Raw genomic sequence first — 182672 nt, 5'->3', positions numbered from 1 at the left:
GCCCCCCCCACCCCCCGCCCCTGGGTCGGCCCCCCCCCGGGTCCCAGTTGCTGTCGCTCAAATCCGATCTGAGCGACAGAAAGTGCGACGGGAGCAGGGGGAGGCCTGATCACGCCATCCGACCCCGGTGTCGTAGGCAGCAAGTAGCGTTGATCCATGGTCAACTATCGCTATCTCGGCAACAGTGGTCTCAAGGTTTCGGAGATCACCTACGGCAACTGGGTCACTCACGCTTCGCAGGTCGAAGACGACGCTGCGGTGAAGACCGTGCACGCCGCTTTGGATGCCGGAATCACCACTTTCGACACCGCAGACACCTACGCCAACACGGCGGCAGAGGTCGTGCTGGGAAAGGCGCTTGAGGGGCAGCGTCGCGAAGGGCTGGAGATTTTCACGAAGGTCTATTTCCCGACCGGGCCGAAGGGTCCGAACGACACTGGCCTCAGCCGCAAGCACATCTTCGAGTCGATCAACGGTTCGCTGCAGCGCCTTGGCACCGACTACGTCGACCTTTACCAAGCGCACCGCTTCGACTACGAGACCCCACTGGAAGAGACTTTCCAGGCCTTTGCTGACGTCGTCCGTCAGGGCAAGGCGCTCTACATCGGCGTCTCGGAGTGGACGGCAGAACAACTGCGTGAGGGGCACGCGTTGGCGAAGCAGTTGGGCATTCAGCTCATCTCCAACCAGCCGCAGTACTCGATGCTGTGGCGCGTCATTGAGGGCAAGGTCGTGCCCGCCTCTGAAGAACTCGGAATCTCGCAGATCGTCTGGTCGCCGATGGCGCAGGGCGTGCTCAGTGGCAAGTACCTGCCGGGTCAGCCGGTGCCAGACGGATCACGCGCAACCGATCAGCAGAGTGGCGCCGACTTCATCAAGAGCTTCTTGCAAGACGACATCCTCACCGCCGTGCAGCGGTTGAAGCCGATCGCCGAGGAGGCCGGACTGTCGATGCCTCAGCTGGCCATCGCTTGGGTGTTGCAAAACCCGAACGTGGCCGCCGCGCTGGTGGGCGCATCGCGTCCGGAGCAGCTGGCCGAAACGGTGAAGGCCTCTGGCGTGAAGCTCGATGCCGACACGATGGCCGCCATCGACACCGCACTCGGTGACACGGTCAACCGCGACGCGGAGCACACCTACTCCACCTCGCCGAAGACCCGCCTGGTCTGAGGCACGAAAAAGAAGAGGGCCCCTGCGTGTGCAGAGGCCCTCTTCTTTTGTCGAGAAACTGCTTCGGGTTACTCCTTCACGGCGCCGGCGGTCAGGCCCTGCACGATCCAGCGGCTCGCGAGTGCGAACATCACCATGGTGGGCAGGATCGTCAGCACCGCGGCGGCCGACATCGAACCCCAGTCGATGTTGAACGTGGAGATAAAGCCGTTCAACGCCGATGGCACTGTGCGGTTCGCGTCAGTGTTGATGAGCACGACAGACAAGAACAGCTCGTTCCAGCAGTTCACGAAGTTGAAGATGAACGCGGCGATGATGCCGGGTGTCATCACCGGAACGAGCACGCGGAACAGTGCGCCGAGACGCGAGCATCCGTCGATCATGGCTGCCTCTTCCAGCGCGTCTGGCACGTTCTCGAAGAATCCCCGCAACATCACGGTGGAGAACGGGATGCAGATCGCGATATACACGAGGATCAGACCTGGTCTGGTGTCGACGAGACCGAGGTCGCTCATCATCGAATACAGCGGTCCGAGAGCGATGAACGCCGGAATCATCTGCGTCAACAGGAACGCGATCAGGATCGCGCCCTTGCCACGGAACTGGAATCGGGCCAGGACGTAGGCGCTCAGTAGTGCGATGAGCGTTGCGACGGCCCCACCGATAACGGCGACCAGCGCCGAGTTGGCGAGAAAGACGCCGAACGAGCTCTTCTCGAAGAGACTGACGTAGTTCTCGAACGACGGCTCGCTCGGCCAGTACTCCAGCGGGAAGCTGTTGATGGTTCCGGGTGACTTGATCGACGTGAGCGCGATCCAGTACAGCGGAAACAGCGTGATGATGAGCCAAAGGCCCAGGCCCACCACACGCACTACTGCGCCGATGGTGAAGCGCGGCTTAGGGTGGGGTGCGGATGCGGGATCCGGCACGGTGATGCGCCGCGTCGCGGTCAACGTCGCGCCGGTCCTGGTTGGATCTGTCATAGTCATCGCTGCACTCTCCGCATCGCCATCAGGTAGAACGCGCAGAACACGAACAGCAGAGCCATCACGATGAGGCCAATCGCGCTCGCGAAACCGTAGTTTCCCTGTTGGGTGTAGTTGATCATCCAGGTGGTGATGATGTGCGTCTGGTTCGCTGGTCCACCGTTGGTCATCGCGTAGATGATGTCGGGGAAGTTGAAGATCCAGATCACGCGCAGCAGGATCGTCAGCAGCAGCGTCATCGAGATGTACGGAATGATGATCGAGAACAGCTGTCGGAACTTTCCTGCGCCGTCGAGGCTCGCCGCCTCCAGCATCTCGTCGGGGACCGACTGCAATGCGGCGAGGATCATGATGGCGAAGAAGGTGACGCCGTACCAGACGTTCGCCACGATCACCGCGAACATGGCCAGCTTCGGATCGGCGAGCCAGGGCAGTGGCGCATCGATCAGGCCGACCTTCATCAGCAGGTCGTTGACCACGCCGAACTCGGCGTTAAACATCCAGCGGAACAGCATTCCGATCAGGAAGCCGGAGACTGCCCACGGGAAGAAGATCAGTGCCTGGTAGACGCCGCGGAAGCGGAATCGCTTGCGCAGGGCAAGGGCAATCAGGAAACCGATGACCAGCTGCGGCACGAGCGAGCCAACGACCCAGAGCACCGAGTTCCATGCCACCACGGGGAAGGAGGGGTCTTGGAACACGGCGACGAAGTTGTCGAAGCCCACGAAGGGCGTCGAGGTGAGGTCCCACAGGTTCCAGTCGTGGAAGGCCATGCGTGCACCCTGCAGCATCGGCCAGTAGGTGAACCAGCAGACGAAAATGATCGCTGGGGTGAGAAACGCCAGCAGCGTCAGCGCTTGCCGGCTCTGGAAGGGGCGGCGGCGTGAGGATGCCGGGGAGGCCCCGACGGCGGTGCCGTCGGGGCCTCCTTTGCGAGCAGGGGCGGTCACGATCAGCCCTGCTCTGCGTACTTCTCGACCCAGAACTCATCCCACGAGGCGAGCAGGTCGCTCGTTGACATGTTTCCGAGGAGGACGTTCTGCACGTCTTCGTCGGACTTCTGGATCCACTCGGTCCACCAGCTGACCCCGCGCGGCTGCTGCACGTTGATGTAGGTTTCTGGGTTGTCGGTCATGGTGAGGTAGCTCGTCCACGGGCCAGAGGAGTAGAACTCGTCGTCAGCCGCGTCTGTGATGATCGGCACCAGGCTGTTCGCCTGAGCGAACTCGGTGGCAGGCTCCGCAGAAGAGAGGAACTCGACCAGCTGAACGGCCGCTTCCTTGCTCTCGCTGTTCTCCGCAACACCCCAACCGGCGACGGCCAGCGGCTGCGCTGCCTTGCCAGAGGGGCCGACGAGCAGCGGGGCGGTGTCCCACTGGTCCTCGGTCAGGGAAGATTCCTGCACAGTTGCGATGACCTCAGGGTCTTGCAACAGGAAGGCGGTGGTGCCGTTTGTGAAGCCGGCAACCATCTCGGGGTAGCCCCACGAGACAGCAGAGGGCGGGGATGCCTCGGTGAACAGTGCGAAGTAGTCATCAACGGCGGCCTGCGCTTCCGGGGCGGCGAAGATGGTCGAGCCGTCTTCCATCAAGAAGGCGTCGTCGGGGTCGAGTCCGTCGATCGTGTAGGCCTCGATAGCGGCGACGACGTTGCTGTTCGCGTTCGCTCCGCCGCGGAAGGCGTATCCGTAGAGGTTGTTGGAGGGATCCTGAATCGCACTGGCCTGCTCCAGGAGGTCTTCCCAGCTATTTGGGGGACCGTCGAAGCCAGCTTCTGCGACCAGATCGGTGCGGTAGAAGAGCGAAAGGCCGTAGAAACCGTAGGGCACGAAGTAGCTCTTGCCGTCGGCGGCGAACGACGCGGACTGCGCGTTCTCGGTCAACGAATCCCAGCCGTCCCACTCTTCCAGCTCGGGGGCGAGGTCGTACAGCCAGCCGTTGTTCGCGAACGGGCCGACGGTGATGTCGCGCACCTCGAGTACGTCGACCCCCTTGCCGGACTGCAGCATCTGCTGGATCTTCGCATCAGCCTGCTCGGTGGGAGGGGAAACCAGGTTGACGCTGATCTTCGGGTTTTCCTTCTCGAACTCGTCGAGGAGTCCGCGGAGTAGCTCGGTACGAGCGGGGTTGGTCAGACTTTCGACCATCTGGAGGGTGACAGTGCCGTCGGCCGACGGGCCAGAACTTGCGGAACAGCCGGTGAGAGCGAGGACGGCGACGGTGCCGAATCCCGCTACGGTCGTCAAGACTTTCTTCTTCACGATGTGCCTCTCGGTTGGGGGTGGGGGGATGCTGCGTCGGGTAGGTCAGGAAAGAGTGAGTGTGTGGGGCGCGCGCATGCCGGCGCGTTCAAGGACAGCGGGGATGCAGCGATCAACGAACGCGGCGATATCGCTCTCCTCGGTGTAGAGGTGCACGGAGAGTCGGAAGTAACCGATGCCGCGGAAACTCGTGAACGCGGTTTCGACTCCGGTTTCGTCAAGCAGCTGCATCCGCAACTCGTCGGCGTCTTCGCGGGTGGCGCCCAGACCTTGCGGCAGGCGAATGAGGCGCATCGAAGCAACCGGGTTCGGCAGCGGTGTCAGAGGTTCTTCGTCGCTGAATGGGCGCAGCGCTTCGGCGATGGCCTCGGCTCCGGCATCCGCCATCTGCGTCAAGGCGACGCGCGCCTCGCTCCATCCGAACTCCTGCTCGACGAAGTCGATGGCCGCGGGGGTGCTGAGGTAGGTCGTCGCATCGATCGTTCCCTGCGTGTCAAAACGCACGGGGAAAGGCTCGTTCGCGGCCCAAGAATCGATCAGCGGCCACAGGTCGTGGCGGTCGCTGGCCTCGGTCACCAGAAGTGCGGAGCCACGGGGTGCGCACGGCCACTTATGCATGTTTCCGAACCACCAGTCCCCACCGGCAGCGCTCGCCGCATCCGGGATGAGACCGGGAGCATGGGCACCATCGACAAGGGTACGAATGCCGCGCTGAGCTGCGACCTCGGCGATGCGCTTGGTGGGCAACAGGCGCGCGGTGGGGGAGGTGATCTGATCGACCACGATCAGCCGTGTACGCGGAGTGAGTGCGTCGGTGAAGCGCTGCACGATCTCGTCATCTGCCGCGAGTAGGGGCAGTTCGACAGTGCGCACCGAGGCGCCGAAGCGGCGGGCAAGGCGCGCCGCTCCCATCGTCACGGCGCCATATCCGTGATCGGTGACGAGAATTTCATCGCCAGCGGCGAGCTGCAACGCGTTGTACACGACGGTCGCGGCGGCGGAGGCATTGGGAACGAAGACGCTGTCGTCGGCCTTGGCGCCCACGAACGGGGCGACCCGTTCCCGCGCGGCGGCGACGTAGTCGGCGATGCGAGGGAACCATCCGACCGGGCTGAGGTCGGCCTCGCGGCGCAAGGCATCCTGATGCGCGACGACGGGTGCGGGGACGGCGCCGAAAGAGCCGTGGTTGAGGTGAATGATCGCGGGGTCCAGCGGCCAGGCGTCGCGAGCACGGTCAAATGACCTCAGTCGGAGCGGTGCGGGAAAACCAGTGGCCTGCATGGGTCCTCTTCAGCAGTTCGGGGGAGTTGTTGCACAACATTGCCACAGCAACACGAATAGTGCGAGAGAAATCTCAATATCTGGCAAAGTTGTTATACGAATTGGATGCGGGGCCCGCATCCGCCAGACTCACAGAGAAGTCGGCTGTATCAAGGAGGATCACGATGGGCGCACTAGACACGGCGCTGCATGGCCTGCGGGCGTTGATCGCCGACGGTACCTTGAGCCCTGGCGACCGCCTGCCTAGTGAAGGAGAGCTCTGCGAGACCCTCGGCGTCTCCCGCGGGTCGCTGCGAGAAGCGATCCGAATGCTCGCCGCCCTGGGAGTGCTCGACACCCGTCATGGGTCGGGCAGCTATGTGAGCGAACTACGCGCGGCTGACCTCATCGGTAGCCTGTCGTTGACCGTCGGGTTGCTACCGATGGCGGGTGTTCTCGAACTCACCGAGCTGCGGCGAGTGCTGGAACCCCACGCTGCGGCGCTCGCCGCTGCGCGCATTGAGGAAGACGTGGTGCAGTCGCTTGATCGCATGTTGGAAGAGATCGAGGCGACGACAGACTTTGAGGTGCAGTCACGACTCGATCACGAGTTCCATATGGCGATCTCGCAAGTCGCCGGGAATGATGCCCTGACCAGCCTGATTAACGTGCTTCGGTCACGGTCCCGTGCTTACCGGATTTCTGAGCCGAGCGACGCTGCCGAACTCAAAATTCACTCAGATGCCGGGCACCGTGCGATCTTGCGAGGTCTGGCGGAAGCTGACCCTGTGGCCGCGAGCGCAGCAGCATCCGCCCACGTGGCGTACACCGAGTATTGGGTGCGCCGTTACACCGACCCAGACGCCTGAAACCCCAGATCATGTGCGTCGCGCGTGGCGTGCCGCGCCGCGCCGCGCCGCACACGCACCAGATGGTCTCTGTTTTGGAGGCGGGCTAGACGAAGGTGATGTCGACCTGGATCTCGGCCGCGAGGTGCTCTAGATCTGTGCGCAGGGCGTCGAGATCCACGGATGCAGGCACCTTCGCCGTGACGGACGCTTCGAACAGGCGACCGCCGGCCATTGCTGCCTCGCGGGTTTCGGTGGCAAGTTCTTCGATGCTCAGCGCATGGGTGTTCAGCACGGCAGACACCTCGCGCACGATGCCTGGGCGGTCATTGCCGAGCACCTGGATCTCTAGCAGCTGAGTTTCTTCGGGCGGTGTCGCCCCAGCCGCACCGGTGAGCACGGCGACGGTAAGGAGCCCTTGGCCCTGGAGTCCGCGGAGCGCGGCAGCCAGCTCAGCCGCGTTGTCGTCAGACACAGCCACCTCGATGACGCCAGCGAACGTTCCGGCCAGTTCGGCGAGCGAGCTGTTCTCCCAATTTCCGCCGTGCGCATCGACAACATCGGCGACAGCGGCCACCAGGCCAGGACGGTCAGCACCCGCGACAGTGAGGATCAGAGTAGTCATGCCGCCAGCGTAACTCCTGACGTTCAGTCGGCCCAGATGCCTGTTTCGAGCATGTGCTCCAGGCGGGCGCGGTGGGGCGCGAGGTCCCAGCCCTGTGCGGTCACCCACTCGTCGGAGTAGTAGGTACCGGCGTAGCGGAGCCCGCTGTCGCAGATGAGCGTCACGACGCTCCCGGTTTCGCCGGCAGCTCGCATCCGAGCGATGAGTTGGAATGCGCCGTAGAGGTTGGTGCCGGTCGATCCGCCGGCCCAGTGCAGGGTGCGCTCCCGGAGCATACGAATCGCGGCGATCGAGCCCGCATCTGGCACACGGATCATCTCGTCGATCACCGTGGGCACGAACGATGCTTCTACCTGGGGTCGTCCGATGCCTTCGATGCGGCTCGGGTGGCCGGCAGGAGGATCCACGGTCCCCGCCCATGCGTCGTAAAAAGCGGAGCCTTCTGGATCGACGACGGCAATCTGTGTCATGTGCCTGCGGTACTTCACGTATCGGCCGAACGTGGCACTCGTGCCACCGGTGCCTGCACCCGTCACGATCCAGCGAGGAATCGGATGCCGCTCCTGGGAGAGTTGGCTGAATACGCTTTCGGCGATGTTGTTGTTGCCTCGCCAGTCTGTCGCGCGCTCTGCAAAGGTGAACTGGTCGAGGTAGTGCCCTCCGCAGTCTGCGGCCAGTCGTTGTGCCTCGGGGCACATGTCTTCGGCGCGATCGACGAAGTGACACATTCCGCCGTAGAACTCGATAAGGGCGATCTTCTCCTGCACCGTCGAACGGGGGACGACCGTGATGAAAGGCAGCCCCAGCATCCGCGCGAAGTATGCCTCCGAGACGGCTGTTGATCCACTGGAAGACTCCACCAGAGTGGTGCCCTGGTGGATGCGTCCGTTGACCAGACCGTAGAGGATGAGCGAACGCGCCAGGCGATGTTTCAAAGACCCGGTCGGGTGCACCGACTCGTCTTTCAGATACAGGTCGATGCCCCACTCAGGCGGCAACGGGAAAAGGTGCAGGTGCGTGTCGGCACTGCGGTTCGCATCGGCTTCCAGCAGAGCGATGGCGGTGCTGGTCCAGGAGTCCATCATCTGAGCGTAACGCGTGCGCTTACTCCTCTGAATACCCGCCCTCGCCGGTGTCGCCGTTGTAGCGGAACACTCTGTCTTCTGAGAAGACGATTTCAATGTCGCTGCCGAGTGGTTCTTCGGCGAGCAGGCGCTCTTCGAGCATCGCCATCTCCTCCGCGTACTCCTGGGCAGTGTCGGCGTCGACGCCGAAGTTGGTGGCGAGTTTCATGTCGGTCAAGAAATACAAAAAGGCGACAACAGCCACGCGGTTGAACTCGGTGTCGGGGATGGTCTGCCACAGCTCACCGGAGTCACGGAGACCTTTGTACTCCTCAATCTTCGCCTCGAGTTGCGCAGTGATGTCGGAAGTGTCGGCGGGCGCCTGGTCCGCGGGCGCATCGGAGGGGGAATCCTCAGAGCTGTCTGCGGGTGCGGTTGGCAGAGGAGCGATGGGGCTGGCGCTGTCGTTGCGGACGCCAGCCAGCACGCCGACGATCACTGCGATCGCAACCACGGCCAGAACGACAAGGCCGCCGATGATGGCCAGCACGATTCCGAGCCCGTTCGATGAAGTTGATGCGGGCGGGGGTGGCGGGAGCGGGGAGCCCTGAGGGAAAGCGTGCCCGCCGTACCCTGGCGCCGGCGGCACTGGCTGCATCACCGGTGGGGCGAGGGGAGGGGGAGCGGCCGGCGCAGATGGCGTTGGCTGAATCGGCGGAGGCGGAAGAACCGCTTCCGGTTCGGGATGGGTACCGTTTTCGTCGACCATCGTGTTTCCCCCGCCGCTTATCTGTGCACGTACTTTCTTGCTACCTCACCGTACCGGCGCGGGAGGCTCCACCCCGGTCATCCACATGAAGAAGTGAGGCCTGCGACTGTTCCTGCTGCAGTTGGAATTCGAAGCGGGAACGATCCCCGCGATGGTGCGCAATGAAGTACTCGATCGGTGTGCCTTCGGCATTGCGGCTGGTGCTGCGCAGTCGCAACAGGGCGGACCCTGCGCTGACGCCCAGGTGCTGCGCCTGCTCGTGGGTGGCCACTGTCGCTTCGGCAGAACGCACACCGTTTGTCGCGACGATGCCGTTGTCTGCGAGCAGGCGATACAGCGAGCCTTCGGCCAGATCTGCGCCGAGAGTGACCGCGCCCACCGCCTCCGGCATCCAGGTGGTGGAGAGGGACCACGGCTCATCGTCGACGTGTCGCAAACGCTCAAGTGCCACGACCGGGGTGCCGACCGGCACTTCGAGCGCGTCGGCGACCTCTTCGTCTGCGGCGCTCATCTCATGACGCAACACGTCGCTGTGCACGTGCCCGCCTCGACGCTCGACGTCGTCATAGAGGCCGACGAGCGTGTGCACGAGGCTTTCGCTCGTGCGAGGGCGAGAGACGAACGTCCCTTTGCCTTTAACGCGTTCGACGAGTCCTTCGTGTTCGAGCTGGGCGAGAGCCTGGCGCACCACCGTGCGAGAGATGCCATACCGGTCGCACAGTCGGTGCTCCCCGGGAAGCGGGTCGCCGGGCTGTAACCCATCGCGGGTGATGCCATCAATGATCAGCTGGCGAAGCTGGTCATACATCGGTGCGGCTGAGTGCCGATCGATCGTGTCTCCGGTGGCCTCGGCCATGTCAGTACGCCACGCCTGCGTGCAGAATCACGTTGGCGTATGGGGTGAACTCGCCAGAGCGCACAAAGGCACGCGCGCCCTGGGAGAGTTTCTTGAACTCCACGTGCGGGATGAGCTCGATCTCGAACCCCATCCCTGCAAACCGTTCGCGTAGCGCCGCTAGCACTTCTGGACTCTTCTCGGCGACCTCGGCAGAGACCGTTGCGCCCTCGACCACCATTTCGGCGAGCACAGTGTCGAGCACATCAAAGAACGCGGGAGCGCCGGGGCGATACGCAAGATCGATGCGCTCCGACGTCGGAGGAATGGGGAGGCCCGCATCGGTGACGATAACCAGGTCGGTGTGCCCTGTCTCGCTGATCACGCGGGACAGCGCGGGGTTGATGGTGGTGCTTGTTTTACGCATGAAGTGTCCTCTGCTTTCGACGGATCAGCCTGCGGTTGGTGCCGTTGTGCGCTCGGAAAGGAACGTCTCGACGTCGGCGCGATGCGGCAGGCTCGGCGAGGCTCCCTGCTTCGTGACTGTCAGTGCACCAGCGGCTGTTGCCAAGCGCACGGCATCGGCCAGCGAACTGCCGTTGGCGAGCGCGGCGCCGAGATAGCCGGCGTAGGCATCTCCGGCAGCTGTCGTGTCGACGGCCTCGACCAAGAAGGGCGGAACGACGGAGGCGCCATCAGCGGTGACGACGCACGAACCCTGACCAGCGAGTGTGATCACGGCGGCCCCGACACCCTGATCGAGGAACCAGCGCCCTGCACGCTCAGCAGACTCGGGATCCGTAACCTCGATGCCGCTGATCAACGATGCTTCTGTCTCGTTGGGGGTGACGATGTCGATGCTCTGCCAGATTTCCTGGGCGAGCTCGGCAGCGGGTGCCGGATCGAGAATCACGGTCATACCGTGCTCTCGCCCGCGTGCGGTGATGTGTGCGGTGAGCGCGGAGGGCGTTTCCAGTTGCGTGAGAAGTACAGAGGTCGTCGGCGCGAGGGCGGCGAGCGCCTCATCAATCTGCGCGGCGCTGAGGGCGGCGTTGGCTAGCGGCACCATCACGATGTCGTTTTGGGCGGAGGCGTCGACGCGGATGTGCGCGATGCCGGTGGGCCCTGGAACGGTGCGCAGGTGGGCGAGGTCGACACCGGCTTCGGTCAGTCCGCTGACCACCAGGTCGTGAAAGAGGTCGTCTCCCACGCATCCGACAAAGCTGGTGCGTGCGCCGGAGCGGCCAGCGGCAACGGCCTGGTTGGCGCCCTTGCCGCCGAGCATCAGAGTGAACTCGTCGCCCAGGATGGTCTCGCCCCTGGCGGGGAGGCGCTGCGAGAAGGTTGTGACGTCGGCGGTCACGCTGCCGACGATGACGACACCGGAACGGTCTGCGGGGTGTGCGGTGGTCATCTCGCTCCTGATCTTCGTCAAAGGCCCGTGCTGTCTGTGTCTTTGACAGACCAGGGTGGCTGTCATTACATTAGCCGAAACCCCACCTGTAACGACAGGTTGTTCGCGAGGAGACCCCGATGACCCTGATCGCGCCCCGACTTTACGTCGACAGCGCCGACGTCGACCGCGTCTCCCGGCTGCTGAGTGCCGGCGTCGTGCACGGCGTCACCACGAACCCGACCATTCTCGAACGCGGCGGACGCACGGCTGCCGAGATCCCCGACCTCTACGCCCGATGGGAGGCGGAGGGAGCCAACGAGATCTTCTTCCAGACCTGGGGCGGCGACACCTCATCGTTCCTTCGCAACGCAGACAGCATCTGTGCGCTGGGCGACCGCGTGGTCGTGAAGGTGCCTGCCACCGCTGCGGGATTTGCGGCGGCATCCGCCCTGGTGCGCGGCGGTGCAACCGTGCTCGTTACCGCCGTGTATTCGGTGGCGCAGGCGCTGGCGTGCGCCTCGATCGGTGTGCGATACATTGCCCCGTACCTCGGGCGGATGCGTGACGCCGGGATCGACGGCGACGCCGTCATCGCGCGGATGCAAGAGGTGTGCGTCGGGAGCGGTTCGAACGTTCTCGCCGCGTCGCTGCGTTCTGCAGATGACATCACAGGCCTTCGTCTGGCTGGCGTCCCTTACTTCACCGCCGCGCCAGACGTGCTCGACCAGGTGCTGTTCAACGAAGTAAGCGACAGCTCTGCGGTGGAGTTCGACGCGGCTATGGTGCGTCTCGGCGCCTGACCCTCGGGCGCACCGCGTAGCCTAAGAGCACGCGATGGAGGGATGTTCACGAATGAGCTCGACACCACCGACGGGGCCTGAGCCGCAGACGGATGAATCGCAGACTGATGCGACGACTTCGCGCGCGCCGATGCGCACCGCTACGAAGGTCTGGCTCTCGGTGGGGATCACCGCTTTGGTCATTGCGCTTGTCGTGGGTGCCGTGCTCTTTCAGCCGTGGCGCATTTGGTCGACCACTGAGGTGAACGAGACTCTGCCGACTTCTTCGACAGTTGAGCCATCGGTCACCGCCGAAGCCACAGCAGCGCCAGACGAGGCGGCGACTCCCGAGCCAGAGCCGCAACCGGTCGACCTGGCCACGGGCGAATTCATTAGCCACGAACACGAAACAACGGGCTCGGTGCGCATCGTCGAACAGCCAGACGGAACCCGAGTGCTCGCCATCGAGAATCTCGCAACGAGCGATGGTCCGGATCTTAAGGTCTGGCTCAGCGACCAACCGGTGATCGAAGGATCTGACGGGTGGGGCGTCTTCGACGACGGCGCTTACCTCGATTTGGGCTCGCTTAAGGGGAACGTCGGAAATCAGCTCTACGAGATTCCCGCGGATGCTGATCTGTCGCAGTACTCCAGTGTGTCGATCTGGTGCGCGCGTTTCGCTGTCTCGTTTGGGGCTGCAGAATTGATTCCCGCGCCGTAGCTCTCACCCGGCGCGGCTAAGCGGAAGCAGCCTGCCGCAGCCAACGCTCGACGCCAGCGATGTGCGCAGTGGCGAGTGAAGTGGCCAGTGCAGAGTCGTGCTGCACGACCGCGTCTGCGATGGCGCGGTGCTCCGAAAGTGTGCGCTCCACGGCCCCACCTTCGGTGAGTCCTCGCCACACCCGAGCACGCACAGTCTGGCTGCTCAAGTGCTCGATCAGACTCGCGAGATAGGCATTGCCGGTCATGCGTGCAATCTCGCGGTGAAAGCGAATGTCGTGCTCCACGAGTTCTTCGACACTCACCGAGCCGTCAATGCTATTCACTTCTGCCACAAGGGCCGCGACTTCGTCGTCGGTAGCGAGGTTCGCGGCGAGGCCGGTGGCCTGCGACTCGAGCATCCGACGCACGACGAAGATCTCCAGCATCGAATCGTCGTCGTGCATGTCGACAACGAAAGAGATGGCCTCCAAGAGGAGATGGGGTTCCAGGCTGGTGACGTAGGTGCCATCGCCGCGTCGCACATCGAGCACTCGGATCACTTCGAGCGCCTTGACGGCTTCGCGCATGGAGTTGCGGGACAGTCCGAGCCGTTCGGCCAGCTCTTTCTCCGGGGGGAGGCGGTCGCCCGGGGCGAGCTCGCCCGCCACGATCATCGCCTTGATCTTTTCGATCGCCTCATCGGTCACTGCCATGGCGTCATCCTAGCCATTGATCGGATGTCTGAGGCAGGATAGGGCCATGCGTGTTCTCGATTCACATCTGCACCTGTGGGATCCGGAAGTCTTGACCTATACCTGGCTCGAGGGGCCACTGGCCTTTCTGTTCGCCGAAGGGGAGATCAGCCACGCTCGCGTTGCCTTGGCAACGACAGAGAAATCGGTGTTCGTGCAGGCAGAGACCGTCGCAGACGACTACCTCGATGAAGTGCGGTGGGTGGCAAACCTCGCCTCCCAGGCGGGGGTTGTCGGGATTGTTGGTGGCATTCGCCTCGACCGCGGCGCTGGCACGGTGGCAGATCTGGAGGCGCTCATAGAGGAGCCCCTCGTCGTCGGGGTCAGGCACAACTTGCAGGGTGAAACCGACGGACTTGCCGTGTCTGCGGCGTTTGTTACGGGTGCACGCGAGGTCGCTACACGCGGGCTGACTTTCGACGCCTGTGTGCGGGCGAACCAGCTCCCCGATATTGCCCGTCTTGCGGCGGCCGTGCCGGAGCTCAGGCTCGTGCTCGATCATCTGGGAAAACCGGCAGTGGGAACTGCCGCAGCTCCGCTCGCCCCCACCGTCGAGTGGGCGCGGGACCTCGCGGAACTCGCTCGGCATCCGAACGCATTCTGCAAGCTTTCTGGCCTGCCGGGTGAAGCCGGTGGTGACTGGAGCGCGAAGCAGCTGGAGCCCTTCCTTGACGTGGCGGCAGATGCGTTCGGCGTCGAACGACTGATGTGGGGGAGCGACTGGCCTGTCTCCGTCATCGGACCAGCAGAGCAGGGCGATCCCTACGCCCCTGAAGATGGCTCAGACACCTATCAACCGACCGCCCGTTCCCGATGGGCCGACGTTGTGGCGGAGTGGGCGCAGTCGCGCGGCCACGATCTCGACCAGATCTTCTGGCGCACAGCCGAGCAGTTCTATCGCACAGACCTGCGCGCGCAACGCCTGCCGGCACCAGCCCCGCGCTCTGGCGTCTGGGGATGGCTCCGCGGCAACCGCGGGTGATGCACTCCGGGTCGAACCTCGAAGCCTGCACCGACTCAAACATGCCTACGCAGTAGGGCGTGACCGCTGCGCCAGATCATACGGGTTTCGAGCACAAGAAGACGAGCTGGCGGTCGCGCGAGAGGCTTCGAGAACAGACAAAACGGCCTCGCCCTCGCGGCTAAGAGCGAAGCTGCGTCCTGCTGTCAGAGCGTCGCGTGTCCTCGTGTGGAGCACCCCGACGCTGGCTAAGCAAGATGGTGCTTATGAGTGTTCCGACACTACCGATCACAACTAAAGTCGTTGCGATCGTCGGTAGTGACTGCGCGTCCTCGCCCCGACCAGCGATGAGGGAACTCGCGATTGCGAGGGCGGCACCGAGAAGCGCGACCGCGGCGAAGAGCAGTGCGCCGATCGTCTGCAAGCGGGTGCTTCTGATTGATGTTGGTTCTGCTTTCAGAAAAATCTCGACCTCGCCTTTTGGGGTGATCGCGCCTGCCCGCGTCGCTTCGATGAATGGCCTACTTCGACCGTACCCAGATGGGTCATGCTTGTCTGTCGACCAAAAGGGGGACAATCGTTAGCTCGCGTGGCTGCGGTGCCTCAGAGTGCGATCATGCCTGAAGCTAATCGTGAGGTAGATCTTGGATCTTGGATCTTCGCACCGTCGTACATCGTGAAATCTTCCTCTTTGGAGAAGTCCGCCTCGACGAGGTTGATGTTCACGCTGATGAGGGTGTTGGTATTGCGTAGGCGGAGATTCAGTGGTGACCCGGTCAGAACTCCTCTTTCTTGGCTTGCTGGGTGGTGAGATGTGCGCCGATGCTGACTCCGAGGATGCCGAGACCGACCAGTCCCAGCAAGAATCCGAATTCGTTCAGGAAAGGCTCGGTTGTCCAGCGCGTCACGATGAACACGAGTATGCACAGAGAGCCAATGAACAGCCCCAATGTCTCTCCCCGGTAGCCCTCCAGGTTGCCGAGCCGCACGCTCTCCCTACAGAGACACTTCGTGCCTCCACGGCAAAACAACGAGAGGGAAGAAGGGAGAAACATGAACGACCACGCACACCCCACGACCACGGACACAGCGCTCGCACAATTCGGTGCAGCCGTCTACGCATGTCTCATCTTTTCCGAGTCTTGGGACAGCAAACTCACCGCGCTCATTGGGGACGTCGCCCACCGACACATGGGCGTGAACGGTCCCGGCCCGAGCGTCGAAGACGCAAACGATGCGCGAGAGATTGCGCAGCGCTTCGGGATCAATACCGACGATCTGGGCGATGACCGCCCCTCGCTCACATTTACCGGACGACTAGACCCCGAATGCATCCCCAGCATCGAAGCCGCCAGGGTAGCCCTGCACGACATCACTCGTGCCGAGGCGTACGACCGTGCGGAAGTCAGTGACCTCCTCGACACGATGCGCAACTACATCGAACGCGTCGAAGCCTGCGCAGGCATCCGCACCAAATGAAGATCGGAGGGGCGGGACACATCCGCCCGCCCCTCCCCATCGATGAGAGGCACAGTCTGGAGCAGTCGTGTCTGGGCACTGTCCGTCTCCTTGGTTGTCGTGGGTTGGTGCTGCGCGACGATAGCTACGTTGGTTGCACTGCGTATCGGGCTTTCGCGGCATATCCTCCCTCGGTCGCTGCGCTCCCTCAGTCCGGTATTCCACGACCCGATACTTCGTGCCCCCAACTGCGCTCTCTTTGCTATCGCACCACCCACCACAACCAAGGAGACTCAGAACATGCTCACCTTCATCCTCGCCACCGCGTTCATCACCGCTATCACCGTCAGTGTTGCGGTCGCCAACCGCATCGTGCGCCGCCACGCTGCAGAGACTCGTCAGCAGACGGGGATGGCCGAGTACTCGGTGAAGATGTTCTGAACGAACATCAGTAGGCGGGGCTCTCGAGCCTGGTTGATACCCCGGGAGCACCGCCAACCCCACGTGCACACGTAGTTGTCTTCAGTGCTAAATTGAGCGGCCCAACGACAACGAGGTAATGGTACGAGGGTCACCCGCCGCAGCTAAACCTATAGTCCGCGGATCTTAGCTGGACCTTCGCCGCTACGACATCTCTGGCTCCTGAAGCTTTGAAATATGAAACAACGCGGAACGTGTTAGACCTGGTCCCGTTGCATTTGTACAAAACGCTTTTCTGTACCATGTTCCAGCTTCCATAACTTTCAAACGCTTTTGTTTTTCGCACCCAAAGCCAACCGTTATGCATATACACGTAGGACCGAATGAAAGTTTTTGTGACAGCACCCCAGCAACGGCTGATAGCTGGCTTCGCTCCTATCCCGCCAGATGGCAAGGAACTAGCAGATGAACGCTTCCATACATTTCCCACTGAAAAATTGCAGTTTCCTACAACGCTACTAGCCCGTGTCATTGTTTCGTTGTCTAGCTTCAGGGTGGACGTGGTTGAGGTGGTGCCGATCGCTGCCATCTCTTCATCCGTCAGCGTCTCGGTGCCTGGCGGGAGCGGCGTTCCATCAGGGGAGATGAGGTACTCATCTGGCACATCTTCTGACCTCGTCGCGGTCAATGGTGGGAGATTAAGGCCATCGCTGTCAGCGCCGTCGGCGTACGCTGGGCCCCGACTCCCGTCGAAGTCAGGAGTACAACCGCGGCCAACAGAAAACTTGCCTGTAGTCTTTTCTGTTTCATTTTTAGTGATTTCATTCTTGTTGCATTGCACATGCTTAAGTGCCTGGATATGTAGCCCTACATAGCGGGACAGTGACACCAAAATCGCGGTATGGAAGATTTGCGGGAGTTAGCAGTACGGAGCGACCGCTCTGAGCTGCATAAGCCTCCTGGAACTCATAGGCGTCTTCTTCGACATCGAATGCTCCAATAAAACCAGGCTCATCTTCGAGAGATACAATCCACACCATTGTCATAGCGAGAAGCTACCATGCCTATCGCGATATCGAAAGGACTGGTTTGTGTGACGTCGAGGTGGAGATCGCTATTGCGTCCGGTGGTCAACTTTGGGCTCGCGCAAGGACCTAGCGTGTGCGGAAACATACGCCGCTGGAGCGAGCGCGGCCATGTCCGTTTGGGGATCGTTCCATGAGACGTGCGTAGCGTGCAGTCAAGCCCTGCCATACGTAGCCGCAAAGGTCTCACAGAGGGTGTTCACATTGCGCCTCGCGAGAGGTGCCCTTTTTGAGACGACCTCGTGCTGAAGCTTGCCCCGCTTTCGCCTGGCGCGGAGGAGGGGCCAGCTATCGTGCGCGAACAACCGAGTGTGTCGATCCGCTATGCACGAAGGCACGCAGATCAGCGCAGGTAGGCTCTGACCTCGACGACGAAGGTGGCCCGATGATTACCAGGAGATGGTTTTTCTCCGTCAGCGTGACCGTGGCGGCGATCGTTGGATGTGCCGGATGTGCGACGGTTCCCGACGCTCCGGCTACGGTCGGAGAGAACTACCCCGGCACCTGCATGCCGCCTGAGTCATCGTGGCCGACGGACTTCCTGGAATCGCTGCCGAGCGAGTCGGACGCTGTCGGCGGGAGCGTCGTCGGTTTGCGACTCGAGTACGTTGATTCGCGATGGGTCTGGCGACTTCGCGGCGCTGACACGAGATACGACGTGCTCGGCGAGCAGAAAAACGACTCGAGCTACGGTCGTGAGTCGATCGTTGACGTCCGCACCCTCGAGACGCTCGCCTCGCGCGAGGTGGAACTCACTGAGGCCGAGCAGCAGCGTTCCGAGAGTGGCATTCTCGATGCCGCTCAACGTTCAGGCGAAAAGTGGCCGAGTCCGCTAATCATCGAGATGGCACGCGTGATGGAAGGCAGCGAAGCCGAGTGGCGCATCACTACCTGCGACACGGAAACGAACGAGTATTCGGTTCAGGTTTTGCCCTGACGTCATCCTTGGCCCGGTGCACCGTACTGCCCACCGTCCGGCAACTCGGGGCATGACGCCGCGGATGTTTGTGCTGCGACCTCGGCGCGCACCGCGACGCCTGCTGTCGTCTTCTCGACGGTGTAGACAATCCCTTCCTGCGCCCCCTCGGTCGGAATGTACCCCACGGTCGCCGATTGGATGCTGGGATCGTTGGGGACCGCCCCCACTGAAGTCGAGATGAGATCTGCCGTCGGATTCTCTCGAATCCAGTTCGTTATGGCGCTCACGGTTGCGTCAGGAATCGACCAGAACCCCTCCACCTGCACGACGGGGCCACAGGGCCAGCCTGTATACGAACTGAACGTTGCGACACGCGCGTCGGCGGGAGTCGCGCCAGGCGGGAGCGCTGCGGCGTCCAACCATGCGCGCGCTTGCGCCTGCGCCTCCGGGTCTGCGCTTTCTGGCGTGGCGATCGCCGACGGCGAGTGCGATGACGACCGCTGTCGCTGTTCACGACTCAGCGCCCCTCGTCGCCAAGCTGAACTGGCCTCAGCCTCTGGACTGCTCCGGCCCGTTGAGTAGCCCGGCGATACGATTAATCATGCCCACACAGTTCGCGACCGTCGCCGAGTTTCTTGATGCGCAGACGCCTGAAAGGCGGGCAGAAGTCGAGTGGCTCCGGGCGCTCGTGGTCGAGGCTGAACCCGGCGTCGGCGAGATCATCAAATGGAACTCGCCCAGCTACACAATGAACGGCATTGATCGTCTAACGATCAATGCCGCCGGCAAAGGTCCGGTGCGGCTCATCCTGCACTTCGGCACCGACCGCGCAGAAAAAAACGCGGCCCCCACCTTCTCAGACGATCCTCAACGGCTGCTCACCTGGCACTCCGACATCCGAGCGAGCCTGCTCGTCCCGCAGTCGACCGCGCTCGCAAAAGATCGTGATGCGCTGATCGCGGTCATACGCGCCTGGCTCGTTGCGCCGTAGACGGATCTGACCGCAAATTTGAGAGTTCACGTGTTTGTATCGGGGACCGAAGTGTGGAAGGTGCTGAGGTAGGTGCACCAGGCCACGGCGAAGGCGATCAGTCCGGACCACAGCATCCACGGGGGTGCGATCCCGATGCAGGAGACGCCTGCAATCAAGGAGAGTCCAATCACTACAAGCAGTGAGGCTCGTAGCGCGGGAACAGAGAGTGAGATCTCGAAGGGTGTGCGCCACACCCGCCAGATCGCGGTCGCGGCTATGAAGGCAAACGGCACCGAGTACCACCACTTGCCAGTGCTGACGAAGGACGATCCTGACGCTGCAATGACGCCGAGGAGCAGCGACGCAGACAGCACGAGCTTCGCTCGCCGGTCGACGTGAGACATCGTCGTTGTCTTACTGCGGTGTCCTCGAGTGGACGATGACGCGCTCAAGCGCTCTGGCGTACCGCGCTTCGACGAGGTAAAAACCGGTCGCAGCGAGGGCAGCGACTGTCAGAACCGCACCGCTGAGCACGGCCGGGTCGCTCCGCAGTAACGCGGTCACTCCAAGCAGAATGACAACGAAAGCGATGCGAACGGCGAGGAGCGAGCGCTTCTTGTCAGCGAGCGGCGTCCTTGTGTGAGAGCGGTCCATGCGCCGTCCTTTCGTTCGCCCCAGCCGTTCAGGCCAATCCTTGGATTAATAGAGACGAAAGTTGCTTCTATCGATGAATCTGGCGGGATAGCCTTCCTTTGCGAAGTCTGTGGCTCCACCCCCTTTTTGGTCTCACTGCACGTCGTCCAAAAGACAATTTCGACCCAAACGAGGATGTAGTTGAGAACTTCAAAGAGCAAGACAATCGTTGGCGCCACGGTGACGCTGGTTGCGCTGGGAGCATCGCTTCTGGCACCCGCCGCGGCGAACGCTGCTGAGATCAGCATTGCCGACCCCGCTCTGCAAGCGTGCGTGAACGCTGCACTCAATCAGGACGCGACCGAGCCGATCACCGACACGCAAGCAGCAACACTGACGGCGTTGTCCTGCAACTCCGGGGACATCCTCCGTATCGAAGGCATCGACGCACTGACGAGCGTGACGCGGTTGGAGCTCGGCGGCAATCAAATCGAAGACTTCACGCCGCTCAGTTCGTTGACACAGCTCACCGAACTCAATGTTACCCGGACCGGGATTGTCGACCTGTCTCCGCTCCGCACACTGACGCAGCTGACCGCTCTTTACGCTGGCCTCAACGGCCTCGCCGATGTGGCGCCGCTCGCAGATCTGACGGCTCTTACCGTTCTGGACCTCACGCGCAACAGCATTGTTGATGTTGCGCCGTTGGCGAGCCTCGTAAACCTCACCAGCTTGCACCTGAGCGCCAACCGGATCAAAGATGTTTCGCCGCTCTCGGCGCTCGCCGAGCGTCTTGCGCTTGACCCAGACGGAGACCTTGACGCGTATTTGCAGAACGTCTCGATGCCAGCCACGACGGTTGGTGAGATGCAGGAGAGCCCGGCTATCGGCTTTCTGGGCAGCACCAATCGGGTAGAGGTGGTGAACAGTGATCCGGCCGTGAGCATTGCGAGCATCGCCGCTGGTGGGCTGTCATGGACCTTCTCAGCCCCAGGAACCAGCAACTTCGACTGGGAGCAGATTCTGCCGGGGCCGGGAAGTGTTGAGTTCGGCGGCTACTTCACGCAGACAGCGACAGTCGCCCTCGTCGCGACCACGCTGAACGACGACGTTGCTTCGGCGACGACCAACACCACCATCACCATCGACGTTCTCGCGAACGACGGTGCTGCCGCACAGCCCGCGCTCGACGCCTCGACGCTGACGCTTCTCGACAGTGCGGGCGAACCCACGACGACGGTTGCCGTCAGTGGTGGCACATTCACGGTGAATGCCGGTCGGATTCAGTTCGTCCCAGACAGCACCTTTGTGGGGAGCGTTCCTGCCGTTCAGTACCAGGTCAGCAACGTTGCCTCCTTCGTCAGCGTCGCCACACTCACGGTGACCGTGAATGCGGCCGTCGTGCCACCGACGACGACGTCCCCCGACGGTGCCGCCGCCGGCACAACGGGCAGCGTCGCCGCAAGCACCACCGGCAACGCAAACACGAACACCCCACGTCTCGCCGCAACAGGTGGCGACGACATGACCGGCTGGGGAGTGCTTGCTCTTGCGCTTCTGACCGCTGGAGCAGGACTGCTGCTGTTCCGCGCTCGTCGCGCCAGCTAGTCGAGGATGGCCCTACTCCGCACGCAAGCGGAGTTGGGCCATCCCTCCATCTACCTCGATGAACGTGCCCGTCGTCGACCCGGCTGCAGGGCTCACCAGATAGGCGACTGCGGCGGCAACCTCTGCGGGGCTCACCAGTCGGCCGTGCGGCTGGCGTGCTTCGAGCGCGGCGCGCTCGGCCGCCGGATCGGCTGCAGAACCAAGCAGGCGGCCCACCCACGGGGTGTCGGCTGTGCCAGGGTTGACCGCATTTACACGGATGCCTTCGCGCAGATGGTCGGCGGCCATGGCGCGAGTGAGGGCCGAGACCGCACCCTTTGATGCGCTGTAGAGCGCGCGTTGCGGAAGCCCAGTGCTCGAGGCAATCGATGCGGTGTTGCACACCGCTGCCGCGGGAGATTCACGCAACCACGGCAGTGCGGCGGAGGTGACGCGGGCGATGCCGGTGACGTTGACCGAGAGCACGCGTGCCCATTCGTCGTCGTCGTTTGCGCTGATGTCGCCCTGCGCGCCGATCCCGGCGTTGTTGACGACAATGTCGATGCGACCGAACTTCTCGGCGACTGCCGCTACGGCTGCATTGACGCTTTCGCGGTCCGAGACGTCGGCAGTGAACGCGGCGAACGCGGGGTCAGCTGCGGCAATGTCACGGTCGAGAACGGCGATCATTGCTCCGTCGGCGTGCAGTCGCTGCGCGATGGAGGCGCCGATACCGGACGCGCCGCCGGTGACAATCGCCACCAGCCCGTCCAGCTCGCCCCCGTTGGGTCCCTGAGCCTGTCGAAGGGTCACTTTCCTGCCTCCCACGCCACGAACTCCTGTCGCTGACGACCGAGCCCATCGATCTCGATCTCGACCACGTCGCCGGCGGCGAGGTAGGGGTACTTGCCTGAAAGCGCGACACCCTGCGGCGTACCGGTGAGGATCAAGTCACCCGGCTCCAGCGTCACGTACTGCGAAAGGTGATGCACGATGTGCTCCACGGTGAAGATCATGTCGCTCGTGTTCGAATCTTGGCGAGGCTCACCATTGACGAAGCTGCGAAGGCCGAGCGCCTGATGATCCACCTCATCGGGGGTGACCAGCCACGGCCCCGTCGGGTTGAACCCCGGGGCGATCTTGCCCTTGGACCACTGTCCACCAGAAACTTCAATCTGGAACGAGCGCTCTGAAACGTCGTTCGCGGTAACGAAGCCGGCGACGTGTGCGAGCGATTCTTCTGGAGAGTCGAGGTAGGCGGCGCGGGCACCGATCACGATTCCGAGCTCGACCTCCCAGTCGGTTTTCTCGCTGCCGCGGGGGATCGTCACGTTGTCGTTGGGGCCGACGACGGTGTTCGGCGTCTTGAGGAAGAGGATCGGGATGGTGGGAGGGGCCGATCCGGATTCCGCCGCGTGGGCTGCGTAGTTCATGCCGATGCAGATGACAGCGCTGGGGCGAGCGATCGGTGCGCCGATGCGCATAGCCGCGGCATCTGCGAGCTCTGGCAGCTCATCCGCATCGCGGGCGGCGGTGACGCGGGCGATGAAGTCGCTTTCGAGAAAATCACCGTTCACATCGGATGTTACAGAGCGAAGGTCGAGATAGCGGTCGCCCTCCACAAGGGCGGGGATTTCGTTTCCTGGGGTGCCGAGCCGCGCGAACTTCATGTCTCTCCTGATCCATCGGGTGGCCGCGTCAGCGCGGCCGGTCTCGTTGACAGTATAGACATCCGATGTTTACACTCCAAGAGATCCGCACGGAGAAATCACCCGTGCATGGAGAGGAACCACTGTGAGCCGCATCGTCGCACTCGACACCACCGATATCCGCTTTCCCACGTCGCTGAGCCTCGACGGGTCTGACGCGATGAACCCCGACCCTGATTACTCCGCCGCATACGTCATTGTGCGCACAGACGCCGACGACAACATCGAAGGTCACGCATTCGTCTTCACGATTGGGCGGGGCAACGACGTGCAGGTCGCGGCGATCGAGGCGCTCGCAGGGCACCTCGTCGGTCGCGAGATTGAGCCGTTGCTTGACGATATGGGTGGCACGTTCCGCGAGATCATTGGTGACTCCCAGTTGCGCTGGCTCGGCCCGGAAAAGGGCGTCATGCACATGGCGATCGGAGCGGTCATCAACGCGCTGTGGGACATCAAGGCCAAGCGCGCCGGCCTCCCGTTGTGGCAGCTGCTCGCCAGGATGACGCCAGAAGAGCTTGTCGATCTCGTCGACTTCCGCTACCTCACCAACGCACTGACGCGAGACGATGCGCTCGAGATTCTGCGCGCTGCCGAACCGGGCCGCGCCGAACGAGAGCAGCAACTGCTCGCCACCGGCTACCCCGGCTACACGACCAGCCCAGGCTGGCTCGGCTACTCAGACGAGAAGCTCGAGCGCCTTGCCCGCGAAGCGATGGCCGACGGCTTCACCCAGATCAAGCTCAAGGTCGGCGCCGACCTCGACGACGACATCCGCCGCTTCCGCAAAGCACGGGAAGTGTGCGGACCAGACTTCCCCATCGCGATCGATGCCAACCAGCGCTGGGAAGTCTCGGAAGCCATCGAATGGGTGAATGCGCTCGCCGAGTTCCACCCCGCGTGGATCGAAGAACCGACAAGTCCTGACGACGTTCTCGGCCACGCGGAGATCGCCCGCGGAGTGGCGCCGATTCGCGTCGCGACCGGGGAACACGCCCAGAACCGGATGATCTTCAAGCAGCTACTGCAGGCTGAGGCCATCTCCGTCATGCAGATCGACGCGGTGCGGGTGGCTGGCGTGAACGAGAACATCGCCAACCTGCTGCTCGCCGCCAAGTTTGGAGTGCCGGTGTGCCCGCACGCCGGCGGTGTGGGACTGTGTGAAGCGGTGCAGCACCTGTCGATGTTCGACTTCGTGGCGGTGACCGGAACGCGGGAAGGACGCATGATCGAGTTCGTTGATCACCTGCATGAGCACTTCGTCATCCCGACCGACATTCAGGGCGGCTCCTACATGGCGCCGACCGCAGCGGGCAATGGCATGGAAATGAAGGCCGACAGCATTGCGACCTACACCTGGACGGGCGCGCATGTCAGCGCCTGATCGCCTGGCAGTGCCCACGCTCGGCTATGGTGCCGCGAACGTCGGCAACCTGTTTCGTCCACTGACCGACGACGAGGCATGGGCGGTGCTGGATGCGGCGTGGGAGAGCGGCATCCGCTTCTACGACACCGCACCTCACTACGGACTTGGTCTGTCTGAGCGCCGACTCGGGGCCTTTTTGCAGACAAAACCGCGCGACGAATACGTGCTGTCTACCAAGGCGGGGCGGCTTCTGCGTCCCAACCCCGATCACACTGGCGGGCTCGATACCGCGAACGATTTTCACGTCCCGGATGACCTCCAGCGTGTGTGGGACTTCTCGGCAGAAGGGATCCGTTCCAGCGTCGAAGAGTCTCGTGAGCGGCTGGGCATCGAGCGCATCGATCTGCTCTATTTGCATGATCCAGAACGGCACGACCTCGACCTGGCGCTCGCCGAAGCCCTCCCCGCGATGGAACAGCTGCGCGCGGAAGGTGAGGTGACAGCAGTCGGCATCGGCTCGATGGTGTCGGAGGCGCTCGCCGCGGCTGTGCGTTCAGCCGATCTCGACCTTGTTATGGTCGCCGGTCGCTACACGTTGCTGGAGCAGCCGGCAGCAGCCGATGTTCTTCCCGCCTGCAAAGAGACGAACACCGGCATCGTGGCGGCGTCGATCTTCAACTCCGGCCTCCTCGCCTCGAACGAACCGCGGCGAGACGGACGCTACGAATACGGCCAGCTTCCGGACGAGCTGTGGGATCGGCTCGTGCGCATCGCCGAGATCTGTGCAGATCACGACGTGCCCCTTCCGGCAGCCGCGATCCAGTTCCCGCTGCAGGCTCCCGAGGTGCGCTCAGTTGTGGTGGGTGGGAGTCGTCCGGCTCAACTCATCCAGAACGCCGAGTATGCCGCGTTGGAGATCCCGGCTGCGCTCTGGCAGAACCTGGCTGCCGAAAGCCTCATCGCTGTCTGATTTATCGACATTCGCCATTGAAGGGAGCAGTCATGCTCGAAGGAATCCATCCGCTGCTGACCGGTGAGTTGCTGCTGCATCTTGACCGGATGGGGCACTCAGACGCCATCGTGGTGGCAGACGCGCACTACCCCGCCTGGGCTTTTGGGACGCGAGTTGTTGACCTTCCCGGCATCTCAACTCCCGAGATTGTGGAGGCAATCCGCACTGTTCTGCCCCTCGACGATGCGCCGGGTATCGACCTGATGACTTCGGCCGACGGTGAGGTGCTCGAAGTGCAGCAAGAGCTGATGAGAGCCGCTGGCACCGCGCTGGAAACGACTCGCTTTGTCGACCGGTTCGACTACTACGACCTTTCCAAGGGCGCCTACGTCATGGTGCGCACTGGCGAGACCCGAAAGTACGGCAACGCAACGCTGCGCAAGGGCGTCGTCGGACACGCGTCTAGCTAGCGCCCCGTTCACAACTCAGGAAAACCGGGGCCGAAGGCCGACACCGGGCTGGATTCAGCCCGGTGTCGGCCGGATTCCTGAATTGTGAACGGGGGGAGTGTCGTGCACCGCGCGTTCAGCGCCCGATTGTCGACTCCCGCACGATGAGTTCAGCGGGGAACGGGGTGGTTGCCGGAGGCGGAGACGACGGATCCGCGAGTTGCTGAAGGAGGGCGGTGCCAGCGGCGCGCCCGATTTCGTACCCTGGCTGCCGCACGCTGGTGAGCGGAACGACCCCCTGGTGTGCCTGCGCGACGTCGTCGAACCCGATCAGAGCGACATCTTCTGGCACCCGAATGCCGTGGCGCAGCAACTGGGTGAGCACACCGAGCGCGACCAGATCGTTGGCGGCAAACACCGCATCAGGGCGCTCGTCTACAGGCATCGCAATGATTCGCTCTCCTGCGCGCAGCCCGTCTTCGGTGGCGAGATGGGCCACATCGATGACGGAGATCGTGGCGTCGGTCCCCGACGCGGCCTCGTGGAGCCCGGCCAAGCGGTCGTTGGATTGGCTCACCGCTTCGCTTCCGAGAAAGAGGATTCGGCGCCGACCGAGGCTGAGTAGGTGTTCTCCGGCGAGGCGGCCGCCTCCGCGGTCATCGAAAAGCACCGATGCGACCTGCCGAGAGGCTTCGATCGGTCCGACGACCACGGAGCGAATTCCGCGATCTGCCAGCTCTTCTAACCGCGGCAAAACGTCGCCGAGGGGGTAGATAACGATGCCCTGCACTCGGTGGGCTTCGAACATGTCGATGTTGCGCCGCTCCAGTGTTTCGTCACGGTTGCTGTTGCTGAAGAAGAGAGACCAGCCACCCTCGCGCGCCACATCTTCGACCCCACGGGAGAGCTCGTGAAAGTAGGGCAACCAAGCGTCCAGCAGGATGAGCGCGAGGGTTTTGCTCGACCCGGCACGCAGCTGTCGCGCGGATTCGTTCGGCACGAACCCGAGTTCTTCGATTGCCGCTCTGACTCGCTCCCGGCTTGCAGCGCCCAGCACATGGGGATGATTCAAGTAGTTGGAGACAGTGGAGGAAGAGACCCCAGCCAGAGCAGCAACGTCTTTTACGCTCGCGGGCATGCGGCTCCTTCAGCGGTGAGGGGCAAGTGGTTGCTTCAGCATACGCAACGAATTGCAACGTGCCAAGAAAGTCTTGACAGGCAGTTCTTCGCCCGCGTAGCGTGGCTCGAACCCGCGGTTGCAACGTGCCAACCGCGTGACGGCGATGGTGCCGCACACCCGCTGTGAGAGGTCTCATGAACATCGGTTGCCACGGACTCGTGTGGACGGGAAGCTTCGATGCCGACGGCATTCGGCTCGCTGTTCGAAAGACAAAAGAGGCCGGATTCGATCTCATCGAGTTTCCGCTGATGGACCCGTTTTCCTTCGATGTTGAGGCCGCGCAGGCTGCGCTGAAAGAACACGATCTTGCGGTGAGTGCCTCACTCGGGCTTTCGGAGGCCACGGATGTCACCAGTGCCGACCCTCAGGTGGTCGCCGCCGGAGAAGCACTCTTGATCAAGGCTGTTGATGTGCTCGCCGAGCTCGGGGGTAAGCACTTCTGTGGCGTGATCTACAGCGCCATGAAGAAGTACATGGAGCCGGTGTCGGACGAGGGGATGGCGAGCAGTCGTCGTGCAATTGCGCGGGTTGCGGACCACGCGGCCAAACGGGGCGTTTCTGTTTCGCTCGAAGTCGTCAACCGGTACGAGACCAATGTGTTGAACACCGCCAGGCAAGCGCTCGACTACGTCGAAGAGGTCAACCGCCCCAACCTCGGCATCCACCTCGATACGTACCACATGAACATCGAGGAATCGGATATGTTCGCGCCGGTTCTCGATGCAGCCCCCGCCCTGCGCTACGTGCATATCGGGGAGAGTCACCGCGGCTACCTCGGCACAGGAACCGTCGATTTCGACAACTTCTTCAAGGCTCTGGGGCGCGTTGGTTACAACGGTCCGATTGTCTTCGAGTCGTTCTCGTCGGCCGTCGTCGCCCCGGACTTGAGCCGGATGCTGGGCATCTGGCGCAATCTGTGGAGTGACAACGTGGAGCTGGGGTCCCACGCCAACGCGTACATCCGGGACAAGCTCGTGGCCGTGGATTCGATCCGTTTTCACTGAGCCACGTAACGAAAAATAAAGATGTCATTACAAGTCTTCCCAAGTGCCTCATCCCTAGATACATTTAGATACAACTTGCGTTGGCGTAACGTAGGACGCAGAATTGACCCGATGTTTGCGACGGAACGATCCGCCGACAACAAAGCAGGACCTTCAAGGAAGCAGGTGAGCGCATGAGTGGACCCATCCTCAGGGTCGAGGGGATCAGCAAGGGATTCCCCGGCGTGCAGGCGCTGAAAGACGTGCATCTCGAGGTGCACGCGGGTGAGGTGCTCGTGCTCGTGGGCGAGAACGGTGCGGGAAAGTCCACCCTGATGAAGATTCTTTCGGGGATCTATACCAAGGACGAGGGAACGATCACGTTCGAGGGTCGCGAGGTCGAGCTGACCGGGCCGCTCCAGGCGCAGGAACTCGGGGTCACCATCATTCATCAGGAACTCAACCTGATGCCCGATCTCACCGTCGCCCAGAACATTTACGTGGGCCGGGAGCCCACCACTGGTCCGTTTCTGTCGGAGCGCAAGCTGAACGCACAGACGGCAGAGCTGCTGCAGCGGCTGAACATCAACCTGAACCCGCGTCAGCTCGTCGGCGAGCTGACGGTGGCCGAGCAGCAAATGGTCGAGATTGCCAAAGCGTTGTCGTTCAACGCGAAGGTTCTCATCATGGATGAGCCGACTTCTGCTCTCACCGACACCGAGGTGGAGACGTTGTTCGTGCTGATCGAGCAGCTCAAGGCTCGCGGCACCGGCATCGTCTACATCTCACACCGAATGGACGAGCTGCGTCGCTTGGCTGACCGGGTGACAGTCTTGCGTGACGGCACATACATCGGATCACTCGACCGTGCCGAGATCACAATTCCGACGATCATCGAAATGATGGTCGGCCGTGTGATCGACGAAGGTACACGTCCGGAGGCCCGCGAGCACGCCAACGACCCGGTGGTACTCGACGTGCAGGGGCTGTCGACGAAGAACCTGCTCAAAGACGTCTCCTTCCAGCTGCATAAGGGAGAGATCCTCGGTTTCGCTGGCCTCATGGGTGCTGGACGCACAGAGACGGCGCGTGCCGTGATCGGTGCAGACCACCGAGACGGCGGCGCGATCAGCATCGGCGGGCGCCCCGCGCGCATCGCCCAGCCGGCAGACGCCGTGAAGTACGGACTCGGCTACCTTTCCGAGGACCGCAAGCTTCTCGGGTTGATGCTGGAGCAAGATGTCACCTTCAACACCGTGCTCGCGTCGCTGGGGTCATACGCCAACGCGATCGGGTGGATGGGCGATGCCAAAGCGAAGAACCGCACCAAGGAGTACGTGCAGCAACTGCGCGTGAAGACGCCATCGGTCAACCAGGTCGTCAAGCTCCTCTCCGGAGGAAACCAGCAAAAAGTCGTTATCGCCAGGTGGCTGATGCGCGACTGCGACATTCTCATCTTCGACGAACCGACCAGAGGTATCGACGTCGGCGCGAAAGAAGAGATCTACCGCCTCATGCAGCAGCTCGCTGATGCGGGCAAATCCATCATCGTCATCTCATCCGAGCTCCCGGAGATCCTCCGCGTGGCGAACCGCATCGCGGTCTTCGCCAACGGACGCATCACCGGGACGCTCCGCAACGAGGAAGCAAGCCAGGAGAAGATCATGCAACTCGCAGCCCACGGGGAGGAAGACTGATGAGCACCCCACAGCAGCCCGGTTCGTCTACGACGACGATCATCCAGACCGCGGTGAGTGAAAACACCGACAAACGTAACGTGGGAGCATTCCTGCGGCGTCAGTTCCAGCAATCGTTGGCGTTCGGCACACTTCTCGTGTTGGTCATCATTTTCTCGATCGCCAGCCCGAACTTCTTCACCTTCAGCAACATCGCCACCGTGCTGTTGTCGACGGCAGTCATCGGCATCCTTGCCCTCGGCACGACCTTCGTCATCATCACCGGAGGCATCGACCTCTCGATCGGTACCGGCATGGCGCTCTGCGCGGTGATGACCGGTGTGATCGTGACGAATATGGGCCTTCCCGTATGGCTCGGTGTGCTCGGCGGTATCGCGACGGGTGTGCTGATGGGCCTCGTCAACGGCGTCAACATCGCTTTCCTGCGCTTGCCTCCCTTCATCGCCACGCTCGCCATGATGATGATCGCTGGTGGCCTCGCCCTGGTGATCTCCGGTGTCGCACCGATCTACTTCTCGTCGTCGGCCCCCGACTTCAAGAAGATCGCGCTCGGCGTGATCATTCCAGGAATCCCGAACGCGGTTCTCGTTACTGCCGGTCTCGCCGTCATCGCCTACCTGGTGCTGTCGAAGACGCTGCTCGGGCGGTACACCTTCGCCATCGGCTCCAACGAAGAGGCCACCCGCCTCTCGGGCGTCAACACCCGCCGCTGGACGATCCTGATTTACATGTTCGCCGGAGCATTCACCGGTGTCGCAGGTATCGTGATCGCCTCCCGTCTGGACTCGGCTCAGCCGCAGATCGGAACAGGCTATGAGCTGCAGGCGATCGCCGCCGTCATCATCGGTGGCACCTCGCTGCTGGGTGGTCGCGGATCGATCCTCGGAACCGTCATCGGTGCGCTGATTATGAGCGTGCTCGTGAACGGTCTGCGCATTCTGTCGATCCAGTCCGAATGGCAGAACATCGTTGTCGGTGTGGTCGTGCTGCTTGCCGTCTTCCTCGACTCGCTTCGCGACCGGCAGCGAACGTAAGACTCGGGCGGCGGCGAAAACCCGTGCCCGCCGACGCCCTCCGGCTCCGGCCGACCCCGCGGAGCAATCCGCACAGGCACCAAAAATGTCACATCGCCGGCTCGTTCGGCAATCACAGAACAAACCGAGTCACACGCAAACAATGGAGTATTCATGAAATTCGGTAAGAAGACCGCATTCGTAGGCCTCGTGGCCGCATCCGCGCTGGTGTTCGCCGGCTGTGCTGGCGGAGACGTCGTTGAAGAAGGCTCAGACGGCGGCAGCAGCGATGGCGAAATGTACATCGCGATGGTTTCGAAGGGCTTCCAGCACCAGTTCTGGCAGGCCGTGAAGACCGGTGCAGAAGAGCGCGCAGATGAGCTCGGCGTCAAGATCACGTTCGAAGGCCCCGCAGCCGAGACTGAGATTGCTTCGCAGCTCGAGATGCTCACCGCAGCGATCGACAAGAACCCAGACGCCATCGCCTACGCAGCGCTTGACCCCGAGGCATGTGTTGCCCCGCTCGAGCAGGCCAAGTCGAAAGACATCCCCGTCGTCTACTTCGACGCCCCCTGCAACGGTGAGGTCGGACTCAGCCTGTCCGCCACCGACAGCAACGTGGCCGGTGCGCTTGCGGCTGACCACATGGCAGAGCTGATCGGCGGCGAAGGCCAGGTCGCCATCGTCGGCCACTCGCAGATCAACTCCACCGGTGTGGACCGTCGTGACGGCTTCGTCGACCAGATGGAAGCGGAATACCCCGACATCGAGATCGTCGACATCCAGTACGGCGATGGAGACCACCTCAAGTCGGCTGACATCGCGAAGACGATGATTGCTGCATACCCCGACCTCAAGGGCATCTACGGCACCAACGAGGGCTCCGCCATCGGTGTTGTCAACGCGGTCAACGAGCTGAACCTCGAAAAGGGCAAGATCACGATCGTCGGCTTCGACTCCGGCGCAGCGCAGATCAACGCCATCAAGGACGGCACCATGGCCGGCGCCATCACGCAGGACCCGATCGGCATCGGCGCACAGGTCGTTCAGGCCGCGTACGACGCAGCCAACGGCGAGAGCGTTGACGAGTTCTACGACACCGGTTCGTACTGGTACGACGCGTCGAACATCGACGACGAGAAGATCGCCGCAGTCCTCTACGAGTGACCCGGTAACCATCTAAAGAAGTCCCCCACCCTCGGGTGGGGGACTTCTTTGCGTCTGCCCCTTCTCCCATCCAAGGCTCACCTGCATGACCAAACCCCGGATGCATGACTGGATACCGGCCGTCGGCCCGCCATCCGGTAAAGGCTCATGCAGGTGAGTCGGATGGAACGGGCGGGACGGGCGGGACGGGCGGGTCAGGCGGGTCAGGCGGGGAGAGTGAGGGGGAGGAGCTGCGCGGGGGTGGCGGTCAGCATGCGGCCGACGGCCTCGTCGCCGATGGCGGCGCGCAGGCGGGGGAGGTAGCGCTCGCCGAGGTAGCCGAGCCCTGGCATGCCGCCGTAGGCGAGGTACCGGCTGCGGCGGGCGACGTCGCCACCCAGGACGATTCGATGCCCCGCGCCGCGTTCCACGACGGCGACGGTGAGGTCGACCAGTTCGGCATCTGAGCGGGTACGAGGGCGCGCGAATCCGTCGTATCCGAGGTGCGCGCCGCGTTCGGCGAGAGACACATGCAGTGCGGGATCCGGATCCCGGTCGGCGTGCGCGAGCACAACGCGGTCGGCAGGCACACCTTCGGCAGACAGCAAGTCGAGTACCTCGTGCGCTGCTGTGCAGAACTCGAGGTGCACCATGACAGCCGCGCCAGTCGCCCGATGCGCTTCTGCCACCGCGAGGAGCGTGGTGCGCTCGAACGCACTGATCCGCCAGTAGTCAATGCCAGCCTTCAGAAGGCCAGCTCGCACGGGTCCGCCACTCGGCGCAGCGGCGGCGAGCACGTCTGGCATCTCAAACACCGCTTCGTCGTCGGCCGCCATACCGCGAGTGATGTCGGCGATGAAGAGATCGGCGAGCTGATCCGCTGTCCACACCTGCATCGGATGCTCGTCGCCGTAGTGCGCTTCGCGATGCCGGCCGGTAGTTGCCACGATGTGCAGTCCGGTATGCGTGCTGATGCGGGCCAACGCTTCGGGGTCACGGCCGAGTCCGAACGGCGTGGCATCTACCATCGACTCGAAACCGCTGTCGCGGAGAGCGCCTGCTTCGGCGCCGGACGCTTCTTCATCGTCGAGTTCGTCGCTAGGCAAGAGCGGCGACACCTGAAAAAGGTGCTCGTGGTAGTTCACGCGCCCGAGCTGGGCGGGGTCGATGTCGCCGAGCACGGTGCGGACGACGGCAGACATCAGCGCACCGACTCCGCTGCATCGGCGAGCTTTTCGACGATCTCAGGGGTGAGGTCGAGCTCGAAGACGTCGGCGACGACCTGTGACCAGCCGTGGATGAAGTAGCGCCAGCCATCGACGACGTGCAGCTCACGCTCGCCAGCCTGGGCTTCGGCCTGATGCAAGAACTCCAGCGACCCGCGGTAGTTGAATTCCCACACGTATGCCTGTGCGGGGAACACCACGTCATCGGTCAGAGGGGAGCCTGGTCGGTCTTTGCCGAGGCCCGTCGCGTTGGCGATCACCGAACCGGCAGGCGCCGCAGCCACCACCGCATCAGCGTCTGCAGGGGAGTCGGTCACGACGTACTCGATCAGGCCTTCGCGGGTACCGTGCTGGCGGTGTACCTCCTGCAAATGGTCGAGCTTGTCTTGCGTGCGGGCGGTCACCGTGATCTTCGCCGGGGCATCTGCTCGCTCGGCCAGAGCCCAACTCAGCGCCGTACCGGAGCCACCGGCGCCGAGGATCACAACCTCCGCCCCTGTGCGAGCGAAATGGTCTGCTGGAAGAAAATCGCGCAGCGCGAGATCAACCGTGATCGGGTCTTTGGCGCGCCCAGAAAGAAGGGCACCGCGCTTAGAGATACTCGAGATTTCTGAGCACGAGACGGCGAACGGATCGAGCTCGTCGAACAGATCGGATGCCGCCGCGTACACATTCATCTTGTGCGTTGTCACGAGCGCTCCGCGGTGCTGCGGATCATCGCGAATCTGCTCGACCATCGCGCGGTACTGCGCAGGCTCCGCATCCATCGGCAGGTCGTGGCCGACCAGGGTGCGTGTGGGTAGATCGAGGATGTCGGCCCACAGCGGGAACACCTTCATGATCGATGACGACGCGGTGGTCACACCGACAAAGCCCATGTAGTCAGCGGCGGTGGTCATCGGGTCTCCTCGGGGTGGTATGCCGGAACGGGTACGGGATGGGCAGGGTCAGCGCCCGAGAGTACAGCGATCACGTCGTCGAGCGAAAGGGAGCCCATGTTGTCGACGGCCTGAGTGGTCTGCGCGCCGAGATGTGGGGTGATCGTGACTCGGTCGGCCAGATCGGCAGCCAAAAGCGGACTGTGTTGTGCCGCCGTGTCGCCATCAAGAGTGTCTGCCGCGTAGCCGGCAAGAATGCCATCGCGCAGGGCGTGCGCCACGGCGAACTCGTCGACAAGTTCTCCTCTGGCGGTGTTGACAAGCACCGATCCCCGACGCATACCCGCCAGGCGCTCGGCGGTGACAAGGCGTTGCCCGCCGGGGGTGTGTAACGTCACGATGTCGGCGTCTTGGAACAGAGCATCGAGCGAGGTCGGCTCTGCGCCACGCGCGCGCACGACATCGTCTGGCATGAACGGATCGGTGGCGAGGATGCGTGGACCAAAACCGCTCAGGCGCGTTGCGACGCCCTGGCCGATGCGGCCGAAGCCGACGATCCCCACCGTGGCTGCTCCGAGCTCTCGCCCTCGGCGCACACCCCAATCACCGACGCGCACGCGGCGATCGCCGTCTGGTACGAACCGGAGCGCGGCGAGCATGAGGCCCACCGCGTGGTCGGCGACGGCGTCGGCATTTGCCCCGGGTGTATTAGTCACAGGGATGCCGCGGCGGTGCGCCGCTACGAGGTCTACGGCTTCGATGCCTACCCCGTAGCGAGCGATGATTTTGAGCTGAGGGGCAGCGGCGAGGTGTTCGTCGCTGACTTCGCCGGTTCCGGCGATCCACGCATCGGCGCCGCGCAGGTCTGCACGCAGCGCTTCGAGGTGGTGATGAGCAGGCCCGCGCACGATGCGGTGTCCCGCTTGCGCTGCGCGTTCGACCAGGTCGACGTCGCCGTCGGAGAACGAGCGGCTGGTCACGAGAATGACGCCCATCAGCTGGGCCTCGCCGCAAACCAGGGAGCGAGCGCGGTGTACGCGTCGGCGAACCGGGCATGGCGTTTTGCGTAGACGGCATGGCGGCCCGCATCCGGGGTGAACTCTGCCGTGACCTCGCTCAGTGCTCGTGCGGCGGAGAACTCGGTGAGTCCGAGCCCGACAGCAGCGGTGACGGCCGCTCCCAGGCTGTTCGCCTCTTCGACGATGGTGCGCCGGCGCACAGGCACACCCCACACATCAGCGAGGACGGACAGGTAGGCGTCGCTCTGCGCGCCGCCGCCGACGGCATCAATCCGGTCGATCACGGCGCCGGATTCCCGGAACGCCTGTATGCAGCTGAGCAGATTGAAGGCGGTGCCCTCCAACACCGCGCGCACGAGGTGCGCCCTGGTGTGGTGTCTGGCGAGGCCCACAAATGCTCCGCGGGCATCCGGGTCCCACATGGGGGAGCGCTCGCCAAGCAGGTAGGGAAGGAAGTAGAGGTCGTCGGTGTCGACGCCGGCTGAGGCCTCGGAGGTGAGGCGAGAGGTCTCTGGTCGTGCGGGGTCGGCCGAGAGTGCCTCGGCAATCCATTGCACCGAGGCCCCGCCTGCCTGCATGGTCGCGGTGGGGACGAACGAGCCTGGAACGACGTTGTCGAACGTGAAGGTGCGCATCTTTGGGTCTCGCAACGGCGCATCCGCCGCAAACGAGATCCAGGAGGAAGTGCCGAGGCACACGTAGGCACCATCTTCTGGAGCAACGACCCCAGAACCGACAGCGGCCATAGGGCCGTCTCCGCCGCCCATCACCACACGCACGCCAGCGTGCAGCCCCAGGGCCTCGGCGGCGGTGCTTGTCAATGCACCGGCAATCGACGTGGACTCCAGAATCTCTGGAAAAAGCGAGGGGTCCAGGCGCGCAGCCTGCAGCACCTCGGTCGACCAGGTTCCGGCGGCCTGGTCGTAGGCGTTGGTGCCTGAGGCATCGGAACGGTCGGTGGCGAGGCGTCCGGTCAGACGCAACACGATGAAGTCTTTCGCGACGCACACTCGGCGCACGCGCGCCCAGGTGCCTGGCTCGTTGTCGCGCACCCACATGATCTTCTCGATCGAGTAGGTCGGGTTGAGGCGGTGCCCGAGGATCCCGTACGCCCGCTCTGCACCGAGCGCCGCTTCCAGCTCGCGCTGTTGCGCACCAGATCGCGTGTCGGCCCAGATGATCGCCGGACGTGCTGGTTCCCCTTCGCCGTCGAGCAGAACAGCGCCCATCATCTGCCCGCTCACCACGAGCCCCGCAACCTCGGTCGGCGTCGTTTCGGTGCGGGCGATCAGGTCGCGCGTCGCGGCAACAACCGCGTCCCACCAGTCGTTGGGGTTCTGTTCTGCGACGCCACCTGCCGCGAAGTGTGCCGGATACGGCACCGTGACAGAAGCGACGAGCTTTCCGTCATCGTGGTGCAGTGAAGCCTTGTTGCCCGTGGTTCCTAGATCGTGCGCAATGATCATCCCCGGAGCCTAACTTTCGTATGGACGGAGGTCGACGCCCTCGGCTGCGCGGTAGGCGCGCGAGCCCATACCGTGCTCAAGAACCCAGCCGTAGTCGTGACCGGCGCCGCCGGGGTACACGGCGAGGAAGGCATAGGGCTCATCGCCAGTGTTGATGGATCGGTGCGCCCAACCCGGCGGGATGTAGCCGATGGTGCCAGGCAGCATGTCGAGCCACTCGGTGCGCTGGCCGTCGAACATTAAAAGTCCGCCGCGTCCCTTCAGTGCCAGGTAGATCTCACCCTGGTGGTTGGGGTGCTGGTGTCCCTTGGTCATCCACAGTTCGCCGGAGGTGTCGCCGGGCATGATCGTCGTGATCGACTGCGGAAGTTCACGATCAACCTCGGGCACAGGGGAGCTGACGACCGTGTATACGACCGGGTTCTCACCCTCGGCGGCGGCCTTCCAAGCGTCGTGATCGAGAAAAAGACCTTCAAGATCCGACATCCGCCGAGTGAGCGTAGGGCCCTCGGGAGTGAGTGTCAGCTTCTCAGCGTCGAACGCGATGGCCATCGGAGAGATCGGCGGGGTGTGAAACTCGGGCATCTGTGCTCCCTCGAAACGGATGCTGCGGCGCTGCGCAACCTGTAATGACAGGTTCACTCTACCTGTTATGACAGGTTCCGTCCAGAGAGTGTGAGCTAGCCAGCGCGACGAGCGCGGTAGGCGGCCACAGCATTGCGGTTCGCGCAGGTTGTTGAGCAGTATCGCTTCGAGCGATTGCGGGAGAGGTCAAGCGCAATGGACTCGCAGGTGTCGTCGGCGCAGATGGTCAGACGTGAGCCTTCGCTGGCGCGAATCACGTCGATCAGCGCCATCGCCGTTTCGATAAGCACGCGCTCGGCGAGGGGGCGGTCGTCGGCTACGGCATGCAGGTGCCAGTCGGTCTCGTCATGGCGGAGAAGGCGGGGGCTGAGGCGCGCCTCGGTGAGTGCCCGATTGACGTGTTCTGCCATCTCGTCGCGGGGGGCGAGCAGCATGGTCCGCAGGCGCGGGCGAATCTCGCGCAATGAGGCGAGTTCGGCCTCATTGAGAAGAAACTTCCCGGTGTAGGCGAAGTCTTCGAGGAAGGCTTCCTCGTCGGCGATGTCACTGAGTGTGTCGGGTGACTCTGCGGAGTTCACGAGCCAGACGGCGGCGCGCAGTGCTTCTTCCGTGTCATCGGTGAAGTTCATGTTGACACCTTACATTGAGCGCCAGTAGTGTCATCGATCATGAGCAAGGTGAGCAGTGACACCTCAATGGTGTCGGCAAGTGGAGTGCGCCTCGGACTGCCGCTGGCTATCGCCGCTGCGTTCGCCTTCGGAATGTCTGGAGCGTGGGCGCGGGGTCTTATCGATGCCGGATGGACGCCCGGCGCTGCCGTGACGGCGCGCATCTGGGTCGCCGCCCTCGTGCTGCTCGTTCCGACACTGTGGTCGCTGCGCGGGCGGTGGGCGGCGCTCAGGCAGAACGCTGGCATGGTGCTCGCCTACGGTCTGCTGGCCGTCACGGCGACGCAGCTGTTCTATTTTCAAGCCGTCGCGGTGATGGACGTCGGCCTGGCGTTGCTCATTGAATACACCGCACCGGTCGCCGTGTTGCTGTGGTTGTGGTTGCGTCGTGGGGAGCGTCCCAGTCGCCGGAGCATCGTCGGCGCGGCGATTGCGTTCGTCGGGTTGGTGCTGATGCTCGACATCGTCACGGGGGCCGCGGTGAATGTGTCTGGCATTCTGTGGGCGCTGGGGGCGATGATCGGCGCGGCGACCTACTTCGTGCTGTCTGCGAAGGTTGACACCGGGTTACCGCCGATCGCGCTTGCGGGCACTGGTTTGCTGCTCGGCGCGGTGGGACTCACGGTCGCCGGTGTGGTCGGGGTGCTGCCGTTCGCGTGGACGACCGACGACATCGCCTACCGATTCGGCAGCGTTCCGTGGTTCGTGCCTGTGCTCGCGATGGGGGTGGTGGCGACGGCGCTTGCTTACACATTGGGCATCATCTCCACGCGGATGCTCGGGTCGAGGCTTGCTTCCTTCGTCGCGCTGGCCGAGGTCGTCGCCGCGCTGCTATTCGGGTGGCTGCTGCTCGGACAGCTTCCCGACCTCTTGCAAGCTCTCGGTGGGCTGCTCGTGCTGATCGGCGTCGTCGTGGTGAAGCTCGGCGAGCCCACAGCGGGCGCAGCCTTCGACGAGGAGCAGCAGTTCGCTGAAGACTCAGTGCTTCGGGCTCGCAAATGATCTTGTGCTTCGGCGCCCAAGCTGGGTGATGGTTGGCGTGTGCGATTCCGACATGACCAGCAACCACATCTATAGACGCAAGTAGATCGCGTCTCCTGGGGAGCGGCTCAGGACTTCAGTTTGGACGTCGGTGTCGGCGTGGGCGTAGTGAGGCGGAACTCGATGCTTTGGAGTTCGTCTGGGTCGGTGAACAGCATGGTCCCCGAAGTGAAATCGACACGGCGTCCGGTCGGTGCGACGGCGAAATCCCCGTTGGCGGCTTCGCTGAAACGCAGGATGAGTTCGGGGTCGTTGGGGAAAGTGTGCCAGGTTCCGGTGCCGTTGAAGTTGTTGTCGGTGTCTCTGTATTGAATCGGGTTGAAGGAGGCGTTGGTGATGGTGAACGTGCCGTCGGCGTTGATGGTGAGGGTGCCGTTGTCGTCTTCGGTTGCCTCCCATACGCCCACGGGTGTGGTCAGGGGCGCGGGTGGTGTGCAGCTGGTGAGTGTGAGGAGCGTGGTCAGGAGGAGTGCAACGATCGCGGAGGTGCGTTTCATGGCGTCGGCGGCGGCGTCGGCGTGGGTGTGGTGAGGCGGAACTCGATGCTTTGGAGTTCGTCTGGGTCGGTGAACAGCATGGTCCCAGAGGTGAAATCGGCGGAGCGTCCGGTCGGTGCGACGGCGAAATCCCCGTTGGCGGCTTCGCTGAAACGCAGGATGAGTTCGGGGTCGTTGGGGAAAGTGTGCCAGGTGCCCTTGCCGTTGAAGTTGTTGTCGGTGTCGGTGTACATGATCGGGTCGAAGGAGGCGTTGGTGATGGTGAAGGTGCCGTCGGTATCAATGGTGAGGGTGCCGTTGTCGTCTTCGGTTGCTTCCCACACGCCCACGGGTGTGGTCAGGGGCGGGGGTGGTGTGCAGCTGGTGAGTGTGAGGAGCGCTGTCAGGAGGAGCGCAACGATCGCGGGAATGTGCCGTGCAGGGCGTGCGGCGGTGGTCATGGGTATACCGTTTCGGTCCAGACGATCGTTTGGCGCTGAGGTGCGAAGTTACCGTTCTCGGCGTTCGCTTCAGTCATCTTGCCGTAGATGAGGGGAACATGCCCCCCACCGGTGCCGGGGATTCGGGTGGCGGAATCGATGGTGGTGTCGTTGAGGATGACATAGGTGACGGGCACGCCGCCGTCGGCTTGTGGCTCCCCGGCAGATACTTCGAGGTTGTAAGAGCCGAGGAACGATTCAGGAAGATTCTGGTCACTGAAAACGGCATCGGAGAAGGTGCCGGTGAACGGACTTGTCAAAATATTGAAGCCATCGTTGACGAGCACCGACGGGTTGTCGCTGATCACACGGTTGTTGTTGAGGGGCTCCCCACCGTCAACGAGTTTCCCAGAGCGGAGGTCCTCGAGTACGCGTTCGCGGGTGGAGTCGATGTGTTCGCTGCCCATGAGAGTGCGGACGAAGGGGTCATCGATTCCGAGGACAATCCCCCGCTCGCCGTTTCCGGTGATGAAGTCGTCGAGCAAGTCTCGTACCTGATCATTGGCGAGGTCACGGGAGATTCCGACTTCTGGTGCTGCGGCGCAGTCGAGCCCACCCCAGGTTTCAGAGGCGGTGCGAGCGAGGATCGTCGCAAGTGTCTGGTCCGTTTTCATGCGATCTTGGGCGAGGGCTACGAGCGCGTCCGCGGCCGCGGCGGCGTCTTCGGTGGCCTTCCGTTCGGCTTCCTGTCGGTTTGTGATTCCTTCGGGGTCGGTGCCGAATAATTGGTCGCTGAAGAAGCCATTGAGGATCAGTTCAGCTGATTCGAGGCTGCGATTGAGGGGTTCCGCCTTCCGCGCGATCTCGGCGACCTGATCCCCGTACCCCACAATTGCTTTGCCCGCGGTCTGCATCGCTTCGGCGGAGTCTTTCAAACGTTTCTGGAACTCCTCAGTTCTGACGCGAAACGCGTCAGCGCTTTCCCCGGTCCATGTGTCGTCGAGGTCCCGCAACATCGTCGACACCTCTTGTTCCGCGTCGAGGAGGTCAGCTGCTTGTGTGTCCATCCACTGCTTCGCAGCATTGCACGATGCTGTGTCGCCGGCGCCAGGATCGAACCGTGTCCAGTTCGACATCACTCTGTGTCTAACGTGTCGATGAGGGCGGTGATGGCGTCGATTTGATCTTTCTCTGCCGCGGCGAAATCACGTGCGGTGTCGTCAACGCCCGCCGTGAGGCCACTGCTCAAAAGCGTGAGAAACGAATGAGCATCGGACCATCCCGACAAGAAGGCCTCTGTTGCAGAGCTGACTAGATCGCTTCGCATTGCCGACAGATCCAGATCGCTTGTGCTGTCTTTTTTCTCCGTCACGGCTTGTAGCGCCGCTGAAACCCCACTCATGCCGGCAGCGTCCACACGAATACTTCTGTCCACGGATCCCCCCCCACGCGGAATGGATCACAAGGATAGCCCAGGATTCTTGCGGGAACGCGACAACTTGCCTTTCAGTTTATGTATACGAAGCTAGCTAGTTCTCTGCGAGACTCTTGCACAAGTGCGCCCTGTGTATACACTAGCCACATGTCTGTCATCGTCGAACGCACGTCCGCGAGCGATCGCGCGTACGCTGCTCTGCTCGATGGCATCCAGTCCGGCGCGCTTCCTGCGGGCACTGTACTCGGCGAGGTCGAGCAGGCTGAGCGACTGGGGGTGAGTCGCACTCCGATGCGTGAAGCGCTGCGTCGTCTCATTGCAGACGGCCTCGTCGTGCAGCAGTCCCCACGCGTCACCGTTGTCGCTGATCTCGACGCAGACGACATCCGCTCCCTCTTCGAGATTCGTCGTGCACTAGAGGAGAGTTCGGCTCGCCTCGCTGCGACCAGGGGAGATGCGGCACTCTTCGCCGCTCTTGCTCGCGAATTCGCGATCGTCGATCTTTCGGACCCCGCGGGTCGGGACGCCTACTTCGCCCTGATCGCCCGCTTTGACGCCGCGCTCGATGCGGCCGTCGCGAACGACTACATCGCCTCGGCTCTGCGCACCGTGCGCACTCACCTGGTGCGGGTACGCCGGATGGCGCGGGACAAACCGGCCAGACTCGCCGCCTCTGCTGCGGAACATCGCACCATCGCCGAGGCGCTCGCCGCCCGCGACGGCGATCTCGCCGCCCACGCCACGCACGTACACCTGCATAATGCCCTCGCTGGCATTCTCGATTCCCTCCCCGACCCCGCGACCGAAGGACACTCATGACCGTCACCCATCACGTCCGCGTTCACCGCAGCGACGAGAACCTTGAACGCTCAGAACAGCTCGCGTGGAAGATCGCCGAAGTTGCCGCTGACCAGGTCGAGGTCGACCAAGACGTGGTCGATATGATCATCAACCGCATTATCGACAATGCTTCCGTTGCCGCGGCCTCCCTCACGCGCGCGCCGATCAACGCTGCCCGCGCGCAGGCATTCAGCCACCCCGTCTCCACGGGTGGCGCAGGCGCTAACCTCTTCGGTGCGGCACTCGACCAGCGCACCAGCCCCGAGTGGGCAGCGTGGGCGAACGGTGTGGCGGTGCGTGAACTCGACTATCACGACACCTTCCTTGCTGCCGAGTACTCGCACCCTGGCGACAACATTCCACCGATCCTCGCGGTCGCCCAGCACGTCGGCAGTGACGGTCGTGCGCTGGTGCGCGGCATCGCGACGGGTTACGAGATTCAAATGGATCTGGTGCGCGCCATCTGCCTGCACAAGCACAAGATCGACCACGTGGCTCACCTCGGACCGTCGGCTGCTGCCGGTATCGGTACCCTGCTCGGACTCGATGTCGAGACCATCTACCAGGCCGTAGCTCAGGGGTTGCACACCACCACAGCTACGCGCCAGAGCCGCAAGGGTGAGATCTCGACATGGAAGGCACACGCCCCCGCTTTCGCGGGCAAAATGGCCGTCGAAGCAGTGGACAGGGCGATGCGCGGCCAGACAAGCCCCTCTCCAATCTACGAAGGTGAAGACGGCGTGATCGCCTGGATGCTCGACGGCAAAGACGCCGCGTATGAGGTGCCACTTCCCGCCGCCGGTGAGGCGAAGCGCGCCATCCTCGACTCGTACACGAAGGAGCATTCCGCCGAATACCAAGCGCAGGCACTCATCGACCTCGCCCGCAAGATGGGGGCAGCGAATGCCGCACTGCGTGATCCAGCGAACATCGACCAGATCATCATCCACACCAGCCACCACACGCACAACGTGATCGGCTCTGGAGCGAACGACCCGCAGAAGTACGATCCGACGGCTTCGCGCGAAACCCTCGACCACTCCGTGCCGTACATCTTCGCCGTCGCGCTGCAGGATGGCGGATGGCACCACGTCGACTCCTACACTCCGGAGCGTGCTGGTCGCGCTGACACGGTTGCGCTGTGGCACAAGATCACGACCGCAGAAGATGCAGAGTGGACGCGTCGGTACCACTCCGAAGATCCGGCAGAGAAAGCGTTCGGCGCTCGTGTCGAAATCCGCCTGACCGATGGTTCGACGGTGGTAGACGAGATCGCCGTGGCCGATGCACACCCGCTCGGGGCTCGGCCGTTCGTGCGCGAAAACTACATCGCGAAGTTTCGCCTGCTTGCTGAGCCGGTGCTGGAGTCGGCAGAGATCGAGCGGTTCCTGGAACTTGTGCAGCGCCTGCCAGAGCTGACGGCCGCCGAGGTCGCGGAGCTGTCGATCGTCGCGAAGCCTGGCCTGCTCGACGCGGCTCCGAAGCCCGCCGGACTGTTCTGATGCTGTGTGACCCTTCGACAAGCTCAGGGACCCACCCCCACCCCGGGTTGCTGAGCCGCCACCCCCGGTTGCTGAGCCTGTCGAAGCACCGCCACGCTGGGTTGCTGTGTGACCCTTCGACAAGCTCAGGGACCCACGCCCGGTTGCTGAGCCGCCACGCTGGGTTGCTGAGCCTGTCGAAGCATAAAAAGGAGGATCACTGATGCTGTACTCCACTGTCTCGCCAGCTGAAAAGCGGCGACTGTTCCGGGAGCGCCTCTCGAGCGGGGAGCTGTTGCGCTTCCCCGGCGCGTTCAACCCGCTGAGCGCACGGTTGATCGAGCAGAAAGGTTTCGAGGGTGTCTACATCTCCGGAGCCGTGCTTTCGGCCGACCTTGGATTGCCGGATATCGGCCTCACCACCCTCACCGAGGTCGCCGGTCGCGCCAAGCAGATCGCACGCATGACCGACCTCCCCGCGATTGTGGATGCGGACACCGGATTCGGTGAGCCGATGAACGTCGCCCGCACGATCCAGGAACTTGAGGATGCGGGCCTTGCCGGGACGCACATCGAAGACCAGGTCAATCCGAAGCGTTGCGGTCACCTCGACGGCAAGGCCGTGGTTGATGAGAACACTGCGATCAAGCGGATTAGGGCCGCAGCTGATGCCCGCCGCGACGAGAACTTTTTGATCATGGCGCGCACCGATATCCGGGCCGTTGACGGGTTGGATGCGGCGATCGACCGTGCGAAAGCACTCGTCGACGCGGGGGCAGATGCGATCTTCCCCGAGGCGATGCGCGATCTCGCGGAGTTCGAGGCGATGGCAGCGGCGTTGGATGTGCCGATCCTCGCGAACATGACCGAGTTCGGCAAGAGTGAGCTGTTCTCTGTCGAGCAATTGCGCAGTGCAGGAGTGAACCTGGTCATCTGGCCTGTTTCGCTGTTGCGCATCTCGATGGGCGCTGCTGGGCGTGCACTGGATACGCTGAACGACGAGGGGCATCTGACCTCGAAGCTCGGCGAGATGCAACACCGCGCCGATCTCTATGACCTGATCGACTACGAGTCGTACAACCACTTCGACTCCGGCGTCTTCAACTTCACCATCACGAAGGAGTGACCATGACCGAGCCGGACATCAAAAAAGGCCTCGCGGGCGTTGTCGTCGACACGACCGCGATCTCGAAGGTCAATCCAGAAACAAACAGCCTGCTGTATCGCGGATACCCCGTGCAGGAACTGGCTGCGACGCAGCCGTTCGAAGCTGTTGCCTACCTGCTGTGGAATGGTGAACTCCCCACGCCGGAGGAACTCGCCGCCTTCCGGCTGGAAGAGCGCAAGCACCGTGCACTGGCCGATAACGTCAAGGCCGCAATCGATCTGGTGCCGCTGAACGCGCACCCGATGGACGAGGTTCGTACGGCCGTGAGCCTGATGGGGGCATCCGACCCCGGCGCTGGTGGATCGGTGCTTGATGCGGGCGGAAGTCCAGAGCAGAATCTGGAGCGCAGCATCCGCCTGTTCGCCGCACTACCTGCGATCGTCGCCTACGGGCAGCGTCGCCGGCGTGGACAGGAGATCATCGCCCCGCGCGACGACCTCGACTACTCCGCCAACTTCCTCTGGATGACGTTTGGGGAAGAGGCAGACGACGTCGTCGTCGACGCATTCAACCAGTCGATGATTCTGTACGCCGAGCACTCCTTCAATGCCTCCACATTTACGGCGCGGGTGATCACGTCGACATTGAGCGACCTGTATTCGGCGGTCGTCGGCGCTGTCGGCGCCCTCAAAGGCCCGCTGCACGGGGGAGCGAACGAAGCCGTATTGCACATCTTCGACGACATCGGTTCTGCCGAAAACGTGGGGCCATGGCTCGACAAGGCGCTCGCTGAGAAGCGCAAGATAATGGGCTTCGGTCACCGCGTCTACAAGAGTGGAGACTCGCGGGTGCCGACCATGAAAGCCGCACTTGACACCCTCGTTGAGCACTACGACCGGCAGGATGTCGGCGATCTGTACAGCGCTCTTGAGTCGGAGTTTGTCGAGCGCAAGGGCATCTACCCGAACCTCGACTATCCGTCTGGGCCCGCGTATAACCTGATCGGCTTTGACACGCTGACGTTCACGCCGCTGTTCGTGGCGGCGCGCATCACAGGATGGACGGCGCATGTGATCGAGCAGGCGGGCGCAAACGCGTTGATCCGCCCGCTGTCGCACTACAACGGTCCAGACGAGCGGCACGTCTCGGCCTGACCCTTCGACAAGCTCAGGGACCGCCCTTCGACAAGCTCAGGGACCGCCCTTCGACAAGCTCAGGGACCGCCCGTCGACAAGCTCAGGGACCGCCCTTCGACAGGCTCAGGGACCGCCCTTCGACAGGCTCAGGGACCGCCCTTCGACGGTGGGTCGCTGAGCCTGTCGAAGCGTCACATACGGACCGGGTCGCTGAGCCTGTCGAAGCGTCACATCACTCGACCGCGGGCGGCGCCGAATCAGCGTCAGCGGATGGCGCCTTCTTGAGCACCATCCTGATCGCAATCACGGCCACAACAATCACGGCGGTCACCGCGAGTACGAGCAGATCGGGGACGGCGCTCGTCGCGGTCATCACCCAGCCTTCGAGCTGAACCTGATCGGTCGCCCCCAGAGCGGAGCCGAGCGATGCGGTGCCGTTGGTGACGATCAGCAGCACTCCTACGCCGACCATAAGCGCGCCGCTCACGATGCTCGTCCAGGTGTTGCGCCACCGACCGATCTTCACCTCGCGTGGGCGGATCAGGTTGCGAACGAACGGAAGCTTGCCCCACACGAGTGCCAGCACAAACAGCGGCACGACCATTCCTGCGGCGAAGACGAGCAGGACCAGGCCCCCGTAGAGAGCATTTCCGCCCAGCGCAGCGAGCGTAAGAACCGCACCAAGCAGGGGTCCTGCGCACACCCCGGCGAGCCCGTAGACCGTGCCGAGCGCAAACACAGAGACGGATCCGGCTCCGTTCGTGCGGCTCTGCCGGAGGAACGGAAGCGGAATGTTCGCAATCATCAGCAGGCCCAACAGGATCACCACACCGGCGGCGATCTGAATGAAAAGTATGCGGTTGACCGAGACGAATGCGCCAACGGTGCCGGCGAGCACACCGAGTGGCACGAGTGTCGTGATCAGCCCCAGATAGAAGATGCCGGTCTTGGCGAGCAGCTCACGAGGGTTGGTAAAGGCGTAGGAGAAGAAGGCCGGAAGCAGCATCACCGAGCAAGGGCTCAGCAGCGTCAAAATTCCGCCCAGGAATGCTCCGAGCAGGCCCATCTCAATCACTGCTATTGGACCTCGGCGAGTGCCGTGTCTAAGAACTCCCGAAACACATCAAGCGGCTGTGCTCCAGAAAGTGCCTGATTACCTACGACGAAGAACGGCACGCTATTCACGCCCAGCTGCTGAGCGGTGGTCGTGCTCTCTTTTACGAGCGCCAGGAGTTCAGGGTCATCAAGGTCTGTGACGAACTTGTCGATATCTGGCACGCCGATCTGCTCAGCAACTGCAATGAGCTGTTCCCGCGCAAGTTCGGGGTGCCCTGATTCCGGGGCTGCTTCATACACAGCACTGAGGTACTCGGCAAACATGCCCTGATTTCCGGCGGCGCGGGCAGCAACGGCGGGGGCTTCATCGCCGAAGAAGGCCACATCGCGCACTTCGATGCGCACATCGCCAGTGTCGACATACTCTTCGACGAGAACGGGCAGAGTGTCGCGGCTGAACACTGCGCAGTACGGACACCGCATGTCTGTCCACTGCACCATCACAATGGGGGCATCGACGTCGCCCAGCGCCATCGGATCGTCCGGATCGCGGAGGGCAATCTGCGTTTGCTCGTCCTGTGGCTGCGAGGCGCTCTCGCTTGGCGCCGGTTGAGCTGGAGTGCTCTGGGCGCTCGGCTGCGTCGCCATCTGCGCTGCGACCACCACCAGCAAAAACAGCACGACGGCAACCAAAATCACAATGATCAGCTTCGCGCGTTTGTACTTTGATTCCATTGCGGTGGGGTTTGCGTTGCTCATCACACGTTCCAGCCTACGTGGGTACCGCCCTTCGACAAGCTCAGGGACCCTTCGACAGGCTCAGGGACCCGGGGTCGCTGAGCTTGTCGAAGCGTCACGTATGCCCCGGGGTCGCTGAGCTTGTCGAAGCGTCACGTATGCCCCGGGGTCGCTGAGCTTGTCGAAGCGTCGCATACGCTGGCGGCATGAGCGCTGAACGCAACTGGGCGGGAAACCTGCAGTACCGAGCATCGACGCTCGCGCATCCGACTTCCCTCGACGAGCTCCGCGCTCTTGTTGCCCGGGGCGGGCCGATGCGCGTGCTCGGATCCCGGCACTGCTTCAACGACATCGCCGACACTGACGGCACGCTTATTGTCTTGGATCGACTGCCTTTCCTTTTCGAAGTGAACGAGCAACGCGACGCCGTACGCGTCTCTGGTGGCCTCCGCTACGGAGACATCTCATCTCACCTCGATGCGGCAGGGCTTGCGATTGCGAACCTCGCATCGCTCCCGCACATCTCTATCGCTGGCGCCACGGCCACTGGCACCCACGGTTCCGGTGATGCGCTGGGTTCACTGGCGAGCGCGGTGCGTGCGCTCACCATCGTCACGCCGTCTGGCGACGTGCGTGAGCTGCGTCGAGGTGACGCAGATTTCAACGGCGCGGTCGTGGCTCTCGGAGCCCTCGGAGTGGTGGTCGACATCACGCTCGACGTGGAGCCGACGTACGACGTTGCCCAGCATGTATTCGAGCGCCCGAACTGGGACGACGTTTTGGCGGACTTCGATGCGGTGACATCCATCGGTACGAGCGTGAGTCTGTTCTCCCGGTGGGGACAGACCGAAGTGGTCGACCAGATCTGGGTCAAGCAACGCCAACCAGACACGCAGCGGGAAGCGCGTGATGCGCTGTTCGCTCGGCTGGGCGCACAGCCGGCGGTGACGAAAAGGCATCCGATCTTGGGGGTTGATCCGGTGGCATGCACCGATCAGTTGGGAGTCCCTGGGCCATGGTTCGAGCGACTCGCGCATTTCAAGCTCGAACACACGCCGTCTGCTGGTGCCGAGATTCAGAGTGAGTATTTGGTGCCGCGGGCCGATGCGGTGGTGGCGATTCGGGCGGTGCGTGAACTCGCCACACAGATCGCGCCTTTGCTGCTTGTGAATGAGATTCGCACCGTGCGCGCAGACGACCTGTGGCTGAGCTCGTCTTATGGCACAGACGCGGTCGGGATCCACTTCACCTGGAAGCCGGAAGAAGAGGCTGTCAGAGCCCTGCTCCCCACTATCGAGGCGGCGCTGCCCGCGACCGCTCGACCGCACTGGGGCAAGGTGTTTACGCTCGACCCCGTCGAGGTGCGGTCGCGCTATCCGCGCTGGGATGAGTTCGCAGCCCTCGCCGCCGATTTCGACCCCGAGCGCCGCTTCGTGAACCCCTACTTACAACGGCTAGGCCTTTAGCTTCCCGGCTTACTCGGCTTGGGTCGCTGAGCTTGTCGGAGCGTCCTTCGGCAGATGCGTGCTCGGACGAATCCCCTGGACGCTTCAGGCCGTGGGGTGTTTTCTCCCAAGAGTGCGGTGAGTGCAGAGCCTGGATGGCGGCTCTCCAGGCGGCAAAAGCGTGAAGTATCCAGTACACAGGCAGAAGTAGCACGAACCAGGGGAGCACCCCGCCGTATCGCCGAGCGCTCGTGAAGGCAGAAATTCCGAGGGTGACCAAGATTGTGAGTATCGAGCACGCATAGCTGAGCACCAGCAAATAGATGGGTGCGTTCAGGTCGATAACGCCGACGGCGAGCAGCACGGGGCTCAGCAGCAGCACCGGGTACATCATGAAGGCGATCGGTGTGCCGAGCACAAGCAGGATCATGCTGGCCATCCCCGACCAGCCTGTTTCTTGATGAAACCGGCGAATGTTCCGCGTGTACACGCCTGCGGTAACGATGTATCCCTTGATCCAACGCGTGCGTTGCCGAATCCACGGACGCACCTGGCTGCATGCTTCTTCCCATGTGGTCGAGTCGAGGACTGTGGTCCGAAGTCGCGCAGCGGCGATCCGCATCCCTAGATCGGCGTCTTCCGTGACGTTGTAGGGGTCCCAGCCTCCTAGGTGGCGCAGCACGCTGGTGCGGAAGTGGTTCGACGTTCCACCCAGTGGAATCGCCATCTTCGCCTTTTGCATGCCGGGAAGCATCCCATCGAACCACGCGGCGTATTCGATCGCGAAGAGCCGGGTAAGCACCCGCGACGATGCGTTGAAGTAGTGGAGGCGTGCTTGCACGCACGCGAGCGTTCCTGAAGTGTCAGAGAGAAACGCGGCGGCAGCTTTTTGGAGCTGGTCCTCTTCTGGACGATCTTCCGCGTCGTAGATCACGACGAGATCTCCCGTCACGAAATTCAGGGCGTAGTTGCACGCCCGTGGCTTCGTCTGAGGGCTTCCTCCTGGAACAACGATCACCTCGAAATGCGGGGGAAGTTCCAGCGCGCCGGCAGCGGCGATCATGCTCCGATCGCGCTCTTCGAGGATCAAAAATATCTGTAGCCGATCGACCGGATAGTCGAGCCGCGCGAGTGAATCTACGAGCTCGGGGAGCACATTCGCCTCATCAAACATCGGCACGAGTATGGAGTAACTCGGCAGCTCGCCTGCCCTCCGCGGGGGCAGATCTGGTTCCCGAGACGCCTTCAGCGCAAGGAGCGCCATCGCCGTTTTGAAGAACAGGTTGACAGTGAAACCGATGAACGCGGCAATCCACAACACCAGGACCGCTTGGTCTTTGTCGAAGATGAACCAACCGACGATCGCAATCACGAACATGACCGGCACCACCATTTGCCAGCGCGTTAGTCCCTGCTTCGCTGAACGGGTAGGAAACTCCCTATTGAACGACTCTGCGGCGTCGTAGGCAAGATCTTCTCGGGAGCGTGGCAGGGCGAAGCCACGTTGCCGGAGCGCGGCGTTTTGGGAGCGCCACTCTCGTATCTCACGACGAGTCGTGAGCGACGGCATCATCGTGGGAGGGGTGGTCGTTCGAGTGTCTGCCTCTTGCAGATCAAGTCGATATGACATGTACGGAACCTCGGAACCTCGAAATCGGGACACCTAGGAGACGCACTTCGTACGATTTGATTACGCGCTTCAGAGAGGTTCACCCTCCGCCTCGCCCCGCCGACACCCTCACCCCACCTCCAGCTCGCCGCCCCTCGAACGGGCTCGCCGCCCTCGAATCGGGTCGCTGAGCCCGAACGGGCTCGCTGACCCCTCCGAACTGGCTCGCTGACCCCCCGAACGGGGTCCCTGCCCCCGAATCGGGTCGCTGAGCTTGTCGAAGCGTCACACCACCTCTGGATCGACCGCCTGCACCTCAAGCAGCACGGTGGTGTCGGGAAAGACCGCCGGATGCACGATCCCGACGCGTTCCAGCACGCTCCCGCTGAGTACTGCACCAGTACTCTCCGACACTCGCTCGGCGGTGACGGCAGAGTGCGCGGCCATGTCTCCCGCCCCGGTCTTCCACCACGGAGGCGGAAGGAGCCCGGCCAGTTCCCCGGTCGGCAGCACTGGGTGCACGCGGTAGCGACGTTGCGGGTCGAGCCCACGGAGCCGCACGCGACCGTACATGCTCGTCATCGGACGTTCGACGCAAGCGATGGCAAACAGTGCGCGTGAGCGATCTTCTGCGACGACGCCGTGTCCGAAGAGGGTGTCGTCGCCGGTGTCGAGGCGCACTACTGAACCCGTGTGCAGCAAGTCGCGGTGTTGCTTATGGAATGCGACCCACGCGCCCAGCTGGGCGAGCTCGTCGGCTGGCGCGCTGCGCAGATCCCACTCGATGCCCAGGTGGCCGAACAGGGCAGTCGACGCGCGGTACTCCAGCGAGTGACCACGCCCTGTGGTGTGCGAGACGCCAGAGGCGATGTGGGCGCCCATGAGTTCCGGCGGCAGCAGCTGCTGGGTCCATCGGTGGATGAGTTGTCGCTCGTGCGGGTCGATGCAGTCGGAGGCCCATACGCGGTCGGTGCGTTCGAGCACCTCGAGGTCCACTCTTCCTCCACCGGAAGCACAGGATTCGATTTCTAGGCCGGGGAACGTCGCTTTCAGTTCGTCGATGAGTTGGTAAAAAGCGAGAGTCTGGGCGTGCACCACAGGTCGTCCGCTCGTGCGGTCGGAACCTTCCACGAGGTCACGGTTGTGGTCCCATTTGATGTACGAGATGTCGTAGTCGCGTAAGACCGCCACCATCGCATCTCGCACATAGTCGTAGCACGCAGGAATCGCGAGATTCAGAACCTGCTGGTTGCGGCTAGGCACCGGCAGTCGCTCTGGATCGGCGCTCATGATCCACTCCGGGTGTGCGCGCGCAACGTCGGAGTCGAGGTTCACCATTTCCGGCTCGAACCACAGTCCGAACTGCATCCCGAGACCGGTGACGTGGTCGATCAGCGGACCGAGGCCATCGGGCCACACTTCGGTCGAAACCTGCCAGTCGCCGAGGCCGGAGGTGTCGTCTCGGCGTGATCCGAACCAGCCATCATCCAGCACGTAACGCTCGACCCCGATTTCAGCTGCCCGATCAGCAAGTGCAACCAAGCCAGGAAGGGAGTGGTCGAAGTACACCGCCTCCCATACATTCAGCGTCACAGGACGCGGGGTAGCTGGGTGCTGCTCGCGCGCTCGCAAATGACGGTGGAAGCGTCCGGCAAGTTCGTCGAGGCCGTCCCCGTAGGAGCCGTACAGCCACGGCGACGCGTACGAGTCGCCGGTGTCGAGCACGATCTCGCCCGGCAGAAGCAGTTCACCGCCGCCCAACACTTGCTCTCCGCTGAACACCCGTTCGGCGTAGTGCACGTGGTTTCCGCTCCACGCGGTGTGCACTGCCCAGACCTCTCCGCTCGCGAAGTTGAAGCCAGGAACACCAGCGTGCAGTAGGTAGGCGGAGTCGGCGCCAGTGCGTCCACGACGGTTCTCTCGCAGATGGATTCCGACGCCGAGACCGGTACGTTGCGGGGTGCGCTCGCGCGCCCAGCGCCCGGCGAAGTCGAGCACCTCGTGCGCCAGAGTCGGGGTGGGAAGGGTCAGCGTGAGGCCATCAAGTGCATATGCTTCGCCGGCCATATTGGTCAGCGTGGCGCGGGTGCGCACGAGCCCTGCGGGTAGCAGCTCCACATGTAGGGCGAGCGCGAGACCGGCGCGGGGGTCTTCTGCACGAACGACAAGCTCGCCTGCGCCGGTGGTGGTGAACTCGGCGGTCACAGGGGAGCCGTTGAGGGAGCGCTCCGTCACGTGAAAGCGGGGAGACCACCCTGACCCTGCGCGTGAACCAGAGAGTCCAGCGCGGCCGGGCCAACCACTCCACCCTTCGGCGAGGATGCCGACGCGCACGGGGGCATCTACTTGGTTGAGTCCGACAGGGTTCACTCCCGCTTCAGCGAGCGCGGCTGCCTCGGCGTCGTTCATGGGTCCGAGGTCAGCGCCCCAGTGCACGACCGAGGGGAGGAGGTCGTCGGAGACGTCGAGAATCAGCGCGACACCGGCGGCGCGCATGGCGACCGTGCGTCGAGTGGAGGAAGAAAGGGGCGTGCTCACAGAGGGCCTTTCGGGAATCAACGGTCAGCCGCCACCGACGCGACGGGCGGGGCGAGGGGGCAGCCGCACGATTCACGCACGACAAGATCGACAGGGAAGCTGTGGTGCTGTGCCGTGGATCCGACATCCGCGATGAGATCGAGGGCGAGGTCAGCCATCGCACGCACCGGTTGCCGCGCCGAGGTCAGAGCAGGCCAGGTGTAGCTGCCTGCGCGGGTGCCGTCGAAGCTCACGATCGGGCATTCGCGCGGAATGTCGACCCCCGCCTCGTGAAGCGCTCGCACGGCTCCGACTGCCTGCGCATCTGAGCTGACGAAGAGTGCATCTGGCAGGGTTCCTGTTTCCCACAGCCGACGTGCTGCGCGGTATCCGCCGGCATTGCTCCACTCGTCGATCGCGATCGGGCCTTCTTCGAGACCGCGTGCCGCGATCTCCTCTCGCCATCCGACGATGCGGGGGTCGGGAGTTGCGAGGCCGTCTGGACCGATGATGAGGCCGATCCGACGGCGACCGTGTTTTTCCGCAAGGTGGGCGACCGCAGCGCCGGCGCCAGCTCTCGCATCCGGACCGATGGTGTGGCGTCCTGCCACAGGGCCAGCGCAGTCGAGCATGACCGTGCGAGGGTCGCTCGGATCTGGTGGTGTCGGGTCGCGCCAGCGGTCGCCGGAGCTCATCAGCAGGAGTCCGTCGATCTGGCGCGCGGTGAGTTCGGCGACCAACTGCTTCTCGACCTCAGGATCTCCGTGAGATTCCGCGACGAAGAGTTGGTATCCGCGAGCAGAAGCTGTGCGCTCGATCGCCTGCGCGAGCTCAGCAAAGAACGGATTGAGGGTGTCCATCAACACGAGACCGATGGTGTGCGTGGTGCCGAGGTTGAGGGCACGCGCGGTTTGGTTGGGGCGGTAGCCCAACTCCTCCACCACGGAGCGCACACGCGCGGCAGTTTCGGGAGCAACAGGTCGCGGCCCGCCATTCATGACGTAGCTGACGACCGCGGTGCTCACCCCGGCTGCGCGCGCGACGTCGGCGCGGGTGGCTCGGCGGGTACGAGACTCCATAGCAACCCTTCTGAACGCCTCCTTCGGCGCTTCTCAAGTACTCTACCCGCGTAGATATCCCCGATGTCAATGTTCAAAAGTCACTTGCGCCGACGCTATCTACCCGCGTAGATTACCTCGCGTCGTCCCACTGACGGGGCTGTCTTCATCCAAAGGGGGGTGTGCCATGAATGAAACTTTCTGGCTCGTAACGCTGTTCGTGCTTTTTCTGGTGATCGTTGCGGTCATCACGACGGTGCGAGTGCGAGGGACACGCTTCGATTCGATGGACGGCTACTTTCTCGCCGGACGATCTCTGTCTGGCTGGGTGATCGCCGGTTCTCTGCTGCTCACAAACCTGCAAGCGTCGAACTTCGTCGGAATGTCGGCCAACGCTTACGACGTAAACATGGCCGTGATGGGCTACGAAGTGTTCTCCGGCGTCACCCTGATCGTCGTCGCACTATTTCTCGTGCCGCGTTATCTGAAGCAGGGCATCACCACGATTCCCGACTTCATCGAAAACCGGTTCGGCCCAGGAACGCGCAACTTTGTCACTGCGCTGTTCCTCGTGCTGTACGTGGTGAACCTCGTTCCGGTCACTCTCTACGCCGGCGGTGTGGCACTGTCTGGCATGTTCAATGTGCCAGAGCTGTTCGGTATCTCCCAGTTCGCCGCGGTTTCGATTTTCGTTTGGCTGATCGGCCTTGTCGGTGGCGCGTATGCGATCTTCGGCGGATTGAAGGCTGTCGCCGTCAGTGACTCCATCAATGGCATCGCTCTCATCGCGGGCGGTCTGCTCGTGCCGATTCTGGGCTTCTGGTACCTCGGATCGCTTGACGGCGGAGGGTTTGGAGCCGGCATGGACCGGTTCTTGACCACGGAGCCGGAGAAGTTCAACGCCTTCGGAGGAGCGGACGACCCTAATCTGCCGTTCACGGCGGCGATCACCGGCCTTATTCTCGTGAATCTTTACTACTGGGGCACGGATCAGTCCGTCATCCAGCGCGCACTCGGCGCCAAGAATCTCGCACAGGCAGAGAAGGGTGTGCTGATTGCGGGGCTGCTGAAAGTGCTCACCCCGTTCATGCTCATCATTCCTGGGGTGATGGCAGCCCAGTCGCTCATGAAGGTGCCAGAGGGTGCGACCTCAGACTCGATCTATCCGCTGTTCGTGGCTGAAGTTCTCCCTGTGCCACTGCTGGCGTTCGTGGCTGCTGCGCTCATGGGGGCGATCCTGTCGACCTTCAACTCGGTGCTGAACTCCGCCTCGACGCTGTTCGCCAAGAATGTGTATAAGCCACTCAAGAAAGATCGCGCCTCGGACCAGCAGGTCGTAAAGGCGGGCAAATGGTTCGGACTCGCGATTGCCGCGATCGGCATTTTCGGGTCGCCCTTCCTCATGTACACCGGGACGGGGCTGTTTACGTGGCTGCAGATGGTGAACGGCTTCTTCAACGTCCCGATCTTCACCATCATCCTGCTTGGGTACTTGACCAAACGAGTGTCATCGCGGGCGGCCAATATCGGGCTCGTCTTCTTCGTCACTCTGTATGCGCTGAGCCAGACGGTGTTCTCTCAGCAGGTCGCCGCGCTCGGGCTCCACTTCATGCACGTGTCTGCGATTCTCTTTGTTGTGACATCGCTGTTGATCCTCGTGCTCGGTCGGGTGTGGCCTCGGGCAACGCCATACGTGCTGCCAGAAAGCAACGTCGTCGAGATGCAGCCTTGGCGGTTCCGCTACCGCATGGCAGGCTTCACGCTCGGCGCGATGATCTCGATGTACGTCATGTTCTCGCCGTTCGGCCTCGCCTCCGGTGAGGGACTCTCTGCGGCTGCCATCGCCAGCATCGCCGCTTTGCTCGTCGGCGGAAGCACTGCCGGCATCCTGGCCGACCGCCGCTGGCCCGCCGACCCCCTCGCCCCGTCCTCCTCCTCCTCCTAAACACTGCTCCCGTCGCACTATTTGTCGCTCCCACAGCGTGAGAGCGACAAATAGTGCGACGGGAGCAGATGGGGGTTGGGGGAGTTAGGGGAGGAGGGTGGCGGATTGGCGGGCGGCGCCGATGGCGACGTACTCGCCGGCGGCGGGAACCTCCACGGGGATTCCGAACACCTCGGGGGCGATCGCCCGCACGGCCTCGGATTGGGCCCCGCCCCCGATAAGCAGCGCTCGCCGGAGCGGCACGCCCGCCTCGCGCAGCGCGTCGAGACCAGCCCCGAGCCCGGAGAGCATGCCTTCCACTGCGGCACGCGCCAGGTTCTCACGCGTCGTCGAGGCGAGAGTCATGCCATGAAGCGTCGCCGTCGCGTCCGGAAGATTCGGAGTGCGTTCTCCTTCGAAATACGGAGTCAGCGCGAGTCCGCCTGCCCCGGTCAGTGCGGCGAGGGCGAGGCGGCTCAGCTCATCGTGACTCACACCGAGCAGCGCCGCAGTGACGTCGAGCACCCGCGCCGCATTGAGCGTACAGACGAGGGGAAGAAAGTGTCCGTCGGCCGAAGCAAAACCGGCGATCGTGCCTGATGGATCGGTGGATGGCTCAGCGCTCACCGCGAAGACAGTGCCGCTGGTGCCGATGGAGACCACCACGTCGCCCGGTCCAGCTCCCAATCCCAGGGCGGCAGCGGCGTTGTCTCCCGCGCCGGGGGCGACGCGGCGCCCTGCCGCATCCTGCACAGAATCGGCGGCGCCAAGCACTCTCGGCAAGACGGCGTCGTGCCCGAGCGCGGCGATCAGCAACTCGCGGTCATACTCGCCCGTAGCTGCGCTCCAATACCCCGTTCCTGATGCATCAGACCGGTCAGTCACGAGTTCGTCGAGCACAGGACCGTGCGGCGCGGAGTCTGCCCCCTCCTGCCCGTAACCCCGCAACCGCCAGGTCAACCAGTCGTGCGGCAGCGCCACCGCCGCCACACGAGCCGCGTGTTCTGGTTCGTGATCCCGCAGCCAGCGCAGTTTCGCGATGGTGAAAGATGCCACGGGGACGACCCCGGTGCGATCCGCTAGTTCCTGCGCACCAAACTCTTCGACGAGGTCGGATGCAGCGTCTGCCGATCGGGTGTCATTCCACAGCAGGGCATCGCGAATGACAACGCCGGAATGGTCTAGGGCGACCATCCCGTGTTGCTGTCCGCCGATTGCCCACGCCTCGATGTCATCGAGGCCACCAGCTTCATCGATGGCCGTGGTGAGCGCTGCCCACCACGCATCGGGGTTCACCGAAGTGCCGTCAGGATGAGCGGCCCGGCCGGTGCGGACGACCGCACCCGTCTCGGAGTCGACGACGACGACCTTGCAAGATTGGGTCGAAGAGTCGACCCCGAGAACGAGTGCCATGGCCAGACTTAGCGCGCGCCGAGAAGGTGCTCGGTGGCCAGCTGCTGTAGACGCACGAACCCGAAGCCCTTGCCGCCGAGGTATGCATCGGCGTCGAAGTCTTCGTACGCGGCGCGGTCAGCGAGCAAGTCGTCGTACGACTCGCCGGCGTTGAGTGTCGGGGTGGAGAGTTCGGCCACCTTCGCGGCGGCAAGAGCCTCTTGCACTTCTGGATCGGCGCGGAAAGCCGCGGCGCGCTCCTTCAACAACAGATACGTGCGCATGTTCGCGGCCGCGGAGTCCCATACGCCGGTCTCGTCTTCTGTGCGCGAGGGCTTGAAGTCGAAGTGCCGGGGTCCGTCGTAAGCGGGAATTGTGTCGCCTGTGCTTGTCGCAGGGCCGCCGTTTTCGAGCAGATCGACGAGGGAGAAAGCGTTGTGCAGGTCGCCGTGACCGAACACCAGGTCCTGGTCGTACTTGATGCCGCGCTGACCGTTCAGGTCGATGTGGAACAGCTTGCCGTGGAAGAGTGCCTGCGCGATGCCAGCGGTGAAGTTGAGCCCTGCCATCTGTTCGTGCCCGACCTCGGGGTTCACCCCAACCAGCTCTGGTCGCTCGAGCGAGTCAATGAACGCAATGGCGTGGCCGAGGGTGGGCAGCAGAATGTCGCCTCGAGGTTCGTTCGGCTTCGGTTCAATCGCGAAGCGGATGTCGTAGCCCTTGTCGGTCACGTAGTCGCCGAGCAGGTTGACCGCTTCGCGGTAGCGCTCAAGCGCAGCCCGCACGTCTTTCGCGGAGTCGTACTCAGCGCCTTCGCGTCCGCCCCACATGACGAACGTCTTGGCGCCAAGTTCCGCAGCGAGATCGAGGTTGCGCAGCACTTTGCGCAACGCAAAGCGACGAACCTGGCGGTCGTTCGAGGTAAAGCCGCCGTCTTTGAAGACCGGAGCGCTGAAGAGGTTGGTGGTCACCATCGGCACCACAACGCCGGTGTCGGAGAGTGCGCCCTTGAGGCGGTCGATCTGCTTTTGGCGTTCGGCGTCGGAAGAACCGAAGGCGAACAGGTCGTCGTCGTGGAAGGTGAGGCCGTAGGCGCCGAGCTCAGAGAGCTTCTCGACAGCATGGACGACGTCTAGTGCCGGACGCGTGGGGCCGCCAAAAGGATCGGTGCCGTTGTACCCGACGGTCCAGAGTCCGAACGAGAACTTGTCGTCGCGTGTCGGTGTGAGGCTCATGATGCTCCTTCGCATAGCGCGTTGGTGGGTGCGCCGGTAATTGTTGTGAGCAACAACATATAGGCTCAGGGTGAACATGTCCAGTCTTTAGACTGAGATTCCGAGCGAGAGAAAAGGCAGGTGGCGATGGTTGCTTCGACCGAACCAAGCGGCACTGTCGTTGCGCGCGAAGCTGGGGACGGTGTGCGCGCTCGCAATCTCGCGCGGCTCCTGCGACGGGTGCACCTCGAAGGCCCACAGTCGCGCGCGCAGCTCACCGCGTCGACGGGGCTCAACCGCTCGACCGTTGCCGATCTCGTCGCCGAACTGGTCACTGATGGCTGGGCGATCGAACGCGATCCCGACCCTGTCGGTCGTGTCGGCCGCCCGTCTCCTGTTGTGGAAGCATCGCCGCAGACTGTCGTGATCGCGGTGAACCCCGAGGTGGACGCTGTGGAGATCGCGGCCGTCGACCTCGCCCGCCGGATAGCCGTGCGTGAGCGCATTGATGCCAAGCTGCCGAGCGCCGATGAAGTAACCGCGCTGGTCGCTGACGTCGTCTCGCGCTGGTCGAAAGGAGCGCTGAGCGGATCCCGGATCGTCGGCATTGGCGTGGCTGTGCCAGGTTTGGTGCGCCAGGCCGCTGGTCTGGTGCGCAACGCCCCGCACCTCGGTTGGGTCGATGAGCCGCTTGCGGCGTCGATAGCCGCAGCCACCGGCCTCCCCGTGTCAGTGGGCAACGATGCCAGCTTGGGCGCGCTCGCCGAGCACTTGTTTGGTGCCGCGCGTGGAGCAGGCGACGTTGTCTATCTCAACGGAGGCCCTTCGGGTATTGGTGGCGGCATCATCGTGCAAGGTTCTGCCGTCGGCGGGGTAGGTGGCTACGCGGGCGAGTTCGGACAGAATCGCGTGCGCGGCACGGAAAGCGTCTTGGAAGATGAGGTGAGTCGTGCGCGACTCCTCGACGCGCTGGGGCTTGTGAGTGCCGACGATGCCGCGCTCGCCGAGGCCATCGCGCGCTCTGCGAGTGAAGCGGTGCGCGCAGAATGTCAACGCCAGCGAGGAATTCTCGCGCAAGCGCTCGCCGACGCCGTGAACATCCTCAACCCCGCGGTTGTCGTCCTTGGTGGTTTCCTGGCGGTATTGGCAGCTCTTGACCCTGAAGCGTTCTCTGCAGAGGTAGCGTCACTGGCCATGGCTGAAAACGGAGAAGGGCTTCGTATTCTGCCCGCGTCACTTGCCGCTGACCGCCTACTCCTCGGGGCAGCCGAGGTCACATTCTCCGCGGTTGGTGTGATCTGAGGGGTGATGTCAGCGGGAGAGCCAGTTCCGCAAAGAGCGCGCCACCCAGGGGAGTACCCAGTAGGTCATGATGGGCGTGAGCACGACGGTTGTGGCCAACACACGCAGCCAAATTGGCAGTGAATCCCACCCAGGAACAGGGCTCATCGCGTAGGTGAACGCCAGGTTCACGGGAAAGAACCCCAACCAGATCGTGACGGCTTGCTTCCACCGCGGCGGTGCATTTCCGACCGAGACTGAGTCGGCACCTTCGCCAGTGGGGACGGTGATCGTGCCGGTGGCCGGGTCATCGAACCAGCCTTCGATACCGCTTCGCCGCCGAGAGCGTTCGCTGAGTACCAGGCCCTGACCTGTCTCCAGCCACGACGCCCGCTCTTCCGAGTCTTCCCAAGCAACCAGTGTCGTCTCGTCCGCGAAGCGATACAGCATGTGCCAGACGTGAGAGTCCGCTCCGGCGCGCACCCATCCAGACCCGAGAAATCCCGGGTATTGGTTCGCTTTGTTGATGCCGCGTTGCACCCAGGCTGTTGCCTCGCTGATGCGGTCTGGATCAACTTCGCGGCGGATAGAAACGGTAATGGATTCGCTGGACATGCGGGTCCTCGGATAGCGGGCATCCGGGTTGCGAATGCACCAAGCGGTGGTGACGTCAGGGTAGCGACGCCATTCCAATTCTATTTCGCGTTCGTGCACCCGCGGCCGCAAAGGGAGACCCCCGCCGACCCGATTCGGCGGGGGTCTCGCGGCGTTCGAGCCGCGACGGGAGCGAGAGAGCTCTCCGTGTGCGCGGTAGACGTAACACCCGATCCGGTCTAAGTCTCTGTCCGCGCACTTGTAGTTGTACTTGCGCCACATGGCCGAGCGGTAAACGCCGAAAGAACAACCTTCGATGCCCCGCGTTTTGTGGGCGGAGCGCTCCCTCTCCCCGTGCGATCACTCTCTGGAACGAAGCGGAGCAACAGGCTGCTGCGGCGCTGACCGCTCACCGTGCCTACCTGCGGGAGTTGCGCGTGGGGCAAGGGTTGCGGCGTCCCGAGGTCGACGTTCCCTTCGTCGATCCGTCCGGTCCCGCGCACGATGAGGCGCGTGAGGTGCTGTTCACCGCGCGGGCGACTCTCGAGGTTTATGCGCGCGACTGCGCGATTCGGTTGGACGAGGCCGCGGATGCGGCTCGCATGCCGCTGACTGATGCCGAAGCCGCGACGCGGGCGCAGCATGCGATGACCGAGGCATTCTTCAATCTCGCTGTCGTTCAGCCTTTCCAGGCGACGATGGACGTGCTCGCGATCTCCGCCCAGACGCTGTGGGAACACCCCGACATCATCCTCGAACTCCTTGGCGGTGCGGCCACGTTCCTTGGCGGTGCTGCGGTGGCAGCAGGAGGTGGTGCTGTTACCGTGACCGGTGTCGGGGCTTTGGCAGGTTCGCCCGCGCTCGTTGTTGCCGGAGTCGGGGTCGCGGGAGCCGGCGCGACGCTGATGGGAGATGCCGCAGGGCGCTGGCTCAACGAATCCCACGCGGTCGGTGACCGCGTACGCGGTCTCGACCGCGGCGATCGGCGAGACTACGAGGGGAAGTTCGCGAGCGGAGAGAACTCCCCACCGTGGGTCGACAAGGAGAAGATCGGACTCGAGGAGTATGCGAAACGTGAACAGACCGACGTGATCCGTTCGAAAGTCAAGGTTGACTACGAAGGTTCACCCCAAAAGGGGCGGTCCTATGACGGCCTGGTGAAGAATGATGATGGCCCCAATACGTATACCGGCATCGAGGTGAAGTCAGGGAAGGCCATTGATGACTACAACAGGCCGGGAAGTGCGCAGCGACAGTTCGATGAAGCCGTCGACGGAGGGACCCCCGCGCGCGGGAAGCTGGACGGGGAAGAAATCTTCGTCACTCGAGTGGAAACGGAGATAGTGCCGTGACTAATCAAAGAACTCATGCCCAGCAGTTCACCAGCGGGCAGATGGGGTGGATCACGGAGAACCGGCGTCCCGCACCCGAGCATCTACGTCTTATGCTCCGGCGCCTGGACAGTGAGAACGAGTACACATACGCCATCTGGCGGGGGGCTGACCCGAGCAGCGTCATCGGCTTCCGCGAACCGGCGAACGAATCGTTCATGCAGGCAGCAGGATCGGCTGATGCGATGACCGTGGAAGTGCGACTCCCTGGCGCCGATGGTGAAGGCCGCCTGTACACGGTGGGTAGGCCCGAACCAGCGAACGGCGCGACCACTCTCATCCCGATCAGCGATAAGCGTGCGGTGCGAGTGTTTTCGAATGAAATCTTCACCGCCGATGAGGCCGCGGTGATCTTCTACACGTACTACCTCACCGATGCCGTCTCGCAGCCTCATGTTCTGCGAGAGCTCGACCTCACACAGGAACTTTCGGAGGAACGATGAGGGTCTCTGTTCGTCACGACGCGGTGGCGGACACGGCCGCACGCCTCGCTCTCACCGCGAACTCTATCTCGATGGCCACGGCCAATGCGGCGGCCCGCGTCTGGTCGTGAGAACCGCACACGAAGCTCGGAGATTCAGTCCTACCGGCGCTGACCTCTAGATCTCTGTCCGCGCACTTGTAGTTGTACTGGCGCCAGATCACCGAGCGGAGAACGCCGAAAGAACAACCTTCGGTGAGGGCTCTTGTGAGGCGTCCGACATATACAAGGATGTCCTAGTAAATCTCCGGGTGCCGGAGTAAAGTCGTCAATGTGCCAACGAAGGCACGAAGGGATGTCACACAATGACTCGTACTATCCCGCACTTTGTGGGCGGATCGCTTCTTACTCCCGACGCCGGACGCTTTGCAGATGTGTTCGATCCGAGCACCGGCGCTGTGCAAGCTCGCGTGCCGCTGGCCTCTGCCGACGAGGTGCGTCGCGTGATCGCAAACGCTGAGGAAGCGCAGACCGCGTGGGCGGCCACAAACCCCCAGAAGCGCGCCAGGGTTTTGCTCCGCTTCCTCGATCTCGTGCAACGTGAAATGACCTCGCTGGCAGAGCTGCTCTCTCGCGAACACGGCAAGACCGTCGATGATGCCAAGGGAGATATCCAACGGGGGCTCGAGGTCATCGAATTCTCCGCTGGCGCTCCGCACCTGCTTAAAGGTGAGTACTCCACCGGCGCAGGCACTGGCATCGATGTGTACTCCATGCGGCAGCCTCTCGGAGTGGTTGCGGCAATCACTCCATTCAACTTCCCGGCAATGATCCCGCTGTGGAAGGTTGGGCCAGCGCTCGCCGCAGGAAATGCGGTTGTGCTTAAGCCGAGTGAGCGCGATCCATCAGTGCCACTGCGCATTGCAGAGCTCTTTCTCGAAGCGGGGCTCCCCGCTGGCGTGCTCAACGTTGTGCACGGTGACAAAGAGGCCGTCGACGCTCTGCTCACGGACGACCGTATCCGGGCCGTCGGCTTCGTCGGGTCGACACCCATCGCCGAGTACATCTATGCGACGGCGACGGCGCACGGCAAGCGCGCACAGTGCTTTGGCGGTGCCAAGAATCACATGATCGTGATGCCAGATGCCGACCTCGACCAGGCAGTCGATGCGTTGATCGGAGCGGGCTACGGTTCTGCGGGTGAGCGCTGCATGGCGATCTCGGTCGCGGTGCCGGTAGGCCAAGAAACGGCAGACGCGCTCGCGGCCAAACTGGAGGAGCGCGTTGCGCAACTGCGTGTTGGCCCGTCGCTTGCCGCAGACATCGACTACGGTCCGCTTGTCACTCGTGCGGCAGTCGAGCGTGTCGAAGGGTACATCCAGCAGGGGATCGATGAGGGGGCAACCCTGCTCGCTGACGGACGTGGCCTTGTCGTTCCCGGTCACGAAGAGGGGTTCTACCTCGGACCCACGCTGTTCGACCACGTGACGACAGACATGGCGATCTACCGCGAAGAGATCTTCGGTCCGGTGCTTGTGATTGCTCGCGCCGCTGATTATGAGGACGCACTTCGGATGGCTTCTGAGCACGAGTACGGCAACGGAGTTGCCATCTTCACCCGCGATGGTGACGCGGCCCGCGACTTCGCCGCGCGAGTGGAGGTCGGGATGGTCGGGGTGAACGTGCCCATCCCCGTCCCCATCGCCTATTACACGTTCGGCGGCTGGAAGCGCAGCGGTTTCGGTGACCTCAATCAGCACGGTACCGATGCTTTCCGCTTCTATACGAAAACGAAAACGGTGACGAGCCGGTGGCCCAGTGGTGTGCGTGAAGGTGCCAGCTTCGTCATCCCGACGATGCACTAACCCTTCGACAGGCTCAGGGACCGCCCTTCGACAGGCTCAGGGACCGCCCTTCGACAGGCTCAGGGACCGCCCTTCGACAGGCTCAGGGACCACCCTTCGACAGGCTCAGGGAACGAAACACGAGGAATCGCCATGACTATGACCACCATCACCACGGAAGAACGCGAAGCGATCATCGGCGCGGTGCGCGAATTCGCCGAGACGGAGCTTGCGCCATACGCCGCTGAGCGCGATGAGAAGCACCTGTTTCCGCGCGAGTCTTTGAATAAGGCAGGCGAGCTGGGTCTCGGCGGTATCTACGTTGAAGAAGAGTTCGGCGGCAGCGGGCTCAGCCGCCTCGACACCGTGGCCATCTTTGAAGAGCTTGCGAAGGGTGACCCCGCCGTCGCCGCGTACATCTCGATTCACAACATGGTCGTCTGGATGATCGACACCTATGGTGACCAGGCGCAGCGCAGCATGTGGCTGCCTTTGCTTGCCACGATGTCGGAGTTCGGCGGCTACTGCCTTACCGAACCGGGCGCGGGATCAGATGCGGCGAACATCGCCACCAGCGCGGTGCGCGACGGAGACGAGTACGTACTCACCGGCATGAAGCAGTTCATTTCCGGAGCAGGTGAAGCCGCCGTCTATGTTGTGATGGCCCGCACTGGCGAGCCTGGTGCTCGAGGAATCAGCGCATTCCTCGTCCCAGGAGATGCGGAGGCGCTGAGCTTCGGTCCACCGGAAAAGAAGATGGGATGGCACGCGCAACCGACAAGGCCGGTGATCCTCGATGGTGTGCGGGTGCCGGCGTCCGCGATGCTCGGTGAAGAAGGACGAGGGTTCGCCATTGCGATGTCGGCTCTCAACGGCGGCAGGCTGAACATTGCCGCCTGCTCGCTTGGTGGTGCCCAGTGGGCACTCGACAAGGCTGTGCAGTATGTGCACGAACGGGTGGCGTTCGGTGAGCCACTGGCCGAGAAACAGTCGATCCTCTTCGCTATCGCCGACATGCGTACCGATCTGCAGGCCGCGCGCCTCATGGTGCGCGATGGAGCGCAGGCCGTCGACGAGCATGCCCCCGATGCGACGATGCGCTGCGCGATGGCCAAACGTTTCGCGACCGACGCAGGGTTCGACGTCGCCAACAGAGCACTGCAGCTGCACGGCGGCTACGGCTACCTGCAGGACTACGGGATCGAGAAGGTGGTTCGCGATCTGCGGGTCCATCAGATCCTCGAGGGCACCAACGAGATCATGCGCTTGATCGTCGGACGCGAGATGCTTCGGCCCGCAGGGTCGTCTTCGATGCGGAGCGCATCATGACCGAAACCCCTTCTGCCACCACCGTCGCCTTTCTCGGGCTGGGTCACATGGGGCTGCCGATGGCGAAGAATCTCGTCGCTGCCGGCTACCCGGTGCATGGCTTCGATCTTGTGCCTGCCGCTGTCGAAGCAGCCAGAGCGTCCGGCATCATGGTCGCGCAGAACGGGGCTGAGGCGGTTGCCTCAGCGAGCGTCGTTATTACGATGTTCCCCGCCGGAAAGCACGTGATCGAGGCCTACCGTGCCGAGCTTCTGGCGGCAGCGCGACCGGGAACACTCTTCATCGAATCGTCGACGATCGCGGTGGATGAGGCCAGGGCGGCGCACGCGCTGGCGCTCGCCGCCGGTCACCGCAACATCGACGCCCCGGTTTCTGGCGGTGTGGTTGGAGCAGAAAACGGCACGCTCGCGTTCATGGTCGGCGGCGCAGATGACGATTACGCCGCAGCGCTGCCGTTGCTGGAAGTCATGGGCAAGCGCATCGTGCACTGTGGCGGGCCTGGCCTGGGGCAGGCGGCGAAGGTCTGCAACAACATGATCCTCGCGGTTTCACAGATCGCCGTCGCAGAGGCGTTTGTTTTAGGCGAACGGCTGGGGCTCGAACACCAGGCACTCTTCGATGTCGTTTCGCAGGCCTCTGGCCAGTGCTGGTCGATCACCACCAACTGCCCCGTGCCGGGTCCGGTTCCGACGAGCCCGGCCAACCGCGACTACCAGCCGGGATTTGCGGGTGCCCTGATGGCGAAAGATCTGGGGCTCGCACTGCATGCCATCGAGCAGACCTCGACAGATGCGCAGATGGGTAGGCTCGCACAACAGATGTATGCGGCGTTCGCCGCCGGAGACGGAGCATCGCGTGACTTCTCGGGCATCATCACTGATATCCGAGACGACACCGATATTCGTGACGACAGAGCGTGACTAGCGGAACGACGACAGAGAGGGCGACATGACGCAGTACGAGACGATCCTGGTCGAACAACGAGGGCGAGTCGGGTGGATCACTCTGAACCGTCCTGAGGCGTTGAACGCGCTGAACAGCCGCGTTGCTGACGAGGTTTCTGCCGCCGCTGTTGCCTTCGACGAAGATGAGGGTGTCGGCGCCATTGTGGTGACCGGTTCAGAGATAGCTTTCGCCGCTGGTGCCGACATCAAAGAGATGGAGGGAATGTCTGCCGCAGAGATGCGGGAGACAGACCACTTCGGGGTCTGGCGTGAGTTTGCGGCAGTGCGTACGCCGGTGATTGCCGCTGTTTCCGGGTTCGCGCTGGGTGGCGGATGCGAGCTGGCGATGATGTGCGACATCATCTTGGCGTCAGATACTGCGAAGTTCGGCCAGCCGGAGATCAACCTCGGTGTGATCCCTGGCATGGGAGGAACCCAGCGCCTGATTCGCGCTGTCGGTTACTACAAAGCTGCCGAGCTCGTGCTCTCCGGACGCTTTATGGGGGCCGAAGAGGCAGAGCGCGCCGGTCTGGTGTCACGAGTGGTGCCGGGAGCAGACCTGCTTGCTGAGGCGACGAAACTCGCCGACACGATTGCGGCGAAGTCCTTGCCATCGGTTTATGCCGCCAAGGCTGCGCTCGATGCCGCGATGGAAACGACGCTGGCGGAAGGTCTTGCGCACGAGAAGGAAGCCTTCGCTGCGCTCTTCGACACCGCAGATCAGGCGGAAGGGATGTCTGCCTTCCGGGAGAAGCGGGCGCCCAACTTCCAGCACAGATGAGCGCGGCTACGCGGTTGAGGCGCGACCTGGTTCCTCAACTTCGGCGACGAGAGTTTCGTTGCGCTCGAGAATTAGTCGCCGCATGTACCGGCACATGAACAGTGCATCGACGAGTCTGCCCAGCGGGCCAAACGGGGAGCGAAACGTGACCACGTCATGCATCAGCGTTCCCGCCGGGTGCTCTTCGAACCGGTGCTCATGCAAGAAGGCGCCGAACGGACCAGAAACCTGCCGATCAGAGAAACCGTAAGGCTGTTCGATGTCGAACACGATGGACCGCAGACGAAAAGGAATGCCGAAGTGGCGGGCGCGCCAGGTGACCGTCGACCCTTCGGTAAAGACGCCACCCTGGGGAGCTTCGACCATCGTCTCGCCATACTTCGCCATCGTGCGTACATGCAGGGCAGGGTCAAGCGATGCCGCGAAGACGGCAGACGGCGACGCTTTCACGACAGTTTCGAGCGTGAAGCTGGCCACGTTAGAGGGCTTCGGGTTGCGGACGCGGGTCGGCGAAGTCGCCGGCATCTTTGCGGAGTCTCGCGACGATCGCGACGAGCTCTGCCGCATCGTCGCGGCTCATTCCAGGGTTGGCAAACACTTCGGTATTGAGGGACTCAGTGGCGCGTTCGACCAGCTCACGCCCGGCATCCGTCAGCACCAAAAGCGCGGCGCGTCCGTCGTACGGGTGCGGCTCGCGCAAAATCAAGCCATCGCGCACGAGACGCTCGGCGGTGCTCGTGACCGTCGTCGCGTGCACCTGAAGGCGCGCGACCACGCTCGAGAGTGGGAGGCTGCCTGCGCGACTAAAGGCCAGCAGTCGCAACATTTCGTAGCGAGCAAAACTCAGCGAGAAAGGTTTGAGCGACGAGTCGACACGGGCCAGCAGCAATTGCTGTGCGCGCATGACCGATGTGACAACCGCCATTCCGTCTGCCGCATCCGTCCAGCCGTGGGCCAGCCACTGCCGCTTCGCCTCAGCAAGCGGATCTATGGGAAGAGGGCGGGGTCTGGTCACCTCTCTACGGTAGCGTCGCGAGGCGTTTGCTCCGCGACGCCGCGCGATGCACGCCTTCCCCGCCCAATGAGTCTCAGTTGCAGATGGTCTGAAACTCGGTATCAACGTCTAGAATTGCAACAGTCGTGAGGAGCATTCGATGAAGATCTTCGTCCTGGTCAAAGAGGTGCCAGACACCTATGGCGATCGCAAGCTGAATCTCGAGACGGGACTCGCCGATCGTGCGGCGGGTGACCTAGTGCTCGACGAGATCACGGAGCGTGCGCTCGAAGTCGCGCTCAGCTTCGCTGACAAGAACGAGGGCACCGAGGTGGTGGCCGTTTCGATGGCTCCCAGCGGTTCGACGGCATCTGTGCGCCGCGCGCTCGCCATCGGCGCTGGATCGGCCGTGCACATCGCAGATGAACAGCTTGTTGGTGCCGATCTCGGGCTCACCGCCGAGGTGCTCGCCGCCGCTATTCGCCGTGGCGCACCCGACCTCGTGATTACCGGCAACCTCTCTACCGACGGCTCGGGCGGAGTAATTCCGGCGATGCTCGCTGAGCACCTGGGGTTCGCCCAAGCGACGGCGTTGACGTCGGTAGAAATCACCGCAGAATCCGTCTCCGGAACCCGTGGAGCCGACGCGGGAGGACAGCCGATCTCGGCGCCGCTTCCCGCCGTTATCTCGGTCACCGAGGCGATGCCAGAAGCGCGGTTCCCCAACTTCAAGGGCATCATGGCTGCGAAGAAGAAGCCGCTAGAGGTGCTCTCTCTCGCTGATCTCGACGTGTCAGCAGATCCGGGAGTTGCCCCACGGACCATCATGACCGCCGTGGCGGAGAAGCCTCCCCGTGCGGCAGGCGTAAAGATCACCGATGAGGGTGACGCGGCCGAGAAACTGGTCGAGTACCTCGTGCAGAACAGGCTGGTGTGAGATGACGTATCCCGATAACTCGATCCTCGTGCTCGTTGACCTCGACCCATCCGGCAACGCGGCGAGCAGTACGGCAGCACTCCTCGGAGCAGCGTCGATCATTGGTACGCCGATTGCGTTGATCGTCGGCGGTAGCCAGGCCGCGGTCGATCAGGTGACAGCTGCGGGCGCAGCAGCAGTGCTGACGGCCGACAACGATGCCGCCGCCCTCACCGTCCCGATTGTTGACGCGCTGCAAGCCGCTGCCGCGCAAGTGAAGCCGGATGCGGTGCTCATCTCCAACTCGATCTCAGGTCGTGATGTGGCTGGACGCTTTGCAGTGCGCTCGCGGAGCGCACTGTCGGTGGATGCTGTCGGCGTATCCCGCGACGACGAAGGTGTCATCGCTCATCACTCGGTATACGGCGGGGCGTACCTCGTCGACTCCGCTCCCACCTTCGGCACTCCGGTCATCACGCTGCGTCAGGGGGCGGTAGATGCACGCGCTGAGGCCGTGGCCTCTCCGCAGGTCGAGGCGCTGAGCGTGACGGCATCCGGCGCTGTCGCGGCGACTGCTGGTGCGATCGAGGCCATCGAAGTCGCCTCCTCGCGTCCCGAGCTGCGCGGAGCGACCAGGGTCGTCTCTGGCGGCCGTGGGCTCGCTTCGAAAGAGAAGTTCGTGCTCGTCGAAGAGCTTGCCGATGCACTCGGCGCAGCCGTTGGTGCGTCACGCGCTGCCGTCGACGCTGGCTACGTTCCGCAGTCGTACCAGGTGGGGCAGACGGGCGTCTCGGTGTCGCCGCAACTGTATGTGGCCCTGGGTATCTCGGGTGCAATTCAGCACCGGGCCGGAATGCAGACCTCGAAGAACATCGTCGCGATCAACAAAGACGCAGAGGCGCCGATCTTCGATGTCGCCGACTTCGGCATCGTCGGTGACGTCTTCGCCGTCGTGCCGCAGGTGATCGCGGCGCTCGCGGCGCGGAAGAAGTAGCAATGGCGACGCGGAAGCTGCGGCGCGGTCTGCCGCGTGTAGTGGGCGGAGACCCCTGGCCTCCTGCCGATGCTGCGGCGCTGAGTGCATCTGACACCGCAGACACGTCGGTTGCGGCATCGCCCACGGAGGAGCCAGCGGTATCCACGGCGGCCGCGTCTGAGCCTGTCTCTGCGCCGTCGGCGGCGGCCGCTGTTCTGCCGACAGCTTCTCGTGAGACGTTGAACGTTCGCCGCGGCTTGCCCCGCGTGCCTGGCGGAGACCCGTGGCCTCCCGCCGATGCTGCTGCTCCCGCCGCGGCCACGGCGCCAGCGGCCTCAGAACCTGTAGTGGTTGACGAGGCGTCAGCGCCCGCGGTTGAGGCACCCGCCGCGCAGGTGCAGCAACAGGCGGCGACACCGACACCTGTCGCCGCGGGCAGTGCCGTTCGTCGCGGCCTACCGCGCAGTGCCGGGGGAGACCCATGGCCGCCCGCAGGAACCACCCCCGCAGTGCCTGCCGACGTGGCTTCGACTGACAGTGCGACCCCAGCCGAGACAGCGGCCCCCGTCGCCACTCCTGTCCCCGTCGCAGCCTCCGCTGTGGCGGTGCCAGCCATCGCCGATGTCGCCACCCCACTGCCTTCGCCAGGGACTGTCTGGAACGGTACTGCTCCGCGGAACCTGGTTGTGGCCCCGAAGACTGGTCGCCCTCGGCCGACCTGGACGCAAGCCATCGCCGTCTTGTTCGGGGCAGCGGCAGTGGGAGTGCTCGCCGGTGCGGCAATCGCTTTCGTGCGCACGCTCCTGAGCTTCCCGTTCATGCAGGACTTCTTGATCGCCTTTCCTGGCGAATACGAGCCCGCCATCGCCGTAGAGCCAGGGTTCTCGCCGTGGGTCAACTGGGCACACTTTTTCAACATGTTCTTGATCGTGTTGATCATTCGCTCTGGACTGCAGGTGCGCACCGAAAAGCGTCCGACAGTGTTCTGGACGCCACGCGGAAACGCGAAGGGCAAGATCAGCCTGGCGCTGTGGTTCCACCAAGCGCTCGACATTCTGTGGTTGCTGAACGGTGTGATCTTCGTTGTGCTGTTGTTCGCCACCGGGCACTGGGTGCGGATTGTGCCAACGAGCTGGGAAGTCTTCCCGAACGCGCTGTCGGCTGCGCTGCAATACCTGTCGTTTGACTGGCCACATGAAAACGGCTGGAACAACTACAACAGCTTGCAGCAGCTCGCCTACTTCGTCACCGTGTTCATCGCCGCGCCACTGGCGGCCATCACGGGTTTCCGTATGTCGGGGCTGTGGCCGAAGAAAGCCGAGAAGCTCTCGAAGGCGTATCCGGTCGAGTGGGCGCGTGCGCTGCACTTCCCGATCATGCTCTATTTCGTGGTCTTCATCATCGCCCACGTTGCTCTCGTGATGCTGACCGGTTTCTTGCGCAACTTGAACCACATGTTCGCCGCGCAAGATGCCGCCACCTGGACTGGATTCTGGGTATTCATCCTCTCTCTCGTGGCGATCGGCATCGGGTGGGTTGCCGCGCGTCCACTGGTACTCGCGCCGATCGCGAAGTTGTTCGGAAAGGTCTCCGGCCGCTGACGTCAGCCGCGAGAGCCGTGCAGGGCTCACGAGCCCGAGTCGGGAAGAAGGCACATCATGACCGAGGCATACATCATCGATGCCGTGCGTTCGCCGGTGGGCAGGCGCGGCGGTGCACTCTCGGAAATGCATCCGGCTGACCTTGGCGCGCACAGCCTGCGAGCGCTCGTTGACCGTGTCGGCGTTGATCCGGCGGCTATTGACGATGTGATCATGGGGGCGATCGACGCGATTGGCGCGCAAGCGGGCAATGTTGCGCGCACCGCGGCTCTCGTGGCCGGTTTCCCCGAACATGTGCCTGGTGTCACCATCGACCGGCAATGCGGTTCGAGCCAACAAGCAGTGCACTTCGCCGCGCAAGCGGTGATGAGCGGCACCAACGATCTTGTCATCGCCGGTGGGCTGCAGAACATGAGCCGCTTGCCGCTTTCTTCTGCCGTGACCGCGGGCGAGGCATACGGGTTCTCAACGCCTTTCGCAGAATCGCCCGGTTGGCAAAAGCGCTACTCCGACCAGGAGGTCTCGCAGTTTGCGGGAGCAGAACTGATCGCCGAGAACTGGAACATCTCCCGCGATGAGATGGAGCAGTTCGCGCTCGAGAGTCACCGTCGCGCAGCGCTCGCGCAGGATGATGGACGGTTCGCCAACGAGATCGCCGAACTGGGTGGTCTGAGCGCTGATGAAGGGGTGCGGCGCGACACCACGCTGGAGCGGATGGCCTCTCTTGCGCCGCTGCGCGAAGGTGGTCGTCTGACTGCGGCGGTGTCTTCGCAGATCAGTGATGCCTCCAGCGCTGTTCTTGTGGCCAGTGAACGTGCGGTGCGGGAGCACGGCCTGACGCCCCGTGCGCGGGTGCACCAAATGACTGTGCGTGGCGCCAGTCCCATCTTCATGCTCACCGCGCCGATCCCCGCCACACAGCACGCGCTAAAGCGGGCAGGCATGAGCATCGACGATGTCGATCTGTTCGAGGTGAACGAAGCTTTCGCCTCGGTGGTGCTTGCCTGGATGCGCGAACTCGACGTGCCGCACGAGAAGGTGAATGTAAACGGCGGCGGGATCGCGCTCGGTCACCCCATCGGTGCGACGGGCACCCGCATCATGGCGACGATGCTCAACGAGCTGGAGCGCACCGGTGGCCGGTTCGCGCTGCAGGCAATGTGCGAAGGTGGCGGTGTCGCGAACGTGACGATCCTCGAACGCCTCTGATCCACAGAGAAGGGCCGCTTCCCTCGGGAAGCGGCCCTTCTCTGTGGGTGTTGACAAGTGGTTAGGGGCGAACGAAGCGGACTTCGGTCAGCGTCTCGCCCAGGAACGGCTCCGTGTGCGTATCGCCATCGAGGCGGAATCCGTTGCGCGTGTAGAAGCGGTGCGCGCGGGGGTTGTCTTCGGCGACCCAGAGATACAGCGGCTCATCTTTTTCGATGGTGGCGTCGAACAGCTTCTGGCCGATGCCGGTGGAGTGCCACGCATCCAGCAGATAGATGAAGTAGAGCTCGCGGAAGGCCGGAGAGTCTTTGTCACGAGCGGGGCCGGAACCGGCGAAGCCGACGATCTCACCGTCGACAAGCGCGGCGTTCATCTTGAAGTCGGGGCCCTGTGAAGCCCAGTGCGTCCACAGCTCTGCCATGCGGCGAGGGGACACTTTTTCTAGTGCTGCCTTGCTGATCAGATGATCGTAGGTCTCGTGCCACGACTGCGCGTGCACACGACCGAGGGCTTCCGCATCCACATCACGGACCGGACGGACGATGACTTCAGACTGGGCTTCGGCGCTCATATCTGGACTCTACGCGGGGCTTCCGCGAAGCGGAAATCGAGTGGACGCTCGACGAGGCAGGCCGCAAAGGGATGGAGGTTTCACACAACGATGTTCGCGAATCGTGCATTGATGGATACGATCAGTCCTCGTGAATGTGATCTGGCGGACCTTCCTGGTGATCCTTGGCGCTCGCCGCCGCGTGCGGCGAGGAAAGACCCTTGATCCGACAGCGGTCGGCAGCATTCGGCTCCGGACCCTGCCGACCGATATCGACATCCTTCGTCACATGAACAATGGGCGCTACCTTTCGCTGTTTGACCTCGGGCGGTGGGATCAGCTCATCCGTACGGGGCTCTTCGATGCAATGAAGGCGCAGGGCTGGTACGCGGTCGTGTCGAGCGAGACAGTCACTTTCCGCAAGTCTCTGCACCTGTGGCAGCGCTTCGAGGTGCAGTCGCGGTTCATCGGGCATGACGAAAAGGCGCTCTTTCTGGAGCACAGGGCCGTCGTCAAAGGCGAGATCTACGCCAGGGTGATCGTCAGGGCAAGGATGCTGCGCCGCACCGGCGGCACCGTCAGTAACGAAGAGCTGTTCGCCGCTGTCGGAAAGCCAGAGGGTGTGCCGGAGATCGACGCCTGGGTGCATGACTGGGCTGCCGCATCCGCCCTTCCGTCTACGCGGGCGGACGCCCCCAGTACCTGGGCCTGATCTAGTCAGGCCGCGAGCCTTATTGCTCGCGACTTTTGGGGTGCGGGATCCCGGTTTCCGCGGGCATCCAGACTTATGGTGGACACCATGGTAGAGTCGTCGTCATCCCCCGCGGATGCCGTGGCATCCGCGCCCCTCGCAGATCGCGCAGTCGAGCTCGCTCACCGGTGGGCCGTCGAGGCTTCGGTGATCGAACCCGACCCCGCTGCCGCGCGCCTCGCCGGTGTGCTGCAAGACGCGAACGGGTTGCCATTCACCCTCGGATTCGTTGACGGCGTCATGCGGCCGGAAAGCCTGAGCGCTGCTGCCTCGCGACTGCACAAAATCGCTCCGATCGTGCCAGATTTTCTGCCATGGTACCTGCGCTCTGTCGTGCGCCTCGGTGGGGGAGTCGCGCCAATATTGCCCGCACCCGTTGTGCCGATCGCGCGCAAAGTGCTGCGCGACATGGTCGGACACCTCGTCGTCGATGCGCGCCCCGCCAAGCTCACCACCGCAATCGAACGCATCAAAGCGACCGGCGCGCGTCTCAACCTCAACCTGCTCGGCGAGGCCGTTCTCGGCGAAGCGGAGGCGCGGCGACGGCTCGACAGCATCCACGAACTCATCAAGCGTCCAGATGTTGACTATGTGTCGGTCAAAGTCTCGGCGATCATCAGCCACCTCTCGATGTGGGCGTTTGACGAGGTTGTCGACGAAGTGGTGGAGCGGTTGCTGCCGCTGTATCTGACGGCTGGTGGCCCTTCGACAAGCTCAGGGACCGAGGGGGGAAGCTCAGGGACCCAGGGGGCGACGTTCATCAACCTCGATATGGAGGAGTATCGCGACCTCGACCTCACCATCGCGGTGTTCACCCGCATCATGGAAGACCCACGGCTGGCGGGACTCGAAGCGGGAATCGTCTTGCAGGCCTACCTGCCAGACGCTCTGCCTGCCTTGCAAGAGCTCACCGCATGGGCCCGAGAGCGGGTCGCGCACGGCGGCGCACGCATCAAAGTACGTCTGGTCAAAGGGGCAAACCTTGCGATGGAGCAGGTCGAGGCGCGCATGCATGGCTGGACGCCCGCGACGTTTGACACCAAGCTCGACACCGACGCGAACTACCTGCGTTGTGTGGACTGGGCGCTCCGGCCCGAGAACACAGCTGCGGTGAAGATCGGGGTAGCCGGGCACAATCTCTTCGGAATTGCATACGCCTGGCTGCTCGCCGAAGAACGCAAAGTGACCGACTTCGTCGAGGTCGAGATGCTGCTCGGGATGGCGCAGGGGCAAGTGCAGGCGGTCTCGCGTGTGGTCGGACCCGTGCTCCTGTACGTGCCGGTCGTGAAGCCGACCGAGTTCGATGTCGCGATCAGCTATCTGGTGCGTCGGTTGGAAGAGAACGCGTCGGCAGAGAACTTCCTCTCCGCCGCATTCCAGATCGCCGATGACGACTCTCTGTTCGAGCGCGAGCAAGACCGCTTCCTTCGGGCGCTGGACCGTGCAAACGACGGCACGTTCCGTAGCGGCCCGCGGCGCACGCAAGACAGGCTCGCCCCCGTCCACGAATCTGTGCGACCAGAATCCGCGGCGCTCTTGCCAGAGACCGACCTCACTAAGCAAGTGCTTGGCATCTCCCGGGGCTCCGACGAGGGAGGGCGGGAAGCCTTTCTCGAAACCGCCGTCTACTCTGCGCGTGAGATGGAACACGACGCGGGCGGCGCCCCCGGCTTCGTCAACACGGCAGACAGCGATCCGGCGTTGCGAGTAAACCGGGACTGGGCGCGCGAGATACGCGAACGCATCCCCACATCTGGCCTCGGTAAGGCGACGATCGCGGCGGCGCGAGTCACCAATGCCGAACACCTCGATCAGGTCGTGCAGGGCGTACGCAACGCGGCTCCGGCATGGGGGGCGCGTCCAGCAGTCGAACGCGCCGAAGTGCTTCTGCGTGCGGCCGCGGCGCTCGAATCGCGCAGGGCTGACCTCATCGAGGTAGCGGCATCCGAGACAGGCAAGGTCTTCGCAGAGGCCGATGTGGAGGTGAGCGAAGCCATCGACTTCGCACGCTACTACGCCGCCAAAGCACGCGAACTCGACTCCATCGCTGGAGCGGTGTTCGTGCCCGCATCCGTCACCGTTATTGCACCGCCGTGGAACTTTCCGCTCGCTATCCCCGCGGGTGGCGTGCTTGCCGCGCTCGCCGCAGGGTCCGGAGTGGTCTTCAAGCCGGCGCCGCAAGCGCGTCGTTCTGCCGCGGTCATCGCCGAGACACTCTGGCAGGCCGGAGTGCCGCGCGCCCTGCTCGCGCTCGTCGACGTCGCGGAAGATGAGCTCGGTCGCGCTCTGATCGCACACGATGCGGTCGATCGCGTCATCCTGACCGGGTCGTGGGATACCGCAGCGTTGTTCCGCTCGTGGCGGCCCGATCTGCCACTGCTCGCGGAGACGAGCGGCAAGAACGCGATGATCATCGCCCCATCAGCCGACCTCGACCTTGCCGTTGCTGATGTGGTGAAGAGTGCATTCGGGCACGCAGGGCAGAAGTGCTCTGCCGCATCTCTCGTGATCCTCGTAGGTCCGGTGGGGCGCTCGCCGCGATTCGCGCGGCAGCTGGCAGACGCGGTGCGTTCGTTGCACGTGGGATACCCGCATGATCCGCTCGCCGAAGTGGGTCCGGTGATCGAAAAACCCGAGGGGAAACTCGCCTGGGCGCTGAACGAGCTCGAGGGTGATGAGCAATGGCTGATCAAGCCTGTGCTGGCCGATGCGGATGACGGCAGCGAACGGCTGTGGCGCCCAGGCGTCAGAGTCGGCGTGCAGCCAGAGTCACGGTTTCATCGAGAAGAGTTTTTCGGTCCGGTGCTCGGCGTGATGCACGCGCCGACTCTTGCCCGCGCGATTGAGATGCAAAACGCGGTCGCCTACGGGTTGACTGCCGGGCTACACACCCAAGATCCGGAGGAACTCGGCTTCTGGCTCAACCGAGTGCAGGCAGGCAACCTCTACGTCAATCGCAGCATTACCGGTGCGATCGTGCAGCGGCAACCGTTCGGAGGGTGGAAGCGCTCTGCGGTCGGCGCTGGCGCAAAAGCAGGAGGCCCGAACTATCTGATCGGGCTTGGTTCGTGGCGCTCCAGACCAGGAGGCCCCGCATCCAGCACTCTGCATTTGAGGGGGCTCGACTCCCGCATCACGGCGCTGATCGAGTCGGCGCAGGCATCGCTGGGGTATGAAGCATTCGAGTGGTTGCGACGTTCTGCGCTGTCGGACGCATTGGCCTGGGATCGCGAATTCGGTCAGGTGCGCGATGTGTCTCGACTCGGGATCGAGCGAAACCTCTTTCGCTACCGGCCTGTGCCGGTGGAGATACGCGCGACGGAAGATGCCGCGCTGCAAGATCTTCTGCGGGTTGTGATTGCTGGCGTGCGTTCCGGCGCGGAGTTCGTCCTCTCGACGCCGGTGGGGCTGCCAGGCGACGTGCGTCGCGCACTCGGCGACCTCGATGCCCCGGTGTTCCTCGAAACTCAAGACGAGTGGATGCAGCGCATGCTCCGACAGGAGACCGATGAGCTGGATACCGTTCTTCCGCGCAGAGAACGCGTGCGCCTCGTCGGCGGTCGCGCCGCCGTCGCCGCGCTGCACACGGCATTCGCGACGGCCTCTGCGGGAGATCCGGACATCGCGGTGTACGACGGTGAGGTGACCGCCGCCGCTCGCATCGAACTCCTCCCGTTCGTGCACGAGCAGTCGATCTCGATCACCGCCCACCGCTACGGCAACCCCGACCCCTGGAGCACCCCCATCATCTGACCCTCTCCCCTCCTCCCCCCCCTCCCTCCCCTCCCTTTTGACTGCTCCCGTCGCACTTTCTGTCGCTTGAAACTGATTTTGGCGACAGAAAGTGCGACGGGAGCAAGGGTGGGGCTGGGGAAGGGGGGAAGGGGGGAAGGGGGCTGGGGGAGGGGAGAGGCGGGGAAGGGAAGGGGATCTGGCGGGAGAGGAAAGGGGGTGGCAGAATGATGGGTGGCGTGCCCGAGTCGCATCTTCCCCGACGCCGGCTCTGAACGAGCGGCGGGTCGAAGGACCGCCGGGCCCCTGGACAGCGTCCGCCGCGCCCGTTCATTCGAGGAGCACTATGTCGACGCCTGAAGCCGCGGTTGCCACCGCACCCGAGCGCACCGCTCACCGCCGCCACTACCTGATGTGCAAACCAGAGCACTTCACGGTCAACTACTCCATCAACCCGTGGATGGAGCCATCACGGCCCACCGATACAGCCAACGCCGTTGCGCAGTGGCAGAAGCTGCACGACCTGTACATCGAACTCGGCCACACCGTCGAACTCATCGAGCCGCTCGCCGGCTACCCCGACATGGTCTACACGGCCAACGGCGGCTTCCTGATCGATGGACGCGCCTACGTGCCGGAGTTCCGCTTCGTTCAGCGCCAGGGCGAATCACCCGCCTTCGCTGACTGGTTCCGCGCCGCGGGCTATGACACCGTCATGCCGGAAGAAGTCAACGAGGGCGAAGGAGACTTCCTGCTCGTGGGTGACGTGATCTTGGCCGGTACCGGATTCCGTTCCACCGGCGACAGCCACCGCGAGGTCGGCGAGGTCTTCGGACGCGACGTGGTTTCTCTCAATCTGGTTGACCCGCGTTTCTACCACCTCGACACGGCAATCGCCGTGCTCGATCCGGTGCAGGGAACAGAGAATGGCGGCCCAGAGCGCGCCAACATTGCGTACCTCCCCGGTGCTTTTGATGACGCCAGCCGTGCGATTCTCGAAGAGCGCTTCCCCGACGCGATCCTCGTTTCGGACGAAGACGGATCCGTGTTTGGTTTGAACTCCGCGAGCGACGGATGCAACGTGATCATCTCGCCGCGCGCCAAGGGCTTCGAAAAGCAGCTGCGTGAGCGCGGCTACAACCCGATCACCGTCGATCTGTCTGAACTGTTGCTCGGCGGCGGCGGGATCAAGTGCTGCACGCTTGAACTGCGAGGTGCGAAATGACCCTTCGACAAGCTCAGGGACCGGGGGACGCTTCGACAGGCTCAGCGACCGAGGTGGGCTCAGCGACCGAGGTGGGCTCAGCGACCGAGGTGGGCTCAGCGACCGAGGTGGGCTCAGCGACCGAGGTGGGCTCAGCGACCGAGGCGGGCTCAGCGACCGAGGTGGGCTCAGCGGAGCCGCACGTGGCGCACAACTACCACCCGCTGCCCGTCAACATCGCTCGCGCGGAGGGGGCATGGGTGACGGATGTCGAAGGCAAGCGCTACCTCGATCTGCTCGCCGCTTACTCGGCCGTGAACTTCGGTCACCTGCATCCGGCGCTCGTTGCCTCGGTGACCGAGCAGCTCGGTCGAGTCACTCTCGTCAGCCGCGCGTTCCAGAGCGACCGGCTGGAGCCGTTCGCTGCCGCGCTCGCCGAGATGGCGGGCAAAGACCTCGTCTTGCCGATGAACACTGGCGCCGAAGCCGTAGAGACCGGCATCAAGGTCGCCCGCGCTTGGGGATACCGGGTCAAGGGGATCCAAGAGGGCAAGGCGCGCATCATCGTCGCCGCCGGGAACTTCCACGGCCGGACGACCACGATCGTCAGCTTCAGCGACGACGAGTCGGCGCGCGATGATTTCGGCCCGTACACCCCGGGGTTCGACGTGGTTCCGTTTGGCGATGCGGAAGCGATCGCTGCGGCGATCACTGACGACACCGCTGCCGTCCTCGTCGAGCCGATCCAGGGCGAAGCCGGCGTCGTCATCCCGCCGGAGGGCTACCTCCGACGCATCCGCGAGATCTGCGACGAGAAGAACGTGCTCTTCATCGCCGATGAGATTCAGGCGGGACTGGGGCGCGTCGGCGAGACGTTCGCGTGTGACCGTGAGGGCGTCGTGCCCGACCTGTACCTGCTGGGTAAGGCCCTTGGTGGCGGGATTCTCGCGCTGTCGGCTGTTGTGGGAAACACCGATGTGCTGGGAGTCATTCGCCCGGGCGAGCACGGCTCGACCTTCGGCGGCAATCCGCTCGCCGCGGCTGTCGGGCTTCGTGTCGTCGAGATGCTGCAAACGGGCGAGTTCCAAGAACGCGCCCGTGCACTCGGAGAGCACTTGGAAAAGGCCCTGGAACCGCTTATCGGTAACGGCGTCACCGCGGTGCGGCGAGCCGGCCTGTGGGCCGGAGTCGACATCGACCCCGCCAGGGGAACCGGACGCGAGATCGCGGAGAAGCTCCTCGCTCGCGGAGTGCTGGTGAAAGATACCCACGGCCAGACCGTGCGCATCGCACCACCGCTCGTCATCCGCGCGACAGAGCTTGACTGGGCGGTAGAACAGCTCAAACTCGCGCTGAGCTAAAGCGTCGAGCGCGAGGACACAACACAGGGCAACACCACCGCAAGGGGAGTGCCGTGGTCTGGGGGAGGACTACGGCTGGCGGTGGTGTTGCCCTGCGCTCACGCTCAGGCCGGTGGGGAGTCCGGGTCGAGCGTTTTCAGCGTGTCTTCCTCGGTGGAGGTGTCTGCATCGAGCTGATCCTCGGTGTGTTCGTGGCCTCCCAGCGAGGACCGGTGGCCCTGACCAGCGTCGCCCTGAATGGCGCCACCGGTGGACTCACCGCGGGAGCTGTCGCCCTGGATCGCGCCGCCGGTGCCGTCGCCCTGACCGGCGTCTTCGTCTGGCACGCCGACTCCTGGCGCGCCTTCAGCGGGGTCCTGCGGGTGAGGGGTGCGTTCCGTGTTGTCGTCCATGACCACGAAGGTACGGGTGTGATGCCGTGACGTGCAGGGCATTGACAAAGCGCCCGGAAGGGTTCACCCTTCGTCGTCGCGCTTCTTCGCTGTGCGGATCGGGGTTGTCACCGAAGCTTCGTCGCTGAACTCGATCGGATCCACCTCAACAACGTCGAGCGGTCGTGTCTCATCGAGGGTCAGCAAGAATCGCCGGTTGTCGTCGCGATGAAGGCGTCCGGATGTCGTCACCCAGATGATGCCGATCGCACACGCCACCAGGCCAGCGGTGCCACCGAGCATGATCGCCGTACGCGGCCCGAACGTATCGGCCACCCACCCGGCGATAGGGGCGCCGATGGGGGTGGAGCCCATGATCACCGCCATGTAGAGAGCGAGCACGCGGCCGCGAACTGCCGGATCTGTGGTGATCTGCACGTAGCCGTTGGCGGTGGTGAGGAGGGTCACAATCATGAAACCGGTGAAGGTCAGCGTGACGGCATAGGTTCCGTAGCTCGGCATTGCCGCCGACAGGAACGCGGCGATTCCGAACCCGCCAGCGGCGAGAATAACCACCCGCACGCGCGCCCTATCCCGGCGCGCTGCCAGCAAAGCTCCGATGAGGGAACCGATGGCGAGCACGGAGCTGAGCACTCCATAGCCGTCAGCTCCCTGGCCGAATTCGAGGGCCATCGTCGAGGCGAAGATCGGGAAGTTCATCCCAAACGCCCCGATCAGGAACACGATGACGAACACGACACGGAGGTCTCCACGTCCCCACACGTAGCGGAATCCCGCGGCCAGCCCGCCACGGCTGCGGTTCTTCACCCGCGGTGCCAACAAGCTTCGCCGCATCATCAGTAGTGCCAAAAGCATCGCGAGGAAGGTGGCGGCATTGACGATAAACACCCAACCTGACCCGATCGCGACGATCAGAAGTCCGCCCACCGCTGGCCCCACCATACGCGCGAGGTTGAACGAGGCGGAGTTGAGAGCGACGGCGTTGGAGGTGTCGCCTGTCGAAACCATATCGGAGACGAATGCCTGCCGCGCTGGCGCATCGAAAGCGTTGACGATGCCGAACGCCAGGGCAAAACCGAACATCATCGGCAACGTCATCAGGCCGTTGAGTAGCAGGACACCCACCGCGATAGCGAGAGCGAGCAGGGCCGATTGGGTGGCGAACAGGATGTGACGTCGGTCGAAGCGGTCGGCCACCCAACCGGTGAGGCTGACGAGCACCAGAGGCGGTCCGAACTGCAGAGCCATGGTGACGCCCATCGCGGTCGCGTCGTTGTCGGTCAGCTCTGTCAGCACCACCCAGTCTTGGGCGGTCGCCTGCATCCACCCGCCAATGTTGGAGACGAGGGCACCGGCGAACCAGATGCGGTAGTTGATGTTCGCGAACGAACGGAACATCGCGCTCATCGCTCCACCGCCCTGCGCATAAGCGCACTGGCTTCGCGTAGCGTCGCAAGCTCGGTCTCGGTGTAATCGACCTCGCGCAACATGTCGGCCAGCAGCTGGTCTCGTCGCAGAATCGTCTCCACGACGATGGCGATGCCCTCATCGGTGATATCGACCTGTACGCGGCGGCGATCGTCTTCGTCTGGCGTGCGCAGGACGAATCCCTGCTCTTCCAGGCCGTTGATCGTGCTGGTCATCGAAGGCGCGGCGACTCGTTCGCGCTCGGCGAGCATAGAGACGGTGCGGCGGCCGTTCATGCGCAGCTCGGCAAGCACCGCCAGCTGCGCATCGCTCATGGTGTCGGCGGCGCGTGCGCATCGAAGACGGCGAGCCAGCCGGAAAGTGGCCATGCGAAGGTCTGTGGCGGTGAGGTGAAGGGATTCATCAGACGCAGACATTACTTAGATAGCCTATCTAATTTTTCAGGCACTGGGCAGAATAGAGAGGTGACCCGATCGATCGCTCTGGAAATTGCCGTGCAGGACCCCGCTGGAGTGCGGATCGCCGCAGAAGTGGGTGCCGCACGCGTCGAGTTAGCGTCGGCGCTAGCCCTCGGCGGGCTCACACCTTCGCCAGCGACGCTCGAGCTCGCCATCGAGGCGGCGGGAGCCCAGGGACCAGAGGTGCACGTGTTGATCCGGCCGCGCGCTGGGGGGTTCCACTACAGCGACGATGAACTCCTGGTCGCGGAGCGCGATGTTCGTCATGCCGTAGCGGCTGGCGCTTCAGGCGTTGTTATCGGAGCGCTCGATGCCAGGGGACACCTCGACCTGTTCGCGATGGCCCGCCTGCGCGATGCCGCAAGCGGGGCGTGCGTGACATTGCATCGCGCGATTGATGTGACCGAAGATCCGGTGGCAACACTGCGAAGCGCCCGCGAGCTGGGGCTTCGCCGCATTCTCACCTCTGGTGGCGCGTCTACCGCCATCGATGGTGTCGATACCCTGCGCGCTCTGGTGGCAGAGGCACAGGGGGAGATCGAAATTATGGCGGGCAGCGGGGTCGACGCGGCGAGCGCGCCGGTGCTCGCTGAGACGGGCGTTGATGCCATCCATTTCTCGGCTAAGCGGACGCTGACTGATAGCGGAAGTGTGCGCATGGGGTCGGCATCCGACGGCGTCGGAGGGTACGAAGTCACTGACCGCGAGATTGCCGTCGCCATCCGAGACGCTGTGGCCAGGTAGCCGCCCGCGGGGTGTGCTCGATAGGCTCGCTCCGTGATGGATACTCGCGAGTTCACCGATGCCGATGGCATCGACATCGTTTATGACGTCCATCGCGCCGGGGGCACGCCCCGCGGCGTGGTGCAACTGTTGCACGGCGTGGGTGAGCATGCCGGCAGGTACGGCGCGCTGATTTCTGTGCTCACTGCCGCTGGCTTCACTGTCTACGCCGACGACCATCGCGGCCACGGTCGCACCGGCATCCGTCAGCATGGGGGGCCAGAGCGGCTTGGCCGGCTCGGCAAGGGTGGGCTTCGCGCCGCCACCGCTGCAGTGTGGCAGTTGACCGGCATCATCCGGGAAGAGAATCCTGGTCTGCCGCTTGTGCTTCTCGGGCACTCCTGGGGGTCGTTCCTGGCGCAGATCTTGGTGAACGATCACCCGGACGCATGGGACGCCGTGATTCTGTCGGGCTCTGCGCTGCGGATGCCAGGTTCCCTGAACGCGGCGCCGTTGAATGCGCGGTGGGCTGGTCCAGATGCGAGCGGGCTTGAATGGCTGAGCCGCAATCCCGAGGTGTGGGCCGAGTTCGAGGCAGATCCGCTCACCACCGACGTTCCGCTGGTCAAGCTCTTCGGTCCTGTCGAAACGCTGAAGCTTCTCGGGCGCCCGGCAAAAGACCTCGGACACGACATCCCCCTGCTGCTGCTCGTCGGGCGGGATGACTCGGTGGGCGGGCCACGCAGCGTGCACAAGCTTGCCGATGAATACCGCAGCCGTTCCGGGCTTACCGACGTCACGACGCTGGTGTATCCGGATGCACGTCACGAGATTTTCAACGAGTTGCAGAAAGACGAAGTCTTCGCCGATGTGCTGGCGTGGCTCGATCGGCGTATCGCCGCACGCTGAGGTTTCTCCCTGATCGGAACCCGCGCGCCTTAAGCTGGAAGCGTGCACGGTGAATACAAGGTTCCAGGCGGAAAGCTCGTCGTTGTTGACCTCGAAATCGAAGACGACCGAATCTCGCGCTTCCGGCTCGCTGGTGACTTTTTTCTTGAGCCTGACTCGGCACTCGACGACATCAACGCGGCGGTCAACGGTCTTCCCGTTGAGTCTGATGCTTCCGCCATCGCTGCGGCAGTGCGTGGCGCGTTGCCGCAGGATGCGCAGCTTCTCGGTTTCACCCCAGAGGCAGTCGGCACCGTGGTGCGCCGTGCCCTCGTGACCGCGCCAGGTTGGGGTGACTTCGACTGGGAGATTCTGCACGAGAAAGCCGTCTCTCCGCGCATGAATTTGGCGCTCGATGAGGTCCTCACAGCGCGTGTGGGGGAGGGGCGCCGCGGCCCCACCCTGCGTATTTGGGAGTGGGATGAGTCGGCCGTCGTGATCGGGTCGTTCCAGTCCTACCGCAACGAGGTCGACCCTGAAGGAGCGGCTAAGCACGGCTTCGATGTTGTTCGCCGTATCTCCGGCGGTGGCGCGATGCTCATGGCCGCGGGGCAGATCATCACCTACTCGCTCTATGTGCCCGCATCGCTGGTTGCCGGCATGACATTTGCAGATTCTTACGCGTTCCTCGACGACTGGGTGCTGCAGGCATTGCGATCGCTGGGCATCGATGCGGTCTACCAGCCACTCAACGACATCGCGAGCCCCACAGGCAAGATCGGCGGTGCGGCGCAGAAGCGTCTCGCCAACGGGGGAGTGTTGCATCACGCCACCCTGTCGTATGACATCGACGGACAGATGATGACCGAGGTGCTGCGTATCGGGCGCGAAAAGCTGAGTGACAAGGGCACGACATCTGCGGCAAAGCGCGTCGACCCGTTGCGCAGTCAGACCGGACTCGAGCGCGCGGAGATCATCGAGCGGTTCAAGGGCACTTTCCACGCCTTGACGGGGGCCGAGGTCGGATCGATCTCGGCAGAAGAGTACGCAGCTGCCGAAGCTCTGGTGGAGTCGAAGTTCGCCACCGAGGCGTGGCTGCATCGGGTACCGTGACCGCCCCCGTTGCGCAGGGTGCCGTCACGATCATCGAGGGAGAAAACCTCGCCGTCGCAGCGACTCTGCCGTCGGCGTCGTTCACCCTGGTGTACCTCGATCCGCCGTTCAACACGGGCCGTGCGCAGGAGCGGCAGGTGGTTACCGCTCGGCGCACGTTCACAACTCAGGAAGAACCGGTGGTTACGGGGCCGGAGGCCCCCGAAACCACCGGTTCCACCCCGGTTTTCCTGAATTGTGAACCGGGGGTGGCCGAGACCGACCCCGCCGATACTGAGGTGCGGCACGGGTTTCACGGGCATGCGTACGAGCGGGTCCGCGGAATGCTGCGTACCTACGACGACCGTTTCGACGACTACGGGGCGTTTTTGATGCCGCGGCTGGAAGAAGCCTGGCGACTTCTGGCCGACAACGGCACTCTGTACCTGCATTTGGACTACCGCGAGGCGCACTATGCGAAGGTCATGCTTGATGCTGTCTTCGGGCGGGACTGTTTTCTCAACGAGCTGATCTGGGCCTACGACTACGGCGCCAAATCGCGAAGCAGATGGCCCACGAAGCACGACACGATTCTGGTTTATGTGAAGAATCCGCGGGCGTACGTCTTCAACTCCGACGACGTGGATCGAGAGCCGTACATGGCACCTGGACTTGTCACCGCCGAGAAAGCTGCCAGGGGAAAGCTGCCCACCGACGTTTGGTGGCACACGATTGTTCCCACGGCAGGGCGGGAAAAGACGGGGTACCCCACGCAGAAGCCCGAGGGGATTCTGCGTCGTATCGTCACGGCATCAAGTCGTCCAGGCGACAGGGTGCTCGATCTCTTCGCTGGCAGTGGCACCACCGGTGCCGTGGCTTCTGCGCTCGGCCGCGATGCTGTTCTGGTCGACAATAACCCCGAGGCCGTCAGAGTAATGAAGCAGCGCATACCCCACGCGGTGAAAGTGCCGGCGGAAGACTGAATGCGCCTACGAGTCGAAACCCAACCCCACGGCGTCCAGGGTCTTTAAGAACAGGTTGCGCTTTCCTTCGTGATGATCGGCCCTGTCCATCGCGGCGCGCACGAGGTTGACGCCGATGGATGCAGCAGGCTCCGGAGGAAACGGAAGCGGTCGTTCGCGCACCATCCGCAAAGACGTGCGCTCTGTTTCTGCTCCGGAGAGCTTGTCGAGCATCACGTCGGCGGCGAAGCGTGCGGCGCCGACGCCCAGCCCTGTGAATCCGGTCGCATAGGCCACTCGTCCCTTTCTGGCCGTTCCGAAGAACGCACAGAAGCGGCTGGAAGAGTCGATCGCCCCTGCCCAGCGGTGGGTGAAGCGCAGTCCCGCTAGCTGCGGAAACGTCGTGAAGAAGTGGGAGGCGAGCGTGCGGTGGCTCTCGATGCGGTCTTCGTACTTCGGGCGCACTTTGCCCCCGAAGTGGTAGATCGCGTCGTATCCACCGAACAGGATGCGGTTGTCGCTGGTGAGGCGGTAGTAGTGAAACTGGTTGGCGCTGTCCGCAAGGCCCTGCCGGTGTGACCAGCCAATTGAGGCGAGCTGATCGGCGGAGAGTGGCTCGGTCATCAGAACGTAGTCGTAGACGGGCACGGTCATGAGGCGATTCCGTCTGAGGAGCGAGGGGAAAACGTTGGTGGCCAGCGCTGCGGCGTCTGCGACCACCTGCCCCCGCGCGGTCCGCACCGAGACCAGGGGAGCATCAGCGTCCTCGATTGCGCGCACCAGGCTGTGCTCATAGATCTCGACCCCGAGGTCTGTGGCTACGCGGGCCAGCTCGAAGCAGAGCTTCGCCGGATGCACCATGGCGCATCCGTCACGATCCCACTCGCCCGCCAGAAACGTGGAGGAGTGGACTTCTGCCTGCACGGCTTCGCGATCGAGGTAGTGCGGCGAGTCGCGGTACCACTCGGCCTGGTGTGGTTCGACGGCGACGGCAAGCTGGCCTGTGCGTTCGAAGTCCGCATCCATGCCGTACCGATTGATTGTTTCCGCAATGCCGTCGAGGTTTGCGCGGCCCATCTCTTCCAGCCGATCAACTTCTTCTGGCCATCTGTTCAGCCCGTTCTCGTAGCCGTGGGTGAGGCTTGATTCGCAAAATCCACCGTTGCGGCCAGAAGCGGCCCACGCGATTCGAGAGGCTTCAAGCACAACGACGTGGCGGTCGGGATCGCGTTCTTTGGCGCGTACCGCTGTCCACAGGCCGGCGTATCCGCCGCCGACGATGACGAGGTCGGCTCTTATCGTCCGCGTGAGCTGCGGATATGCGGGTCTGTCGATCTCGTCCAACCAAAAAACACCCAACGCTGTGCCGCGAAGCGAGTCTTCGACGACTCTTTCGGCCGGGCGCTGACGCTCAAAAACTGTAGTGCCCATGTTCACTCCGATGTGCGCATCTCGATCTGCCGATATTGTCACTCAAAATCGGATCTAGCAACCAATTCGGTTGCAGAGTCTTGTTCACGCTTCGAATTTCATGCCCACAGGCGTGTCGGCACTGCGGGGGTGAGGTAGCGCCGAGGCGTGTGGTGAGCGAGGCACAGCCCCGGCATCACAGGATGTGGCATGCTGGGCGGGCATTAGCGCACGAGATCGGATTCAAGGGAGAAGATGTCCAGACCACTCGCCGGACCGCAGGGCCTGCTTCGCTCCCTTAACGGCCGCGCAATTCTGGAGGCTCTTGCCCGCGACGGAGCGCAGACTCGAGCGGAGCTGATGGTGAGCACAGGCCTCTCCCGCACCGCCGTCACGCAGGTGCTGCGGATGCTGGAGCACGCAGGAGCGGTTGCCGCCGATGGCGTTGACCATGACACCCGGGGGCCAGCGGCCGCGCGGGTGGGGTTGCACCCCCGTCTGGGGTTCGCCGCCGCGGTGCACATCGACCATCGCGCAGCACATGTAGTTCTCGTCGATGCCAGCGGAACGGTGCGTGCAGAGCAGCACGCAGAGTTTGCGGCGGAAGACGACCGGGTCGATCACATCGTCGAGCTGGTGGATCAGTGCCGCAACCTCGCGCAGGTCGCTGAGGGTGCCGTGCAATTTGTTGTCGTCGCTGCGCCAGGAATCGTCACGGCAGACGGCGGAGTTCGTGACGATTTCGGCCCGGACGGTGGCAGGTTCAGGGCGGCGTTGGCCGCGGCGTTGGACTGCCCTGTGCGGATCGAGAATGACGTCAATCTTGCCGCTCTCGCCGAGCTCACCAGCGGTGTCGGCCGTGATCTCTCTAGCTTCGCCTTGCTGATGCTCGACGAAGGACTCGGTGCGGGCATCGTGATCGACGGCAAGCTGCACCGCGGCTTCTCCGGAGTCGCTGGCGAGGTGATGTACCTGCCGCAGACGCCGATTCCCATCGGGGCGCCGCTCGTGGGTGACACCGTTGTCGGTGACCTGGCGCTGGGCGTCGGCCGCGATTCGCATGCGTCCCTCGGGGAGCATTTGGAGGCGGCGAGCAACGGAGAAGAATCAGCGCAAGAAATTGTCGCCGAGATCGGTCGACGCATCGTTCTCGTGGCTGGCACGATGGGCCTGATCCTTGATCCAGAAGCATTCATCCTCAGCGGCAAAGCTGCTCATCCTGCTCTGATGGATGCGATCGAGACCGTCGCCGCCGGTTACGCAGAACAGCTTCCGTTGCGCTTCTACGCCTCTGTCTTTGGCCCAGAGGCTCCGCTCGTCGGCGCAACGGGTGAGGCCGTAGCAGGTCTCCGAGACGCGTTGTTTACACGCCTCCTCACCCCGGCCACCAAGTCTGGGCGCTGAAGAATCGCCTGTTTATTCGCTGTTTGCACCAGACAGGACCCCCGCGATGACCGCACTCTCTGACCTGAACGAGCGGCTCGGCTTCGCCCCCGAGACCAGGGCAATCATCCTCAACGCCGATGACTTCGGCATGTGCCATGCGGCTAATTCGGCTATTACCGACCTGTTGGCGGCCGGTCGTATCGACTCCACGACGGTCATGGTCCCGTGCGCCTGGTCACCCGAGGCTCTTGCCTTTGCGGCAGGCAACGCTGGCCTCGACGTCGGTGTGCACCTGGTGCTTACGAGCGAGTGGAGCCGCTACCGCTGGCGTCCGCTCACAGGCGGGGCCACCAGCTTGGTCGACGGTGCAGGGTTTTTTCCTTCCGACGTTCTTGTCGTAGAGCAGCGGGCGACGCTCGACGATGTGGCGGCGGAACTTGCCGCCCAACTGCGGGCCGCTCTCGACGCTGGAGTCGATGTGACTCACCTCGATAACCACATGGGCTCGGTATACGGACTCGCGACCGGTCGGGACTTTCTGCGCCCTGTGCTGGAGCTCGCGGCTCGGCATGGTCTTCCGTTTCGGCTCCCGCGCACCGTCAACGGGGCAGCGGAAGGGGCAGCCATGCAGGAGAAGCTCGACGAAGCCGTGATCGCGGCAGATGCGCTCGGGGTCGAGATCATTGACCGGCTGTGGTCGCATCCCTTCGAGCTGCAGGCGGAGGGCACGCAAGACGAAGAGACGTATGAGCAGGTGCGCGATGGTTTCATCGCCCTCCTCCGCCAGGTTCCCGCCGGGGTGACGGAGATATACCTGCATCCGATGGTCGACGACGATGAGCTCAGAGCCGCCGTCGATTTCGGAGCGAAGAAACGTGGATACGAGTTGCGTCTGCTCGCAGACCCCGCCGTGTTGCAGGCGATCGATGACGAATCATTGGTCCGCATCGGATGGCGAAGCCTCCGCGATCTGCAGCGGTCGCCTCGAACATGACCTCCCTGCGAGATCGTCTGCGGGATCGGCGTATGAACGCCGCTCCCACCCGCCAGCAGACGATCGCTTTCGGGGCATCTGGATTCCCCGCTCAGCTGCTGACACAGACGTTCTCTGCGTTTGTCGTTTACTTCTACGTCGCCCAGCTTGCGGTGCCCGCCGCATGGGTGGCCGGAGCGATGATCGCGCACGGCATTCTCAACGCGGTGTTGAACCCGATCGTCGGCACGCTGTCTGACCGGATTCGTACCCCGTGGGGTCGACGGGTGCCGTGGATCGGTGTCGGCATTGTTCCGCTCGTGGTGGCGTTCGCGCTGGTGTGGATGCCGCCGGAGCTGCCGGCGGCTGGGCTCATCGTGTGGTTCCTTCTCGTCGTGGCGGTGTACGACGTGGCCTTCGTGGTTGTGGTACTCAACATCTCTGCCCTGTTCCCCGAGATCTTCCGCACCACAGACGAACGAGCAAGAGGCAATACTCCGCGCCAGATTTTCGCCATTCTGGGCATGGTCCTTGGCACCGCAGGCGCTCCGGTTCTCTACAGCACCATCGGGTGGGCGGCGATGGCCGTCGTGCTGTCCGCCGTGTGCCTGGTGCTGTTCGTCTGGTCGCTCTTGGGCGGAATGATCGAGCGCCCGGCTCCCGCAGAGGAGCCAAAAGCGATGCCTTGGCGCGACCAGCTGCGGTACACGTTCCGTAACAGGGCTTTCGTGCCCTACGTGATCGGATCGCTCTTCGTGCAGACGGCGATCGCGGTGATTCTGGCGGCGATTCCGTTTTACGTGCGGTACTCCCTGAACTCCGCAGAAGGAAACAGCAGCCTGCTGCTCGGCGCGATTTTCGTCACCGCTATCCCTTCGATTGTGTTGTGGAGTACCGTCGTTCGCCACACCTCGCCGCGCACAGCAGTGCTGTGGAGCGTTGCCGTGTTCGGGGTTGCCGTGCTCGGCTACCTCGCACCAAGCACTGTGCTCGGTGCAGTGCTTGTCGGCGTGGGGGTCGGTGTGGGCGTCGGCGGACTGCTGCAGCTCCTCGAAGTGATGCTCGGGCAGATCATCGACGACGACGCGATGCGCACAGGTCACCGACGCGAAGGGGCCTACTTCGGAGTCAACGGCTTTGTGGTTCGTGGCTCTGTGGTCTTGCAGGCGCTCGTCGCTGCCGCTGTGCTGACGTCATCCGGTTTTGATGCCACGCTCGCAGACGCGCAACCGGAAGGCGTCGACAGTGGTATCCGCATCATGCTGGCCGTCATCCCGCTAGCGTTCTCGGCACTCGCCTGGATCTGTTTTTGGCTCTACCCCATCCGCTCGCGCGACGTCTGACCGCTTAGAGCGACGCTTTTCGCGCTTCCCAGCCGGTGCGCACCATGTCGTCGACCGTGTAACGCATCGCCCAATCGAGGTCACGCGCTGCCAACTCGCCTGTTGCGACGATGCGGTCGGGGTCGCCTGCTCGGCGCGGCCCGATCTCGGGGGTGAAGTCGATGCCGGTCACGCGAGCAACGGCATCCATGATCTGCTTGACGCTGAGACCGTCGCCAGAGCCGAGGTTGTAGGCGGGCTCGATGGAGCGGCCATCGGCGAGACGCTGAGCGGCGGCGACGTGCGCGGCCGCGATGTCGCCCACGTGCACGTAATCTCGCACATTGGTGCCATCTTCGGTGTTGTAGTCGTCGCCGAAGATCTTCGGGGTTTTGCCAGCGAGCAGAGCCTCGAACACGATCGGGAATAGGTTGTGCGGGCTGACGTCGTACACAGTGCGATCAGCGGATCCCACCACGTTGAAGTACCGCAGCGAGGTGTGCCGCAGCGGTCGCTCCGAGTCTGCGGTGGCGACAGCTTGATCGCGCAGCAGCCACTCGCCGATGAGCTTCGACTCGCCATACGGGCTGGCGGGCTTTTTGGCGGTGTCTTCGACGACGAGAGCGACATCGGGAGTGCCAAACACTGCAGCAGACGAAGAGAAGACGATGTTGGATACGCCTGCGGCCTCCATCGCTTCGAGGATGACTCTGGTGCCTTCGACGTTCTGCGCGTAGGTGTGTAGGGGGCGCGAGACCGAAACGCCAGCGTACTTGTAGCCGGCGACGTGGATTACACCTTCGGCGTTGTGTTCGCGGAGCGTCTGTTCCACAAGTTCACGGTCGAGGATGCTGCCGCGCACGAACGGCACGCCGGCGGGCGCGAACGACGAAACACCGCTGGACAGGTCATCGAGGATGACCGGGGTGAGGCCCGCATCCGCGAGAGCGCGCACCACATGGGCACCGATATAGCCGGCGCCGCCGGTCACGATCCAAGACATTGATTTCCTCTCCTGCCGCGGAGTCGTCACGGCTCGATCGATCATTTTCTCAGGCGTCGCGCTGTGGACCTGCGGATGGGATGACAGTGAAGAGCATTGGTGCGTCGAATCCGGCGGCGGCGAAGGCCGTATTGATGGCGTCAGAAACGGTGTCGACGTCATCGTGCTCGACGAGGGCGATCGCCGCGCCGCCGAAGCCACCGCCGGTCATCCGCGCACCGAGAGCACCGGTGGCTAGGGCGGTTTCTACCGCAGTATCAAGCTCGGGAGTCGAGATCTCAAAGTCATCGCGCATCGAGGTGTGTGAGGCGACGAGAAGGTCGCCGACGGCACGCACACCCTTGTCGCGCAGCACCTGCACGGTGTCGAGTACGCGCTGATTCTCGGTAACGATGTGGCGCATGCGACGGAAGGTCACCTCGTCCATCAGCTCCTGCGCGCGCGGCAGATCGGCGACAGTAACGTCGCGCAGCATCGGGACGCCCATCAGCGAAGCGGCGAGTTCGCACGACGCTCGGCGTTCGCGGTAGCCGCCAGTGGAGTGCGCGTGTTTAACGCGTGTGTCGATCACCAGAATCTCAAGCCCCGCTTCAGCAACCCCCAGCGGCACAGCCTGTGTCTCTAGCGTGCGGCAGTCGAGAAAGATGGCGGTGTCTGGCTCTCCGAGCATCGAGGCCATTTGGTCCATGATTCCGGTGGGCGCGCCCACAGCTTCGTTCTCCGCACGGCGCCCGACGCGGGCGAGCGCAGTGCCATCGAGTGCGGTGTTCCACAGCTCATTCAGGGCAGAGGCAGTGGCGCCTTCGATCGCGGCGGACGAGGAGAGACCTGCTCCCACCGGCACGTCAGAGGCGATGGCGATGTCGACGCCCGTGTGCGGCAGCGAGCCGGGGGCCGCTTCCCTCAACGCCCACGCAACGCCCAGCGGATATGCAGCCCACTCCGGCACACCCTCCTGCCCCGCCCGTCCGCTAGGTCCCTGAGCTCCCTGAGGTCCCTGAGCCTGTCGAGGTCCCTGAGCTTGTCGAAGGGCCGGCCCGCCACGAGGTCCCTGAGCCTGTCGAGGTCCCTGAGCCTGTCGAGGTCCCTGAGCCTGTCGAAGGGCCGGAAACAACTCCCCCAACTCCTCAAGTCCGACCTCAACCACGCCCTCCGCAAAGGTCGAGGCGACGCGGATCCGCCCGTCGTCACGGCGACCGACGGCGGCGAATGTGCGCTGGGGGATGGCGAAGGGCAGCACGAAACCATCGTTGTAGTCGGTGTGCTCGCCGATGAGGTTCACTCGTCCAGGTGCCGACCACACGCCTTCAGGGTCGTTCCCTACGAGTTCGACGAACAGCGTGCGGGCGGCATCGTGTGCGGTGGTCATGCGGGTGCTCCATCGTCGTTCGGGTGCTGTGATGTGCGCGCGATAGCTTCGCGGAGGCGTTGGGCGCCGAGCTCCGGCGGTACCTCGGCGGCCCAGGCCCACATGGCAGCTTCAGACCCAGCCAAGAACTTCAGTTTGTCGGCCGCACGGCGGGGGCTTGTCAGCTGCAGATGTAGGCGCACGGTGTCGCGCCCCACGTGCACTGGTGCTTGATGCCAGGCCGCGATGTACGGGGTGGGAGTGTCGTAGAGAGCGTCGACGCCGCGGAGGAGTCGCAGGTAGAGCGGTGCAAGCTCGTCGCGTTCTTCCTTCGTCGTCTCGGCGAGGTCGGGCACGTGGCGGTGTGGCATGAGGTGTACTTCCAGAGGCCAACGTGCGGCGAAGGGCACGAAAGCCGTCCAGTGCTCGCCGCGAAAGACGACGCGTTCCGACTCCTGCTCCGACTCGAGGATGCGCTGGAACAGGTCGGGTGCCGTGCGGTCGATCGACTCCAACACCCGAGTGGTTCGTGGAGTGACGTACGGGTACGCGTAGATCTGGCCGTGGGGGTGGGGCAGAGTGACCCCAATCGCTTCGCCGCGGTTCTCAAACGGGAAGATCTGCTCGATGCCAGGCAGGCGCGAGATGGCTGCGGTGCGGTCTGCCCACGCTTCGATCACCGTGCGCGCGCGGGATACGGACTGTGTGCCAAATGACCCTGAGTGCTCAGGGCTGAAGCAGACGACTTCGCATCGACCGACAGAGGTACGGGTGCGTCCGAGTCCAAGGGCGGCAAGATCATCGAGCCCGCGCGGTGCGTTCGGTGCCTGCGGGGCAGCGCCTGTGGCTTCCGCGAGCGCGGGACCGAAGGCGGGGGAGCGGTTCTCGAACACCGCAACGTCGTAGAGCGACGGCACCTCAGACGGGTTTCCTGGTGTCTGCGGGGCGAGGGGATCGGCGTCGGCGCCTGGCATCATCACGCGATTCTGCCGGTTGGCGGCGACCGTGATCCAGTCGCCGGAGAGTACATCCAGCCGCATAGTTGCCGTGTCTGGGCGTGCGTCGAGCGTGCGGGTATCTGCCGCGCGTTCTGCACCGAGGGTGCTATCCGCGTCGTCGTAGTAGATCAGGTCGCGGCCGTCGGCGAGGGTGGTGGCGCGTCGGACGATTCCGGCTCCGAGCGTCTCTGTTCGCAACTCAGGAAGACTGTGCATGTTCACGTCAACATGCTAGGTGTAGGCGCGTGGTAACGTCAACATTCCTGAGATAAATTCGGGGTGCGAAGTAGGGGAGACGGGTAGGTATGACTGAAGCTGACCGTTCTGCTGCCGATATGCGCGGTCGCACGCACTCTGGACGGGTGTCGATGGCGATGGTTGCGGCCAGCGCCGGAGTCTCTGGACAGACTGTGTCGCGCGTGGTCAACGAGAGTCCGCGCGTCGATCCCGCGACCCGCGCTCGCGTCGAGGCGGCGATGGCAGAGCTCGGTTATAGACCACACCGTGCCGCCAGGGCGCTGCGCACCGGACGGTCGCAGACCATCGGTCTGGTCTTCACGACGCTCGCCACCGTCGGCAACTCGCGAATGTTGCAGGCCACGGCCGAAGCCGCAGCGGAACGCGGGTACGCTCTCACCCTTGTGACGGCGAGCGATGGGGTCGCCGAGTCGTTCGAGAAGCTGTCGTTGCAAGAAGTCGATGGGGCCATCGTCTTGAATGAAGCGTCTGCGCTGATGGCTGACGCGCAACCGCCGAGCGGCCTGCGCCTTGTGGTGGTCGACGCGCCGACGGGGGTGGGGTTCGCCTCGGTGCATAGCGATCATGCGGGTGGCGCGGCCAGCGCTACCCGATATCTTCTTTCACTCGGTCACAAGACGGTGCACCATCTTGCCGGTCCGGCGTCTTCGTTCGCTGCGGCTGAGCGCGAGCGCGGGTGGCGAGAGGCGCTGAACGCGGCGGGTGTGGATGTGCCAGCGCCCGCTCGCGGCGACTGGGGTGCTGCCTCGGGATTCAGCGCCGGGCGTGCATTGAGTTCCGCATCTGCGGTGTTCTGTGCGAACGACCAGATGGCGCTGGGGTTGGTCAGGGCGCTGGCTGAGCGGGGGCGCCGCGTGCCGGAAGATGTCAGCGTCGTTGGTTTTGATGATGTGCCTGACGCGGCCAACTATCGCCCGCCGCTGACCACGATTCATCAGGACTTTGCCGCACTCGCTCACCGGGCGGTGAGCGTTTTGGTCGATGCGATCGAGGGTGCTGCGTCCACAGAGCGGCCAGAGGTTGTTCCGACGGCGCTTGTCATACGCGCGAGCGCTACTGCCGTCTTGCGCTGAAGTGGCGTGAATTCTTCGCCGCCGGCAATCGATCGGGATTGATCGGTTGCGGTCGGCGGGTGTCCCATGGCATGATCTGGGAAAGCGCTTTCCTGCTCACGTATGGAAACAGCGCAAATGGCTTCCCCACGACAGAACGGAACTCCATGGCACAGGCGAACACCCGCGAAATCGGGATCATCATGAACGGCGTCTCTGGGCGCATGGGCTACCGCCAGCACCTGGTGCGCTCTATCCTCGCGATCCGCGACGAGGGCGGCATCGAGCTCCCAGACGGATCGCGCATCACAGTGAAGCCGATGCTGGTCGGGCGTAGCGAAGCGAAGCTCGCTGAGCTCGCCGCAAAGCACGGAATCGAAGACTGGACCACAGATCTCGATGCCGCGCTGGCCGACCCGCAGTGGGAGATCTACGCCGACTTCCTCGTCACGAAGGCGCGCGCGTCTGCGATTCGCAAGGCCATCGCCGCTGGCAAAGCGATCTACACCGAGAAGCCGACAGCGGAGTCGCTCGAAGAAGCGCTGGAGCTTGCCCGTCTCGCACAGCAGGCTGGCGTCAAGACGGGCGTGGTGCACGACAAGCTTTACTTGCCTGGCCTGCAGAAGCTCAAGCGCCTTATCGACTCCGGCTTCTTCGGTCGCATTCTCTCGGTGCGAGGAGAGTTCGGGTACTGGGTCTTTGAGGGTGACTGGCAGCCTGCACAGCGTCCGAGCTGGAACTACCGCACCGAAGACGGCGGCGGCATCATCACCGACATGTTCCCGCACTGGAACTATGTGCTCGAAAACCTCTTCGGCGAGGTCAAAAGCGTGTACGCCCAGGCGGCAGTGCACATCCCCGACCGTTGGGACGAAAACGGCGAGCACTACACGGCCACTGCCGAAGATGCCGCATACGGCATCTTCGAGATCGAGGGTGGCGTGATCGCAGAGATCAACTCTTCATGGACCGTGCGCGTGAACCGCGATGAACTCGTCGAATTCCAGGTTGATGGCACCCACGGGTCTGCGGTCGTGGGGCTGTTCGGAGCCAAGATTCAGCCGCGAAACGCGACTCCGAAGCCGGTGTGGAATCCGGATCTCGAAGACACCCGCGACTACGACGCCGATTGGCAGAACGTGCCGACCAACGAGATCTTCCTCAATGGTTTCCGTCAGCAGTGGGAGGAATACCTCGTCTCGTATGTTGATGGCACCGAGTATCCGTTCGACCTGCTCGCCGGCGCTCGTGGTGTGCAGTTCGCGGAGGCCGGGCTGACCTCTAGTGCCGAGGGGCGCAAGGTCGCGCTGTCGCAGCTGGCTCTGGACTGATCCGGGTATGAGCACTCTCAGACTGCTGGATGCGACCGGAAAAACTACCGTTGTCGCCCTGAACGACTCGGGGGCATATACGCGGCCGCTCGCGCCGCTGCGAAGCCGCGTTGCATACGCGGCGGCGCATGTTGTGCCGAAGACGTATGCCGACAACACGCCGGGCCAACCGGCCGACATCGACTGGGATGCCACGTTGGCGTTTCGACGCAACGTCTACTCGTGGGGACTCGGTGTTGCTGACGCGATGGACACAGCGCAGCGCAACATGGGGCTCGACGCTGCGGCCACTCGCGAGCTCATCACCCGCACCGCCGAGGTAGCGCGTGACGCTGGCGGCTCTGTGGTGGTCGGTGTCAACACCGATCACGTCGAGGAGGCACACATCTCGCTCGAGCAGGTGATCTCCGCGTATCTGGAGCAACTGCACTTTACGGAAGAGCAGGGCGCAGGCCCCGTCTTGATGGCGTCGCGCCATCTCGCCCGCGTCGCAACAAGTGCAGAGGACTACCGGCGCGTGTACCGCGAGGTGCTATCGCGCGCGACGGTGCCGGTGGTTTTGCACTGGCTCGGCACAGCGTTTGACCCGGAGCTTGCAGGCTACTTCGGTGCCGAAGACTGGCAGACCGCATCCGAAGTTCTGCTGCAGATCATCGCGGAGAACCCGGACAAGGTGGCCGGCGTCAAAATGAGCCTGCTGAACGCCGAATCGGAGATCTCCGTGCGCGAGCGTCTCCCTCAAGGTGTGCGGATGTTCACCGGCGACGACTTCAACTACGTGGAGCTGATTGGTGGGGCCCTTCGACAAGCTCAGGGGGCTCGGGCGCGAGGGTACTCGGATGCGCTGTTGGGGGCATTCGCGGCGATCACGCCGGTGGCTTCCGCCGCTATTCAGGCTCTCGACGCGGGTGACGCGGAGCGGTACCAGCGCATCCTTGGACCGACCGAAGAGTTGAGCCGTCAGGTGTTCGCCGCGCCGACTTTTTACTACAAGACGGGCGTTGCCTTCCTGGCTTGGCTGAACGGGCATCAGCCCGCGTTCCAGATGGTGGGGGGTCTTCATTCAGCGCGGAGCCTGCCGCACCTCAGCAGGATTGTGGAGCTGGCGAATACCTCGCTCGCCCTTGAGCAACCCGACCTCGCCCGCGAGCGCTGGCACGGGATGCTTCGCGTGAACGGAGTGGACGTATGAGCATCATCACGCCAGATCCGCGACTGTCGATAAACCAAGCGACGATCAAACACGCCGACCTCGCCACCGCCCTTCGCGTGACAGCAGAAGCCGGTGTACAGGCGATTGGCCTCTGGCGCGAACCGGTGAATGAGGTCGGACTCGACGTCGCTGCACAGATGCTGACTGATTCGGGGCTCCGCTTCACGACGCACTGCCGCGGAGGGTTTTTCACACTCCCGGCTGGGGCGGCACGAGATGCGGCGCTCGACGACAACCGTCGGGCGATCGAAGAGACCGCGACACTGGCGGCTGCCGGGGCCCAGGGCTCAACTGCCGTGCTGGTGCTCGTCGCTGGCGGCCTGCCAGAAGGGTCACGCGACCTCATCGGTGCGCGCGAGCGAGTGCGAGACGCGATCGGTGTCTTGGCGCCGGAGGCGAAGGCGGCTGGGGTGACGCTCGCGATTGAGCCGCTGCATCCGATGTTCGCGTCTGATCGAGCAGTGGTTTCCACACTCGGCCAAGCCCTCGACATTGCGGCCGACTTTGAGCCTGCCGTGGTTGGCGCTGCAGTGGATACGTTCCACATTTGGTGGGATCCGCAGGTGTTGGAGCAGATCGCGCGCGCCGGCAGAGAGGGGCGCATCTCCACCTATCAGGTGTGCGATTGGAAGACGCCACTTCCGACCGACGTGCTGCTGTCGCGGCACTACACCGGCGAGGGGATCGTCGATTTCGAATCGCTCACGCGTGCCGTCATCGCCACCGGGTACGACCGCGATATCGAGGTCGAGATATTCAACGCCGACGTCTGGGCAGATGCCCCAGAGCACGTCGTGCGGCGCACGGCCGAGACTTTCGCTGCCGCTGTTTCGCCTCACCTCGGCGCATAGCGAACCGCGCTCGCGCGCCACCTGTCGGGAGAATATACGGATGTCGGGCCAAATGCCCGGCATAGGCCCGAACCCGGGCGTTCTCCCGACAGGTGCACCGACACAAAGGTTGAAAGGATGACGGCATGACTCATATTCGCCCTGGACTGTGTTCGGTGACTTTTCGCACACTCGCGCCTGAACAGGTGATTGAGCTCGCGGTGGGTGCGGGCCTTGAGGCGATCGAGTGGGGCGGAGACGTACACGTGCCTGCGGGCGACGCCGCCAAGGCATCAGCCGTTGCCCGTGCCACGGCTGATGCCGGATTGGCGGTTGCCTCCTACGGGTCGTACTTTCGGGCGGGTTCCGACGAGTCCCTAACGCCGGTGCTCGACAGCGCAGAGGCCCTCGGTGCCGATCGGGTGCGCATCTGGGCCGGGAATGTTGGATCGGAAGCGGCACACGAAGAGGAGCGAAGCGCCGTGGTCGCCAGGCTCCGGTCTGCGGCGGAAGAAGCCGAGCGTCGCGGCATCAAGCTCGCGCTCGAGTTTCACTCCGGAACCCTCGCAGACACCGCTCCGAGTACCCTCAAACTTCTCGCTGAGGTCGGCAGCCCCGCACTTTCGACCTACTGGCAGCCGACCGTCGCCGCCTCCGTTGACGTGGTGCTTGAGGAATACCGGGCGCTGGCTGCGCACACCACCGCTGCCCACATCTTCTCGTGGTGGCCGACGCAAGAAAGACTCCCGCTGCGCTCGCGGCATTCGCTGTGGACGAGATTCTTCGCCGAGGTGCGGTCCGCCGCGACCGCGCCGCGCGATGCGTTGCTGGAATTCGTGCCGGGTGATGATCCTACGATTCTCGCGAGCGAGGCACGCGCCCTGCGTGAGTACATTGCGGGCTCCGCGTGACATTCACTCGGGAAGTAGGCTCAGAAGCATGACAAACTCCGCTTTGCCCGCGGATCAACAAGCGTCGGCGCGCGCACCGCGCCACGCACGAGGACCCGCTCCCACTCTCCACGATGTGGCGCGCGAGGCCGGCGTCTCGCTGGCGACCGCGTCTCGTGCTCTCAATGGCTCTGAGCGTAAGGTCGCTGAGTCATTCCGCGAGCGCGTAGAAGCGGCAGCCGAGAAGCTCGGGTACACCGCCAACGTGTCGGCGCAGGCCACAGCCCGGGGCACTTCCCCGGTGATCGCCCTCCTTGTCGCCGACATTGCCGACCCCTACTTCGGGCAGATCGCGTCGGGGGTCGCGCGCGGTGCAGACGAAGACGGTCTGGTGGTGACTATCGCCATCACCGAGCGCGATCAGGCCCGTGAGGCACGGATCGTGCGTGCGCTGCGAGGACAACGGCCGCGCGGCCTGATTCTGGCAGCCTCCCGCACCCAAGGCACCATCGAAACTGACACCGCTCACGAGCTTGCCGAATTCTCTCGTCTCGGCGGCACTGTCGTGGCCTTCGGTCCGGATGCAGATATCGAACGTCGCGTGGAAATCGATAACCATGCAGGGGCAGAAGCGCTCGGTAAGCGCATGGCCGACCTGGGGTACCGCTCGGCCATTGTGCTCGGCGCCTCCCAGGGAGTGCGCACCTCCGACGACCGCGTGGCCGGTTTCCACTCCGGCTTCGAGGGCGCAGAAGGAAACATCGTGAGCGTGCGTCGCGGAGACTTCAGGCGCGAATCCGGCGCGGCCGAGATGACGGCTGCGCTCGCCGAAGGGGTGCCTCCTGGCACGCTGATCTTCGCCATCAGCGATGTTGTCGCCATCGGCGCCATGGCGGCGATCCGCGAATCCGGCCGTGAAGTCGGCGCTGATATCGCGGTCTGCGGTTTTGACGATGTGCCCGCCGCCATCGATGTCACTCCGGCGTTGACGACCGTGCGCGTGCCCCTCAGTGAGGCGGGGTACCAAGCATTCCGGGCGACCGTCGACACCGCCTGGGTGCAACCCCCGCTGCCGCTCGAAGTAGTGGTGCGCGCAAGCACCCCGGTGCTCGCCCCATGACCAGAGTGGTGCTGGCCCCCGACAGTTTCAAAGGCACCATTAGTGCTGCAGATGCTGCCAAGGCGCTCGCCGAAGGCTGGGCCACGGTCGACCAGACAGTCGAATTCGTGCACCGGCCCATGGCAGATGGCGGAGAGGGCACTGTCGCCGCTTTTGCGGCCGCCGTACCGGGTGCACGGCGAATGCCGGTGACGGTAGAGGGTCCTGCCGGGGAGGCCGTCGACACTTCCTGGTTGCTGCTGCCGCCGACACCGGATGCCCCTGCGGGAACCGCCGTCATCGATCTCGCTTCCACGTCTGGCATTGAGATGCTGAAGGAGTTGCGCCCCTGGGATGCCGACACCACCGGCCTCGGGCAGGCGATGGTGGCCGCGCTCGACCATGGCGTCTCGCGACTTGTTGTCGGTATCGGCTCCAGCGCGTCGACCGATGGAGGCACCGGGATGCTCACAGCCCTCGGTGCACGCTTCTTCGATGCCGCAGGGCTGCCGGTTGCTCGGGGTGCTCGAGGTCTGGAAGACATCGTCGCCGTCGACCTCACAGAGTTGCGCCGAGCTCCCGATGTGCGGGTGCTCACAGACGTCACCAACCCGCTTATTGGCGTGCGGGGAGCTACCGCCGTGTTCGGTCCGCAAAAAGGGCTCGACTCTGCAGCCGAGATAGCGCGCATCGATGACGCTCTGCGCAATCTTGCGGAGCTTCTCGATATCGATCCAGCCACGCCTGGCACCGGAGCCGCAGGGGGAACGGGTGCCGCGCTCGTGGTGTGGGGCGGGGTGCTCTCGCCAGGAGCCGCGGAGGTGGCGACGCTCATCGGCGCGTCAGAGGCGATCGCCGGCGCCGACGTTGTTGTGACCGGAGAAGGATCCTACGACGGACAATCTGGCGACGGAAAGGTGCCGTCTTTTCTGGCCTCGATCGCGTCGCGTCACCGGGTGCCCGCTGTGCTGGCTGCCGGACGCATCACCGCAGATGCCGATACGGCGCTATTCGCGCACTCCGTCTCGCTCACCGATCTCGCAGGGTCGTCAGAGGCAGCGCTTGCAGAGCCAGGGCGGTGGTTGCGGGATGCCGGTGCCGCGCTCGCCCGCGCCACCGCATCCTGAAGCCAAAGCCTGCCGACTGCCGACTGCCGCCGACGAAGAATCAGCCTTCGAGCGCTGCGGAGACCACCGCACGGGCCTCCGCCTGCACCTCGGCGAGGTGCTCCGGGCCCTGCAGGCTTTCGGCGTAGAGCTTGTAGACGTCTTCGGTGCCGGAGGGGCGGGCCGCGAACCAGGCGTGCTCCGTCTGCACCTTGAGGCCGCCGATAGCTGCGCCGTTGCCTGGGGCGTGCGAAAGCTTGGCGGAGATTGCTTCACCTGCCAGCGTTGTGGCCGTTACGGCTTCCGGTGCGAGTTTGGCGAGCGTCGACTTCTGTTCCGGAGTCGCTGGGGCATCGATCCGCTGGTACGCGGAGGATCCAAACGCCTCTTCCAGCTCGGCGTACCGCTCAGATGGAGTCTTACCAGTGACGGCGATGATCTCTGCTGCCAGCAGACACAGCAAGATGCCATCTTTATCGGTGGACCACACCGAACCGTCGCGGCGCAAGAAGGAGGCACCGGCCGACTCTTCGCCGCCGAAGGCGACGGACCCGTCAAGCAGTCCAGGAACAAACCATTTGAACCCGACCGGGACTTCGAGCAGACGTCGCCCAAGCGACTCGGCGACGCGGTCGATGATCATCGACGACACCAGGGTCTTGCCGATCGCGGCGTCACGCGGCCAGTCTTGCCGATGCGAGAAGAGGTAGTCGATCGCCACAGCGAGGTAGTGGTTGGGGTTCATCAGCCCCGCGTCTGGGGTGACGATGCCGTGGCGGTCAGCGTCAGCGTCGTTGCCAGTGAGGACGTCGTATGAGCCCTTCTTCGCGACCAACGAAGCCATAGCGGAAGGGGAAGACGGATCCATCCGGATCTTCTCATCCCAGTCCAGCGTCATGAAGCGCCAGGTCGGGTCGACCTCGGGGTTTACGACGGTGAGGTCGAGGTCGTACATCTCGGCGATCAGCGCCCAGTACTCCACAGATGCGCCGCCCAGCGGGTCGGCCCCGATGCTGACACCGGCGCTGCGGATTGCGTCGATGTCGATGATCGACGGCAGATCACGCACGTAGGCATCACGGAAGTCGTAGCTGGCGATGGCATCCCAGTCGATGTCGGCGAAGCGCTCGAGCTTGACGCCTTCCAGCCCTGCCGTGATCAGGTCGTTCGCGCGGTTGGCGATCCAGCTGGTGGCATCTGTGTCTGCGGGGCCGCCGTGCGGAGGGTTGTACTTAAACCCGCCGTCACGCGGAGGGTTGTGCGAGGGAGTGACGACGATTCCGTCCGCGCGCCCAGGCGCGTCAGCGGCCATTGCGCGGTTGTGCGTCAGGATCGCGTGGCTCAGTGCGGGGGTCGGCACCCAAGAATCGCGGGAGTCGACGCGCACATCTACGCCGTTTGCGAGCAACACCTCGATAGCGCTCCGCTCTGCGGGGAGCGACAAAGCATGCGTGTCCCGCCCAAGAAAGAGGGGGCCGGTGATGCCTTGGGCTGCGCGATAGTCGACGATCGCCTGAGTGGTTGCGAGGATGTGGTTCTCGTTGAAGCTGTTCGACAGCGACGATCCGCGATGGCCGCTGGTACCAAACGCAACGCGCTCGGAGGGGACCTCCGGGTTCGGCGTACGGTCGTAGTAGGCGGCGATCAGCTCGTCGACATCAATCAGGTCAATTTCCTCCGCGGGGAGGCCAGCACGGCTGCTCATATCTTCAGTCTGCCCCCTGAAAGCCAGGATCGCATCTACGAAGTCGCTGAGAGCTTGATCGGGCCGCCGAGGGCTAAGGTGAAACCCGTGACTGAACGCCGTACCTATAGCTACTTGGGCCCTGCTGGAACCTTCACCGAGGCGGCGCTAGACCAGGTTGCAGAGGCCAGGGGGCAAGAGTGGCGCTCTGTGCACAATGTGGGCGAGGCGCTGGCTGATGTTCTTGAGGGGCGCAGCGACGCCGCGATGATCGCGATCGAGAACTCGATCGAAGGTGGCGTCTCCACCACGCAGGATGCGCTGGCGACGCTGCCCGGTCTGCGCATCATCGGCGAATATCTGGTGCGCGTGAATTTTGTGCTCGTCGCGCCCCGTGGCACCACGCTCGACCAGGTCGAGGTGATTACTGCGCACCCTGTTGCCTACGCCCAGTGCCATGGCTGGCTCGGCGCGAACCTCCCTTCCCACTCCCACGTGCCGGCGTCGAGCAATGTGGCATCCGCCATCGGGGTGCTCGACGGCACGCTTCCCGCGCAGGCGGCCATTGCCGCACCCGGCATCGTCAACCACTACGACGTCGAGGTGCTCGCCGAGGGAATCGGCGACAACGCGCAGGCTGTGACCCGCTTCGTGCTCGTCACCCGTACGACGAATCCGCCGGAGCCCACAGGGGCAGACAAGACTTCGCTGATCGTCGAACTCCCGCACGATCACCCCGGTTCGTTGCTCGAGATGCTCGAGCAGTTCTCGACGCGCGGCATCAACCTTTCGCTCATCGAGTCGCGGCCGATCGGTGACGAACTCGGCCGCTACCGTTTCGTCATCGACGCTGAGGGGCACATCGCTCACGAGCGCATGGCCGATGCGTTGCTCGGCATCCGCCGCTTCAGCCCTCGCGTCGTGTTCTTGGGCTCATACCCGCGCGCTGATCACCAGGTCGTGCAATACCCAGAGCGCTACTCCGACGACGTATTCGTCGAAGCCCGCGACTGGCTGCGTGGCATCCTCTCCGGCGAGCCAGAAGTCTGACGCTGCACCCGCTGGCTCGGGTATCTTTTGCGACTTTTTGCTAGAGATCGGCCGTCCACTGGTGCAGCCAAGTGAGGCGCGATAACGTCGACCCACTGTCGGTCGGAAGATGCGGAGACGCCGGAGACGCCGGCGACGAAGGACCGTACGTCAGCTGATCGATGTCGCATCGCCACGATTCCTGTCGGCGCAGTTGCGCTGGTCTACCTAGGGCGGTGGTGACATCAAAGAGACGCACCGTCGTCTAGCGCTTGTACGCGCAGTTCCTGTGCTGGCGACTGTCGCGCTCGTCGTCTCGGGTTTGGTCGGGCTCGTAGTCAGCGGCTCCAACCTGCTCGGAGCGCCCGCCGAGACATTCGAGATACTGCGAGTCCTTCGGAGTATCTGCGCTATTGGAATGATCGTTATCGCGATGCTTGTCGTGCCGTTCCTGTGGAGGCCTCAACTGTTGCCAGCGATCGCAGTTTCACTGTTCGCGGCGGGCATGGTGGTGGCGGCGATGCTCGCAATCTTCCTTCGTGATGAGCCTTTGCTTTGGATGCCGGCGGTCACAGCGGGGCTGTGTGCAATTTCGGCGATCGTGCAACTGAACGTCTCTTACACGGCTCGTGAGAACCGTGCGCGCACACGGAACGCACCGTGACGGCGGCAGTCGAGGTTCTTCCGGTCGTTCCCGAACGTCGCAAGGTGCAATGGCGTGCGCTCCGTGTCGTCATCGGGTACGAAACGACAATGTGGGCTCGCGAGAATGGGCTATTGGAGAATGCACGCTCCACATTCGGGCTCCTGATTACGGTCGTGAGCGCGGGCGCGGCCGCGCTCCTGTTTTTTGGATTCTGCACGGCAATTCTGGCTGTGATCATGCCCGACACTGTTGCGGCCGTTGCCGGGCCCACCGTTCTTTTATGTCAACTCGTTGTCTTGGCGACGGCGCTCGGAGCCACATCGGCGAGCTCGCGCGCGCACGCACAAGTTTCCCCATATCGTCGGCTCTACGGTGACGCTTTGCGAGTGCCGCAACCCTACGTCGTCTTTGTGCGCGGTCAGCTTCTTCCGCTCGTGCGCATTGCCGCGGTGACGGTCACCGCGCTCATTCTGTGTGTCCTGACCGATCCGTTGCCGACGCTTCTCCCCGCTACCCTGCTGTTGAGCGCTACAGCGATGGTTGTTGTAGTGAAAATCGTCCCTGTAACTCCTGGATCGATGAGGCTCGGTGCAGGCGTCGTCGTCATGGCAGTGCTCGGCGGCATCTTGCTCGGGGTGACGCTAAATGCACTGGCGCGTATCTGGCAGGATCCGGCTCTCGATCTGGATTGGTTCATCTCGATGTCGCAGACGCTGCGACAGACTGCCGAATTCGCACCGTTGGGCGGAATAGCTCTCCTCATCGGTGTGGGCGCAGTCGCGATCCTCGCCTCTCGTCGCACGGAAGCAGCCCGATCTCAAAGTCGAATCGCAAGTACCTGGCTGAGCGCCTTTCTCTTGATGACGACACGAGGGATCGGACGCGGTTCTGTCATGCTGTTGCGCACCGCCAAGCCGCTCGCCGCAACTGTCGGCGCCTTTGCTATCGCCGCGGCCATTGCGCCGGAAGTTCTTGTCGAAGAGCCCTCCATGGCGATCGCTATTCGTGCCTTGCCCCTCGTCGTCGCAACGATCGTCGTGGCTTCCTTGTCGTCGTTCTTCGCCCCGCTTCATGTGCAACCAATGCTCAATCTTGTTGCGAGGAGCAGCGCGGGATCGGTGAACGCGGCCATCAGGGCGTACGTGCTCGTCGTTGCATTGTGGGTCGTGCCCGCACCACTGACCGTTGCAATTGCTTCGGCTGCGCTGACGGGTGACGTGAGCATTGGTCTCGTCGGGCTCGTCACATCGCTGGGCGCGATCGCTGGGTTGCTCCTGGGATCGCTGGCGGACCGTTTCGCGCTACGCCTTCCCGACGGGACCGTCGAGCTTAGCCTGTGGGGCCACACGCTAACCGGACTCGTTCCGGCACTAGTGACCGTTCCTGCCATAGCGTGGGGAAGCTGGGGAATCCTGTCGGCGTTTGGAGCTGTCGTGCTTGCTCTAACCGCAAGCGCATTCCTCTTGACTCGTAGAGTGCGCCCACTATGAGCGTGCCGATGATGTCCCTCGACGCGGTGACGGCCGGATACGGTCGCGCAGCTGATGCCCTCCATGGAGTCAGCGTCGAGTTCTTTCAGGGGGTGACCTTGATCACAGGCCCAAACGGCAGTGGAAAGTCGACACTGCTCGAAGTTCTCGCCTCAAACGTGCTTCCGCGTGCCGGTGTCGCGAAGATCGGCTCCAGCTCGGTATTGACAGCGCAGACGAGGATGCTGAGAAACTACGTGCCTCACGAAGTCGGTCTCATTCCGGCATTGACCTTGCGTGAGCATTTGCTTCTTGCAGCGCCAGCGGACGACGCTGATGCGGTTGCCACTGAGGTCAAGCAGTGGGGTCTTGACGAGTGGGTCGACGCGCCAACTGAGAACCTCTCTACCGGGAATCGACGCAAGGCCTGGCTGTTGGTGTGCCTTCTCGATCGCACCGACTGCATTTTGCTCGATGAGCCATTCAATGGGCTGGACGCAGATTCTGTCGAGCATTTAACGATGTGCATTCGCGAATGGATCGCGTGCGGTTCTGCGGTTGTGCTGGCGTCCCACACCATGCCATCGCTGATCGAGACATTAAAGCCGCGGGTTCTGCATATGCGGGAGGGGAGAGTCGATGAATAACGAGATACACGGACTCCTTCGCGCGATCCCTAGTGCTCTTGGAATCGGGGCCAGTCACTGCCCGCTGGCAACCGAGAATGCAACGCGCCCTTGGCTGCGGCCAGGCTGGGGAAGGGCCCGGTTGAGTGGTCGGCACCTGCCATGGTGACCGTATATCCGGCCTTGTCATGGCGAATACTCCCGACCACTCCATTGCGCCCATACGCCACCCAGAGGGCGAGAGTCTTGGTGGTGCTCATCGTTGAACTCCTTCCACTGCACGTCACTAATCGTGACGCTACCCCTGCGACGACAAGAAATCCAGAAGCGACGCGGTTCAGAGAGCGGCAGCGATGAGTTCTAGAGTCTGGGCACGGCCGCTGGGCACAGCTTTCGGCTCGGATTCGTAGGCACCGGCGACGGGGGACAGCATGACCTCTTCGACGCCATAGCGGTCGGCGAAAGCTCGCACTTCGGCGGCAACGCTCTCGCCTGTGCCCGCGAACCAGCGGGATCGCGCAGCCTGCACGACCTCGTCCGTTGCCGGGTCTGTGGGGGCGGCCGCTGCCTGCTCCACCGTCTCAAGAACGGAGAGCGGCTGGTTGAGTCGCAAGCGCGCCATCATCCGCAGCTGAGGCAGAGCGCGCGCTTCGGCTTCTTCTTGCGTGGGCGCCGCCACCGCGTTCACCGTGAGGAACGTGCGCGGCTCCGGGTGCTCTTCGCTCGGGCGGTAGCCGGTGCGGTAGAGATCGAGAGCGCGCTCCAGCCCGTGACCCGAGAAGTGATTCGCGAACACATACGGCAGGCCGTTCGATGCCGCGAGCTGGGCTGAGTAATCGCTGGAGCCGAGGAGCCACACATCGGGCGTGCTGTGCGCTGCCGGCGTCGCGCGCACGGTGTACTCGCCCCCGGAGGTGAAACGCAGGTTGGCACCCTCGCCAGAAAGCAGCGCGGCGATGTCTTGCACGTGCCGAGGGAACTGCTCAACGTCGCTTGTCGTGCCAGAACCGCGCAAAAGCTGAGTGATGACGGGGTCGCTTCCCGGTGCTCGGCCGAGACCCAAATCGATGCGGCCAGGGGCGATGGCTTCGAGGGCAGCGAACTGCTCCGCGACGATCAACGGTGCGTGATTGGGCAGCATCACGCCACCGGATCCAAGGCGCAGGCGTGTGGTTCTGGTCGCCGCAGCGGCGATCAGCACAGGAGGAGTCGTCGACGCGACCGACGGCATGTTGTGATGCTCGGCGAACCAGTAGCGGCGATAGCCGAGACGGTCCGCCGTCTCCGCAAGAGCAAGCGAGGCTGCGATCGCCTCTGCACTGGTCTGGCCGGTTCGTACCGGAACGAGATCGAGGACGGAGAGCGCTGTATCTGACATCCCCTGCCACAACGCGATATGAGGTCGCAACATTCCCCCGCTAGCGTTGGGGGAATGGAAGCAGGCATTTTCTACGTTCTTGTCGGGTCGGTCGCTGTGGCCGCGTTCGCCCGCTCTCGAGGATGGCCTGCGCCCCTGCTCGTGACGGTCGTGGCGCTCGCCGCGTCGTTCCTGCCGCTTGTGCCAGACGTTGACGTCGATGGGCACCTGCTTCTCAGTCTTGTATTGCCACCCCTGTTGTACTCGGCGGCACTTGAGGTCTCATTTGTGGGCTTCAAGCGCAGCCTCCCGCAGATTCGCAACCTCGGAATCTGGTTGGTGTTGCTCACCGCGCTTGCGGTCGGCTTCGTCGCCTGGTGGATGCTGCCATCGCTGACCCTGCCCGGCGCCCTCTTGCTGGGGGCGATCGTGGCCCCGCCTGACGCGGTATCTGCGGCGGCGATCGGACGCCGACTCGGGCTTCCTCGGCGCATCATGACTGTGCTCTCGGGAGAGAGCCTCATCAACGACGCCACTTCCCTCACGCTCTACCGCGTTTTCGCCGCGATTCTGGCTGGCGCGACCGTCTCCGTCTGGGGTGGTGTGGGGCAGTTCCTGCTGGCGGTCGCAGTGGGGGTGGGGGTCGGGCTCATTTTCGGTCTCGTGCTGCATCAGATGCGCATGCGCATCAACGATGCTGTTGTGATCGGTACCTTCGGTCTCTTGGCTCCGTTTGGCGCGTATGCGATTGCCGAGCACCTGTACGGATCGGGCGTTCTGGCCGTCGTCGCAATGGGGCTCTATGTCGGTTACAACTCGCCACGCACCGACTACACGACGCGTCAGCAGGAGAAGCCGCTGTGGCTCTCGGCGGACCTACTGCTGGAGAGCTTCGTGTTCGCCTACATCGGGTTGCAGTTCCCGCGCGTCCTCAGCGATCTGACCAGCGAATCCGTCCCACGCATCCTGGCGCTGTCTGGTGTGGTGCTCTTGGTGGTACTGGTCGTCCGTCCGCTGTTCATCTACCCCGTCAGCGCGTGGTCGAGGTTCCGGCGCACGCACCTCTCGAGAAAGCACTCTTCAGACCAAGAGCTCACCTGGAAAGACAACGCAGTCATCTCCTGGGCGGGGATGCGCGGGGTCGTTACGCTCGCCACAGCGGTAGCTGCCGCAGACCTGGCGGCACTCGGGTCGCAGGCCTCCCATGCCATCGTCGTCGTCGCGTTCATCGTCACCGTCGGCACGTTGCTGCTGCAGGGACTCACCCTGCCGCTGCTCATCCGAGGGCTCGGCATCGTCAGCGTCACAGACGAGAAAGAAGACGAAGAAGCGCTCGCCGCGCTCAGACGCAAGAGTCGCAAAGCCGGGAAGGCGTTCCTCGATCAAAAGCGCGTCGAATGGGAAGCGAAGTACGGGGAGTCCGAGCTCAGCGTGTTCGATGCGTTCACAAAACGAGTCACGCGTGTCGAGAAAGACACCGACGAGGTGCAGAAAGTGGAGGACACCGCTACGCGTCCGTCGTTGGATGACCTCCTTGCCCTGTCGAAAGGGTGGTTGCATGTGCGACGCGAAGTTCTCCTCGCCGAGCGTGATGCGGGAAACCTTGATGAAGAGGTGATGCGCGAACTGATCGCGGCAATGGACGCAGAAGAGCTCGCCCTCGACACCAGGGGAGCTGTGCGTCCGCCGAGCCGAGCCTGAGCGCTCGTTCCGCAGAGTGAGCAACGACAGAGCGCCTCGCCCGTGTGGGCGAGGCGCTCTGTCGTTGCGAGACGGTCTTCGTGAGACCGCGAAGTAGATCAGCGTGCGCCGACCGGCTCCTTGTCGTTGAGGGCATCCGTCTCCGGTGCGTCCTCGTCGTCGTCTCCTGAGTCATCAGCGAAAGGCAGACCTTCACGCGGAGCGTTGTAGAGCTCTTCGTTCAGAATGCCTTCGCGCTTGGCGACGATGGTCGGCACGAGCGCCTGACCAGCGACGTTGACCGCCGTGCGGCCCATGTCGAGGATCGGATCGATCGCGAGGAGCAGTCCGACGCCTTCCAGCGGCAACCCGAGGGTCGACAGTGTGAGCGTGAGCATGACCACGGCTCCGGTGGTGCCTGCGGTGGCGGCGGAACCGACGACCGAAACGATCACGATGAGCAGGTACTGCACAAAGCTCAGCTCCAGGCCGAAGAACTGTGCGACGAAGATCGCCGCGATGGCCGGGTAGATTGCCGCGCAACCATCCATCTTCGTGGTTGCACCCAGCGGCACAGCGAACGAGGCGTACGAGCGGGGCACGCCGAGGTTGCGCTCCGTGACGCGCTCGGTGAGGGGCAACGTGCCGATCGAGGAGCGGCTGACGAAGCCCATCTGCACCGCAGGCCAGACGCCGGAGAAGTACTGCTTGATCGACAGCCCGTGTGCGCGCACAAGAATCGGGTAGACAACGAACAGCACGATGGCGAGGCCGATGTATACGGCTCCAGCGAACCAGCCGAGCGAGGCGAGCTTTTCCCAGCCGTACTTGATCACGGCAGATCCGATGAGGCCGAAGGTGCCGAGCGGGGCGATGCGGATGATCCACCACAGCACGCGCTGGATAACCTTCAGCAGCGACTCGGTGAAGATGAGGAACGGTTCTGCCTTCTTGCCAGCTTTGAGGGCAGCGATGCCGACGACGGCAGCGACCACAATCACCTGCAAGATGTTGAATCCGACGTTGGAGCTGAAGGCACCCTCGGTTGCCCCTGCGGATGTGCTGACGGTCAGGCCGAGGAAGTTCTGCGGGATCAGGCCCAGCAAGAAGTTCCACCAGGTGCCGACGGCGTAGGGGTCGCCCGGTTCGAGACCTTCACCGGCGCGGTTGCCCGGCTGGATCAGCAGACCGAGGCCGATACCGATGGTGACCGCGATGAACGCGGTGATCGCGAACCACAGGATCGTCTGTCCGGCGAGACGCGCGGCGTTCTGCACGCGGCGCAGGTTCGAGATGCTGGCGACGATGGCGGTGAAGATCAGCGGAACGACGGCGGCGCGCAGCAACGTGACGTACGAGCTGCCGATCGTGTCGAGCGTCGCGGAGAGCGGGGTCGGGTTCGTCGCAGTGGCGCCCATCTGGCGTCCGATCAAACCGGCGGCGATGCCGAGGATGAGAGCGGCCAGGATTTGGAAGCCGAACGAAGTCAGCAGCTTCCGAACAGGGCCGCGAGTATCAGGCGCTTTTTGCGCGCGTGCGGTAGTGCTCATTGGGGGGACTCCAGAGTAGGGGCAGGGGATATATCGCTGTATTCGTCAACGCTAGGCCCGCATTTTCATTCCCACCCGCTTATAACGAACCATGACGCCCCTCCATCCCGCCCCCTCCATCCCGCCCCCTCCATCCCCCGTCCCGCTCCCGCGCCCCATGATTCTGCTCCCGTCGCACTTTCTGTCGCCCGCGCACGCTTTGGGCGACAGAAAGTGCGACGGGAGCGAAATGGATGGAGGGACGGATGATGGAGGGACGGATGGCGGAGTGACGGAGGGAGGGACGGATGGTGGAGGGACGGGGGATGGGAGGGGGAGCGGGTATGCCCAGGGCGAACACGGGCATACGGGCTCGATGTGGTGGTTACTCTCGATGTACAAGCGCTTCACGCGTCTTCGCCCCGTGCGAATAAGGAGTCACAGCATGTTCGAGAGATTCACGGACCGAGCCCGTCGAGTGGTCGTCCTCGCCCAAGAAGAGGCGAAGATGCTCAACCACAACTACATCGGAACCGAGCACATCCTGCTCGGTCTCATTCACGAGGGCGAAGGTGTCGCAGCCAAGGCGCTCGAAAGCCTTGGCATCTCCCTTGACGCCGTGCGCGAGCAGGTGCAGGACATCATCGGTCAGGGTCAGCAGCAGCCGACCGGCCACATTCCCTTCACCCCTCGTGCCAAGAAGGTGCTTGAGCTGAGCCTCCGCGAGGCCCTTCAGCTCGGCCACAACTACATCGGCACCGAGCACATTCTGCTCGGCCTCATTCGTGAGGGTGAAGGCGTCGCCGCTCAGGTGCTCGTCAAGCTCGGCGCCGACCTCAACAAGGTGCGCCAGCAGGTTATCCAGCTTCTTTCGGGTGCTCCTGGACGCGAGCCGGCCTCTGTCGGCGCGCAGACCAACGACTCCCCGGCTGGCACCCAGGGCGGTTCGGCTGTGCTCGACCAGTTCGGTCGCAACCTCACCCAGGCGGCGCGCGACAACAAGCTCGACCCGGTGATCGGGCGCGAGAAGGAGGCGGAGCGGGTCATGCAGATCCTGTCCCGCCGCTCCAAGAACAACCCTGTGCTGATCGGTGAGCCCGGCGTCGGCAAGACCGCCGTCGTCGAGGGCCTTGCCCAGGCGATCGTCAAGGGCGATGTCCCCGAGACGCTGAAAGACAAGCAGCTCTACTCGCTTGACCTCGGCTCGCTCATTGCGGGTTCTCGCTACCGCGGTGACTTCGAAGAGCGTCTGAAGAAGGTCACCAAGGAGATCCGCACGCGTGGCGACATCATCGTCTTCATCGACGAGATCCACACCCTCGTGGGCGCGGGGGCCGCAGAGGGCGCTATCGACGCGGCCAGCATCCTGAAGCCGCTCCTCGCACGCGGCGAGCTGCAGACGATCGGTGCCACCACCCTCGACGAGTACCGCAAGCACTTCGAGAAGGATGCTGCGCTGGAGCGCCGCTTCCAGCCGGTGCAGGTTAACGAGCCGACGCTGCCCCACGCGATCAACATCCTCAAGGGCCTGCGCGACCGGTACGAGGCGCATCACAAGGTGCAGATCACGGATGGCGCCATCGTGGCAGCGGCGAACCTCGCCGACCGCTACGTTGCTGACCGTTTCCTTCCAGACAAGGCCATCGACCTGATCGATGAAGCTGGCGCTCGTCTGCGTCTGTCGATCCTGTCGAGCCCGCCTGAACTGCGCGAATTCGACGAGAAGATCGCTGCTGTGCGCGAGCAGAAAGAAGTTGCCTCGGAGGAGCAGGACTTCGAGAAGGCCGCCTCTCTCCGCGACGAGGAGAAGAGCCTGCTCGCTGAGCGTCTTCGCCTAGAGAAGCAGTGGCGTGCCGGCGATGTCGCCACCTCTGCTGTTGTGGACGAAGGGCTGATCGCCGAGGTGCTCGCACAGGCCACCGGCATCCCGGTCTTCAAGCTCACCGAAGAAGAATCCAGCCGCCTCGTCTTCATGGAGAAGGCGCTGCACCAGCGCGTTATCGGACAGGAAGAGGCAATCGCTGCTCTTTCAAAGACGATCCGTCGCCAGCGTGCTGGCCTCAAGGACCCGAAGCGTCCCTCCGGTTCGTTCATCTTCGCCGGCCCCACTGGTGTCGGAAAGACGGAGCTTGCCAAGGCGCTCGCCGAGTTCTTGTTCGACGATGAAGCTGCCCTGATTTCGCTCGACATGAGTGAGTTCGGCGAGAAGCACACCGTTTCGCGTCTGTTCGGAGCCCCTCCCGGATTCGTCGGATTCGAAGAGGGCGGACAGCTCACCGAGAAGGTGCGTCGCAAGCCGTTCAGCGTGGTGCTCTTCGACGAGATCGAGAAGGCCCACCCCGACATCTTCAACTCGCTGTTGCAGATTCTCGAAGAGGGTCGTCTCACCGATGGTCAGGGTCGAATCGTCGACTTCAAGAACACGGTCATCATCATGACGACAAACCTCGGTGCACGCGACATCGCTGGCGGACCTGTGGGCTTCCAGGTGGAGGGCAACGACTCCACCAGCTACAACCGCATGAAGGGCAAGGTGAACGACGAGCTCAAGCGGCACTTCAAGCCTGAGTTCCTCAACCGTGTCGACGACATCATCGTGTTCCCGCAGCTCTCCAAGACGGAGCTGGTGCAGATCGTGGATCTGTTCACCAAGCGCCTCAGCGAGCGTCTGCTGGACCGCGACATGACGATCGAGCTGTCGCAGCCTGCGAAGGAACGACTCATCGAGATCGGCTTCGACCCGGCGCTGGGCGCCCGCCCGCTGCGTCGCGCGATGCAGCAGCAGATCGAAGACCGCCTGTCGGAGAAGATCTTGCACGGCGAGCTGAACCCTGGCGACCACGTGAAGGTGGACGCGAAGGACGGCGACTTCGTGTTCGAGCACGGTCCGCGCGGCGAGAAGGTCGCGGTCGGCATCAACACCGGCGGCGGCGCGATCTCCGGCACACCCGACCTCGCGATCACGAACGGCGAGTAACCCTTCGACAGGCTCAGGGACCACGGGTTGCTGAGCGGCCACGGTGGGTTGCTGAGCTTGTCGAAGCAGCTCGGCCCTTCGACAGGCTCAGGGACCTCGGGTTGCTGAGCGGCCACGTTGGGTTGCTGAGCGGCCACGGTGGGTTGCTGAGCTTGTCGAAGCATGGAACTGAAAGAGGCGGATGCTCCGGCATCCGCCTCTTTCCTGTGTTTGGCACAGGTGCGATGGGGGGTGCGGGTTCTAGGCTGGATCCCGTGAGCGAGTACATCGTACGGCCGGCGCGCAGCGCCGACATTGTCAGCATCCGCAATCTGCTGCAGCCGCTGGTGGAACAGCGCATCCTGCTGGGTAAAGACCTGGCGGTGTTGTACGGCGCGGTGCAAGAGTTTGTGGTCGCAGAAGCCGATGGGGTGCTGATCGGGTGCGGTGCGCTGCACGTCATCTGGGAAGACCTCGGAGAGGTGCGCACGCTTTTCGTGCACCCGGATTGGCTGCACCATGGCATCGGGCGGGCGATCGTCGACCGCCTCGAAGACAACGCGAAGATGCTCGGATTGTCCCGGCTTTTCTGCCTCACGTTCGAGGTGGCGTTCTTTACCCGTCGTGGCTTTACGCCGATTGGTGAGCAGGTCGTCGATCCAGATGTGTACTCTCAGCTTCTGCGCAGCGGCGATGCTGGTGTCGAAGAGTTTCTTGATCTCGCGCACGTCAAACCCAACACTCTCGGAAACACGCGCATGCTGAAGGTGCTCTGAGCGCGGCGCAAACTGAGACAGGGCTCAATCTCCCAGGGTGCGGGACGCGAATCGCTTAGCCTGGAGGTATGTCCCGTCGTCCCTCAGCAGCCGTCTACCGCCGACGGCGATTGGTTGTCATTGGTGGACTCGTCCTCTTGCTGGTCGCAATTGGCGTGGGTGCCTGGCTTCTCATTGCCAAGTCAGGGTCTGCTGCCGAGACGTCGCCAAGCCCGTCGGCCTCAGCAACGTCTTCGCCCGCACCCACTTCGACCGACAGTGCCGAATCTCCGGAGCCGAGCCCTTCTGCCGCTGAGACTCCGACTGTCGCAGCTTGTGCGGCGAAAGACATCGACGTCGTGGCCGTGACCGATGCGCAGACATACGCTGCGGGAGTGCTGCCGAAACTCTCGATTTCGCTGACGAACAACGGCGCGAACGACTGCACGATCGACGTGGGTTCGACCACTCAGGTGTTTACGGTTTCCAGTGGATCTGACGTGTGGTGGCGATCGACCGATTGCCAAGAGAACCCCAGCAGCATGATCGCCACTCTGGCGGCGGGGACCACCGTGACCAGCAAAGATCCGGTCACCTGGGATCGCACCCGCTCGAGCGTGGAGACGTGTGACCAGGAAAATCGACAGCGCGCGCCAGGCGGAGGAGCGTCGTACCACGTTGAGGTGTCGATCGGTGGGTTCACCAGCCTCTCGACGGCACAGATTCTGTTGTATTAACCCTGCAGACTTCGAAGGAATTTAGACAATTCGCTTGCGAAAATCCCCGCAGAAGCGGGTCAGACAGAAGAAACGCCGAGAGCGACAAGATCTTTTGTAAGTAGTGCTGACACCACCATTTATTGGGATACCATTATGGTGACTCTCCATATAGAGTGGCACAAGCCATCCCCAGTGGCGTCGTATTACAGCGTCCCCAGCGCTTCGACATCGTCGCTCGAGAGTCCGAGGGCCCTCTCGAGTACCCCAGTCCCCAATGTGGGACTCGAGAGGGCCCCGATCGTCTCCCCATCGGGGTGAAGCGCGAGACCCTGCACCTGCATAAGCTGGATGCATGGCAAAAAAGGCAAAGCCCGCGAAGAAGAAGCCCGCACCGGAAGACTTCCGATCGGATGCTCTGGCTCAGGCCCTGGAGAAGCAGGATGTCGCCGCCGTCGCTTTGGCCTTGCGTAACGGCATCACCGTTGTTCCGCTGATTAGCCCAGGCACACGAGACAACCCTCTCGACAGTGGCGAGGTTTGGACCTATCGCGACCCGAACAGTGGAGATCTCGCTCTGCTGCTCTTCAGTGACGCAAAGAACAAGCCAACGAACCTGCCACCCGATGTCGGTATCTACACCGCGGACTGGCTGCGGACATTCCTCGCCACGTACCCGATCACGACCGTGTTTCTCGACATCGCCGGTCCGCATCCGATGCAGGCCGAACCGACCGAGCTTCTGAAGGCGCTCGACGCCTGACCTTTAGGCCTTCGGCCCTTCGACAAGCTCAGGGACCGAGGGGTGACCCTTCGACAAGCTCAGGGACCGAGGGGTGACCCTTCGACAAGCTCAGGGGCCCTGAGCCTGTCGAAGGGGCGGGGTTAGAAGGGTGGGATGTCGCGGTCGGAACGACGGGATGTGTTGCGGGCGCGCACGTCGCCAAGCGCGGCGCGGAGAGTCTTCGAACGGTCGTCTACCACCTGCTCGTAACCGAGGCGGGATGCTTCGGAGCGGCGTTGTGCTGCCTGCGTCACCGGACGAATCTCTCCCGCCAGGCTCAGCTCGCCGACTGCCGCGATCGTGCGCGGCACGGAGAACTGCTGGATGGAGCCTGCAACGGCGACGGCGATAGCCAAATCGGCCGCTGGCTCGGTGAAGCGCACGCCACCCACTGTCGACACGTAGACGTCGAGCGTGCCAGTGGGGATTCCCGCGCGGCGCTCGAGAATTGCCAACACCATCGCCACGCGCGACGAGTCGAGGCCGTTGACGATGCGGCGCGGATTTGGGGCATTGCTGGGCACCGTCAACGCCTGCACCTCAACCGGAAGAGCGCGTCGGCCCTCCAGCGAGATCGCGACGCAGGTACCAGGCTCCGTCGCGCCCTGTGAGAGGAAGAGCCCTGAAGGGTCTGGCACTTCGGCGATACCGTCGCCTGTCATCTCGAAGCACCCAACCTCGTCCGTCGGGCCGAAGCGGTTCTTCAGCGCGCGGATGAAGCGGAGGGATGTCTGCCGGTCGCCCTCGAAATGACAGACGACATCGACCAGGTGCTCGAGCACCCTGGGGCCGGCGACCTGGCCATCTTTCGTGACGTGTCCGACGAGGATGATCGGCAGATCCCGTTCTTTCGCAATGCGGATGAGGGTCGCCGCCACTTCGCGTACCTGGCTCGGTTGCCCGGCAGCGCCGTCGATCAACGAAGACGACACGGTCTGCACGGAGTCGACGATAACGAGCTGCGGCTTCACTTCATCGATGTGGCCGAGGATAGTTGCCAGGTCAGTTTCGCTCGCCAGATAAAGCTCGTCATGGAGCCCGCCGGTGCGCTCTGCCCGCAGTCGCACTTGACCAGGCGACTCTTCGGCGCTCGCGTACAGCACGCGTCGCCCGCCGCGCGCGGCTTGCGCTGCGACCTCCAACAGCAAAGTCGATTTGCCCACGCCAGGTTCGCCGCTGAGCAAAATGGCGGCACCGGGCACGATGCCGCCGCCGAGCACCCGGTCGAACTCGCCGACCCCGCTGGTGCGGCGCGGAGCATCTTGCGTGGTGATCTGAGTAATCGGCCGCGCGGCTCGATCTGCCGTGGGGGCGACGGAGCCCACACGGCGAAGGATGCCCGTCTGTGCCGCTTGTTCTTGCACAGTGCCCCACTGCTGGCACTCGCCACAGCGGCCCACCCATTTGGCGGTGGTCCATCCGCATTCCGTGCACACGTACGCAGGGGGAGCGGGTTTTCGGGTGGCCATACTCTCAGGCTATCGCCGGCATCAGACATCTCTATGAGCCAAGTGTTTATTCACGGCCGATCCCGTCGGTAAACGATCCCGCGAGCGAGATACTGGAATCATGGCCAACGGCGGGCCCGTCTGCGGGCCGATCTCGAGCTACTCCCGGGTGCAGATTCTGCACTTGCTCTTCGAAGCGGGGCAATCGGAGACCCGTGCCCCCCGATCGATCGGCGAACTCTGTGAGGCCACGGGCCTTCACCCCAATACGGTTCGCGAACACTTGCAACGCTTGATCGAAGGTGGGTACGTGATCCCGTCGATCGAGCACCGCACCACCAGGGGCCGCCCCCGCACGCTGTACAGCGCTGCGACCGGCGCGCCGGGTGCGTCGAGTGCCGTTGCACGAGACAAAGCGCAGGCAGCGGCGCGTCGAGGAGACCTCATGAGGAGCATGCTCCCCGAGGCGGCGTCTGATCTTGGCCGCGAGGCGACCTATCAGCTCGATGCGCTCGTCGAGCACCTCGAAGAGAGCGGCTTCGAGCCGGTGGTCGACGACGCACGCCTCACCGTGGATCTCAGCCCGTGCCCCCACGCGGCCAGCCGTTCCGAAGACCGACCCCTTCTGTGCCGAGTGCACCTCGAACTCATGCAAGGCGTGCTGACTGCGGCAGGCGGACCACTCGAAGCCGAGTGCGTCCAAGATGCAGCGCTCGCCTCCGACTGCACAGTGCAGTTGCGCGATACCTCGAACCAGTCGCCGCATAGAACAGGAGCCGTGCATGGAATGGCTTGATCCGCTCGCTCTCGCCCGATGGCAATTCGGGCTGACGACCGTCTACCACTACCTTTTCGTGCCCTTGACGATCGGTATGGCGCTTGTTGCCGCCATCTTCCAGACCGCTTGGGTGCGCACGGCCAAGGTGCAGTACCTGCACCTGACACGGTTCTTCGGCAAGATCTTCCTCATCAACTTTGCGATGGGCGTTGTTACCGGCATCGTGCAGGAGTTCCAGTTCGGCATGAACTGGTCGGACTACTCCCGCTTCGTCGGTGATGTGTTTGGTGCCCCGCTCGCCTTTGAGGGGCTGCTGGCGTTCTTCTTCGAAGCGACGTTCATCGGACTGTGGATCTTCGGATGGGACAAGCTTCCGCAGAAGCTGCACCTCGCCACCATCTGGTGTGTGGCAATCGGGAGCACGCTCTCTGCCTACTTCATCATCGCCGCCAACGCGTTTATGCAGAACCCGGTCGGGTACGTCTTCAACCCTGAAACCAACAGGGCAGAGCTGACCGACTTTTGGGCGTTGCTGACCAACCCCGTTGCGCTCGCCGCTTTCCCGCACACCATCTTCGGCGCGTTCATGTTTGCCGCTGGTGTTGTGATCTCGGTCTCGGCCTGGCACCTCTCCCGGGGGCAGCACTTCGACACGATGCGCATCTCGCTGAAGTTCGGGCTGTGGGCGATGATCTTCTCGACCGCCGGAGTGGTCCTCACCGGAGACCAGCTCGGCCTCGCGATGTACGCCGCTCAGCCGATGAAGATGGCGGCAGCGGAGGCGACCTTCAACACGGTCTGTGGGGCCGACGCGTCGTTCAGTATCTTTACGCTGGGCACGCCGGACGGCAGCTCTGAGCTGTTCTCCATCCGCGTTCCCTACCTGCTGTCGCTGCTTTCTACCCACACACTTGACGCGTGTGTGCACGGTATCAACGACCTGAACGCCGAGTACGCCCAGACGTATGCCGCCACCGGCATGACCGACTTCGCGCCAATCCTCTGGGTCACCTACTGGGCGTTCCGCTGGATGATCGGCCTCGGAATCGCCGCAGCGCTCGTCGCTGTCGTTGGTCTCTGGATCACGCGCAAGGGTGCCAAGAAGGCTCCCGCTCCGTGGATGTGGAAGATTGCGATCTGGTCGTTCCCGCTCGCGCTCGGTGCCAACATCATGGGCTGGGTCTTCACCGAAATGGGCAGGCAGCCGTGGATCGTATTCGGTTTGATGACCACACAAGACGGTGTCTCACCGGGGGTGAGTGGCCTCGAAGTGCTCATCTCGCTCATAGCGTTCACCGCCATCTACGCAGCTCTCGCCGTGGTGGAGATTCGCCTCATCATCCGGGCCGCGCAGAAGGGCCCTGACACCGAAGAGCAACCGCACGATGAGACGGCGCAGCTGCCGTCGGTCGTTTACTGAGAGGGAGGAGCATCATGGATCTCGCAACACTTTGGTTCTGGATTGTCGCCTTCTTCTTCGTGGGCTACTTCGTGCTCGACGGGTTCGACTTCGGTGTCGGAATGTCGTTGCCTTTCCTCGGCAAAAACGATGTCTCTCGCCGGCAGGTGATCAACACCATCGGCCCGGTGTGGGACCTCAATGAGACGTGGGTGATCGTCGCTGGAGCGGTGCTGTTCGCCTCGTTCCCCGAGTGGTACGCCTCACTGTTCAGCGGGTTCTACCTGCCGTTGCTGCTCATCCTGCTGGCGCTGATCCTGCGCGGTGTCTCGTTCGAGTATCGGCATCAGCGCGAAAGCCTGAAGTGGAAACAAGGCTTTGACCGCATGATCGTGATTGGCTCTGCCGTGCCTGCACTGCTGTGGGGCGTTGCCTTCGGCAACATTGTGCAGGGCGTGGCGCTAGACGAAAACCACATTTACGTTGGTGGGTTCTTCGCATTGCTGAATCCCTATGCCCTGCTCGTGGGCGCCACCACGTTGCTGCTGTTCTTCTTGCACGGCGTGCTGTTCGTCGCCCTCAAGACCGACGGGCCGGTGCATGAAGACGCGCACAAGCTCGCCGCGCGGGTCGCTGTCCCGACGGTGATCGCGGCTGCCGCCACGGTGCTCTGGACCATCATGATCGCGGCGGAACGCGAAGCGCCGCTGCTGTGGCTCGTGATCGGCACTGGCGCACTCGCCGCCGTGGCACTGCTCAGCGCGGTTGTATTCTCGCTGCGCAAGCGCGACGGCTGGGCGTTCTTCGCGGGCATCCTCACGGTGCTGTTCGCCGTGGTCATGCTGTTCTCCGCCCTGTTCCCGTACGTGATGCCTTCGACGATTGATCCGGCGTTCAGCCTGACGATTGCCAACGCATCGAGCACTCCGTATACGCTTCAAATCATGAGTTGGACGGCCTTGATTGCAATGCCGCTCGTGATTGCGTACCAAACGTGGACCTACTGGGTCTTCCGCAAGCGCGTCACCAGAAAATCCATCGAGGGGGCTCCGGCGCACGCGTGAAACCCGTTGATCCGAGGCTGCTGAGATACGCAGGTGCCGCGAGGGGATTCCTCGCGGCATCCGCGTTGATTGGCGTCGTGCAGACGGCGGTCACGATCGCATTCGCGTGGTTGTTGACGGATGCAATCATCGGCGCGCTGGCAGGCCGAGATGTGACGGGCCCGTTGCTGTGGTTGCTGGCTGTTGCGCTGTTGCGTGGGGTACTGATTGCCGCCTCCGATGCCGCAGGGACCAGAGCGGCCGCGAAAACGGGAATGCAGTTGCGCGCTGCGCTGGTTGGCGCCGTGGGGCGACTGGGACCAGGGTGGTTGGCGCAACGCAATCAGACCGCTCTTGCCGTGACAGCCGGCCATGGGCTTGAAGCCCTCGACGCCTACTTCTCGCGATACATTCCGCAACTCGTACTTACGGTGATTGCGACGCCAGTGCTGGTCGCGGTGATGTGGTGGCAGGACTGGCCGAGTGGTCTTACCGCCGTGATCACGCTCCCGCTGATCCCGCTTTTCTTGATCCTGATCGGGATGGCGACTCGCACCGTACAGACCCGCCAATGGCAGACGCTGCAGCGGTTGGCAGCGCGCTTTGCCGACACCGTTCAGGGACTTTCTACGCTGCGAATCTTCGGACGCGATGCCCGTGCTGCCGAGCGCATCGAGGTCACGGCAGATGAGTATCGCCGCGAAACCATGAAGGTGCTGCGGTACTCATTTCTCTCCGGTTTTGCGATGGAACTGTTGGCCTCTGTTGCTGTCGCCCTGATTGCGGTTTCGGTCGGTTTTCGGCTGCTGTCTGGCGACCTGACGCTCGAGGTCGGACTGTTCGTACTGTTGCTTGCTCCTGAAGCCTTCTTGCCGATCCGCCAGGTGGGCGTGCAGTTCCACGCTGCCTCCGAAGGTGTGGCCGCGACCGAAGACGTGTTCTCGGTGCTCGACGAGGCCGGTCACCCCACCCACCTGCATGACTCCTCCACACCTGCAGCCCGACACTCCGCGGATTCCTCCGGCATCCGTAATTCAGTCATGCAAGTGGAGGGGGGAGGGGGGCTCCGGGTAGCGGGAATGCGCGTGCGCGGGTTGCCGCCGGTGTCGTTCACGGCAGAACCGGGGACCATCACCCTGATCGAAGGACCGAGCGGGGCGGGAAAATCCAGCCTGCTTGCGGCACTACGAGGAGCTGTGCAATTCGACGGCGACGCGCACTTCGGCGATGTGGATGTGCGGAGGTTGGTTCCTTCCGACTGGCTGGCATGGGCGGGGCAGAGCCCTGGCCTGATGCGCGGAACTGTCGCTGCGAACGTTGCTCTCGGAGACGCGACACCAGACATGCACCGCATCCGGGTGGCGCTCAGAGACGCCTGCGCCGAGAGCATTGCCCCTGATCTTGAGCTTGGCGTGCAGGGAACTGGACTCTCGGGCGGACAAGCGCAGCGAGTCGCTGTCGCCAGGGCGCTTTATCGCCATGCTTCCGGGGCCGGACGCGTGCTTGCGCTTGATGAGCCGTCGAGTGCGCTTGACCCGGAAACAGAGGAACGGCTGTGGGCCTCGCTACGCACGCGCGCCGATGCGGGGGCGACGATTCTGTTGGTGTCTCACCGGCGGTCGGCGCGGGTAGTCGCCGATCACGTCGTGGCGTTGGGGGTGGGAGTGTGACCCTTCGACAAGCTCAGGGACCGGACGGTGCTCAGGGGGCGGACGGTGGCCAGGGGGCGGAAGGTGGCCGGGCCCTTCGACAGGCTCAGGGACCGGACGGTGCTCAGGGGGCGGATGGTGCTCAGGGGGCGGATGGTGGGCGGAATGCGCGGGTGCGGCGGATGCTGCGGCTGGCGCAGCCGCCTGCACGGCGCTTCTGGCCCGGCCTGATCTGGGGGATGCTCTCTGCCACTGCCGCCGTGAGCCTGCTCGCCGTCAGCGGTTGGCTGATTGTCAGCGCCTCCATCGTCGACTCACTCGTGCCCCTGTCGATCGCCGTCGTTGGGGTGCGTTTCTTCGCCGTCTCGCGCGCCGTCACGCGGTACCTGGAGCGTTTGAGTGGACACGACGCGGCCCTGCGCCAGCTCGCCTCCACTCGCTCCGACATGGTGCGGCGGCTGACCCCGCTCTCACCGGCAGGACTCGGCTCGACCGACCGAGGCCAGGTGCTCACGGCACTGGTTGATGACGTCGAAAACCTGCAGAACCTCCCGCTGCGGGTGGTGCAGCCGCTGGGGGTGGCCGCGCTCGTCGCGCTTGGTGCTGTCGGCTTCATCGCATTCGTCTCGCCGCCTGCAGCCTTTGCGCTCGCCGCATGCCTGCTGATCGCTGCTGCTGCCGCGATTGGCCTCGGCTGGATTTTCGGCTCCCGTGCCGAAGCTATGGTCTCTGCACGCCGGGCGGACCTCTCCGCAGCATTGGTTGACTACTTCGGCAGTCTCGATGTGCTCCTCGCTTATGGGGCAGAAGAACAGGCACGCGCCAGAATCACAGCCGCCGATGCGGCACTGCGCAGAGTCGTTGACCGAGCATCGCTCGCCCAAGCGGTCGCTGCCGGAGTGGTCTCGGCCGTTGCTGGTGTTGCGTCGGTGTGGGCGCTCGCCGCGGCCGCCCCAGGCCTGACCGATGGCTCTATCGATGGGCCGTGGCTGGCGGTGGCCGTACTCGTGCCGATGGTGGTGTTCGAGATCTTCGGATCTGTTCCCATCGCGGCAGCATCGTGGCGAAGCGTGCGGGCGAGTGCCGAGCGCATCGTCGACGTGCTGCCCGAGCGGATGCCGGATGAGCTCCGCTCCGACGCGGGTGACGACATCGAGATGCCGGGCACTCCTGCGCTGCACCTGCGCGATGTGCGTGCCCAGTGGCCGGGCGGCGTTCCGGCGCTGAGGGGCATCGACCTTGACCTTGAGCCTGGTGAGCGAGTGCTGGTGGCAGGGCCGAGTGGGGCGGGCAAGAGTTCACTGGCCGCGGCGTTGGTCGGATTCTTGCGGGTCGAAGGGGAGTACCTGATCGGCGATCGGAAGGCGGCAGACCTCTCCGGTCCTGCGCTGCGCCGTGTTGTCGGGCTGTGTGAGCAGAATCCTCAGCTGTTTGACGAAGACATCAGGCAGAACCTGCTGTTCGCGAAGGATACGGCCACCGATGCGGAGCTGATGCAGATGCTCGACAGAGTCGGCCTTGGTGCGTGGGTGCGCGAACGGGGTGGTCTGGATGCGCGAGTCGGTGACCGTGGCGCGCTGGTATCTGGCGGGCAGGCGCAGCGGCTCTCGCTGGCTCGCGCGCTGTTGCGTGGTTTTCCGGTGTTGGTGCTTGATGAACCGACCGCCGGGGTTGATCTCGAGGCGTCTGATGCGCTGTTGCGTGATCTTTTGCAGGCCGCGGGGGAGCAGTCGGTGTTGCTGATTTCACACCTGGCGCCGCCCGCTGGCACCGTCGACAGAACTGTGCGGATCGAAGCAGGTCGTACGCTCTGAGGGCGGTGCGCCTGGCGCTCAGGCGTTCATGTCGACAGGGGGCTCCATCACAATGCCCTGCGCTTCGAAAGCACGACGCCGCTCTTCAATGCGGCGGTGCATCTCGACCTGGGCCTTATCGATGAACTGCGGGTCGAGGTCTACCGTCGGCGGGTGCGGATCGCCATGGTTCACCGCAATGTAGGCATCGAGCTCTGGACCGCTCGTCCATGAGGTGATGAGCGCATAGCGCGGGGCCGTCCCGCGGTGCCACACTGCGTGCCAGAACCGCTGGGTGTCGACGATAATCCGCGATCCGGCGCGCAACGGCAGGCGAATCTCGGTGGCAGGATCGAAGCGGTCGGCCCGCAAAATCAGCATGGATTCGGTGTCGTCCGAGAGGTTGAAGAATCCGCGCACCACCCAGCCGGTTCCTTCTTCATTCAGCCGGTTGTTGTCGTCTTGGTGCAGGTTATAGATCGCATCGGCATACTCGTTCGGCTGCAGCTCGATGACGCGGCAGCGACCGACGCCCGCACCAGGCTCTTGCGCACGCTGCTGAAGAGAAGGGGCGATCGCCACCTGCGAATCGATCCACACGCCGTTTTTGTCGGTGCGGGGAGGCGTGCGGTTCCAGAAACCGTTGCAGTCGATGTCTCCGGCATAGCTGCTGAGCGGGGCGAAGCGCGTGACTCCAGAAGAGCGCCAACCGACATACTCCAACTCGCGCCACTCGGCGGGGTCTGCAGAGCCGACAGCGTCGTCGAGTACGACGTATCCGGTCTCGGAGAGTGCCTCTGACGTGATGAAGCCCATGATGCGTACCTTTCCCGTCTTGCTGCCCCACAGGCGGCGGGTTCTTAGGGAATCCTAACTGGAACGGCCTCGTCGCGGCGCGGGGCCAGCCGGGCAAAACGGTTCCGATTCGCGCGCCCGCCCGCAGTCCCGTAAGCTGTTCCGCGGTGACGTGTCCGAGCGGCCGAAGGTGCAACACTCGAAATGTTGTGTAGGTTCACCCCTACCGTGGGTTCAAATCCCACCGTCACCGCCACCACGAAGGCCCCGACTCCCTTGGAAACACTGGGATGCGGGGCCTTTGTCATGTGTGGGATGCTGGCAGCGGTAACGCAGCGGTAACGGAAGATCATCGGGTTGCTCTGGCTCACGCGTCGGCACATCGGCCGCCCGGAGGCTCGCGTTTCCGCGCCAGGGCGCTGTGCCGGAGGTACCCGCCCCGACGACTGCGTGTGTGCCGAAAGGCTAGGCAAGCGGGTACGCGATCACATCCGCGAGGCGATACCGCGCCCAGCCGTCGCCGTCGGGCGCGTCCCACTGAAGACTCCGGCCGGCGCGGTTCAGGCGGTCGTGCTCGTCCTTGGTGACCCAGCACTTCTGAAGGAGTCGGTTGAAGATCGACAGCAGGTGCTCTGGCGACGTGGCCGGGCCACCTGCGATCGGCTCCTGGTGCGTGTTTGATCGCGGGTCAGCCTGGCTCGGATCGACGATCTCGACGATGATCCGCTTGAACGGGATCACGTGCTCGACGACCCGTTCGTCCGGCGACAGCTGTATCGCGTCCCGGGTCGCGAAGGTCACCGCATGGCCGTCGTCGAGCGCGCGAAGCATCTGCCGAAGCCGGCGCGGGTACCCTCCTGATCCTTTGGTCCACAACCGGCCACCGGCGACCAGGTACGGTCGGACCTCCGTCTCGATGAGATCGAAGGCAGCGATCGTGGCGCGGGCATGGCGGTCATCTGCGCGCGAGGTGTTTATGGTGCGATCCTCCCACCGATGAGAGATGGTGGAAGAGATCCGTCGGCGCGCTCGGGAAGAGAGCCTCGGAGTGTTCCTACGGGAGCACCGTCGTCGACACTGCGCGCAGCCAACCGCCGCTCGTCTCGCCGTCGATCGTGGCTTCCTCTGATCGCAGCACCATCTCGACCTTCGTGCCGTCCGTTCAACTGGCGGCCTCGGACTCATCGGCGGAGACCGTCAGGTCCTGAGCGCCGCCTTGCGCCTTCAGCATGACGAAGTAGTCGCCGGTGGCCAAGCCAGCAGTTCTAGACGAACACCACTACCCATGCGAGCAAGGCTACGGCGGCAGGGACGAGCCCGAGAAGAACGCTGCGCGGTCGTTTCCCGCGCAACGCGAGCACCGTCATCCAGACGACAAAGAGAGTCGCGACACACGCCACGATCGTCGTGACCCATCCGGTCTGATAGGTCAGCGCCTCGCCCGAAGTGCTCTCCCACTCGCAGTATCTGCCGGCCGGGAACGCCGTCTTGTTACCTTCAACAAGCGACACCTCTCCTTGAGACGCCGCATCGGGTGGGACAGGACCTGCGATGCACGCGTACTCGGCGTTGCCCGCGACGCTGAAGTACTGGAACACCGGCATTGCGAGCACTGGGAGCACGGCGAGGCAGGCGAAGATGAAGTACACGAGGGAGCTCGCGAGCGTTGCGGCCCGGGAGCTCCGTTCGGCTTGCTGATTGGTCATGGGGCTCGAGGCTACTAGCAGTAGCTCGAAACTCCGCTGAAGCCGTAGTTGGGAGATGCCCAGCACTTCGGCGGGGCCGTCCAGCCGATCGACGACTGCTCGCTCAACGTGAGACGGTTGCCAGAAGTGGATTCGCTGAGGCCCATGCAGTCCGTGAGGGACAGCCACGGCTGAAGGACGCATCCGGTCGCGTTGACCGACTGCACCAGTCCGGAGGAGATGCGTCCGGTGGTGTCGGCACCGCGGAAGGCCATGATCTGCACGGCGACTTCCTGCTGCCCGTTCGGGTACGAAGGAATCGCCTGCGGCGTGCGGAAGCCGATCGCCATCGAGTTTCGGTTGCAGTTGTCACCGAAGTCGTTGTAGTCGGCGTAGGCGTTCACGTCCGAGGCCATGGCGGTCAGCCCGGTCCCGGTGTTGACGAGAGCCGCCCACCACTCGTAGTCGTAATTTTTCGCGAACGGCTGGTCCTTGTAGCCGGCAGGGCACGCAGGCAGCCCACGGGATCCTGCCTGGTAGGCGGGGTTGGACGTGGTGATGTTCACTTCCATCTCGAATCCGTCGTCATCGGACAGGTTCGAGGTCTTGGAGTCGGTTCCGTTCCATGTGTAGTACGAGTCGAACAGCACGCGCAGCGGGTCGTCGCGCTGCACGATGATGTCCGCGTACTCCGGGAACCAGTCCTTCGCGCCCGCAGGCAACGCTTGGATGGCCATGTCGGACTTCTCTGAGGCGACCTCGGAGCGCCGTTCGTCCAGCAGCGCGTCGATACGTGCCGGGTCAACAGGGTCTGCGACGAAGGCTGGTCCTGCGCTCTCGACCGACGTACTGCGCCGTGATGTGTGCATCGCCTCGGCCTCGTCAGCGGGCACTTCGATGATGGCACCTACGAACTGCGGCTGCGTGCCGTAGCTCTGATCGAAGTTGCGCAGGAAGTCCTCGACCGACGTCTGAGGGTTCGCGCTCAGCTCTCCGATGATTTCAGGGTTCTCGAACCGCCAGGCAACAACGGGGTGACCGTCGATATCCGACGTCTTCACGGCGTCGGCAGCACTCTGCGTCGCGCTGAAGGGGACCGTCGCGGCGGATCGATGAGCACGGAGCCGGGGATGGTGAGACGCTCGGTAAGTCCGCGGGAGCCTTCACGGATGGAGACGAGGGCGTCGGCCGCGGCGTGGGCGGCCCCCCTCGTGGCGACTACAGCGGGACCTGTACTGCGGCGGTCGGTGGTGGCATCCAGGTGGATGCCGAGGTGGTCGAGGATGAGCAGCACAGTGTCAAAGGAGATGGCACCGTTGCCGCGTTCGAGGCGGGCGAGGGATTGGCGGGTGATTCCGACGGCGTTGGCGACGTCCTGTTGGGTGAGGTTCCGCTGGACGCGGGCGTTCTTGACCAGACGGGCGGGGTACCTGTGAGATGTGAGCTATAGAGAAGATCTTCCCAACAAGTCAAAAAGCAATATGTCCGGGCGGTGGGCTGGCGCCAGTGATCTCAGGCTCTCTTTACGAGGTTCGACTTCAGGAGCATTGCGCCGAATCCGTCGACCTTGCAGTCGATGTCGTGGCCGTTAATGGGGCCGATAAGGCGAATGTTGCGTACCTTCGTTCCGGCCTTGATGCCCTGTGGGGAGCCTTTGACTTTGATCGAGGTCGTGACCACGACGGTGTCGCCGTCTGAGAGCACGTTGCCGACCGCGTCTTTCACGACCGCGTCTTTCACGACTGTGTCAGCTGAAGCTGCCTCGTCGCTTGAGGTGCCTGACGCCGACCACTCGAACCCACAGAGTGGGCAGACGTAGAGGGTGCTCATCTCGTAGGTGTGCTCGCTGGCGCAGGTGGGGCAGGGAGGAAGGGTGTCGACCATGATGTCCACGATACTGCGAATAATGATATGTGTCATATGATGGATTCATCAATCGGAAGGGGTGATGATGGCAGACACGTGGGATTCGCAGCGCCCTTTGTATGAGGTGAAAGCGAACCTGTTCAAGGGCCTCTCACACCCGGTGCGGGTGCGGGTGCTGGAGGTACTGTCGGCACAGCCCGAAGCGTCGGTTGCGGAGCTGTTGGCGGATACCGGGCTGGAGGCATCTCACCTCTCACAGCATTTGTCCGTGCTCCGCAAGCATCACCTCGTTGCCGCCGAACGCCGGGGGAGTCTGGTGTTCTACCGCGTGGCGCACCCGCAGGTCGTGGATCTTCTCAGCGCAGCGCGGGCACTGCTCACTGAGGTGCTGCACACGACGCAGCAGCAGTTGGTGTCTGCTGCATCTCTTCCCGACATTTCACGTCCTGGCGCGGCGTAACACGTCCGAGGATCTGCGGATGAAAAGAAGGCTGGCAGGTTTGTGGCCGCGGTGGGCAGACTACCGGGAGGTCCCTCGGTCGTGGCGGCGAGATCTGCTGGCTGGGGTGACGGTGGGGGTCGTGGCGTTGCCCCTCGCGTTGGCGTTCGGGGTTTCATCGGGGGCCGGTGCCGCTTCGGGGTTGGTAACAGCGATCATCGCCGGGGTGATTGCGGCTGTTTTCGGTGGTTCCAATGTGCAAGTCTCTGGTCCCACTGGCGCGATGGTCGTCGTCCTCGGTCCGGTGATAGCTACTCACGGCCTCACAGCACTCCCGCTCGTGTGCGTGATGGCCGGGGTTATCGTGCTCCTCGCCGGAGTGTTGAGGCTAGGAAATGCGGTCACGTTTATCCCCTGGCCTGTCATCGAGGGGTTCACGCTGGGAATCGCCGTCATCATCTTCTTGCAGCAAATCCCGGCCGCGTTCGGTGTCTCCGCTGGGCCGAGCAGCAACGCCGCCGTCGCTGCCATCGAAGCGGTACGGACGGTGGATCTGAATGTGATGTGGTGGTCGCTGACCGTCACTGGCGTGGTCGCGGCGATCATGGTGTTCGCCCCGATGCTGCACCGGGCACTCCCTGGATCGATCATCGCGATCGTGCTGGTCACCGTGCTGGTTGCCGTATTCAGGATTCCGGTGCCGATGATCGGGGAACTCCCGTCGTCACTCCCCGCACCGATCCTGCCAGTGGTGGACCCGGCGACGATGCTGGCGCTGGTGGGCCCGGCTTTCACGATCGCGGCGCTCGCGGCAATCGAGTCGCTGCTGTCCGCACGGGTCGCCACCTCGATCTCCAACACCGGTCCCTACGATGCAGACCGGGAGCTCGTGGGGCAGGGCCTCGCGTCTATCGGGTCTGGACTATTCGGGGGAATGCCCGCAACCGGGGCGATCGCTCGCACAGCAGTGAATATTCGCTCAGGTGCGCGCACGCGGGTTGCCGCGATCGTGCACTCCCTGGTGCTGCTGCTCGTTGTTTACGCGGCAAGCACCGTCGTTTCCACCATTCCCCTCGCTGCGTTATCTGGTGTGCTGATGGTGACTGCGACCCGGATGGTCTCGCTCACCACCGTTCGCACGATTCTCCGCTCCACACGCTCCGACGCCGTCGTGTTTGTGATCACCGCAGTGATCACCGTGAGCGTAGATCTGATCTACGCCGTCGGAATTGGTGTCCTCGCCGCTGCCTTTTTTACATTGCGTCGTCTCGCGAACTCTGCGGGCGTCCGCCGGGAAGAGCTTCCAGCGCCTGCGGAACCTGGAGACGAACGCATCGCCCTGTTCCGGATCGATGGGGCCCTGTTCTTCGGCGCTGCAGACCGCATCGTGGCCCGCATCGGCACCATCCAGAATGTATCCGTCGTGATCCTGCGCTTGTCCGGTCTGCAGGTGCTCGACGCCACCGGAGCGCAAGTGCTCACCGAACTCGTCCACACTCTCGAACGCCGAGGTATTACTGTCCTCATCAAAGGCATCCCACCCGAGCACCTGCAACTTGCCACTCGTGTCGGTGTGATTGCGTCCCTCCGCCATCAAAACCATCTCTACAGCGACCTGGACCCCGCGATCGCCCACGCCCGCAGCCACGTGCGCAGGGATGCGACGTCGGGCGCAGACTCACCGACACCAAAGATTCTCCGACCTTAGTCAATCCGTGATGTACTCCAGGTCGACGGTTTCGACGTCCCGCATCACCCCAATCCTCACCCCGTCATCACCCACAGGGTCACCCAGATTTCATCCAAGATCACCCCGTATTAATAGGGCTTCTCTTCACGCCGACGAACATACTGGTTAAGAGGTCAGGCCCGAAGCGTCATTGGTGTTTCGGGACACCCTTAGATAGCAGAACAGCTGACGGGCTGGAATCTTCTGTCCGCTTTCCCTGCCTCTGAGCCGTAGCGCGCTTCGGTGGCGAGCGATCCTGCGGTTCATTTGTTGCGCGCCCGAAGCTCTGTGCTCATCGCACGGGGCTCGCAGCCCTGCGCGAAAAACGACAGGCAATTGGGAAGGGCGAATGGATGCGCAACGTCTGGCGGATTCTTAAGCGTGATGCGAGGCGGCTCCTTCACGTGCCACTGGCGATGGTGATCATCGGGGGCGCTCTCATCACCCCTTCGCTGTACGCCTGGTTCAATATCACCGCGTTCTGGAACCCTTTCGACAACACCAAGAACCTGAGCATCGCGATCGTCAACCTTGACGAGGGCACCGACAATGAATTCGCCGGTGAGGTGAATGTTGGCGACCAGCTTGTCGCGAACCTCAAAGACAACGACGACCTGGGATGGCATTTCCTCTCTGAAGAAGAGGGAATGGAGTCGGTGCGCAGTGGCGAGAGCTACGCGATGTTCGTTGTCCCCGCAGACTTCTCTAAAGACCTGCTGAGCCTCACGACGGGGGACTTCACGCAGCCGAAGCTGATCTATTACGTCAACGAGAAAGAAAACGGCGTCGCGCCGGAGATCACTGACACCGCAGCGACAACGCTGCAGACGCAGATCACCGATTCGTTTACCCAGCAGGTTGCGTCTGCTGTCGTCACGGCGATTCAGGAAGGTGCAGGTACTGCCGAATCCGACGCGCAGACGGCAGTGTCGGATGTCATTGGTGACCTTGAAGGTGTCGCTGGCATCATCGGAGAAACGCGCACCAACCTTGAGAACCTCGACAGTGATATCGCTGATGCGCGAGCCGGGCTGCAAAGCAGTCAGGCGGTTTTCGGAGACATTGACGGCACGCTGGGCGGAGCGAAGTCCACGCTCGTCGACATCAAGAATCTTGCCGACCAGGCGCAATCCGAGCTTCTCCGTCTCGCCGGCGAATCCACGACTGGCCAGGTCATTGGCGCGGCCGAAGTAGGCGAGGCTGCATCTAGTGCACTCGCGGCAGTCGGACGCGTGAGTGCAGCCAGCAGCGCGCTCTTGGCTTCGGTCGACGCTCAGCAAGACATTCTGGGGCAGGCATCAGTGCTGCTGGCTGGCCTAGACAGCCAACTTGCGCAGACGTCTGTGGCGCTGAGCACGCTCGATGACAGCCTCCGTGCGGTCGAAGACGATCTCGACCTCGCGATCTCCGACCTGCAGACAGTGGGAGGCGCCGCGCTCTTCCAAGACCTGGCGGCGCTGACGGGTTTGAACGCCGAGCAGATCGCGCAGTTCATGGCGACGCCGGTGAAGGTCGACCAGCACACCATTTTCCCCACTGCGTCGTACGGCTCGCTGATGGGCTCGTTGTTCATCAACCTGTCGCTCTGGATCGGCGCCTTCGTGCTCGTTGTGATCTTGAAGCTTGACGTCGATGACGAAGAGGTGCCCGGCGCGACAGAGCGGCAAAAGTACCTCGGACGCTGGTCGCTGTTTGCCTGCATCGTGGTGGCACAAGCCACAACGCTGAGTATCGGCAACCTGATCATCGGCGTGCAACACGTGAATACCTTCGCGTTTATAGCCACCCCGATCCTCATTGGGCTGGCCTATATGAGCGTGATCTATGCGCTCTCGGTCACCTTCGGTTATGTGGGTAAGGGGCTCGCTGTGCTCCTTGTGATCATGCAGATTCCCGGGGCTTCTGGCATCTATCCCATCCAGCTGATGCCCGAGTTCTTCCAGTCTCTCTATCCGTATTTCCCCTTCACCTACGGCATCGACGCGATGCGCGAGGTTGTCAGCGGGTTCGCCGGATTCGCCTATTGGCGATACATGGGCATGCTGGCGCTATTCACTGCTTTGGCGTTCTTCCTCGGACTCGTGCTTCGGCGACACGTCGCCAACGTCACGCGCCTGTTCACAAGCCAGGTGCGCGATACCGAGTTGTTCGCCAGCGAAGACGGCGAACCGGCCGGCCGTGGTTATCGCCTCAACCACGTGCTGCGCGCGCTCGCTGACCGTGCACGGTACAACGAGAAGCTCACGCAACGCACCCTGCCGTTCAAGCGGTCGTACCGCGGATTCCGACTGGGAATTGTCACGGTTGGTGCGTTCGGCGTGGTGTTGCTCGCCGCCGGTGCCGTGATCTTCCCCGAGCTGAAAATCGAGTTTGTGGGCTGGTGGGTCCTCTGGCTCATAGCGGTGCTCGTTGCCCTGGTGACGCTGGAGTACATCCGCTTCAGCTTGCGTCTTTCCGCTGAGGTCGGCGAAATGCCCGAAGAGAAACTGCGCGAAGAACTCGCAGAACTGGAGTCGAAGCGATGAAGGGAATCCTGCTGCAGTTCCGCTCCGATCTGCGTCGGGCGACGAGCAACGTGATGGCAGTCATCGTGCTGTGCGGGCTCGTCGTGATTCCATCAGCCTTTACGTGGTTCAACGTGATTGGCAGCTGGGAGCCGTTCGATAACACCAAGAACTTGAAAGTGGCGGTGGCGAGCGTTGATGAGGGGTACACCAGCCCGCTGATTCCGCTTCATGTCAACGTCGGCGCCCTGGTGGAGTCTGCTCTGCGCTCGAATGATCAGCTTGATTGGGTGATCACGACGAAGGAAGACGCGATCGCTGGCACCACGTCGGGCGAGTACTACGCCGCGATGGTGCTGCCGAAGGACTTTAGTGAGCGAATGCTTACGTTCTACGCTGCCGGATCAGAGCAGACCCAGATCGACTATTACACCAACGACAAGTCGAACCCGCTTGCGCCGCTGATCACGAGTGAGGGCGCGGATGATCTCTCAGCCAAGATCAACTCGGAGTTCACGAAAGAGCTCAGCAATGTCTCGTTGAGTTTGGTCTCTGCGATGGCGAAGAACCTGAATAGCTCCGATGCGCAGGCGGCGTTTGTGCGCATTGAAGCCCACATCAGCGGTGTCGCTTCGCAGCTGAGATCTGCGTCGAGCACCGCGACGATGTTCACGGGCATCCTCCAGGCGAGTGTCCCGCTGGTCAACGGTGGGGCAAGCTTGCTGGACTCTGTCGAGTCAGAGTTTGCGACGGCGACGGGGCAGGTTCAAGAGGGCTTGACGGCCGCGCAAGACGCGGACGCTGCCATTATCCGTGCGACAGACGCGCTGTCGGCAGCGCTTACAGACAGCTCGGCTCGACTTTCGAGTTTCGGTGCCGAAGTCGACCGTATCTTCGATGGCCGAGATGCAGACGCGGCGGCCAGTGTGCAGCAGATCAACGACATGATCGCTGATCTCGACGTTCTTATCGACCGACACCAAACGTTGCGCGACGAGCTCGCCGCAAACCTCGAGAATCTCCCTGAAGAGGATCAGCCGGCGATGCAGGTCGTGATCGACGGCCTCGACACGGCGATCAGTAACGAGGAAGCACTCAAGTCGCGCCTGCGGGAGACTGCCGACGCCATCACGCAGGGCGATAGCGACCTGCAAGGCTTCCGAAGCGCGATCGATCAGCGAATCGCAGATGCGCAGTCTTCGCTCAGCAACGCGAGCGCGGTGTTCTCGAACGACCTGAAGCCGGTTCTCGACGAGCTTGCGGGAACGCTGGGTTCGGTCAGCGCAAGCCTCGGCGGCATTGCAGGGCAGGTTGCGGGGCTGAGCAACACGGCAGACGGCGTGACAAGCATTCTTGAGGGTGCTGCCAGCGAGAACACTGATCTCGCAACGGCACTCGGAACCGCAGCTGACGAGGTCGATCGCGTAGCCGACTTGCTCAGCGAGGCACTCGGTACGGGTGATTTCGGCGAGATCAGCAAGGTCATCGGCACAGATCCGGAGATCCTTGCCAGCGCGCTGTCTGATCCGGTGGGTGTGGATCGCGTAGCCGTGTTCCCCGTTGTGAGTTTCGGTGCGGGTATGGCGCCGTTGTACTCCACGCTCGCACTCTGGGTCGGTGCCTTGCTGCTCTGCGTCACGCTGCGCGTAGACCCGCCGGCGCGGCCTTTTGGCGGCGGACCCGAACTGAAGCTGCACGAGCGGTTCCTCGGTCGGTACGCACTGTTCGGTTTGCTCGGCTTGCTGCAGAGCACGTTGGTGTTCGTCGGCAACATTGTGATCGTCGGGCTTCAACCCGCGCACCCGCTGTTGTTCATTCTGGTGGGCTGGGTAACCTCGACCGTCTTTACGTTCATCATCTATACGCTCGTCGTCTCGTTTAGCGATGCCGGAAAGGCGCTGGCCGTCTTCTTGCTCGTCATTCAGGTCGCGGGCGCTGGCGGTGCATATCCGCTCGAGTTGCTGCCTCAGTGGTTCCAGAACGTCAGCCCGTTCTTGCCAGGCACGCACTCCATCGACGCGTTCCGTGCAGCGCTTGCTGGCATCTACCAGGCGGACTACTGGATCTCACTCGGCCTGTTGCTCGCGTTCCTGCTTCCGATGCTGCTCCTCGGCTTGCTTGCTCGTAAGCCGCTCATCGGTGTGAACCAGAAGATGGAAGCGATGTTGCACTCGACCAAGCTGATGTAACGCCGTTCGCACGCACAAGATTTTTGAAGATGTATGCAAAAAGAAGAAAGAGGTAGCATGCGAGTTTTGGTCACCAGTTCGAGGAACACTTTCGCGCTCGACATCATCCGCAAGTTGGGCAGCACAGGTCACACGGTCGTTGCAACGGACACCTACGCCGGTGCAGTCGGAAGTCACTCCAAGTACCTCGCCGGCCATGCCGTCACGGCCTCTCCTCGGTTCGCGACGGATCAGTACATCGCAGACATCAACAAGATCGTTGCCGAGCACGACATCGACCTCATCATCCCGAGCTTTGAAGAGGCGTTCTACCTGTCGGCTCGCCGCGGCGACCTGCCAGACAGCGTCACGCTCTTTACGGGTGAGTTCGAAAAGCTCGCTCGTCTGCACGATAAAGCGAGCTTTCAGCGACTCGCCGAACAGGCCGAGGTGCCGATTCCCGAGACGATGGTGGCGACCGACCGCGCGTCCTTGCTCGCCGCAATCGACCGTTATCCTCGCTACTTCGCCCGCGCGGCGTTCTCCCGTGGTGGCGTCGGTCTGTTGACGAACACGGGTCCGCTGGCGGGAAAGATGAGCGTCGATGACTGCACCCCCACCCCCGATCAGCCATGGCTCGTGCAACCGTTCGTCGACGGCCCCATGATCTGCACCTACAGCACCGTCGTAAACGGACGGGTGACGGCGCACTGCACATACCGGGCGCCTGAGCAGTGGGCGCACAGCACGGGGATCGACTTTCAGGCGATCGACAGCACCGAAACGCTCGCGTACACCGAGCAGATCGTCGCGGCACTTGGCGGCGACTACAACGGTCAGCTGTCGTTCGACTTCGTGAACAACGATGGCCAGCTGTACGCCATCGAGTGCAACCCGCGCTCGACAAATGGGGTCATCCTGCTCGAAGCAGACGAGCTCGCCGCTGCGCTGGCTGGCACGAACACCGAGACGGCCGTCGTTGAGCCTGGCGTCGAGCGTCAGGTCAGCATCGCGGTGCTCGCTGATGCCTTCGCTGAGCCGCTCAGCCATCTGCCGAAGTCTTTGCACGATCTCACGCACGTGCGCGATGTGGGCGCGGGCTGGCACGACAGCATCGCGATGATGTGGAGTCCGGCCACGCTCGTGCACGGAGCGAAGATGGCGCACGGCTCGCGGCAAGAACTGCTCGCCGCCCTTGCCTCAGACATCGTGTGGAACGGCGAGAACATTGACGGCATGTCGGACGCCGATGCGGACGCCCTTGAAGCGGTGCACGCTCAGCGGGTATAACCGAGCATCTGGTCTAGCCGCACAGCGGCACCGAGGTAGTGGGGGAGGCGGGCCGATAGGCCTCGCCGCGGGAGCAGATCCAGCTCGCTTTCCCTGCCGCTGAGGCTGTGCGCGCGATTCTGCGTGAGTCGCTTGACCACGTTGAGAAGAGCTGCAGGCTGCGTATCCAGCGCACTGTGCCCGTTCTCGATCGTCAAGAGCGTTCCCCTCTGCGCAGTGTCGACGGTGCGCCGAGCGATTTGCGGCGGCGTGCGGAGGTCGCGAGTGCCACTGAGCACAACGAGCGGCCAGGTGAAGGTCGGCGTGAGCTGGGGAAGATCGAAGGTGTCTTTCTCGAACGCGGGAAAACGGTGAGCGATCGATGCATAGGTAAGTGCCGGATCCAGAGGGAGACCGTCTGTAGGGGCTCCGTAGCCGAGCTCGCGGAACCCTATTGCTCCGGCGATGTCGAATTCGTACACCCCAGGAAAGCCCGCGATGGAATCATCGCGCGCGGCGTAGGCGTCGTGCGCGCGCCAGGCCAACCCTTTGCGTCCGTTGAGGCGTTGGCGCACGAGAGGTTCCACCAGCTCATGTCCGCCGAGCTCGTAGGCCGCTCGGAGGATCGTCACCAACTTCTGTTCGTCCTCACCAGAGGCGAGTAGTCGCCTTACCGCGGTGGGGAGCGGACCGTCGCCGTGCCAGAACAGGTCACGCACCGCGGTGCGCTCCAGATCCAGGTCTGCTGTTGCCTGCAACGCAGAGTCGAGCAGCATCCCTTCCACGCGGTCTCCGTGGCGCACGCCGAAGCTGCTGGCGAGGTAACTGCCGTAAGACGAACCGACGATGAAGGCGGTCGAGACACCCTCGTGGTCAAGCACCGCGGCAATATCGTCGATGACCTCGGTGATGCGCATCGCAGAGTGGGGGAGGTCGCGGCCTGAGCTGTCGAGTCGCGACAGCCCGACACCGCGGTGTTCCACCATGATCACGTCAAGATCACCCTGTGCCGCCCAGCGTCGCAGCTGACGGTAAGGCACGATCGACCCGAGTCCTGGTCCTCCAGGGATGATGACGGTCGGCGTTTTCGTGCGCGGGCCGGTGCGCGCATACGCGAGGTCGAACTCGGGAGACTGCGCATGGGCAGGGCGGCGAATGCGTCGAAGTCCGGGTGTGCCAGCCGTAGCAACTCGCAGCAATCGTTGCGCTGTGTTCACGTCAGACTCCCACCCTTCGGCCTACCAAGATCACCGGCGCTGAGCCCGAAAGCTGCGCGCTGTGAAATCAGGCTACATGCGGCAGATGGGGTGGCGGATACGGGCACGAAACCGCTGATCTCATGCTCTGCTCACCCGGGTATTCACCTGCGGGTGAAGTTCGCACGCGTCGCGTAATTGAACCCTTCCGCGTTCGTCTCATTGGGTACAGAGCCACTCATCGTGCATGCACGAGGCAGCGGCTTGTCGCATCGGAAGAGAGAGAAATTGATGAACACCAGTATCGAGACGACAGCTCACAAGGCAGAGGTCGGATCCGAACTCAAAAGCGGCAAAGGTCGTCTCGTCGTTGCAACAGCCGCTGTCATTGCGGCAGCGATGCTCAGCGCAGGCGGGGTCACTGCTGCGCACGCGTCCGATCTGACGATCGACGATGTGTCTGCGGTCGGAAACGGCAGTACCGCCATGAGCGCACCGATCTATGAAGGCGGTGTGGTCGACGATGACGACGACAGCGTTTATGACGACAACGCTCATGACGACAACGCTGACGACCGGCCTGACCGTCCGGACCGTCCGCCGTACCCGCCGCAGGGCGACGACGATGACGAGGATGGTGAAGACACCGACGAAGACATCGACGAAGACATCGACGAAGACATCGACGAAGACATCGGCGAAGACGACGGTGAAGACACCGGCGATATCGAAGATGCTCCGGATCGTCCTGCCCACTCGACGAACGACGACGGAGACGACGACGGTGGCGTCGAAGATCCCGACCAGGGCGAGGGGGATGAAGAGGGGACAGAGCAGGCCACGGATCCGGTGGGCTCTCCGTCGTCATCTGAGTCTGGGGCGGAAGACGCACAAGTGTCGAGTCAGACGGATGATGCTCAGGTGACCGGTCTCGCGAAAACCGGCGGCGAGTTCGGCCTCGCGGCGGTCTGGTCCGCGATCGTGATGATGCTCGGCGGTGCGGGCGCGATCTTGTTCGCGCGTCGTCGTAACCAGAAGCACCGTGCTTAAGCGCAGCTCCGGTAATCCGCGAGACAGACTCACGCGAAGTTCGCCCTCGGGTGAAGTGTAGACGTGCGTCGGGGGTGAAGCGCGAGTGGAGGCTGGGGTGAGCGGCGGTGCGAAATCTGCCGTTTTTCCGGTGCACAGCGCGGTCGACGTGTTCCACTCAAAGTGTGTTCTTTCAGCGATACAAGGGGGGCGGGGTCCCCAGCGCTAACTGATCCCCCAGTCAGTGAAGCTCTGGTGCGCCGGTCTAGGTCTGAAGACACGCAGCGCTGTCCCCGCGCTAAAACCAGACGGGGAGGACGACCGCTCAGCGGCAACCCTCCCCGTCTGGCATCAGTCTCTTCGCGCAGGTGGTCCCGCGCCGCGTCAGGGAACGCGCACTCCGGCGAAAGTTGTGTAAGTGCGGCGGGCGAATCCGAGACGCTCGTAGGCCGCGATCGCTGAAACGTTGGCTGCTGAAGCGTGCATGAGTGCGCGCTCGCCTCGTTGCTGAATATGGAACGCGATATCGAGCACGAGCCGTGATGCCAGGCCCTGCCGCCGGTAGTCGTCGTCGGTGGAGACGGCACTGATCTCGGTCCACCCGTCGAGGTGCAGTCGCTCACCTGCCATGGCGACGAGTCGTCCTTCACGACGGAATCCGACGTAGCGGCCCAGCTCGTGGGTGCGAGGGAGAAAGGGGCCTGGCTTGTTGCGTTCCACGAGTGCCAGCATCTCTGGCACATCTTCTCGCCCCAGCACGACTACCTCGGGATCGGGCACAGGGCGGAGCGCTTCGGTCTCTACAAGCTGCACGCCCTGGCCGCGCCACAGTTCTTCCCACCCTGGCGGAAACTCGGGTACACCGCCCGAAAGCCCGATCTCTGCGCCGTGACCCACGAGCTCCACCAGCGAATCCCATACCTGCGGCTCTGCCCAACTGCGTACCGCGACGAAAGGGGCAACATCACTCGGGTATCGGCGTGCAAGATCGTTACCCTCGGCGAAGTGGGCATGCGGACCGGTCAGCGCATGCCAGGCGGCGTTATCGAGCTCAGCGGCATCGTGATGAGGGGGTAGGGCGTGTGTCATTTGCGGCGTTCTCCGGTTGCGTCACGATCTTGGCAGGCCACAAGAGCAACGACGACGAGCGTCACTCCATTCCGGCTCGAACGCAAAATACCGTGCGATCTAGGAAAAGTGATTTCGCTGAGGTGACGGCATCAGTCAAACTTAGGTAGTCACTCTCTGGAGGAGTAAAATGCGACGTTTCTTCGTCATGCTGGGAGCCGTCGTTTTGGTAACGGCTGGACTGGTGATTCCCGCTACAGCGGCGCACGCTGCAGATGGAGCGACCGTCACCATCACAGGCGGGGAGCAGTCGAACCCATCGGGCAGCGATTTTGCTCACACCGTGAGCTACAGCTGCTCTGCGCTCGAGGGCGATGTGACGCCCTGTGAAGACGTGGTGATCAAAATCCCTCTCGCGGGACTCGCTGCCGTGCCGTTCACAGATGAAGAGATCGAAGCGATGATCTCAACGAGTTCGCCTGATGCGACGTGGTCGGTGGAAGACGGCGTCTTGATCGTTGAGCTGGGCGAACTCGAGGCCGGAGAGTCGGCCTCGTTCCCGTTCACGATTACTCCTCCCAACAACATCACCCCAGACGGAACAACGTGGGAGTTGCAGCCCACAATCTCTGGTTCGAACATCCCAGACTCCACCAGCGATACGGTGGCGACCGATACCGCAACAGCAACACTGACTCACGAGATCTCTAAGACGCTAGAAGGCACCGGTTTTCGCCAGCCGGGCGACACCGTCGAGTACGACATCGTCGTGCAGTGCACGCAGCCGAGTGCGGGAAACATCTTCGCCAGCAGTATGACCGTCACCGACACGCTCCCGGAGGGACTTGTCTTCGACAGCGCGGAACCTCAACCGGTGGATGCGGGCGCAGATCCGCTGACGTGGGTGCTAGACCCGCTCCCTGCAAGCTGCACGACCGAAGGGGAAAACGGGGCCGCCCTCATTCACGTGGTGGCGCATATCGACGAGGGCATCGCCGGAGACATCGAGCAGATCGAGAACGTCGCTGGTGTCACCTCGGAAACAACGGATGGCCAAGATATCCCGGAGAAGACGGACGACGCCCTTGTGACGTTGCTCCCGCCGGACCAGGCTCCAGGCGTCGGCACCTTCACGAAGAGCTCTTTTGCGCAGTTGCGTGACGTGCTCGCCGAGGGGGACCAGACAGAAGAGAACTCCCACACCACCTATCCAGGGTCGTGGGGGCCGATTCGCGACACTCAACCGGCGAACGTGCTGAACAGCTACAAGCCGAACGAAGCAACGGGTCTGGTGCAGTCCGGCTACAAGATGCAGTACTCCAGTGGAGTATCGCAGGCTCCGGGGCGCAGGTATCGATCGTTGACCCGATGCCCTGCTTCACGTTTCTCGCGATAACCCACGATTCCAATGCACCAGGCAACCTCTGCAGCACGCCGGCGTTCATCCCGACGACCGTGTCTGTGTGGTCGTCTGCGGCGGGCGTTGACGAGTTCGATGCCGCGGCGTACCAGCCGCAGGCGCGTCTCGCCGACGGAAGCGTCATCGACCTCGAGCACGTGGGCGATGACGCCCGCAACGCGAGTACCTACAGCGTCCCGTCCGGGGTCGTCGTTTCTGAACTGCTCTACCCCGGAGATGTAGGGCTCTCAGGGCAGACCATTCGCTGGGCTGTCTTCGGCTACGTCACGGGTACCGTCCGAAACCTCTCTCTTGTCGAAAACACAGCGCACGCCACCGTGACGTGGGAGGGCGAGGTGATCGGTGAGCCGACAGGGACTGCCTCGCTGCGCGTCATCAACCAGGCGCAGACGGGAATCGACAAGTCCTTCGCCGGACAGTCCGGAGGCAACGCGAACCTCCGCTTGACCGCACGGTTGACGAGTCCGTCGACGGCCACGCAAGACTTTGTGGTGACAGACCTGCTGCCTGAGGGGATGACTTCAACCTCAGTTCCCGGGGAGATCACGGCAGACGTCGTCATCACACAAAACGGCATACAGCAGGATTACGAGATGCCCGCAGATTCGATTGAGGTTATCCCGAACTACTTGAACAGCGGGCGTGAGCTTATTCGAGTCACCTGGACCCGAGAAACGCTCGCTGTGGCGCCTGGCAGCATCGGCCTCGTGACCGAGCGGATGCAGTTCGGGGTCAGCGTGGATGCGGATGTGCCAGCCACGTATGACAACACGGCTCAGGTGTATTACACCGTCGGAGGACTCTCTGCCCAGTGCCAGCAAGATCAGCCTCTGGTGCAAGAAGAGGTAGAGGCCGTCGACTTCAACGGCAACGGCACGACCGACGACCGGCACTGTTTCGCCACCGCGGCGATGCAGATCACCCCGGAACCGGACACGGCGAGCTTCGTGTCGACCAAGACAGTGCAGGGTGACAACGATGACGCCCCGCAGTCGTATCCCGGCATCGGCACGGTGGGTACAGACGGTGGCGACGTGCAGTTCCAAGTGGGGTGGAGCAACACCGGTGCGACCACGCTGAGCAACCCGGTCGTGTACGACATCCTCCCCGCCATCGGAGATGTGGGAGTGGGTGGCACGTCTGCCGGGCTGCCGCGCGACAGCGACTTTGCCACTGAGTTTGTGAGCGTCTCTGATGTGTCAGAGGGCGTAGAGATCGCCTACTCGACCGCGGTAAACCCATGCCGTGACGAGGTTTATCCCGACGCCGAGAACGCGGGTTGCGAGAACGATTGGTCGCTCACCCCGCCGGCTGACCCCGCATCGGTGACAGCGCTACGGGCTATCGGCCGCGACGCTTACGTGTTCGGCGAAGGCTTCAGCTTTGCGGTCAATATGACGGTCCCCACCGATATCGCGGTGGGTGACGTCGCCTGGAACTCGATCGCGGCGAATGCGCAGATGCCAGACGAGAGCTGGATGCAGCCGAGTGCCCCTCCCAAGGTCGGTGTCACCGCAGAAGCGGTCACGATGATCGGCAAGACTCTGGCGCCAGGATTCGATGCATCGAATCTCGTGCCGGGTGACGAGGTGCGCTACCAGATCTCTATCGCCAACCCCTCGGCGGTAGACACCACGGTTGACGCCACAGACACGCTTCCCGATGAGCTGACATTCGTGTCGATCGATCCTGCGCTGGATCCGCCAACGCTCAGCTACGACGCGGAAACCGCCAGCATCCGATGGGAGGAGTATCCCATCGCTGCACGCAGTGAGGAGACCTGGATCGTCACGGCCACGATCAACGAAGGGGTCATCGGCGAGGTCACCAACGTGCTTTCCAGCCCAGGAGCAGTCATCACCACGCCGCCCTGTGAAGATGACGAGACCCAAACCTGCGTGACCGTCGACGTCGGGGCCGCGTCCATCGCCGTCACCAAGACGGTAGACGGAGATGCTGCCTCAACCGCGCCACAGAACTTCACATTCCAGATCGTTTGCACGCTGGATGGCGACGTCGTGCTCGACGAAGAGGTTGTCCTCGCGGCGGGCGAGACCAGTGCCGCGTTCGATGTGCCGGTGGGCACCGAGTGCACTGTCACGGAAACAGATTCGGCTGGAGCCACATCTGCTGCGGAGCCCCAGGTGGTGCAGCTCGATCAACCGACGCTGGTGGAGGTCAACGCGACCAACACCTTCGACGCCGGCTATCTCGCCGTGTCGAAAACCATCTCAGGGTCGGGAGCCGACTCGTTCGGTCAGGTCGAGTTCACGTTCAGCGTGTCATGCACGCTCGCCGGCCAGTCGGTGCTGAATGGCGAGAACACCACGGTCATCGGTAGCGCCAATGGTGCTGTCGTTTCGGACCCGATCGGACCGCTCCCTGTGGGGTCAGAGTGTGTTGTGACGGAGACTGTTGCAGGCGGTGCAGATGCGCCTGCCGCCCCCGTTGTCGTCACGATCACTGAGGGCACCGTCGACGCTCCGCTTCTTGCCGAAATGAACAACGTCTTCTCCACCGGCACTGTCGAGGTGGCGAAAGAGGTTGTCGGGACGCAAGCCGCGGCCCACGCCAATGACGAGTTTGAGGTGCTGGTCACGTGTCAGGTCGCAGACGCCAATGGTGCGCTGACGACAGTGTTCAGCGGATCCATGACCGTCACACCTGGGGCTCCAGCACCCGTCACCACACCAGAGGGTGAGACGGTGATCCTGCCGGTGGGAGCGCGCTGTTTCGCCACTGAGACGGATGATGGCGGAGCCGACCGCGTCGAGATCAGCGCCGCCAACTACGCCTCTGGCATCGTCGTTCCCGCAGGGGGCATTGATGAGCCAGTGGTGATCACGATTGATGTCGTGAACACGTTCGGCATCGAAATTGTGCCACCGCTTGCCGTGACCGGTGTCAACGGCATCTGGGTAGCAGGCTCGGCAACGCTTGCGGGGTTGCTCCTCGCCCTCGGCGCGATCCTCTTGATCAGGCGTCGACAGCACGCATAGCAACACAAGAACGACCTCACCTCGCCGAAAGCGTGGTGAGGTCGTTCGTGTGTCTGGTGGCTTCGGTGTCAGGCGGCTTCGCGCCGACCAGATCGCCACGGGCCAGGCCACCGGCTACAGCCGCGACACCATCGCCAAGGGCGACGCCGTGAAGATCCGCGGCCACTGGTCGAAGGTCGCCCGCGTCAACGCCAAGACCGTCAGCGTGGAGACGCCCTACAGCTGGACCGACCGCGCGCCCTACGCCGAGATCCAGGACCACCGCACCGCCGCCCAGCTCGCACAGAGCTAATAGAGGCATAAGGGATAAAGGAGACGAAATGAACACCACCGACGCAACCGCTGCCCTGCCTGGCACGACGACCAGGGAGACGCGCACTACTGGACCGCCACAGAGACAGTTAGAGCGCACTTTGAGGAAGTCGCCGCCACGGTTCCCGGCGTCGAGCTCTGCGAGGAAGATCCGCCAGCCGTGCACTTCGGGGCACGGTGTGAGGGGAGCAACCCCCTCACACTCCCCCAGTGGCCGCTGCGCGACCAGGCGCGCGGCCCTCCGGGCCGCCAGGTATCAGAGAGCTTCGGGCATCGTTCCTGCCGCTCCATCATTGCCGCCGCGGTCCGACACACAAGCCCCTCCGGGGCCCGCTCCTCCAAGATTTTCGTCACGCGGTCGCTACTCTCCCTCAGATCGCGACGAAATTCTCTCCCCCACCGCACTCCGTGTGGTGTTCCGGCCCTCTAGCTGCGGCACTGCTCCGCTTATCAGGAACGAGCCAGCGAATTGAACGAGAAAGGAAAACGGATATGGAACCTCTGAGGGTCTACACAACCGGACCGAGCTGTGGCAAGTGCGAGATGACGAAACGCATGCTCAAGGCCAAAGGCATCCCGTTCATCGAGACGAACATCAGCCACGACGAGGCTGCGCGGGAGTACGTAACCGTGGAGTTGGGGTACAGCACGGCCCCGGTCGTCGTGGTCGATGACGAAGACCACTGGTGCGATCTGCGGCCTGACCACATCGAGCGCGTCGCTGCACGCATGGGCTGAACGATGACCGACGAGCAGCCACAGGAAGCCGGCCCCGGGTCCGACGAGCAGTCGCAGGAACGCGGCCCGGTGTCTTGGGAGTCATGGAACTGGATGAGGCAAGAGATCATCCGGCTTACGGCCGAGAACGCGGAACTGCAGCGCGACGCCGAATTCTGGCAGCAGCAGACGAATCACTGGTACATGAAGGCCACCTACACGAACGAAGAGATCGCCGATTTCGTGCGCCGTCGGTCCATAAACGAACCGTCCGAGACCGCGTAGACGGTGAGAGTCCTCGCATGAGCGGCTACCAGTCCGATCTCTCAAAGCTGTCAACGGGGGAGAGGCGACACTCCTGAGAAGGCGGGCGGGTGATGTGACGCCAAGCCGATAATCCCGTCTGACCCTGACGTCTCCATCAACCTGCCAGAAACGTTGGGCTGACCATTCCGGCGCAACAGGTTTCGGCAATGGGTTTCGGCAGCTACTTGATCGGCGCGTCTGCCCCGCATCCGGACCGAGATCGTCATCCCACCAAAAACGATCGTTTACGACAGGGGGCCAAGCTCCGCCGTTTTCCAGGCCGGTCGCGTGCTCAAGCGAAAATGCTCAGGCTACACAGCCCATCCGGACCAGGGCCGAGACACCCTCTGCGCGGATAGCGCGTCCGCTATATGAGCGCGAACGCTTGCGCCAATGTGAGTATCTTCTGAGCCCGCGAGAGCCGCGGCAGGTCACTGCCGTCCTGGATGATCCCGCCGCGTGCGGAGAAGCTGTCGAGGAATTCCATAGCCCAAGCGATGTCCGACTGGGCGGGACTCATTGCTTCGTTGACCACTGACACCTGCGGGATGTTCAGACACAAGCGACCCGTCATGCCCAGCGCTAGAGCGGACTCGGACTGCTCTCGGACGAGGGGGTGACTTGGGCTAACCGAGGGCCCATCTATTGGACCCGGTAGGCGGCCTACCCGGCTTGCTACTACCAAGCGTGATCGCGGATACGCCATGGCGAGCTCGTCAGCGCTTGCTCCTGTGTCGCGTCGATAGTCTCCGCTTCCGAACGCGAGACGGAAAGCGCCATGTGCGCTCGCGATCGCTACCGCGTTTTCGACGCCTACAGCCGATTCGATCAAGGCGATCACTGGGACGTTGCCGCCGAGACGTGCGTGAGTTTTCGACACCTCGTCCGGCGTCTCGGTCTTCGCCAGGATTACCCCCTGCAGACCGGGAACCTCACGCAAGCGATCGAGGTCTTGTGCCCAGAAGCTTGTGGATCGGTCATTCACGCGTACCCACGCCTGGTGCCCGGACTGCAACCAGGCGGTGACGTTCTGCCGGGCCGCATCTTTGTTGGATGGATCGACCGCATCCTCGATATCGAGGATGATCTGATCAGCTTGAGATTCTGTCGCTCTCTCGAAATCGTCCGCGCGGTCAGCCGAGACGAGGAGCCAAGTCCGAGAGATTCGCGGAGAGATCTCGCTCTGTCGGGTTTGCGTATCAGTGATCATGTGTCTTCTCATCTTGGAGCTGAATAGGCAGAGGTTAGCGAGCAGTGCCGGCGTGGGGTGCATCACCCCACGCCGTGCCGCGTCACTGCGGATCGACGGTTGCCTCCGAGATGTAGAGGAGGTGTATCGATGAGTTTTGGAAGCTCGAACCGAATGAAGGCGTGGTCTCACTGCGGAAGTAGCATCGCGATCGGAACCACAACCGCGGTGACGACTGCCATGGCAATGACGTTGCCGATGAAAGGATGGAAGTCCGCTGGCAGCCGCGCCGAGATGGGACGAGCCACCAGCGGGCAGAGCACCGCCCCTGCGACAGCCCCGAACAAGAGTGGGACCAGAGCGCCGCCGGTGGCGAGTACCGTCGCTGGTGCGACCGATACCAGTGAGACGTATGTCGGCGCCCATCCGCCGTTCTGATAGAGGTGGCGCCAGAGAAGCACGCCGATGGCGGAAGTCAGGGTCTGCGCCACGAGGATCTGGGGGATGAGGTCGGATCCGTATGCCGGGAGGATTGACATCAGGGCGATCTGAGCCGTGAGCCCGAGGAGGAGGCCGATACTTGCCCACTCGGTGGCCCAGAACTGAGTCTCCGTGAAGTCGCACAGGACTCGCCGCACGGTCCACACTGCGTCGCCCAGCAGCGTGCGCCGCGGAGACGGGCGGGGTGAGGCGTCTTCGAGTCGCTCGGGCTCGGTTGATGTGGATGCCGGCATGCGAAGCCAGGGGAGGATTCGGGCAAGAAGGAAGACGGCTGTCGTCCCGATAGCCATCGAGAGAGTGTTCGCGACGACTACGGGAAGGCCCAGCGGTGCCGTGACGAGGGCTATCAGGAGCATTGCGAGCGGCGTCGTAAGCGATCCGAGAACTGCTCCGGTGAGGACGATGCGCCAGCCCGCACCGTAGATGAGGACCAGAGCGGGTGCCACGCACACGAAGGGGACGAAAGTTGGTTGCCAACCCGACTCGAGCATCCAGCCGAATGCCACGTTCGAGATGATGATGCTGAGGGACGCAGCAGTGAGCATCCACGGCCAGAGGCCGCTTCCGTAGGCGATTGGCTGTCCGGAGAAACGCGTCTGTCGTTGTTGCAGCAGCCAGGCGATCAGCGCACCGATCAGGAGACCGATTGAAGCTATGGGCGACGCGTAGAACTGCGGCTCGGTGATGTCGCTCGCCAGCCAGAGCAGGCGTGACCACCCGTCCTCGGGCAGTGTCCCGAGCCATGCTTCAAACGCACTGGACGTGTCGGTGGAGAGCAGTCGCAGCAGCCCGCTAAGGGCGAGCCCCGCGGCGACTGCGAGTCCCGCTCCGACAAACACACCTGGGAGACGCAGTTCGCTTTGTTTGACTCTGGGTCGAGGTGTCGATGTCATGAGCCGATGCCCTTACCGTACGGTGGGCGCGCCGTCGTAACCGAGGAGCTCGTCATAGAGGTCGGTGCGTCGGTCACGCGGCAGGTCGTTGAGCGGCCCCCACACCACGGCTGAGCGCGAGGCGACGAGGTCGAGCTCGGCGTATTTGGTGGTCTCCGCTTCGGCATCTGCAATACCGTCGATGGGCCAGCCGTTTACCCCGGTGAGCACTTCGATCCGATGCCTCCCGGCACCGGCCCCGTAGGCCGGCCCCTGGAATGAAGCGGGCAGCGGCCGTCGTCGCGGTCGCCGCGACGATCGTCCTCACCGGCTGCGCCGCCGGCGTCGACGAACTGCGCGTGACCATCGATGGAGTCATGGTCACCGCCGAACAGGCGGCCACCCCCGAGACGCAGCGCGAAGGGCTCAGCGGGCGCGACAGCGTTCCCGAGGGCACCGGCATGTGGTTCCCGATCGAGCCTGCGCAGCGCACCGAAGTGTGGATGCAGGAAACCCGCGTGCCGCTTGACGTCGTGTGGATACGCGAGGGGCGCGTGACGGGTGTTGTGACACTCCAGCCGTGCTCATCCGACCCATGCCCCCGGGAGGCGTCCCCGGGTGTCGTAGACGCGATTCTCGAGGCCGCTGCCGGCACATTCGATAACGTGGCCACCGGCGCAGCCGTCGACGTGACCAGGAGCACACCGTGACCCGCCGTGATCGTCAAGGCGACCATGCTAACCAACGAAGGCGACGAGAGGACGCGCTACTACGGCCCGTTCCTGTCACACGTTCACACGATGGACAGTAGCCCCCAAGACCTTTTCGATGTGGGCAACACACGCACGCATGCGCGCTGAATAGGTGCCGGCACCGGTCTCGGATGTGTCGAATGGAACAGAACGACCGAGCAAGCCATGCGTAGCATTGCTGATCTCTCCTGTCGGGGACACGTAGAGCGCGTGAAAGGCAGACTTGTTTGCGGTCCGCCAGCCTCCGTTTGCGGCGAGCACGATCCGGCCGCCCGACGAGAGGTCCAGCCACACAGTGTCCTCACGATCCTCTCGTCTGCCGATTACTGCGGTGATCTTCTGGTCAATGTTGCTCGGGAGCTGTCGAGAGGTTTCGATCCACATAGGAACCAATCTATCGACGTCTTCGACGGCGTCCGTTCCGATGCGGCGCCGAATGAACGCAGCAGTCCGAATAAGAGCCGCGTCGACGTCGACGACCAGGTGCTGTGGAGTTCAGCGCTCTTTGGCTGTGTTCTGTGATCACTTCGTGTCGCGTCCGCTGCCATGGCGGGTGTGATTAGGGCGTGATTTCTGCTGCGCGGCGATAGAACGTGGAACGGGAAATCCCGAGGTCGCGGATGACCTGTGTGGTGGTTTCTCCGTTCTGGATGAGGTGGAGCGCGCTGCGTATCTGACTGTCGGTGATCCGCCGGGGCCTCCCGCCGAGATCCTTCCCAGCATCACGTCGTTTACTGATGGAGTCGGTGATCCGTTCGCTCTTGATGTCGTGTTCCATCTGCGCCAGAGCGGCCATGATCGTGAACAGCATCGAACCCATCGGTGTGGAGGTGTCCACGTCCCCGCCGCCAAGATTCAGGACTCTAAGACCAGCGCCGATCTGACGGAGCCCTTCCGCGAAAGCGAGCATGTTCTGCGTGGACCGTCCGAGACGATCCAAAGTGGTGATGACAAGCGTGTCGCCCTGCTCGAGAGCATCAACCGCACGGTCGAACTGTGGGCGTGACGCCCGCGCTCCCGAGACGCCCTGATCGACATAGAGGTCGTCACGCCGGACCCCGGAGCTGAGCAGGTCAGCTTCTTGCCGGTCCGTCGACTGCTGCCGCGTCGACACTCGCGCGTACCCGATCAGCTTCCCCATCGTGTCCCCTTGGTGTCCCATAACTAATGGTGATTACTTGGATCCAAGCACCAACTTATGACACATAGTTGCGGGACTCGCTGACAGTGAGAAAGTCGCGGGGAGCTGTCAATGTCCGAAGTCCTCGACACTTCTGTCCGAAGTCCTCAACACTCGTGTGAGTCAGCCGATCGCGCGAAGTGCGGCGACTGTCTCTTATGCCATGGGAGGAGGATTCAGTAACTTCGGACACTGACAGGCGCGCTGTGAGCGCTCATGCACTTTCGGGACGTCCCGAAACTCTAGGGATACGAGACGCAGCTGAGACTTCATCGGTAGTCAAGCTTCGTGCACAACCTCGGCAAGATTCGCCTCGCGACGTTGGGCTATGGAGGCCCTCGCCCTCGACTGACTGCCTCGGCGCACCCCGCTGGGTAACAGAAGACGCTGAGCACGTCGCGTTAAACGCGTCCAGGTTCTACGCTTGCGATACATCCACAGCGGAGGAACACATGGCGATCTGGCAAGACCTTGGCTTCAGCGGAAACCCATACGATTCGCGTCCCCTCCGCGCTACGCAAGAGGGCGACCGGTTGATGATTGGGCGTGACGTTGAAAGCCGCACCCTCCGCAGCCAAATCGAGAACACGACGCTGCACCCCACTTTGGAAGGATCCAACGGCGTCGGAAAGACCAGCCTTGTGCTGGTCAATGCTTATCGCTTGATGGAAGAGCGTAGAACAAACTTTGACGCGCCAACCTGGCTTCCCATCGACAAGATCTTGCAAGTGCAAACGGATGCAGACCGACTGTATCGGGATGCCCTCATGGCTGTTGGGCAGGCGCTGATCTCCCATGAGGCGTTCCTTGCTGACTGCGATATAGCTACAGCGAATCTCGATGCTTTACGTGGTTGGCTGAATAATCCCCTCATCCAAGGCGGTGGTGGCGGATTCCAGATTCTTGGGAACGGCGTTAATGCTGAGGTCTCGCGCGAAGCAAACACCAGTGAGGGTTTTGTCGCATCCGGGCTAGAAGAACTAGTCAAAGCCGCATTGCTCCAGACCTTCCCAGACGAGAGCGATGGCGGGCTCATCGGCATTATCGACAACGTCGAACTACTTGGACGGAGCAATGAGGCACGGTCCGTTCTCGAGCAGGTTCGCGACACAGTGCTCGAGATCCCGCGCGTGCGATGGGTGCTTTGCGGCGCCCTGGGCATCGTCCGGTCAGCCGTTACTTCGCCGAGGTTGGAAGGACGAGTGGGAAGCCCAATTGAGATTCTCCCTGTGGCGGATGACTGGATCGAGCCGTTGATTGCTGCTCGTGTCCAGCACTACGCGCTCCGGGATGATGCCACGCCCACTCTCGATCCGAGTGCCTTCCGGCACCTGTACGACGTCTGCAACCACAATCTCCGCGATGCCCTCAAGTACGCACAATCGTTCTCTGTGTGGCTCGATATCGAGGGTCATATCGGCGAACCCAGCTCCTTTCGAGAGTACCTAGACATTTGGCTCGCCGAGGAGGCGGACAAGATTGTGCGGGCCATCTCGTTGCAACCTCGAGCCTGGAGGTTTTTTGATGACCTCGCTGAAGCCGGCGGCACTTGTGCGCCAAGAGATAACGAAGTCTTCGGATTCAATACGGCGCAACAGATGCGGACCAACTTCGTAGCATTGGAACGAGCATCGCTCGTGAAAGCTGAGATTGACGAAGATGATCTGCGCCGGCGCACGGTCAACCTCACCGACAAGGGGTGGGTCGTCAACTACGCGCGTCGCGGTTTCGAGTGAATAAACCCTGTCCGGCAGTTTAGAACTCGGCGGCGTCTCCGCTGTAGCGAGCGTCTCATAACTCATTTGTCTCCTAACAGATGCGATACGACACAGAGCGATCAACTCCACAACCAGGTGCACGACACGCCGAGGATTTATCCGCCGAAAACCCCTGCCGAAACCAAAACGCGCCGGAACATCGGCAGTACCGTTTTCGGCATGGCACACGAAGTCGGCTACGCCCGAGTCCCCCAGCGCGAGCAGAACCCCGGCGCGTAGGCGGCCGGCCGAGCGTGATGACGCCTGAGCGGATCGTGACGGCCAAGCGGATGCGGGCCGAGTAGCAGAGCTGGGAGAGCGTCGCCCGCGTGCTCGGAGTCGGAGCCACGAGCGTTCGCCGTGCGCTCAAACCCTAGCCCTTTCAAGGCATCCTTTATAGAATGTTCTATAGGAGGTGATCGTTATGACGATCGCAGAGGTTCCGGTCGAGGCACGCGCCGCAATGCGCGCCCGTCGCCGGAAGGAAATCGATGATCTGGACTACCGGCGTGAGCTGCTCCGACTCGAAGAGTGCGGCTACACCCAGACGCAGATCTCGAAATGGCTCGGGATTGCGCAGCCGTCCGTGTCCAGCGCACTCCGTACGGCCGCCAAGGTCACGATGCCGCTGGAGGGATTCTCCGGCGCGACGCCCTATGAGATTTGCCAGCGCTACGCGGGTGGCATAATCGACCGCGCACAGCTCGTCGACGAACTCACTCGGTTCCCCTACGTCGAGGGCGGCCGCACAGACGGGTATGACTCTCTCATCGTCGACCCGGCCGGCACCTGGTCTGAGGTCAGCGACGCTCGACGACGTGAGCTCATCGAGAACGACGTCTACGAGGAAGTTTTCAACCGCCGCCACAACATCGCGACCGCGCCGTCACCAGAGAAGAAGGTTGCGCCGCGCAAGACGTCACCGAAGGATCGCGCGCGTGACACCGTTCGAGAAATTGCCATGGCGATCGGCGGGGGAGAGGTCACCGAGAAGAACGGCCGCTTTGTCATCAAGACCCCGAGCGGTTTGCAGCTCGAAGTGAAGGGCCCCCGTGGAAACGCGAGCGACCGCAGGGGTGGCACAGGCATACTCAGCACTGGTTACCGGAGTGCGGTGACCGGCAAGATCGTGAAGGTCACCGGCAGGCCTGTTAAGGTCAGCGGGAAGGTTCGTGCGCACGACCGGCACGGCGACTAGAGCGTGGTTTCCGATGCAGTCGCTCGCCACATGGACACGGTGCGCGAGCTATCAAAGCCTGGTCAGGCACTCTCAAAAGATGCCGCTACAGCCACGACGAACAACCCGTCGTGGTGGGTCGGCGGCGAGCCGACTCTAACGCGTGACCTTCTCCACGAACGGCTCATCGACGAAGCGCGCGCGGCAGCTCCCGACGTCGAGCAGCAGTGCCGCGCGATCGTTCTTGCCGGCCCTCCCGGCGCCGGCAAAAGCACCGTCCTGGCCGACGTGCTCGGGGAGCACCGGGGGAAGTACCTCGTGATTGACGCGGATGAGTTTAAGCGCTCGCTTCTACGTGAGGCAGAGGCGGATGGGAGCTACGACCAGTGGCTCATGCCTGACGCGATTCGCGAGCGCGAGGCGCAGGGCGAGAGGTTCTACCCGCTGGAGCTGGCATCCCTCGTGCACGAGGAATCGTCCTACCTGGCCAAGAGTCTGCGAGCGGATGCGATCGCCGCGGGCGACAACCTCGTGATCGATACCGTGCTCAGCAACGAGTCGGACGCCCTCGCGCTCGGGCATCGCCTCCACGAGGCCGGTTACGACGTCCGTGTGATCGACGTCGAGGTGCCCTACGAGCTGTCGGAAGAACGCATCCGCGGTCGCTGGGAGCACGCCTACAAGACCGCCTTGGAGGGCGGTGACTCGCTCGGCGGCCGATGGGTTCCCAGCGAGTATGCGCGCGACGTGTTCGACGGCCCTGGCGGCCGGTCGAAGCCGGAGGCCGCAGCACGCGCGCTGGCTGAGCAATGCTCCGCGGTCGGGCGCTATCGGGTGTTCCGGACGACCGCTGAAGAGGCGCGCGCAGCAGACGCCGAGGGGCGTCCTGCGCAGGCGACAGTCGAGGTCGATAGGTCCCGCAGCCTACACAGCGCCGCGCTCGTCGATACCGCCCTGGCACGCACCCAACAGCGTGCCGCGGTCGCGCGCCCGACAGCCGTCGAACGGGGCGCATCGAAGAACGGACCCGAGCGCTCCTAGCGGTCAATCAGCGTCGTTCGACAGCGTGTCAATCACCGTCACAAGCTCGGTCCTGTTGGCCGTGACCGTGTTCAAAAGGTGATAGACGCAGCGCCCGAAAGCCGCGCACTGCTGATCGCGCTCAGCAACCTTCCGAAACAGGCTGGCCCGGTCATCATCTTGCGTCGGCAGTCTCGTCGTGAACGCAACCAGAGTGCCCATCGTGACGTCCTCTCCCTTGGTTAGTGTCGTCCGAAAGTGAGCAGTTCGGCGTCTGCGCCGAGCTGCCTGCTTTCGGCGAACACTTGCCGCCTTGCATGGAGTGGAGGGGCGGTCAAGGGGCGCCCGCAGGGCTCTCCCGAAGGGACGCGCAGCGCCCTTGACGGCCGTGGAACGGAGTGCAACCCCGCAACGCGGGGAGACGTCACAGACCCCGCATCGAGCGTCGGATGCGGGGTCTGTGATGCGGGGGAACTACCCGACGTCGGAGCCGCCACTTTCTGACACGCTTGCGGACGCCGCAGCCGACTGAGAGGGCGTCTGCTTCCGCGCGGCACGCTTGCGCGTGCGCTGCTTCTTGTCGGTGTCAGGTGATGGGGCGCTCGTCACGCCGTTTTCCTGCGCGCGCGTCACCACGTCCGCGACGGTGACGGCGGCTGCGGCGGCCCACGCCTGGGGGCGGCATGCCGACGGATACGGCACGGGCCGCGAACTCTCGGCCGACGGATCGCCCGCATGTAATTCCGGCAACCGGTAGTCGAAGCCCTCAGCGGCGGCGAGCAAGCCGTCACTGATCTGCAGCGCGGCATCCCATAGTCCGGCGCGTGCCATACCGTGCACGACGACCGCTGAGTCATGCGTCCATACGCTGCCGCCGTGGTAGCTCAACGGCCAATACCCTGCAGCTCCCGTCGACATCGTGCGCAGGCCGTATCCGGAAAGCATGCTCGGCCCGACCAAGAGCTCCGCAATCGAGGCTTCCTCTGCGGATTCCAAGATGCCGGTGCCGATCAGGTGACCGATGTTGCTTGTAAGGGTGTCGACGGGGCGCTTGTGCGCGTCGAGGGCGACAGCGGGATAGCGGCCTTCCGGGGTCTCTACCCAGTACGACCGTGCGAAGCGTTCTTTGAGCTGTGCGGCCCAGGTGCGCAACTCCGCTGCACCTGGTTCGTCGAAGTGGTCGTAGAGATCAGCGCCGGCTTGCACGGCCTCGTAGGCGTATCCCTGCACCTCGCACAGGGCGATCGGTCCATCGGCCAGCGCGCCATCTCGCCACTGGATGGAGTCGTTGGAGTCTTTCCATCCCTGATTGGCGAGTCCGTGGCCCGTGGTGTCGACATAGTCGAGAAAGCCGTCGCCGTCACCGTCGCCGTACTCGATGATCCAGTTCAAGGCACCGCGCAGCGTGGGAAGCAACGCGCGCACCTCTACCTCTGACATCCCGGCGCGCCACGCATCGGCAAGCAGACAGATCCAGAGCGCCGTGGCGTCTACCGTCCCGAAGTACACCGGAGGGAGCAGCAGGCCTTCGCCGGGAAGATCGAGAGGTTCGCTGCGCAGCTCATGCAGGATCTTTCCTGGCTGTTCAACGGATTCCACATCATCCTTGGTTCCCTGCAAGCGCGCCAACACCCGAAGAGTTGAGGCGGCACGCTTCGTGTCGAAGGGGAGGGCCAGACGTGCTGACCACAGCGAGTCGCGCCCAAACAGCGTCAAGAACCACGGGGCACCCGCTGCATAGAAATCATCTTCAGGGTGGTCGGGCAGCGCCAGCCGCAACGCATCGAGGTCAGCGAGTGCCGTTGTCAGCCAGCGGGAGATGCGCGCATCGTCGAAGCTCTCTGGCATGTCCCAGGTGCATGCAGCGGTGGGTTCACGGACGACGAGAGAGTCGTCACTGAGTGAGATGCTCCAGTTGACGGTGGTCGACGAAAACGGTGCAACCTCGACTGGCCAGTCGAGCAGAATCTCGTTGTCAACGAGGCCTGCGTCTGCCGACGCGCTCGACACGGTGAACTGTGCCTTGCCTGCGGTAGCAACCGCTGCGGAATCTTCGACGGAAGCCGTGAAGTCACGAGTGGCGGCCGTTCCCGTTTTCACCTCGGCAAGCGTCGCGAACTCAGGTGTCACGCGAAGTTGCAGTGCCGTGGTGAGCGCATGCGGCACCCGAGAGGTGACAGTGATCTCCTCCCGCACGCTGTCGGCCGACACCGTTCGCCTGCGCTCGATGCGCACGAGTGAGTCGGTCCCGGTGTCGAAGGCATGCCGCAAAAGGCCGACGAACACGACACGATCTGCACCGTCGTACGCTGCGGAAATCCACTCGGGGGCGTGCCCGTCTGAGGTCAGCGTGAGGTTGCTCACATGCCGCACATCTCCGTGGAAGATGCCAGTGATGGGGGTGCTGCCCATGTCTCCGTCGTGCTGCGACCAGGCCTGGGAAGGTGCGCGTACGGCGATGATCGCGTCGTGCAGCAGAGGCTGAATGCGTGCGGGTTTGGGTGGGCGGGAATCGGTGCTCATCCTTTGACGGCTCCTTCGCTGGTGTTCATGATTCGTTTTTGGAAGATGCAGAACATCACGGCAACGGGGGATCAATGCTCCCACAATCGCGGTCGCAGACGACGTCGCTACCGCGCGGGCCGCGATGAGTGAGTTTCTGGAGAGGGCAGACAGCGTGCTGGACGCGGTGGTGTGCACGACCGACGCTCTGGCGGTCGGGGCCCATCTTGCCCTTGCCGACGCAGGGCGGCACGAGGTGCCGGTCGTGGGGTTCGATAACACGCCGGTCGCAGAAGCCCTCGGAATTTCGAGCGTCGAGCAGGTTCCAGAGGAGGTGGCGACCGCCTGCCTCGATCTGTTGCTGGGGCCGGATGGAGAGACGGTGCAGGCGGCCACGGCCGAAGCTGCGGCAACGCACATCCTGATCGAGCCGCGTCTGGTGCTGCGTCGCTGACTACCGCGACGCAGCACCCGTAAAAGTCAGGACGCCGACCGCAACAGGTCAGCTGCCTTCTCTCCGATGACGATCGCTGGCGCGTTGGTGTGCCCACGAATGATGGTGGGCATGATGGAGGCATCGGCGACGCGCAGCCCCGAAACTCCGCGTACGCGGAGCTGTTCGTCAACGACCGATCCGGCGTCGCTTCCCATGCGGGCGGTGCCGACAGGGTGGTAGAGCGTGTGGGCGTGCTTTTCGATTGCCAGGGCATCACGTTCGCCGCGGGGCATAGTCTCCGCGCCGAGGGGCTGCGCGAACGTTCCGCGGGTGACCGCACGGAGCTCGGGCGTGACCAGAATCTCCTCGCACACCGCGAGACCAGCCAACACAGCCGCACGGTCTTTGCCCCCTGGATCGCTGAGGTATTGCGGGTCGATGAGGGGCTTGTCGAACGGGTCGGTCGTGGCCAGCTTGATTGTGCCGGTGCTCTCGGGCTGCACCAGAATCACGCCCAGCGTCAGCGCGTGACCGTCGTGAGCGACGAGGCCTTCGCCGACGAATCCGACGGGCCCAAAGATGAGTTCAAGATCGGGCAGGGGGAGATCGGCATTCGAACGAACGAAGGCGTAGGCTTCGCCGACGTTCGAGGTCAACATGCCGCGCTTGCGTGTGAGGTATTGCAGAAACTGACCTGGTTTCTCCGCTGTGTAGAGAGTGTCGTTTGTGGCATCGACGGCGAGGATCGTGATCAGGTGATCGCGCAGGTTTTTACCGACCTCTGGGCTGTGTGCGACCACCGAGATGCCGAGGTTCTCCAGCTCGGTACGGTCGCCGATGCCCGACAGCATCAGTAGCTGCGGAGTGTTGATGGCGCCGCCGGAGAGCACCACCTCTCGCTGTGCCCGGGTGGTGTGCGTAACGCCGCGGTGCTCGTACTCGACGCCCACAGCTTTGGTGCCTTCGAAGACCACACGCGTGGCCTGGGCTTCGGTGAGCACGGTGAGACCGGGACGCTTGCGCGCGGGCTTGAGATAACCGTCAGCCGTGCTGAAACGCGAGCCGTTCGCCTGCGAGACCATTGTCTGGCTCGCGCCGGATTGGTTATGGCCGTTCGCCGCAACGCGAGGGATCCCTACCCGCTGCGCGGCGGCCAGAAACCTGGCTGTGTGCGAGCTGCTGCTGCGCTGGTTTTGGATGCTCATGGCACCCTCTCGACCGGTTTCAGATTCCGCAGCCGTGTCTTCTCCATCGACGTGCTCAACGCGCTCGACGCGACGGAAGTAGGGAACGAGTGACTTCCACGACCAGTCGGGGCCCGCGGCTTCTGCCCACGCGTCATAGTCTTCACGGAACCCGCGCACCCACATCATCGCGTTGATCGACGAGCAGCCGCCGAGCATCTTGCCTCTCGGCCAAAAGATGCGGCGGCCTCCCAGCCCCGGCTGCGGTTCGGTGTCGTAGTCCCAATCGACCTCGGAACGAAAGAGCTTCGGGAAAGCGGCGGGGATGTGGATTTCCATCTTCTTGTCGGAAGGTCCTGCCTCCAAAAGCAAGACGCTGATGGAGGGGTCTTCGCTCAGACGGCCAGCGAGGGCTGCTCCGGCGGAACCTGCGCCGACAACGATGTAGTCGTAGGAAGCGTTCATGCGGACACCTCGGCGGCGCGCAGATCTTTGCGGAGGATCTTTCCGCTGGCGGACTTGGGGATCACATCAATCATGGCGACCTGTCTTACTTTCTTGTGAGGAGCGACGCGGTCGGCGATGTAGGCGATCACTTCGTCGCCGGTCAGCTCAGCGCCCTGTTGCAAGACGACGAAGGCCTTCGGAACCTCTTCGCCGTCGGTGTCGTGTCCGGCGATGACGGCGGCATCTGCGATCAGCGGATGGCTGACCAGCACCGCTTCGAGCTCGGCAGGGGCGACCTGATAACCCTTGTACTTGATGAGCTCTTTGAGCCGGTCAACGACGGTGATGTAGCCCTCCGCGCTCACGGTTGCGACGTCTCCGGTGTGAAGATAGCCGTCGTCCTCGAGTGTCTCTGCGGTTGCTTCGGGGTTTCCGAGGTAGCCGACCATGACGTTCGGCCCCTTGCACATGACTTCGCCTGGCTCGCTCACACCAAACTCGGGAACCGGAATCTCTTCTCCCGTGGCAGGATCGACGAGTTTGCACTCCATGTTCGGAAGTGTGATGCCGACGGAGTCGAGCGGAATCGCGGTTGCCGACAGCGGCACGACGTGTGAAACAGGACTCATCTCCGTCATGCCGTATCCCTGACGCACGCGGCAGTTGAGCCGCTCGGCGACTGCTTTGCTGATGCCGCCGTCAAGCGGCGCGGCACCAGAGAACACGGTGTGCACGCTGGAGAGGTCGTACTCGTCGATGAGTGGGTGCTTCGCCAGGGCGAGGGCAATCGGTGGGGCGATGAAAATATAACTGCACCTGTGCTCCGCAATTGTGCGGAGGAAGTCCGCCAGCTCGAAGCGCGGCATGGTTACGAGCGTCGCACGCCGCAGCACTGCGAGATTGAGCAGCACTGTCATGCCATAGATGTGGAAGAACGGCAGGACAGCGAGCACACGATCCTCTGGCACGACGCCGATAAGCTCCGCGCTTTGCACTACATTCGCGACGAGGTTTTGGTGGGTGAGCATCACCCCTTTGGGGCGCGCCGTGGTGCCAGATGAGTAGGGCAAAACAGCAAGGTGCGTCGCCGGATCGATCGAAATCTCCGGGGCAGGATGTCCGCCGGTAAGGAGGTCATTCAGCGAGGTGTGGCCCTCTGCTCCGTCCAGCACGATCACTTGGTCGGGCGACAACCCCGCTGCGCGTGCACCTGCGAGTGCGGCCGCCAAAAGCGGTGAGACGGTGAGCAACAATCGCGCGCCGGAGTCAGTCAGCTGACGCGCAATGTCATCGCCAGTGGAAAGCGAATTAACCGTGGTCACCGTAGCGCCTGCGCGCAAAATGCCATGAAAAACAGATACGAACGCGGGGCTGTTAGGGGAATGCAGGGCAACGACCTCGCCGACCGAGACACCACGGGCGGCGAGGGCTCCCGCGATGGCATCGATGTCGGTGAGGAGAGAACGGTAAGTGGTCCCGGCGCCAGAGACCGCATCGATAGCGGCAAGTCGATCGAGATCGTCCTTCGCGATGGAGCCGAAGAGAAGTTCGTAGAGGGTGACGTGGGGAATCTCGACGTCAGGGAAGGGGCTGCGAAACGGCATGAAAGTGTCCTTTGACAGGGAGGGGGGTGAGCTAAGCGCGGAAGGCGGCAGCGAAGACGCCGGGCATCTTGAGCCAGCCGGGCTTTGCGGCGAAGTCGACGAGCTTTTCTCCTGTGGCCGCGGCGCTCCTGGCGGTGACAAACCAGGGTGGCTTGGGGAAGAGCGCAAACTCGCCGCCTGCCACCGAGCGTGGGAATGGGCGGAACGGCCCCGTCACAACAGTGCGCTCTGGCGCGCTGATCAGGAGGGCGTTGTGCACCACACCTCGTCCACTCTGAATGTCGGCCAGAGTGTGCCCAGGAAAAGCGCCCCAGGGGGCTGTGGCGGTGAGAAACCCGAGTCCGGTCCAGGCGTTGATGGCGATAGTGCCGTAGCGCAGGCGGGAGATGGCTTCGCGGAATCCTTTGCCGAGGCGTTTGATTTCCTTCGGGGCAATGAGCACGTTGGCACCGAGCGTTCCGGTGAACTCGTCGTTGACGACGGCGACAGCGTTATCGAGGAATACCTGCCCGCTACCAGCGATTTCAACCACGCCGAGCACGGGAGAGAAGTACTCGGTCTGCTTCATCGGCGTGGCGTTTGCTGCCGTTGAGGAGAGCAAGAGCCGGCATCCGTCCTCGCCGAGCTTTTGGGCATCCGGGTATGACTCGGTCGCCTGGGCGACCCTGCTCGCACTGCCGGGGTACCAGGCCGGTCGCGCCGGAGCACGGGTGAGCGCAGAGCGCAGTTCGGCCAGGAAAGCTCTCTTGAGTTTCCAGGCAGAGCTGATGACGACTACTTGACCGGCGATGCAGTTATAGCCGCCGTTGTGTAACCGCATGGTCGCGACGTGTTCTGCCTGGTATTTCAGATCGCGCGGTGACCAGTCCCCAGGCACGATGATGATCGGGGAGACGCCACCCAACTCGCTCGTGATCGGCTTGTCTAGCAGTGGTTCGTTTGCGGTCTTGCGGGCACGACCTTCGTCTCCTGTCCCAAAGACGACCACATCGTGCGTGGCTGCACTCCCGGTGATGTGCACGTGAGCGATATCTGCATGATGTGCGAGGTACCCGCCAGCTTCGGCGCCGCCCTGCACGATGCGCACTACTCCTGCGTCGATCAGGGGCGCCAGAGCTTTGGTGTAGACGGGCTCCATCGCCGCCATCACCGGATTGAGTTTCAGTAGAGCAACCCTGTTGGCGGCGACCAATTCGTACAGCACATCCAGTGGGGCGATGGAGGTGATGTTCCCGGCGCCGAGGACCAGTCCGATGCCGTGTGTGAGGGTCGGGCGCTTGGCGGCGATGCCTGCGTGTGAGGTGGCGGTCGAGGCGGCAACGCCCGGTGGCATCCAGACCTCTGCCTTCATGCCGTGAAGCAAGATCGCCTCATACGCGTTGTGCGGCAGCACTTTTACCGTGGTGCGACCACCGGGTGCCGTGCCGAACTTTGTGCCGGCGAGCGGGCTCTTGCGCGCAGCAAGTGCCTGCAGGGAGTGCATCAGAGTGCCGAGAGACGTCAGCATCGGATACGGGCCGGAGATCCACTCTTCCCCCATCAAAGAAGACTGTGGATCGAGGCCTTTGATGTCACCCGCAGTGGTCACCCATTCACGCGCCACGGCTGCAACGGCAGCGTGGGTGCGGCCGAGAAGGGCAACGCGGGCAGTAAGAGAGGTCGCACTCCAGGTCTTCTCGCCGGCACGAAGCTCGGCGATCGTGGTGTCGAGCGCTTCGCGATCCGCGCGGCTAAAGCCAGAAGAGTCAGCGGCTGCGGAGGGGCTGAGAGGTGCCGTGATGCTCATGGATCTCCTTTGATCGTCCCCTCAGTGTGCGCGTCGAGGTCGGGATCGGCCATAGGCACCGGACTGCACTTGCGCGAAAGTGATTGTGCCCGTGCACAATCACTTTGCGAGCGCAGGGCGTACGTTAGCCACATGCTCACTCACGACGCTGTGATGGTGGACGCCTCTGCACCTGCCGAAGCGCAACCCGAACTGTTTGCCGAACTCCTCGATTCCGTGGATGTGATCGCCGCGCGCGTTGTGGTTCAGATCCTCGCTGGTGAGCATGCCTATGTCGAGGCTTCAATCTCGACCGAAGCGCTGCAATCCATCGTGCGCGACAACGTGCGGGCGTTGCTGGGAACGCTCGCCGGAAAGCTGGATTCGCTGGATGCGGCGCATGCCGCCGGTCGTTTGAAAGCCGAGTTCGGCATTCCGATGGCGAGTTTGCTGCATGCGTATCGGCTTGCGGGACTGCATTTGTGGGATGAGATGGTGTCGCGGTCGGCCGCCCGCGACAATGCCGATGCTCTGTTGAGCGTGTCTTCAGACGTCTGGGGGATCATCGATCGGTTCTCGAGCGCAGCAGCCGAGGCCTACCGCGAAGTGATCGATGCGCGCGACCGACGTGATCAGCAGGCACGCAGCGTCATTCTGTTGGGGCTTCTCGAAGGCACCCCACCCACCCGCGAAGCGCTGGGGATGTTGCGCACGCTGGGTCTTGCCGAGCACAGCTCCTATCTCGTCGTTGTTGCCGAGCAGGATCGCTCTGGGGAGGACCCACTGCCCGCCATCGAGACAAGGCTGCGCGCATTGGGAATCGCTTCGACGTGGTCGAGTTGGAGCGGCGAACACGTGGGACTGATCGCTGCGGCATCTCTCATCGAGCAGGAACGAGCGCAGGTGGCGGTCGCCTCAGCTGGGACCTCGCGAGTCGGCATAAGCCGCACATTCACATCGATTGCTGGCGGCGGGCGGGCACTGCGTGAGGCGCGCCTGGCGGTGGAATGTGTGCCGCGGTCGGACTCAGGGACCCATCGCTACGGCGCCGCGCCACTTGACGCACTCTTGGTGGCGCAGCCAGAAGCTGCAGCAGAGTTGCGGTCGTCTGTGCTCAGGCCCCTGCTTGAAGATGCCGATGGCACGCATTTGCTTGTGACGCTGGAGGCATGGTTCCACGCCGAAGGCTCGACCAGTGCGGCGGCCAAAACCCTGCACTGTCACCGCAACACGGTGGGATACCGCCTTGGCAGGATTGCGAATTTGACCGGGCGTTCCATCGCTCGACCCTCAGATGTGGCTGAACTCTATGCAGCCCTTCGCGCCTGGCGTCTGACCGCCTGAGCACACCTCGCCAATGGCAGAGGTCAGGCAATAGCCGGGGCCGGGGCAGTGATCCGTCCGTCGACGAGGTTCACGCTGCCGTGCATCTTTGGCAGATGGACGAGGTCGTGGGTCACAAGCAACGTCGACGTGTTGAGGTCATCGGTGAGTTGCAGGATGAGCTCGATGATGCTGGCGCCGCGCTCCTGATCCAGTGCGCTGGTGGGTTCGTCGACGAGAAGCGCGCTGGGGTCATTCATGAGTGCGCGTGCGATGTTCACTCGTTGGCGTTGTCCGCCAGAGAGCTGGTGCGGGCGTTTGTCTCTGTGGTCTTGCAGCCCGACCGCCTGAAGCAGAACCCCGGCCCGCTCTGCGGCGGCGTCGCGGTTTCGTCTGCTGTGAGATTGGCCGAGCTCATTCATCACCGACAACTGCTCGAGAGCGGTGAGCGAGGGAATGAGGTTGGACTGTTGAAAGACGATCCCGACCTTCTCGCGCCGCAGCTGAGTGGCCTCGTTGGCCGACAGGCGGGCGGTGTCGACATCGTCGATGAGTACCTGCCCGGAGTCCGGACGGATGAGGGTTGCCGCGACGGCTAAGACGCTCGACTTGCCGGAACCACTCGGGCCGGTAATGCCGGTGACGGTTCCTGGACGAGCAGTGAGACTGACGTTATCGACGGCGGTGACGCGAGACTCGCCGTCCGGAAAAGTGAGGGTGACGTTCTGAAGTTGAATCATCGGTTGCTCCCGAGGGCAGTAAGAGGGTCTGCGGAGGTGACAGAGCGCAAAGCGAACGCGGCGCCGGCAAGGCCCAGCACAATCATGATCACTCCGGGTAACACGGTGGTCAGAGGATTGAGCATGAACGGCAGCGCGTTACCCACCAACACTCCGAAGAGCGCCACGAGGCCGAGCCCCACTCCGATTCCTGTCAGCAACACAATGAGGGCTTGGCCAAGTGCGTCACGGACAAGCGAGGAAGTGCTGGCGCCAAGGGCCTTCAGTACCGCGATGTCTCCCTTGCGCTGCATCGTCCACACCGTGAAGAACGCGCCAATGACGAGGCCGGAGATGCCGAACAGCATGGCGACCATGAGCAGCAGAGAGCCGATCTCTGACCGGAAAGAGCTCAGCGCCGTGAGTGAGCCCAGCGTGGTCTGGGAGATTGTGGTCGTTGAGGCGTCGGCTGCCGCCCAATCGGCGTCGCCGGTGACAGCGAGCACTGTGGCGTAGGCGTCTGGGCTGCCGGTGGCGGCCGAGTATGCCTGCCAGTCGCTCAGCGTCATTTCGATGACCGGTGTGTGGCTGTACCAGGCGTCCCCTCCCACCGCTTCGACGGTGTACGAGGTGCCAGCGATCGTCACGGTGTCTCCGGTGTCAACGTCAAGGTCACGCGCGACGGGAGCGGAGAGGACCACGCGGCCATCCTGAGACGGGGAACTGTCTGTGAAGCCGGGCTGCACCCCGAACAGCGCGACGGCGGCGCGAGCGTCGCCAGCTTCGGCGCGCGTCTGGCTGATACCGATCGGCTCTACTGAACTCACACCCTCCACAGACTCCCAAGAGGTCGCCTGGTCTTCTGTGACTGCAGAATCAGCGAAACTCACACTCTCATCGGTGGTCGGGGCAGAAAATACGAGCCGGTCGGACGGTATTGCCAGCACCGCAGAGATGTTCTGGGTCGCGAGCCCGCCGGTAAGCCCACTGAGGAATCCGACGAGAACGGTGATGAGAGCGACCACGGCGCCGATCAGAATGAATCGGCCTCGTGCGAAGCGCAGGTCGCGGAGTGCGACGAACATGGGGAGTCCTCTCTTGTCGCCGTTGGGGCGACGCTTCCCACTCTTTCGCTTCTGTCGGCCGAGGTCATCGGCCCAGCGCACAACGCTTTCTGACCGTACGGAGGGGCGCGAAATCGTCCATATGGACGATGATCTTTCCTCAGCGGGCGCGTAAAATTCGGTCCATGCCTCATACTGCGCTCACCCCGGTCTTCGTGGGTCTGCGCACCGGCCTCCACGTGCTTTTCGCCGCCTTGGCCGCGCTTGTCGTTGTGCGGGCGCTGTTTGCGCCGACCGATACGAGCATCGCAGCGGTGGCTCTCGCCTTGGTGCTGTCGGTCACCTACGCTGCCGGGGCGATTGCCGCTCGCAGCGCACGTCTGAGCAAGGCGGCGGGAGGGTCATGGCTGGGCGTGCTCACCCTGGAATGGGCCGTACTCATCTGGCTGACTCCCGAAGCCGCGTACCTCGTATTTCCGCTCTTCTTTCTCTACCTCCACGTGCTGGGTCGGCGCTGGGGATCGGTCGCCGTCGTTCTCGCCACCGCCCTCGCGATCTGCGCCCTCGGCTTTCATGTCGGGTGCAGTGTAGGCGGCGTCGTCGGACCCATCGTCGGAGCCGGGGTCGCCCTGCTCATCGGCCTTGGCTACCAGGCGCTGGCGAAAGAAGCGCAGCAGCGCGAAGCCCTCATGCAAGAGCTCCTCGCCACTCGTGGCCTGCTTGCCGCCACCGAACACGAGTCCGGTGTTCTCGCCGAACGGGCACGGCTCGCTCGCGAAATCCACGACACGGTGGCGCAAGGGCTGTCCAGCATTCAATGCTGCTCTACGCCGCCGAGCGTGCTGACCCCGAAAGGGCAGGTATCGAACACATTCGCCTCGCCCGCGAAACAGCAGCCGACAACCTGGCGGACGCACGGAGGTTCATCAGAGAATTGACGCCGCCCGACCTCGAAGACGGCGCGCTGGGCGGCGCGCTCCGGCGGTTGGCCTCCACCCAGTGGGCCGCTCAAGGACTGCGTGTGCACGTGCGAGTCTCTGACACCATCGAGCTGCCGATGCACGTACAGACAGCGCTCCTGAGAATCGCGCAGGGCGCGATAGCCAACGTCATCCAGCATGCATCGGCCGATACGGCAACGATCGCGCTCGCCGCAGATCAGAGTCGCATTCGATTCACGGTTGTTGACGATGGTGAGGGTTTTGATGCGGAACGTCTGAACGAGAAGCGGAGTCGGTCCGACTCTTTCGGTCTGCAGGCGACTAGCGAGCGCGTTGATCAGCTGGGCGGCACGCTCACTGTGGAGTCAGCACCAGAAAAGGGCACGACATTGACCATCGAACTTTCCCGAAATGGCGTGGCATGATCCGGCTTGTTGTTGCAGACGATCACCCCATCGTGCGGGCCGGAATCGTTGCGCTCTTCGCACACGAAGCAGATTTTGAAGTGGTGGCTGAGGCGGCCACCCCAGACGACGCCGTCACCGCCGCCGAGCGGGAGAACCCCGATGTGGTGCTGATGGATTTGCAGTTCGGTGCGGCGGTCGCTGGCACCGGCGCGGAGGCAACGCGGCGCATTCGCGCGTTGGATGCTGCGCCGTACGTACTCGTGCTCACGAACTACGACTCCGATGCCGACATCTTGGGTGCGGTGGAGGCAGGGGCCAGCGGGTACCTCTTGAAAGACGCCCCTCCGCACGAACTGGCAGCCGCAGTGCGGGCTGCGGCGAGCGGCGAAAGTGCTCTCGCTCCGGTGATCGCCTCGCGGCTGTTGGATCGCATGCGGGCGCCGCAAGCCAGCCTGAGCTCTCGTGAGATTCAAGTGTTGGAGCTCGTCGCGGTGGGCCGAGGAAACACCGACATTGCGGCGGAGCTGTTTGTGAGCGAGACCACCGTCAAATCTCACCTCGCGCACATCTTCACCAAGCTCGGTGTGTCATCGCGCACCGCCGCGGTGTCGACGGCGAGAAGCCGTGGCATTCTGCGTTGACGCGCGCCGTTACTGCATCGGGACGATGATGCGCTCGATCGCGTCGAAGAAGCGATCGGTCACACCCGTGTCGTCAGCCACATCTGAGAGCTGCGCCAGTGCGACGTCTGGATGATCGGTGATGATCCCGTCGACGTTCTCGCGGAACAGCGCACGCATCGCCTCTGCGTCCTGCACAGTCCAGACGAACACGCCTCGCCCGGTGTCATGGATGAGTGCTTTTCGCTCCTCCGAGTAGGCGCTCTGTTCCAGCACGAAGAAGTCCGCTGGGCTGTCTGGCACGCCTCCGAAAGAGAGGGCGACGATGTAGCCGACCACCAGATGGGGTCGACGAGAGGTGAGTCCTTCTACAACGTCAGCGCTGAGTGAGTGATAGATAAAGGACTCTGCGCCGCCGTGTTCGTCCAGCAGCGCCAGCAACTCATCCAAGTAGTTGGCGGACTCTCCGCCGTGGATCTTCACTTCAATGAGCAGAGGCTGATCGATCTCGTTCGCCAGGTCGAGGTACGTTTCGAGTGAGGGAATGGGTGCGCTGTGATCGGCGTCGCGCACGGTGATCTGAGTGGCTTCCTCCTGCGTGAGGTCGCTGACGGCGGTGTCTAACCCTGCCAACCGGCTGAGGTTCATGTCGTGCATCAGCACCCACCCGCCATCGGCGGTCTGTTGAATATCCATCTCCACCACATCGGCGCCAGCGTCGTGCGCGGCTTCCAAAGAAGGCAGAGTGTTCTCCACCCCGCCTTGCGTGAAGCCTCGGTGTGCGAGCACCAGCGTGTTTCCGTCGGCGACGTCGCCCATGATCGGCACTGCTTGCGCAGCCAACACCACCGTCGCGATCACTGCGCCTGCTACCGCGACAAGAGCAGGTGCTCGGCGGCTCGGGGTGGGGACGCCAGGGGCGGCAGGGAGCGTCGCCGCGGAGTCGTTCGATGCCTCGCCTGCCGTGTGCAGCCCAGCGACCAGAGTCTGTGTTTGCACAAGCGCGAAGAACCCGAGCGCCACAAATACCGCGACCTGCAAGATGCTAAAGCTCACAGCCGCCACAAGCACAGCGGAGTCTGGCGCGACGGCGTCGGCCACCATCGGCGGCAGCAGAGCGAGGAACGCGAATGCGGCAACGGTGACAGACGCGGGTATGGCGACTCCCGCTACCAGGGCCAGTACGCGAAGGGTGCGCCACCGTGTCAGTCGCCAGCTTCGCTTGGCGGCATCCACCATTCCCGTGCCGTGAAGAAGCAGCAGCGGAACGACGAAGATCAGGCGCACATTGATGTACAAAATGGCGAGCATCAGTACCAGATAAGCGATCGCGGTGGAGGGCTCTTTCAAGAGTTCATCAGAGACAAACGCGGGAACGGCCACCCATCGGGTGAGGAACGAGTTTTCGCCCACACGCCCCAGTGGGATGAGTAGCAGGAGGTACGGCACCAGGAGCAGAGTCGAGGGCTTTCGAAGTAGTCGCCGTCCCACTCGAATCACGTGATCGAAAGTGGAGCGGAAACTTGTGCTGCGTCCGCACGCGCGGTCATCAGCGACACGAATGAAGATCGCGGCCTGCAAAAGCAAAGCAGCAACGGTGGCGATGGCGGCCAGTACGGCGACGGTCAGGCCGAGCGGGCTGCTGACGAGTCCCACGATGGTCGTATCCGTCACCGACGCGATGCCCGCAGCGCGCAGAGCCAGATCGAACGTACCGATGAGCAGGGGAGAGGCGATGACAACGACGGCGCCCTGCACCAGCAACACCAGCACGAGTGATTGCCGCATCGCGTGGATGGAGAGGCGATAGCCGTCTCGCACGCTGGTGCGGACACGAAGCTTTGGGCGCGTTGATGCAGTCGTCGAGTCGGTCATCGTGCTCTCCAGGTGGGGCGGTGCTGCGAGAGTTCGGGTTGTCACCATTGTGCCCACAGTTGCCCTCGCGTGGGGACAGTCGCACAGATCCGGATTGCTTAGGTGCCTAATTTTCTTTAACTCTTTCAATCTCGCTACTTGCGCACACTGTAGTTAGGCGCCATACTATTCATATGGCAAGCAACGAATCGTCCGAAGTGTTCCCCACGCTTGAGCAGGTGGAGCGTCAAGTGGAGCGCTATGGGCTCAAGGCGGATCCTCGTGCTGTGCTCGTCGCAGAGCGGCTGGCGGCGGCAGGGGTGCTCCTCGGTCAAGCTGCCGAGGTTCACTTCGCGCGGTTCGGGCTCTCGACAGGGCGATATCGCCTGCTCGCTGATCTCGAAGATCACGGCGGCGAGAAGTCGCCTTCGCAGCTCGCCACAAGCCTGGGGGTCTCCCGCGCCACGGTAACGGGTCTTGTCGACGGGCTGGAACGCGATGGTTTCGTATGTCGCCGTGCTGCTGCTGGCGACAGGCGGTCGCTCGTGATTGTGCTCACGGCTCGCGGTGCTGAGCTACTGCGAGATATGGCGCCGCAGCACTTCGGTCGGCTTGAAGCGATGGCTGGGGTGCTCGACCCAGAAGAGCGGGTTGTCTTTCTTGACCTCCTCAGTCGTGTTGTGCGCGGTATCCCCGCTTTGACTGCGGACTCCTAGTAGCTCCGTAGTTCGCTCGCGTTCGGACCCGCTGTCCGATCGTGGTTCTTTCGCGCGCCTCCTGTGAGGCGCTCATTGTCGACCCTGGAGGGCGACTACTTAGCCAGCTAATTGGATGCACGAACGTGTTCGTGGGCATCAAGAACAGAAAGGGACGAAGTGTCCAGAAGCACCGCAGTTCCCGCAGAATCCGAAACATCTCGTCGCAAGCCCTTCCGGCTGTGGCTTGAGGTGCTCATCGCGTATGCCGCGCCCGCACTGATGGCCTTCGTGGGCGGTGTGATCAGTGGCCAGCCAGAGCTCATGATTGCGGCCTTCACCACGATCGCGGGGAGTTCAGCGCTCGTGGCATTGATTGTGGGAGCTCTGCTCCAGCTCCGCGCGAAGGGTGGTCGCTGGCCAGCCTCCGCACGCCGAGTGCCGTTGGTTTTTGGCTTCGCGATCATCGCCGCTGCGATCAGCTTCGGTATTGCGTGGGTGCTCAACGGACAGGCGCCGGGCCACTGGGGGGCGCTTGATGTGCCCTGGGTGAGCCGTTTGTGGTTCGACCTGCCCCTGTCATCGTTCCTTGCCACCTCGATCGTGACCTGGCACTGGCGGACCGCCCAGAAACCCCGCGCACGCCAGGCCTGAGTACGCAGTACACGGGGGATCTCCTCGTGCAGAAACACCTCGACGCCGTCGTTGCGGCGAAGAGACATACGAAAGGAAACACAATGATTGTTGTTATGGGAGCTACCGGATACACCGGTAGCGCGCTGATCGAACGTCTCGTCGAATTGAATGTGCCTGTGCGTGCGCTGAGCCGCGACCCAGAACGGTTAGCGGCGAGTCTCGACGCCACCGCACAGGGGCTGGTCGAGGTGCGACAGGCCGATGCCGCAGACCCTGAGTCGTTGCGTACCGCCTTCGCTGGTGCAACGCAGCTGTTTCTCAGCATGGTGAACAGCCCAGAACAGGTGGCGCTGGAAACCCGCGTCATCGAGATCGCTGAAGAAAGTGGCATCGAGCACGTCGTGCGTCTCTCCGCTCCGCATGTGTCCGCCGAGTCGCCGATCGCGATTGCGCGCTGGCACCACACGCTCGATGAAGCCCTCAAGGCATCGAGAATGCGGCACACGTTCCTGCGCCCATACGCGTTCATGCAGAAGCTGCTTCTGCTCAGCCCGGCGATCTCTGGTCCCGGAATCATCACCGGCGCGATGCAAGATGCGCCTGGAAACTACACCGATGTGCGCGACATTGCAGACGTCGCGGCGGCAGCGTTGACGAACCCTGTGATCGCGGGTGGTGACTACTCGCTCACCACGGCGAAGGCGTACACCTTCGGTCAGGTCGCCGAAATTCTCAGCGGCATGCTCGACAAGCCAGTGCGTTACGTTGACCTCCCACCCGAGGTTTTCGAGCGGAGCCTTATCGAGCGCTCGCACATGCCCGACTGGCTCGCCGCGCACATTGTGGAGGTGCAGCTGATGGCTGTGGCACAACTCGAGGTGCCAACCACGACGATCGCTGATCTTCTGGGCCGGGAGCCACGCACGCTAGAAGACTTCCTCGCCGAGAACATCCAGCAGTTCACATAACCGCCGCGTTGAACAACTTCAGCCCGTGTCGTCTCCGACACGGGCTGAAGTCGTGGGGTGCCAGCGGGTCAGATTTCGACACCTGCGAAGTAGGCATCCCATGACTGGTGGGGGCGGCCGACGACGGCAGCAAAGTCGCTCTCGTTGTCGTACGCGCCTTCTCGGATCCCTTGGTAGATCCCCGCGATGATCGGGCCGAAGAAGTCACCGAGTTCTGCGGAACGGTCAGCGACGTATTCGGCATCGCTCATAGCGCGGTAGGTGAGCGTGGCGCCCACCACCGAACCGATCCGCTCCGCCAGTTCCTGCTGGCTGAGCGTCGCGCCACTGAGGTTGACGATGCTTCCGTCGTGCTGGTCGCTTGTCAGGAGTGCCGCGTACGCGGCTGCAAGCTCGGGGCGGGTGGTGTACGCGCAGCGGCCATCGTCAGCGCTGTTTGCAATCTCGCCGTGCTCCGCATAGGTCGCGGCGTACTCGACGTCTGGCTCAATGTAGATACCGTTGCGGCCGATCGACCAGGCGAGCCCGCTCGCTTTCACAAGCTCTTCCGTTTCCAAGCTGACGTGAATTACGGGGGAGAAGGGGGTGCCGGTCTCTGGCCCCTGCACTCCGGTGAAGACGATCTTGCGCACCCCGCTCGCGACCGCCGCGTCGATGACGTTGCGGTGCTGACCGATGCGCTCAGCGGGCGGGCTGATCCCCGACACCAGAAGCACTGTATCTACTCCCTGAAGCGAAGCCGTCAGCTGATCCAGGTCGTCATAGTCGCCGGGGCGAACCTCGACGCCAAGGCCTTTCGCTTTCTCCGGAGTGCGGGCGAGAGCGACGACGTTGTGGGCTCCGACTGTGTCGACGACAGCGGCAAGAACGGCGGATCCGAGCTGTCCGCTCGCGGTGGTGATGGCAATGGTCATAGTGGGTCCCCAGGGTGAAAAGACGTTCGGTGAGTCTAGCGATATGGATTAGCGACGCACGCGCGCTCGGGTCCTTGCGACGCTGGCAAGCGTGGCGCGTACGGGCGTTCCGAGGTAAAGACCCAGTGATGCGCCGGAGGCGAGGCCGATCCCGATGATGGCCGCGTCGATGAGCGAGCCACCGGCGGCAAGCACTCCGTGAGAACTGCCGACAGCGTTCACCATCTCGAGTAGGCCCTGGAACACGAGGTATCCGGGAACGAGGGGCACGATCGCCGCCGTTGTCACAGCAACAGAGGGCACATGCAGACTGCGAGCGATCAGCATGCCGATGAAGCTCGCCAGCAGGGCGCCGATCGCGCTCGCCGCTGCGGGGTGCAGGTTCACCGCCAATGCACCGGAGTACCCCACGAGGGTGACCGCGCTCAGCAGAGCGCTCACCAGAATGATGCCGATGCCGGCACCGTTGAACACCGCCACAGCGACGGCGACGATGGTCGCTCCGGCGAACAGGCTCAGGGGTGGTCCAAACGGCGAAGGACCACCGGGAAGATCCATTGTGAATCCCAGCACGCCTCCGAGCTCCAGACCGGCCAGAATGCCGACAACCACTCCGAGGGTTTGCATCGTCAGGTCAAGGATGCGCCCGCCAGCCGTGAGCGCAAAGCCGTCGATCGCATCCTGGGCCGCACCCACCACGGTGAGACCTGAGAGCATGAGGACGATACCGGAAGCGACGATGATCGACGGGCGAATTCCGATGAATGGTTCGATCCCTGCCGCCCCAAGCGCCGAAACCACGACGGCCGCAATGGTGGTGACGAACCCTCCGGCGATTTGGCTGAAAAACAGGGGAACGCGGATTTTGGCGAGACCAGCCTGCGTGAGTGCGGCGCAGAGCGCGGCGATAAAGGTGAGACCGACGATGAGCGGCGAGGCGCCGAGCATGATGCTGACGCCGACGGCGAGGAGTGCCCGGGCGACCACAATGACGGGCTGTTGGTAGCGGAAAGGCACCCGACGGATGGCGCGGAATGTCGTGCGCGCCGCTTCCAGATCGAGCCCTGCTTCAATGCTGGCGACGAGGGCCTGCACGCGCTGCAACTTCGCGTGATCAGGGGCGGTCACACGCACAACGCGTACAAGCGTTTCGGGCCAGACCTCGCCGCTCAGGTGAAAAGACACCGTGATCGAGTTGTAGGTCACATCGACCTGCACACCTCTGAGGTTGTATGCGTCGCACACGCGAATGATTGCGAGGGTGACGTCGTGCGCGGAGGCCCCGACGGCAAACATCGACTCGCCGATGCGCGTCGCGAGATCGAGAACGCGCGGGATCGTGCGTTCATCAATGACTGGCATAGGTTCGGTATGCGCGACGGCTGAGGGATCGGTGTGCAGCATGCGACGCACAGAAGTGAGCAGTTGGCGGTGGGGGCTCGCGAACATACTCTCCATTCTCCCGCGTATGGAGCGAACATCGGCACAAATAGCGGACTAGTGCCACAGCCAATTTCAGGACAGTACGCTGATAAATGTGATGAGCACGCGCGATATGGTCCACATCCCCGGCGGCACATTCGTCATGGGTTCCGAGGAGTTCTACCCTGATGAGCGCCCTGCGCACGAACGTTCGGTGACATCGTTCTTCATCGACCGCTACCAGGTGACGAACGAGCAGTATGCGCAGTTCGTTGATGCGACCGGGTACGTCACCGTGGCAGAGCGCCCGCTCGACCCCGCGGAGTTCCCCGGCGCCGACCCCGCTGACCTCACCCCAGGGGCGATGGTGTTCACCCCGACCGCCGGGCCGACCGACCTCCGCAACTGGCGCAACTGGTGGCGCTGGCAGCCAGGAGCATTCTGGCGTCGACCGTTCGGACCGGAGTCGTCTATCGACGACCGGCTGCAACACCCCGTCGTGCATGTGGCATATGAGGACGCAACCGCCTACGCCGAGTGGGCAGGGATGCGACTACCCACAGAGGCGGAGCACGAGTATGCAGCACGCGGCGGCGTTGACGGTGCGCGCTTCGCGTGGGGTGACGAGGCCTATCCAGATGGTGTTGCGCAGGCGAACTCTTGGTTAGGACGTTTTCCGTACGACAACCAGGGCGTTGGTGGGACCGCTGCTGTGGGGTCGTACCCTCCCAATGGCTACGGTCTCTACGACATGATCGCCAACGTGTGGGAATGGACGAGCGACTACTACACCCCGCGCCACGTGCGGCTTTCCGACAAACCGGTCGATGCGGGCAAGCGCACCAATCTCCTCGCCGCCGCAAGTGCACAAGAGGGTTTCCCCGGTATTCCGCGCCGCGTCCTCAAAGGTGGATCGCACCTGTGTTCACCGGACTACTGCCTGCGGTTTCGGCCAGCTGCGCGCTCGCCGCAGACAGAAGACACCGGGATGTCGCACATCGGCTTCCGTCTCGCCCGTTCGGAGTGAGTCCCTCTGGGAAACAGCGATTTCCTCTGTTTGACTAGGGCCAAGGGCGCCCGCCCGAACTTACCGGTCGAAGCAAGGAGCCAGAATGGCTGACAAGCCCAACATCCTTATCATTTGGGGCGATGACATCGGCATCAGCAACCTCAGTGCATACTCCGATGGGGTGATGGGGTACAGAACCCCCAACATCGACCGGATTGCCAATGAGGGTGTGAAGTTCACCGACTACTACGGCGAGCAGAGCTGCACCGCGGGCCGCGCGGCCTTCATCACAGGTCAGAACCCGTACCGCACTGGACTGACCAAGGTCGGTATGCCAGGCGCGAAGGTGGGCCTTCAGCCCGAAGACCCCACGATTGCTGACGCATTCAAGCACCACGGTTACGCCACGGTCAGTTCGGTAAGAATCACCTCGGTGACCGCGACGAGCACCTGCCGACCGCACACGGGTTCGACGAGTTCTTCGGCAACCTCTACCACCTCAACGCCGAGGAAGAGCCGGAGCACCCTGACTACCCCACGGATGAGGAATACCCCGGTTTCGCAGAGAAGTTCCGCCCCCGCGGCGTCATCCATTCTTGGGCAAACGAAGACGGCACCCAGCGCATTGAAGACACGGGTTCGCTGACGAAGAAGCGCATGGAAACGGTCGACGAAGAGTTCCGCGATGCAGCTGCGGACTTCATTCGTCGTCAGGCCGACGACGACACACCCTTCTTCCTGTGGTTCAACTCGACGCACATGCACTTCCGCACGCACACCAAGGAAGAAAGCAAGGGGCGCGCAGGGCGCTGGCAGTCCGAGTACCACGACACGATGCTTGACCACGACGACGTCGTGGGAAGCCTCCTCGACTTGCTCGATGAGCTGGGTCTGGCCGAAGACACGATCGTCATGTACTCGACCGACAACGGTCCGCACATGAACAGCTGGCCGGATGCGGGAATGACGCCGTTCCGCAACGAGAAGAACTCCAACTGGGAGGGCGCGTATCGCGTCCCGGCGATGGTTCGCTGGCCAGGTCACATCCCCGCCAACACGACTCTCAACGGCATCGTGAGCCACAACGACTGGTTCGTGACGTTGCTGGCGGCGATCGGTGACGACAACATCGCCGATCGTCTCAAGGAGGGCACCGAACTGCACGGCACAGAGTTCAAGGTGCACCTCGACGGTCACAACCAGTTGGACTACATCACCGGTGAGGCGGAGCACAGCCCTCGACGGCACTTCTTCTACGTTTCCGACGATGGAGACCTCACTGCCCTGCGCTTCGAGAACTGGAAGCTGGTCTTCCTCGAGCAGCGTGCTGTGGGAACGCTGCAGGTGTGGCAGGAGCCATACGTCGAGCTGCGGTTCCCCAAGCTGTTCAACCTGCGCACCGATCCTTTCGAGCGTGCAGACATCACTTCCAACACGTACTGGGACTGGGTGCTTGACCACATCTTCCTGTTCGTGCCAGCGCAGGCCTATGTCGCGCGCATGCTCCAGAGTCTTGCGGAGTTCCCCACACGCCAGGAGTCGGCGTCGTTCACGATCAACCAGGTAATGGCGAAGCTGGAATCGACAGCCGGCAACTCCTGATCTGAACCTCTGCTGAGCCCGTCGCCTACACAGGTGGCGGGCTCAGTTGCGTGGTGGGCCGGAAGACTGGCGCACGATGAGTTCGTGAGATGTCGCGATCGTGCGTGCTTCATCGCTCGCGGGGCGAAGAATGAGCGACACAGCGTGCTGACCCATCTCGACCATGGGGATGCGCACGGTAGTGAGCGCCGGAGCAACGTCGGAGGCAACTGCAATGTCGTCGAAGCCGACGACAGACATCTCCTCTGGCACACTGATGCCGTGGCGGCGTAGCTCGCTGAGGATGCCGATCGCCATAGCGTCGTTCAGGCCCACAATGGCGGTGACATCTTGCTCAAGGAGCTCTCGGGTGCCGGCGATACCGCCTTCGCGGGTGAACGCTTTCGACACCACCGTCAGGTCTACTCCTTGGGAGGTTGTCCCCTCGCGCAGTCCTGCAATGCGGTCGGCGACCGTGTTCAGTGCGAGTGGACCTGCGACAACGCCGATCCGGCGATGTCCCAAGTCGGCGAGATGTCGTCCTACCGATACCCCGGCGCCGTGATTGTCGGGAAGTACCGCATCGACGGGCAAATGGTGACGTCCGATAACGGCGACGCGCCCTCCTGTGTGCGTGAAGCCCTTGAGTGCCTCAGACATGCGTTGTTCATGGCGCGGGTCGGCGTAGCCTGAGCCGGCAATGATGATCGCCCCAATGCGTTGACGCAAAAGTGACTTCACCTGGGCTAGCTCGCTCTCAGGGGTGCGCTCCGCCTGGGCAATCTGAACGGACCGGTCCTTCAGAGTGGCACTGCGAATGACACCGCTCGCGATCTCGGAAAAGTACGGATCGCCGATCTCGTGCACGACCAGCCCGATAGTCGGAACGAGTCCGCCAGCGAGTCCCCGCGCGTGCATGTTTGGCTCGTAGCCGAGCTGGTCGGCGATCCCGCGCACGTGCGCGGCGACCTCGGCAGAGATGCCAGACCCGCCGGTGATTGCTCGCGATGCGCTCGCGAGCGAGACTCCGGCAGCCTCGGCCACATCAACGAGTCGTGGCGCGCCCTCGCGCTTCACGGTGCCTCCCCCCGCGGAGCAAGATCGACGCTGACTGCGCGGTTGGTTGCTCTTCGTTGTTCGATCCCACTATAGTGGCGGAAGCGCTTACGAAAGCGCTTTCGCTACGATGACGTAGGAGACTCGGATGACTGCACCCAGATACGGTCGACGGATTGCTGCCGCGATCGGAACGCTTTCGATCGCAGCGCTCACGGTTTCGGCTTGTTCCGCAACCGGTGATCAGACAGAGGGGGGTGGCTCAGACGATCCCATCGTCATCGGCATCTCTTTGCCGCTTACGGGCGACTTCTCTGAACCAGGTAAAGGCGTTGAGCGAGGCTATGAAGCCTGGCGAGACATCGTCAATGAGAACGGTGGTCTTCTCGGCCGACAGGTTGAACTGAAGATCCTCGACGATCAGTCCAACGCCGACCGAGTTGTTTCTGACTACGAGTCCCTGATTGCGCAAGATGGCGTGGATCTTGTCTTCGGTCCGTTCTCCACTCGACTCGTTGTTCCCTCTGCGCGTGTGGCGCAAGAGTACGGAATGCTGTTCGTCGAGCCGGCTGGTGCCGCAGAAGAGGTCTTCGAGCAGGGCTTCGACAACCTTTTCTACGCTGCCCCGGCCATTGCGAACGACCATTACAACAACCTCGCCGAATACCTACTCGCACTTCCTGAGGGCGAGCGACCAGAGACCGCTGCCGTTGCTGCGATGGACGATCCGTTCGCGCAGGGCACCGCGTACGGTCTGCGAGACAAGCTGGAAGAGGGAGGTGTGGAGATCCTCGTCGACGAGGTCTACCCGCCCAACACCACAGACTTCTCCACCATCGCCGCAAAAATCGCGCAGTCTGACGCCGACATCGTCATTGGCGGTACCCAGTACCAAGATGCCGTCAACCTGATCATCGCTCTCCAGCAGCTCGACTATCAGCCGGAGCTGGCGGCGTTCTCAACCGCACCGACCAACCCGGAGTTCGCTTCAGCGATCGGTGGTGCCACCGAAGGTATCCTGGCGCCGACCGGCTACTCTCCCAAGTCGGAGTTCCCGAGCAACGTGGAGTTCGTCGAGAAGTACACCGAGATGCATGGCAATGCTCCATCCGAAGATGAGGCGAATGCCTACACGACAGGGCAGGTTGTTGCCGCGGCTGTAGAAGCTGTGGGTTGTGCCGAGCAGGGCGACTGCCAGCAAGAGCTCATCGACTGGCTGCGTGACAACTCCGTCGACACCGTCGTGGGAGAACTCAGCTGGGACGAAACGGGCAAGCCCACCGGTGCGCACTTGATCCAGCAGTGGATCGACGGAGAGATCCTGATCGTTCTTCCTGAAGACGTCAAGGAAGCAGAGTTCCTGTTCCCGAAGCCGCAGTGGTGATCCGCACATCGTGAGTGGTCCACTTCTGCTGCAAAGCCTGATCCTCGGGATCCTGCTAGGAGGGCTTTACGCCCTCCTCGCAGCCGGGCTCACGCTCTACTTCGGAATCATGCGCGTTGTGATGATCGCGCATTCCGCCTTCCTTATCCTCGCCGCCTACCTTGCCTGGTGGTTCAACCGGGAGACCGGGCTCGATCCGCTCATTTCCCTCGTCGTCACCGTGCCGCTTTTCTTCGTCACAGGTGTGGTGATGCAACGGCTGCTGGTTTCGAGGCTGAAGCCGCTTACCCTCACGATGATGTCGGTGCTGCTCACCTTCGCGATTGCGCTCATCATCGAGGGAGCGTTGGGTTTCTTCTTCTCAGGAACCCAACGTCGTATCCCGCTCCCGTACGCCAGTGAGAGCCTCAACTTCTTTGGTGCGCAGGTACCGGTCGTGAAGTTGATCGCCTTCGGTCTGGCGGCGGTGGCGCTCGGGTTGCTGTTCGTCCTTCTCAAATACACGAAGTTCGGGCAGGCGCTGCGCGCGACCATCCAGCACCCGGAGGCAGCTCGACTTGTCGGTATCAACACCGACCGTGTCGCCGGCTACGGCTTTGGGCTGGGGCTCGCAACGGCAGCGATTGGTGGCACGGCTCTTTCGCTCGATGCCACGATCTACCCGTCGCTGCACTGGCACTGGATCGGCCCGCTCATGGCGATCATCGTCGTGGGTGGGCTCGGCAGCATTCCAGGTGCCGCGATCGCTGCTCTCGTACTCGGGGTCGGACAGAGTCTTCTCCAACTCCCGTTGGGGCCGACGTGGGCGCAGACGATCTTCTACGTTGCACTCTTCGCCACACTCATGTTCCGTCCGCAAGGATTCTTCGGAGGTCGTCTTGCCCAGCGTTTCTAACCCTGGTCCGATCGCCACCGAAACGGTTGTGATCGCTCCGCCCGCGCCCGTCCGACGCAAGTCGGCCAAGTGGGTGAGTATCGTGCTCATCGTTATCGGAGCCGTACTCGTCCTCTCTTTTCCCACGATCGCCCCGAACCCGTACATCCTGTCTGCAGGGGTCGTCATCCTCAACTACGCCGTCCTTTCGACGGGGTGGAACTTTATGGGGGGCTTCACCGGCTACATCTCCCTCGGCCACGCCGCCTACTTTGGGCTCGGCGCGTACGGTACTGGTCTTCTGATCAAGTACCTCGCGCTTCCCGGGTTTGCTGCCTGGATCATCGCTGCTGTGCTGGTGGCGCTCGTCGCGATTCCGATCGGCATCGCCGCACTCCGTGTGCGTGGAGCTTCTTTCGTAATCGTCTCGATTGCGTTCGTGCTCATCATGTTGCTCGTCTTCCAGAGCTGGCGAGAGGTCACAGGAGGATCCGAGGGACTGAACGTTCCTCGCCCGTTTGACGTGCTGCGCCCAGAGCATCACCGCATCTTCTACTACCTGTTTGCGGGGCTGTTGGCGTTCGCGCTGGTGGTTTGGTGGATCATTGACCGGTCGAAGTTCGGCACCGCGCTCAAGTCGATCCGTGAAGACGAAGACAAGGCACAGTCGTTGGGTGTTCCGACAACGCGCTACAAGTTGATCGCCTATGTGTTCTCCGCACTGTTCGTGGCACTCGGCGGAGGCCTGTATGCGCTGTGGTTCGGCGACTTGGATCCGATTTTCCAGTTCTCCATCTTGATCGGCTCCTACATGGTGCTGATGGCGCTGCTCGGCGGCGTTCGCAACCTCTTCGGGCCCTTGCTGGGTGCGGTTGTGGTGGGGGTAGCGCTCGAGTACTTCAAGCTCGAGTTCGGTGACACCCAGTTCCACTTGATTGCCACTGGCATCTTGCTGGCCGTCGTCGTGTTGTTCATGCCAGACGGCATTATCCCGGCGGTAAAGAACCTGTTCACTCGATCCTCGAATGAGGCATCGATTCGTGAAGTCACTGCCGGTGAACTGCTCGAACAGAACAAGGCGCGAACAGCACAGCAGGAGCCAGGTCGACGAACCGATGATTCGGCAGAGGAGGCGTCGCCATGAACGCGCGCGCAGCACATCGCACCGCCACGCTCGATAGCTTGAGCACGATCGAGATGACCAAGTCG

Annotated in this window: 170 protein-coding genes, 1 tRNA gene and 2 pseudogenes (1 of these 173 running past the window's edge); 98 read left to right on the top strand and 75 right to left on the bottom strand. The window is 63.3% G+C overall.

All coding sequences use genetic code 11. The features are described from left to right. Positions 1-156 precede the first annotated feature (156 nt). Entirely contained in the window at positions 157-1170 is a 1014-nt protein-coding gene (locus AB0O87_RS01510) for an aldo/keto reductase family protein (RefSeq protein ID WP_363511054.1), read from the top strand. A gap of 68 nt (positions 1171-1238) precedes the next feature. On the opposite strand, the gene AB0O87_RS01505 is transcribed toward AB0O87_RS01510, so the two are convergent. From AB0O87_RS01505 to AB0O87_RS01490, 4 genes are read right to left on the bottom strand one after another with little or no spacing between them, the layout of a single operon-like run. Beyond that, on the bottom strand, positions 1239-2159 hold the full coding sequence (locus AB0O87_RS01505) for a carbohydrate ABC transporter permease (RefSeq protein WP_363511052.1): 921 nt from the start codon (positions 2157-2159) through the stop codon (positions 1239-1241). Continuing rightward, the gene (locus tag AB0O87_RS01500; protein WP_363511050.1) at positions 2156-3106 is read right to left on the bottom strand and encodes a sugar ABC transporter permease; all 951 of its coding nucleotides are present in this window, start codon (positions 3104-3106) and stop codon (positions 2156-2158) included. Before AB0O87_RS01500 ends, AB0O87_RS01505 begins: the two co-directional genes overlap by 4 nt. Before the next feature lie 2 nt (positions 3107-3108). Continuing rightward, a complete protein-coding gene (locus AB0O87_RS01495; RefSeq protein WP_363511048.1) occupies positions 3109-4416 on the bottom strand; it encodes a sugar ABC transporter substrate-binding protein in 1308 nt (435 codons plus the stop codon). A 45-nt stretch (positions 4417-4461) separates the two neighbouring features. Beyond that, the gene (locus AB0O87_RS01490; protein ID WP_363511046.1) at positions 4462-5697 is read right to left on the bottom strand and encodes an aminotransferase class V-fold PLP-dependent enzyme; all 1236 of its coding nucleotides are present in this window, start codon (positions 5695-5697) and stop codon (positions 4462-4464) included. 164 nt (positions 5698-5861) lie between these two features. On the opposite strand from AB0O87_RS01490, the gene AB0O87_RS01485 reads away from it, so the two are divergent. Beyond that, positions 5862-6545, top strand: coding sequence for an FCD domain-containing protein (locus tag AB0O87_RS01485; protein WP_363511044.1), 684 nt, complete (start codon positions 5862-5864; stop codon positions 6543-6545). Between the two features lie 85 nt (positions 6546-6630). On the opposite strand, the gene AB0O87_RS01480 is transcribed toward AB0O87_RS01485, so the two are convergent. From AB0O87_RS01480 to AB0O87_RS01455, 6 genes are read right to left on the bottom strand one after another with little or no spacing between them, the layout of a single operon-like run. Continuing rightward, positions 6631-7149, bottom strand: a complete 519-nt coding sequence (locus tag AB0O87_RS01480; RefSeq protein WP_363511042.1) for an ACT domain-containing protein — start codon at positions 7147-7149, stop codon at positions 6631-6633. Between the two features lie 23 nt (positions 7150-7172). Continuing rightward, positions 7173-8231, bottom strand: a complete 1059-nt coding sequence (locus AB0O87_RS01475; protein WP_363511040.1) for a PLP-dependent cysteine synthase family protein — start codon at positions 8229-8231, stop codon at positions 7173-7175. 22 nt (positions 8232-8253) lie between these two features. After that, positions 8254-8982, bottom strand: coding sequence for a hypothetical protein (locus AB0O87_RS01470; protein ID WP_363511038.1), 729 nt, complete (start codon positions 8980-8982; stop codon positions 8254-8256). 40 nt (positions 8983-9022) lie between these two features. Then, positions 9023-9838: a GntR family transcriptional regulator gene (locus AB0O87_RS01465; RefSeq protein WP_363511036.1), complete on the bottom strand. Its 816-nt coding sequence runs from the start codon at positions 9836-9838 to the stop codon at positions 9023-9025. Between the two features lies 1 nt (position 9839). Next, positions 9840-10244, bottom strand: coding sequence for a D-ribose pyranase (gene rbsD / locus AB0O87_RS01460; RefSeq protein WP_363511034.1), 405 nt, complete (start codon positions 10242-10244; stop codon positions 9840-9842). Between the two features lie 24 nt (positions 10245-10268). Further along, positions 10269-11231: a ribokinase gene (locus AB0O87_RS01455; RefSeq protein ID WP_363511032.1), complete on the bottom strand. Its 963-nt coding sequence runs from the start codon at positions 11229-11231 to the stop codon at positions 10269-10271. A 119-nt stretch (positions 11232-11350) separates the two neighbouring features. Between AB0O87_RS01455 and AB0O87_RS01450 the strand changes: the two genes are divergently transcribed. After that, positions 11351-12013 carry a transaldolase family protein gene (locus AB0O87_RS01450; RefSeq protein WP_363511031.1) on the top strand — a complete coding sequence of 221 codons (663 nt, stop codon included), beginning with the start codon at positions 11351-11353 and terminating at the stop codon, positions 12011-12013. 52 nt (positions 12014-12065) lie between these two features. Further along, positions 12066-12713: a DM13 domain-containing protein gene (locus AB0O87_RS01445; RefSeq protein WP_363511030.1), complete on the top strand. Its 648-nt coding sequence runs from the start codon at positions 12066-12068 to the stop codon at positions 12711-12713. Positions 12714-12729: 16 nt separating this feature from the next. Here AB0O87_RS01445 and AB0O87_RS01440 read toward each other — a convergent pair whose 3' ends face one another. Next, positions 12730-13407 (bottom strand): FadR/GntR family transcriptional regulator, encoded by a 678-nt coding sequence (locus tag AB0O87_RS01440; protein ID WP_363511028.1) that lies wholly within the window; start codon positions 13405-13407, stop codon positions 12730-12732. A gap of 46 nt (positions 13408-13453) precedes the next feature. On the opposite strand from AB0O87_RS01440, the gene AB0O87_RS01435 reads away from it, so the two are divergent. Next, on the top strand, positions 13454-14428 hold the full coding sequence (locus AB0O87_RS01435; RefSeq protein ID WP_363511026.1) for an amidohydrolase family protein: 975 nt from the start codon (positions 13454-13456) through the stop codon (positions 14426-14428). Between the two features lie 755 nt (positions 14429-15183). On the opposite strand, the gene AB0O87_RS01430 is transcribed toward AB0O87_RS01435, so the two are convergent. Then, the gene (locus tag AB0O87_RS01430; protein ID WP_363511024.1) at positions 15184-15396 is read right to left on the bottom strand and encodes a hypothetical protein; all 213 of its coding nucleotides are present in this window, start codon (positions 15394-15396) and stop codon (positions 15184-15186) included. A 64-nt stretch (positions 15397-15460) separates the two neighbouring features. On the opposite strand from AB0O87_RS01430, the gene AB0O87_RS01425 reads away from it, so the two are divergent. From AB0O87_RS01425 to AB0O87_RS01415, 3 genes are all read left to right on the top strand, one after another. Continuing rightward, the gene (locus AB0O87_RS01425; RefSeq protein ID WP_363511022.1) at positions 15461-15886 is read left to right on the top strand and encodes a hypothetical protein; all 426 of its coding nucleotides are present in this window, start codon (positions 15461-15463) and stop codon (positions 15884-15886) included. Positions 15887-16165: 279 nt separating this feature from the next. After that, positions 16166-16306 carry a hypothetical protein gene (locus tag AB0O87_RS01420; protein WP_363511021.1) on the top strand — a complete coding sequence of 47 codons (141 nt, stop codon included), beginning with the start codon at positions 16166-16168 and terminating at the stop codon, positions 16304-16306. A 1449-nt stretch (positions 16307-17755) separates the two neighbouring features. Continuing rightward, complete coding sequence (locus AB0O87_RS01415; protein WP_363511019.1) at positions 17756-18307, top strand: hypothetical protein; 552 nt, start codon at positions 17756-17758, stop codon at positions 18305-18307. A gap of 2 nt (positions 18308-18309) precedes the next feature. Here the strand turns inward: AB0O87_RS01415 and AB0O87_RS01410 are convergent, their stop codons facing one another. Beyond that, complete coding sequence (locus AB0O87_RS01410; RefSeq protein WP_363511017.1) at positions 18310-18708, bottom strand: hypothetical protein; 399 nt, start codon at positions 18706-18708, stop codon at positions 18310-18312. Between the two features lie 182 nt (positions 18709-18890). On the opposite strand from AB0O87_RS01410, the gene AB0O87_RS01405 reads away from it, so the two are divergent. Then, positions 18891-19280, top strand: coding sequence for a DUF1801 domain-containing protein (locus AB0O87_RS01405; protein ID WP_363511015.1), 390 nt, complete (start codon positions 18891-18893; stop codon positions 19278-19280). 26 nt (positions 19281-19306) lie between these two features. On the opposite strand, the gene AB0O87_RS01400 is transcribed toward AB0O87_RS01405, so the two are convergent. Both AB0O87_RS01400 and AB0O87_RS01395 read right to left on the bottom strand, forming a co-directional pair. Then, positions 19307-19666, bottom strand: a complete 360-nt coding sequence (locus AB0O87_RS01400; RefSeq protein ID WP_363511013.1) for a hypothetical protein — start codon at positions 19664-19666, stop codon at positions 19307-19309. 10 nt (positions 19667-19676) lie between these two features. Continuing rightward, a complete protein-coding gene (locus AB0O87_RS01395) occupies positions 19677-19916 on the bottom strand; it encodes a hypothetical protein (RefSeq protein WP_363511011.1) in 240 nt (79 codons plus the stop codon). 180 nt (positions 19917-20096) lie between these two features. On the opposite strand from AB0O87_RS01395, the gene AB0O87_RS01390 reads away from it, so the two are divergent. Next, complete coding sequence (locus AB0O87_RS01390) at positions 20097-21503, top strand: leucine-rich repeat domain-containing protein (protein WP_363511009.1); 1407 nt, start codon at positions 20097-20099, stop codon at positions 21501-21503. Positions 21504-21515: 12 nt separating this feature from the next. Here the strand turns inward: AB0O87_RS01390 and AB0O87_RS01385 are convergent, their stop codons facing one another. Together AB0O87_RS01385 and AB0O87_RS01380 are read right to left on the bottom strand one after the other, a co-directional pair. After that, positions 21516-22295, bottom strand: a complete 780-nt coding sequence (locus tag AB0O87_RS01385; RefSeq protein WP_363511007.1) for an SDR family oxidoreductase — start codon at positions 22293-22295, stop codon at positions 21516-21518. Continuing rightward, entirely contained in the window at positions 22292-23152 is an 861-nt protein-coding gene (locus tag AB0O87_RS01380) for a fumarylacetoacetate hydrolase family protein (RefSeq protein ID WP_363511005.1), read from the bottom strand. The genes AB0O87_RS01385 and AB0O87_RS01380 overlap by 4 nt, the downstream gene beginning before the upstream one ends. Positions 23153-23276: 124 nt before the next feature. Here AB0O87_RS01380 and AB0O87_RS01375 point away from each other — a divergent pair, with 124 nt between their 5' ends. The 3 genes from AB0O87_RS01375 to AB0O87_RS01365 are packed head-to-tail and all read left to right on the top strand — an operon-like array spanning position 23277 to position 25976. Then, entirely contained in the window at positions 23277-24572 is a 1296-nt protein-coding gene (locus AB0O87_RS01375; RefSeq protein ID WP_363511004.1) for an L-fuconate dehydratase, read from the top strand. Further along, a complete protein-coding gene (locus AB0O87_RS01370; protein WP_363511002.1) occupies positions 24559-25524 on the top strand; it encodes an aldo/keto reductase in 966 nt (321 codons plus the stop codon). Before AB0O87_RS01375 ends, AB0O87_RS01370 begins: the two co-directional genes overlap by 14 nt. 32 nt (positions 25525-25556) lie before the next feature. After that, complete coding sequence (locus tag AB0O87_RS01365; RefSeq protein ID WP_363511000.1) at positions 25557-25976, top strand: RbsD/FucU domain-containing protein; 420 nt, start codon at positions 25557-25559, stop codon at positions 25974-25976. Positions 25977-26091: 115 nt separating this feature from the next. On the opposite strand, the gene AB0O87_RS01360 is transcribed toward AB0O87_RS01365, so the two are convergent. Further along, positions 26092-27093, bottom strand: coding sequence for a LacI family DNA-binding transcriptional regulator (locus AB0O87_RS01360; RefSeq protein ID WP_363510998.1), 1002 nt, complete (start codon positions 27091-27093; stop codon positions 26092-26094). 176 nt (positions 27094-27269) lie between these two features. Between AB0O87_RS01360 and AB0O87_RS01355 the strand changes: the two genes are divergently transcribed. The 4 genes from AB0O87_RS01355 to AB0O87_RS01340 all read left to right on the top strand — a co-directional run bounded on the left by AB0O87_RS01355 (position 27270) and on the right by AB0O87_RS01340 (position 31995). Next, entirely contained in the window at positions 27270-28139 is an 870-nt protein-coding gene (locus AB0O87_RS01355; protein WP_363510996.1) for a sugar phosphate isomerase/epimerase family protein, read from the top strand. A 173-nt stretch (positions 28140-28312) separates the two neighbouring features. Further along, complete coding sequence (locus AB0O87_RS01350; protein WP_363510994.1) at positions 28313-29815, top strand: sugar ABC transporter ATP-binding protein; 1503 nt, start codon at positions 28313-28315, stop codon at positions 29813-29815. Continuing rightward, positions 29815-30849: an ABC transporter permease gene (locus AB0O87_RS01345; protein WP_363510993.1), complete on the top strand. Its 1035-nt coding sequence runs from the start codon at positions 29815-29817 to the stop codon at positions 30847-30849. The genes AB0O87_RS01350 and AB0O87_RS01345 overlap by 1 nt, the downstream gene beginning before the upstream one ends. A gap of 153 nt (positions 30850-31002) precedes the next feature. Beyond that, complete coding sequence (locus tag AB0O87_RS01340) at positions 31003-31995, top strand: ABC transporter substrate-binding protein (RefSeq protein ID WP_363510991.1); 993 nt, start codon at positions 31003-31005, stop codon at positions 31993-31995. Between the two features lie 203 nt (positions 31996-32198). On the opposite strand, the gene AB0O87_RS01335 is transcribed toward AB0O87_RS01340, so the two are convergent. The 6 genes from AB0O87_RS01335 to AB0O87_RS01310 form a co-directional block, all read right to left on the bottom strand. Next, positions 32199-33176 carry an aryldialkylphosphatase gene (locus tag AB0O87_RS01335; protein WP_363510989.1) on the bottom strand — a complete coding sequence of 326 codons (978 nt, stop codon included), beginning with the start codon at positions 33174-33176 and terminating at the stop codon, positions 32199-32201. Beyond that, positions 33176-34099 carry a shikimate dehydrogenase gene (locus tag AB0O87_RS01330; protein WP_363510987.1) on the bottom strand — a complete coding sequence of 308 codons (924 nt, stop codon included), beginning with the start codon at positions 34097-34099 and terminating at the stop codon, positions 33176-33178. Before AB0O87_RS01330 ends, AB0O87_RS01335 begins: the two co-directional genes overlap by 1 nt. Beyond that, complete coding sequence (locus AB0O87_RS01325; protein WP_363510985.1) at positions 34096-35073, bottom strand: NAD(P)-dependent oxidoreductase; 978 nt, start codon at positions 35071-35073, stop codon at positions 34096-34098. Before AB0O87_RS01325 ends, AB0O87_RS01330 begins: the two co-directional genes overlap by 4 nt. Next, complete coding sequence (xylB, locus tag AB0O87_RS01320) at positions 35073-36563, bottom strand: xylulokinase (protein ID WP_363510983.1); 1491 nt, start codon at positions 36561-36563, stop codon at positions 35073-35075. Before xylB (AB0O87_RS01320) ends, AB0O87_RS01325 begins: the two co-directional genes overlap by 1 nt. Before the next feature lie 9 nt (positions 36564-36572). Next, the gene (locus AB0O87_RS01315; RefSeq protein ID WP_363510981.1) at positions 36573-37148 is read right to left on the bottom strand and encodes a glucose-6-phosphate isomerase family protein; all 576 of its coding nucleotides are present in this window, start codon (positions 37146-37148) and stop codon (positions 36573-36575) included. Between the two features lie 95 nt (positions 37149-37243). Next, complete coding sequence (locus AB0O87_RS01310) at positions 37244-37777, bottom strand: CGNR zinc finger domain-containing protein (protein ID WP_363510979.1); 534 nt, start codon at positions 37775-37777, stop codon at positions 37244-37246. 39 nt (positions 37778-37816) lie between these two features. Between AB0O87_RS01310 and AB0O87_RS01305 the strand changes: the two genes are divergently transcribed. Further along, positions 37817-38818 carry an EamA family transporter gene (locus AB0O87_RS01305; protein WP_363510977.1) on the top strand — a complete coding sequence of 334 codons (1002 nt, stop codon included), beginning with the start codon at positions 37817-37819 and terminating at the stop codon, positions 38816-38818. 107 nt (positions 38819-38925) lie between these two features. On the opposite strand, the gene AB0O87_RS01300 is transcribed toward AB0O87_RS01305, so the two are convergent. Genes AB0O87_RS01300 through AB0O87_RS01285 form a run of 4 tightly spaced genes read right to left on the bottom strand, consistent with a single transcriptional unit; the run spans position 38926 to position 41190 of the window. Next, the gene (locus tag AB0O87_RS01300) at positions 38926-39354 is read right to left on the bottom strand and encodes a hypothetical protein (RefSeq protein ID WP_363510975.1); all 429 of its coding nucleotides are present in this window, start codon (positions 39352-39354) and stop codon (positions 38926-38928) included. Beyond that, positions 39351-39794 carry a hypothetical protein gene (locus AB0O87_RS01295; protein WP_363510972.1) on the bottom strand — a complete coding sequence of 148 codons (444 nt, stop codon included), beginning with the start codon at positions 39792-39794 and terminating at the stop codon, positions 39351-39353. The genes AB0O87_RS01300 and AB0O87_RS01295 overlap by 4 nt, the downstream gene beginning before the upstream one ends. Then, a complete protein-coding gene (locus AB0O87_RS01290) occupies positions 39791-40909 on the bottom strand; it encodes a putative T7SS-secreted protein (protein WP_363510969.1) in 1119 nt (372 codons plus the stop codon). The genes AB0O87_RS01295 and AB0O87_RS01290 overlap by 4 nt, the downstream gene beginning before the upstream one ends. After that, the gene (locus AB0O87_RS01285; RefSeq protein ID WP_363510966.1) at positions 40909-41190 is read right to left on the bottom strand and encodes a hypothetical protein; all 282 of its coding nucleotides are present in this window, start codon (positions 41188-41190) and stop codon (positions 40909-40911) included. Before AB0O87_RS01285 ends, AB0O87_RS01290 begins: the two co-directional genes overlap by 1 nt. Before the next feature lie 165 nt (positions 41191-41355). On the opposite strand from AB0O87_RS01285, the gene AB0O87_RS01280 reads away from it, so the two are divergent. From AB0O87_RS01280 to AB0O87_RS01265, 4 genes are all read left to right on the top strand, one after another. Next, positions 41356-42027, top strand: coding sequence for a GntR family transcriptional regulator (locus AB0O87_RS01280; protein ID WP_363510963.1), 672 nt, complete (start codon positions 41356-41358; stop codon positions 42025-42027). Continuing rightward, on the top strand, positions 42024-43550 hold the full coding sequence (locus tag AB0O87_RS01275; RefSeq protein ID WP_363510961.1) for an MmgE/PrpD family protein: 1527 nt from the start codon (positions 42024-42026) through the stop codon (positions 43548-43550). The genes AB0O87_RS01280 and AB0O87_RS01275 overlap by 4 nt, the downstream gene beginning before the upstream one ends. Positions 43551-43752: 202 nt before the next feature. Then, positions 43753-44655, top strand: a complete 903-nt coding sequence (gene prpB / locus AB0O87_RS01270; protein WP_363510958.1) for a methylisocitrate lyase — start codon at positions 43753-43755, stop codon at positions 44653-44655. A 2-nt stretch (positions 44656-44657) separates the two neighbouring features. Beyond that, positions 44658-45791, top strand: coding sequence for a bifunctional 2-methylcitrate synthase/citrate synthase (locus AB0O87_RS01265; protein WP_363510955.1), 1134 nt, complete (start codon positions 44658-44660; stop codon positions 45789-45791). 214 nt (positions 45792-46005) lie between these two features. Here AB0O87_RS01265 and AB0O87_RS01260 read toward each other — a convergent pair whose 3' ends face one another. Together AB0O87_RS01260 and AB0O87_RS01255 are read right to left on the bottom strand one after the other, a co-directional pair. Further along, positions 46006-46839, bottom strand: a complete 834-nt coding sequence (locus tag AB0O87_RS01260; RefSeq protein WP_363510953.1) for a cytochrome c biogenesis CcdA family protein — start codon at positions 46837-46839, stop codon at positions 46006-46008. Positions 46840-46850: 11 nt separating this feature from the next. Next, positions 46851-47588 carry a thioredoxin domain-containing protein gene (locus tag AB0O87_RS01255; protein ID WP_363510950.1) on the bottom strand — a complete coding sequence of 246 codons (738 nt, stop codon included), beginning with the start codon at positions 47586-47588 and terminating at the stop codon, positions 46851-46853. A gap of 185 nt (positions 47589-47773) precedes the next feature. On the opposite strand from AB0O87_RS01255, the gene AB0O87_RS01250 reads away from it, so the two are divergent. Next, positions 47774-49033 (top strand): D-arabinono-1,4-lactone oxidase, encoded by a 1260-nt coding sequence (locus tag AB0O87_RS01250; RefSeq protein WP_363510947.1) that lies wholly within the window; start codon positions 47774-47776, stop codon positions 49031-49033. 337 nt (positions 49034-49370) lie between these two features. Here the strand turns inward: AB0O87_RS01250 and AB0O87_RS01245 are convergent. From AB0O87_RS01245 to AB0O87_RS01235, 3 genes and pseudogenes are all read right to left on the bottom strand, one after another. Then, positions 49371-50276 (bottom strand): annotated as a pseudogene (locus AB0O87_RS01245) (glycosyltransferase); the annotation flags it as partial. 630 nt (positions 50277-50906) lie between these two features. Then, the gene (locus AB0O87_RS01240; RefSeq protein WP_363512860.1) at positions 50907-53117 is read right to left on the bottom strand and encodes an alpha-galactosidase; all 2211 of its coding nucleotides are present in this window, start codon (positions 53115-53117) and stop codon (positions 50907-50909) included. A 59-nt stretch (positions 53118-53176) separates the two neighbouring features. Beyond that, positions 53177-54217, bottom strand: a complete 1041-nt coding sequence (locus AB0O87_RS01235) for a LacI family DNA-binding transcriptional regulator (protein WP_363510945.1) — start codon at positions 54215-54217, stop codon at positions 53177-53179. Between the two features lie 166 nt (positions 54218-54383). Between AB0O87_RS01235 and AB0O87_RS01230 the strand changes: the two genes are divergently transcribed. Further along, positions 54384-56141 carry a solute:sodium symporter family transporter gene (locus tag AB0O87_RS01230; protein ID WP_363510942.1) on the top strand — a complete coding sequence of 586 codons (1758 nt, stop codon included), beginning with the start codon at positions 54384-54386 and terminating at the stop codon, positions 56139-56141. 84 nt (positions 56142-56225) lie between these two features. Here AB0O87_RS01230 and xylB (AB0O87_RS01225) read toward each other — a convergent pair whose 3' ends face one another. Both xylB (AB0O87_RS01225) and xylA read right to left on the bottom strand, forming a co-directional pair. After that, positions 56226-57533 (bottom strand): xylulokinase, encoded by a 1308-nt coding sequence (xylB, locus tag AB0O87_RS01225; RefSeq protein WP_363510939.1) that lies wholly within the window; start codon positions 57531-57533, stop codon positions 56226-56228. Between the two features lie 8 nt (positions 57534-57541). Beyond that, complete coding sequence (gene xylA / locus AB0O87_RS01220; protein WP_363510936.1) at positions 57542-58747, bottom strand: xylose isomerase; 1206 nt, start codon at positions 58745-58747, stop codon at positions 57542-57544. A gap of 126 nt (positions 58748-58873) precedes the next feature. On the opposite strand from xylA, the gene AB0O87_RS01215 reads away from it, so the two are divergent. Next, positions 58874-60028: an ROK family protein gene (locus tag AB0O87_RS01215; protein ID WP_363510933.1), complete on the top strand. Its 1155-nt coding sequence runs from the start codon at positions 58874-58876 to the stop codon at positions 60026-60028. A gap of 9 nt (positions 60029-60037) precedes the next feature. On the opposite strand, the gene AB0O87_RS01210 is transcribed toward AB0O87_RS01215, so the two are convergent. Further along, positions 60038-60622: an antibiotic biosynthesis monooxygenase gene (locus AB0O87_RS01210; RefSeq protein ID WP_363510930.1), complete on the bottom strand. Its 585-nt coding sequence runs from the start codon at positions 60620-60622 to the stop codon at positions 60038-60040. A 428-nt stretch (positions 60623-61050) separates the two neighbouring features. On the opposite strand from AB0O87_RS01210, the gene AB0O87_RS01205 reads away from it, so the two are divergent. The 6 genes from AB0O87_RS01205 (at position 61051) to AB0O87_RS01180 (ending at position 67311) form a co-directional block, all read left to right on the top strand. Beyond that, on the top strand, positions 61051-61953 hold the full coding sequence (locus AB0O87_RS01205) for a hypothetical protein (protein WP_363510927.1): 903 nt from the start codon (positions 61051-61053) through the stop codon (positions 61951-61953). Continuing rightward, positions 61950-62435, top strand: a complete 486-nt coding sequence (locus tag AB0O87_RS01200) for a hypothetical protein (protein WP_363510924.1) — start codon at positions 61950-61952, stop codon at positions 62433-62435. Before AB0O87_RS01205 ends, AB0O87_RS01200 begins: the two co-directional genes overlap by 4 nt. Before the next feature lie 343 nt (positions 62436-62778). Then, positions 62779-64278 (top strand): CoA-acylating methylmalonate-semialdehyde dehydrogenase, encoded by a 1500-nt coding sequence (locus tag AB0O87_RS01195; RefSeq protein WP_363510921.1) that lies wholly within the window; start codon positions 62779-62781, stop codon positions 64276-64278. 132 nt (positions 64279-64410) lie between these two features. Beyond that, the gene (locus AB0O87_RS01190; protein WP_363510918.1) at positions 64411-65586 is read left to right on the top strand and encodes an acyl-CoA dehydrogenase family protein; all 1176 of its coding nucleotides are present in this window, start codon (positions 64411-64413) and stop codon (positions 65584-65586) included. Beyond that, positions 65583-66506, top strand: coding sequence for a 3-hydroxyisobutyrate dehydrogenase (mmsB, locus tag AB0O87_RS01185; protein WP_363510915.1), 924 nt, complete (start codon positions 65583-65585; stop codon positions 66504-66506). The genes AB0O87_RS01190 and mmsB overlap by 4 nt, the downstream gene beginning before the upstream one ends. A 28-nt stretch (positions 66507-66534) precedes the next feature. After that, positions 66535-67311, top strand: coding sequence for an enoyl-CoA hydratase-related protein (locus tag AB0O87_RS01180; RefSeq protein WP_363510912.1), 777 nt, complete (start codon positions 66535-66537; stop codon positions 67309-67311). 6 nt (positions 67312-67317) lie between these two features. Here the strand turns inward: AB0O87_RS01180 and AB0O87_RS01175 are convergent, their stop codons facing one another. Further along, a complete protein-coding gene (locus AB0O87_RS01175) occupies positions 67318-67788 on the bottom strand; it encodes an SRPBCC family protein (protein WP_363510910.1) in 471 nt (156 codons plus the stop codon). Between the two features lies 1 nt (position 67789). Next, positions 67790-68326: a MarR family transcriptional regulator gene (locus AB0O87_RS01170; RefSeq protein ID WP_363510907.1), complete on the bottom strand. Its 537-nt coding sequence runs from the start codon at positions 68324-68326 to the stop codon at positions 67790-67792. Positions 68327-68465: 139 nt separating this feature from the next. Here AB0O87_RS01170 and AB0O87_RS01165 point away from each other — a divergent pair, with 139 nt between their 5' ends. Genes AB0O87_RS01165 through AB0O87_RS01150 form a run of 4 tightly spaced genes read left to right on the top strand, consistent with a single transcriptional unit; the run spans position 68466 to position 73007 of the window. Continuing rightward, positions 68466-69242, top strand: a complete 777-nt coding sequence (locus tag AB0O87_RS01165) for an electron transfer flavoprotein subunit beta/FixA family protein (protein WP_363510904.1) — start codon at positions 68466-68468, stop codon at positions 69240-69242. A 1-nt stretch (position 69243) separates the two neighbouring features. Next, positions 69244-70215 carry an electron transfer flavoprotein subunit alpha/FixB family protein gene (locus AB0O87_RS01160; protein WP_363510901.1) on the top strand — a complete coding sequence of 324 codons (972 nt, stop codon included), beginning with the start codon at positions 69244-69246 and terminating at the stop codon, positions 70213-70215. 2 nt (positions 70216-70217) lie between these two features. Continuing rightward, positions 70218-71798 (top strand): cytochrome b/b6 domain-containing protein, encoded by a 1581-nt coding sequence (locus AB0O87_RS01155; protein ID WP_363510898.1) that lies wholly within the window; start codon positions 70218-70220, stop codon positions 71796-71798. Positions 71799-71855: 57 nt separating this feature from the next. Further along, positions 71856-73007: an acetyl-CoA C-acetyltransferase gene (locus AB0O87_RS01150; RefSeq protein ID WP_363510895.1), complete on the top strand. Its 1152-nt coding sequence runs from the start codon at positions 71856-71858 to the stop codon at positions 73005-73007. A 61-nt stretch (positions 73008-73068) separates the two neighbouring features. Here AB0O87_RS01150 and AB0O87_RS01145 read toward each other — a convergent pair whose 3' ends face one another. Beyond that, entirely contained in the window at positions 73069-73578 is a 510-nt protein-coding gene (locus tag AB0O87_RS01145; RefSeq protein ID WP_363510893.1) for a GNAT family N-acetyltransferase, read from the bottom strand. A gap of 130 nt (positions 73579-73708) precedes the next feature. On the opposite strand from AB0O87_RS01145, the gene AB0O87_RS01140 reads away from it, so the two are divergent. The 4 genes from AB0O87_RS01140 to rocD all read left to right on the top strand — a co-directional run bounded on the left by AB0O87_RS01140 (position 73709) and on the right by rocD (position 80605). Further along, complete coding sequence (locus AB0O87_RS01140) at positions 73709-74269, top strand: acyl-CoA thioesterase (protein ID WP_363510890.1); 561 nt, start codon at positions 73709-73711, stop codon at positions 74267-74269. A gap of 87 nt (positions 74270-74356) precedes the next feature. Further along, entirely contained in the window at positions 74357-78061 is a 3705-nt protein-coding gene (locus AB0O87_RS01135) for a bifunctional proline dehydrogenase/L-glutamate gamma-semialdehyde dehydrogenase (protein ID WP_363510888.1), read from the top strand. A 325-nt stretch (positions 78062-78386) separates the two neighbouring features. Then, entirely contained in the window at positions 78387-79265 is an 879-nt protein-coding gene (gene ddaH / locus AB0O87_RS01130; RefSeq protein WP_363510885.1) for a dimethylargininase, read from the top strand. Further along, entirely contained in the window at positions 79262-80605 is a 1344-nt protein-coding gene (gene rocD, locus AB0O87_RS01125) for an ornithine--oxo-acid transaminase (RefSeq protein ID WP_363510882.1), read from the top strand. The genes ddaH and rocD overlap by 4 nt, the downstream gene beginning before the upstream one ends. Positions 80606-80709: 104 nt before the next feature. On the opposite strand, the gene AB0O87_RS01120 is transcribed toward rocD, so the two are convergent. The 3 genes from AB0O87_RS01120 to AB0O87_RS01110 form a co-directional block, all read right to left on the bottom strand. After that, on the bottom strand, positions 80710-80997 hold the full coding sequence (locus tag AB0O87_RS01120; RefSeq protein ID WP_363510879.1) for a hypothetical protein: 288 nt from the start codon (positions 80995-80997) through the stop codon (positions 80710-80712). A 63-nt stretch (positions 80998-81060) separates the two neighbouring features. Beyond that, the gene (locus AB0O87_RS01115) at positions 81061-82395 is read right to left on the bottom strand and encodes an MFS transporter (protein ID WP_363512857.1); all 1335 of its coding nucleotides are present in this window, start codon (positions 82393-82395) and stop codon (positions 81061-81063) included. 5 nt (positions 82396-82400) lie between these two features. Further along, a complete protein-coding gene (locus AB0O87_RS01110; RefSeq protein WP_363510876.1) occupies positions 82401-82841 on the bottom strand; it encodes a MarR family transcriptional regulator in 441 nt (146 codons plus the stop codon). Between the two features lie 48 nt (positions 82842-82889). On the opposite strand from AB0O87_RS01110, the gene AB0O87_RS01105 reads away from it, so the two are divergent. From AB0O87_RS01105 to AB0O87_RS01090, 4 genes are read left to right on the top strand one after another with little or no spacing between them, the layout of a single operon-like run. Next, positions 82890-83627, top strand: coding sequence for a copper homeostasis protein CutC (locus AB0O87_RS01105; RefSeq protein ID WP_363510873.1), 738 nt, complete (start codon positions 82890-82892; stop codon positions 83625-83627). Positions 83628-83663: 36 nt separating this feature from the next. Beyond that, positions 83664-84515 (top strand): alpha/beta hydrolase, encoded by an 852-nt coding sequence (locus AB0O87_RS01100; protein ID WP_363512854.1) that lies wholly within the window; start codon positions 83664-83666, stop codon positions 84513-84515. Between the two features lie 42 nt (positions 84516-84557). After that, positions 84558-85607 carry a biotin/lipoate A/B protein ligase family protein gene (locus tag AB0O87_RS01095; protein WP_363510870.1) on the top strand — a complete coding sequence of 350 codons (1050 nt, stop codon included), beginning with the start codon at positions 84558-84560 and terminating at the stop codon, positions 85605-85607. Then, entirely contained in the window at positions 85604-86569 is a 966-nt protein-coding gene (locus tag AB0O87_RS01090; protein ID WP_363510867.1) for a site-specific DNA-methyltransferase, read from the top strand. Before AB0O87_RS01095 ends, AB0O87_RS01090 begins: the two co-directional genes overlap by 4 nt. A 6-nt stretch (positions 86570-86575) precedes the next feature. On the opposite strand, the gene AB0O87_RS01085 is transcribed toward AB0O87_RS01090, so the two are convergent. After that, positions 86576-87979, bottom strand: coding sequence for an FAD-dependent oxidoreductase (locus tag AB0O87_RS01085; protein ID WP_363510864.1), 1404 nt, complete (start codon positions 87977-87979; stop codon positions 86576-86578). Positions 87980-88213: 234 nt separating this feature from the next. Here AB0O87_RS01085 and AB0O87_RS01080 point away from each other — a divergent pair, with 234 nt between their 5' ends. Genes AB0O87_RS01080 through AB0O87_RS01070 form a run of 3 tightly spaced genes read left to right on the top strand, consistent with a single transcriptional unit; the run spans position 88214 to position 91660 of the window. Then, complete coding sequence (locus AB0O87_RS01080; protein ID WP_363510861.1) at positions 88214-89362, top strand: ROK family transcriptional regulator; 1149 nt, start codon at positions 88214-88216, stop codon at positions 89360-89362. 46 nt (positions 89363-89408) lie between these two features. Continuing rightward, a complete protein-coding gene (locus AB0O87_RS01075) occupies positions 89409-90338 on the top strand; it encodes a polysaccharide deacetylase family protein (protein WP_363510858.1) in 930 nt (309 codons plus the stop codon). Between the two features lie 32 nt (positions 90339-90370). Then, positions 90371-91660 (top strand): MFS transporter, encoded by a 1290-nt coding sequence (locus AB0O87_RS01070; protein ID WP_363510855.1) that lies wholly within the window; start codon positions 90371-90373, stop codon positions 91658-91660. 4 nt (positions 91661-91664) lie between these two features. Here AB0O87_RS01070 and galE read toward each other — a convergent pair whose 3' ends face one another. The 3 genes from galE to galT are packed head-to-tail and all read right to left on the bottom strand — an operon-like array spanning position 91665 to position 95204. Beyond that, positions 91665-92642, bottom strand: a complete 978-nt coding sequence (gene galE / locus AB0O87_RS01065; RefSeq protein ID WP_363510852.1) for a UDP-glucose 4-epimerase GalE — start codon at positions 92640-92642, stop codon at positions 91665-91667. A gap of 49 nt (positions 92643-92691) precedes the next feature. Next, positions 92692-94011 carry a galactokinase gene (galK, locus tag AB0O87_RS01060; RefSeq protein ID WP_363510849.1) on the bottom strand — a complete coding sequence of 440 codons (1320 nt, stop codon included), beginning with the start codon at positions 94009-94011 and terminating at the stop codon, positions 92692-92694. After that, entirely contained in the window at positions 94008-95204 is a 1197-nt protein-coding gene (gene galT / locus AB0O87_RS01055) for a galactose-1-phosphate uridylyltransferase (RefSeq protein WP_363512851.1), read from the bottom strand. Before galT ends, galK begins: the two co-directional genes overlap by 4 nt. 152 nt (positions 95205-95356) lie before the next feature. Here galT and AB0O87_RS01050 point away from each other — a divergent pair, with 152 nt between their 5' ends. The 7 genes from AB0O87_RS01050 (at position 95357) to AB0O87_RS01020 (ending at position 102788) form a co-directional block, all read left to right on the top strand. Then, a complete protein-coding gene (locus tag AB0O87_RS01050) occupies positions 95357-96319 on the top strand; it encodes a LacI family DNA-binding transcriptional regulator (RefSeq protein ID WP_363512848.1) in 963 nt (320 codons plus the stop codon). Between the two features lie 146 nt (positions 96320-96465). Beyond that, positions 96466-97629: a Gfo/Idh/MocA family oxidoreductase gene (locus AB0O87_RS01045; RefSeq protein ID WP_363510846.1), complete on the top strand. Its 1164-nt coding sequence runs from the start codon at positions 96466-96468 to the stop codon at positions 97627-97629. 7 nt (positions 97630-97636) lie between these two features. Continuing rightward, positions 97637-98821, top strand: a complete 1185-nt coding sequence (locus AB0O87_RS01040; RefSeq protein ID WP_363510844.1) for a dihydrodipicolinate synthase family protein — start codon at positions 97637-97639, stop codon at positions 98819-98821. After that, positions 98818-99693: a sugar phosphate isomerase/epimerase family protein gene (locus AB0O87_RS01035; protein WP_363510841.1), complete on the top strand. Its 876-nt coding sequence runs from the start codon at positions 98818-98820 to the stop codon at positions 99691-99693. Before AB0O87_RS01040 ends, AB0O87_RS01035 begins: the two co-directional genes overlap by 4 nt. A 125-nt stretch (positions 99694-99818) precedes the next feature. Next, entirely contained in the window at positions 99819-100583 is a 765-nt protein-coding gene (locus AB0O87_RS01030; protein ID WP_363510838.1) for a TIM barrel protein, read from the top strand. Positions 100584-100611: 28 nt separating this feature from the next. Then, entirely contained in the window at positions 100612-101682 is a 1071-nt protein-coding gene (locus AB0O87_RS01025; protein ID WP_363510836.1) for a LacI family DNA-binding transcriptional regulator, read from the top strand. After that, positions 101679-102788, top strand: a complete 1110-nt coding sequence (locus tag AB0O87_RS01020; RefSeq protein WP_363510833.1) for a glycerate kinase — start codon at positions 101679-101681, stop codon at positions 102786-102788. The genes AB0O87_RS01025 and AB0O87_RS01020 overlap by 4 nt, the downstream gene beginning before the upstream one ends. Positions 102789-102828: 40 nt before the next feature. On the opposite strand, the gene pgm is transcribed toward AB0O87_RS01020, so the two are convergent. Next, positions 102829-104472, bottom strand: a complete 1644-nt coding sequence (gene pgm, locus AB0O87_RS01015) for a phosphoglucomutase (alpha-D-glucose-1,6-bisphosphate-dependent) (protein WP_363510830.1) — start codon at positions 104470-104472, stop codon at positions 102829-102831. Between the two features lie 78 nt (positions 104473-104550). On the opposite strand from pgm, the gene pheA reads away from it, so the two are divergent. The 4 genes from pheA to AB0O87_RS00995 all read left to right on the top strand — a co-directional run bounded on the left by pheA (position 104551) and on the right by AB0O87_RS00995 (position 108242). Beyond that, entirely contained in the window at positions 104551-105501 is a 951-nt protein-coding gene (gene pheA, locus AB0O87_RS01010; RefSeq protein ID WP_363510827.1) for a prephenate dehydratase, read from the top strand. 268 nt (positions 105502-105769) lie between these two features. Then, complete coding sequence (locus tag AB0O87_RS01005) at positions 105770-106144, top strand: hypothetical protein (protein ID WP_363510824.1); 375 nt, start codon at positions 105770-105772, stop codon at positions 106142-106144. After that, positions 106141-107616 carry a hypothetical protein gene (locus tag AB0O87_RS01000; protein ID WP_363510821.1) on the top strand — a complete coding sequence of 492 codons (1476 nt, stop codon included), beginning with the start codon at positions 106141-106143 and terminating at the stop codon, positions 107614-107616. The genes AB0O87_RS01005 and AB0O87_RS01000 overlap by 4 nt, the downstream gene beginning before the upstream one ends. Continuing rightward, the gene (locus AB0O87_RS00995) at positions 107613-108242 is read left to right on the top strand and encodes an ATP-binding cassette domain-containing protein (protein ID WP_363510818.1); all 630 of its coding nucleotides are present in this window, start codon (positions 107613-107615) and stop codon (positions 108240-108242) included. Before AB0O87_RS01000 ends, AB0O87_RS00995 begins: the two co-directional genes overlap by 4 nt. 29 nt (positions 108243-108271) lie before the next feature. Here AB0O87_RS00995 and AB0O87_RS00990 read toward each other — a convergent pair whose 3' ends face one another. Together AB0O87_RS00990 and AB0O87_RS00985 are read right to left on the bottom strand one after the other, a co-directional pair. Continuing rightward, a complete protein-coding gene (locus tag AB0O87_RS00990) occupies positions 108272-108481 on the bottom strand; it encodes a methyltransferase (protein WP_363510815.1) in 210 nt (69 codons plus the stop codon). A 77-nt stretch (positions 108482-108558) separates the two neighbouring features. Then, positions 108559-109599, bottom strand: a complete 1041-nt coding sequence (locus AB0O87_RS00985; RefSeq protein ID WP_363510812.1) for an LLM class flavin-dependent oxidoreductase — start codon at positions 109597-109599, stop codon at positions 108559-108561. A 54-nt stretch (positions 109600-109653) separates the two neighbouring features. On the opposite strand from AB0O87_RS00985, the gene AB0O87_RS00980 reads away from it, so the two are divergent. Further along, positions 109654-111279 (top strand): sodium:proton antiporter, encoded by a 1626-nt coding sequence (locus tag AB0O87_RS00980; protein ID WP_363510809.1) that lies wholly within the window; start codon positions 109654-109656, stop codon positions 111277-111279. A gap of 98 nt (positions 111280-111377) precedes the next feature. On the opposite strand, the gene AB0O87_RS00975 is transcribed toward AB0O87_RS00980, so the two are convergent. Beyond that, positions 111378-112808, bottom strand: a complete 1431-nt coding sequence (locus AB0O87_RS00975) for a dicarboxylate/amino acid:cation symporter (RefSeq protein WP_363510806.1) — start codon at positions 112806-112808, stop codon at positions 111378-111380. A 424-nt stretch (positions 112809-113232) separates the two neighbouring features. Here AB0O87_RS00975 and AB0O87_RS00970 point away from each other — a divergent pair, with 424 nt between their 5' ends. The 4 genes from AB0O87_RS00970 (at position 113233) to AB0O87_RS00955 (ending at position 117977) form a co-directional block, all read left to right on the top strand. After that, positions 113233-115764, top strand: coding sequence for an ATP-dependent Clp protease ATP-binding subunit (locus AB0O87_RS00970; protein WP_363510804.1), 2532 nt, complete (start codon positions 113233-113235; stop codon positions 115762-115764). A 254-nt stretch (positions 115765-116018) separates the two neighbouring features. Next, the gene (locus tag AB0O87_RS00965) at positions 116019-116519 is read left to right on the top strand and encodes an amino-acid N-acetyltransferase (protein ID WP_363510801.1); all 501 of its coding nucleotides are present in this window, start codon (positions 116019-116021) and stop codon (positions 116517-116519) included. 68 nt (positions 116520-116587) lie between these two features. Further along, positions 116588-117235, top strand: a complete 648-nt coding sequence (locus AB0O87_RS00960) for a hypothetical protein (protein WP_363510798.1) — start codon at positions 116588-116590, stop codon at positions 117233-117235. A 334-nt stretch (positions 117236-117569) separates the two neighbouring features. After that, positions 117570-117977, top strand: coding sequence for a dehydrogenase (locus AB0O87_RS00955; protein ID WP_363510795.1), 408 nt, complete (start codon positions 117570-117572; stop codon positions 117975-117977). A gap of 122 nt (positions 117978-118099) precedes the next feature. Here the strand turns inward: AB0O87_RS00955 and radA are convergent, their stop codons facing one another. Then, entirely contained in the window at positions 118100-119467 is a 1368-nt protein-coding gene (gene radA / locus AB0O87_RS00950; RefSeq protein WP_363510792.1) for a DNA repair protein RadA, read from the bottom strand. Between the two features lie 100 nt (positions 119468-119567). Here radA and AB0O87_RS00945 point away from each other — a divergent pair, with 100 nt between their 5' ends. The 5 genes from AB0O87_RS00945 to cydC all read left to right on the top strand — a co-directional run bounded on the left by AB0O87_RS00945 (position 119568) and on the right by cydC (position 126129). Then, positions 119568-120242 carry an ArsR family transcriptional regulator gene (locus AB0O87_RS00945; protein WP_363510788.1) on the top strand — a complete coding sequence of 225 codons (675 nt, stop codon included), beginning with the start codon at positions 119568-119570 and terminating at the stop codon, positions 120240-120242. Further along, the gene (locus AB0O87_RS00940; protein ID WP_363510785.1) at positions 120229-121644 is read left to right on the top strand and encodes a cytochrome ubiquinol oxidase subunit I; all 1416 of its coding nucleotides are present in this window, start codon (positions 120229-120231) and stop codon (positions 121642-121644) included. The genes AB0O87_RS00945 and AB0O87_RS00940 overlap by 14 nt, the downstream gene beginning before the upstream one ends. A 14-nt stretch (positions 121645-121658) precedes the next feature. Further along, positions 121659-122687, top strand: coding sequence for a cytochrome d ubiquinol oxidase subunit II (gene cydB / locus AB0O87_RS00935; RefSeq protein WP_363510782.1), 1029 nt, complete (start codon positions 121659-121661; stop codon positions 122685-122687). After that, entirely contained in the window at positions 122684-124336 is a 1653-nt protein-coding gene (gene cydD, locus AB0O87_RS00930; protein ID WP_363510779.1) for a thiol reductant ABC exporter subunit CydD, read from the top strand. Before cydB ends, cydD begins: the two co-directional genes overlap by 4 nt. Before the next feature lie 161 nt (positions 124337-124497). Next, a complete protein-coding gene (cydC, locus tag AB0O87_RS00925) occupies positions 124498-126129 on the top strand; it encodes a thiol reductant ABC exporter subunit CydC (protein ID WP_363512845.1) in 1632 nt (543 codons plus the stop codon). 18 nt (positions 126130-126147) lie between these two features. Here cydC and AB0O87_RS00920 read toward each other — a convergent pair whose 3' ends face one another. Further along, the gene (locus tag AB0O87_RS00920) at positions 126148-126924 is read right to left on the bottom strand and encodes a hypothetical protein (protein ID WP_363510776.1); all 777 of its coding nucleotides are present in this window, start codon (positions 126922-126924) and stop codon (positions 126148-126150) included. Between the two features lie 145 nt (positions 126925-127069). Here AB0O87_RS00920 and AB0O87_RS00915 point away from each other — a divergent pair. After that, a tRNA-Ser gene (locus AB0O87_RS00915) sits at positions 127070-127159 on the top strand. A gap of 209 nt (positions 127160-127368) precedes the next feature. Here AB0O87_RS00915 and AB0O87_RS00910 read toward each other — a convergent pair. From AB0O87_RS00910 to AB0O87_RS00890, 5 genes are all read right to left on the bottom strand, one after another. After that, positions 127369-127734 (bottom strand): hypothetical protein, encoded by a 366-nt coding sequence (locus AB0O87_RS00910; RefSeq protein WP_363510773.1) that lies wholly within the window; start codon positions 127732-127734, stop codon positions 127369-127371. A gap of 434 nt (positions 127735-128168) precedes the next feature. Then, positions 128169-128609 (bottom strand): hypothetical protein, encoded by a 441-nt coding sequence (locus AB0O87_RS00905; protein WP_363510770.1) that lies wholly within the window; start codon positions 128607-128609, stop codon positions 128169-128171. A 14-nt stretch (positions 128610-128623) separates the two neighbouring features. Next, entirely contained in the window at positions 128624-129649 is a 1026-nt protein-coding gene (locus AB0O87_RS00900; protein WP_363510767.1) for a hypothetical protein, read from the bottom strand. After that, positions 129646-130005, bottom strand: a complete 360-nt coding sequence (locus AB0O87_RS00895) for a helix-turn-helix transcriptional regulator (protein WP_363512842.1) — start codon at positions 130003-130005, stop codon at positions 129646-129648. The genes AB0O87_RS00900 and AB0O87_RS00895 overlap by 4 nt, the downstream gene beginning before the upstream one ends. 95 nt (positions 130006-130100) lie before the next feature. Then, positions 130101-130472 carry a zinc ribbon domain-containing protein YjdM gene (locus AB0O87_RS00890; protein ID WP_363512839.1) on the bottom strand — a complete coding sequence of 124 codons (372 nt, stop codon included), beginning with the start codon at positions 130470-130472 and terminating at the stop codon, positions 130101-130103. A 64-nt stretch (positions 130473-130536) separates the two neighbouring features. On the opposite strand from AB0O87_RS00890, the gene AB0O87_RS00885 reads away from it, so the two are divergent. The 5 genes from AB0O87_RS00885 to AB0O87_RS00865 all read left to right on the top strand — a co-directional run bounded on the left by AB0O87_RS00885 (position 130537) and on the right by AB0O87_RS00865 (position 138584). After that, positions 130537-130914, top strand: coding sequence for a metalloregulator ArsR/SmtB family transcription factor (locus tag AB0O87_RS00885; protein WP_363510764.1), 378 nt, complete (start codon positions 130537-130539; stop codon positions 130912-130914). A gap of 19 nt (positions 130915-130933) precedes the next feature. After that, a complete protein-coding gene (locus AB0O87_RS00880) occupies positions 130934-132601 on the top strand; it encodes a SulP family inorganic anion transporter (protein WP_363510761.1) in 1668 nt (555 codons plus the stop codon). Positions 132602-132975: 374 nt separating this feature from the next. Beyond that, the gene (locus AB0O87_RS00875) at positions 132976-135147 is read left to right on the top strand and encodes a YhgE/Pip domain-containing protein (protein WP_363510758.1); all 2172 of its coding nucleotides are present in this window, start codon (positions 132976-132978) and stop codon (positions 135145-135147) included. After that, positions 135144-137315 (top strand): YhgE/Pip domain-containing protein, encoded by a 2172-nt coding sequence (locus tag AB0O87_RS00870; protein ID WP_363510756.1) that lies wholly within the window; start codon positions 135144-135146, stop codon positions 137313-137315. The genes AB0O87_RS00875 and AB0O87_RS00870 overlap by 4 nt, the downstream gene beginning before the upstream one ends. A 57-nt stretch (positions 137316-137372) precedes the next feature. After that, positions 137373-138584 (top strand): carbamoyl-phosphate synthase large subunit, encoded by a 1212-nt coding sequence (locus tag AB0O87_RS00865; RefSeq protein WP_363510753.1) that lies wholly within the window; start codon positions 137373-137375, stop codon positions 138582-138584. Here the strand turns inward: AB0O87_RS00865 and AB0O87_RS00860 are convergent. After that, the gene (locus AB0O87_RS00860; protein ID WP_363510750.1) at positions 138572-139780 is read right to left on the bottom strand and encodes an alpha/beta hydrolase; all 1209 of its coding nucleotides are present in this window, start codon (positions 139778-139780) and stop codon (positions 138572-138574) included. The two genes, AB0O87_RS00865 and AB0O87_RS00860, sit on opposite strands and share 13 nt — an antisense overlap. Positions 139781-140050: 270 nt before the next feature. Between AB0O87_RS00860 and AB0O87_RS00855 the strand changes: the two genes are divergently transcribed. After that, complete coding sequence (locus tag AB0O87_RS00855; protein ID WP_363510747.1) at positions 140051-140809, top strand: LPXTG cell wall anchor domain-containing protein; 759 nt, start codon at positions 140051-140053, stop codon at positions 140807-140809. Positions 140810-141172: 363 nt separating this feature from the next. On the opposite strand, the gene AB0O87_RS00850 is transcribed toward AB0O87_RS00855, so the two are convergent. After that, on the bottom strand, positions 141173-141877 hold the full coding sequence (locus tag AB0O87_RS00850) for a GNAT family N-acetyltransferase (protein WP_363510744.1): 705 nt from the start codon (positions 141875-141877) through the stop codon (positions 141173-141175). A gap of 169 nt (positions 141878-142046) precedes the next feature. Between AB0O87_RS00850 and AB0O87_RS00845 the strand changes: the two genes are divergently transcribed. The 5 genes from AB0O87_RS00845 to AB0O87_RS00825 all read left to right on the top strand — a co-directional run bounded on the left by AB0O87_RS00845 (position 142047) and on the right by AB0O87_RS00825 (position 147589). Beyond that, the gene (locus AB0O87_RS00845) at positions 142047-143252 is read left to right on the top strand and encodes a hypothetical protein (protein WP_363510741.1); all 1206 of its coding nucleotides are present in this window, start codon (positions 142047-142049) and stop codon (positions 143250-143252) included. After that, entirely contained in the window at positions 143225-146275 is a 3051-nt protein-coding gene (locus tag AB0O87_RS00840; protein WP_363510738.1) for a DUF5979 domain-containing protein, read from the top strand. The genes AB0O87_RS00845 and AB0O87_RS00840 overlap by 28 nt, the downstream gene beginning before the upstream one ends. 49 nt (positions 146276-146324) lie before the next feature. Next, positions 146325-146567, top strand: a complete 243-nt coding sequence (locus tag AB0O87_RS00835) for a hypothetical protein (RefSeq protein ID WP_363510736.1) — start codon at positions 146325-146327, stop codon at positions 146565-146567. Between the two features lie 512 nt (positions 146568-147079). Then, a complete protein-coding gene (locus AB0O87_RS00830; protein ID WP_363510733.1) occupies positions 147080-147325 on the top strand; it encodes a glutaredoxin family protein in 246 nt (81 codons plus the stop codon). A 3-nt stretch (positions 147326-147328) separates the two neighbouring features. Continuing rightward, positions 147329-147589, top strand: coding sequence for a hypothetical protein (locus AB0O87_RS00825; RefSeq protein ID WP_363510730.1), 261 nt, complete (start codon positions 147329-147331; stop codon positions 147587-147589). Positions 147590-147977: 388 nt separating this feature from the next. Here the strand turns inward: AB0O87_RS00825 and AB0O87_RS00820 are convergent, their stop codons facing one another. The 3 genes from AB0O87_RS00820 to AB0O87_RS00810 all read right to left on the bottom strand — a co-directional run bounded on the left by AB0O87_RS00820 (position 147978) and on the right by AB0O87_RS00810 (position 150403). Continuing rightward, on the bottom strand, positions 147978-148820 hold the full coding sequence (locus AB0O87_RS00820) for a CoA ester lyase (protein ID WP_363510728.1): 843 nt from the start codon (positions 148818-148820) through the stop codon (positions 147978-147980). Positions 148821-148987: 167 nt separating this feature from the next. Next, positions 148988-150193: a hypothetical protein gene (locus AB0O87_RS00815; protein ID WP_363510725.1), complete on the bottom strand. Its 1206-nt coding sequence runs from the start codon at positions 150191-150193 to the stop codon at positions 148988-148990. 12 nt (positions 150194-150205) lie between these two features. After that, entirely contained in the window at positions 150206-150403 is a 198-nt protein-coding gene (locus AB0O87_RS00810) for a hypothetical protein (RefSeq protein ID WP_363510722.1), read from the bottom strand. A gap of 47 nt (positions 150404-150450) precedes the next feature. On the opposite strand from AB0O87_RS00810, the gene AB0O87_RS00805 reads away from it, so the two are divergent. Further along, positions 150451-150882 (top strand): DUF192 domain-containing protein, encoded by a 432-nt coding sequence (locus tag AB0O87_RS00805; RefSeq protein WP_363510719.1) that lies wholly within the window; start codon positions 150451-150453, stop codon positions 150880-150882. 75 nt (positions 150883-150957) lie between these two features. Here the strand turns inward: AB0O87_RS00805 and AB0O87_RS00800 are convergent, their stop codons facing one another. Together AB0O87_RS00800 and AB0O87_RS00795 are read right to left on the bottom strand one after the other, a co-directional pair. Continuing rightward, positions 150958-151308 (bottom strand): hypothetical protein, encoded by a 351-nt coding sequence (locus tag AB0O87_RS00800; RefSeq protein WP_363510716.1) that lies wholly within the window; start codon positions 151306-151308, stop codon positions 150958-150960. A gap of 175 nt (positions 151309-151483) precedes the next feature. After that, positions 151484-152065 (bottom strand): recombinase family protein, encoded by a 582-nt coding sequence (locus tag AB0O87_RS00795; RefSeq protein ID WP_363510713.1) that lies wholly within the window; start codon positions 152063-152065, stop codon positions 151484-151486. A 491-nt stretch (positions 152066-152556) separates the two neighbouring features. Between AB0O87_RS00795 and AB0O87_RS00790 the strand changes: the two genes are divergently transcribed. The 3 genes from AB0O87_RS00790 (at position 152557) to AB0O87_RS00780 (ending at position 156079) form a co-directional block, all read left to right on the top strand. Continuing rightward, complete coding sequence (locus tag AB0O87_RS00790; RefSeq protein ID WP_363510710.1) at positions 152557-153840, top strand: hypothetical protein; 1284 nt, start codon at positions 152557-152559, stop codon at positions 153838-153840. Between the two features lie 445 nt (positions 153841-154285). Then, positions 154286-155059: a hypothetical protein gene (locus tag AB0O87_RS00785; RefSeq protein WP_363510708.1), complete on the top strand. Its 774-nt coding sequence runs from the start codon at positions 154286-154288 to the stop codon at positions 155057-155059. 30 nt (positions 155060-155089) lie between these two features. After that, positions 155090-156079, top strand: a complete 990-nt coding sequence (locus AB0O87_RS00780) for a zeta toxin family protein (protein WP_363510705.1) — start codon at positions 155090-155092, stop codon at positions 156077-156079. A gap of 3 nt (positions 156080-156082) precedes the next feature. On the opposite strand, the gene AB0O87_RS00775 is transcribed toward AB0O87_RS00780, so the two are convergent. Next, on the bottom strand, positions 156083-156280 hold the full coding sequence (locus AB0O87_RS00775) for a hypothetical protein (RefSeq protein ID WP_363510702.1): 198 nt from the start codon (positions 156278-156280) through the stop codon (positions 156083-156085). Between the two features lie 252 nt (positions 156281-156532). Beyond that, positions 156533-158581, bottom strand: a complete 2049-nt coding sequence (locus tag AB0O87_RS00770; RefSeq protein ID WP_363510699.1) for a glycogen debranching N-terminal domain-containing protein — start codon at positions 158579-158581, stop codon at positions 156533-156535. Between the two features lie 124 nt (positions 158582-158705). Between AB0O87_RS00770 and AB0O87_RS00765 the strand changes: the two genes are divergently transcribed. Beyond that, entirely contained in the window at positions 158706-159014 is a 309-nt protein-coding gene (locus AB0O87_RS00765) for a substrate-binding domain-containing protein (RefSeq protein ID WP_363510696.1), read from the top strand. A gap of 26 nt (positions 159015-159040) precedes the next feature. Here AB0O87_RS00765 and AB0O87_RS00760 read toward each other — a convergent pair whose 3' ends face one another. The 3 genes from AB0O87_RS00760 to AB0O87_RS00750 are packed head-to-tail and all read right to left on the bottom strand — an operon-like array spanning position 159041 to position 164017. Then, entirely contained in the window at positions 159041-160645 is a 1605-nt protein-coding gene (locus AB0O87_RS00760; RefSeq protein WP_363510693.1) for a GMC family oxidoreductase N-terminal domain-containing protein, read from the bottom strand. Beyond that, positions 160642-162231 carry an AMP-binding protein gene (locus AB0O87_RS00755; protein WP_363510690.1) on the bottom strand — a complete coding sequence of 530 codons (1590 nt, stop codon included), beginning with the start codon at positions 162229-162231 and terminating at the stop codon, positions 160642-160644. The genes AB0O87_RS00760 and AB0O87_RS00755 overlap by 4 nt, the downstream gene beginning before the upstream one ends. A gap of 31 nt (positions 162232-162262) precedes the next feature. Next, positions 162263-164017, bottom strand: coding sequence for an aldehyde dehydrogenase family protein (locus AB0O87_RS00750; protein ID WP_363510688.1), 1755 nt, complete (start codon positions 164015-164017; stop codon positions 162263-162265). Between the two features lie 132 nt (positions 164018-164149). Here AB0O87_RS00750 and AB0O87_RS00745 point away from each other — a divergent pair, with 132 nt between their 5' ends. Next, complete coding sequence (locus AB0O87_RS00745; RefSeq protein WP_363510685.1) at positions 164150-165340, top strand: helix-turn-helix domain-containing protein; 1191 nt, start codon at positions 164150-164152, stop codon at positions 165338-165340. Positions 165341-165363: 23 nt separating this feature from the next. Here AB0O87_RS00745 and AB0O87_RS00740 read toward each other — a convergent pair whose 3' ends face one another. Together AB0O87_RS00740 and AB0O87_RS00735 are read right to left on the bottom strand one after the other, a co-directional pair. After that, complete coding sequence (locus AB0O87_RS00740) at positions 165364-166059, bottom strand: ABC transporter ATP-binding protein (protein WP_363510682.1); 696 nt, start codon at positions 166057-166059, stop codon at positions 165364-165366. After that, complete coding sequence (locus tag AB0O87_RS00735; RefSeq protein WP_363510679.1) at positions 166056-167123, bottom strand: ABC transporter permease; 1068 nt, start codon at positions 167121-167123, stop codon at positions 166056-166058. The genes AB0O87_RS00740 and AB0O87_RS00735 overlap by 4 nt, the downstream gene beginning before the upstream one ends. Positions 167124-167287: 164 nt before the next feature. Here AB0O87_RS00735 and AB0O87_RS00730 point away from each other — a divergent pair, with 164 nt between their 5' ends. From AB0O87_RS00730 to AB0O87_RS00720, 3 genes are read left to right on the top strand one after another with little or no spacing between them, the layout of a single operon-like run. Beyond that, positions 167288-168040, top strand: a complete 753-nt coding sequence (locus AB0O87_RS00730; RefSeq protein ID WP_363510676.1) for a histidine kinase — start codon at positions 167288-167290, stop codon at positions 168038-168040. Beyond that, positions 168037-168468, top strand: a complete 432-nt coding sequence (locus AB0O87_RS00725; RefSeq protein ID WP_363510673.1) for an ATP-binding protein — start codon at positions 168037-168039, stop codon at positions 168466-168468. Before AB0O87_RS00730 ends, AB0O87_RS00725 begins: the two co-directional genes overlap by 4 nt. Continuing rightward, positions 168465-169091, top strand: coding sequence for a response regulator transcription factor (locus AB0O87_RS00720; protein ID WP_363510670.1), 627 nt, complete (start codon positions 168465-168467; stop codon positions 169089-169091). Before AB0O87_RS00725 ends, AB0O87_RS00720 begins: the two co-directional genes overlap by 4 nt. Positions 169092-169100: 9 nt before the next feature. Here AB0O87_RS00720 and AB0O87_RS00715 read toward each other — a convergent pair whose 3' ends face one another. Next, positions 169101-170945: a glycerophosphodiester phosphodiesterase gene (locus tag AB0O87_RS00715; RefSeq protein ID WP_363510667.1), complete on the bottom strand. Its 1845-nt coding sequence runs from the start codon at positions 170943-170945 to the stop codon at positions 169101-169103. Between the two features lie 173 nt (positions 170946-171118). Between AB0O87_RS00715 and AB0O87_RS00710 the strand changes: the two genes are divergently transcribed. The 3 genes from AB0O87_RS00710 (at position 171119) to AB0O87_RS00700 (ending at position 173223) form a co-directional block, all read left to right on the top strand. Beyond that, positions 171119-171640: a MarR family transcriptional regulator gene (locus AB0O87_RS00710; protein WP_363510664.1), complete on the top strand. Its 522-nt coding sequence runs from the start codon at positions 171119-171121 to the stop codon at positions 171638-171640. 159 nt (positions 171641-171799) lie between these two features. Beyond that, entirely contained in the window at positions 171800-172273 is a 474-nt protein-coding gene (locus AB0O87_RS00705) for a hypothetical protein (protein WP_363510661.1), read from the top strand. Between the two features lie 83 nt (positions 172274-172356). Further along, a complete protein-coding gene (locus tag AB0O87_RS00700) occupies positions 172357-173223 on the top strand; it encodes an NmrA family NAD(P)-binding protein (protein ID WP_363510659.1) in 867 nt (288 codons plus the stop codon). A gap of 68 nt (positions 173224-173291) precedes the next feature. On the opposite strand, the gene AB0O87_RS00695 is transcribed toward AB0O87_RS00700, so the two are convergent. Next, positions 173292-174137, bottom strand: a complete 846-nt coding sequence (locus AB0O87_RS00695; protein WP_363510656.1) for an NAD(P)H-binding protein — start codon at positions 174135-174137, stop codon at positions 173292-173294. A 48-nt stretch (positions 174138-174185) separates the two neighbouring features. Further along, the gene (locus AB0O87_RS00690; RefSeq protein ID WP_363510653.1) at positions 174186-175586 is read right to left on the bottom strand and encodes a threonine/serine exporter family protein; all 1401 of its coding nucleotides are present in this window, start codon (positions 175584-175586) and stop codon (positions 174186-174188) included. Positions 175587-175692: 106 nt separating this feature from the next. Between AB0O87_RS00690 and AB0O87_RS00685 the strand changes: the two genes are divergently transcribed. From AB0O87_RS00685 to AB0O87_RS00675, 3 genes and pseudogenes are all read left to right on the top strand, one after another. Beyond that, a complete protein-coding gene (locus tag AB0O87_RS00685; protein WP_363512836.1) occupies positions 175693-176586 on the top strand; it encodes a formylglycine-generating enzyme family protein in 894 nt (297 codons plus the stop codon). 85 nt (positions 176587-176671) lie between these two features. Then, positions 176672-176920: pseudogene (locus AB0O87_RS00680) on the top strand (sulfatase-like hydrolase/transferase); the annotation flags it as partial. 32 nt (positions 176921-176952) lie between these two features. Next, complete coding sequence (locus tag AB0O87_RS00675) at positions 176953-178170, top strand: sulfatase-like hydrolase/transferase (RefSeq protein ID WP_363512833.1); 1218 nt, start codon at positions 176953-176955, stop codon at positions 178168-178170. Between the two features lie 42 nt (positions 178171-178212). On the opposite strand, the gene AB0O87_RS00670 is transcribed toward AB0O87_RS00675, so the two are convergent. Beyond that, complete coding sequence (locus AB0O87_RS00670; protein ID WP_363510651.1) at positions 178213-179226, bottom strand: LacI family DNA-binding transcriptional regulator; 1014 nt, start codon at positions 179224-179226, stop codon at positions 178213-178215. A gap of 127 nt (positions 179227-179353) precedes the next feature. On the opposite strand from AB0O87_RS00670, the gene AB0O87_RS00665 reads away from it, so the two are divergent. The 4 genes in view from AB0O87_RS00665 to AB0O87_RS00650 are tightly spaced (at most 10 nt apart) and all read left to right on the top strand, a layout consistent with a single transcriptional unit that may run on beyond the window. Further along, positions 179354-180589 carry an amino acid ABC transporter substrate-binding protein gene (locus AB0O87_RS00665; RefSeq protein WP_363510648.1) on the top strand — a complete coding sequence of 412 codons (1236 nt, stop codon included), beginning with the start codon at positions 179354-179356 and terminating at the stop codon, positions 180587-180589. A gap of 10 nt (positions 180590-180599) precedes the next feature. Beyond that, the gene (locus tag AB0O87_RS00660) at positions 180600-181484 is read left to right on the top strand and encodes a branched-chain amino acid ABC transporter permease (RefSeq protein ID WP_363510645.1); all 885 of its coding nucleotides are present in this window, start codon (positions 180600-180602) and stop codon (positions 181482-181484) included. Then, positions 181468-182607, top strand: a complete 1140-nt coding sequence (locus AB0O87_RS00655) for a branched-chain amino acid ABC transporter permease (protein ID WP_363510642.1) — start codon at positions 181468-181470, stop codon at positions 182605-182607. Before AB0O87_RS00660 ends, AB0O87_RS00655 begins: the two co-directional genes overlap by 17 nt. Then, positions 182604-182672, top strand: the beginning of a protein-coding gene (locus AB0O87_RS00650) for an ABC transporter ATP-binding protein (RefSeq protein WP_363510639.1). 696 nt of this gene lie beyond the right edge of the window; 69 of the gene's 765 nt are visible here — the first part of the coding sequence; the start codon lies at positions 182604-182606; its stop codon lies off the right edge, out of view. Before AB0O87_RS00655 ends, AB0O87_RS00650 begins: the two co-directional genes overlap by 4 nt.

Source organism: Microbacterium sp. NPDC076768 (assembly GCF_040687205.1).
Lineage (GTDB): Bacteria > Actinomycetota > Actinomycetes > Actinomycetales > Microbacteriaceae > Microbacterium.
The sequence above is the reverse complement of the archived record's forward strand: the minus strand, read 5'-3'. Positions and strand labels throughout refer to the sequence as shown.

Bases quoted from the DNA above. Each gene is read 5' to 3' on its own strand.
- AB0O87_RS01510 (WP_363511054.1), top strand. From the start codon at position 157: ATGGTCAACTATCGCTATCTCGGCAACAGTGGTCTCAAGGTTTCGGAG.
- AB0O87_RS01505 (WP_363511052.1), bottom strand. From the start codon at position 2,159: ATGACTATGACAGATCCAACCAGGACCGGCGCGACGTTGACCGCGACG.
- AB0O87_RS01490 (WP_363511046.1), bottom strand. From the start codon at position 5,697: ATGCAGGCCACTGGTTTTCCCGCACCGCTCCGACTGAGGTCATTTGAC.
- AB0O87_RS01485 (WP_363511044.1), top strand. From the start codon at position 5,862: ATGGGCGCACTAGACACGGCGCTGCATGGCCTGCGGGCGTTGATCGCC.
- AB0O87_RS01480 (WP_363511042.1), bottom strand. From the start codon at position 7,149: ATGACTACTCTGATCCTCACTGTCGCGGGTGCTGACCGTCCTGGCCTG.
- AB0O87_RS01475 (WP_363511040.1), bottom strand. From the start codon at position 8,231: ATGGACTCCTGGACCAGCACCGCCATCGCTCTGCTGGAAGCCGATGCG.
- AB0O87_RS01470 (WP_363511038.1), bottom strand. From the start codon at position 8,982: ATGGTCGACGAAAACGGTACCCATCCCGAACCGGAAGCGGTTCTTCCG.
- AB0O87_RS01465 (WP_363511036.1), bottom strand. From the start codon at position 9,838: ATGGCCGAGGCCACCGGAGACACGATCGATCGGCACTCAGCCGCACCG.
- rbsD (WP_363511034.1), bottom strand. From the start codon at position 10,244: ATGCGTAAAACAAGCACCACCATCAACCCCGCGCTGTCCCGCGTGATC.
- AB0O87_RS01455 (WP_363511032.1), bottom strand. From the start codon at position 11,231: ATGACCACCGCACACCCCGCAGACCGTTCCGGTGTCGTCATCGTCGGC.
- AB0O87_RS01450 (WP_363511031.1), top strand. From the start codon at position 11,351: ATGACCCTGATCGCGCCCCGACTTTACGTCGACAGCGCCGACGTCGAC.
- AB0O87_RS01445 (WP_363511030.1), top strand. From the start codon at position 12,066: ATGAGCTCGACACCACCGACGGGGCCTGAGCCGCAGACGGATGAATCG.
- AB0O87_RS01440 (WP_363511028.1), bottom strand. From the start codon at position 13,407: ATGGCAGTGACCGATGAGGCGATCGAAAAGATCAAGGCGATGATCGTG.
- AB0O87_RS01435 (WP_363511026.1), top strand. From the start codon at position 13,454: ATGCGTGTTCTCGATTCACATCTGCACCTGTGGGATCCGGAAGTCTTG.
- AB0O87_RS01425 (WP_363511022.1), top strand. From the start codon at position 15,461: ATGAACGACCACGCACACCCCACGACCACGGACACAGCGCTCGCACAA.
- AB0O87_RS01420 (WP_363511021.1), top strand. From the start codon at position 16,166: ATGCTCACCTTCATCCTCGCCACCGCGTTCATCACCGCTATCACCGTC.
- AB0O87_RS01415 (WP_363511019.1), top strand. From the start codon at position 17,756: ATGATTACCAGGAGATGGTTTTTCTCCGTCAGCGTGACCGTGGCGGCG.
- AB0O87_RS01405 (WP_363511015.1), top strand. From the start codon at position 18,891: ATGCCCACACAGTTCGCGACCGTCGCCGAGTTTCTTGATGCGCAGACG.
- AB0O87_RS01400 (WP_363511013.1), bottom strand. From the start codon at position 19,666: ATGTCTCACGTCGACCGGCGAGCGAAGCTCGTGCTGTCTGCGTCGCTG.
- AB0O87_RS01395 (WP_363511011.1), bottom strand. From the start codon at position 19,916: ATGGACCGCTCTCACACAAGGACGCCGCTCGCTGACAAGAAGCGCTCG.
- AB0O87_RS01380 (WP_363511005.1), bottom strand. From the start codon at position 23,152: ATGAAGTTCGCGCGGCTCGGCACCCCAGGAAACGAAATCCCCGCCCTT.
- AB0O87_RS01370 (WP_363511002.1), top strand. From the start codon at position 24,559: ATGTCAGCGCCTGATCGCCTGGCAGTGCCCACGCTCGGCTATGGTGCC.
- AB0O87_RS01365 (WP_363511000.1), top strand. From the start codon at position 25,557: ATGCTCGAAGGAATCCATCCGCTGCTGACCGGTGAGTTGCTGCTGCAT.
- AB0O87_RS01360 (WP_363510998.1), bottom strand. From the start codon at position 27,093: ATGCCCGCGAGCGTAAAAGACGTTGCTGCTCTGGCTGGGGTCTCTTCC.
- AB0O87_RS01355 (WP_363510996.1), top strand. From the start codon at position 27,270: ATGAACATCGGTTGCCACGGACTCGTGTGGACGGGAAGCTTCGATGCC.
- AB0O87_RS01350 (WP_363510994.1), top strand. From the start codon at position 28,313: ATGAGTGGACCCATCCTCAGGGTCGAGGGGATCAGCAAGGGATTCCCC.
- AB0O87_RS01345 (WP_363510993.1), top strand. From the start codon at position 29,815: ATGAGCACCCCACAGCAGCCCGGTTCGTCTACGACGACGATCATCCAG.
- AB0O87_RS01340 (WP_363510991.1), top strand. From the start codon at position 31,003: ATGAAATTCGGTAAGAAGACCGCATTCGTAGGCCTCGTGGCCGCATCC.
- AB0O87_RS01335 (WP_363510989.1), bottom strand. From the start codon at position 33,176: ATGTCTGCCGTCGTCCGCACCGTGCTCGGCGACATCGACCCCGCCCAG.
- AB0O87_RS01330 (WP_363510987.1), bottom strand. From the start codon at position 34,099: ATGACCACCGCCGCTGACTACATGGGCTTTGTCGGTGTGACCACCGCG.
- AB0O87_RS01325 (WP_363510985.1), bottom strand. From the start codon at position 35,073: ATGGGCGTCATTCTCGTGACCAGCCGCTCGTTCTCCGACGGCGACGTC.
- xylB (WP_363510983.1), bottom strand. From the start codon at position 36,563: ATGATCATTGCGCACGATCTAGGAACCACGGGCAACAAGGCTTCACTG.
- AB0O87_RS01315 (WP_363510981.1), bottom strand. From the start codon at position 37,148: ATGCCCGAGTTTCACACCCCGCCGATCTCTCCGATGGCCATCGCGTTC.
- AB0O87_RS01310 (WP_363510979.1), bottom strand. From the start codon at position 37,777: ATGAACTTCACCGATGACACGGAAGAAGCACTGCGCGCCGCCGTCTGG.
- AB0O87_RS01305 (WP_363510977.1), top strand. From the start codon at position 37,817: ATGAGCAAGGTGAGCAGTGACACCTCAATGGTGTCGGCAAGTGGAGTG.
- AB0O87_RS01300 (WP_363510975.1), bottom strand. From the start codon at position 39,354: ATGAAACGCACCTCCGCGATCGTTGCACTCCTCCTGACCACGCTCCTC.
- AB0O87_RS01295 (WP_363510972.1), bottom strand. From the start codon at position 39,794: ATGACCACCGCCGCACGCCCTGCACGGCACATTCCCGCGATCGTTGCG.
- AB0O87_RS01290 (WP_363510969.1), bottom strand. From the start codon at position 40,909: ATGTCGAACTGGACACGGTTCGATCCTGGCGCCGGCGACACAGCATCG.
- AB0O87_RS01280 (WP_363510963.1), top strand. From the start codon at position 41,356: ATGTCTGTCATCGTCGAACGCACGTCCGCGAGCGATCGCGCGTACGCT.
- AB0O87_RS01275 (WP_363510961.1), top strand. From the start codon at position 42,024: ATGACCGTCACCCATCACGTCCGCGTTCACCGCAGCGACGAGAACCTT.
- prpB (WP_363510958.1), top strand. From the start codon at position 43,753: ATGCTGTACTCCACTGTCTCGCCAGCTGAAAAGCGGCGACTGTTCCGG.
- AB0O87_RS01265 (WP_363510955.1), top strand. From the start codon at position 44,658: ATGACCGAGCCGGACATCAAAAAAGGCCTCGCGGGCGTTGTCGTCGAC.
- AB0O87_RS01260 (WP_363510953.1), bottom strand. From the start codon at position 46,839: ATGGGCCTGCTCGGAGCATTCCTGGGCGGAATTTTGACGCTGCTGAGC.
- AB0O87_RS01255 (WP_363510950.1), bottom strand. From the start codon at position 47,588: ATGAGCAACGCAAACCCCACCGCAATGGAATCAAAGTACAAACGCGCG.
- AB0O87_RS01250 (WP_363510947.1), top strand. From the start codon at position 47,774: ATGAGCGCTGAACGCAACTGGGCGGGAAACCTGCAGTACCGAGCATCG.
- AB0O87_RS01240 (WP_363512860.1), bottom strand. From the start codon at position 53,117: ATGCGCGCCGCCGGTGTCGCGCTGATTCTCGACGTCTCCGACGACCTC.
- AB0O87_RS01235 (WP_363510945.1), bottom strand. From the start codon at position 54,217: ATGGAGTCTCGTACCCGCCGAGCCACCCGCGCCGACGTCGCGCGCGCA.
- AB0O87_RS01230 (WP_363510942.1), top strand. From the start codon at position 54,384: ATGAATGAAACTTTCTGGCTCGTAACGCTGTTCGTGCTTTTTCTGGTG.
- xylB (WP_363510939.1), bottom strand. From the start codon at position 57,533: ATGGCACTCGTTCTCGGGGTCGACTCTTCGACCCAATCTTGCAAGGTC.
- xylA (WP_363510936.1), bottom strand. From the start codon at position 58,747: ATGAGCCTCACACCGACACGCGACGACAAGTTCTCGTTCGGACTCTGG.
- AB0O87_RS01215 (WP_363510933.1), top strand. From the start codon at position 58,874: ATGGTTGCTTCGACCGAACCAAGCGGCACTGTCGTTGCGCGCGAAGCT.
- AB0O87_RS01210 (WP_363510930.1), bottom strand. From the start codon at position 60,622: ATGTCCAGCGAATCCATTACCGTTTCTATCCGCCGCGAAGTTGATCCA.
- AB0O87_RS01195 (WP_363510921.1), top strand. From the start codon at position 62,779: ATGACTCGTACTATCCCGCACTTTGTGGGCGGATCGCTTCTTACTCCC.
- AB0O87_RS01190 (WP_363510918.1), top strand. From the start codon at position 64,411: ATGACTATGACCACCATCACCACGGAAGAACGCGAAGCGATCATCGGC.
- mmsB (WP_363510915.1), top strand. From the start codon at position 65,583: ATGACCGAAACCCCTTCTGCCACCACCGTCGCCTTTCTCGGGCTGGGT.
- AB0O87_RS01180 (WP_363510912.1), top strand. From the start codon at position 66,535: ATGACGCAGTACGAGACGATCCTGGTCGAACAACGAGGGCGAGTCGGG.
- AB0O87_RS01165 (WP_363510904.1), top strand. From the start codon at position 68,466: ATGAAGATCTTCGTCCTGGTCAAAGAGGTGCCAGACACCTATGGCGAT.
- AB0O87_RS01160 (WP_363510901.1), top strand. From the start codon at position 69,244: ATGACGTATCCCGATAACTCGATCCTCGTGCTCGTTGACCTCGACCCA.
- AB0O87_RS01155 (WP_363510898.1), top strand. From the start codon at position 70,218: ATGGCGACGCGGAAGCTGCGGCGCGGTCTGCCGCGTGTAGTGGGCGGA.
- AB0O87_RS01150 (WP_363510895.1), top strand. From the start codon at position 71,856: ATGACCGAGGCATACATCATCGATGCCGTGCGTTCGCCGGTGGGCAGG.
- AB0O87_RS01145 (WP_363510893.1), bottom strand. From the start codon at position 73,578: ATGAGCGCCGAAGCCCAGTCTGAAGTCATCGTCCGTCCGGTCCGTGAT.
- AB0O87_RS01135 (WP_363510888.1), top strand. From the start codon at position 74,357: ATGGTAGAGTCGTCGTCATCCCCCGCGGATGCCGTGGCATCCGCGCCC.
- ddaH (WP_363510885.1), top strand. From the start codon at position 78,387: ATGTCGACGCCTGAAGCCGCGGTTGCCACCGCACCCGAGCGCACCGCT.
- rocD (WP_363510882.1), top strand. From the start codon at position 79,262: ATGACCCTTCGACAAGCTCAGGGACCGGGGGACGCTTCGACAGGCTCA.
- AB0O87_RS01120 (WP_363510879.1), bottom strand. From the start codon at position 80,997: ATGGACGACAACACGGAACGCACCCCTCACCCGCAGGACCCCGCTGAA.
- AB0O87_RS01115 (WP_363512857.1), bottom strand. From the start codon at position 82,395: ATGTTCCGTTCGTTCGCGAACATCAACTACCGCATCTGGTTCGCCGGT.
- AB0O87_RS01110 (WP_363510876.1), bottom strand. From the start codon at position 82,841: ATGTCTGCGTCTGATGAATCCCTTCACCTCACCGCCACAGACCTTCGC.
- AB0O87_RS01100 (WP_363512854.1), top strand. From the start codon at position 83,664: ATGGATACTCGCGAGTTCACCGATGCCGATGGCATCGACATCGTTTAT.
- AB0O87_RS01085 (WP_363510864.1), bottom strand. From the start codon at position 87,979: ATGGGCACTACAGTTTTTGAGCGTCAGCGCCCGGCCGAAAGAGTCGTC.
- AB0O87_RS01080 (WP_363510861.1), top strand. From the start codon at position 88,214: ATGTCCAGACCACTCGCCGGACCGCAGGGCCTGCTTCGCTCCCTTAAC.
- AB0O87_RS01075 (WP_363510858.1), top strand. From the start codon at position 89,409: ATGACCGCACTCTCTGACCTGAACGAGCGGCTCGGCTTCGCCCCCGAG.
- AB0O87_RS01070 (WP_363510855.1), top strand. From the start codon at position 90,371: ATGAACGCCGCTCCCACCCGCCAGCAGACGATCGCTTTCGGGGCATCT.
- galE (WP_363510852.1), bottom strand. From the start codon at position 92,642: ATGTCTTGGATCGTGACCGGCGGCGCCGGCTATATCGGTGCCCATGTG.
- galK (WP_363510849.1), bottom strand. From the start codon at position 94,011: ATGACCACCGCACACGATGCCGCCCGCACGCTGTTCGTCGAACTCGTA.
- galT (WP_363512851.1), bottom strand. From the start codon at position 95,204: ATGCACAGTCTTCCTGAGTTGCGAACAGAGACGCTCGGAGCCGGAATC.
- AB0O87_RS01050 (WP_363512848.1), top strand. From the start codon at position 95,357: ATGGCGATGGTTGCGGCCAGCGCCGGAGTCTCTGGACAGACTGTGTCG.
- AB0O87_RS01045 (WP_363510846.1), top strand. From the start codon at position 96,466: ATGGCACAGGCGAACACCCGCGAAATCGGGATCATCATGAACGGCGTC.
- AB0O87_RS01040 (WP_363510844.1), top strand. From the start codon at position 97,637: ATGAGCACTCTCAGACTGCTGGATGCGACCGGAAAAACTACCGTTGTC.
- AB0O87_RS01035 (WP_363510841.1), top strand. From the start codon at position 98,818: ATGAGCATCATCACGCCAGATCCGCGACTGTCGATAAACCAAGCGACG.
- AB0O87_RS01030 (WP_363510838.1), top strand. From the start codon at position 99,819: ATGACTCATATTCGCCCTGGACTGTGTTCGGTGACTTTTCGCACACTC.
- AB0O87_RS01025 (WP_363510836.1), top strand. From the start codon at position 100,612: ATGACAAACTCCGCTTTGCCCGCGGATCAACAAGCGTCGGCGCGCGCA.
- AB0O87_RS01020 (WP_363510833.1), top strand. From the start codon at position 101,679: ATGACCAGAGTGGTGCTGGCCCCCGACAGTTTCAAAGGCACCATTAGT.
- pgm (WP_363510830.1), bottom strand. From the start codon at position 104,472: ATGAGCAGCCGTGCTGGCCTCCCCGCGGAGGAAATTGACCTGATTGAT.
- AB0O87_RS00995 (WP_363510818.1), top strand. From the start codon at position 107,613: ATGAGCGTGCCGATGATGTCCCTCGACGCGGTGACGGCCGGATACGGT.
- AB0O87_RS00990 (WP_363510815.1), bottom strand. From the start codon at position 108,481: ATGAGCACCACCAAGACTCTCGCCCTCTGGGTGGCGTATGGGCGCAAT.
- AB0O87_RS00985 (WP_363510812.1), bottom strand. From the start codon at position 109,599: ATGTCAGATACAGCGCTCTCCGTCCTCGATCTCGTTCCGGTACGAACC.
- AB0O87_RS00980 (WP_363510809.1), top strand. From the start codon at position 109,654: ATGGAAGCAGGCATTTTCTACGTTCTTGTCGGGTCGGTCGCTGTGGCC.
- AB0O87_RS00975 (WP_363510806.1), bottom strand. From the start codon at position 112,808: ATGAGCACTACCGCACGCGCGCAAAAAGCGCCTGATACTCGCGGCCCT.
- AB0O87_RS00970 (WP_363510804.1), top strand. From the start codon at position 113,233: ATGTTCGAGAGATTCACGGACCGAGCCCGTCGAGTGGTCGTCCTCGCC.
- AB0O87_RS00960 (WP_363510798.1), top strand. From the start codon at position 116,588: ATGTCCCGTCGTCCCTCAGCAGCCGTCTACCGCCGACGGCGATTGGTT.
- AB0O87_RS00955 (WP_363510795.1), top strand. From the start codon at position 117,570: ATGGCAAAAAAGGCAAAGCCCGCGAAGAAGAAGCCCGCACCGGAAGAC.
- radA (WP_363510792.1), bottom strand. From the start codon at position 119,467: ATGGCCACCCGAAAACCCGCTCCCCCTGCGTACGTGTGCACGGAATGC.
- AB0O87_RS00945 (WP_363510788.1), top strand. From the start codon at position 119,568: ATGGCCAACGGCGGGCCCGTCTGCGGGCCGATCTCGAGCTACTCCCGG.
- AB0O87_RS00940 (WP_363510785.1), top strand. From the start codon at position 120,229: ATGGAATGGCTTGATCCGCTCGCTCTCGCCCGATGGCAATTCGGGCTG.
- cydB (WP_363510782.1), top strand. From the start codon at position 121,659: ATGGATCTCGCAACACTTTGGTTCTGGATTGTCGCCTTCTTCTTCGTG.
- cydC (WP_363512845.1), top strand. From the start codon at position 124,498: ATGCTGCGGCTGGCGCAGCCGCCTGCACGGCGCTTCTGGCCCGGCCTG.
- AB0O87_RS00920 (WP_363510776.1), bottom strand. From the start codon at position 126,924: ATGGGCTTCATCACGTCAGAGGCACTCTCCGAGACCGGATACGTCGTA.
- AB0O87_RS00910 (WP_363510773.1), bottom strand. From the start codon at position 127,734: ATGCTTCGCGCGCTCGACGACGGCCATGCGGTGACCTTCGCGACCCGG.
- AB0O87_RS00905 (WP_363510770.1), bottom strand. From the start codon at position 128,609: ATGACCAATCAGCAAGCCGAACGGAGCTCCCGGGCCGCAACGCTCGCG.
- AB0O87_RS00890 (WP_363512839.1), bottom strand. From the start codon at position 130,472: ATGGTCGACACCCTTCCTCCCTGCCCCACCTGCGCCAGCGAGCACACC.
- AB0O87_RS00885 (WP_363510764.1), top strand. From the start codon at position 130,537: ATGATGGCAGACACGTGGGATTCGCAGCGCCCTTTGTATGAGGTGAAA.
- AB0O87_RS00880 (WP_363510761.1), top strand. From the start codon at position 130,934: ATGAAAAGAAGGCTGGCAGGTTTGTGGCCGCGGTGGGCAGACTACCGG.
- AB0O87_RS00875 (WP_363510758.1), top strand. From the start codon at position 132,976: ATGCGCAACGTCTGGCGGATTCTTAAGCGTGATGCGAGGCGGCTCCTT.
- AB0O87_RS00870 (WP_363510756.1), top strand. From the start codon at position 135,144: ATGAAGGGAATCCTGCTGCAGTTCCGCTCCGATCTGCGTCGGGCGACG.
- AB0O87_RS00865 (WP_363510753.1), top strand. From the start codon at position 137,373: ATGCGAGTTTTGGTCACCAGTTCGAGGAACACTTTCGCGCTCGACATC.
- AB0O87_RS00855 (WP_363510747.1), top strand. From the start codon at position 140,051: ATGAACACCAGTATCGAGACGACAGCTCACAAGGCAGAGGTCGGATCC.
- AB0O87_RS00850 (WP_363510744.1), bottom strand. From the start codon at position 141,877: ATGACACACGCCCTACCCCCTCATCACGATGCCGCTGAGCTCGATAAC.
- AB0O87_RS00845 (WP_363510741.1), top strand. From the start codon at position 142,047: ATGCGACGTTTCTTCGTCATGCTGGGAGCCGTCGTTTTGGTAACGGCT.
- AB0O87_RS00840 (WP_363510738.1), top strand. From the start codon at position 143,225: ATGCCCTGCTTCACGTTTCTCGCGATAACCCACGATTCCAATGCACCA.
- AB0O87_RS00830 (WP_363510733.1), top strand. From the start codon at position 147,080: ATGGAACCTCTGAGGGTCTACACAACCGGACCGAGCTGTGGCAAGTGC.
- AB0O87_RS00825 (WP_363510730.1), top strand. From the start codon at position 147,329: ATGACCGACGAGCAGCCACAGGAAGCCGGCCCCGGGTCCGACGAGCAG.
- AB0O87_RS00820 (WP_363510728.1), bottom strand. From the start codon at position 148,820: ATGATCACTGATACGCAAACCCGACAGAGCGAGATCTCTCCGCGAATC.
- AB0O87_RS00815 (WP_363510725.1), bottom strand. From the start codon at position 150,193: ATGACATCGACACCTCGACCCAGAGTCAAACAAAGCGAACTGCGTCTC.
- AB0O87_RS00805 (WP_363510719.1), top strand. From the start codon at position 150,451: ATGAAGCGGGCAGCGGCCGTCGTCGCGGTCGCCGCGACGATCGTCCTC.
- AB0O87_RS00800 (WP_363510716.1), bottom strand. From the start codon at position 151,308: ATGTGGATCGAAACCTCTCGACAGCTCCCGAGCAACATTGACCAGAAG.
- AB0O87_RS00795 (WP_363510713.1), bottom strand. From the start codon at position 152,065: ATGGGGAAGCTGATCGGGTACGCGCGAGTGTCGACGCGGCAGCAGTCG.
- AB0O87_RS00790 (WP_363510710.1), top strand. From the start codon at position 152,557: ATGGCGATCTGGCAAGACCTTGGCTTCAGCGGAAACCCATACGATTCG.
- AB0O87_RS00785 (WP_363510708.1), top strand. From the start codon at position 154,286: ATGACGATCGCAGAGGTTCCGGTCGAGGCACGCGCCGCAATGCGCGCC.
- AB0O87_RS00780 (WP_363510705.1), top strand. From the start codon at position 155,090: ATGGACACGGTGCGCGAGCTATCAAAGCCTGGTCAGGCACTCTCAAAA.
- AB0O87_RS00775 (WP_363510702.1), bottom strand. From the start codon at position 156,280: ATGGGCACTCTGGTTGCGTTCACGACGAGACTGCCGACGCAAGATGAT.
- AB0O87_RS00770 (WP_363510699.1), bottom strand. From the start codon at position 158,581: ATGAGCACCGATTCCCGCCCACCCAAACCCGCACGCATTCAGCCTCTG.
- AB0O87_RS00765 (WP_363510696.1), top strand. From the start codon at position 158,706: ATGAGTGAGTTTCTGGAGAGGGCAGACAGCGTGCTGGACGCGGTGGTG.
- AB0O87_RS00760 (WP_363510693.1), bottom strand. From the start codon at position 160,645: ATGAACGCTTCCTACGACTACATCGTTGTCGGCGCAGGTTCCGCCGGA.
- AB0O87_RS00755 (WP_363510690.1), bottom strand. From the start codon at position 162,231: ATGCCGTTTCGCAGCCCCTTCCCTGACGTCGAGATTCCCCACGTCACC.
- AB0O87_RS00750 (WP_363510688.1), bottom strand. From the start codon at position 164,017: ATGAGCATCACGGCACCTCTCAGCCCCTCCGCAGCCGCTGACTCTTCT.
- AB0O87_RS00745 (WP_363510685.1), top strand. From the start codon at position 164,150: ATGCTCACTCACGACGCTGTGATGGTGGACGCCTCTGCACCTGCCGAA.
- AB0O87_RS00740 (WP_363510682.1), bottom strand. From the start codon at position 166,059: ATGATTCAACTTCAGAACGTCACCCTCACTTTTCCGGACGGCGAGTCT.
- AB0O87_RS00735 (WP_363510679.1), bottom strand. From the start codon at position 167,123: ATGTTCGTCGCACTCCGCGACCTGCGCTTCGCACGAGGCCGATTCATT.
- AB0O87_RS00730 (WP_363510676.1), top strand. From the start codon at position 167,288: ATGCCTCATACTGCGCTCACCCCGGTCTTCGTGGGTCTGCGCACCGGC.
- AB0O87_RS00720 (WP_363510670.1), top strand. From the start codon at position 168,465: ATGATCCGGCTTGTTGTTGCAGACGATCACCCCATCGTGCGGGCCGGA.
- AB0O87_RS00715 (WP_363510667.1), bottom strand. From the start codon at position 170,945: ATGACCGACTCGACGACTGCATCAACGCGCCCAAAGCTTCGTGTCCGC.
- AB0O87_RS00710 (WP_363510664.1), top strand. From the start codon at position 171,119: ATGGCAAGCAACGAATCGTCCGAAGTGTTCCCCACGCTTGAGCAGGTG.
- AB0O87_RS00700 (WP_363510659.1), top strand. From the start codon at position 172,357: ATGATTGTTGTTATGGGAGCTACCGGATACACCGGTAGCGCGCTGATC.
- AB0O87_RS00695 (WP_363510656.1), bottom strand. From the start codon at position 174,137: ATGACCATTGCCATCACCACCGCGAGCGGACAGCTCGGATCCGCCGTT.
- AB0O87_RS00690 (WP_363510653.1), bottom strand. From the start codon at position 175,586: ATGTTCGCGAGCCCCCACCGCCAACTGCTCACTTCTGTGCGTCGCATG.
- AB0O87_RS00685 (WP_363512836.1), top strand. From the start codon at position 175,693: ATGGTCCACATCCCCGGCGGCACATTCGTCATGGGTTCCGAGGAGTTC.
- AB0O87_RS00665 (WP_363510648.1), top strand. From the start codon at position 179,354: ATGACTGCACCCAGATACGGTCGACGGATTGCTGCCGCGATCGGAACG.